Raw genomic sequence first — 194,188 nt, forward strand, 5'->3', positions numbered from 1 at the left:
TGAACTGCACTGCCAGTGCTGACGTGTTCGAAGCGAGACAGGATGACGTCATCCTTCTCGCCTTGCCGCTGTTCCACGTTTTCGGTCTCTCCTCGCTCGCGAACTCCGCGATCCGGCGCGGTGCCTCACTCGCACTCGTGCCCCGTTTCGAAGCCTCTGCCGTACTCGACGTCATCGAACGGAAACGCGTCTCGATCGTGGCCGGTGTGCCCACCATGCTGCACGCCCTGCTGGAGACCCCCGACCGTGACCGTGATCTCAGCAGCATGCGTATGGCGCTGAGTGGAGGTTCACCGATCGCCCCGGATGTCGTCACCCGGTTCGAGGAGAGATTCGCCATCCCGGTGCTGGAAGGTTACGGGCTGACCGAGACGGCCAGCGCTGTGACGTTCAACAGAGCGGCCGGACGCAAGCCCATGTCCGTGGGCCGGCCTCTCTGGGGGACCGAGATGCGCGTGGTGGACAGCGAGGGCAACCAGCTTGCGCCGGGTGCCGACCATGTCGGCGAACTCCTCGTCCGCGGCCACTCGGTGATGAAGGGCTACTTGCGTCGCCCTGCCGAAACCGCCGAAGTCATCCAGGACGGCTGGTTCCGCACGGGAGACCTGGGCTACGTGGACGACGACGGCTACTACTTCGTCGTCGACCGGATCAAAGACCTGATCATCCGCGGCGGATACAACGTGTACCCGCGCGAGATAGAGGACGTGCTCTACGGGCATCCCGACATCCGAGAGGCCGCCGTCATCGGATCCCCCGACGACCGGCTCGGGGAGGAAGTCGTCGCGGTGGTCGCCCTGCGCGAGGGGAGCGAGATCAGCGCCGAAGACGTCATCGGCTACTGCAGGCAGCGCCTCGCCGCCTACAAATACCCGAGGGTCGTGCGATTCGTCGAGACGCTTCCGAAAGGCCCCACGAACAAGATCCTCAAGAGCGAGCTGCGCTGATTCCCTCTGGAACTGCTACGCGCCCCGGGCCAGATCGTCGGTCCCCAAAGGCAAGGCATCGGGTGCGGCCGAGCCCTTGCTCATGATCCCGCCGACCAACCGAACGGAGCAGGCCGTGAATCCCGCCCTGTCATTCGAGCCATTGAGCCCCGTGTCCTTCCTGGACCGGTCGGCCGCGGTGTTTCCCGAGCGTACGGCGGTGATCGACGGGGACCGGCGTTTCACGTACGCACAGCTGCACGACCGGTGCCGTCGGCTCGCCGGCGTTCTGGCCCCGCTCGCGAACGGTGACCCGGTCGCGGTCCTGGCTCCCAATACGCACATCATGCTCGAGGCCCACTACGGAGCCCCGTGGGCCGGTGCGCCCCTGGTCACGATCAACACCAGACTCTCCGCCCCCGAGGTGCGTTACATCCTCGAGCACTCGGAGAGCGCAGTGCTCCTGCACGACCCGCAGTTCGACGACCTCGTGGCCAAGGCGATCGACGGGATGCCGCATCCGCCCCTGATCGTGCGCGCAGGCCCCGGCGACGACGGCGCCTACGAACAACTCCTCGCCGCCGCCGCACCGACGGCCGTCCCCTTGCCCGATGAGGGCGCGCTGCTGTCCATCAACTACACCTCCGGAACGACTGGTCGTCCCAAGGGCGTCATGTACCAACACCGTGGCGCCTATCTCCAGGCACTCGCGATGGTCACGCACACTCAGCTGAGCACAGCGTCCGCCTACCTCTGGACTCTGCCCATGTTCCACTGCAACGGCTGGTGCTTCCCATGGGCGGTGACCGCCGCCGGCGGCACACACGTGTGCCTGCCGAAGGTGGAGGCTTCCGAGATCTGGCGGCTCATTCACGACGAACACGTCACACATCTCTGTGGTGCCCCTGCCGTGCTCTCCATGGTGGTGGACGCCCCGGAGGCCAAGCGCGACACGGACGAGGTCATCCGGTTCCTGACCGGCGGGGCGCCACCGAGCCCCACCCTGCTCGCCGCCGCGGATGAACTGCGTTTCGACGTCACGCATCTGTACGGGCTCACCGAAACGTACGGGCCGTCGGTGCTCTGCGACTGGCACCCCGAATGGAATGGCCTCGCCCCCGAGGAACAGTCCCGGCTTCGCGCCCGGCAGGGCGTGTCCAACATCGTCGGCCTCACCGCCCGCGTGGTGGCCAACGGAGTGGACGTACCCGCGGACGGCACCACGATCGGTGAGATCAGGTTGCGCGGCAACAACCTCATGCTGGGCTACCTCAAGGACGCCACCGCCACGGCCGCGGCCGCACCGGACGGCTGGTTCCGGACCGGCGACCTCGGTGTTCGCCACCCCGACGGATACATCGAGCTCAGGGATCGCAGCAAGGACGTCATCATCTCCGGTGGAGAGAACATCACCTCGATCGAGGTCGAGCAGGCCATCGCCAGCCATCCGGCGGTCCTCGAAGTCGCCGTGGTCGGTGCCCCGGACGACCGCTGGGGCGAGGTGCCGGTCGCGTACACAGTCCTGCGCCCGGATGCGGTCGCCACCGAGCGGGAGATCATCGACCACGTCAAAGACCGCATCGCACGATTCAAGGCGCCCAAGCGGGTCGTCTTCGGGGAACTGCCCCGAACCTCCACCGGGAAGATCCAGAAGTACCTGCTCCGCGAAAACGAGCGGGCTGCCGGCTCACTGGCTCCCCTTGCCTCCGATGGCACGGAGGAGGAGGGGCAGTAGGCGGTCGGCCGTCTCCGCCGCCGAGCCTGCGTCCACTTCGTCCGGCGGCAGCGGGGTGAGGAAGAACCTGCTCATCATGGGACCGATGACCAGGTCGCCGAGCAGATCGGCGTGCTCGACAGGCGCGATGTCACCCCGGTCCACCGCACGTTGCACGATCTCCTCCATACGTAGGCGAACGGGCAGCACGAACGCCTTCGTGAGGGCGTCCGCCAGGGCGGCGTTGTGCCCACCCTCGGCGATCAGGGACCGCAACACCCCTCCCTCCTTCCCGGTCATCGAGGCCGCCTTGTCCCGGAGCAGGGCACGCAGGTCCCCTTCGAGGGTGCCGGTGTCGGCAACTGCCGTGAGCTCCTGGGAGTAGGCCGCGGCAGCGTCGACGACCAGGAACTCCTTGGACGGCCAGCGGCGGTAGAGGGTGGCCGTGGACACTCCGGCGCGGGCCGCCACGGCGGCGGTGGTCAAGCCGCCGTAGCCGCTCTCGCCCAGGACGGCCGGAGTCGCATCCAGCAAAGCACGGTCCCGGTTGGCATCACGGGGGCGGCCCCTGCGTGCCGCCGACTCGGTCATCGGTCATCCCCCGAGTCGGAGCGCCGGAGGGGTCGTTCGAAGGATTCAGGAAGCGTGGGAGGGGTCACACCAGAAAGCGGCGCCACCTTCAACACCGGACGCACCAAGCCCCTCTCGTGACGGAGGCAGCAGCTGCACGCGCTGCGGCAGATGCTGGCCGAACATCAGGACGTGTTCGCAGACGCGCTGTACACCGACCTCGGCAAGAACGCGACCGAGTCGCACGTCATGGAGATCGGCTTCCTCATCAAGGAGATCGACCACACCCTGAGCCACCTCGACCGGTGGACTCGTCCGAGCAAGGTCTCCGTACCTCTGGTGCTCGCGCCGGCCCGGGCCTGGACCGTCCGCGAGCCGCTGGGCACAGTGCTGATCATCAGCCCCTGGAACTACCCGCTGAATCTGGCGCTGGCGCCCCTTGTCGGCGCACTGGCCGCCGGTAACTGCGTCATCCTCAAGCCCAGTGAAGTCGCCCCCGCGACCTCGGCCGCGCTCGCCCACTGGCTGCCCCGGTTCCTGGATCCGCAGGCCGTGGCCGTCGTCGAGGGGGGCGTACCGGAGACGACCGCCCTGCTGGAACAGCGCTTCGACCACATCTTCTACACCGGCAACGGCACGGTGGGACGCATCGTGATGGCTGCCGCGGCCCGCCATCTCACCCCGGTCACCCTGGAGTTGGGCGGCAAGAGTCCCGCCGTCGTCGAACCCGGTGCCGACCTCGCGACGGCCGCCCGTCGCATCGTCTGGGCCAAGTTCATGAACGCCGGCCAGACCTGCGTCGCGCCCGACTACGTGCTCGCTGTCGGACAGGCGGGCGCCGACATCGAGTCGCACCTGACCGCAGCCATCCGGGAGATGTACGGCACCGATCCGGCCCGGAGCGCCGACTACGGCAACATCATCAACGAGCGCCACTTCGACCGGCTTGCCGGTCTGCTCAACGATGGCCGGACCGTTGTCGGCGGCGACCACGACCGTCCCACCCGTTACATCGCCCCCACCGTTCTCGCGGACGTCGACCCCGACTCGGCCGTGATGCGTGACGAGATCTTCGGGCCCATCCTGCCCATCGTCCGCGTCCCCGACCTGGACGCGGCGATCACTTTCATCAGCGGTCGGGACAAGCCACTGGCTCTCTACGCCTTCACCGCATCCAAGCGCTCCAAGCAGCGGCTGATCGCGGAGACGTCCTCCGGCGGCTTGGGCCCCCCAGACCTCTATGTCGGACACCAGCCGCAAAGTGGTTGTGCGTGACGTGGCTGGGCGAGGTGAAGCAGGGCCGCACCCAACACGATCGTGCGGCGCATCACCGGGTTCACCGTTAACCGCGCTTTTCGCCGGGGGCCGAGGTGCCCGAAGAGGCGAGGGTGGCGGTCCGGGCTCAGCCGGCGGAGGTGTGGGCCGGGGAGGGCATGCCGGCGAGGTGGGGCTCGGAGGCTGGCTCGGGATGGTCCGAGGGCGCCGACTCCGGTCGGGTGTCCGCGGACTCCAGGCGGAGCATGGCCGTCTCGTCCGGGGTGCCGGGGGCTGCCTGGTAGACCACCATGCGCTGGCCGCCCGTCCGGGCCAGTCGCATGACCTCGTAGGTCAGGGTCATCGGGCCGGCCTTCGGATGCTGGAAGCACTTCTGCCCGCCGCCGCGTTCGCAGACGTCGTACCGCTCCCAGAGCTGCGCGAACTTCGCTGACTTCAGCATCAGTTCGCCGACGAGCGCGGTCAGCTCCGGATCGTCCGGGTCGGCCCCGGCGACCGCCCGCAGATGCGCCACCGAGAGGGCGACGGTTTCCTCCCACGGCTCGTAGAGCGTCCGGCCGACCGGGTGGAGGAAGAGATAGCGGGTCAGGTTGCGCTGGTCCTCCGGCCAGTCCCAGAGTCCGGGCATCAGCCGTCGGCCGGGCGGGTTCGCGGCCAGTACGCGGTTGTAGCGGCTCACCACATAGGCGGGCAGCGGGCGCACCGACTCCAGCATCCGCAGCACTGAGTCGCGGACGGTGTGGTCCGAGCAGGCAGGCAGTTCGGAGGGCCGGCCTGAGGCCATTTCCGCGAGTTCGTGCAAGCGTTCGTAACCGTCGCCACGCAGCCGCAGGGCGCGGCCGAGAGCGTCCACGACGGCGGGGGAGGGGTTGGTCTCCCGGCCGCGCTCCAGGCGGATGTAGTAGTCGACGCTCACTCCGGCCAGCGCGGCCAGCTCCTCCCGGCGCAGTCCGGGAGTGCGGCGCAGGCCCGCACCGGCCGGGAGACCGACATCCTCCGGGCGTACCTGCGCCCTGCGGGCCTTCAGGTATCGGCCGAGCTCCGTGCCCCTCGTATCCGCTGCTGCTGCCATTCGGCCATTGTCGCAGGCGGTGAAAGAGCGTGGGGGGCCGTGTCAGGGCCTGGAACGCCGCACCCCGGGCACAGCGCGGTCTTCCGGGCGGCCGCGCGCGGGCGGAGAGTTGATCCGCCGGAGCGGGCGGCCCGTCCGCCGGGGCCCAGGGGGTGCGAGACACCGGTCCGCGGCCCCGGCGGGCTGCGGCCGCCCGCCCGGTCATCTCTGATGAGCCGTCCCTTGCAGTCGCCCAGGAGTTCACCATGCCTGCCACCCCTGCCCCGTCCCCGTCGACCGCCTCCACCCCCGGGCACGACTCGGAACCGTCGGCGCCCGAGCTGCGGCGACGACAGCCGGGCCGAGCCCGGCCAACCGCGCCGCCTGCCGAGGCACCCGCCGTGTCGCGGCGGAGCGGCGTCGCGCTGGTCGCTTCGCTTCTCGGCTTCACCGTGATCACCATCGACGTCTCGGCCGTGAACATCGCGCTGCCCGCGATCCGGGACTCCCTCAGTGGCGGGATGGCCGGGCTGCAGTGGGTGGTTGACGCGTACACCCTGATGTTCGCGGCCCTGATGCTCTCCGCGGGAGCCCTCGCCGACCGCACCGGCGCCCGCCGCGCCTACGCATGGGGCGTCGCCTTGTTCACCCTCGCCTCGCTCGGCTGCGCGCTCGCGCCCGGCATCGGCGTGCTGGTGGGCGCACGCGTGGCGCAGGGCGCCGCCGCCGCGGTCGTGATGCCGGCCTCGCTGGCGCTGATCCGGCAGGCCTACGAGGACCCCCGGGCGCGTGCCCGCGCCATCGCGCTGTGGACGGTCGGCGGCTCGGTGGCGATGGCCGCGGGTCCGGTGCTGGGCGGGCTGCTCACCGACTCGGCCGGCTGGCGAGCGGTCTTCCTGCTCAACCTCCCCGTGGGCGCGGTGATCCTGGGCCTGCTGGTCCGGGTGCCGCGCTCCCCGCGCCGGCCCGCGGCACTGGACGGCGGCGGCCAGCTCGCCGCCGTACTGGCCCTGGCCGGGCTGGCCTTCGCGGTGATCGAGGGCGGCCACCTGGGCTGGACCAGCGGCCCCGTGCTGGCCGCTGCCGCGATCGCCCTCGCCTCCGGGTGCGCCTTCCGCATGGTGGAGGCCCGGCACCGCCAGCCCATGGTTCCGCTGGGCATGCTGACGGACCGCCGGGTGGCCGTCCCGCTCGCGGTCGGTTTCGCCGTCAACGCCGCCTTCTACGGCGGAATCTTCCTGCTCGGGCTGTACTACCAGCAGCTGCGTGGGATGTCGGCCATCGCGGCCGGGCTCATGTTCGTCCCGATGTCGGCGGTGGTGACGGCGACCAACCTGGTCTCGCCGCGGCTGGCGGAGCGGATCGGACGGCGGCCGGTGATCGTCGCCGGGCAGCTGGTCTTCACCGGAGCGATGCTGGCCATGCTGCCGCTGGCCGCGCACACCCCGGTATGGCTGGTACTCGTCCTGCTGCTGCCGCTGAGTGTCGGCGGGGCGCTCGCGGTGCCCGCCCTGACAGCGCTGATGATGGACGCCGTCCCGCAGGAACGCGCGGGGACCGCGTCCGGGCTGCTCAACTCCCTCCGCCAAACCGGCGGTGCGCTCGCCGTCGCCCTCTTCGGCAGCGTGCTCTCCGGCCCGGGCGGGGACTTCTCCCTGCCGGGCATGCGCATCGGCCTCCTCACCGTTGCCGCCCTCCTCCTCGCCACCGCCGCCCTGTCCCGCCTCCTCCTGCCCCGTGGCTGACCCCGTCGATCGGCGCCACGCGCCCGCCTACAGCCGCTCCAGGTCCACGAGCACGACCCCGTCGCGCCGCCAGTGGGGTTCGGCGGCGCGCTGAAGTCGATAGTGCGCTGAGGGGCAACGGCGGCGGAGTGGACGGCGTTCGGCTGATGTCCGGCCGCTGTCCTGCCTACGACCGCGGCCGCGAGGTCGATGGCTCAGGGCCGGAGGCGGGCGCCGCTTCCCAGCCGTGCGGTGACGTCGCGGGGGGTGAGGGCGGAGTGGTCCGCGGAGCATTCGACGACGACGCGGACCGGGGCGTCGCAGTCGGTGTGGGTGACGTCCAGGACAGGCCCCTCGGGGCCGAGGGTGTATGTCTCGCCCCACTGGGTCAGGGCCATCAGGACGGGCCACAGGTCCCAGCCCTTGCGGGTCAGGCGGTATTCGTTGCGGGGGCGGCTGCCGGGCTCCCGGTAGGGGACGGTCTTCAGGATGCCGGCCGAGGTCAGCTTGCGGAGTGCTGGGTTACGAAGCCGCCCATGGACCATCCGAGCAGATCGACCTGCGTCAGGCCGAGGGCCTCGATGAACTCGATGGCGCCGTCGGCGAATCCTTCGATCGATTCGCGCGCTTCACCGGTCGTGTAACCGATCCCGACGTTGTCGAAAGGGATCACGTCGTGGTCGGCGGCCAGGAGATCCAGGAACTCCGGGTCCCAAGAGTCGATGGTCCCGCGGAAGCCGCTCACCAGGACCAGGGGGACGCCGCCCGGGGGCCCAATCCGCCGGTAGGTGAACGTCGCGGAAGCGCCTTCCTCGGTCAGGTCCTCGGCCTTGTCCGTCAGATAGGTACTCATGATGTTGTTCTCCTCTGTGCCCGATGTGCCCGATGTGCCTGTGAAATCTGGTCTGTTGGGGCGTGTGTCAGTCGGCCGTCTTTTTGGTTTGCGGATCTCGTGCCGAAGGCCCGGTTGTGGAAGGGCGGGGCGCCTTGTGCGAACGCGTGAGGCCCACGGGTCGACGGTCGGCGCGGTCACGGCTTGGGGCCTGGCGACGGTTGAGTGGTCCTCGGCTCCTGCCGCGCCGCTGCCCTCGCGTCGATGGCGCGACGGCGCGGGCGTGGGGCACCGAGCATCGGCATCGACGGGGATGCCTTCGGCGGTGAGGGCGAGTGAGGCGCGCTGTGTGTGGTGGCCGATGTTCGCCTCGTCGGCAGGACTTCGGGGTGCCTACCTTGTGTCTTGGATGCAGTCGGCAGTCGGTGTGATCAACGTAGGGCTGAAGGTCGATTAGATTACGTGCGTAATGTAAGTGGTCGATCCGTGGATGGCAAGTAGGCCATCATCTCCGGGGTCCATCGTTGCCGTCGGCGGACTCAGTCCATCAACAAGCGTGGCCGGGTAGCAGGGCTGTCGCCTTTGAGGCCTCGCGGCAGCGGGCTATGGCCAGGCATGTGTGCGGTGTGGGTTCAAGCGGTGCGCCGTTTCATCGCCGCGCTCGCGGATCGGCACGTGTAGTGGCGCTCAGTGCGTGGGGGACAGGGCGCCGCGGAAGGTGCGCCGGTAGGCGAGCGGGGAGACGCCGATGGCGGCGTGCAGGTGCTCCCGTAGCGATGTGCCGCCGGCGAAGCCGACTTGGCCGGCGATCTCGTCCACCGGCAGATCGGTGGTCTCCAGGAGGTGCCGTGCCCGGTCGACGCGCTGCTGGATCAGCCAGCGTCCCGGGCTCATGCCCACCTCCTCGGTGAAGCGGCGGGCGAAGGTGCGCAGGCTCATATGGGAGTGCTCGGCGAGGTCCGCCAGGGCCATCGGCTCGTGGAGGTTCTCCAGGGCCCACTGGCGGGCGGCGGCCGTTCCGCTGGCCGTGGTTGTGGGTGCCGGGTGCTGGATGTATTGCGCCTGCCCTCCGTCGCGCCATGGAGGGGCGATGCACATGCGGGCCACCTGGTTGGCGACTTCGCTGCCGTGGTCCTTGCGGATGAGGTGCAGGCAGACGTCGAGCCCGGAGGCGGCGCCTGCTGAGGTCAGGATGTCCCCGTCGTCGATGAACAGGGCGTCCGGGTCGAGTGCGACCTGGGGGAACCACGAGCGGAAGAGGTCCGCGACCACCCAGTGGGTGGTGGCCGGCCGGCCGTCGAGGAGACCGGCCGCGGCGAGAACGAAGGCGCCGGTGCAGATCGATACGAGGCGACTGCCCGGGGCCGCCGACACGAGCGCCTTCGTCACGGCTTCCGATACTTCGCGGGTCACTGATGTGGAGGTGAAAGGGGGGATGACGACGGTGTCGGCGGTGCGCAGTACATCCGGGCCATGCTCGACGGTGATCGAGAAGTCGGAGTTGGTGCGGACCGGGCGGCCGTCGACGGTGCAGGTGAGGACCTCATAGAGGCCGTCTGTGGCTCCGAAGACCCGGCTGGGGATGCCCAGTTCGAAGGGGTACACCCCGTCGATGGCCAGAACTACGACTCGGTGAAGCTGCGCCATGGCGTGATCCCGTCGAAAGTTGGCATTCGTGCCATTGTAGCGTGCGGCGGGTGGCGGCCAGGCTCGGCACATGACGAACACCGCCACCAGGCGGCCCACCGATCAACTCATCTACGAGCCCCCGAGTCCGGAGAAGAGAGCCCCCGTGAACACCACCGCATTCGCCCGCCGCCGTACCCTTGCCGCCGCACTCATGGCTGTCGCTCTCACGGGTGCCGCTGCCGTGCCCGCCGTCGCTTCCGCCGCACATCGCGAAGCTCCCGGCCGCGATCGAGCCGCGGAAATCTCCAGCGCCGGATATGGCGACAGCGCCCGGCTCGGCTACCAGAAGGCGGTCGCCGTCCAGCTTCTCAAGGGTGTCTTCGAGCGGGGCGACACATCCGTCGTCGACCGTTTCGTACGGCCGGACTACATCCAGCACAACCCGCTGGCCCCCGACGGCGCCGAGGCCCTCAAGTATTTCGGTGCCCTCCAGCGGCAGCAGTACCCGGACCTGCGGTACGACATCAAGCGGGTCATTTCGGAGGGCGACCTGGTGCTCGTGCACTCGAACATCGTCCTGACCCCTGGCACCCGCGGGGTGGCCGCGTTCGACATCTTCCGTTTCCAGGGCGGGAAGATCGCCGAGCACTGGGACGTGCTGCAGGCGGTGCCGGCGACCACGGCCAACGGCAACGACATGTTCTCCACGGTCAGTCGGCCGCGGACCGAGGCGCCGGGTCCCGCGTGGCGCACCGCGTACAACAGGAAGCTGGTCACCGCGTTCTTCGACCGGCTCCTGGTGAAGAAGGACCCGTCCGCCGTCGACGCGTACGTGGGCCCCGAGTACGACCAGCACAGCCCGAACGTCCCCGACGGCGTGGCCGGCCTGAAGGCCGGAGCCGCCGCGTTCGGCGCCCAGTTCCCGCAACTGAGGGTCACCCGTAAGCGGATCATCGCCGAGGGTGACCTGGTGGCCGTCCACAGCAACTACGTCCTCACACCGGGCACGCGCGGCCAGGCCGTGGTCGACCTCTTCCGGGTGCGGGGCGGAAGGATCGTCGAGCACTGGGACGCCGTGCAGGACGTCCCGGAGACCTCCGCCAACGACAACACCATGTTCTGACGACGGCGTGCGCGGGGTTCCGGACAGGCGCCGGAACCCTGCGCCCGGCTTTTCACGCGTCACAAGGACTTCACCAGACCGAAGGCGTTCCCGCGGCTGGGGTTGCGCTGGAACAGCGGTTCCAGACGCCGTATGGAGTCCGGGCACAGAGGTCCGCGTTAAGCATCGCCCGGTGGAGTGGACCGGCAGTCGCCGAACGTGGCGAGCCTGGGCGTGGATGACACCGAATCGACGACCTACGTTGTGGCATGATCCCGTTGAAAATTGGCATTCATGCCATGGTGCCTGGGGGGCGCGGGCCGCGACGCTGGATGCATGACGAATCCCAGTACCGCCACGATGCGTGCCATCCGCCAGGACTCCCACGGTTCCCCCGAGGTGCTCAAGGAGGTCGAACTGCCCCGGCCCGAACCGGGGTTGAGTGAGATCCTGATCGCCGTCCGCGCTGCCGGCGTCAACCCGACGGACTGGTGGAACCGCGCCCAGCCCATGACCGCCAGCGGGCTGCCCCTCATCCTGGGCTGGGACGTCTCCGGAGTCGTCGAGGCCGTCGGTACCGGCGTCACCGTGTTCAAGCCGGGTGACGAGGTCTTCGGCATGCTGCCCTACCCGCACGGCGTCGGCTCCCACGCCGAGTACGTGACCGGCCCCGCCCGCGCCTTCATCCACAAGCCCGCCGGTATCGACCACGTCCAGGCCGGCGCTCTGCCGCTCGCCGCCCTGACCGCCTACCAGGCCCTCGTCGACACGGCCGACATCCAGCCCGGGCAGCGCGTCTTCATCCACGCGGCCGCCGGCGGCGTCGGCCATCTCGCGGTCCAGATCGCCAAGTCCCGTGGCGCCTACGTCATCGGCACCGCCAGTGCCGCCAAGCACGACTTCCTGCGTTCTCTGGGAGTGGACGAGGCCATCGACTACCACGCGGTCGACTTCACCGAGGCCGTCAAGGACATAGACGTGGTCCTCGACTCCGTCTCGCTGGACACCGCGGCCCGCGCCCGCTCTCTCGCCGTGCTGCGCCCGGGCGGCACCCTCGTCTCGATCCTGCCGGTACCCGTCGACCCCGACGAGCTGGCCGGCATCGCCGAACGGGGCATCCGCTACGAGGCCCTCCTCGTCGAGGCCGACCGCGCCGGCATGCAGGCCATCGCCGACCTGGTCGAAACCGGCGCCCTGCGCGCCCACATCGAGGCCACCTTCCCACTCGCCGAGGCGGCCAAGGCCCACGCCCTCGGCGAGACCGGCCGCACCACCGGCAAGATCGTGCTGACCGTGGAAGGGACGGTGAAGACGCAGATCGCCGCCCAAGTCCTCAGGACCGTGTTCGACGGGGGCGACACGACCGTCGTCGAGCGCCACGTGCGGCCGGACTACATCCAGCACAACCCGCTTGCCCCTGACGGCCCCGAGGCCATGAAGGCCTTCGGCGCCGGCATGCGAGAGCAGTTCCCGGACGCCACGTTCGACGTGTTGCGAGTCATCTCCGAGGGCGACCTGGTGCTCCTGCACTCCCGCGGCGTCCTGGTTCCCGGCACCCCCGGGATGGCCGTCTTTGACATCTTCCGCTTCCAGGACGGGAAGATCGCCGAGCACTGGGACATCCTCCAGGAGGTGCCGGCGACCACGGCCAACGGCAACGACATGTTCTCGACCCTCTCCCGGCCGCAGGTCGAGGGGCCAGGGGAGCGGTGGTTCACCGCCTACAACAAGAAGCTGGTCACTGCCTTCGTCGACCAGCTCCTGGTCCGAAAGGACCTGACCGCCATCGACACCTACGTGGGCCCCGAATACCACCAGCACAGCCCGAACTTCCCCGACGGCGTGGCCGGTGTGAAGGCCGGAGCGGGCGCGTACTTCGAGCAGTTCCCGCAGCTGACGATCGCCCCGAAGCGGATCATCGCCGAGGGCGACCTGGTGGCCGTCCACAGCCACTACGTCGAGACCCCGGGCGAGCGCGGCCGAGCGGTCATCGACCTCTTCCGGGTCAGGGACGGAAAGATCGTCGAGCACTGGGACGCCGTGCAGGACGTGCCGGAGACCGCCGCCAACGACAACACGATGTTCTGACGGCCTCAGGGGTCGTAGCGGTCGCGCTACGGCCCCTGGCCGGCGCCTGACCGGATCGCATCACCCCGAGACATACCGAGACAGGTAAGCCCGCCATGAATTTCGCTTCCCTGCCCGACCGCCGCGCCGAACTCGACCCCCATGGAGCCGCGGTCTCCGACGGGCACCAGTCCCTCACCAACACGCAACTGCTGAGCCGGGTCCGCATGGCAGCGCGTCAGCTCCAGGACCTCGGGATCGGTCCCGGTGACGTCGTCGCCCTCCAGCTGACGAACCGCGTCGAGTTCGTGGTCCTGCTGTTCGCCTCCTGGCGGCTCGTTGCCACCGTCACGCCGGTCAACCCGAGCATGACCGACGTCGAAGTGGTCCGACAGCTCCAGGACTCCGGTGCGCGCCTGCTGGTGGTCGAGGACGGTACGGCCGTCATGGCGCACGAGGTCGCCGTACTCGCGGTCGGCGAACTGTACGAAGGAACAACAGAGCCGGATCAAGCACCGCTTCTGGACCCGGCCACGCTGGCCCTGCTCATCTACACCAGTGGTACGACCGGAGTGCCCAAGGGCGTGATGCTCGACCACGCCAACATCGACGCCATGGTGGAGATGGGGCGCCGGGCGCTGGAGGTCGGGCCGGCCGACCGGTGCCTGCTGATCCTGCCGCTCTTCCATGTCAACGGCATCGTGGTCAGCGTCCTTCTGCCGCTGCTCGTGGGCGCGAGCGTCGTCATCGCGGGCCGCTTCGCCCCCCGCATCTTCTTCGAACTCGTCGAGCAGGAGCGCCCCACCTTCTTCAGCGCGGTGCCGACGATCTACAGCATGCTCGCGGCGCTCCCGGACGACGTCCGGCCCGACACCTCGTCGCTGCGGTTCGGAGTCTGCGGCGCCGCACCCGCCTCCGCCGAGTTGCTGACCCGGTTCGAGGCCCGGTACGGGTTCCCGCTCGTCGAGGGGTACGGCCTGTCCGAAGGAGGAATTCGGATGCCGTTGGAACGGGCCTGACATTCGTTGTACTGATGCCCGGACCAGAGGCACGAGGGGATCTCCGGCCGATCTGACGCGCCTCCGCAGCGTCTGGTAACTCCGGCATCTGCTGGTAAAGCCCCGCCAGTTGCCGCGTTTCACTGCCGTGCCGTGAGCAGGGAAGACGCCGCCTGCCGCCTTCCCCGCCGTGCACAGGCCGGTTTTGGCGGTCAGGTGCCGAACAGTTGAAGGGCGCTGAGCCAGATTGCCCACGGGTTCACACGCTCGGGATAGCGCTGCTTCATCGCGTCGAAGTATTCCGCGGGGGCCGTGGCCTGCTTGAGGACGACGGCGCCGGCGTCGAGATAGCGCCGCGTTTCTTCGATGTCCGATGCGGGATTTCCGCGTTGGGTGTCCTTGTGACTGGCCACCACGAAACGTGGCTTCAAGGCGGCGACCTTGTCGAGGGCCCGGTGCCACGCGTCCAGTCCGCCGTCTCGGCCTTCTCCGAGGTACTGGTGCACGTTGTTGTAGACGACATCACCGGCTATGACCAGGTCCAGTGAGGGCACGTGCAGCACGCTGGTGTCGTCGGTGTCGGAGTGGCCGACCTCGTGCGCGACGAGCTCGTGCCCGTCGAGGAGCAGCCCGCCGGCGGGGAACACGGAACCCTGGACAGTCAACGGAGGCTCGGGAAGGGCGTCGCCGAAGATATCCCTGTACACGCCGGCCAGCACTCCGCCAGGTGTCTGGCGAGCGATGCCCGCGAGCACCGCGTCGCTCGCGACGACCGTCACGTCGGGGAACCGGCGCAGCAGGTAATTCGTGGTCGCGAAGTGGTCGAAGTGAGCGTGGGTCACATAGATGTAGCGCAGAGCCACATCGTGGCTTTCCACCCATTTGATGAGCGTGTCGGCCTGCCCGCGTGTGACCGGCGGGTCGGTCAGCAGCGCCTCGGTCTTCCCGTAGATGAGCGTGTGGGACATCGATGACCACAGCGACGGCCCGCCGTCCGGCCGTGGCGGAGCCGCAACCGTAACCGGCACCATGTCCGAGACGAAGACCTCATAGCGAAGATCGGTGCTGCTCATCGGGCTTCCGCCTGTCCGCCGGCCGCAGCGAGATTCTCCCGCCGCGGGACATGCTTCTGGTAGTCGGTGCCGGCGAAGTGCGTCGCGGCCCAGTCCTCGACCATGCCGCTCGCTGCGGATGCGGGCGCATTGTCCGTCCGCCGTAGGCCGGGGTTCCCTCTGTCCGGATAGGTGATCACAGTCGATCCTTTCCGTCGTGGTGACATAACCGTATGGCTTTTGCTTGCGTCATTACAAGGCTTGGGTGTCCGCATCTTCGCGTCGTGTGCGCCGACGTGGCACATACAAAGCGTGTACGCTTCTGTCATGGAGAAAGGCGGGCAAGGAGATGCAGACGTCGGTGCCACGCATGCGGGCACCGACGGCAACGACCGGTTTGGCGTCGCGATGGCGCCTGGTGAGCTGCGGATCGTTCAGGACCTGCTGAACACCGCTTCCATCCCGAAGGCCGGTGGCGATGTTCCGGACCTTCTGGACGCGCCGGATACCGCGGCGCGGTGGCTGGGCGCCTACGGGATCGCGGGCGACAGCCCAGGCGTGGGTGATCTCCGGGCGCTGCGTGACGCCATACGGCGGTCGTTGGTCGAGCGCGACCACGACCTGGATCACGACGAGGGCACCAGGCCGGCAGCCGTCGAAGCAGCCGTCAGGGTTCGATTCGAAGCCGACGGGACCGTGAGATTCGTACCGGGCTCAGTGGGCATTCCCGCTCTCGGTCAACGGGTACTTCTGGCGATCTACGACGCCCAACTCGCTGGAACGTGGCGCCGCTTGAAGCTGTGCCGTAATCCGCTGTGCGCGGTGGCCTTCTGGGACAACTCCCGCAACACCAGTGGTGTGTGGCACGACGTGCGCACCTGCGGCAACGTCGCCAACCTGCGGAAGTCGCGTGCGCGGCGCGGGCGACCGGGCCGGAACCTCCCGACAAGTTGACCGACCAGCTGTCCGGCCGGATTACGGCTGGAGCCGTAAGCGGACCGACGCGGCGGTCACCGTGCCGTGGAAGACGTAAGCTCTCTTGTCGTAGCGTCTGTTGGCCGAGGTTGCGCCTTCGCATGTCTGCAAGCCGGCGCCGAGGTCGTCCAGGAGCCGACCGTGCAGCCCTACGGCGTTCGCGACTGCGCCGTCCTTGATCCGCCGGCAACTTGACCCGCATCCAGGAGCTGCGCTGAGCCGTCGAGAGTTCGCAGCCATGACCATGCACAGACGGCATCGGGACGGCACCCGAGCATGACGCCGGTGGCTGTCGCGGCCCGCTCCGCGCTGCACGCGCACCGGGTTTCACCCCGTGTCGACGACGAGGACTTCCACGCCGCTGGCCTGCAGTGTGTCGAGCTCTGACGCCGAGATGCCGGCGTCGACGATGACGAGGTCGAACGCGGTGACGGGTGCGAGCTGGTAGAGGCCGCGGCGTTGGAACTTGGTGTGGTCGACCAGAAGGATTTTGCGGTCGCAGGCTTCCATCAGGGCTCGTTTCACTCCCACCGTCTCCTGGGACTGGTGGTAGCAGTGGCCGCGGGTGATGGCGGTCGTCGAGGCGAACAGCGTGTCGGCACGCAGGGTGTTCGCCGCGTCGATGGTCCGTATGCCGAGGAATGCGTCGTAGGCGGGGTAGTACGCGCCGCCAAGTGAGATGAGCTCGATTCCCGGACTGCCGGCGAGAACCTGGATGACGGGTACGAAGTTGGTGATGATCGTCAGTGGTGCGCGCTGCGAGAGCAGTCCGGCAAGCGCGAGGGCCGTGGTGCTGTCATCGACGATGAGGGACTGACCGGGCTTGACGAGGCCTAGTGCGGCATGGGCGAGCGCGTTTTTCGTCGGCGCCATGGATTGGGTGCGGTGCCGTATGTCGCCGTGGAAGGCCGTCGACGGTTGTGCGGTCGCCCCGCCGCGGACTTTCCTCAGCCAGCCCTTGCCCTGCAGGTAGTCGAGATCCCGGCGGATGGTCATCGGCGTCACGCCCAGCTCGTCGGCGAGCCGCTCAATGCGGACGAAGCCTTCGTCGACGACACGGCTCTTGATCCGCTCGCGCCTCTCGCGCGGCCCTCGCCCGCCCTCGCCGGTGGCCGGATCTTTACCTTCCTTCATGAAAGTCCCTCTGTTCCCTTTCTGTTAACAGAACACATACGCGTTGTGTCGGGTTTTCATCTCGTCAGCTGCGCGCTCTCACCTGCAACGAGCGTGTTACAGCAGGGTTTGTGGCGCGCTCCCCGAAGGAGCATGGCACACCGATGTTCCCCCATGCCAGGAGAACGAACAGTCAGGTTGAGCAAAGGATCAAACATCGGTGTTCAGTTCTCAGGATGTGTTGACACCCGCAGGAGCCACGCGTTTCTTGTGCGTTACGTCGTAGCGACCAACCGGCGGCTACACGGTTCTGGATCAAGGAGTCGAACATGAGAAAACTGGCCATTGGTGCTCTCGCCGGCATTCTCGCCCTCAGCGCTCTCACCGCATGCGCTCAGGAACCGAGTGGCGGGAACTCCGGGTCCGCCAAGGCGGACGGAAAGTCGGGCAAGGTCGCATTCCTCATGCCCGACTTGGCCTCAACCCGCTACGAGCAGTACGACGCTCCGCTGTTCAAGAAGCGTATGGCCAAGCTGTGCCCGGACTGCGGGGTTATCTACCAGAACGCCAATGGTGACGCCTCGCTGCAGCAGCAGCAGGCGAATTCCGCGATGGCCCAGGGTGCCAAGGTGATCGTGATCGACCCGGTGGACTCGGCCGGGGCAGCCACGATCGTGCAGACGGCGCAGTCCCAGGGCGTCAAGGTGGTCGCCTACGACCGTCCCATCCCGGACAAGCCCGCGGACTTCTATGTGTCGTTCGACAACGAGGCGATCGGCGAGTCCATCGCCCAGTCGCTGGTCGATCACCTGAAGGAGACCAAGGCCGAGGGCGGTGTGCTCGAGATCAACGGGTCTCCCACCGACGCTGCTGCCGGGCTGATCAAGAAGGGTGTTCACAACGCCGTCGACAGCAGCGGATTCAAGCTGCTCGCCGAATACGACACACCGGGATGGGCGCCGGAGAAGGCCCAGCAGTGGGCGAGCGGGCAGATCTCCCAGTACCGCGGCAAGATCGCCGGCGTGGTGGCGGCCAACGACGGCACCGGCGGCGGAGCGATCGCGGCCTTCAAGGCCGCCGATGTGAAGGTCCCGCCGATCACCGGCAACGACGCGGAGCTGGCAGCGATCCAGCGCATCATCGCGGGAGATCAGTACAACACCATCTCCAAGCCGATCAAGATCGTCGCCGAGGCGGCCGCAGACGTGGCCGAACAGTTGCTGCAGGGCAAGGAGCCCAAGGCGGACACCAAGCTGTTCAACACCCCGTCGCAGCTGTTCAAGCCGACCGTCGTGACACAGAAGAACCTCAAGGAAGTCATCTTCGGCTCCGGTGCAGTGCTCAAGGTGAAGGACGTGTGCACCGCGCAGTACGCCGCCGCCTGCGGACGCCTGGGCATCCAGTAGCGGTCTGAAGTCTCTGAGGAAAAGAGGGTCACGATGACAGGCACCGCGGTCACCGGTGCGGGCACGGACACCGTGTTGTCGCTGAGCGGAATCTGCAAGAACTTCGGCGCGGTCGCCGCGCTGACCGATATCGAGCTCGACGTCGCGGCCGGTGAGGTGGTCGCCGTCGTCGGGGACAACGGCGCCGGCAAGTCCACCCTGGTGAAGATCCTCTCCGGGGTGTACACCCCGGACGTGGGGGAGATCTTCGTACACGGCAAGAAGGTGTCCCTCGGCTCACCGGCCCTTGCTCATGCGATGGGCATAGCCACCGTTTTCCAGGACCTGGCCCTGTGCGAGAACCTCGACGTCAAGGCGAACCTGTTCCTGGGCCAGGAACTTCGGCCCTGGATGCTGGACGACGTCGCCATGGAGAAGCGCTCCTGGGAGTTGCTGCGACAGCTGTCGGCGAAGATCCCCACACTCAGTGTCCCGGTGGCCGCCCTCTCGGGCGGCCAGCGGCAGACGGTCGCGATCGCCCGATCCCTGCTGAGCAACCCGAAGATCGTCCTGCTCGACGAGCCGACGGCCGCCCTGGGCGTCGCGCAGACAGCCGAGGTCCTCAACCTGGTCGAACGGCTCAAGGACAACGGACTCGGCGTGGTGATGATCAGTCACAACATGGAGGACGTCCGCGCGGTGGCCGACCGCGTCGCGGTGCTGAGGCTGGGCCGCAACAACGGTGTGTACGACGCCAAGGACGTCTCCTCCGAAGAGATCATCGCCGCGATCACCGGCGCGACCGACAACGTGGTCTCGCGGCGAGCCGCAGGCCGACCGACTTCCCCGCAGGAAAAGCAGGAAAAGCAGGAAGAGAAGGAAGAGCTGTGACCATCACCGAAAACTCGGTGGCATCGGCCACTGACCTACAGGATGAGCGTCTTGTAACGCCGCAAGGCATCACCGACAGCATCAGGGCCACGATCCGCCGCGTTCGGGGTGGAGACCTGGGCATGCTGCCAGTCGTCGGCGGCATCGTGGTGATCTGGACGATCTTCCAGATCCTCAATCCGACTTTCCTGTCCAGCACCAATCTGGTGAACCTGTCCTTCGACATGGTGCCAGTGGGCGTTCTCGCGCTGGGGATCGTGTGCGTCCTCCTGGTCGGCCAGATCGACCTCTCCGTGGGATCGGTGAGCGGTGTGTCGGCCGCGATCACGGCCGTCGTCATGGTCAAGAACGACCAGCCGATGTGGCTGGCGGTCCTCGCGGCCGTAGCCGGCGGCTGCCTGATCGGCTGGCTCTACGGCCAGGTGCTCAATCGCGTGGGCGTGCCCAGCTTTGTGGTCACCCTGGGCGGGCTGCTGGCTTTCCTCGGCGTACAGCTGTGGCTGCTTCGAGACCAGAACGCGATCAACCTGCCCTACGACTCCACCCTGGTGAAGTTCGCCCAGCTGTGGTTCGTCCCCGTCTGGTTGGCCTACTCACTGGCGGTGGCGGCCGCGGCTGGATTCCTGGCCACCGGGTGGGTGCGTGCCCGGACCCGCCGCAACGCCGGGCTGTCCTCCTCGTCGCTGCAGTGGCTTGTCATGCAGTCGCTTCTGCTGCTGGCCGGGCTGCTGCTCGTGGTCTTCTACCTGAACCGCACCCGCGGCGTCGCCTGGATGTTCGTGTTCTTCGTCGCCCTGGTGCTGGTGATGAACTACGTGCTGACCCGCACCAAGTTCGGACGATCGATCTACGCGGTCGGCGGCAATGCCGAGGCGTCCCGCAGGGCCGGCATCAACGTGCGGCGGATATACACCTCGGCGTTCGTCATGTGTTCCGCGCTGGCCGCGGTCGGCGGCATCCTGGCCGCCTCGCGACTGGCCGCGGCGAACCAGAGCACCGGTACCGGAGACGTCAACCTCAACGCCATCGCCGCTGCGGTGATCGGCGGGACCAGCCTGTTCGGCGGTCGCGGCTCGGCCATCGCCGCCCTGCTCGGAGTCCTGGTCATCCAGTCGATCTCCAGCGGTCTGACACTGCTGAACCTCGACTCCTCCTACCGGTTCATCATCACCGGCGTGGTCCTGCTCATCGCCGTAGGCCTGGACTCCGTCGCCCGGCGCTCGCGCCAGGCCCACGGTCGGGGGTGAAGCGAGTGACTGCGATCGCCATGGACGCGGGCACCACCACCATCAAGGTGGTCGGATACTCCGACGACGGGAAGGAGTTGGCGGTCAGCCGACGGCCGACCCAGGTGTTGCGGCCCCGCACCGGGTGGGCCGAGCAGGACATGTCCGAGGTCTGGGCCGCGGTTGCCGACGCCGTACGGGAAGTCGTCGCCGCGCTCCCCGACGTACCCGACATGGTCGCCGTCACCGCACAGGGCGACGGCGCCTGGCTGGTCGACGGTCAGGGGCGTCCCACCGGGCCGGCCGTGTTGTGGAACGACGGACGGGCCACCGCCCAGATCACCGCGTGGGAGCGCGACGGGGTGGCGCGGGAGGCGTTCCGGACCAGCGGGTCGCGGATGTCCACCGGCATGCCCAACGCCGTACTGGCCTGGCTGCGCGAGAACGACCCCGACCGGGTAGCCCGATCGAGTCACCTGCTGACCTGCGGTGGCTGGCTTCACCTGAAGCTGACGGGTGAGCCTTCCGTCGACGAGTCGGACGCATCGGCACCGTTCATGGACATCAGGCGGCGCGACTGGTCCGACCGTCTGTTCGAGCTCTACGGCCTTCAGTGGGCGCGGCGACTCCTGCCCGAGCTTCGCGACGACGACCACCGGGTCACCACGATCAGCGTCTCGGCAGCCGCGGAGACCGGCCTGCCCGCAGGAATCCCGGTGGTGATGGCGCCGTACGACATCTGCGCCACCGCCATCGGCACTGGCGCGGTGGCCTCAGGCCAGGCGTGCTGCATCCTCGGCACCACCCTGTCCACGGAGGTCATCACGGACACGGTGGTCACCGACGAGCCGGTGGGCATCACCGTGACGCTCGGGGTGCCCGGGCGCTATCTTCGCGCCTTCCCCACCATGAGCGGCGGCGATGTCCTGGACTGGGGCGCAGGGCTGCTCGGACTGACCTCGGTCACCGATCTGATGGCTCTGGCAGCGCAGGGCAGACGCTACACAGCCGGGGTGCGGTTCATCCCCTACCTCTCACCTGCCGGCGAGCGGGCCCCGTTCTTCGACACCACGGCGCGAGGCTCCCTGTCCGGCCTGTCCCTGGAAGCCGGCCGCGAAGACGTGGCCCGTGCGCTGGTGGAGGGAGTCACGATGACCATCCGCGACTGCCTGGCCGCGGCCCCGGGTTCCCCGGACAGACTTGCGCTCTGCGGCGGCGGCACCAGAAGCGACTTCTGGATGCGGCTGATCGCCGATGTGACCGGCCTTCCAGTGACGATTCCCGCCTCCGCGGAGGTCGGGGCCCGCGGCGCCTGGCTGACCGGCCTGGTCGCCACCGGCCGCGAGCCGGACCTCCCGACCGCCGCCGCCAAGTACGTGGAGGTTGCCGCCACCTACCAGCCCGATCTGGAGGCGTTCGACGACTTCAGCGACCGGTACACCGACTTCCTGCAGCTGCGGGAACTGAACCAGCCGCTGTGGGCACACGGCCGCGGACAGACACGTCCGACCCCGACCGGTGGAGTCGGCGCATGACCGCCGGCGGAAGCGATGCGTGGCTGGGCATCGACCTGGGGACTCAGGGCGTACGTGTGGTCGTCGCCGCGTCCGACGGCAGTGTGCTGGGCGAGGGCTCCTGCCCACTGACCAGCAGCCGGGAGGACGATCGCCACGAGCAGCACCCCGAGCAGTGGTGGCGCGCGATCCTCACGGCGATCGACCTGGCACGGGCCGCGGGTGCCGACCTGCGCCGGGTCCAGGGAGTGGCCGTCGACGCGACCTCCGGCACCATCACCATGCTGGACCGCCGTGGCCTCTGTGTGACACCAGCACTCATGTACGACGACGGGCGCGCCGCGGCGGAGGCAGAACAGGTCAACGCCGCCGGGGAGCAGCAGTGGGCCAAGTCCGGCTACCAGCGGATGCAGCGCTCCTGGGCTCTGCCCAAGCTCCGATGGCTGCTCAACCACTACCCCCACGCCGCTGAGAACGGCTGGCGACTGGCGCATCAGAACGACGTCATCAACCGCAAGCTCGTCGGGCACGAAGTACCCACCGACACCAGCAATGCGCTCAAGACCGGCGCCGACGCCGCACAGGTGACATGGCCCGAACCCGTTCTCGCCGCGTTGGAGATCCCCCGCGCGATGCTGCCCGACCTGGTGCTGCCCGGCACGGTCATCGGTCAGGTCTGCGCCGCGGCCGCTGCCGAGACCGGGCTCAGCGAAGGCACCGCCGTCGTCGCCGGGATGACCGACGGCTGCGCGGCACAACTGGGCTCCGGCGCAACGGCAGTCGGCAGTTGGAACTCGGTCATGGGCACCACCCTGGTCCTCAAAGGCGTCACCAAAGACCTCGTCCATGATCCGCACGGGGTCGTCTACTCCCACCGATCACCCTCCGGCCACTGGCTGCCCGGTGGAGCCTCGAGTGTCGGAGCCGGCCTGGTCGCACGCGAATTCGCGGACGCCGACCTGGACACGCTCACCCGCGAGGCCGCGGCGCTGCTGCCCACCGACCTGTTGCGCTATCCGCTGGTCTCCCCGGGAGAACGCTTCCCCTTCGTCGCTGCGGACGCCCGCGCGTTCGGCAGCCGCGAGCCGGCCACCCGGGCCGAGTCCTTCGCCGCACTGCTGCAGGGCGCCGCCTACGTCGAACGGCTCTGCTTCGACTACGTGGACCTGCTCGGCGCCCCGACCGACGGAGCGATCGTCCTCACCGGCGGGGCCACTCGCAACCCCCTATGGAACCAGTTGCGCGCCGATGTACTGCAACGCCCGGTGAGCCTTCCGCACAACGCGCAACCCGCGCTCGGCATGGCTGTGCTGGCAGCATCGAGCCGTGACGCTCTGGACAGCGTCGCCGCCGCGATGGTGCGACTCGACCGGACCCTCGAACCACGCCAATCAGAGAAAAACCCTCACGACGAGGGGTACTTCCGGCTGCTCGATCTGCTTGTCCAACGCGGCTGGCTCCCCGGCGCCGTCGCGACCCACGCACGAGAAAGGACGGCGCATTGAGCCTCCATGTCATCTTCGTCCGACACGGGGAGACCCTGTGGCACGCCGAGAACCGGTATGCCGGCAGCACCGACATCGCGCTCACCGAGCGCGGCCACGCACAATCACGCGCGCTCGCGGACTGGGCGGAGCAGGCGGAGCTGACCGCGGTCTTCGCCTCCCCACTCACGCGATCGCAAGAAACCGCACGCGACAGCGCGGTGAGCACCGGGCTGCCACTGAGCGTGGACGAACGGCTGCGCGAACTCGACTTCGGTATCGCCGAGGGCCTCACGCGCGCGGAGATGCAACAGCGATTTCCCGACCACCTCTCAGCCTTCAAGAGCGACCCGGTGACGAACCACTTCCCCAAGGGAGAGGACCCCCTGGCCGCCAGCGACCGCTATCTGGAGTTCCTCACCGACCTCCAGGTCGATCACCGCGAAGGCCGCGTCCTCGTCGTGGGCCACTCCACCGCGATCCGGCTCGCGCTCTGCCGCATTCTCGGCCTGCCGCTGCGCCAGTACCGCCGCACCTTCCCGTTCCTGGCCAACTGCGCCCTGAACGAAGTCGTGCTCGACGACGGCGTGCCGTCGTTGCTGACGCTGAACCGCCCCGTGACCCCAGGAGCACTCAAGTGACCACCATCCTCGCCGCCGGTGACCACTTCGTCCTTAACTCCCTGCTCATCGACAGGCTCCGGCCGGCCGCACCAGGCGCGACCTTCCGCGAACTCACCCTGCCCTGGCCGGTCGAGCCCTTCGGGGAGGTGGCCGAGGTACGGGAGGCATCGGGCACCGAGGACGAGCTCATCGAGGCCCTCGACGGAGTCGACATCTGCGTCACCCAGATGGCACCGCTCACCGAACGGATCCTCAAAGCCAGCCCCGATCTGCGCCTGTTCTGCGTCAGCCGCGGCGGCCCCGTCAACGCCAACCTCGAAGCAGCCACCCGGCACGGCGTCGCGGTCTCCTTCGCCCCCGGCCGCAACGCCACCGCCACCGCCGAGCACACGGTCGCCCTCATGATGGCCGCGGCCCGACGAGTCCCCGCCACCCACGCGGACCTCGCCGCAGGCACCTGGCGAGGTGACTACTACATGTTCGACAAGGTCGGGCCCGAGCTCGAGGGCAGCACCGTCGGCATCGTCGGATACGGCGCCATCGGCTCCCGGGTCGCCCGCATCCTGCGCGGCTTCGGCGCCCATGTGCTCGTCGCCGACCCCTTTGTCCGTCCGGACGACGTGTCACCGGCCGAGGTCACCGACCTGGCGGACCTCATGCGGCGCTCCACGTTCGTCACCGTCCACGCCCGCGCGACTCCGGAAACCGAGGGCTTGCTCTCCCGGCAGATGATCGACCTGATGCCCGCGGGCGGCGTGCTGGTCAACTGTGCCCGCGGGTCCCTCGTCGACTACGACGCCGTATGCGACGCCCTGGACGCCGGAAAGCTCTTCGGCGCGGCCTTCGACGTCTTCCCCCGCGAGCCGATCCCCGCGGGCTCACGCCTGCTGACGACCCCCAACATCGTCATGACGCCCCATTTGGCCGGCGCCAGCAAGCAGACCGCTTTCAACGCCGCCTCCATCGTGGCCTCGGAAGTAGAAAGATTCCTGCAAGGCCAGCCACTCGCGCACTGCGCAAATCCCGACGTTCTCGCCCGACTTCACTGAGCACGTAGGGAACCGTGTCGAGATAGGCGGCCCTACGTCCTGGGGAACTCCTGGGCGAACACCTGCTGATAGACCAGGCGATCAGCGGTGGCAAGGTCGAGGCCACCGGTGCGGCTGCGGGCGAAGGCGTTCGACCCCGACGGCACCAAACTCACTGCCGCGACCATGCTGAAGACTCAAGCAGGAGGTCATCCGCTCCGCCGGGACCTACATGAAGGCGGACTCCGCCAACACCGTCCCGGTCTCGCCTTCGTCGCCACCCAGGCCAAGCTCAAGACGACGCCCGCCTTCGACGCCGTGGGCGTCATGAACTACACCGAGTAGAGCTGGAACCACAACGCCGTGGCCGGCGACGCAGCGGTCTCGACGACACCGGCCTCACACCGGACGAGTACATCAAGAAGTCGAGCACGACCGTCGACGACCAGCTCCACCTGATCAACCCGATGGACTTCGTCAGCACGAAGGCCGACACCGCACCGAACTGGTACGTGCACAACGGCACCCGTGACAGGGACACCTCGTTCATCGTCTTGATCAACCTCGATCGCTGGCGATTCTTGGAGAACGGCTCTGTCCGCAGTTTCACGACATGGGCGGCGGCGGTCAGCCATGGCCGCGAAGTTGAGCAGGAAGGTTGCAGACTGGCTGCTCGACGGCACCCGGATGAGCCGGACGGACCTGCCGTTGCCCCACGAGCAGGGCGCCGTGGTAGAACCGTGTGCCCTGCGAGCCGCCAGGCCAGTCACCGGCCTTTTTTGTTGAACCATCCGAGCGACTGGACGACGGACGCGCCGACAACGAGGATGCCGAGAGGAACGATCGTGAACCAGGTGGCATCGGCTTTCATGGCCGCGAGCAGGGCGACGGCGGCGAGGGCCAGCGCCAGGAGCACGAGCATGCCCAGTAGGACACGAATCTTGGAAACCAACGGAGGACTCTCCAATGTTCAGCCGGGTTCTAATGGCCAGACAGCGTTCGCTACCCGTTGGACAGTTGGCGACGGTTGCCCAGTAGGGAGGCAGCAAGCTCCCCGGCGTGACCCCACGGCTCCGTCAGGCAGCTCATGGGGCGAGTCTCCCAACGCTGCCTTCCCGAGGCGCCAGTAGAACTACGTAATCGCATACGTAGGTTCAGCGGCTGAGGCGGGGCGGGGCAGCTGCCAGTCGTACAGTGAGCCGTTGTCAATCTCACCTGTCGGATGGGCAGTTGGCCTGTGCTTGTCTACCCGTCCGGCGTCGACGTGTCCAGCTCGACCCTGCGCTTCCTCACTGCCCGCCTGAGGGAACACCGTCGTCTTCTCGGCACCCGATGGCGGCGCCTGAGCGCGGGTCGGCAGGCCCTGCTCACCCTCGTCCACCTCCGCAACGGCCAGCCGTATGCCCAGCTTGCGGCTGGTTCCGGGATCGGCACCATCACCGTCTACTGCTGCGTCACCGGCCCTGGCCGGTCCCGTCCAGGGCGGAAAGGCCGCGCTCGCGCTGAACGGGCTTCTGCTTCCCGGTGTAGTCGGCGGCCTCCTCGCTCTGGGAGGACGTCCATTGACCTGGCCCGTGCCGCTGGGCGCAGCGGTCAGGCGGTCGGCGGTGACGTGATCAGGGCAGGTAGTCGGCGACGAGCAGTGCGAATTCGTCGGGTGCGGCGAGGCGGATCCCGAGGGTTTCCGCCTTGGCAAGCTTGGAGCCCGCGCCTTCGCCGGCGACCACGAGGGAGGTCTTTTTCGAGACGCTGGAGGAGGACTTGCCGCCGGCCCGCTCGATGAGCTCGTTCATCTGGTTGCGGCTGAGGTTTTCCAGGGGCCCGGTCATCGCGCCGGTGACCACGACCGTCATGCCCGTAAGCGGGCGGTCGTCCGGGGTGTCGGCCGGTGCTGCCAAGTCGTCTGCCGCGGCCGGGGGAGTGGCGCCGGGTTCGGTCATGTTCACCCCGGCCGCGGCGAGTCTGTCGATCAGCTCGGTGAGCTCGGCGAGTTCGGCGACGATGGAGGGGGCCTTCTCCGGGCCGATGCCCTCGACCTGTTGCAGGGCCTCGGCGTCGGCGGCACGGATGTTGTCCATGGTGGCGAAGTGCCGGGCGATGCGGCGGGACATGGATCGGCCGGTGCCGCGCACGCCGAGCGCGCACAGCACCCGCGACAGCGGCCGGGTCCGGGCCGTGGCGAGGGCGGCGAGCAGGTTGTCGGTGCTCGTCTCGCCCATCCTCTCCAGCGTCAGAAGCTGTTCACGGGTCAGGGCGAACAGGTCGGCCAGATCCGCGACCAGGCCGGCCTCGACGAGCTGGACCACGCGGGTGGCGCCCAGGCCCTCGATGTCGAGCTGGTCGCGGCCGGCGGCGTAGGAGAGGGAGGCCACCAGATGGCAGTTACGGCCCTGCTCGCACCGCCAGCGCTCCTGGCTGGTGTCGATGGCGGAGCCGCACCGCGGGCACATCTCGGGGAACACGATGGGCTGTTCGTCGCCGGTGCGCAGGTGTGCGACCGGCGCCTCGATGCGCGGGATGACGTCGCCGGCGCGGTGGACCATGACGTGATCGCCCATCCGCAGGTCACGGCGGGTGATGTCGGCCGGGTTGTGCAGCGTCGCGTAGGTGATGGTGGCGCCCTCGATCTCCACCGGCTCCAGGACGCCGCGCGGGGCGATGATCCCGGTGCGGCCCACGTTCCACTCCACCGCCACCAGGCGGGTGATCTTCTCCACGGCGGGGAGCTTGTAGGCGATCGCCCAGCGGGGCGCGCGCGACCCGGAACCGGCGGCTCGCTGGTCGGCGGCCAGGTCGGCCTTGATGACGATGCCGTCGATCCCGAAGGGCAGCTCGGCGCGGAGTGCGGCGATCTCCCGTACGCGCTCCATGACCTCGTCCACGGTCGTGGCCGTGACGGTGGGCACCGCGGTGGCGTTGGTGGTGTGGACTCCCAGCCGGGCGGCCAGAGTCATCAGCTCGCTGTGGGCGAGCCCGTCCAGCTGCTCGGCGAGCTCGGCGTCGGTGTCCGGCAGGGGCAGCAGGCCGTAGCCGAAGAACGTCATCGGTACCGTGTATGCCCGGTCCTTGGCCCGCAGCGTGCCCGCGGACGCGCCGCGCGGGTTGGCGAACGGCTGCCCGCCGTGCGCGGTGCGCACCTCGTTGGCGTGCTCGAACTGGGCCGTCGTCATGAGGACTTCGCCGCGCACCTCCACGGTGACCGTCTGGTCCAGCTTCTCCGGCAGCCCTACGAGGGTGCCGATCGCGTGCGAGACGTCCTCCCCGGCGATCCCGTCGCCGCGGGTGATCAGCCGGGTCAGGCGACCTTCGGTGTAGCGGGCCGCGACGGCGAGACCGTCGAGCTTGGCCTCCACGCTGAAGCGTTCCGCCTCGTGGCCGATCCGGCGGGCCAGCGAGGCCGTCCACGCGGTGAACTGCTCGGGCGAGAACACGTTGTCCAGGCTCAGCATCGCCACCGTGTGCGGCACATCGCCCTCGACCGCGCCGCCGGCGACTTTGCCCGTGGGGGAGTGGGGCAGCACCTGGTCGGGGTGAGCGGCCTCCCACACGGCGATGCCGCGCACCAACTGGTCGTAGGCGTCGTCGTCGAGCGGAGAAGTGCCGTCCGCGTAGTAGGCGGCCGCGGCCGCCACGACGTCCTCGACGGCCTGCGCGTAGGCAGCGGCGTCCACGATCTGCGCAACTGGTGTGGTCATGCCGACATCCTGCCTCCCACCACTGACAATGCCACTGGCCAAGACCGTGTCCTATGTGGTGAGGCGAACGAGTCGCTTGTAGCAGCACAGGGCCGCGGCGAGTCCGAGAAAGGCCAGGTAGTTGCGGGGGTGACGTTCGTAGCGAGGGCTGAGTCTGCGGTAACCCGACAGCCAGGACATGGTCCGCTCGATCACCCACCTCCGACGCCCTAGACGTTCGCTGGACTCGATCCCTTTGCGGGCGATGCGCACGCCGATGTGCTTGCCCCACAGCCATTTCCGCAGGTGGGGAACGTCGTACGCCTTGTCCGCGTGCAGCCGCTGCGGCTTGAAGTACCGGCCGCGGTAGGGGTCGTGTTGCATTTGGTGGCCCTCGACCATGGGCTTCAGCCCTTCGCTGTCGTGGACGTTGCCGGCCGAGACACCGACGACGAGGGGCAGGCCGTTCGCGTCCGACAGGATGTGCATCCTGGAACCCGGCTTGCCCCGGTCCACGGGGCTCGGACCTGTGTGTTCGCCCCCCCTTTTTTGGCGCGGACGTGCGCGGTGTCCAGGACGACTCGGGTGACATCGACGAGGCCGGCGTCGTCCAGTCGGTGCAGTACGGCCTCGTGCAGTCGGCCCCAGACACCGGCTCTGGACCAGATCAGGAACCGTCGGTGAGCCGTCGACTTCGATATCCCGAAACACGGCGGCAAGGCACGCTAGGCGCACCCGCTCACCAGAACGTAGACGATCGCCGCAAACAGCGTCTCATCAGGCGTGTCCTGCGTTCCGCCGCCCTGCGACCGCACCCTGGACGGAGGGATCAACGGCTTCGCGATCTCCCACAGCCCGTCCGGAACGATCCAACTCCAGGTTCCGCGCCCCATGTTGAGGCCAACGACCGCCTCACCACACTAGGACACGGTCTAAGTCAAACGGGTGTGGCTCCTTTGGAGGGACGAGCCCGGGTGCGTTCCGCTGGCGGCGGGCTCCGCCCTGGGCCTGGCGGTCAGTGATAGTAGGGCTCGACCGCAGCCCGTACCTCGTCGAGCAGCGCGGGGCCGTCCTGCGGCACGGGCGGTCGGCTGCTGCCCGGCCTGATGTCCAGGAGCTGTTCGTTGGACAGGGCGAACACCACTCGCCGCAGTCCTGCCCATTGGATGACGGCCTCGCACATCCCGCACGGCTGGCAGCTGGTGTACATCGTGATGCCTGACGCCGTTTGCGCGTCGAGTTCTCTTGCGGCCCACCTCGCCAATTTGAGTTCCGGGTGTGCGGTGACGTCGTTGTCGGTGAGGGTGGTGTTGTGCTCCTCGGCCAGGATCGTCCCGTCCGGTCCTGCCAACAGAGATCCAAAGGGCGGGTTGCCGCTCGCGCGTGCCTTGGCCGCGAGAGAGATGGCCTGTCGGAGAAGGGTGTGGTCGTCAGGTGTGGTCACGACTGCTCCATCGTGGTGCGGGGTGGGGTGCTGGGCGGGAGAAGGCGCGCGGCCACGGTGGCGAGGGCCTGCCAGGCCGCCTGCGGGTGACATGTCGCGTGGGGGTCGCCCGGGTAGGTGTCGAGGACGACGGACTTGGCGCCCAGCAGCCGCAGTTGGTCGAGATCGCCCATGATCTGGTCGATGGTGCCCTCACCGGCGAGCCGTCCCGCTCCGTCGACCGGTTCCTTGGTGAGGCGCAGGGCGATGCGGGGAGCCAGGTCGGGCACGGGCAAGCGTTGCTCGTCCGCGTACGTCTCCAGCCTGCCTACGGCTTCGCGCAGCCACGGCACGGTGGGGCGCAGCGGATGCCATGCGTCTCCGAGTCGTACGGCCCGGCGCAGCCCCGCGTCGCTGTTGCCGCCGACCCACACCGGGATCCGACGGTCTCCGTATGAGGCGGTGTCCTTCCAGGCGGCCCGGATGTCCCGCAGGTGGCCGTCGGTCAGCTGTCCGCGCTGTGAGAACGGGATGTCGAGGGCGGTGAACTCCTGCCGCGCCCACCCCACTCCCACGCCGAGGACCAGCCGGCCGCCGCTCAGCTCATTCAGATTGGCCGCCATTCGGGCGGTGAGCAGCGGGTGCCGGTAGGGAGCGATGAGTACCGTCGTGCCGAGCTGGATACCGGTGGTGAGGCCGGCCAGCCAGGACAAGGTGGTGAAGGGCTCGTAGAAGGGTGCCGGATAGCGCTCGGCGACATCCGGCGTAATGGCTATGTGGTCCGAGATCATCAGTAAGTCGAAGCCGAGGCCCTCCACGGTCTGGGCCCAGCTTCGCAACACTCCGGGGTCAGTGCCCGGGCCGAAATTGGGGACGTTCACTCCGATCTTCATAGGGCCCAACCCTAGGCAGGACGTATGGATCGCCAGAAGGGATTCCCGCCTGTTCAGAGGCCGTTCAGCCGTGGATCCGCCGGTAGAATGGGCGTATGACCGAGAGTCTCGACGTGACGGACTGGGCGATCCTGACCGAAGTCCAACAGGACGGCCGGATCCCGTTCACCGAGCTGGCACGGCGGGTGAACCTGAGCGCGTCGGCGACGAAGGAGCGGGTGCGCCGGCTCGAGGAGGCCGAGGTGATCACGGGGTACCGTGCGGAGGTGAACCCGGAGCGGACCGGTTACCCAGTGATGGCGGTGGTCCGGCTCAAGTACCCGGGCCCGGGAACCCGGCACCTGCCGCTGCGCCGGCTGCTGGAGGAGCGCCCGGAGATCCTGGAGTGCCTGCGCACCACCGGAGACGACTGCTACGTCATGAAGGTGGCGGCCACGTCGATGGCCCACCTGGAGGAGATCGTCGACGAGCTGGCCGAGTTCGGGAGCACCACCACCAACCTCGTCCTCAGCAGGACGCTCCCGTTGCGCGGCCCCGGGGTACCTCGGGTGAACACCGTCCGGTAGGCGCGGACGCCACTCCATCGCCGGGGCCCGGCCTGGCGCCCGGCAGCGGCGACCATCAACTGCCCGTCATCCGCTGTCACATGGAGATGGGGCCGAGGTCGGCGGCGGTCTGGGCCAGTGCGCGGAGGGTGGGGTTGTCGGCGGTGGATCGCCACGCGAGGGCCCAGTGGAGGGTGGGGGCGTCGGGAACGGGGAGGAAGACGATGCCGGGGGGACGGTTGTAGCGGGCGGCGATCTCGCCCAGCGGGTGGACACACTGTCCGGAGGCGACCAGGGAGAGAACCTCGTGGAACGTCCGCGCGGCGGGCCCGCGCGGGATACGGCGACCGAGCGGCGTACGGGTGGGGACCATGGCCGCGATCCAGTACTCGGGGGCGTCGGGGCCGAAGTCGACGACATGGTTGTCGCCGAGGTCTTCCAGCGACGTGGTGCCGCGCCCACCGGCGCGATGTCGAGCACCGCTGGCAGAATCAGGCCGACCGCAGCCGTCTTGGGGGTGAAGGCATCGACGAACATGGAGGAGCACACGACGGACGCGCGATTGAACTACTTCGCCAACCCGGCCGCCGGTAAGGCCCTCAAGTACTTCATGTCGGCTGGCCGGGAGCTGAAGGAATCGCCGCTGCCGGCCACGACGCAGGAGTTGGTGGCGCTGCGCGTGAGCCAGATCAATGGCTGCGCGGTCTGCATCGACATGCACACCAAGGAAGCCGCCGCGGCCGGCGAGACCCCGGTGCGGCTGAACCTGATCGCGACCTGGCGGGAAGCGACGGTCTTCACCGCGGCCGAGCGCGCCGCACTGGAGCTGGCGGAGCAGGGAACCCGGGTCGCGGACGCAGCCACCGGGGTCAGCGACGACGTGTGGGCCCGCGCCGCTGCTGGACGATCCGTACCAGGACCCGGCCCGCGCGGCGGAGCTGGCCGACTCGGTGTCAATGGCGGCGCTGCTGCTCCTGGAGCGGCTCAGTCCGCTGGAGCGGTCGGTGTTCGTGCTGCGGGAGGTCTTCGCCTGAAGGGTTGCGCCCGCGGTCAGTAGACCGAGGACGGTGAGGGCGGTGGTGAACCTGCGGGGGGGGGTAGCGGTACCGAGGCCGAGCATCGCGTGAACCTCCGCGCGTGGGGGGCGAGTTGGGAGTACGGAACACCGGTGCGGGGGCCGGTTCTTCGCGCGTAGAGCAGTGAACGGATCATTGACATGTCCACCACTCAACACGGCCGGGACGCTACACAGAAGATCGCCGGGGTCGGCAGGGACGCCGGTGGGTTCACGTAGATCCCTTACTCGCAGACACCCTCGCCGGGCCGGAGGTGAACGGTGTGACGGCCGATCCCTGGAGATCGGCCGTCACACCGCCGGGCACGTACAGCGAAGCGCCCGTCGCCAGCCAGTACTGAAGGTCTCGCAGCCTCGCGACTTCCCGATGGGCCCGATTTCAGGCGGAGGTACCAGTGACCGCGGTGCCGGACCTGGTCAGTGTGTACGTCAGTCGCGTCCCGCTCCAGAAGTAGAAGGTGAGGGTCACGGCGGCGCCGTCGGTGACATCGCCGAAGAACGCGGTCGGCAAGGTGATCGTGCCCGCGGTGTAGTCCGGCGTGAAGGCCACGTTGAACTGCTTGTACGTCGTCCAGGACTGCGGACCGGCGGGGCTGCCGTCGGCATATACGGCTTCCATGGTCGCCAGCTTGTCCCCGTTGAACGCGGTGGGTATCACCAGCGAGGCCGTCGTACCCGTCGCGCTCGTCAGTACCGGCTTGTCATAGGTGATGACGTTGACGGCCCAAGGAGTTCCGTCCGTGAACCGGAGGGACAGGACGGTATTCGTGCCGTGCTCCTGCGACGCGGTCAGCCGGCCGAGCGTCGCCGCCGCGATCGTCAGCGTGCTGCCGCTGACGGTGTAGTCCACGCCCCGGATCAGATGACGGGTGCCGACATCGATCCTCGTCAGCCTGGTGCCGTTGAGGTTCAGCGTGATCGTCGCGTCCGCCGGGGTCCTGCCCTTGGGCACGAAGAGCTGATCGGTGGAGGCGGTGCCGGAGCGCCCGGTCCAGCTCGAACGTATCTGCGCATAGAGGCTCGGGTCGTTCCATTGCATGGTGCGGCGGTTGAAGCGACTGCCGTTGTCCCACAGCATCGTGGTCAAGCCCCGGTATCGCGCGTAGTGGCCGAGATACTCGAGGTACTTGAGCGTCTCTCCCTCTTCGACCGTGCCGGGGCCGGAGTCCCAGCCGAGCAGCCCGTACTCACCGACGACGGCCGGGATCCCGTTGGCCACGAAGGCCTTGTGGACCAGGTCGAACGTGTCGGTCAGGTCCTGCTGGGTGGCCGCGTTGAAGGTCGTGTAGCCGGCGAGGTTCACGCTGAAGGGCCAGAAACTGTAGTAGTGGACCGAGGCCACGAGATTCGGGTCGTCGAGCGCGGCGAAGGTGGCGAGCAGGCTGTCGATCTTGGCCTGATCCGGGGTGTCCCCCAAAGTCGGCATGACAAGCAGCCGGTCGGCATTGCCTCCGCCGGTCGCGCGCACAACGGAGTGGAAGGTCGTGTTGAGCTCGTTCATCAGAACGGCGTTCTGCTCGTCGCCTGAACTGCCGGTGAAGAAGGGCTCGTTGACGCTCTCGAAAAGCAGTCGGCGCGACTCGTCCCGGAAGGTGGCCGCGATCTGCTGCCAGGTTGCCGTGTACTGGGCCAGGACCGCGTCATGCTGGGCCGGCATGTTCAGCACCCACTGCCACGCGTCACCGTGCATGTTGATCAGAACGTGGAAACCATCGGCCAAGGCCCAGTCGACCACCTCCTTGATCCTGGCCAGGAACATCGGGTCGAGGGTGTGGTCCGGAGCCGGGCCCTCGTGCTGGCCCCAGGTCACCGGGATCCGGATGCTCCTGAAGCCCTGCGCCTTCAGCCTGCGGAAGAACGCCCGGGTCACCCGCGGGTTGCCCCACGCCGTCTCGTCGGCGCCGATGGCCTCGAAGGTGTTGCCCAGATTCCAGCCCGGCTGCATGTCTGCGACCACGTCCAGCGCGGACGCCGACGTGGCGGAACCTGCGGACCGGGCAGCGGCCTGGGCGGCCGATGGGGTGGACAACGCCGCGACGGCGAGGGCCGCGGAGGTCGTCATGGCCTGGCGGCGAGTGAAACCGGCTGAACTCGGCATAGAGCTCTCCATTGAGTCGAAAGGCCTGCCCTCATGTCGGCGGCGTCAACTCAACGTCGAAGCGCTTCGACACGCTGCGGGAGCCTAGCGCAGCCTGGCGACGGAGAGAATGGGCTGATCCGCATGGATGCTGCATCGAGTTCGAAAGACCTTGCGTCGAAGCGCTTCCCTGCAGTGGGTCAGGCCGGGGAGAGCTCACGCCTCCACTGCACCCCGCCCGCGAGCAACGGACCGGAACGTCCCGGCAAGCCACGGGCCATCGAGACGCTCGGGCTCTGCCCTGGTCCGGGGCAGTGGGTGCGGTGACGCCTGGATATCAGCGAAGTCTGGTAGTGGTCGTCCATCGCGTAGCCGATCAGGGCTTGATCAAGTTCCGTGGGTGTCCGGGGCGTTGCTGATGCCCAGGACGGCGAGGGCTCGTCCGGGCTCGTCACGGATCGCCCGGGTGGTTTTGGCGATGTTGCGGCCCCCTTTTGAGTGCTCCGGCGGCGTGCTGGTGGGCCCGGACGACGGTGGAGTCGACCGACACGGTCCGAGACCCGCGAGTCCTACCACGCCGCCGTCACCATCGCCTCAATCCTGCTATGAGCTCGTAGCACGATCTTGTTGAAGTCCCCTGCTCCAGCGTGACCGATGTGACGATTCGGCCGTTCGGGAGGGTGTGAGTACTCGGCCGTGGATCGTGGACGACGAGTTGTGGGCACTGATCGGGCCGCTGCTGCCGCCCTGGCCGGAGAAGGCGCCGGGCCCGCTGCCGGTAGCGGACCGGCTGTGTCTGCAGGGCATCCTGTACGTGCTCCACAACGACATAGCCTGGCAACTCCTGCCCCCAGAGCTGGGTTTCGGCTCCGGACAGACCTGCTGGCGACGCCTGGATCGCTGGCAGCAGGCCGGTGTCTTCGAGCGGCTGCACTGCATCCTGCTCGCCGAACTCAACGCGGCCGGCGAACTCGACTGGTCCCGCGCGTGCGTGGACGGCTCCCACATCCGCGCGAAAAAGGGGGCCCCGACACCGGGCCGTCGCCGGTCGACCGGCGGAAGACGGGCAGTAAACACCATCTGATCTGCGACGGACGCGGCACCCCGCTCAAAGTCATCACCACTGCGGCCAACGTCAACGACGTCACCCAGACCCTCGCCCTCGTCGACGGCATTCTGCTCGTGGCCGGAAGGATGGGCCGTCCGCGGCGCCGCCCCGACTCACTTCTCGGTGACAAGGGCTACGACTCCAACCCCAACCGGCGTGAGCTGCGCAAGCGGCGGATCCTGCCGGTCATCTCCCGCAAGGGCTGCCCGAACATCAAGGGACTGGGCAAACTCCGCTACGTCGTCGAGCAGACCTTCGCTCTGCTCCACCAGTTCAAGCGCCTCGCCGTCCGCTGGGAACGCCGAACCGAACTGCACGACGCCTTCGTCTCGTTGGCTTCCAGCCTCATCTGCTGGCGACGACTCAAGAAAGCCCACGCGTGATCCTTTTACGCGTTCCTGGACTGCTATGCCTGGAAGGCTGCGACCTGGTGCGGCACCGAGAAGTCTGAAGCACAGTCGGGACACGTCGTGGAGCCAAACAGGTGGGTCAGATGCTCTGCGGTTGCTGGCTGGCCGGCCCTGACGGCCACACCGTGCAGCCGAGACGCCAGTGGCGGCAGGTCCACGGGGGCCGCCGGGCGGATCCCGTGGACTATGGGTCCCTCACGGCCGACAACCCGAAAGCGTGCGTTCGGGTCCCGACGGCGAGTGCCTGGCCCCTTGTAGGAAAGGTCGATCTCCAAGCTCAGTGCGCAGGAGGGGCACACCACGGGATGCGCCTCACGGCGCAGGCTGCGCCTCCATACGGGCACCCCCTCATATGCCAGGAGGTGCTCCAGCCAGTACAGAAAGTCGTCTACATCGCCCTCGAAGGGCCTTGTCACCACGACGTTCTGGGTCAGCTGGTGCAGCTCGTTGATCGCAGCCGGGTAGTGCGTCTGGACGTAACCGGGCTCGTGAAGCTGTTGCTCCTCGACGACGATGCGGCCGGCCAATCCAAGGGCCAGCCAGCGACCGCCCGGTTTGCGGCCGGCAGCGATGTCTGTCAGAACGGGCAGGGCGGCAAAGCTGGCTGTGTACACCGACCCCTGGTGGTAGAGAGAAGCCCACAGCCGCTCCCACGTCTCGTCAGCCAGGTCGGGGTCATCGATCTCGTCAAAGAGCCGTGGTAGGTCGGATGCGGAGCCATAGGCGTGCTCCAGACGGGACCAGTCCAGTGTCATGTCCGCAATCATCCCAGCCACATCCGACCGGCACCCCTTACCTCACCAATGCCACCGACAAGATCGTGTTACGAGCTCTATGGAACTGACCTTTGAAGAGATCTCTGGGGCCGGTCGTTGGTAACAGGCCCTAGCCGCACGCGTTAACGCAGGTCACAGGGTTGTTTGCGGCCTGGCGAGGGGCTTGAGCAACAACTGTGGCAGCTCCAGGATCGGGTCACCCCAGTCCCTCCCCGAGGGGCCGGAGCGCACCGGCGACACCCGCACCGCCGCGACCGCTGACCCACACATCCTCCCAAGGAGCTCATCAGTGCTGACCTGGTTCAGTGGGCGCCCATTCCAACGGGTGCCGATACGGACGCTACGGACGCTGCTCATCGCCGTGCTGGTCGCCGCCGTGGCCGCCACGATCCTCGACGCGAGGGCACCGGCCCTCAGGGCCGCCCAGCCCAAGATCTCGGCCACGCAGTTCTGCGATGACTCGGTCAACGCGATCGAGGCCGCGTACGGCAAGCCGCCCCGCACGGTGACGACCGAGCCGGTCGTCACCGTGCAGGCCGCCTCGTACTCGCTCGACGTCCAGCAGACGAAGATCGTGGCCGTCAAGGCGAAGGAGGCCGCCGCCGACTGCGTGAGCAAGCTGCACAAGGCGACGACGGCCGGCTGGTCCTATCTGACCGCACGGGCGGTCGAGATCGCCGTGGACGCGGTGGTCACGATCCTCGCCTCCACGTTGATCTGCTCGCTCACCGGACCGGTCGGCTGCAAGTGGGGCGTGCGTATCGCGTCGTTCACCGGCGGCTTCGTAGGCGCCCTGGCCTTCCAGTACCTGACCGACGGCTACCTCAACTGGAAGAGCGTCGGAGGCGCCTTCTTCGACGCCACGGTCTCCATGCTGGCCTTCTCCGGCCTCGACAAGCTGGACGAGAAGTACGTCGGCCAGGGCGTCAGGGCCACGTTCAAGGAGCTCGGCAACCTGCTCAAGACGGTGGGCAACCGCATCGGCAGTGCCGGACCGGCCATGGTCGGCAGCATCCAGAACGCGGTGAACTACGTCATGGGCCACAACTTCGGTGCCTTCCCGATCGCCTACACCGGCGGCGGGTCCGTCGAGCCGGTCATCGCCGAGAAGCGGGGCCAGCCGATCGCCGACGGCCTGCAGTTCCGCATCCCCCACAACGCCTCCGGCTCCCCCGTGCCCGACAACCTCTGGTCGGGCGTACACACCCACCCGTACTACAACTGGGACGTCGCCGAGACGCCGCACACCAACAAGGACGGCGCGGTGGGCTACCTGATCGGCCAGGGCAACAGCTGCCTCGGCTACACCGGCGGTTACGCGGTCCTCAAGACCTGCAACTACAACGACCACACCCAGTGGTGGTTCGTCGACGGCGACGAACTGATGGCGGACAACGGCAAGTGCATGGGCGAGGTGGAGAACGCCCAGTCGCGCCAGATGGGCAGCTGTGACGGACTGAACGTCCGGGCGAACCCCCAGAACTTCGACGACCAGTTCATCGTGACCCCGCCCGGCGGCACCTACATCCCGGACACGGTCTTCAACTGGAAGAGCCACATTTCCTACTACGAGCACGCGTGACAGCACCACGCCGCCGAGTGCGGTGAAGCACCAGGCCCGGGCCGGTGACCAAGGTCACCGGCCCGGGCGTTGTCCTATGCCGTTCGGCTCCGCCATAGTCCAAAAGCACTGTCTTGAGATGCTTTTGGGGAGCTTCGATTGGGTCGTCCCGAGCGCCCGGTGGACCCGGACGCCGGTCCGGTTCAGCGATTCGCCCACGAACTGCGGCTGCTGCGCCAGAAGGCGGGCAGCCCGTCGTACCGCGAGATGTCCCAGCACACCGGTGTGTCGGTGACGACGCTGTCCCGGGCCGCGGCGGGGGAGCGGCTCCCGTCGGCGGCGGTGACGCGGGCCTACGCGGTGGCGTGCGACGTGGACCCGGACGAATGGGAGGCGCGCTGGAAGGAGGCCGCGGCGGAGGCCGCCGGGGTCCAGGCGGCGGCCCGTGACGTCACGGGCACCGCCGAGGACGACGCGAAGTCGCCGTACCGGGGGCTGGCCCGCTTCGAGCCGGGTGACCGGGAGCTGTTCTTCGGCCGTGACCGTCCGGTGGCCGAGCTGCTGGAGCTGGTGCGGGAGCACCGGTTCGCCGCCGTGTTCGGGGCCTCCGGCAGCGGCAAGTCCTCGCTGTTGCGCGCCGGGCTGATCCCGGCCGTCCAGGAGGCCACGCATGGCCTGGGACGTCCGGCCGCGCTGCGGATCCTCACTCCGGGAGAGCGCCCGGCGGCCACGTACGGCCATCTGCTGGCGCCGAAGTACGATGAATCGGACACCTGGCTGATCGTCGACCAGTTCGAGGAGGTGTTCACCCTCTGCCGGGACCGGGCCGAGCGCACCCGCTTCATCGACCTGCTGCTCGCGGCCAGGGCCCCGGACTCCCGGCTGCGTACGGTGATCGCGATGCGCGCCGACTTCTACGGGCGGTGCGCCGAGCACCCGGAACTCACCGAGGCACTGCGGCGCTGCGGCCTCCTGGTGGGGCCGATGAGCCCGGCGGAACTGCGGGAGGCGGTCACCGGCCCGGCCACCGCGGCCGGCCTCGTGGTCGAACGCGAGCTGACCTCGCGTCTCGTCGAGGAGGTCGTCGACCAGCCCGGCGCGCTCCCGATGCTCTCGCACGCGCTGCTGGAGACCTGGCGCCGCCGCCGCGGCCGCATCCTCACCCTCGCCGCGTACGAGGCGGCGGGCGGTGTCCATGGCGCGATCGCGGCCACCGCGGAACGCGCGTACGGCACGTTGACGCCCGCCCAGGAGGGCGCCGCACGCCGGCTGCTGCTGCGGTTGATCGCCCCGGGCGAGGGCACCCCCGACACGCGCCGCTCGGCCACCCGCGCGGAACTGGACGAGTGGTCCGACCCCGAACTGCCGGTGGTCGTCGAGCGGCTGGCCGCCGCCCGGCTGCTCACCCTCGACGGCGACACCGTGGAACTCGCCCACGAGGCGCTGATCAGCAGCTGGCCGCGGCTGAGTCGATGGATCGACGAGGACCGCGTCCGGTTGGTCGCCCACCGCAGGCTGGCCGAGGACGCCCGAGCCTGGCAGGAACTGGGCCGCGACCCTGGAGCCCTGTACCGAGGGGTGCGCCTGGACCGCGCCGCGGAACTCTTCGCGCCGGGTGCGCAGCCGCCGTGCGAGCGGTCCCAGGGCGAGCCACCGCCGGCTGAGCGGTCCACGGGTGCGCCGTCCCCGGGCGAACGGTCCCCGGGCGAGCCGTCGCCTGACGCCCGGCAGGAGCACCTCACCTCGACCGAGCGCGCGTTCCTGATCGCGGCCCTCGACGCACGCGACGCGGAGCGGCACGCCGTCGCCCGTACCAGGCGGCGGACCAGGCGCCTGGCCGCCACGCTCTCCGGCCTGCTCGCCGTGGCGCTGGCGATCAGCCTGGTCGCCTGGCAGCAGCACCGCACCGAGGTGCGGGACGACGAGGACACCGCGGCCCGGCGGGTCGCCGCGGTGTCCGACACCATGCGGACCACGGACCCGCGGACCGCGATGCTGCTGAGCCTGGCCGCCTGGCGGATCGCGCCCCTGCCGGAGACACGTGCGGCCCTTCTGGACGCCCTGGCCCAGCCCGAGCGGGACGCGTTCACCGATCCCGCGCAGAGCGACACGTCCGCCCGCTTCCTCGTCGGCTCCGGCCGCGTCCTGCTGACCGTCGACGGGCGGACCTGGCGAACCTGGAACACCGTCACCCACCGGGCCCTCGCCTCCGGGCGGTTGCCGACGGGAACCTCGAGAGCCTTCGCGGCCGACCGCGACGGCAGGCTCCTCGAACTCGACGGCGCCTGGGGCGAGCGGCTGTGGGACCTCTCCTCGGGCCGCTGGGCCGGCCCGGCGCCGGTTTCGTCGCAGTACCTCCTCTCCTTCGACGCCGACCCCCGGAGCTATCTGGTCAGCGCCATCGAGCAGCCGCGGCAGCAACTACATGCCGTCTCGGACGGTCGGCTGCTGTTCGAGGCCCGGGCGGACAGCGAGACGAACGTGGCCGCCACGGCGGACGGCCGGCTGGTGGCGGTCTGCCCCGTCAGCGGCCCCCTCCAGGTCCGCGACCTGGCCTCGCACCGAGACCTGGCGGGTGCCTGGACGAGCGCGGGCGCGAACACCTGTGGCGACGACAACTCCCGCGTGGAGTTCGATCCCCGCGGCCACCTGCTCGCGGCGGTCTCCGATACGGACGTACACGTCTGGGACACGGCATCGGGACAGCAGGTCGCGGACATCGCCTACCCGGAAGCCGCCTCCGTGTCCTTCAGCGAGGACGGCGGTTTCCTGGCGGCCTCCGGCCCCGCCGAGCTCGCCGTATGGCGGCTCTCCGCGCCCGATGCTCCCGTCTTCCGCCACTCCCTCAACGACCAGCGGCCGAACGGCGCCATCGCCTGGGACCCCGACCGGCCCGAGGTGCGGTACCTCGAAGGGGGCACGGTGCACACGCTCGCCGTGGGTCCGGCGACCACCTCCGCGTGGCGTGGCACCCCGCTGAACGCCGCGCTGCTGAGCCCGGACGGCCGTACGCTCGCCACCGCCGAGCAGTCCGACAGCGGATACGCGTTCCGGCTGCGGGACACGGGTGACGGCCGCCTGCTCCGTACGCTGCCCGCCGCCCCGCTCCCCGCCGCCGACCACCGAGCCGGGCCGGTGGCGGCGACGGACGCCGTGCTGCTGCCGCTGATGTCCTTCAGCCCGGACGGCACCGCCTTCGCGTACGGCGTCTCCGCGCCGGGCGGGGTCGCCTCGGCGCAGTCGCTGGCCCTCTGGGACATCGCGCGTGGTCGCATCCGCACGACGCTTGCCCTGGCGCCGTCACCGGCCGCAGCAGCGGAGTTCATCGCCCTCGGCCCCGGCGGACGGCTGCTGGTGACCGTCCGCGATCAGTCCGAGGGCCAGATCGGCGAGACCTGGGACACCACGACCGGCCGCAGGACCGCCGTACTCGGCGACATGAACCCCGCAGCGGCGGCGCTGCGGCCGGACGGCCGCCTGCTCGTCGACGGCGACCGCCTCACCACTCTGCCCTCCGGGGCCGGCACGACTCGGACCCTGGGCCTGGGCCTGGGAGAGGAGATCGTGGCGATGGCCTTCAGCCCGGACGGCTCCCGGGCCGCGGTCGGTGACGCGTCGGGGCGGGTCGCCCTGTGGGACGGCAGCCTCACCCACCGGCTCGGTGTGCTGCCCAGCGTCTTCCCCGTCCCCCCGGCGAACGGCTCCCCGGAGGCCGTCGGCACCCTCGCGTTCAGCCCGGACGGCGGCACCCTCGCCGTCGCCGGCGACTCCGGCTCGCTCCAGCTGTGGAACACCGCCGACCAGCAACCCCTCGGCAGCGGCCTCACCACCCCCGGCGAGGGCATCACCTCCCTCGCCTTCACCCCGGACGGCGCCACCCTCCACGCCACCAGCCTCCACGTCCCCCTCCAGCGCTACCCCGTCAGCCCCTCGTACGCGGCCGACCAGATCTGCGCCCGCGCCGGAACGACGCTGTCCCGGGCCCAGTGGCGCACCTACATCCCCGACGCCTCCTACCGCGGCGTGTGCCCGGCGAGCGGTTGAGCGCGGGCCCCAGTGACGGACCCCCGCCCGAACACAGGGGCTGGGTTCTGTCTCCTTGGTCAGCGTCCTGTCCAGATGAGGATGGCGGCGAGGTGGAGTGCGGCGTGGTAGGCGATGGCGAGTTTGTCGGTTCGTGTGGCCAGGCCGCACCACTGTTTGAGGCGGTTGATGCACCGCTCCGGTGTTGCGCTGCCTGTAGGCCTCTGCACCCGGTCGTCGCGTTCGATCTGTTGCGGCTGTCCGGGACGGACACGACCTCTTGGCCGTATCGGCGGCGCAGGGCCGCGCGGGAGTCCGTGTTACAAGGTCCGCGAGACGAGCGAGGTGATCGTCGGCGCGCTCACCGGCTCTCTGGCCGATCCCCGCACGCTGCTGCTCGGCAGGTACGACACCGAAGGCCGCTTGCGGTACGTCGGCCGCACGCCCACCCTCGCCCAGGCGGCAGGTGCGGCGGTCGCCGGCCTGCTCGCTGCGGGGCGGCGCGGTCATCCGTGGACACGCTGGTCGTTCTCTGCCGGGTGGGGCAGCCGGGAGAAGCTGAACGTCACGCTGGTGGAACCCGAGCTGGTGGTAGAAGTCGGCGTCGACGTCGCCCGCGACGCCTCCGGCCGGTGGCGCCACCCCGCACGCCGGCACCGCGCCCGCCCCGACCTCTCTCCCACCGACATCGCCCCCCTGTAGCGCGCCGCTTCTCATCAGGCCGTCAGTGACGGCGGGGGCCGAGGGCGAGCGCTGGCTGCTACTGGGGGCGGCGTCCGACGTCCCCGCCCGGGTCGTCGGGCAGGGCGATGCGAGCGGTGACGCGTTTACCGACCGGCTGCCGCTGAACCTCGCAACGAGGCAACGGCAGACCTGGCGAGACGGAACAGCCGCCGAGCTTGTGCGCTCACTGCCGGAACGCCCGGTCGTAGAGGCTCCGCAGCTTCGGGGTGGCCTCGGCATCGCCGTAGCACACCGGGACCTTGCCGTCCTTGGCGTAGACGAGGTAGGTCTGGCCGACAGCGAACTCCTGGCCGAATGACTCCAGTTGTCCTTCGTGCGTGTTGTCGAGCCGGACGGTGGAGGCGTCTTCGCCCCGGTACCAGTGGTCCACTCGGAGAGTGATCTGGTCGCCGTCGATGGAGGTCGCAGTGCCCTCGAAGGCGGTCGTGTACTGGCGCAGGGTGGTGACGTCGAGTTCGGCGCACGCTGTGGCCGGGCCGCCGCCTGTGTCCTGCTGGACGGTCAGGGCCAGCGGGGCGGCCACAGCGGGAGGAGTGTCGCGGGTCGCCGTGACTCCCCAGGTGATGCCGGCTCCCACCGTGAGCACAGCGGCTGCTGCTGCGGCCATCAGCAGGGGGCGGCGGGGGCGGTCCGATGTGCGGGGGGAGGTGCGGACTGTGGTGTCGGCGGTCATGGTGGCCTCCAGGAGACGGTTGATGTCGGGCTGGGGAGCATCAGAGGTCCGCGCCGGGTCGATGGCCCTCATCCGGGCCAGCAGTTCTTCGTCGTTCACCGGTTGCTCCTTCCTTCACCCGTCTCATGTCCGGCCTTGTCGTCATTCTTTCGGTCAAGCAGAGCGGCGAGTTTCTTCTTTGCCCTGTGCAGGCGGATGCTGACGGCGTTGGCGGTCAGTCCGGTCACTTCCGCGATCTCGCGCGGTGTCAGCCCCTCCCATGCCCAGAGCAGCACCACCTCACGGTCCAGGGCGCCGAGTGTGCCGAGTGCGGCCTGCAGTTCGGGGTGGTCGGCTTCCCCGGGCTTTGGCGGCGGTGCGGTACGGGTCAGCCGCTCCACCAGCCGGAGCCGGCGCCCGTCCGCCCGGCGGGCGTTGGACAGGCAGCCGCGTGCGACGCCGTAACACCAGGGCAGCACGCCGTCGGGGTCGGTCACGGGGCCCTGCCCGAGCCCGGGCACGTCCTCGATGCGGCGCCAGAGCACGAGCATCGTCTCCGCGAGGATGTCGTCTACCGCGTCGGCGTCCGCCCGGCGCAGCAGATACCGGTGCAGCGGCTTTGCCACCGCGCGCGCCAGCGCATCGAAGCGGGCTTCTCGGGCCCGGGCACGTTCCTGCTCCAGCATGGATTCCACACCGTTCCTAAAGACTGAGCGGGAGTGAGTCCTGTTGCCAGGACCTGTGCTCAGCCGGGTGTCCCGAACGGTGGTGGGCACCCTGGTCGCCCGCTTTCGCTCCACTGCCGGGCGGCGCGCATCCGGTGCGCGGGCCGGGAATGTGGGGGCGGGTTTCCTCACGCCTGCGGGTGTCCGGTCGGGCCTGGACGGTCCGATGCCCCGCACCATCACTCCGGTGGGGCGGGGGCGGTGTCGTCCGTCGCCGGATCGGGTGGCCGAGGGCGCGTCGCCCGATCGCGATGCTTGCCGCATCGTGCCGGGAAATCTTGCGGGTTGTCGTGGTGAGCGGCTGCTGCCAGTGCTGCGCGCCCCAGCGGCTGGTGTAGGCAGGGTCGACCGCCACGATCGCGATGTCTTGTTCGGCGGCCATCGAGACGAGGCGGGCTTTGAGTTTTGCGGTGGGGAAGCGGGAGATGAGGCGGCGGAAGCGTTTGTTGCGGCCGTGCTTCTCGCGGCTGGTGCCGTCGGTGAAGTCGAGGTCCTCGATGGCGATCGCGGCGGCCCCGCAGTGCCGCGTGTGGTGCAGCAGCCTTGTCAGGGCGTGCCGGATCTGCGCGTCCCGGTGCTCCGTGCTGCCGGTCAGGTCGTAGAAGAAGCGCTGCGGTTCGCCGACCGGGTTGCCGTGCGCATCCAACTGCCAGGCGGCGAGGTGGTCGTCGTTCATGTCCACCCCCACCACCCCCCGCGCCAGCGCCGCCTGAAGCGGCAGGGCAGGAGCGGCGGCGCGCTGCCAGGAGGCGGTGACATACCAGCGGCCGCGTACCGGGTCGTGGTGGATGCGGTAGGCCACCGCCCGGTTCGCGGTGACCCGATCACGCCACTCCTGCCCCCGGTGTGGGAACCGTACGGTGGCGTCGAGGAGGTAGCGGCCGTGCGGGGCGTTGGCCAGGTGAGCCAGCGGAGCCGGGAGCTTGACCGAGAGTCGGCCGGTGTCGGTGACGCGGATCGTCTCGTTGCCGAAGCGTTTGCCCGACTCCCCGTCGGCGGCCAGGAACATCCGCTCCGCGCGCCAGCGCTCCCGCCACGCCTGCTCGTCCAGTCCGGCCGCCGCAAGGTGGTGGCGGGTGTTCGCGAGGCGTTTGCCGCCGCGCACCACCCGCACCCGGCCCGCCGCCCGGTCCGCCTCCATCCCCGCCAGCCGGGCCTTCAGCGTCTGCAGACGGCGGGACTTGGCATGCCACTCACCCCGCGAGGCATAACCGCGCACCAGCCCCGCGCGCTTGTCGGCCTTGGCGCCCAGCGGCCGGGCCAGCCGCGCCTCGATGGAGGCGATCTGCTTCCGCAGCCAGGCCATGTGGGCGGTCTGCCCGCGCCTCGCCAGCGCCCACTGGTCATGGCTGGCCTTGGTGATACTGCCCGCCCAGCGCGCCGACGACCTCCCCGTGAGCTCCCGCTTGCGCACCGCCCAGGACGCCGCGTCATGCGCCAGCCCCTGCCGTGACCGCTCCGCGAGATCACCGGCCGCCAGCGACCCCAAGTAGACGCCGACCTCGGTGAGCACCGCCGCGTCCGCATCCGACACCCGCAGCCGGTCCCGGATCGCCACTCCGGCCGGGCCGGGCACCACGAACGACGCCGCCAACTCCCGCAGCCCGCCCACTCGTACACCCCCGCCCTGCCGAAGACCCCCGTCCACGGCAGTCAACGAGCAGCATCCGCAAAGGTCACCCATTCGACCCACGAACTTGCGTTCCCTCCCGAAACCGCGGGCAGCACAACCCGCCGACAGAGCCTCTTGGCGTGCAGATGAACCACCGCATCCAGTACAGGCGCTCACCCACGATCACCAGAAGTTACTTCTGCCAAGTCCATCGGCAGCAGTTCCCAACCCCCCACCTGTCCGGCCGGGACCTGTTCCTTTCATCGCCACGGGCACTGTACTTACCCACCCCAGGGGAGGTCCGTCGCGCCGGCCGAGGCGACGGCCGCTTCCCGACTGTCCCGGCCTGCCAGGTCCGGCACGGGCAGGTCGGCCACGACCCTTCGCGCGCGTCCTCCCAGAGTTCGAAGCCGCTGCGGCAGAGATCCTCTGCAACGCCGCCCAGCGGGCGCGGGCCTGACCAGGGGCCGCACCGCGTCCCCGCCCGGACGAAGCCGAGAAGACCGCCGGCCCGGCGTAGCGGAACCGTACTCATGCGCCCGCTCGGCCCGTGGGGGGGCGCGAGATCGCCCCGGTAATGCGCTGTAAACCGATCGGTTTTCATTTTCTCCACATCGAGTTAACCTCGCGGTATGACCACCGAAGTGAAGCCAAGTACCAGAGAGCGGCTGCTGGAGGCGGCGGCCACGCTCACCTACCGAGACGGTGTCGGCATCGGCGTCGAGGCGCTGTGCAAGGCGGCGGGGGTGTCCAAGCGCTCCCTGTACCAGCTGTTCGAGAGCAAGGACGAACTGCTGGCGGCGAGCCTGGGGGAGCGCGCCTCTGCCTTCGCGGCCGGGCTCCTGCCGGCGGCGGACGACGGCCGTTCACCCCGCGAGCGGATCCTGCACGTCTTCGACCAGCTGGAGGAGCAGGCGGGTGCGCCCGACTTCCAAGGCTGTCGGTACCTGGCTGCTCAGGTCGAGCTCAAAGACCAGAGCCACCCTGCGAGCCAGGTGGCCCACCGGGTCAAAGAGAATCTGACCGCCTTCTTCCGTGCCGAGGCCGAACGGGGCGGGGTGAGCCATCCCGACCTGCTGGCCCGGCAGCTCAGCCTGGTCTTTGACGGCGCCAGCGCCCGCGCGGGGATCGGAGCCGACAATCTGACAGGGCTCGTCACGCCCGCCGTGGCCACCCTGCTCGATGCGGCAGGCATGCACTGACGCATCCCCTTTCGAGCAGGTGCCGTGACAGTGCCCTCCCCAGGCCGATGGCTCCCGCCCCTGATTCCCCGCAATCGAGGGGAGCCCGGTGGCTGCAAGGGTGTTGACGGGCGTGCCGCGTGCCGGGAAGGCCGTCGTCTCGTCGGCATCAGCGCCCCACAGTGGGTACGCGGTTTCCCAGGGTCTCATCCAGTCGGCCTGGACCACTTGGCCGCATCACCCTCGGCCTCGACGGCCGGCCACGGTGGCGTAGCCCTACATCTGCAGCTGGAGCGTTCAGGTGTGCCGTAGTAGCCCTTGAGCGCGGAATCGGCGACCGCTGTGCGGATGACACTCTCGCGTCTCTTCTGTGCGCTGACCCTGTTGCTGCGGATGGCAACCTCGGCCTTGCGCTTGGAAACCGATCGGTTTACGATGATGGAAACCGGTCGGTTTCTCGATGAATCCAAGGGCTGGTCCGTGGTCACGCCCCCTTCGGGCGGGCCCTGTCCGAATCACCCGTCCGCAGCAGTTCGCGCAAAGGGAAACTGACGAGATGCCCAGCTCAGAGCCACGTCCCACGATTCACATCCCGGGAACCACCAGCCACACCATCGCCCCGCGCGCAGGAGACCGCAGCGACGAGGGGACCCTGCGCTACCTCAGAGCGGGCGCCGGCGCTCCCGTGGTCCTGCTGCACACCGTGCGCACCCAGGCCGAGCACTTCCGCTCCCTCATCCCCCTGATCTCGGACCAGTACACCGTGTATGCCCTCGATCTGCCGGGGATGGGCTACTCCGAGGTCGTGCCCGGGGCGTCGTACGACGAGCCGGCCATGCGCGCGGGCGTCAAGCGGCTCCTGACCGAACTCGACCTCCACGACGTGACCCTGGTCGGGGAGTCCATGGGGGCGGTGCTCGCCCTGACCACTGCGGCCGACCTGCCCGAGCGGGTCCGGCGCGTCGTCGCGGTGAACACGTACGACTTCCGCGATGGTATCGCCCGGTCCAGTCTTCTCGCCCGTGTGGTGGTCACCGGTGTTCTCACTCCGGGGGTGGGCCCGGTGGTCGCCGGGGTGGAGCCCAAGGCCGTCGTCCGCAGGATCCTGCAGGGCGGGCTGGGTGACAAGACCGCGCTGCGGGAGGACTACCTGGACGAACTCCTCCAGGTGGGCCGCCGCCCCGGCTACTCGACCGTCGCCAGGGCCGTGTACCAGAGCCTGCCCAGTCTCATCGCCGCCCGCTCGCGCTACCCCGAGGTCAAGGCACCCGTCCACCTCGTCTACGGGGAGAAGGACTGGTCCCGGCCAGCGGACCGGCAAGCCGACAAGGAGCTGCTGCCGGCCGCCGATTTCACGCAGGTGCCGGGAGCAGGCCACTTCATCGCCTTGGAACGGCCCGACCTGCTGGCCGACCTGCTGAACGCGGTGGCATGACGGCCCCGAGAGCGCTGTGAACACCCTCGTTCGGGGGTAGTGCGTGAGAGGGCCAGCTTCGACCATGTCACGTGAGAGTGTCGTGGCGCGAAGGAGCAGTACATGGCGGCGATCCAGATCGAGTTCGACGTTCCGGCTCAGATGCGTGACGGTACGGTGCTGCGCGCCGATGTCTACCGGCCCGGCGGTACGGGACCGTGGCCGGTACTGCTGAGCCGGCTGCCGTACGGCAAGCAGACGCCTCTGGCGGGCATCGTCCTCGACCCCCTCGCGGCGGCCAGGCGCGGCTTCATGGTGGTCATCCAGGACACCCGTGGCCGGTTCGCCTCCGAGGGGCAGTGGGAGCCGTGGACGTATGAGGAGAGCGACGGATACGACACCGTGCGGTGGGCCGCTGCTCTGCCGGGCGCGAGCGGCTCAGTCGGCATGATCGGCGCCAGCTATTTCGGCAACACTCAGTGGATGGCGGCGTTGTCGAAGCCGCCGGAGCTGAAGGCGATCGCGCCGATGGTCACGTGGTCCGATCCGGACGACGGGCTGTGGACGCGCGGCGGTGCGATCGAGCTCGGGATCACCGCGCCGTGGACTCTCATGATGGGTACAGACGCGCTGATGCGCCGGCACAGCACCGACCCCGCCGCGCTCGTGGGCAGTCTCGGCAGGCTCGTGCAGGATCTCGACGGTCTGGCAGACGGCGGCTACGGGGAACTGCCCGCTGGGCGGTTCCCCGCGTTCGCCCGACACGACTTGCCCGAGGTGGGTTACGAGCGGTCCCGCCGGGAGCCCGGCTGGGCGACGTCCTGCCGGGTCGCAGGCCGGCACGACGAGGTGGACCTGCCCACCTTCCAGGTCGGCGGCTGGTACGACATCTTCGCCCAGGGCACGCTCGACAACTTCGCCGCCATGCGCAGCGCCGGCCGGTCCGCCACGCTGATCATGGGCCCGTGGAGCCACGCCAACCAGCAGCACGTGGTCGGCGACGTCAACTTCGGGTTCGCCGCGAACTCCGCCTTCATGGGCATGCGCGGACGCCTGCACGACCTGCAACTCGACTGGTGCCAGCGCACGATCGGCGATGGCGAGGCTCTGGAGCCGGACACCGGCAAGGTGCTGCTGTTCGTCATGGGCATCAACCAGTGGCGCGAGGAGACGGAATGGCCCCTGTCGCGGGCCGTGGACACCCACTTCCACCTGCGCGCGGACGGACGCCTGACCCCTGAGCCGCCGTCCATCGCCGAGCAGCCCGACGAGTTCACCTACGACCCCATGAACCCGGTACCCACCACCGGCGGAGCGCTCCTGCTGTCTGACGAGTTCCGTCCCGGGCCGCTCGACCAGACGGCCGTGGAGGCGCGCGAGGACGTGCTGGTCTTCACCACCGAACCGCTCACCGAGGACGTCGAGGTGACCGGCCGCGTCCGGGCTGTGCTCTTCACCGCCACGGGCGGTCCTTCGACCGACTGGGTGGCACGACTGTGCGACGTCGACGAGAACGGTGTCTCCCGCAATGTGACCGACGGCATCGTGAGGGTGCGCGCGGCGAAACCGGGCGAGGCGGCCGAGCACGTCGTGGACCTGTGGTCGACCAGCATCGTCTTCCGGGCGGGGCGCCGGATACGGGTCCAGGTCACCTCCAGCAACTTCCCCCGCTGGGACCGGAATCTCAACACGGGCGAACCCGAGGAAACCGCGACCACGGGCCGGGTGGCCCGCCAGCAGGTCTTCCACGACCCCGCACGCCCCTCCCGCATCGTCCTGCCCGTGGTGCCTCCAGCCTGACCGGGCGCGATGGGAGAGCCCGCCGATCCGTTGCTCCGGTGGGCAAGGGCGCCGAAGTTGCCATGTCGGCTCGGTCGAAGGGCGGCAGGCATCCTGCGGCGGAGGCGATGACCTCTCACGGGCACCTGCCCCTCGGCAAACGCCGCGGTGAAGATTCCTCGGTCAGCAGACCGTCCAGGTTCCGCTCGACCGTCCTGCGATGACGCGGCCGGATCCGGAGGGGGCGGCCATCCGGTCGAGTACGGCACCGAGGTCCTGGGCCAAGAGCGCATGAGTGGCCCGCCTGCTCGATCTGCAGCCAGGGTTGGCCACCGAACTCCAGCTGCTGGTCAAGGCCCGCTACGCCGCCCACGATCCACTTCATCGACGCCCTGCCCGCGACCCCCAGCGGCAAGACCCAGCGCTACCTGCTGCGCAACCGCCGGCGCACCGAACTCGCCGCGGAGCCACGTTGACCGGCATGGAACCTCTGCTCGTCGAGCAACGCGGCACCGTCCGGTGGCTGCTGCTCAACCGCCCCGAGCGGCGCAACGCCCTCGAGCAGAGGCGGCGGACGGGCAGCCGTCCTCGACGTCCGTGTGCGGGTGCGGCGCTTGGTGTGTCCCACGCGCGACTGCCGGCAGCCCTTCCGCGAGCAGATGCCCGGAGTGTTTGAGCGTCACCAGCGACGCACGGCCCGTCTGACCAGGTAAGTCAAGGCTGTGGTGAAGGAGTTGGCGGGCCAGGCGGGATCTCGTTTGCTGGCGATACCCGCGGCGGGCCTGCTCGCCACACGGCCCTGCGCGCCTTGCTGCGCATCCCGTTGCCCACCGGGCGGACGCCCCGCGTGATCGGCGTCGACGACTTCGCTCTGCGCCGGCCGCACCGCTATGCCACCGTGGTGATCGACGCCGAGACCTATGAGCGGATCGACATGCTGCCCGACCGCACCGCCGACACGCTGGAAGCTTGGCTGCGCGAGCATCCGGGCGTCGAGGTCGTGTGCCGTGACGGCTCCGACACGTCCCTGGCGAGCGTGAAGAAACGCTCGACGCGGGCGCGGTTGCCGGGGAAGGCGTCCTCCAGGGCGTCCACGGCGCCGGCCCAGTCGGCGGGCTGGGTCACATCGTGTCGACCGGGTACCACGGCGCGATACAGATCGTGCTCCTGGACGAACTACAGCGAGTCAGCGACGCCCCGCTTCTCGAACAGCCCGCGCAGCATGTACGGCTGGACTTCCAGGCCGACTCCGGACAGCTGGTGCAGCGCCGTCTCGAACTCGAAGCGGCCTCGTCGAAAGGAGGTGGCGCAGCCGCCGGGGACGTTGTGGCGCTCCGCCAGGAGGGTGCGCAGTCCCTGCGTTGGAGGGTGGCGGCGGTCAGTCCGGCGTTGCCCCGCGCCGATGACCACCGCGTCGAAGTCCGTCGTCGTGGTTACTGTTCGGCGGCCTCTCGGGCGATCTGCTCGAACTGGGCGCCCATGGCCTCGCCGAGCGCCTGGGCGGCGGAGAGCGGGCGCACCATCACTGTGAACTCGTCGATCTTCCCGTCGTCGTCGAAGTGCAGGAAGTCGCATCCCTGGAGCTGTTTGCCGGCGACAGTGGCGGTGAAGACGAAGGCGTGATCGCGGCCGTCGGGATTGGCGATCTCACGGACGTAGGTGAAGTCCTCGAAGACCCGGAGCACGCCGCGCAGGATCGCCGCGGTGATCGCCTTGCCCGGGTACGGCTTGAAGGTGACAGGGCTGGTGAAGACGACGTCGTCGGCCAGCAGAGCGGCCACGGCGTCCAGGTCGCGGCTCTCGACGGCCTTGCGGAAGGGATGCATGAGCCCACCTCTGATACTCAAAAATGTGAATAGGTGTGGTAGAGAATAGAGGGCCCGTTAGGGCGTGTCTACAGGGGAGAGGTGACTATTAGTCACGTTGTTGATTAATCTGTTAGCGTGCATCCATGGCTTTGCGGAACGCGGTGATGGCCGCGCTGTTGGAGGGCGAGGCGTCCGGGTACGACCTCGCGAAGGCGTTCGATGCGACGGTCGCCAACTTCTGGATGTCGACGCCTCAGCAGCTCTACCGGGAGCTGGATCGCATGGAGGCCGAAGGACTCGTCACGGCCCGCGTCGTCGAGCAGAAGCGCCGCCCCAACAAGCGACTGTTCTCCTTGACGGAGGCCGGGCGGATGGCCGTCCACGCCTACACCGCCGAACCCTTGGGTAAGCCGGCGGTGATCCGGGACGAGTTGCTTGTCAAGGTGCAGTGCCTGGACGCGGGCGACGTGGAAGCGGTCCGGACCGCCATCGCCGAGCGCATGGAGTGGGCCACCGCCAAGCTGGCCCGCTACGAGCGGCTCCGGCAGCGCCTGCTCGACGGGCGCTCCGAGGAGGCGTACTTCGCCGAGGCCGAGCGCATCGGCCCGTATCTCACCCTGCTGCGCGGGATGTCGTTCGAGCGGGAGAACCTCCAGTGGGGGGACATGGCGCTGCGCAGGCTCGAGCAGCGCACAGCGGCACTGCGGGCCGACGGCTGACCGCGACGATCCCACCTGCACGATCGGTCACGAAAGCGGGGGTGGGGCGATCGTGTTCGACTCCACCCCTCACCGGTCGTCGGACTATGCCCGGGCGAGGAGCGGCTGCGGTTCCTCGTCGGCGGGAATGCGATGGAGTCCCTTGCGGTCGTAGAACCGGGTCACGCCGAAGCCGAAGAGGCAGGCGACCGCGAGTCCCACGCCCAGCATCACCCAGCCCCGGGTCAGACCCGCGTCGGCCTGGGCGTCGTAGTAGAGGATCGAGCGGACGGCGCCCGTGACCTGGCGCAGGGGCTCGAACTCGCCGAGGGCGCGGTAGAAACCGGGGAGGGCTTGGAGAGGGACCGTGGCGCCGGACGTCGGTACCGCCATGGCGATGTAGAAGATCGTGATGAACAGCATCCCCGGCGTGCCGAACACAGCGAGCAGTCCGAGCCCGCCGATGCCGACAACCGCGATCGTGCACACGGAGAAGAGCCACAGCAGGGGCAGGTGAGAGGCGTCCATGCCCATGATGCCCACCGCACCGGCCAGGGTCAGGCTGCCCATGAGCAGGGACAGACCGATCATGAGCGTGCTACTGATGGCCAGGGTCTGGACGCGAGTCGCGCGCAGCAGCGGGTTGTGGACCCGCAGCGGGCCCATGTCGCTGTGGGTGTAGCCGAGGGCGTGGTCCACCTGGCCGCTGATGACGTTGGCGGCGAGCATGCCGCAGACGACGAGGACGAGGGAGTAGTAGAAGGCACTCAGACCGAGGCCGCTGTGCGAGTCGAGCGGATGCCCGTCCTCGATCTGCACCACGGCCGGGTCGGCCAGCAGCAGGCGCGCGGCAGCGGGCAGCTGGGCCTGCGCGGCCTCGGCTTGAGCGGTCAGCTGTTCACCCACCTGTGCGGAGGCCGACTGCGCGGCCGCCGTCGTGGCCTGCCGCGCCATGCTCGACCCCACGCTGCCGGCGGACTGGTTGGTCAGCACGGTGAGTGTCGGGCGGACGGGCTTGCCGGCCACCATCCCGGGGCCGGTGAGGGCGGCGACAGTGGCGGTGAAGTCGCGGGGCACGACGAGCGCGCCGAACAGCTTGCCCTTGCCCAGTTCCTCCTTCATCTCCTCCTCGTCCATCAGCTTCCAGTCGATCCTGTCTCCGCCCTGGGACGACTTCTTGATCGACTGGGTGATCTGTGCACCGAGGTCGGTCTGCTTGCCACCGACCTTCGACCCCTCATCGGCGCTGACCAGGCCGACGGGCAGCTTGTGCAGGTGACCGGCAGGGTCGATGTTGGCGCCGACGTAGAACACCGTGAACAGCAGTGCCACGAAGCCCACGATGACGCCGTTGACGGTCCACAGACGCTTCGCGCGCAGGACGCGGAAGGGGTGGGCGTTACTCATTTCCAGCTCCGGTACGAGGAAGAGAGAAGCGCAGCAGGAGGAGCCGCCGGCGTCGTCGCGGGCGGAGCCTCATACGGCTGAGGAGGTGTCCCCGGTGGACGCGGCCACCGGAAGCAGGGCCGGCCGCTTGGCCTGGCGGCCGTCGCCGGAGGAGCGGCCGCGCAGGCGGCGGCCGACCCAGGGGCCGAGGAAGGTGCCGGCCCAGCGCACTTCGGCACCCACGGTCCTCCAGACAGAGATGTCTGTCCCCTCGGCCGGAAGGGGAAGGGTCCACTTGTCGTCGCTGCCCGGCAGACCGAGCGCCTGGGCCACGGCAGCCGCGATGCGCGTGTGTCCCAGCGGGCCGGCGTGCAGCCGGTCAGCACTCCACAACCGCGGATCGGTCGCAGCCGCGTGCGCGGCCGTCTCCGCCACCACCACGCCGTGGCGGTCGGCGGCCTCCCGGATGCGCGCGTTGAGTGCGAGAACACGGTGACCGATCGGGCGGGCCAACGGCGTGATACGCCCGACATCGGGAAACATGAGGGTCGCGACGGTGGCGCCCTGCGCGGTGAGGGCGGCGAACATCGCCTCGACATGGCCGGCCACCTCGTCGAGGTCGCAGCCCGGGCGCAACACGTCGTTGACCCCAGCCACCACGGTGGCGAGGTCGGGCCGCATCGCGAGAGCCGGAGCCAGTTGCTCGGCGCGCACCTGACCGGCCTTACGGCCGCGCACCGCGAGGTTGGCGTAGAGCAGGCCGGGGCTGTGGCGGGCGACCTGCTCGGCGAGCCGGTCCGCCCAGCCCCGAAGACCACGGACGTCGTCGCCGTCCCCGAGCCCCTCGGTGTGACTGTCGCCCAGGGCGACATAGCGCAGATACCCACTGCTCGACACGGGGCCGACCGCCTCTCGTCAACGCTGCTGGTGGAAGTGGCACGCGGCCATCGCTACACAACTAGGCACCTAGTCGCATTGTTGAATATGAGGATAGCTGGGGGCTCACCTTCCTGCAAAGTGACGCCGCTCAGGCAGGAGCTGAGGCCGTCGAGGGTGGTCCACCGCCGCAGTCCACCGCCTTGGTCCCGCGCCGACCTCACCACCCATTCCTTCTTCAGGCCTGAGTACCGACCACGGTCTGCGCCGGCATCTGAGCGCCCGGGTCGTCAACGGCATGCCAGGGGCGTCGCTTCCCGGCTGAGAGCGCGACTTCGATACTCGGCACCCGCTCCACGAAGAAGGCCCAGGTCAGTGACCTGGGCCTTCTTGCTGCATGTGATGATCACTTGTAAGGCAAGCTCCAGGTGAAGAAGGCGGTCGTCGAACGGCCTGCGCGGTGATGTGCTGTGTGCGCTCGGGGTGTTCAAGGTCGCGACCACCGACCGGATACAGCGGCCGGCCTCGACGCACCTGACCTTGCGGCACACTCTGCGATCGCATCTGCGGGGCAAGGCGCGGCGGTTCCTCGACGGAACATCCGCAGGCGAGGCATAGGGTCAGCCGATGCGCAAGACGTCCAGCGCCATCAGGGCCACGTGCAATGCGGTGCGCTGTTCGCCGGATTCGAGGTCGCAGTCGAGCAGGCGCTCGATCGTGCGCAGGCGTTGGTAGAACGTCTCGCGCGACAGGCCGCCGCGGCGGGCGGCGCTGGTTTTGTTGCCGGCCACGTCGAGGTAGTGGCGGAGGGTCGTCAGCAGGTCGGTGCCGTGTCGGGCGTCGTGATCGAGGAGGCGGCCGAGTCGTCGTTCGGCGTATTCCTGAATCCGGGTGTCCTCGCGGAGCGCGTACAGCAGGCGGCGCAGGTCGACATCACGGAGTTCGTGGAAGGAGCGGCCCGGGGGGAGAGGCTGGTCGGGCGGGGTGGCCTCGGCCACGCGGCTCGCCTGACGAAAGGAACGGGGAGTGTCAGTGAGGTGGTCGACCTCCAAGCCGACGCTCACGACGGCCCTCGGGGACAGGTCGCGCGCCACGTGGCTCAGCCGTTCGACCGCGGGTTGCCAGGGGTGTGAGGGGCTCAGGGCGAGCAGTACTCCCAGGCGGCCGGGGGTCAGTTCGCCGATCAGCGCCGGGATTCCCGTGGCGTGCAGGACTTGGGAGAGGCGGGCCTCGGCTTGCGTTGTGGTGTCTTTCGCGGGGAGGTCCACCACGACCGTGAGGAAGCGGCTGTTCTCGGTGGGCAGGCCCAGTGCGGCCAGCCGGGCGCAGGCGTCCGCTGCGGAGCGGTGGCGCTGCTCGACGAGGTCGCGCAGAGCGTTGCGGTGCGCTGTGCTTTCCCAGGGGGTTGGGTGGGTGAGGCGCGCGACGGTCAGGGCCATCGCCGTCCTTTCCAGGACGGTGATGTGCTCCGGTCCGAAGGCCGGTTCGGTGGTGGGGGCGGGCAGCATGGCCACGCGGCCCCAACGTTCACCTTGATACTCGACCGATGCCGTGAGCCAGCCTTCCGGGCCGCGTCGGCTCGTGCGGTCGCCGGGCGGGGTCGCTCTGGAGCGTTGCTCCCAGTCGGTGAGCGCTTCCTCCAGGCTGGCGCCGGAGGGTTCGCAGATCAGTGCCTGGTGGACCAGATTTTCCAGGACGACCGTGCGGCCGGTCATCTCGGCTGCCGCGCGCATGACGTCCTCGGGTCCGGCGCCGCGCAGGGTCAGCGTCGTGAACGCCTCGTGGACGCGCTGGGTGCGGCGCATCGCCTCGGCCTGGTTGCCGAGGATGAGGCCGTGGACGACCTGGGTGACCTCGAGGAAGTTGACGTCCTTGGCGAGGGTGATCAGGGGCAGCCCGCGGGTGCGGCAGGCGTGGACGAGGGCGTCGGGCGGGCGGTGGTAGCGCCGTACGAGTTCGATGACCAGGGCCGCCGCCCCGATGCGGGCGAGTTCGTCGACGTAGCGTTGGATGCCTGCGGACTCCTCGGGCAGGGGCATGCCGGTGGTCAGGACGAGTTCGCCGCCCTTGAGGAAGGACGCGGGATCCGTCAGCTCGGTGATGTGGACCCAGCGGACCGGCCGGTCGAGTTCGGTTACGCCGGTGACGACCTGGGGCCGGCCGGCGGCCAGTACGGGCAGGGCCAGGACGTCGGCGAGGGTGAGGGCGCGGCCGGGCGCGGTGCTGTCCGGGCCGTCCATGTCCGGCGGTCGTGCCGTCGAACGGCTGTCGTTCACGGTGTCTCCATGGGGGTGCCCCGCCCGAGCGAAGCTGAGAGGGGGAGTGCCCGGCCACTGTGACAAGCCTTGCTGACCTGCGCAAGGGCAGCCCTGCCTCGGTGGATGAGGCAGTGAGCGCCGCATTTCCGGCCCGTGCTTGACACAACGTCCGAACAGCGGGCCCGTACCGGACAGATCGCGCGTTGGCTCGCCGCCGGGCGGCGGAGATGCTCGGCAGAGCGCACCAGTCCGACGACCCACGCCGGGAGACGACCATGACCGCACTGTCGCCGCACCTTCGCCAGGCCACGCCCGTCGTGGCGGCCCGGGGCGAGGGCGTCCACCTCTTCGACCAGGACGGCCGCCGCTACCTCGACTTCACCGCGGGTATCGGCGTCACCAGCACCGGGCACTGCCACCCCAAGGTAGTGGCGGCGGCGCAGGAACAGGTAGGCACGCTGATCCACGGCCAGTACACGACGGTCATGCACCAGCCCCTGCGCCGCCTCGTCGACAAGCTCGGCGAGGTACTGCCGACCGGTCTGGACAGCCTGTTCTTCACCAACTCCGGCAGCGAGGCCGTCGAGGCCGCGCTGCGCCTGGCTCGCCAGGCCACCGGCCGGCCGAACGTCATCGTTTGCCACGGCGGCTTCCACGGCCGTACGGTCGCCGCCGCCTCCATGACCACCTCCGGCACCCGCTTCCGCTCCGGGTTCTCGCCGCTGATGAGCGGGGTGGTCGTCACCCCGTTCCCGTCGGCCTACCGCTACGGCTGGGACGAGGAGACCGCCACCCGCTTCGCCCTGCAGGAGCTCGACTACACGCTCCAGACGATCTCCTCGCCCGCCGACACGGCCGCGATCATCGTCGAGCCGGTGCTCGGCGAAGGTGGGTACGTGCCTGCCAACCGGGTCTTCATGGAGGGGCTGCGGGAGCGCGCGGACCGCCACGGGTTCCTCCTGATCCTCGATGAGGTGCAGACCGGCGTCGGCCGCACCGGCCGCTTCTGGGGGCATGACCACTTCGGTGTCACGCCCGACATCCTCGTCACTGCCAAGGGTCTGGCCAGCGGCTTCCCGCTGTCCGGGATCGCCGCGTCCGAGGAGCTGATGGCCAAGGCGTGGCCGGGCTCGCAGGGTGGCACGTACGGCGCCAACGCGGTGGCGTGCGCGGCGGCCTGCGCCACGCTCGACGTCGTACGGGACGAGAAGCTCGTCGAGAACGCCGAGGCGATGGGAGCGCGGCTGCGGCACGGTCTGGAGGCGGTCGCCGACCGGACACAGGCCATCGGCGACGTGCGGGGACTCGGGCTGATGCTGGCCAGCGAGTTCGTCACCGAGGACGGCAGCCCCGACCCCGAGACCGCCGCCCGCGTACAGCGCGCCGCCATCGACGAGGGCCTGCTCCTGCTGCTGTGCGGCGCCTGGAACCAGGTTGTACGGATGATCCCGGCGCTCGTGATCGACGAGGCGGCCGTGGACGAGGGACTCCAGGCGTGGGCGACCGCGGTGGAAGCCGGTACCTCAGGAGCATCGCCGCGATGAGCGACAGCGTGGCGCGGCTGACGGCCCGCCTCACCGAGACGGCTCCCGGCCTGCGGGTGGAATCCGGCCCGGGCGCCCTCGGCCCGTACGCCTACGACGCCTCCAACTACCGTGTCCCCCCGCAGGCCGTGGCCTTCCCCCGCAGCGCCGACGACGTGGTCGCGGTGCTGCGGGCCTGCAAAGAGACGGGCGTCCCCATCACCGCGCGCGGCGGCGGGACCAGCATGGCCGGCAACGCGGTCGGGCCGGGCGTCGTCCTGGACTTCTCCCGGTACATGAACCGGATCCTGGACATCGACCCGGCCGGCGGGACCGCGCGTGTCGAGGCCGGAGTCGTCCTCGACGCGCTGCAGAGCGCGACCGCCCTGCACGGGCTCTCCTTCGGCCCCGACCCCTCCTCGCACAGCCGCTGCACCATCGGCGGGATGATCGGCAACGACGCGTGCGGCAACCGGTCCGTGCGGCACGGACGGACCAGCAGCCACATCGAGGCGCTGGAGATCGTGACGGCCGACGGTGTGCGGGCCGTCGCCGACCGTACCGGCCTGCACCCGACCGACCCACGCGACACCGACCACGTCACCCGCCTCGAAGCGGACGTACGAAGCCTGATCGGCGACAACCTGGGGCCGATCAGGACCGAGCTGGGCCGGATCCCCCGTCAGGTCTCCGGCTACCAGCTGCACCACCTGCTGCCCGAGCGCGGCTTCGACATGGCCCGCGCGTTGGTCGGCACCGAGGGCTCCTGTGCGGTCGTCACCGCCGCGACCGTCCGCCTGGTGGCGACCGCACAGGCTTCCGCACTGCTGACCCTCGGCTACGACGACGTCGTCGACGCGGCCGAGGACGTGCCGGAGATCCTGCGGTGGAATCCGACCGCCGTCGAGGGCATGGACGAGGCGATCGTCGCCACCATGCGCGCCCGCCGCGGCCCCGACTCCGTCACCGGACTGCCCGAGGGGCGCGCCTGGCTGTACGTCGAACTCGACGGCGACGACCAGGCCACGGTCAACACGCGCGCGGCCGAGCTCCTCGACGTGCTCAAGGCACAGGGTCGGATGACCGGCGGGCGGGTCGTGGAGAGCGCGGCCGAGCGGCGCTCCCTGTGGCGGGTCCGCGAGGACGGAGCCGGCCTGGCCGCCCGCCTCGTCGACGGCGGAGAGTCGTGGCCGGGCTGGGAGGACTCGGCGGTCGCACCGGAGAACCTCGCCGGCTATCTGCGGGACCTCCGCAAGCTGCTGGCCGACCACGGGCTGACGGGCGTGATGTACGGGCACTTCGGCGCGGGCTGCGTCCACGTGCGCATCGACTTCGACCTCGCCACGGACGAGGGCCGCACCGCCGCCCGCCGCTTCCTGCACGAGGCGGCCGCCCTGGTCGTCGCGCACGGCGGCACGCTGTCCGGCGAGCACGGGGACGGACGGGCCCGCGGTGAGCTGCTGGAGGTCATGTACAGCCACCGGATGATCCAGGCGTTTGCCGCCTTCAAGCATGTCTTTGATCCCGAGAGGCTGCTGAACCCCGGCGTCATCGTGGCTCCCGCCCCGCTCGACGCCGATCTCGCGCTGCACCAGATCCAGCCCCTGGCCACGGAGTTCACCTTCCCGCACGACGAGGACGGCTTCGCGGGCGCGGCCCGCCGCTGCGTCGGCGTCGGCCGGTGCCGTAGCGACGCGGGCGGTGTGATGTGTCCGAGCTACCGGGCCACGGGGGAGGAGAACGACTCCACCCGGGGCCGGGCCCGACTGCTCCAGGAGATGGTGCGCGGCGAGACCGTCCAGGACGGCTGGCGCTCGACGGAGGTCCGCGACGCCCTCGACCTGTGCCTGTCCTGCAAGGCGTGCTCCAGCGACTGCCCCGTAGGCGTCGACATGGCAACCTACAAGGCGGAGTTCCTCCACCAGCACTACAAGGGCAGGCTCCGGCCCCGCTCCCACTACTCGCTGGGCTGGCTGCCCCTGACCTCCGCCCTCGCCGGATACGCCGCCCGCCCGCTCAACGCGTTGCTCCGCGGACCGCTCGGCCGATTCCTCGCCCGCCTCGGAGGCGTCACCACGCAGCGCAGGATCCCCGCCTTCGCCTCACGGCACGCCCTGCGCAGGGTCCTGCGCACCGCGAAGACCGGCGAACCGGCGAAAGCCCTGCTCTTCGTCGACAGCTTCACCCGTGCCTTCCGCCCCGAGGTAGCGGGCGCCGCGAGCCGTGTCCTCGCCGACGCGGGAATCCCCTGCACCGCGGAGGACGGTCTGTGCTGCGGGCTGACCTGGGTCAGCACAGGCCAACTGTCCGTGGCCCGCAGGATCATGACCCGTACCGTCGCCCACCTCGACAACGGCGACGAGCGGCCCATCATCGTGGCCGAGCCCAGCTGCGCCGCGGCCCTCAAGCGCGACGTGCCCGAGCTCCTCGGGACGGACGCCGCCCGTCGGGTCGCGGACCGCGTCCACACCTTCACCGGCGCCCTGACCGACCTGGCCGCCGCAGACTGGATGCCTCCCGAGCTGCCGGACGACGTCGTCCTGCAGACCCACTGTCACGAGTACGCCACCTTCAAGGGCAGCCGCCCCGCCGACCTGCTGCGCCGACTGGGTGTGGGCAAGGTCGACGAGGCCGAGGGCTGCTGCGGACTCGCCGGCAACTTCGGCTTCGAGGAGCAGCACTACGACACCTCGATGGCCGTCGCCGACCTGGCCCTGAGGCCACGCCTCGACGGCATCGGCCAGGACACGCCGACCGTCGTCGTGGCCGACGGCTTCAGCTGCGCCACCCAGATCGACCATCTCGCCGGTGACCGGGGCCTCCGGGCCCTGCACCTCGCGGAACTCCTCGACCCCGCTGCCGACCAACCAGGAGAGACGTCATGACCGACACACCCACGCAGTTGTTCATCGGTGGGTCCTGGCTGGACGCCGCGGACGGCGGCACCATGCCCGTGGACGACCCCGCGACCGGCGAGATCATCGCCCGTGTCGCCGACGCGGGCGCCAAGGACGCCAAACTCGCGGAGGAAGCTGCGGTCCAGGCGCAGGAGGAGTGGGCCCGTACGGCACCGCGGGCCCGCAGTGAGATCCTGCGCCGCGCCTACGAGATCATCCTCGAGCGCACCGACGAGCTGGCCCACCTGATGACGGCCGAGATGGGCAAGCCGCTGGCCGAGGCCAGGGGAGAGGTGGCGTACGCGGCGGAGTTCTTCCGTTGGTTCTCGGAGGAGGCCGTCCGTATCGACGGCGGCGGAGGCATCCTGCCGGATGGCCGCAACCGCATGCTGCTGTCCCGCCGCCCGGTCGGCCCCTGTCTGCTGATCACCCCGTGGAACTTCCCCCTGGCCATGGGCACCCGCAAGATCGGCCCGGCGATCGCGGCCGGTTGCACGATGGTGCTCAAGCCGGCCCCGCAGACCCCGCTGTCGAGCCTGGCCCTCGCCGCGATCCTCCAGGAGGCCGGGCTGCCGGACGGCGTGCTGAACGTCGTCACCACCTCCCGTGCGGGAGAGGTGTGCGAACCGCTCCTGCGCGGCGGGCGGATCCGCAAGCTGTCCTTCACCGGCTCCACCAATGTCGGGCGGCTGCTGCTCGCGCAGTGCGCCGACGCCGTCGTACGCACCTCGATGGAGCTGGGCGGCAACGCGCCGTTCATCGTCTTCGAGGACGCCGACCTGGGCAAGGCCGTCGACGGCGCCATGCTCGCCAAGATGCGCAACATGGGCGAGGCCTGCACCGCCGCCAACCGCTTCTTCGTACACCACTCGGTGGCGGAGGAGTTCGGACGTCGTCTGGCCGAGCGCATGGGCGCGCTCGTGGTCGGTCCCGGTACCCGGGACGGCGTCGACGTCGGACCGCTGATCGACAGGGCCGGGCGGGCCAAGGTCGAGGAACTGGTCGCCGACGCGGTGGAGCGCGGCGCGCAGGTGCTCGTCGGCGGCCGCGCGCCCGAAGGGCCGGGCTGCTTCTACCCGCCGACCGTCCTCACCGACGTCGACTCCGGCAGCCTGCTGATGGACACGGAGATCTTCGGCCCCGTGGCGGCGATCCTCACCTTCGGTGACGAGGACGAGGTGATCCGCCGGGCCAACGACACCCCCTGGGGCCTCGTCGGCTACGTCTTCACCGAGGGCCTGGACCGCGCCCTGCGCGTCAGTGAACGCCTGGAGGTGGGCATGGTCGGTCTGAACACCGGCCTCGTCTCCAACCCTGCTGCCCCCTTCGGCGGCGTCAAGCAGTCCGGACTCGGGCGCGAGGGCGGCCGGGTCGGGATCGACGAGTTCCTGGAGTACCAGTACCTCGCGGTGCCCGTGCGATGACGGCGGTCATGCCCTGACTCCTCCGCCTCGCGCACCGCGACGGGCCGCCCCCGTGCCCGGTTTCCACACCACCGGGCACGGGGGCAGACGGCCTTCAGCGACACCGGGCGGTGTCCCTTTGGCGTCACCGACTGGCATCCCGGACTGGTGCCACCCGGTGTCGGCCAGGGCGTTGGCGATGGCCCTCACAGGCTGCCGAGTGCGGCGTCCAGGCGGAACGAGCGTGAGCTCTTGGGTGTCCGGCTTGTCGTGGAGGCAGGCACCGGTTTCTCGGCTCCACCTCGATGCGGAACAAAGCGCGGCACCTGCGCGGCACCCGCCCCTGTTCCGACCAGGGGCGCGCAGGGGAGCGGCTGTCAACCCAGGCGGCGAGCGGTGATCTCCGCTGCGGTGTCGGCGACCAGCCGGCCCAGCTCGGGCAGCCGGTCCGGCGAGAAGCGGGAGTCGGGAAGGGAGACAGCCACGGCGGCCAGCGGGCTGCCGTCGCCGTCCAGGACGGGCGCGGCGATGGCGCAGACGCCGGCCAGGTACTGGTTGCGGTTGACGGCGTAACCGTTCTTGCGGACGCGCCGCAGTTCGGCGCGCAGTTCCGCGGGGTCGGTGGGGGTGGAGTCGCTGTAGCTCTCCAGTCCGCGGGTGACGATCTCGTCGATGTCCGCCTCCGGCAGATGGGCGAGGACGGCGTGTCCGGTGGCGGTGGCGTGCAGGGGCGAGGTGTCGCCGATGGCGTGGTAGGTCCGTACGGCATGGTCGCAGTCGACGCGGTCGACGACGACCATGCACTGGGGTGCGTCCGGTACGCAGAGGTGGATGGTCTCGTTCACTGTGTCGCGGAGGCGGACCATGGGGTCGCGTGCGGCGGCGTAGAGGCTGGATCCCTGGAGGGCGGCGGGGCGTACGGCGAGGACGCGGGCGCCGATCTCCCAGCGGGTGGTGTCCTTGCGGTTGGCGCGCAGCCAGCCGGCTTCCGCCAGGGAGACCAGGGTGCGCTGCACGGTCGACTTGGGCAGCCCGAACAGCTTGGTGAGTTCCCCCACGGTCACCGGTTGATGTTGGGCGACCGCCTCCAGCATGCGCAACGACCTGGTCACGCTCTTCATTTCCATCTGGTTTCCCCCCGTTGGTCCTCGAAATTTTCGGACGACACCCTCTTGACTCCCTCCCGGGTGACTGCCATTCTCGTGCCAGATTTCAGCATAACATGCCACTATGTGGCACGACGAGGCTCGGGGGTGAGGGAGCCGGCCTCGCTCACTGAGAAGTTCCGCGGCGCCTTGTACCTCGCGATGCCGCTGCGAGGACGGCGGTCACGCCCTGACCGCGCCGTCTCGCGCATCGCGCGGGGCCGTCCCGCGCCCAGGCCTTCCCCCGGGGTCGGGCGCGGGGCTGCGGCTTCCTCGGCGGCCCTGTCACAATGTTCAAGACCATGGAGGTGCCCTCGTGGGCAGCACTGATACCGCTGGTGACGACTTCTGGGAACACGTCCGTGCGGCCTACCCGGAGCAACTGCCGTTGCTGAACCTGAACAACGCGGCCGTGAGCCCGCCGCCGTTGGTCGTGGAGCAGGCGACGATCGACGCCTACCGGCTGGTCAGCAGGAATCCCGACGTCAATATGTGGCAGAAGCTCGATCCCGCGCTCCCCGACGTCAAGGCACAGTTGGCGCAGCTGATCGACTGCGAGCCGGACGAGATCGCGCTCAACCGCAACTCCACCGAAGGGCTGTGCACGGCGATCTTCGGGATTCCGATGTCGGCGGGCGACCAGGTGGTGGTGTCGGCGTGGGACTACCCGAGCGTGCTCGCCGCCTGGCGGCAGCGGCAGGAACGCGAGGGCATCGAGGTGGTGACGGCCGACTTCGATCTGATGGACAGCGACGACGACGTCGTGGCGGCGTACACCGCGGCCCTCACCTCGCGCACGCGGGTGCTGCAGCTGACCCACATGTACCACTGGACGGGTCGGGTCGTGCCGGCTGAGAGGCTGTGCCGTCTGGCGAGGGAGAACGGCACCCTCACGGTCGTCGACGGTGCTCAGATCTTCGCGCAGCAGCCGGTCAGCTTCCGCGAGATCGGCTGCGACTACTACGTGACCAGCCTGCACAAATGGATGGGCGCGCCGGTGGGCAACGGCATGCTCGTGGTCAGGCGGGACCGGATCGACGACACCTGGCCCCTGCTCGCCCCCTTCGACCCGCCGCCGCTGCGCGTCGACAAGTTCGACCACTGGAACCTCGGCACCTACAACTCGGCCCTTCAAGCGGGGATCGCGCCGGCCGCCCGGCTGCACCGGGAGATCGGCGTCCAGAGGATTCACCAGCGGCTGCGGGAGCTGACCCGCTACTGGGTGGATCTCGCCCGGGACATCCCCGGATTCCAGCTGCACACGCCGCTGGACGCCGAGAACCTGGGAGCCGTCACCCTGTTCTCGATCGACCACCTCGACAACAGAGCCGTGGAGCGGGAGCTGAGAGGCGCCCACCAGGTCCATACGAAATACCGCGAGGTACGGCATCTGCGGGGGCTCCGCGTGTCACCGCACATCTACATGCGCAAGGACGAGCTCGACCGCTTCGTCGCGGCGCTCTCAGAGGTGGTCCAGAAGGAGTACTCGGCGCGCGGGCTCAGCTGACCTCCGGATCGGCTGATGGTTCGCCGCCCGGCGGGTCGCTCCGCCTGCGCGGCTGCCTGGCCGCGTGCCGGGGCCAGGCAGCCGTCCCTTCTCAGCCGCCCAGGCGGCGCGCCGCGATTTCCGTCGCCGTGTCAGCGACGAGGCGGCCCCACTTGGGCAGCCGGTCCGGCTCGAACCGGGAAGCGGGCATCGAAATCGCCACCGCCGCGAGCGGCGTAGCGTCCGTGTCCAGGATGGCTGCGGCCACCGCGCACACGTCCGGCCGGTACTGGTTGAGATTCACCGAGTAACCGTCCCCCCGCACGCGGTCCAGCTCCGCCCGCAGTCCGGCGGCATCGGTCGGCGTGGAGTTGTTGAAGCGTTCCAGTCCACGCTCGACGAGTTCCTCGACGTCCGCCCTCGGCAGGTGCGCGAGGATCGCCCGCCCGGTGGCGGTGGCATGCAGCGGCGAGGTGTCGCCGATGTTGATGAACGTCCGTACCGCCTGGTCACAGTCCACGCGGTCGACGACGACCATGCACTGCAACGCGTCCGGCACAGAGAGGTGGATGGTCTCGTTCACTGTGTCGCGGAGGCGGACCATGGGGTCGCGTGCGGCGGCGTAGAGGCTGGATCCCTGGAGGGCGGCGGGGCGTACGGCGAGGACGCGGGCGCCGATCTCCCAGCGGGTGGTGTCCTTGCGGTTGGCGCGCAGCCAGCCGGCTTCGGCCAGGGTGACCAGGGTGCGCTGCACGGTCGACTTGGGCAGTCCGAAGATCTTGGTCAGTTCGCCGACGGTCACAGGCTGGTGCTGCGCGACCGCTTCCAGGACGCGCAGAGACCTGATCACGCTCTTCATTTCCATCCGGTTTCCCCCTGTTAATCCTCGAAATATCTGGTCGACACCCTCTTGACTCCCTCAGGAGCGGCTGCCATTCTCGTGCCAGATCCTAGCACATCGTTCCACAATGTGGCACGAGCTAGCAGGGGGCAATTACGAAGTCCCCTTCCCCGGACAGTGCAGACGTGGTCATCGACCCGGCGCCGCGGTCCATCCGGAATCCAAGAGTCCGCAACCGGGCGTTCAGCATCCACGCCCCGGGAGACGAAAGGAACCCCTTGTGTCTGCCAAGAAGCGCGTCGCCGTCGTAGGCGTCGGAACGATGGGTAGCCAGGCCGCCTGGCGACTGGCCGCCCGCGGAGCCGAGGTCGTCGGGTACGACCGCTTCGCCCCGGGCCACGACCGCAGCGCCGCCGGCGGCGAGACCCGGATCTTCCGCAGCGCGCACTTCGAGGACTCCCGGTACGTCCCGCTGCTCAAGCACGCCGACGCCCTGTGGGAGCAGCTCCAGCAGGACACCGGCCGCGAACTGCGCCGGCTGACCGGATGCCTGCTGATGGGGCCGACGGAGCACCAGCAGATGGCCACGGTCCTCGAGTCCATCGCCGAGCACGGCCTGGACCACGAGGTTCTGAACGCCGAGGCGCTCGCCAAGCGCTTCCCGCAGTTCCGGATCGAGGACGGCGACGCGGCCGTACTCGACCGCCGGGCGGGCTTCATCCGGCCCGAGCTGACGATCCAGACCGCCGCTAACCGCGCCGAAGAGCTCGGCGCCCGCATCCACCGCTACGCCACGGTCCGCGAGATCGTGCCCGTCGCGAACGGTGTCGAGATCCGCACCGACGAGGGCAGCGAGCACTTCGACACCGCCGTCGTCACCCCCGGCCCGTGGGTGAACGACCTGCTCCCGGACCTGCCGTGGGAAGTGGACATCCGCCGGCTGATCAGCGCCTGGTACGTGCCCACCACGGGCGCCTGGTTCGGCGAGGAGCGCCCGGCCTTCATCCGTACGGCACCCACCCACTGCTACGGCCTGCCCTCCCCGGACGGCATCTCCGTCAAGCTCGGCCTCTCCCGCGCCCTGCACCGCCCTGCCGGCGACCCTAACCAGCTGGACCGGACCGTGCAGCCGGAAGAGCTGGAGATCTTCACCGAGCTCATCGGCCGGTACGTGCCGGACCTGAACCCCGACCCGACCCGGCTCTCCGTCTACATGGAGGGCTACACCGAGAGCAGCCGTCCGCTGGTCGGACCGCTGCCCGGCGGGCAAGGGAATGAGCATATTGTCCTTCTTGCCGGGTTCTCCGGTCACGGTTTCAAGCTCTCGCCTGCCTTCGGCGACATCGCGGCCGACCTGGCGCTCGACGGCGCCTCGCCGCAGCCCATCGACTTCATCTCGACCCTCGACCGGACGGAAGCGTAAGGACGATGACCACGAACACGCCCCTCCTCGTCGGCACGCTCAGCGCCGAGCCCGGCAGCAAGACCCGCGGCACCCTGCCCGTAGACCTCGGCACGCTCACCGCCGACGTCCCGCTCACCCTCGTCAACGGCACCCACCCCGGCCCCCGCGTCCTCATCACGGCCGGTGTGCATGGCGGCGAGTTCAGCGGCATCGACGCGGCCACCCGGCTCGCCGCCCTGCTGGAGCCCGGCGAGGTGCACGGCCAGGTCGTCATCTGCCCCGTCGCCAACCCCCCGGCCGTCTACGAGGGACGCCTCGGCGTCTCCCCGGTCGACGGTGTGAACATCAACCGCGTCTTCCCGGGCGACCCGGAGGGCGGCCCCACCGAGCGTCTCGCGGCGTGGCTGTTCGCCAACCTGGTGGACGGCGCCGACGCCTACGTCGACCTGCACTCCGGCGGCATCGACGAGGTCCTGAAGAACTTCGTCGGCTACCGCCTCACCGGCGACCCGGAACTGGACGCGAAGACCGCGGACATGGCTGGCGCCCTCGGCATCGAGGACGTCATCCTCGGACTGAACACCGACGGCGGCAACAGTCACGCGGCCGCCGCCCGCCAGGGCGTCCCGGCGATCCTTGTGGAGACCGGTCAGCTCGGCGAACGCGACGCGGACACCGCCAGTCGTCTCGTCGACGGTCTGTACGGGGTACTGGGCCGGCTCGGCGTCCTGGAGACCAAGCCCCAGGACGACCCGGCCGTCCGCGCCTGGGTCTGGGCCGCCGGCGTCGTCTCCGAGGCGACGGGCCTGTGGTACCCGGAGTTCGGCGTCGGCGACGACGTGACGGAGGGCCGGCTCCTCGGCCGGGTCATCGACCCGGCCGACGGCACCGAGCACAAGGTCCACGCCCCGGCCGCCGGGCGGATCTTCTACGGCATGCGCGGCCTGACCGTCGCCCCCGGCGCCGAACTGGCCGCCATCGCCGCCCCCGCGCCGCGGGATCCCGGTCGCTGAACCATCACCCCAAACCCCCCGCACCGGCAAGAACCGCACCGCACCCCCCGCGCACATCCCCTCCTTTCTCCCCTCGTACCGCACCCTCAGGAGTCCCCGGTGAAAGATGTTCGGATAGACCGCAGAGTGTTCCTTCGCGGAGTCGGCGGCGTCGCCGCAGGCATCGCCGCGACCTCGCTCACCGCATGCGGCACCGGCAGCAGCCGCTCCGTCGGCAGCGGCGGCAAGAGCTCCAAGACGCTCGTCGTCCGCGACAGCGGCGGCACCTACGGCGAGGCCAACCAGAAGGCGATCTACGAGCCGTTCACCAAGGAGACCGGCATCCAGGTCAAAGTGGTCAACATCGCCTACGCGCAGATGCTCGCCCAGATCAAGCAGGGCCGTCCGCAGTTCGACGTGATCGACGACTCGATGGCCGACTACGTCCTGTTCAAGAAGGAGGACGCCACCGAGGAGCTGGACTTCGACCGGCTGAAGAACTTCAAGAACGCCGGCATCGCCAAGTCCCTCGTGACCTCCAACGCGGTCGGCAAGAACTACTGGGCCAGCGTGATGGCGTACCGAACGGACGCATTTGGGGGGAAGAAACCTTCCTCCTGGGCCGACTTCTGGGACACCGGATCGTTCAAGGGCAACCGTGCCCTCCAGGCGCTGGACGCCGACTACCCGGAGCTGGAGTTCGCCCTCCTCGCCGACGGCGTGGCGCCGGACCAGCTCTACCCGCTCGACGTGGACCGGGCCTTCAGGGTCCTCGACGAGATCAAGGGCTCCGTCCGGAAGTTCTGGGACACCGGCGCGCTGCCCGGCGTGCTGCTGGGCCGCAAGGAGGTCGTCGCCTCCAGTGTGTGGCACGGCCGCCTCGACGCGCTGATCAAGGGCGGCGCCCCGCTCGCCTACCAGTGGAACGGCGCCCGCCGGCAGAGCAACGCATGGGGCATCCCCAAGGGCGCCTCCAACCTCGACGCCGCCTACCAGCTCATCGACTTTTCGCTGCGGCCCGAGGTGCAGGCGGCCTACGCCGAGCTCTACCCGATGGCCCCCACGGTGCCGGCCGCCTACAAGAAGCTCTCCACGACCGCCGCCGAGAACCTGGCCAGCTCGCCCGGGCACCTGGAGTCCGGCTTCGACCTTGACGTCGAGTGGTGGATAAAGAACCAGGACGCCGTGTCCAAGCGCTGGCAGGAGTGGACGCATGCCTGACATCGACCTGATGCCCTCACGTACCACGCCGGCGCCGGCGACCGGTACCGGAAAGCCCTTGTCAGTGAAGGCACTGCGCAAGACCTACAGCGGCGTCACCGCCGTCGACGAGGTCTCCATGGAGATCGCCGCCGGCGAGTTCGTCACCTTCCTGGGTTCCTCCGGCTCCGGCAAGACCACCACCCTGATGATGATCGCCGGGTTCTGCGAGCCCGACTCCGGCAGCATCGTCGTCGGCGGCCGGGACGTGACCCGCCTGGCCCCGCAGAAGCGCGGCCTGGGCTTCGTCTTCCAGCAGTACCTGCTCTTCCCGCACATGACGGTGTGGGAGAACGTCGCCTTCCCGCTGCAACTGCGCGACATCCCGAAGGCGGAGCTGCGCCGGCGGGTCGGCGAGACCCTGGAGATGGCCGGACTGTCGGCCATGGCGCGCAGGCGACCGCGCGAGCTCTCCGGCGGCCAGCAGCAGCGCGTCGCCCTGTGCCGGGCACTGGTCTACCGGCCCCCGGTGATCCTCATGGACGAACCGCTCGGCGCCCTCGACAAGAAGCTGCGCGACCAGCTCCAGACCGAGATCAAGCGCATCCAGCAGGAACTCGGCCTGACCGTCATCTACGTCACGCACGACCAGGAAGAGGCACTCGTCCTCTCCGACCGCATCGCGGTCATGCGGGACGGGCTGATCGACCAGTTCGACACCCCGCAGGAACTCTTCGAGCGCCCCCGCACCCCGTTCGTCGCCGACTTCCTCGGCGCGGCCAACTTCCTCCCCGGCCGCCTCCAGCAGCAGACGTCCGAACACACCCTCGTACGGCTCGACACGGGAGGACTGCTCAAGGCCCGCCCGCAGTCGGCGATGGAGGGAACTCGGGTACGGGCCGCGGTTCAGCCCGGCCGACTCGCGCTGTGTCCGCCGGGCGACGGGTTCTGTACCGGGACCGTCGAGACGGTCACCTACGTCGGCACCCTCGTCCGTGTCACCGTCCGCCCCGTCGGCGGCGCGGCCACCGAACTCGTACGGCTAGAGCTGCCCGCCGGACGCGCCCCCGCACTCGGCGAAAACGTCGGCCTGACCGCGGACCCCGCCAACGTCAGTGTCTTCCCCGACGTGCTCCCCGACCCGGAAAGCGGGGGGTGACAACCATGGCCGTGCTGGCTCCCGCACCGAGCTCCATCGCCCCTGTGCCCCACAAGAAGCGACGCACGCGCGCTTCGCTGTCCGACCGGCGCACCCGCTTCGGACTGCTCAACGCCACACCCGTCGTCGTCTACCTCCTGATCCTCTTCGTCTATCCGATCTTCAGCACCCTGATGCTGAGCCTCAAGGGCGACAACGGCGGCTTCACCCTGCACTGGTACGCCGACGCCTTCGCCGGCGCCAACCTGGAGATCCTGCTCACCACCCTGCGGATCTCGGCCGAGACCTCCCTGCTCGCCCTGGTCGTCGGCTTCGCACTGGCCTCCGCGATCTCCCGGCTCAAGCCGCTGTGGGCCGGCCTCGCAATGATCGTCGTGGTCGTCCCGCACTTCATCAGCGCCCTGGTGCGCACCTACGGCTGGATCATCCTGCTGGGTGACAACGGCGTCGTGAACAACACCCTGACGGATCTTCACTTCCCGGGCGCGCCCTTCGAGTTGCTCTACAACGAGATCGGCGTCGTCATCGGCACCACCGCCGTGATGCTCCCGTACACGGTCCTGCTGCTCTACGCCGTGATGAAGGGCATCGACCGGCGGCTGCTCGCCGCGGCAGCCAGCATGGGCGCCGGACGGATCACCATCTTCCGTCGCGTCTACGTCCCCCTGGTGGCCCCCGGCCTGGTCAACGCGGGCGTCCTGTCCTTCATCCTGTGCCTCGGCTACTACCTCACCCCCGCCCTGATGGGCGGCGAGAAGCAGACGATGGTCGCCTCGCTCATCGACGAGCAGGTCATGAAGCAGAACCAGTGGAACGGCGCCTCCGCACTCGGCATCATCCTGCTGCTCCTCACCTTCGCCGGACTGCTGCTGCTCAGGCTGCTGAAGTCGGCCGGCGAGGCCCTTCGGAACCGGGGTACGGCGTCATGATCGAGCTCCGCTCCACCCTGGCCGGCCGCATCACCCTGGCCGTGCTGGCCACCCTGATCCTGGTGTTCCTGGCCCTGCCGATCATCGTCATCGTCGTCACTTCCTTCGGCAAGGACGCCTTCGGCAACTTCCCGCCGGCCGCCTGGACGTTCGGCTGGTACAAGCAGCTGTTCGTCGAGGGCAGCAAGTGGCCGGCCGCGCTCTCCCTGAGCGCCCTGATCGCCGCCATGACCACGGTCTTCTCGCTCGTCCTCGGCATGACCGCGGCCACCGCGCTGGTCCGCAGCGAACTGCCGCTGCGGACGGCGGTCTACGGCCTGGTCCTCGCTCCGCTGGTGATCCCCCAAGTGGTCATCGCTCTCGGCCTGTTCCTGCTCTTCGAGCCGGTCTCGATGCTCGGCAGCCCGGTCGCCATCGCCCTCGGTCACACCGTGCTCGCCTCACCGATCGCGGTGATGATCCTCATGGCCACGCTCAAGGGCATCGACGAACGGCTGGAGGACGCGGCCGCCAGCATGGGCGCCGGCCGGCTGACCGTCTGGCGCAGGATCACCCTGCCGTTGGCCATGCCCGGCATGGTCGCCGCCGGCATCTTTGCCTTCATCACCAGCTTCGACGAGTTCTTCATCTCGCAGTTCCTGTCCTCCGTGGACACCGTGACGTTGCCCGTCCAGGTGTTCAACGTCCTCCAGTACAACGTCGATCCGTCGGTGACCGCCGTCAGCGCGATCCTCATCGCGGTCGCCGTCGTCGCCCTCGGCCTCGTCGGCGTGGTGCGCAAGCTCAGCGGCTTGGGCAAACAGGGCGGCCTGCTGCCCACCGAGCCCTCCGTGGGCCTTGCCGCCGGAAGTGAGACATCATGAGCACGAGCACGAGCACCCGCACCCCGGCTGGTGAACTGTCCGCCACGGCGGCCAGACATCTGCTGCTGAACATGACCCCCAACGGCTCGCTGGGCCCCGAGGGAGAGAACCTCTTCGTCGTCCGGCGCGGCGAAGGGCCGTACGTGATCGACGCCGACGGCAGGCGCTACATCGACGGCCTCTCCGGCCTGTACTGCTGCCAACTCGGCTACTCCTACGGTCCCGAGTTCGCCGAGGCGGCGGACAAGCAGCTGCGCGAGCTGTGCTTCAGCCCGCTGTGGTCCTCCTCCGCGCACCCGACGGCCATCGAGCTCGCCGAACGCCTGTCCCTGATCGCCCCCGTCGACATGGAGCACACCTTCTTCTCCGGCGGCGGCGCCGAAGCCGTCGAGACCGCCTGGAAGATGGCCCGCCGCTACCACTCCCTGCGCGGCGAGCCGGGCCGGGTCAAGGCGATCGCCCGGCGCGGCGCCTACCACGGCCTGACCGTCGGCGCCCTCTCCCTCACCGACGACCCCGGCCTGACGGACCCGTACGGACCGCCGGCCATCGACACTCGGTTCGTGTCCAACACCAACCGCTTCGGCCTGGCCCCCGAGTTCGCCGACGACAGGGCGTACACCGCGCACCTGCTCGGCGAGCTGGAGGCCGAGATCCTGGCCGAGGGCCCGGAGACCATCGCCATGCTGATCGCCGAACCGGTGCAGAACCGGGGCGGGTGCATCACACCTCCGGTGGGCTACTGGGAGGGCCTGCGCCGACTGGCCGACCGGTTCGGCTTCCTTCTGGTCGCCGACGAGGTGATCACCGCCTTCGGACGGCTGGGGGAGTGGTTCGGCGGGGACCGCTACGGCGCCCGCCCTGACATGGTCACCGTCGCCAAGGGCATCACCGCCGGATACGCCCCCATGGGGGCGACCCTGGTCAGCGGCCGCGTGGTCGAGGTCATCAACCGGCCCGGTGCGGTCCTCAACCACGGCTACACCTTCGCCGGCCACCCGCTGAGCGCGGCAATCGCGCTGCGCAGCCTGGAGATCATGGAACGGGACCGGATCCTGGACAACGTCCGAGGGCTCCAGGACCACCTCGCGGGACGGATGGCGTCCCTCGCCGACCTGCCCATCGTCGGCGACGTCCGCGGCGCCGGATTCTTCTACGCCTGCGAACTCGTCGGAGATCTCGACGGTGGCGGCTTCAGCGACCGCGCCCGGGCCGACCTGGTCGCCGACCTGATCCCGCGCCGCCTGCGCGAGGCCGGTCTCCTGGCCCGCGTCTACAACCGGTCGGCGCCGCTGGTCCAGATCGCGCCCCCGCTGATCAGCGACCGCCCACTCCTCGACCGGATCGCCGACATCCTCACCGACACCCTCGTCGAGGCGTCCGCCCGCCTGTGACCCACCCGTTTTCGAAAGGAACGACATGTACTCCATCGGTCCGCTGACCGTTTCCCCCGGCGAACGCGCCGAGGGCCTCATCCCGGTCGGCACCAGCAGCTACGGCGTCGAGCTGGGCATCCCGCTCATCGTCGTCAACGGCGCCCAGGACGGCCCCGTGCTGTGCGTGGACGCGGGTGTGCACGGCGACGAGTACGACGGCCAGGAGGCCATCCGCCGCGTCCTCGCCGACATCGACCCGGCCACCCTGCGCGGCACCCTCGTCGGCATCCCCTGCATGAACACCCCCGCCTTCGAGGCCGCCGCCCGCACCAGCGGCCTGGACTACCTGAACCTCAACCGGATCTTCCCGGGCGACGCGGACGGCTCGTACTCCCTGCGGCTGGCCGCCACCTTCGTCGAGCAGGTCGTCCCCGCCATCGACGCGCTCGTGGACCTGCACACCGGCGGCACGTTCGGCGAGATCGCCCCGCTCGTCATCCTCCAGGGCGGCTACGAGGAGCTCGCCACGGACCTGGCTCTCGCGGCCGGTCACGAGCTGGTCTGGAAGGGCGGCAAGTGGGGCGGCACGGTCCGCCACCCCACCCTCGCGGCGGGCAAGCCCGCCATCACCATCGAGGCGGGCGGCGGCACCTACCGCGAGGCCAACGTCGAGCTGCACGTCGACTCGATCCACAACATCATGCGGCAGCTGAAGATGATCGACGGCGAGGCGAAGCTGCGCGACAGCTACACCGCCACCTCCGGCACCTTCGCCCGTTCCGCGGCCGGCGGATTCTTCCTCGGACACGCCGAGCCGGGGGAGACCTGCAAGGAGGGCGACCTGATCGCCCACATCGTCGACCACTACGGCAACACGCTGGAAGAGGTGATCGCCCCGCAGGACGGCATCGTGCTCTGGGTGCGCCGGATCCGGACCGTCCGTCCGGGCGACGAGGTCGTCATCTTCGGTGAGGTGCAGGGGGAGATACGGCCATGAGCGGCGACACCCAGTTGCTCCTCGTCGACGGCAAGCAGATACCCGCCGCCGATGGCCGCACCTTCACCGTCCTCGACCCGTCCGACGGCACGGCCATCACCACGGTGGCGCTGGCCGGCAAGGCGGACGTGGACCAGGCCGTGGCCGCGGCCAGGGCAGCGTTCACGGCGCCCGAATGGGCACGGATGCGGGCAGCCGACCGTGGCCGGCTCCTGTACCGGATCGCCGAGGCCATTCGCTACCAGGGCGAACGGCTGGCGCGGTTGGAGAGCCAGGACACCGGCAAGCCGCTCAGCCAGGCGAAGGCCGACGTCGAGGCCGCCGCCCGCTACTTCGAGTTCTACGCGGGCTTCGCCGACAAGCTGGGCGGTTCCACGATCCCGCTGGGCCCGGGGCTGCTCGACTACACCGTGCGCGAGCCGATCGGTGTCTCCGGCCAGATCATCCCGTTCAACTACCCGCTCCAGAACACCGCGAGAGGCTCCGCCCCAGCGCTGGCCGCGGGCTGCACGGTAGTACTCAAGCCCTCTCCCGAGGCGCCGCTGACCCCGCTGGAGATCGGCAGGATCGCCCTGGAGTGCGGCCTGCCACCCGGCGTCCTCAACGTCGTCCCCGGCGACGGCGAGACCGGCGCGGCCCTCGCCGGACACCCTGGCATCGACCAGGTCACCTTCACCGGCTCGGTTCCCACCGGCATCAAGGTCGCCCAGGCGGCCGCCGCCAACGTGGTGCCGTCGGTCACCGAGCTGGGCGGCAAGTCGCCGTTCGTCGTCTTCGCCGACGCCGACTTCGACCTGGCGCTGACCGCGATCCTGGGCGCCTCGTTCAGCAACGCGGGACAGATGTGCTCGGCCGGGACGCGCCTGCTTCTTCAGCGTGGCGCGGAGGAGTTCCTGGACCGGCTGGTGGAGAAGATCGCCACCCTGCGCGTCGGCCCCGGCCGGTCCGACCCGGACATCGGCCCGCTGGTCGCCGCCCGCCAGCGCGACCGGGTACTGGGCTACCTCGACCTGGCGCGCGAGGAGGGCGCGACGGTCCGTGTCGGTGGCGGCGCACCGTCCGACCCGGCTCTGGCCGACGGCTACTACATCGAGCCGACCGTCCTCACCGGCCTGACCAACCAGGCCCGTTGCGCCCGCGAGGAGATCTTCGGCCCCGTCGTCACCGTCATCGACTTCGACGACGCCGACCAGGCCCTGGACATCGCCAACGACAGCCCGTACGGCCTCTCCTCCTACGTCTGGACCCGCGACATCGACAAGGCGATGCGCCTCGCGGAGGGCATCCGGGCCGGCCAGGTCTCCGTCAACGCCACCGGCGTCGGCACCGGCGTCGAGTTGCCCTTCGGCGGCTACAAGCACAGCGGCTGGGGCCGGGAGAAGGGCCTCGAAGCCCTGGCGAGCTACACGCAGACGAAGAACGTCTGCATCGGGTTCGGGAGCCGGTCATGAGGTACCGCACGCTGGGCGAACGCGGTCCGGCCGTCTCCGTGGTCGGAGTCGGCGGCAACAACTTCGGCTCCCGCCTGGACGAGGACGGCACGAAGGCCGTCGTCCACGCGGCCCTCGACGCCGGGGTCACCCTGTTCGACACCGCCGACATGTACGGCGGGTTCGGCGAACAGGGCGGTGCGCGCGGCGACGGCGAACGGCTGCTCGGTGCAGCCCTCAAGGGACACCGCGACGACGTCGTTCTGGCAACGAAGTTCGGCATGGAGATGGGGCCGGAGGCCGATCAGTACGGTCGGCGAGGTGCCCGCGCCTATGTCCGGTACGCCGTCGAAGCCTCGCTCCGCCGTCTCGGCACCGACCGCATCGACTTGTACCAGTACCACGAGCCGGACGGCGTCACCCCGCTCGGCGAGACGATCGCCGCCCTGAGCGAACTCGTCGACGAGGGCAAGATCGGGTACCTGGGCTGCTCCGCTCTCCCGGCCGAGGACCTGAGCGATGCCTTCGTGAGCACCCAGGCCCGCTACCACCTGCTCGACCGCAGCGTGGAGGAGGACCTGATCCCGGCCTGTCTGCGCCACGGCATCGGACTGCTGCCGTACTACCCGCTGGCCAACGGCCTGCTCAGCGGTAAGTACCGGCGCGGCGAGCAGCCCCCGCCCGGCAGCCGGCTGTCCTGGCGGCAGGGCTGGCTCACCGACGCCGCCCTCGACCGGGTCGAGGCGCTCACCGCGTACGGCGCCGAACGCGGCCTGAGCCTCCTCCAGGTCGCCGTGGGCGGACTGGCCGCCCTGCCCGCCGTCGGCTCCGTGATCTGCGGCGCCATGAACCCCGGACAGGTCACCGCCAACGCGGCGGCGGCCGACTGGATCCCCGACGCGGCCGACCTGGCCGCACTGGACGCGATCGTCACCCCCGGCGAACAAGTCGTCTGAAATCCCCGTGTTTCTCCACAGCACAGAGAATCGAGGCTGAACACCATGCGAGAGATCGTCACCTTCGACGCCTACGGCACCCTGGTCGACTTCCAGCTCGGCCCCACCACCCTCAAGGTCCTCTCCGACCGACTGGACCTGGACAACCTGGATGTCGACGAGTTCCTCGACGACTTCCGCGTCATGCGTTTCCAGGCCGTCCTGGAGGCCTACCGCCCCTACCACGAGATCCTGCACTCCAGCCTGCAGATGGCCATGCGCCTGCACGGCCTGGAGTACCGCACCTCCGACGGCGACGCCCTCGTCGAGGCCGTCCCCACCTTCGGCCCCTTCCCGGAGGTCCCGGACGCCCTGCGCGCGCTGAAGACCAAGTACGAGATCGCCATCATCACCAACAGCGATGACAACCTGATCGCGCGCAACGTCGAGAACATCGGCGTCGAGTTCGACTACGTCATCACCGCCGAGCAGGCCGGCGCCTACAAGCCGGACCGGCAGACCTTCGAGCACGCCTTCAAGACCATGGGCGTCGAGCCGTCCCAGGTCATCCACACCGCCCAGGGCTGGGAGTACGACCACATCCCGACCCGTGACCTCGGCCTGAAGCGCCGTGTGTGGATCAACCGCTTCGGCCGCCCCGGCAGCGCCGACTACCAGCCCTACGACGAGCTGACCGACCTGTCGGGCCTGCCGAAGCTGCTCGGCTGCTGACAACACGGCTACACGGCGACACAGGACAGAGAACACAGAGGACGCACGCCATGAAGCAGATCCCCTACTGGCTCGACACCGCCCCCGCCCTGCCCGACCGGTCCGGAAAGGACCTGCCCGACGAGGCGGACGTGGTGGTCATCGGCGGCGGCCTCACCGGCCTGTCCACCGCTTACCATGCCGCCCGCAAGGGCGCCCGGGTCGTCCTCGTCGAGAAGGACAAGGTCGGCTCGGGCGCCTCCGGACGCAATGGCAGCATGTGCACGCAGGGCATCACCATCGGTGTCGGCGAGGCCCGCAAGCGCTTCGGCCAGGAGCGCGCCCGCGAGCTGTACGACGCTTTCCGCGAGGCCGTCGACGTCGTCGAGGAACTCACGCACACCGAGAAGATCGACTGCGACTTCAACCGCGCCGGACGCCTCGGAGTCGCGTTCAAGCCCCAGCACTTCGAGTCGATGAAGGCCACCCAGCGCGACCTGGCCGACAACTTCGACCACGAGACCCAGCTCCTCACCCGGAGCGAGCTGAAGTCGGAGCTGGGCTCGGACTACTACCACGGCGCCCTGCTCGACCCGCTCAGCGCCGCCCTGCACGTCGGCAAGTACGTCCACGGCCTGGCCGAGGCCGCTGAACGCGCCGGCGCGGAGATCCACGAACGCAACGCGGCCACCGGCCTCACCCGCCTCCCCGGCGGCGGCTTCCTCGTCGAGACCCTGCACGGCACCATCCGTGCCAAGCAGGTCATGGCCGCCACCGACGCCTACACCGACAAGGCCCTGCCCTGGTTCCGCAAGCGGCTGATCAACGTCGGCAGCTTCATCATCGTCACCGAGCCGCTCGGCGAGGCGCGTGCCAAGGAACTGATCCCCAACGCCCGCCTGGTGGTCGACTCCAAGAACGTCGGCCACTACCTCCGCCTCACCCCCGACAACCGTCTCGCCTTCGGCGGCCGGGCCCGCTTCGCTCCCTCCAACCCCGCCTCCGACGTCAAGAGCGGCGACATCCTGAAGCAGGAGATGACGGAGATCTTCCCGCAGCTGGCGGGCGTCCGCGTCGACTACGTGTGGGGCGGCATGGTCGGCTTCTCCTGGGACCGCCTCCCGCACGCAGGGGAGGAGAACGGCCTGTACTACTCAATGGGTTACTGCGGTCACGGTGTCCAGATGGCCACCTACATGGGCCGGGCGGTCGCCGAGATGATGGACGGCAAGCCGGAGGCCAACCCCCTGCGCGGCCTGGGCTTCCCCAAGGTCCCCGTCCCCTTCTACAACGGCACGCCCTGGTTCCTGCCGTTCGGCGGCGCCTACTACAAGGCCAAGGACCGCCTGCGCTGAGCCGCTGCCGACCTCGGTGACACCGCGGGGGCTTTCCGCGAAGTGGTCGTGGGAAGCCCCCCGCCGTTACGGGACACCGCGTCCCCCCTTGAGACGTTCGTGTGGCGGCTGACGCCCCGATGACTGCGGTGCACCCCGTTCGCCATGCCTGAAACCGCTCCAAGAGAAGGTCCGCACAGCCATGACCGCCGCCACCCGCAGAGAACACGACCTGCTCGGAGACCGGGGCGTCCCCGCCGACGCCTACTGGGGCATTCACACCCTGCGCGCCACGGAGAACTTCTCCATCACCGGGACGCCGATCTCCACCCACCCGCACCTCATCGACGCCCTCGCCGCCGTCAAGGAGGCCGCCGCCCTCGCCAACGAGGAGCTCGGTCTGCTGGCGCCGGACAAGGCGGCCGCCATCGTCGCCGCCTGCCGTGAGATCCGCGCCGGGAAGCTGCGCGAGCAGTTCGTCGTCGACGTCGTCCAGGGCGGCGCCGGCACCTCGACCAACATGAACGCCAACGAGGTGATCGCCAACCGGGCGCTGGAGTTGCTGGGCCACGCCAAGGGCCAGTACCGGCACCTGCACCCCAACGAGGACGTCAACCTCGGGCAGTCGACCAACGACGTCTACCCGACGGCCGTCAAGGTCGCGACCGTCTTCGCCGTGCGCGGGCTGCTCAAGGCGATGGCCGTCCTCCAGGACGCCTTCGGCCGCAAGGCCGTCGAGTTCCGGGACGTGCTCAAAATGGGCCGCACCCAGCTTCAGGACGCAGTGCCGATGACCCTCGGTCAGGAGTTCTCCGCATACGCCGTCATGATCGACGAGGACCGCAGCAGGCTCGCCGAGGCCGTCGAACTGGTCCATGAGATCAACCTGGGGGCCACGGCCATCGGCACCGGCCTCAACGCCCCTGCCGGGTACGCCGAGTCGGCCCGCCGCCACCTCGCCGAGATCACCGGGCTGCCTCTGGTCACCGCCGCCAACCTCGTCGAGGCCACCCAGGACTGCGGCGCGTTCGTCCAGATGTCCGGAGTGCTGAAGCGCGTCGCGGTCAAGCTCTCCAAGAGCTGCAACGATCTGCGGCTGCTGTCCTCCGGGCCGCGCGCGGGCCTCGGTGAGATCAACCTGCCGCCGGTGCAGGCGGGTTCGTCGATCATGCCGGGGAAGGTCAACCCGGTGATCCCCGAGGTCGTCAACCAGGTCGCCTTCGAGGTGATCGGCAACGACGTCACCATCACCATGGCTGCCGAGGCCGGACAGCTCCAGCTGAACGCCTTCGAGCCGATCATCCTGCATTCCCTGTCGGAGTCCATCACCCATCTGCGCGCGGCCTGCCTGACTCTCGCTGAGCGCTGTGTGGACGGCATCACCGCCAACACCGAGGTGCTGCGCGCGAGTGTCGAGAACTCCATCGGTCTGGTCACCGCCCTCAACCCGCACATCGGCTACACGGCGGCCACCGACATCGCCAAGGAGGCCCTCGCCACCGGCCGCGGCGTCGCCGAACTCGTCCTGGAACGACGCCTGTTGCCAGCCGAGATGCTCGCCGACCTGCTCCGCCCCGAGGTCGTGGCCGGTAGAGGCCAAGCCCTGGCCTGACATGCCCGGCGCACCGGCGTACCGACTCGGCGGGCAAACGGACGCGCCGAGGCGGCTTGGTCGGGTCGGGCCGTGCAGCGTGTGTGGCGAAGGCGTCCCGGTAGCACCGACCCCGCCGCCATCGCCCCCAGCAACCCCAGGTACGCATCGGTGACCAGTCGTGAGGACGCCACAAGAACCGGCAAGCCCTATCGGGACACGCCTGCCGTTCCAATGGCCCGCCTTCGACTTGAGGTTGACGTACGACGGCGGCATGGTTCCAGTCGAGGTCAGGGGGCGTCGGATGCCGGAGGTCGCCGCCCGCCCGGGGCAGGTCCAGATGGGCGTTACTGGGCCACCGCGGGCGTTGTGCGCTCGCCGAGGACCCGGCCGACGCCGGGGCGGCGAAAAGGTTGGTGTGCGGGGCCGAAGGAACCGGGTAACGTCTTTGTCATGTTCTTCCCGACGCCGATTTACGAGTGAGAGCGTGATGGGTCCTTGCTGACGCCCTTCGACGTCGCGGCGCCCGTCCTCCACCGATGAATCCGTAGATCACTTCACATCATTACCGGGAGAACCCGTGAGCAAGAACATCAACAACCCCGTGGGTATGGGCGGCGGCCAGCGCAAGAAGCTGTCCCGCGCCGAACGGCAGAACAACGGTCCGCACCGCAACCTGGACCGCCAGGGTGCCGCCGACCTGAAGGCGGAGCTGGTGCGCAAGATGCGCGAGAAGGCAGGCGCAGCCGAGGGCGCCGGGCAGACGAGCGACAACACCGCCCAGAGCTGACACGCCACCGCAGGGCGGCACCGCATGGGGCCGGGTCCTCCGGACCGCGACGCGCGGTCCGGACCCGGCTTCCCTTCTTCGTCTGCTGCTGGCACACGGTCCCGACTGCTCCTGGCCTGCGAAAATGACTGAAATCGCAGGAGGGGAGGCGGGGTTGGTCCGTTCCTGGTCCGGATCTTGGTGAGCGGGAGCTGCCCTCGTGGATGGAGGCTGTGGTTCGAGGTGTCCAGGCGATCCGCGCACGCGGTAGGGGCTGTCACTCCTCGGCTGAGTGGAGGGGAGGCCTAGGGTGTGCGCATGGACAGCTCCGGTCTCGCGCGGAGCCGACGACGCCGACATACCCTTAACTTGAGGCGCACTGGGGCATCTCCGAGCGAGCGGAGATGCCCCGCGGCAGGGGGGCGTGTCCTGTCGGCCGACGACGAGTGCTGAGTGATGTTCCGACTGCCATGAACACTTCAGCCAAGCACCTGAATGGACCCGTTCCAACTCACGCCCACCTGCCCAGCTGGCCGACGGCCGGACCTGCTCCACGGTCTGGCCGTGCGTGGAGGCCGCCGACCACCTGACCTCCAACCGCTGCACGTGCGGCCAGATCGTCTACAGGAAGGAGAGTCGTTCGAGGAACTGGCGCCTGGGGGGCGCTGCTACGCCGAGAAGGGCGTCGTCTGGTGGCAGGCGCCAGGGGTCTGCCGGAGTGGCCGGCTCGGAGCGGGTGACGGGAAGAAGATTCGGGGCAGGATCCAGCGGCCGTCGACGGTGTGCTCCCATCGGCGCTATCGGGGCCGACGTCACCGGGCCTGCTCGCTTAATCGTTCAAGACGGTTTGAATGTCGGTGAGGGGACGCGACGGCTACGACCACAGCCGCGCCCACAAGGTCGGCACCCCGGCGATCTTCGGCCTGAATTTGCAGTCGGTCTCTACCGCTCAGAAGCTGCCCGCCTCCGACGGCCTCCAAGGCGGCTACACCGCCAAGAGCGTGCCCGGACCGCTGCTCACGAAGAACCTGGACTTCGTCAACGCGCAGATAGGCGCGCTGACTTCTGAGATCGCCGAGCGGCACCTGGCCGACAGCACCACGATCATCCTTTCCGCCAAGCACGGCCAGTCGCCCACCGACCCCGCCGCGCTCACCCGGATCGACAACGGCCCGCTGCTGGACGGCCTCAACGCCGCCTGGAAGAAGCTCCATCCCGCCGCCGGCAATCTGGTCGCGCACTCCGTGGACGACGACGCGATGCTGCTCTGGCTGACCGACCGCTCGCAGGCCGCCACCGAGTTCGCCAAGAGGTACCTGCTCGGGTAGAGCGGCACCGGTACCGACATCAATGCCGCACCCAAGGCCTTCACGCGCAGCGGGCTCAGCAAGGTCTACGCCGGGAGGGCCGCGGCCCGTTACTTCCACGTCGAAGCCGGCGACGCCCGTATCCCGGACGTCTTCGGCCTCGCGCAGTACGGCGTCGTCTACAACGGTGGCACCAAGAAGATCGCCGAGCACGGAGGCGCCCACTCCGACGACCTCGACGTCCCGTTGGTCGTGTCCGGCGCCTCGGTTCCGGACGGCGTGCGCGACTCCGCGAGCGTGCAGACCAAGCAGATCGCACCGACGATCCTGAGCCTGCTCGGTCTCAACCCCCGGTCCCTGCAGGCCGTGCGCGAGGAACACACCACCGTGCTGCCGGTCCGCTGACCAGTCCGGTGCGCCCCGACCTGACGCGGGCGGGGCGCAACGGCCGACTGCCGCACCAGGTGATGACCGGTGCCGTCGATGAGGTTGTTACGCACATCAGCTGACCCCCGTCCGGCATCGTCCGGCCTGTACTCAGATCTCCTGGCTTGCGGCAATGGTGTCGCGCCGCTGTTGAAAGGAACCGACGGGCATGGCGATGCCCGGCCTCGATGCGGGAGGACGCGGCGTCATCCGTGGTCGCGCAACCGGCCGACCTCGTAGCCGTGTTGCTCGCAGGTGTCGAGGATGAGGGGAAGGGCGCCCAGAGCTGCGCGCCACGCACCCGGGGCCGAGGTGCAGTCGGAGTCGTGGAGCAGGATGGTGCCGCCTCCGTCCAGGTCGGTCGTCACCGTGCGGTGGACGGACGCGGGTGTGGCACGGGATGTCCAGTCCTCGCCCCAGCAGGTCCACAGCACCGGGGTGAGACCGAGCCGGTGGGCGGCCAGATGAGCGGCGGTCGACATCACGCCGTACGGGGGCCGGAAGAGTGTGGGCCGGGCTCCTGTGATGTCGGCGACGGTGTCGCGGGCGCGGGCGAAGTCGTCGTAGGTCGCGCCCGGGCCGCGCAGGAGCAGGGGGCGATGCAGCCAGCCGTGGATGCCGATCTCGTGTCCGGCTGCGGCGATCTCGCCGACCAGGCCGGGTGAGCGGTGCGCCTCGCGTCCCAGCAGGAAGAAGGTTGCCCGTACCTGGCGTTCGGCGAGGAGGCGCAGGAACTGCGGCGTGGACAGTGGGTCGGGTCCGTCGTCGAAGGTGAGGGCGACGTGATCCGGGCGGCCCCGGCCTGAGAGGCGGGGCATGAAGCGGTTGCGCAGCGGTCCGAAGGTCGAGACGACCGGCGCGGTGTGGGCGGCCAAGAGTGCAGGAAAGGCGGCGAGGGCGGCCTTGCGGATCAGGTGGGTGGCGGTCACGAGTGGTGTCCGTGCGGTCCGGTGACGTGGACGGGGGCCGGGTCGTCCAGGTCGAGGCTGTGTCCGATGGTGTGCAGTACGCCCGGGCCGTCGTACGCCATCGCGATCCCCGTGCCGACGGCGCAGGCCCACACGGCGCACGCCGCCGCGGCGGTGACGGCGAGCTTGCGCGTCGCGGGGTGACGCGGTGGCGCGACGGGCTGCGGAGTCGGGAACGGTAGCCCCAAGCGGTGGACGCGCGTTATCTCGGCGGCTGGGCCATCGCCCGGCTCGCGGGTGAACAGGGCCAGTCCGGACGTGAGTTGACGCAGTCCGAGCGAGCCGTCGATCAGATCGCACAGAACGGTCTTGAGGCTGCCGGGGTCCTGGATCCAGACGGCGACACCGGCCTCGTCGAGGGCGGCGGCGTTGGTCAGACCGTGGCCGGGTATGCAGCGGTAGCTGGCGACCGGCAGGCCGGTGGCGAACGCTTCCAGGGAGCTGAGTCCGCCGGCGTTCTGGACCAGGACGTCGGCGGCATGCATGAGGGCGGGCATGTCATCGACCCAGCCATAGGCGTGTTCGATGCCGTCGGCGCGCAACTGTTCGGCCAGCGCCTCGTTGCGGCCGCAGACGACGACCGGAACGGCGGCACCGCAATCGCGCAGCTCCAGGGCGACCTGCCGGACCGGTCCGACGCCCCACGATCCCGCGACCAGCAGTGCCAGCGGGGACTTCTCCGGGAGCCCGAAGCGAGCCCGGGCCGCGCCGCGCTCCCGCACACCGCCAGGACGGAACCGCGGATCCACGACCGGACCGCACACCCGGACAACCCGCGCCCCGGCGGCCCGGGCCTGCGCGGCCGGCACCGCGTGCGCGGCGAGGTGGACGTCGACGCCGTCGGCCACCCACAGCGGGTGAACGGAGAAGTCGGTGAGGTAGGTGAGGACGGGTGCGGCCAGCCGTCCGCTGAGCCTCAGGCTGCCCAGGACACGGCTGGCTCCCGGATAGGTGGAGACGACCGCCCCGGTGCCGGGGTGCAGAGCGCGCAGCATGCGGTCCTCTGCGGCGCGCAGCAACGCCCTGGCCAACGGCCCGCCGCCGCCCGCGCGTTCGGTACTGCGGTAGACCCGTTGGTAGGCCCACGGGGCCTGGACCAGCATGCGGTGATAGCCGTCCCGGACGAGCCGTCCGATCCCGGCGGGCAACAGGTCCAGAAGGTCGAACCGGTCGACGGTGAGGCCGTGGTCCGTGAGCCGGCGGGACAGCTCGGCGGCGGCGCCGTCGTGGCCGGCGCCGATGCTCGCCGAGACGATCGCGACACGCTCGACGCGTGCCGTCGGCGGCACCGGCTCCGGGCGCAGAGCGGCGGCCGCCAGGGCGCGCAGATGCACCGTACTTCCGAGGTAGGGCATGGGGACGTTCCTCCGCGAGTGGAGTGGGCGGCCGAACTCTACAACATGTAGTAGGTGAACTCGTACAAGATGTAGTAGTTGCCGGAAGGTGGAGGTCCCGGCCACTTCTACAAGCCGTAGTAGTTCCCTAGTAGGCTGGACCGTCGAGCGGAAGGCGGTGAACGGTGCGCAACCCGAACAGCGAGGAAAGCGGTGGGGCGACCGGTAGGCGGGCGCGCGGGGAACTGGAGAGCGGCGTCCTCGCCGCTTTGTGGGCCGCGGACGAGCCGCTGACCGCACGGCATGTCCGGGAACGGCTGCCCGGAGACCTCGCCTACACGACGGTGCTGACGATCCTGTCGCGACTGCACGACAAGGGCATGCTCGTACGGCACCCCGCGGGCCGTGGATACGCCTACGCGCCCGTCCGGGACGAGGCCTCCGACACCGCCGTACGGATGCACAGCCTGCTGGAGCGCGGCTCGGACCGGGAGGCGGTGCTCACCCGCTTCGTGTCCGAACTGTCGCAGGAGGACGAGCAGTTGCTGCACCGCCTGCTGGGCGAGCAGGACGCCGGACCCAGCGACGACGGGCAGTGAACCGGTGACGATCAGCGTCTACATCCCTCTCCTCGTCACCGTGGTCCTGGCGGTGCTCGCCCCTCGGGCGGCTCTGCGAGCGGCACCGCGGCCCGCGGCCTGGTCGCTGGCGTGTGCGGCGCTCGTGACGGCGACCGGCTGGATCGGCTCGCTGGCCCTGCTGGCGTTCACCGGGTTCGCGCAGATTCCCGACGTCGCGGAGGAGGGCCACTGGTCGGTGGCCGCGCTGCGTACGCAGGATCCGGTGTACCTGGCCGTCGCGGCCGTCAGCGCCTTGACCCTGGCGGCAGGGCTCGTATCGCTGAGTGTGGCGACCGTACGGCAGGTCCGTCATCTCCTGTGGGCCCGGCGGGAATGTGGACGGGTGCTGGGAGACACCGAACTGGCGGTGCTCGACGACGACGTCCCGCGGGCGTTCGCGCTGCCCGGTGCGCCCGGACGGATCGTGGTGTCCCGGGGGATGCTGCGCTGCCTCGGCGACCAGGAACGCGAGGCCCTCCTGGCGCACGAACGGGCCCATCTCCGCGACCGCCACCACCTCTTCCAGACCGTGTGGCGGCTCACGGCAGCCGTCAACCCGCTGCTGCGACCGCTGGCCGAGGCGGGTGGGTTCGTACTGGAGCGATGGGCCGACGAGGAGGCCGCGGCTCACATCGGCAGCCGTAAGGTCGTCGCGCGCGCCGTCGGGCGGGCGGCTCTCGCCTCCGCCGACGCGTCACGCACCGTCGCCCTGGCCGCGACCGGCGGGGCGGTGCCCCAGCGGGTACAGGCCCTGCTGGCCCCGCCCCCCGCGCGACGCACCCTGCCCTTCGTGGCGGGCGCCCTCCTGCTCACCCTGTGCTGCACCAGCCTGGCCAACGCCGCATCGGACAGCGAGAGCCTGGTCGACAGCGCGGAGCAGGCCCAGTGTGCGGCCGACGCCGGTGCGTCGGGCGCAGCGCGGGCGGACGTGCCGCAGCGACCGGACGCCTGCTGCGACCACCATGAAGCAGGCGAACACGGAAGGCATCGCAGGTAGCCCTGCGGAACAGCGGCATCACGTGCCGGGGACAAGTCGTGGCCTTCGCTTGCGACTCGATCCCGCTCGGACCGACACCGGCTGAGCCGAGGACCGGTCGGCCGGGCAGGCTGCTTTCCCGGCTGCCGTGACACGCCGTAAGGCCCCCGATATCACTGCTCGCACAGCGCTGACCAGCCCATACGCGTCGGCGTTCAGGTTGCGGTCAGGTCCGGAGGGGCCTTGGGAAACTCACGCACCAGAAGCGCAAAAGCTCTGGCAAAGGGGTCTGGGGCAACGACCGGGTGTCATGCCATCGTGCCTGCCATGTCGACTGATCACCTCACTCACAACCAACCCCCCGCGGGCCACATGCGTCACGCGGCGAGCAAGGTGCCGGAGGTGACCGTCTACTTCTGGATCATCAAAGTGCTGACCACCGGGATGGGTGAGACGGCCTCCGACTTCCTGGCCCACTGGCTCGGCCCGATCCCCGCCGTCGGCCTCGGCGGCATCGCCCTGGTGGCCGCCCTGGCGATGCAGTTCACGGCCCGCCGGTACGTGGCCTGGATCTACTGGACCGCGATCGTCGTGGTCAGCGTGTTCGGCACCATGGCCGCCGACGTGCTGCATGTCGGCCTCGGCGTGCCGTACACGGTCTCGACCCCGTTCTTCACGGCCGCGCTGGCCGCCGTCTTCGTCCTCTGGTACCGCAGCGAACGCACTTTGTCGATCCACAGCATCCACACCCGCCGCCGCGAGACCTTCTACTGGGCAGCCGTCCTGGCCACCTTCGCCCTGGGCACCGCCGCCGGGGATCTCACGGCCACGATCGGCCTGGGCTACCTCGGTTCCGCCGTCGTCTACGCCGCCGCGATTGCCGTCCCGGCCGTCGCCCACCGTTGGGGCAGCCTGAACGCGGTGACGGCCTTCTGGGCCGCGTACGTCATCACACGTCCCCTCGGCGCCTCGATCGCCGACTGGATGGCCGTCGGCCACAGCCGGGGCGGACTGAACCTCGGCCTCGGACCGGTCACCCTGTCCTGGACCGTGGCCATCCTCGGCTTCGTCGGCTACCTGGCTGTCTCCCGGAGGGATGTCCAGAGCGCTTCCGTGTTCTAGCGGCACACTGATTCCGAGGTGTGCTGCGCGGCCTGTCAGAGTTCCAGGCGGTAGCCGTGGCCCCGCAGTGTGGCGATGCGGGGCAGGCGGGCTCCGCCGGACATCGTCCTGGTCAGGCCGGAGTTCGGGGTGCCGAACAGCCACGGCCAGGGCTGTCCGTTAGATGGGCCGGCCGTGCAGGATCTGGCGTGCGGCCTGCTCGGTCAGCACGTCCTCGTCGGTGCCGATGTGGTTCAGGCAGTAACCGCAGACCACCAGGGCCACCGCGAGGACGAGCACTGCGCCGTCCACCCGGACCAGCGACCGGCGACTGCGCACGACCAGCGCGAGCACCCCGCACACAAGGATCCCGGCCCAGCAGACGGAGACGGCCCCGGCGACGGGCGGATGGTCGAGCATCGCCTGGGTCCAGGCCAAGCGGGTGCCGATGGCCCGGAGCCGCCCAGCCGACTGGGCTTGGGCGGCTCCGTGAGCGGTGCGTGCGGCTCAGCCGTTCGGTCCTGCCGGGGTCGTGGTGGTCTTGAAGCCCTCGGTCTTGTTGGCCTGGATGGCGAAGTCATTGGTGAACGTCTTGCTGAGGTCCACCGACGATTTCACGTTGCCGACCAGCTTCTCCGTCGCCAAAGAGGTCTTCGGACCGCCGGCCGGCATGAGGCCGTCGGGGAGGAACTGACCCTTGTCCTCGGTCAAGGCCGAGATGTAGTCGGCCTTGGTCACCAACTGGTTCGACACATACGACGCCGGCAGCTTGTTCGCGATGTCGGCCGCGCTGTGGGTGTTGATCCAGTGCATGGTGGCGACGAGCGCGTCGACGACCTTCTGCACCGTGTCCTTGTGTGAGTTCACCCAGTCGGTGCGGGCGAGCACACTGGCGGCGGGATAGGCGCCGCCCATCGCCGCCGTGGCGCCGTTCGTGGTGGCCAGGTCGATGGCGGAGGCACCGACGCCCTTCTTCTGGATCGCGGCGACCGTCGGCTGCGTCGTCATGACGCAGTCGACCTTGCCGTTCTGCAGCGCCGCGATGGCGGTGGAGCCCGCACCGACCCCGATCCGGTGGTAGTCGCTGGTCTTGACGCCCTTCTTGGCGGCCAGGAACTGGGTGAGGGTGTCGGTGCCCGACCCCAGGTCGGTGACGCCGAGGGTCTTTCCCTTGAAGTCGGCGCCCGAGTGGACGCCCGACTTCTTGGTGCACATCTCGCGCTCGCCCGGTGCGCCGGAGAGCTGGACGACGTCCTCGACCGCCTTGCCCTTCGCCTGGAACTCGATGGTGTGGTTGTACCAGGCGCCCGCCATGTCCACCTGCCCCGAGGCCATGGCTTCCTCGGCGCCGACGCCGCCGTCCTGCTCGGTGCTCAGCTCGACGTTGACGCCGTACTTCTTGTAGTAGCCGAGCTGCTGAGCGAGCTGGTACGGCAGGTAGATCTGCTTGTCGAGGCCGCCGGCCATGAGCTTGACGGTCGGCGTGGAGCCCGAACTGCCGGTCGAGGCCGAGGAGTTGCCGGAACAGGCGCTGACTGCGCCGAGGGCGAGAACGGTGAGGACGGACGCGGCGACGGCGGCGGGTCGTCTGGACATGGCTGATCACATTCCTTTGTTAAGGGTGTTGAGTGAAGGAGGGGGGGAAGGGCGGGGGTGTCAGATGGTGTTGGCGGCCTCGGACGGGGCCGGCGGGCGCCAGGACAGCAGCCGGTGCTCGAGCTTGCCGATCAGCCACTCGGCGCCGAGCACGATGACCGAGATGACGAGCATCGTGGCGAACACGCCGTTGGGGTCGAAGTTGTTCTGCGCGGTCTTGATGACCAGGCCGAGACCGCTCTGCGCGCCCAGCACCTCGCCGACCAGCGCGCCGACGATCGCGAAGCCGAAGGCGCTGTGCAGGCTGGCGATGATCCAGGTGAGCGCGGAGGGCACGGTGACGTGGCGGATGATCTGCAACTGCGAGGCGCCGAGGACCTTGGTGTTGGCGAGGATGTTGCGGTCGACCTCGCGGACGCCCTGGAAGGCGTTGAAGAAGACGATGAAGAACACCAGCACGGCGGCGAGCAGGATCTTCGGCAGCACACCGATGCCGAATGCGACGATGAAGATCGAGCCGAGGACGATACGCGGAATCGCGTTGACCATCTTGATGTAGGGGCCGAGCACGTCGGCGAGGAACCGGCTCTGGCCGAGCGCGACGCCGAAGACCACTCCCGTGACGGCCCCGAGGGCGAAGCCGGCGAGCGCCTCCTGGATCGTGGTCCAGATGTTGGCGTAGAAGGACCCGAACTCGGTGCCCTGCCGGAAGAGGTCGACCAGCCGTTGGGCGATGCCGGACGGCTGCCCGAAGAAGAACTTGTCGACGATCCCCCAGGCGGTGAACGCCTGCCAGCCACCGAGGACGAAGACCGCGAGACCGATGCGCCCCGCCCACACCAGTGCGGTGCGCCGCCGGACGGCGCTCCTGGCGGCGGCCGCGGCCGAGATGGGTGAGCCGTCCTTGACCGGGGCGGTGGAGACGGTGGATGTCGTACTCATGCCGTACCTCCTGCGGTGCGTGCGTAGGCGCGCTCCACCTCCTCGCGCAGCGAGTCCCAGATCTGGTGCTGAAGTTCGATGAAGCGGGGCTGGAAGCGGATCTCCTGGACCGAGCCGCGCGGGCGCGGCAGGTCGATGTCGAAGACCGCCTTGACCGAGCCGGGGCCGGATGTCATGACGACGACCCGGTCGGCGAGCGCCACGGCCTCGTCGAGGTCGTGGGTGATGAAGATGACCGACGGGCGTATCTGCTCCCACAGGCCGAGCAGTTCGGTCGACATGATCGCCTTGGTCTGCACGTCCAGGGCGCCGAACGGCTCGTCCATGATCAGGATCTTGGGTTCGTTGATCAGCGCCGCGGCCATCGCCACGCGCTTGCGCATGCCGCCGGAGAGCTGGTGCGGGTAGCGGTCCTCGAAACCTGTCAGGCCCACCCGGCGCAGCCAGTCGCGTGCCGATGCCTGGGCCTGCTGCTTGGGCACCTTGCGGAAGACCGGGCCCATCAGGACGTTGCCGAGGACCGTCTTCCAGGGCAGCAGCGCGTCGCTCTGGAACATGAAGCTGACGCCGTCGGTGACGCCGTCCACCTCGCGGCCTCCGACTTTGACGGAGCCCTCGCTGGGCCGGTCGAGCCCGGACACCATGCTCAGCGTCGTCGACTTGCCGCAGCCGGTCGGACCCACCACCGCGCAGAACTGGCCCGGCTCCACGGTGAACGAAACGTTCTGCAGTGCCGTGAACACCTCACCCGCGGGAGTCAGAAACCGTTTGGTGAGGCCTGAAATCTCGACTCGTGCGTTGTCCCGGTCGCTCTTCTCGGCGCCGGGGCTCGTCGCAACATCGTTTCGCGTAGCCATCTGAGGCTGTCTCCTTCCTGACCTCGGAGGTCGAGGAAGGCAGACGCTAAAGGCCGCCAGGAGTTACGTCGCTGTTTCAGACGTATCTCGCGTTAGTCGTGTTAACGGGGGTTCTGCGCGTTCTGCTCAGCCGGCCGGGGGGTGGGCAGAGTGGCCTCGGTGGGACACAATCACGCCACCACGGGTACGGCGAAGGGGTCGGGCCCGGCAGCACGACAAGGGCGTAGGCACCTGTGATGCCCATCCGTATCCGGATCGGCCGCGGCGGGAACGGGAGGCTCTCCGCGCGGATCCTGGCCAGCCAACTGGCCATTCTGGCCCTCACCGGAGCCATCGGCTTCGTACTGTTCACGTTCGCCCAGCGGGGCGAGATCGACCGTGCCTACGAGCAGCGGGCCCTGGACATCGCGCAGACCACAGCGGCCGAGCCGCAGATCCAGCAGGCCGTAGAGCACGGCGGTGGCGGCGATGTCGTGCAGACCGTGGCCGAACGGATCCGGAAGGCGTCGGGAGCCTCGTACGTGGTCGTGATCGACCTGCACGGCATCCGCCACTCGCACCCTGACCCGGCGCTGATCGGTGAGCCGGTGGGCGATCCGATCGTCGTGCTGGACGGCCGCCCTCACGTGGGCTCCGACCAGGGCGCGACCGGGCGGTCCGCCAACGGCAAGGCTCCGCTGTACGGACCCACGGGCAAGCTGGTCGGCGAGGTGTCGGCCGGCATCCCGGAACGGGATGTGCTCGGTGAGCTGTGGCGGGAGCTGCCCACCTTCGGCCTGTACGCCGCGATCGCCGTCGCGCTCGGCTCGGCGGCTGCGTTCCTGCTGGCCCGGCGTCTGAAGCGGTCGACCTTCGGGCTGGAGCTGGAAGAGATCGCCGGGCTGCTCCAGGATCGCGAGGCCATGCTCCACGGCATCCGGGAGGGCGTGATCGCCTTCGATCCCGACGGCCGGATCACCGTGGTCAACGACGAGGCCCGCCACCTGCTCGGCTTCGGCACCGCGCTCGGCAGCAGGCTCGAGGAGGTGCTGCCCGACGGGCGGCTGCGCCGCGCCCTGGACGGCACCCTGACCGGCACCGACCTCAACGTGCTGACCGACGACCACTGCCTGGTGGTGAACCGGATGCCGGTGACGCTGCACGGCCGTGAACTCGGCGCGGTGGTCACCGTACGCGACCGCACCGAACTGATCGGGCTGCTGCGCGAACTGGACTCGGTGCGCGGGCTGACCGACGCCTTGCGCGCCCAGCAGCACGAGTTCACCAACCGCATGCACACCGTGGCCGGGCTGCTGGACATCGGCGACCACGATGCCGCCTACGAGTACGCCGTCGAGTCGGCCGGAGCCGACCAGGCGCTGACCGAGTCCGTACGCGAACGGATCGGCAACGCGCTGCTCGTGGGGCTGATCGTCGCCAAGACCACGGTGGCCGCGGAACGCGGGGTACGGATGGTGCTCAGTGAGGACTCCGCGCTCGGTGAAGACCCGCCGCATCTGCGCGGGCTGCTGACCATCGTCGGCAACCTGCTGGACAACGCGATCGACGCGGCGGCCGGCGGACCGCTTTCGGCGGTTGGCCGCGAGGTGGAGCTCTCGCTGGTCGAGGCTGTCGACCTGGTGATGGTGCGGGTCGCGGACAGCGGCCCGGGGATTCCGCCGGGCGCCGCAGAGTCGATCTTCGAGGACGGCTGGTCGACCCGGCCCGACCGTGGCACCGCCCGGCGCGGGCTGGGGTTGGCCCTAGTCCACCGGCTGACACAGCTGCACGGCGGGACGATCACGGTCAGCGACGGGCCGGGCGCGGTCTTCACCGTCATGCTGCCACTGCCGGACGCCACTCCCGTACTGCGAGACGCGCAGTTCACCACGGCCTCGCTGACAAGAGGTGCTCACGGATGATCCGAACCCTGGTCGTGGAAGACGACTTCCGCGTCAGCCACATCCACTGCGACTACGCGTCCCGCGTTGAGGGTTTCGAGGTGGTCGGACGGGCGGCGACCGTGTCCGAGACGCTCGACGCGGTGCGCACCCTCCACCCCGATCTGCTGCTCCTCGATGTCTTCCTGCCGGACGGCAGCGGACTCGACGTGCTGCGGCAGCTCAGCGGGGACAAGGGAGGCGCCCGCCCCGACGCGATCATGATCACCGCCGACAGGGACATCACCTCGGTGCGGACCGCCATGAAGCTCGGCGCGGTGGGCTACGTGGTCAAGCCGTTCGGCTCCGCCGATCTGGCCGAGCGGCTCACCGCCTACCGTGAACTCCAGCACCGTGTGGACGCCCTTGGCCAAGCCCCTCGAACCGATCAGGCCGACGTGGACGCACTCTTCAGCGCCGCCCGGCCACCGGCCGTTCCCCGAGTCCCGGCCAAGGGGCACTCCGCCCCGACCCTCGCCCTCCTGCACCAGGTCCTCCGCACCAACCACGATGCCTTGTCCGCAGCCCAGGCCGCCGAACTCACCGGCGTCTCCCGCGCCACGGCCCAGCGGTACCTCTCGTACCTCGTACGGGAGGGCATGGTCCGGCTCGAACTTCGGTACGGGGCCACCGGCCGTCCTGAACACCGCTACCGGATGAAGTCCCCCTGAAACAAGCAGGGTTGGCCAAATCCGTAAGGTGCCGTCTTGGCGTCCATTGATCACCTCACCGCCATGACCGCGCCCCGAGGCGCAAGCGGCCAACAGCGGTACGTTGGCCCTCGGTCCTGTGGGCGGGTGCTGCTCGCGTCGGCGCTGCAGCAAGCGGTAAGTCATCGGGCTGACCGGTCTGGAGTCCGTGGCGAAGAGGCGGGCCGGGGCCTTTTCCCTTGGTATGGGCCAGCGACCGGGCGTCGCCGCGGCGCTGCTGGGCGATCCGCCTCCCTGATGCTGGACGAACCGGTCAACGGGCTTGACCCGGAAGGCGTGTTGTGGATCCGCAACCTGCTCATCCGGCTCGCCTCGGAGGGCCGTACCGTCTTCGTCTCCTCGCACCTGATGAGCGAGATGGCGCTGGTCGCTGGCTGAGCATGATGCGAGGTTTGCTGAATTCAGCAATCCATGTACTGTCGTTGGCGTGCTGACTCTCGCTGCTGACATCGAGGTGCTGGCGCGGTTCGGCCGCGCCCTCGCCGACCCGATCCGTTGCCGGATCCTCCTTGCCCTGCGCGAGGCCCCGGCCCATCCCGCGGACCTCGCCGACGCCCTGGAGGTCTCCAGAACCCGGTTGTCGAACCATCTGGCGTGCCTGCGCGATTGCGGCCTGGTTGTCGCGGTGCCGGTGGGCCGTCGCACTCGCTATGAGCTCGCCGATGAACGACTCGGGCATGCGCTGGACGACCTGCGCACCGCCGTGGTGGCGGTCGAGGCGGACAAGACTTGTGTGGACGCGGATGAGAAGGGCTGCTGTTGAGATGACTGCCGAGATATCCATCGGCACAGGCCCGTCCACTGCCCGCCAGGATGTACTGGCCCGCCGGATACGTCTGCTGGTCGCGGCGACCATCACCTATAACGTCATCGAAGCGGTCGTCGCGATCACCGCGGGGACGATCGCCTCCTCCACCGCGCTGATCGGCTTCGGCCTGGACTCGGTCATCGAGGTCTCCTCCGCGGCCGCCGTGGCCTGGCAGTTCTCCGCCCGCGAGCACGCGGTGCGTGAGGCGCGGGAGAAGCGCACGCTGCGGATCATCGCGGTGTCGTTCTTCGCGCTCGCTGCGTATGTCGGCATCGACGCCGCCCGCGCGCTGGCCGGCACCGGCGAGGCCGAACGTTCCATCCCCGGCGTCGTCATCGCCGCGCTGTCGCTCGCGGTGATGCCGTTCCTGTCGGCTGCCCAGCGCAAGGCCGGCCGCGAGCTCGGCTCCGCCAGCGCGGTCGCCGATTCCAAACAGACCCTGCTGTGCACGTACCTGTCCGCCGTTCTTCTGGTCGGCCTGGTCCTGAACGCCACGCTCGGCTGGTCCTGGGCCGACCCGATCGCCGCTCTGGTCATCGCCGCCATCGCGGTCAAGGAGGGCCGCGACGCCTGGCAGGGCAAGGGCTGCTGCGCGGCACCGGCCGCCGCCGTGACGGTGTCGTCCCACGGCCCCGAAACCGATGCCTGCGGTTGTCGGCCTGGATGCGACTGCTGCAACTGACCAGCCTGCTCACGTAGGGCAGGCAGCTTGCGTGAACGGGGGCGGAGTGACGGGCAGGCGGGCCAGGCCGAGGCGCTCGTAGGCGCGGGCGTGTCGGCGCGCGTGCATCATCCAGGCCACGCGTCTTTGGGGCGGCTGACGGGCTTGATGGTGAGGATGAGGTGCTGTTTGCCCAGTCCACGAGCTTCCCGGCATAGGCGGAGTCGGCCCAGACGATGGTGACTTCGGGGTGCATGAGGCGGAGGTGGAAGAGGACTTCCTCAGCGGCCTGGCTGTCAATTTTCACTCGGTGGGATGAGGGCAGCACGGCAGTGTCCTGCAGGAGTCAGTGGCGGGGGAGCTCGCCCTGGGCGATCTCCACGCCTCGGTGCACCGAGGCGGCCCCGGCCAGGGCTGAGGCACCGGCCAGGCCGATCAGGACCACGAACGCCAGCAGTACAGGGGCCAGGCGCCGAGCCGGCGCGTGGGCGAGAAGGGCCTTCACTCGGGCAGGGACAGGCCCGGTGACCGCACTTGGAGCAATGGAGGGCAGAACGGCGCGCGGGCGGGTGGTGGCCAGCGCCGCGTGGCCGACGGCGGTCGCTGCCAGTGTCCGGTCGCCGGTCGCGAGCGCTGCGGCCTCGTCCGCGGCGCGCTCGGCTGCGAACGAAACGTGCGGTGCGACGGCTGCGAGCGCGGGGTGGCACCAGCCGGCCAGCTGGGCGGCGGCCAGAAACAGGTGGTGTCGCCCGGCGAGGTGGGCGCGCTCATGAGCGAGGAGGACCTCGCGCTCGTCCGGGGTCAGCGCGCGCAGCATGCCGGTCGTCACCACGACCCGGCTCGGGCTACGGCGGCCGCCGGGGAGGGCATAGGCGTCGGGATGGGTGTCGTCGACGACACAGAGCCCGCCGGCGTCCGGGAGGCCGGCGATGTCGACGTGGGCCGCGCGCAGCCGCCGCACTTCCGACAGCGTTCTGCGTACGGCAGTGATGCACGTGACTGCCAGGGCCCCGCCGGCGAAGACGGAGACAGCCATGACCAGGGTGGTGGGTCCGGCCTCAAGGGGCTGGATGAGATGGGCGAGGTCGGCGACCACCGGAACGGAGAGCGCGACGGGAAGCAGCAGGACGCCCAGGCACGCTACGACGCCCACCGCCAGGGCCACCGAGGCCGAGGTGAGCACCCACAGCGCTGCCTCAGGCCGCACCCGGTCGACCACTCGCCGGGCCAGCGGGGGCAGTGCGAAGGGCAGCACCAGCGGAACGAGTAGCAGGGCGATCATTGCCCACCTCCCTCCAGCAGACGCCGAAGCTCCGCTTCGTCGTCCGGACCGAGCCCCTCGACGAACCGGGCCAGCACGGTGCTCCGGTCGTGGTCCTGGTCGAGCTCTTGGTGCATCCGCCGTGCGGTCAGGCCGTGAGAGTCCGCGACGGGAAAGTAGAGGAAACCGCGGGCGGCCGGGCTGCGACCCACCACGCCCTTCTCGTGAAGGCGGATCAGCAACGTCGCCACCGTTGTCCGGGCCAGCGGCTGCGGAATCGCCGCTCTCACCTGCGCCGCCGACATCGGATTCCCCGCAGACCACAGAGCTGCCAGCACACTGGCTTCCAGCTCGCCCGCCGGCCTGCGCTCGCCGTCGGATTCCGTCATGGAACCTTCCCTTCCCCGAGATCGCCAGCAGCAGCATGAGGCGACTGCCAGGAACGTAGACGCTCACCCCAGCATCCATTATCGAACAGAAGCGAGCCCCGCAGGTCTTCGATGACCTCCCGGTAAGGGCGCACGGGTCAGGGCACTGGGCATGGTGGCCGCCGCGGGCGAGTCATCCGTACCACCCTGTTCGCCGCCGTCTTCTGGAACAGCCCGTACGCGAGGACCGGCAGCAGTAGGTGCGGCTTGTCGGGCAGAGTCGTGGTGATCAGGACCGCGCTCGCGCTGCTGTTGTTCATCCCGCAGGCGAGGGTGAGGGAGGAAGCGGCCGGGGCGTCCAGACGCAGGACGCGCGCCGCGAGGCGGCCCACGGCGAAGGACAGGGCGCAGACGGCTGCTGCGACCACCGGTGCCGCGATCAGCAGCAGCGGGCGGGGGTGGGCCAGAACGGCTCCCAGGGCGCCGCTCGCGTTCGTGTACGTCAGGACCAGCGAGCCCGCCAGCGCCACAGGCGTGACCCAGTGCAACGCATCGCCGAGTCCACGCACCGACAGGGCGGGACGGCAGGCGAGACCCGCCGCGCACGGCAGCACCACTTGTGTGAGCGCGAAACCGCTGTTCACCGTGTGCCCGGCCGTGCCGAGCGCGTCCGTGTAGCCGCCGCTGAGCAGCGGAGCCAGTGCGCCGACCGTCGCGGGGATCGTGAGGGGGCTGACCAGAGTGGAAGCGAGCACGAGGCCGACCATGGTCGGTTGGTCGCCGTCTCTCTTGCCCGTCCAGACCGTTGCCCCGGCCGCAACCGGCATCGCGACGATCAGGATCATCGCTGTGACCAGGCCGCTGCCGCCATCGGTATCGGGGGAGCGGCGCAGCAGGAACGCCACCAGCGGGATGATCAGCAGTGGCGTCCCGAGATGCAGCAACAGCCCCGCCAGCAGGGCACGAGGCCGCCGCAGCAGTTGTCCCAGCGCGCGCACGGGGACCTGGAGTCCGGCCGAGAACAGCACCAGGGAAAGCAGCAACGGGGCTGTGTGCAGGGGCAGTTCAGTGTGGGGCAGGGAATGCGCGTGACGCAGCCACTGGCCTGGGCCCGGGAGGAGCAGCGCCGCGAGACAGGCGAGCGCCACGGTTCGTCCGAGGCGTCGCCGCAGCCAGTGGGTCACCCTGTCGGCGCGGATGGATGAATGGGGGCTGGGCGGGATGATCATGGCGGCGCGCTTCCGTCGTTGGGGCTGGGCCGGGACGGAGCGCCGGTATGACCGGTTGGGCCATGTCGCTGTGCATGGCAGTCATGGTCCACGCGCGGGCCGGCAGCGGCGGGTGGTGCCGCGCAGCAGTCAGGATGCGTTCAGGTTTCCGGTGGCACGGTCGGGCCTCATGACATCTGAGACTTCTGAGCCGATGGCGGTCCACGGTTCCGCCGCGACCGCCCGCGGTCATCGCCTTCGCTGGAACAAGGTGCCCGAAGTCACCGTGTACTTCTGGGTGATCAAGGTGCTGTGCACCACGGTCGGTGAGACCGCGGCCGACCTGCTCAACGAGAAGGCCGGACTGGGCCTGACCGGTGTGTCCCTGCTGATGAGCGGGCTGCTCGCGGTGGTGCTCGTCGTTCAGTTCCGCACCACCGCCTACCGCGCCGGTGTGTACTGGCTCGCCGTCGCCCTGATCAGCGTGGTCGGCACCCTGATCAGCGACAACCTCACCGACAACATGGGCGTACCGCTCACGACGAGCACCACGGTGTTCGCCGTCGTCCTCGCGATCGTGTTCGCCGCCTGGTACCGCAGCGAGCGGACGCTCTCCATCCACAGCATCGACACCCTGCGCCGCGAGTCCTTCTACTGGCTGGCGGTGCTGTTCACCTTCGCGCTGGGCACCGCGGCCGGTGACCTGGTCGCCGAGCGTATGGCGTTGGGCTACTGGGTCTCCGCGGTGCTGTTCGCCCTCGCCATCGCCGCGGTGGCGGTGGCGCGCTTCACGCTCGGGGCGAACGCGGTGTGGAGCTTCTGGATCGCCTACGTCCTCACCCGCCCGCTCGGCGCCTCGATGGGCGACTATCTCTCGCAGCCGACCGGTGACGGCGGCGTGGGCCTGGGCACAGTGGTGACCAGTGTGTTGTTCCTCGCGGTCATCCTCGGTCTGGTGGTGTTCCTCGTGGTGACGCGCAAGGACGTCACCGAGCCGGAGCAGACCGCGCCTACGGCGTAGGTGGCCGGGCGGCCCCGATTTCGGTACGGCGGGTTCGCCGGCGGGTTCGCCGGCGACGCCTGGTGGGTCTGATCACGTATGCCCAGGGGCAGGAGCGCCGGACCGCTGCCTCCCGGCAGGGGGCGATCGAGCGGGAGGCGGTCAGCCGGCGGGCAGTCTGACCGTGAACCGGGCTCCGGGCGTGTGCCCGGGGTCGTACGTCACCTCGCCCTCGGCGGAGCGGGCCAGGCGCCGCGCGAGCGGCAGCCCGAGCCCCGCTCCGCCGTGTCCGTCGCCGGGATCGGCCCGTCGGCCGGGCTGGAAAAGCTGCGCCGCGAACGACTCGGGTACCCCGGGACCGTCGTCGACGATGTCGATGCGTACGCCGTCCGACTCCCGGCGCACGGTGACGGTGACGCGGGAGGTGGCGTACCGGACGGCGTTGGTGAGCAGCGGACTGACGATGCGTTCGAGGAGGGCGGCCTGGACTCCGGCCTCCGGCGGGCAGCCCTCGTCGCGTACGTCGACCGTCACGTGGACCGGTGCCTCCAGGCGTGCGGCGAGTCGGTGCAGTGCCGGCAGGATCTCGGCCGTGCCGGGAGCGGTGGGCGTGCCCTCGCGGGCGTCGTTCAGCAGGGTGTCGCAGATGGTGCGCATGGACCGGGCGGCGTCGGCTATCACCTCGTGCGTGGCTTCGGTTTCGGCGGTCGAGCGTGGGCGGGCCTGCCACCAGTCGAGTTCGGCGACGATCCGGCTGAGCGGGGTGCGCAGCTCGTGCGACAACTCGCCGGTCAACTGCTGCTCATGACGCAGGACGGCTCGAATGCGGTCCAGCAGCGCGTCCAACGACGCGCCCAGACGGGCGAGTTCGGCCGGACGCCGTAGAGCACTGAAACGTTCCGCGGAGGCGACGGCGCTCCACTGGGTGGCCTGGTCGGTCATGGTGCCCACGGGACGCAACGCGCGTCCGACAGCGAGGCGCGTCAGAAGGTAGGTGCAGGCGAGCATCACCGCGTCGAGCACCAGAGACGCCAGGAGCAGGGTGTCGGCCGAGCTCCGGTAGGGGGAGAGGTCCAGCGCGGTGACGACGGTCGCCCTGCTCCGGCCGCCGGACACGGACTGGCTGCACAGCCGGGCGGGGTCCGGTCCGTCGGCGGTCAGGCAGTGTGTCCCGCCCTGTCGCACGAGCCTGTCGGCGGCGCGAGCCAGTGCGCTGTGGGTTGTGGTGGCTGGTGGCTGTTCGAGCAGCCGTGTGCCGGTGTAGATCCACACGTTCGTGTCGAGAAGGCGGTCGTTGGAGGTCTCCAGGACACGCACCTTGCGGCCGTGCGTGTCGATGGTGGTGGCGACGGCGGCGGCCCGGGTGCGCAACTCGTCGTCGGCCTGGTGCTGCAGGCGGTGGCGGATGACGGTGTTGAAGGCGACGGTGAGGATCACCATCAGGAGGGTGGCGGTGGTCAGGGCCACCAGGGAGAGGCGGCCGCGCAGGGTGCGCGGCGCCAGCCTGAAGAACACGGAGCTCATCGGGTCTGTCCTTTGTGGATAGCCCGGCCCTTGGGCAGGGGAGGAAACGAAGCTCCTTCGGGGCAGGGCAGGGGAAGCCGTTTCGCCGTCAGGGCGGACCGGCGTGCGCCGTCCACCGGCCGACACTCGCCGCTCACATGGAGGTTGATACGGTGTGAGGTAGGGCGGAGCAGGTCAAGCGGGCGTTCAAGTACCGCTTTTACCCCACGAGCGAGCAGGCGGCTGAGCTGTCGCGTACGTTCGGCTGTGTTCGCCTCGTCTACAACAAGGCGCTGGGGGAGCGCACCCGGGCCTGGTACGGCGAGCAGCGCCGCATCTCCTACGTGCAGTCCTCCGCCGCGCTGACGCAGTGGAAGAAGACCGAGGAGCTGGCCTTCCTGGCGGAGGTGTCCTCGGTCCCGCTGCAGCAGGCGCTGCGTCATCTTCAGACGGCGTTCGGGAACTTCTTCGCCAAGCGCGCGAAGTACCCGCGCTACAAGAGCCGGAAGAAGTCGCGGGCGTCGGCGGAGTACACGCGTAGCGCCTTCACATGGCGCGACGGGCAGCTCACGCTCGCAAAGGTGGCGAGGCCCCTGGATATCCGCTGGTCCCGTCCTCTGCCCGAAGGGGCGGAGCCGACCACGGCGACGGTGTCCCGCGACCCGGCAGGTCGCTGGTTTGTGTCCCTGCTGTGCGAGGACACCATCGTCCCGGCCGCCGCCACCACAGCGGCTGTCGGCCTGGACGCCGGGATCACCTCTCTCGTGACGCTGTCCACCGGGGAGAAGGTCGCCAACCCGAAGCATGAGAGGCGGGATCGCGCGCGGCTGGCCCGCGCGCAGCGAGAGCTGTCGCGCAAGGCGAAGGGCTCGGCGAACCGGGACAAAGCCCGTCGTCGCGTCGCCAAGGTCCACGCGCGGATCGCCGACCGGCGCCGCGACTTCCTGCACAAGCTGTCGACTCGTCTCGTCCGTGAGAACCAAACGGTCGTGATCGAGGACCTGACCGTCCACAACTTGCTGAAGAACGGCACGCTCGCGCGCGCCATTTCCGATGCTTCGTGGACGCAACTGCGCTCCCTGCTGGAGTACAAGTGCGCCTGGTACGGGCGTGAGCTCGTCGTGATCGACCGCTTCTTTCCCAGCAGCAAGCTGTGCGGGAACTGCGGCATGGTCGCGGCGAAGCTGCCGCTGAACGTCCGGGAATGGGCGTGCGCCTGCGGCACCGTGCATGACCGCGACGTGAACGCGGCGCGTAACATCATGGCCGCCGGGCTGGCGGCGTCTGCCTGTGGAGACGGTGTAAGACCTCAACGGGAGTCCTCCCGGACGGGGCGGCCGTCGGTGAAGCAGGAACCCCAGCGGGCGACCGCTGGAATCCCCCGCCTTTAAGCGGGGGAGGAAGTCAAGACAGGCGGTGGCCGATCCCGCGGGCGGTGGTGATGGTCAGATCGCTGCCCGCCTTGCGCAGCTTGCGGCGCAGCCGGGTCAGGTACTGGTCGAGGGTGTTGTCGCTGACCTGGGCCCCTTCGGGCCACCCTGCTCTGAGCAGCTCTCGCCGGCGTACGACACCTCCGGCGCCGGTCATGAGCGCCGCCAGCAGGCGGAACTCCGTCGGTGTGAGGTCGACCTGGGTGCCGCGCACGCTGACGCTGTGCCGGACGGCGTCCAGGAGCAGATCACCGGCCGTGGCCGCAGGGAGCGGTGCCGCGCGTTTGACCGCCGCCCGTAGTCTGGCGGCGAGTTCGGACAGGTGGAAGGGCTTGGGCAGATAGTCGTCGCCCCCGGCGGAGAACCCGGACAGCCGGTCGGTGAGCCGGTGATGGGCGGTCAGGAAGATGACGGGGGAGAGGAATCCGTTCGCCCGCATTGCCTGGCACACGTCTCGGCCGTCCGCGTCGGGCAACCCGACGTCCAGGACGGCCGCTGCGATGTCATCACCGGCCAGCCGCAGGGCGGATGCTCCGTCCGGGGCGGGCACGGTGTCGAAGTCCTCGTCGCGCAGGCCGCGAAGCAGGACGTCACGCAGGGCGTGATCGTCCTCGACGACCAGGATTTTGTGGCGCATGGTCCTCCGTGGGCTTGTGGTCGGTGTCCGGCGTACCTGTGATGAACCCCTCGGGCAGCCGCCAGGCTGCGGCACAGAGGCACAGGCCCAGCCAGCCGAGGGCGAACAGCCAGCCGCCGACGACGTCGGTGAACCAGTGCACCCTGAGGTAGACGCGGGTCAGGCCGACCAGGGCGCCCCAGCAGCCGATGACGAGGGCGAGCGGGGTCCTGCCGTGTGGGGCGCGCACGTACACGGCGATGACGAGCAGTCCGGCGGTGAGCGCGGCCGTCGTGGTGTGGCCGGACGGGAAGGCCCAACCCGAGGCGTGCGTCGCCCAGTCCGTTTGGTCGGGGCGGGGCCGGGCGACGAGGGCCATCACGCCGTACCGTGCCGCCTGTCCCGCTCCGAGGCAGATGAGACAGAGCGCGGCGGCGATGGCGCGTCGGCGCAGGGTGCGCCCCGCGATGATCCCCGCCAGTGCGGCGAGGGCGTACGGTATGGCGCCGGTTCCGGTGGCGGTCAGACCACGGGCCAGCGCCTCCGCCACGTTCGGGCGGTGAGCGACGGACCAGGACAACAGGTCCTCGTCGCCGTACAGCGGCTTCCCGTCGCCGATCACAAGCATGGTCAGTACGCCGAATGCCGTCCACGCGCCCAGGCCGACGCTGCCGGCCAGCTCGCGCACGTCAGCGCGCTTCATGACGCCGCCAGCAGCGGGCGCAGCCGCGTGCCGGTGATCCACCCGGCCGGCGAATCGGGGTGACGGCGCAGCACCGCCATCGGGCCCACCGCCACGAGGGCTCCCACGACCACTCCTGCCGCGACATCGTGCGGATAGTGCGCACCGACCCAGACCCGGGAGACCGCCATCGCGCAGGCGGCCACGGCCGCGACGGCACCGAGCCGGCGGGAGACGAACCAGAGGGCGACCGCGGCCGCGGCGGCGATGGCCGCGTGGTTGCTGGGGAAGGACCAGTCGCCCGGTGCCGGGCATGCTTCCAGGGTGGCCACATGCAGGCTCTGACAGGGCCGGGTCTCGCGCACGACCAGTTTCAGAGCGGCGTCCACCCCGTACCCCGCGACCACCACCAAAGGAACGCCCAGCGCGATCACCGCCGCTGTGGCACTCACTCGTCGCGCCCGCCACCAGGCAACGGCCATCAGCACGGCGAACACCGCCAGTCCGTACGTCGACCAGGCCGACACCATGTCGTCCAGCCACCCGGGCGAGCGGTCAGCAAGATCCACCACATCTGTGTAGGCAGAGCCGTCGACCGACGAGCCGTCGAAAGCGAGGATCATCCGCGCACCTCCTTCGCCTTGGCGGCCCGGCGGGAGCGGTACCACTCAGCAGCGAGCGGAAGCAGCGACACGGCCACGATCACGGCGACCATGGGCAGCAGGTAGCGGTCCACATTGGGGATGGAGGAGCCCAGCGCGTAACCGCCCAGGGTCAGTCCCAGGCTCCACACGAGCCCGCCGGCCACCTGCCAGACGGTGAACGTCCGCGCCGGAACACCGAGCGCGCCCGCCATCGGATTCAGGACCGTCCGCACCACCGGTACGAACCGGGCCAGCACGATTGCCTTCGCGTACCCGTACCGCTCCAACAACTCCTCGGCCCGGTGCGCCCCTTCGCGCAGGCGGACCGAGCGGCTGCGCGCCAGGAGGGCCCCGCCCGCCTTGCGGCCGAGCAGATAGCCGCACTGCGCGCCGGCTAGCGCGCCTATGGCCGCGGCCAGCAGCAGCGGGGGGAGGGACAGCTTCACACCATGCTGGCCGCTCCCCGTGCACAGCAGGCCTGCGGTGAACAGCAGGGAGTCGCCGGGCAGGAAGAAGCCGATCAGCAGACCCGTCTCGGCGAACATCACCACGCCGACACCCAGCACGCCGAAGGCGGCCAGCAAGGACTGGGCGCTCAGGACATTCACAGCGAGCTGTGAGGCCGTGAACAAAGCGGTCATGGATGCGGGCCCTCTCGTAAGGGGACGGGCGGGCTCGCGAAGGCGACAACCCGGTGGACTACAATTCTGTAGACGGTCTACTGAACTGTAGACGATGATGGTGTGAGGTTCGTTCCCATGAGCAACGCGAAGGACGAAAGACGGCCTGCGGGTGAGCTCGAAGCGGCCGTCATGGCTGCTCTCTGGGTAGCCGAGGTCCCGCTCACGCCCGGGCGGGTCCAGACCGAAATCGCCTCCGGGCTGGCCCGTACGACGGTGTCGACGATCCTGTCCCGTCTGCACGACAAGGGCATCGTCGGCCGGCGCCCGCAGGGGCGCGGCTACGCCTACTACCCCGTGCAGGACGCCGCAGGTCTCACCGCCCGGCGCATGCACACCGAACTCGACCGCGACCGCAACAGTGACCGCGGGACCGTCCTCGCCCGCTTCGTCGCCCAGCTCAAGCGGGACGATGAACAGCTTCTGCGTCACCTGCTGGAGGCCGACGAGCGATGACCGCCCTGCTGCTGATTCCGCTCCTGCTGCCCTTCGTGGTGCCGCTGCTCGCCCGGCGGGCCCTCGCCCGGCTGGCCCCCAACACCGCACTGTGGGCGCTCACCGGTGCTGCCCTGGTGCTGGCCGGTGCCGTCGTGGCCGCCCTCGGTTGCCTCGTGCTGACCGGGCTGCTCAAGGTTCCCGCCTTCGCGGCCCTCGGCGAACTCGTCCACCCCCTGCGCACCCCGTCGGACTATGCGGTCCTCCCGGCGGCCGCGATCGCCACCGGCCTGCTCACCATCGGCGCCTGGACCCTCGGCCGCTCGGCCCTGCGCCAGACGCGCGCCTTCCGCACGGCCCGAGCCGAGGCCGACCGGCGGCCCGTCGCGGGCGACCTGTGTGTGATCGACGCGCCGCACCCGGATGCCTACGCCCTGCCCGGGCGCCCGCACCGCATCGTTGTCACCACGCCATGCTGCGCAGCCTCGGCCCGGACGAGCGCGACGCCCTCTTTGCCCACGAACGCGCCCACAACCGGGGCGGCCACCATTACTTCCTGGCCGCCGCCGAACTCGCCGCCCACTGCCACCCCGCACTGCGGTCCGCCCGCGCCGTCATCCGGCTGGCCGCCGAACGCGCCGCCGACGAATCTGCGGCCGCAGTTGTGGGAGATCGCCGCCTGCTGGCCCGTGCCATCGCTCGCGCCGCGCTCGCCGGGCAGGCCGCGTCCTCCACTCGTCCGGACTTCGCTCCCGCAGCGACCGCCGGCCCCGTCCCCCAGCGCGTCGCGGCCCTCCTCGCCACCCCCGCGCGGCGCACTCGCCGGTCGGTGTGCTGGGCAGCCCTCCTCCTCGCCGCGTCACCGGCCCTGTCCGCCACCGCCGTGGCCACCGGCGCCATCACCTTCCACCATGAGGTCGAGATCGCACAGGGCGAGGAGCCCCGCTGACCGCTTCCCTCCTTCGAGCCCCTCCCTCAGTCCGATCAGAAAACTCGGGAGGACGTCGTTGTTGCCGGGGTCGGGGTCGGGGGCGTAGGCGGGGACGTGCTCGGTCTGCGGCGCGGTGGGGGCATTGCCGGGCGCGGGGGCCAGGCTGGTGCAGGCGTGGGCGTTCAGGCGTTCTCGGTGTCGGTCATGGGGGGGGGCGGGGCCGGGGCGTACGGCGGTTCCGTGCGTGCGGTCGAAGGTGTCGGCGATCTGCCGCAGGTGGTTCTCGCCGTGCAGGTAGACGCTCCTGCCGGTGTCGCGTTAGGTCCTGACGGCCACGGTGGTGTAGCCGTCGTCGGCGTGGGCGTGGATGACGAGGCGCCCCAGGCAGATGTCGTGACGGCTCGCGGGGTGATGTTCTCCGGTGCCAATTGGTCCGCGACTGGTCCGGATGGAACTCCGCGGGACGCCATAGAGTGACGGCAAGAATCCAACTCGTTACATCGGGTAGCTAGGGTGTCGGGTTGCCTGGAGCGCAACGATGCCTTCAGGTAACCGACTTCAGGCTCTAGAAGAACCCACGTTTCTTCGGGCTGTATGAAACCAAAACGTTCTTCGTCTCTTGGTGGTACATGAGCAGTACCCGCGCTGACCTGCGGTGACGGTGCGCTGTCGGCGGGCGGCTGGCAACGTGGTCCGGGAATGGCCCGGATCTTGGTCTCGGACATGCGACCCGGACCACCCCTCGGCCTCCTCCGTGCGAGACATTCACCGACGCAGCTGCCGCTGGTCGTCATGCTTCGGCGGGGCGCAGCAAAGACATCGTTCGGTCCAGGAGCGGGCTTCCGGACGTCGTCGGCGGCCGATGGGAGGCGAGGGAGCGAACCTCGTCGTTGAGTCGAGCAGCGGACTCATAATCCGTCGGCCGTGGGTTCGAGTCCCACCCGCCCCACCTGTGCAGGCTTCTGACCTGCGGAAACGTCCATTTTTGGGTGTCGGATCGTCAACCTTGCCTGAACGGACTGAATCCGCTGCTCGTGGGTTTGGAGTCCGGCGGCGGTCAGGGGAGCTCCAACCCATCTGACCTGCGGTGGAGTAGGTGAGCGAGGTTGTCGCTCGGTGTCCGGGCGGCTGCCCTGAGGGCCGATGCCAAGACCCAGGGGCCGTACAGGGGCCGGGACGGCGCAGACGTGTCCAGGCCGACGGTGTCTCGGGGGCGATTCGGTGTCCCATTTGATGGTGGCGCTGCTGGGGCAGCCATCCACGGGGCGGCCGGTTGAGCACCGGGCCGGTGGTGGAGGCAGTGCTGATACCGGCGGGGCGCGGCGGGTGCGCGGACGCGGGTAGGGCGCCGTCGGCTGGTGTCTGCGCTGTGGAAGCCTGTCGCTGCTGAGGAGTGTCCCGGCGACGGCCGAGGGCAAGGAAACGGCCCGAAGAGGAAACGGCCCCGGTGGGGTTACTCGACCCTCTCTCGTATGGCCGCCCCCTCGCCCGGGCGGCGGGACCGGCATGCGGGCCCCGTCACGGGTGCTGCGCCATGCCCAGCTCGTCGGTGTACCGGCCGAGGCCGTCCTCGGCGGTGGGGGCGGGGCCGAACCGCTGCTCCTGGCGGCGGGGGTCGGTGACGTAGCGGCTGCTGTCGAACCAGCTGAACATCGAGTCCCTGTCGGCGTACGTCGACGTCTTCGCCGGTCATCGAGGTCTTCGAGGACCACAGCCAGACCGCTTCGGGGCACGGTCGCCGGGCAGGCGATCGACCTTCAGCCGGACCAACGTGCCGTGGATCAGCGGAGTTCGCCGCAGTGCTCGAGCCAGGGGCCGTGCGCCGTCAGGCGCGGGTGCATCCGGTGCTGGGACACGCCGTCCATGGACGGTCCTGTGTCCGAGACCTACTCGTCCGCGATCACGACGATGTCGAGCGTTCGCGGTCCGTGCACGCCCTCCACCCGCTCCAGTTCGATGTCGCTGGTGGCTGAGGGACCGGAGATCAGGGTCAGCGGCCGGCGCGGGTGGAGCAGGTTCAACACCTCGGGCACATCAGCGGTGATCTGGCTGGCCCTGACCACGCAGACATGTTGATCCGGGAGCAAGGTCAGCGCACGGCGTCCTTGTCCCGGTCCGCTGTCGAGGACGACGGTGCCGGTGAGGGCGATCGCTGCGGCGACGGTGGTGAGCACGGCGTCCGCCGCGTCGAGCTGTCGGACCGTGAGCGGTAGTACGTCCTCCAACCGGGACCAGGGTCCTTCGGGTACGAGGTCGTCGGGGAAACCCGGGGGCAGCACAACTGACCTTGCTCCGGTGCGGGCCAGCGCGCGGCCTACGGCGGCGACGGCGTCGGACGGCGGAACGCGGACGACGGTGGCGCGGTAGTCGGCGGCGCGTTCGATGAACAGCTCGACGACGTCCAGCCCCGCCTGCTGGGAGCGCGGATCGTGCGGGACGGGGTCGTCGTCGGGGGCCTCGGCGCCTGGTACGTCGGCCAGTGCGCTCCGGATGTCGCGCAGTACGGTGTCGCGGCCGCTCATCGGTCCTTCCCTTCGGTCGTCGTACGGCCTGCCTCCCTCGTCCGTCGCCACCAGGCGCGCAGGGACTCGCGCGCCGGCGAGGGGGTGTCACGGGTGCCGGACCAGCGGGCGAAAGGGCCGGGCAGGACTCCGATCCGGCCGTCGCGGGACACCAGCCGGGCGCCCAGTGCGGCGAGTCGCTGAACCGCCGCCAGCCGCCTCGGGGAGGACAGCACCGCGCCTGCGGCCTTCATGGCGAGCGCCTCGGGGGTGGGCAGCAGCCGGTCCCGCCGCTTGGCCTCCACGGCCTTCGCCCGCAGATGGAAGAGCACCTCCGGAATGTCGATCTTGACCGGGCAGGCGTCGTAGCAGGCGCCGCACAGGGTGGAGGCGAAGGGCAGGGGGGCCGCGTTCTCCACGCCGACGAGCTGTGGGGTGAGCACGGCGCCGATCGGGCCGGGGTACACCGAGCCGTAGGCGTGGCCGCCGGTGCGCTCGTACACCGGGCAGACGTTCAGGCAGGCCGAGCAGCGGATGCAGGACAGCGCCTGGCGGCCCACCTCGTCGGCCAGGGTCGCGGTGCGGCCGTTGTCGAGGAGGACTAGATGGAAGTCCTGCGGCCCGTCTCCCTCGGTGACGCCGGTCCACAGTGAGGTGTAGGGGTTCATGCGCTCGCCCGTGGACGAGCGGGGCAGCAGCTGGAGGAAGACGTCCAGGTCGGAGAAGGAGGGCAGGACCTTCTCGATGCCCATGACGGTGATCAGGGTCTCCGGCAGGGTCAGGCACATCCGCCCGTTGCCCTCGGACTCCACGACCACGACCGTTCCGGTGTCGGCGGCGGCGAAGTTGGCTCCGGAGACGGCCACCTTGGCCCGCAGGAACTTCTCCCGCAGATGGAGCCGGGCCGCTTCGGCCAGGTCGCGTGGGTCGTCGGTGAGTCCCTCGGGGGCCGGCCGGCCCCACTTCCCCATCTGCTGCCGGAAGATCTCGCGGATCTCGGAGCGGCCCCGGTGGATAGCCGGTACAAGGATGTGCGAGGGCCGGTCACCGCCAAGCTGCACGATCAGTTCGGCGAGATCGGTCTCGTAGGCGCGGACGCCCGCTTCGGCCAGCGCCTCGTTGAGGCCGATCTCCTGGGTCGCCATCGACTTGACCTTGACGATCTCGCTCGCGCCGGTCGCCAGCACCAGCCGCGTGACGATGCGGTTCGCCTCGGCCGCGTCCGCCGCCCAGTGGACCGTGCCGCCGGCGGCGATCACCGTCTCCTCCAGCCGCAGGAGATGGCGGTCGAGGTGACGCAGGGTGCGGCGCTTGACGGCCGACGCCCTGTCCCGCAGGTCCTCCCAGTCGTCGAGTTCGGCGGTGACCGCCAGCCTCCGGTCCCGGATGGTGCCCGTGGCCCGGCGCAGGTTCGCGCGCAGCCGGGTGTCGGCGAGCGCGGCGCGTGCTGCCTCGGGGAAGGGCGGGGTGCCCAGCCATATGACGTTGTCGGCGCCGCTCACCGTATGTCTCCTTCTGTGGAGGCCAGGATCTCGGCCAGGTGCATCGTGCCGACGCCGGTGCGCAGCCGGGACAGGCCGCCGCCGATGTGCGTCAGGCAGGAGTTGTCGCCCGCGCACAGGTACTCGGCGCCGGTGTCCAGGACATGGCGCATCTTGTCGGCGAGCATCGCGTTGGAAACGTCCGCGTTCTTCAGCGCGAAGGTGCCGCCGAAGCCGCAGCAGGACTCCGCGTCGGGCAGTTCGACCAGGTCGATGCCCTTCACCGCGCGCAGCAGCCTGAGCGGCCGGTCGCCGACACGCAGCATGCGCAGCGAGTGGCAGGTCGGGTGATAGGTGACCCGGTGCGGGAAGTGGGCGCCGACGTCGGTGACGCCGAGGACGTCGACGAGGAGTTCCGACAGCTCGTACACCGTCGGCACCACCCGCTCGACCGCCTCGGTGAGCGCGGAGTCCTCCAACTGGCCGGCCACCACCCGGTGGTGGTCGCGCACCATGCCCGCGCAGGACCCGGAAGGGGTGACCACGGCGTCGTAGCCCGCGAAGACCTCCGCGAAACGGCGCACCATGGGCAGGGTCTCGGGGCGGTAGCCGGTGTTGAAGTGCATCTGGCCGCAGCAGGTCTGGCCCTGCGGGAACTCCACGGTGTGGCCGAGCCGTTCCAGCAATTCGGTCACCGCACGACCGGTGCGAGGGAACATCATGTCGTTGAAACAGGTGATGAACAGAGCTATGCGCATGGTGCGTCCTGAGCGGCCGGAGAGCCGGTGACGGTCAGGCCGTAGGTCCGCAGGGCCGTTCCGGTGAAGACCTCGTGGCGTTCGGCAGGATGGAGGGCGGCCGTCAACTCCCGTGCGGCGGCGACGACTTCGGCGTAGGAGGCGGCCAGTCGGCAGACCGGCCAGTCGGAGCCGAACATCAGCCGCCGCGGGCCGAAGGCGTCCAGCACCGTGTCCGCATACGGCCGTAGGTCCTCGACGCTCCACCGGTCCCAGTCGGCCTCGGTCACCATGCCGGAGAGCTTGCAGACAGTGTTGGGCAACGAGGCCAGCAGGCGCACCGCGTCCGCCCATGGCCGCAGCTCGCCCGAGGCGATGGGGGGCTTGCCCGCGTGATCGAGTACGAAGGTGAGGCCGGGAAACAGTCGGGCGGTCTCATGGGCGGCCGCGAGCTGATGCGGCTTGACGACCAGGTCGTACACGAGCCCCGCTTCGGCCACCGCGGCGAGCCCACGTAGTACGTCCGGCCGCATCAGCCAGCGAGGGTCGGATTCGCCCTGCACCTGGTGTCGGATGCCCACCAGGTACTCGCCGCCCGGTCCCTCCCGCAGCACCGCGAGCGCGCGGGCGACATCCGAGGAGGTCAGGTCGATCCAGCCCGCGACGCCGGCCACCAGGTCGCTGTCCAGGGCCAACGCCAGGAACTCGGGCGTCTCCTCCGGAACGTCGATCGTCTGGACCAGGACCGTCGCGGTGACGTCGGCCGTCCGGGCCTCGGGCTCGAGGTCGGCGAGCAGGAAGTCGCGGCGCAGCGGGGCGAGTTCCGGTCCGGTGATCCAGTCCTGGTCGCGGACGGAGAGGTCCCACACGTGGTGGTGCGCGTCGATGACGCCCTCAGCGGTGTTCCCCTCCACGGCGGTCACCCCCACGACTCCTCGACTCGTCCTGCGGCCGATCGGCTTCGTCGACCGGTGCGGCGGCGATGGCGACAGGGACGTGTGGGGGCAGCAGCCCCTCGGCGCGTAGTCCGTCCCAGATCGCGGCCGGTACCGTTCGCCGCAGCTGGTCCACCGTGTCGCGGACCTCCTCGGCGGAACGCGCACCGGATAGCACGCTCGCGACCGCCGGATGGCCGAGCGGGAAGCGCAGAGCGGCTGCGCGCAGCGGTACGCCGTGGCGTTCGGTGACCGCCTTCATGCACAGGGCCCGGTCGAGCACATGTGGTGGGGTGGGCGCGTAGTCGTACATGGACCCGGGTTTCGGGTCGGTGAGCAGACCTGAGTTGAACACCCCTCCGACGATGACACTCCTGCCTCGGGCGGCTGCCTCGGGCAGTACCTCCGCCAGCCCTTCCTGTTCCAGCAGGGTGTAGCGGCCGGCGAGCAGCACCACGTCGATGTCGGTCTCGCGCAGGAAGCGGGCGGGGAGCGCGCACTGGTTCGCTCCGATGCCGATCGCCTTGACGACGCCTTCGCCGCGCAGCCGTTCCAGCGCCGGGTACGCCTCGGTGAGGGCCTGCTCGGCGTGGTGGTCCGGGTCGTGCAGCAGGGCGATGTCCACCCGGTCCAGGCCGAGGCGGTCCAGGCTCGCTTCCAGGGAGCGCAGGACGCCGTCGGAGCTGAAGTCCCAGACACGGCGGTGGGTGTCGGGCACGGCGAAGCCGTGTGTGAGGTCGTCGCCGCGGCCGCCGTCCGGGTCAGGTTCGAGTAGCCGCCCGACCTTGGTGGAGACGGTGTACGTGTCGCGGTCCCGGCCGCGCAGCGCGGCGCCCAAGCGTCGCTCGGACACCCCGAGTCCGTAGTGCGGGGCGGTGTCGAAGGTGCGTACGCCGGCGTCCCAGGCGGCCTCCACCGCGGCGGACGCGGCCTCGTCGGTGACCGGGCTGAAGAGGTTTCCGATGCCGGCGGCCCCGAAGGACAGCTCGGTGACCCTGACGTCGGTGGTGCCCAGCGTGGTCGTTCTCATGAGCCGGCCGCCGGGCGCAGCCGGAGTCCCTGCATGCCACCGTCGACGGCGAGGGCGATGCCGGTGACGGAGGCCGCTGCGGGGCTCGCCAGATAGACCACGGCCGCCGCCACCTCGTCCGCGGTGACCAGGCGGCCCAGGGGCTGGCGTGCGTCGAGGGCGGCGCGTTCCGCCTCCGGGTCGTCGGCGGCGTCGAGGAGTCGGGTCACCCAGGGGGTGTCGGTGGTGCCGGGGTTGACGCAGTTGACGCGGATGCCCTCACGGACGTGGTCGGCGGCCATCGCCAGGGTCAGCGACAGCACCGCGCCCTTGCCGGCGGAGTACAGGGCGCGCTGGGGGAGGCCCGCGGTGGCCGCGATGGAACAGGTGTTGACGATCGCCGCGTGCGACGAGCGCCGCAGATACGGGAGGGCGGCCCGGGTGGTGCGCACCGTCCCGAGGACGTTGACGTCGAGGACGCGGTGCCACTCCTCGTCGGGGTTGTCCTCGACGGTGCCGATGGCGCCGATGCCCGCGTTGTTGACCAGGATGTCCAGGCTACCGAGTCGCTCGGCAGCGGCGTCCACGGCGATACGTACCGAGGCGTCGTCGCCGAGGTCGGCCTTGATGGCGATCAGCGGCTCGGGGGCGCCGGAGGGGTCGAGGTCGAGGACGGCCACCGTGGCGCCGTGCTCCGCCAGCATCCGGGACGTGGCCAGCCCGATCCCGGACGCGCCGCCGGTGACGACGGCCTTGAGCCCTGACAGGCCGCTCAAGCTGCTCAACTGACTCGACTTGCTCAAGGGGGCGCCTTTCACGCTTGGCCGAAAGTCTGGCGCTGGGCGCCGAGGCCGCCGGCGGAGAGTTCGACGGTGTCGCCGGGGCGCAGATAGGGGGTGCCGGGGAGGCCGAGGGCCACGCCCGCCGGCGTACCGGTGTTGATCACGTCGCCCGGTTCCAGGACCATGTACTGGCTCAGGTACGACACGATGTGGTCGACCGGGAAGATCATGTCGCTGGTGTGCCCGTCCTGCCGCTTCACGCCGTTGACGCTCAGGTGCAGCCCGAGGTCCTGCGGATCGCCGACCTCGTCGGCGGTCACCAGCCACGGTCCGAGTGGGTTGAACGTCTCGCAGGACTTGCCCAGGTCCCATTGCGAGGAGTACTCCAGCTGGAACTCCCGCTCCGACACGTCATGGCTGATCGCGTACCCCGCGATCACGGCCCGCGCGGCTTCCGGACCGTCGAGGTAGCGGGCCCGCCGTCCGATGACGACCGCCAGCTCGACCTCCCAGTCGGTCTTCACGGAGCCGCGGGGGATCAGCACCTCGTCGTACGGGCCGACGACCGTGCCCGGGTCCTTCATGAAGACCACCGGACGTGTGGGGATCGCCGCACCGGTCTCGGCGGCGTGGTCGCGGTAGTTCAGCCCGACGCAGACGATCTTGCCGGGACGGGCTACGGGTGCTCCGATGCGCAGCCCGACCGGGTCCAGCTCGGGCAGTTCAGCCGCCGTGACGGCCACCCGGGCCCGGTCGACTCCGCCTGAAGCCAGGAAGACGCCGTCGATGTCCGGCGTCACGGACGACAGGTCAAGCAGCCGGCCGTCGTCGGTGCGGACGGCGGGCCGCTCCTCGCCGGGCGCGCCGACTCGTAGAAGTCTCACTGGCTTCTCCTTGCCATGAGTGGTGGTCAGTCGGATGTCGCCGGGGGAGTCAGATGCCAGATCTCGGTCAGGTCCGACCAGCTGCCCCCGGTACCGGTATCGGCCCAGGGCTCCTGGCAGGGGCCGGTGAGCTCCCACCAGGCGCGGGTGGCCGTGTCGGCGCCGATAGCGGCCATATCCGCCTCGAAGTCGTCGCCGTGGTACTCGAAGTAGCCGAACAGCGTGTCCTCGCGCAGAAAGATGCTGTAGTTGCGGATGTTCGCGGCCCGCAGCGCGGCCTCGACCCCCGGCCAGACCGCGGAGTGCAGGCGCAGATACAGGTCACGGTGCTCGGGCCGCAGGCGGATCGTCTGGGCAACCCGTTTCATCGGGGTCCTTCCGGCGAGTGTGGGAGGCGTCGCCAACACGGCGGCTCAGCCACTACGGAGCGGCGCCAAGAGTGCGGCTGCTGCCTCACTCCTTGGTCGCGCCGGCGAGCATGCCGGTCACCAGAGCACGTTGGGAGAAGAGGAAGACGATCAGGACCGGCACGATGGTCACCAGGGTGGCCAGCGCCAGTTCGGGTCGCATGATCTGGTTGCCCGCGCCGCTGGAGGTGTTGAACAGCGGCGAGGCGGCGAGCAGATTGTTCAGCCCCACCTGCGCCGGATACTGGGAGCTGTCGGGCAGCATCACGAACGGCAGGAAGAAGTTGTTCCAGTTGCCGACGAAGTTGAAGAAGCCGACCAGGGCGATCACGGGCTTGGCCAGCGGCATCGCGACGAGACGGAAGACCTGCCACTCCGAGCACCCATCGATCCGTGCTGCGGACAGCAGGTCGGAGGGAACATTGGAGGAGAAGTAGATGTAGGTGAGGTAGACCCCGAACGGGAAGAAAGAGAACGGCAGGATCACCGACCAGATCGTGCCGTCCAGGTGCACGGCGTTCATCCCCAGGTACAGGGGAAGCACCATCGCGGCTGTCGGCATGAGCATCACCAGCATGGTGATGGTCAGCAGCATCCGGCGCCCGATGAACTGAGTGAGAGCCAGCGCGTACCCGGCGGGGACCGATGTCACGAGGGTGATGGCCAGTGCGCCGAAGGTGTAGAGCGCCGAGTTCTTCAGCCAGGTGAGGATGGCGCCTTGCTGGAAGGCGTAGAGGTGGTGCCAGGCGTCGGCGATCGCGGTGAGGGAGCCGAAGGAGAACGGGTTGTCCCGCACGATCTGGCCGTCGGTCTTGGTCGTGGCCAGCAGCAGCCACACCACCGGCACACAGAAGAACAGCACGGCCAGGCCCATGGCGATGAGCCAGGTCAGCCGGGCGGCCAGTGAGCTTGGGCGGCGCTTCCGGCGCATGGGCTTCCTCGGGCTGGTGCGGGCGCCGGCGGTACGGGGCGGCGGGTTTCGGCGGGCTGCGGTCGTGGGAGCTGTGGTCATCCTTCGTCCCTCTCGAACAGGCCGGTACGGAAGACGACGAGCGCCGCGCAGGCGAGGCCCAGGATGAGAAGGTCGACGGAGAGCGCCGCCGCGCCGTTGAAGTCGCCAGCCTGGAAGGCGTACTGGTAGGAGAGCTGGTTCGGTGACCAGCTGTCGGGGATCATGCCCCAGCTGGCGAGGGAGACCAGTTGCGGCTCGACGAAGAGCTGCGTGCCGGCCGCGAAGGCCAGGATCAGCATGTACGCGATCCACTTGGTGATCATCGGGATCTGGATGCGAAGGGCGATCTGGAGCGTGCCGGCGCCGTCGATGCGGGCGGCCTCCAGGATTTCGCCGGGGATGCTGTTGAGCGCGCCGTACATGACCACGATCCACCCGCCGGCCCCGGTCCAGAAGGCGATGACGGTGAAGAGAACCGGCAGGTGGCCGGGGGCGTTGACCTGGGCGAGGGTGTTCCAGCCGAAGCCCTTCAGCAGCCAGCCGACGGGACTGGCCGCCGGGTCGAGGAGGATGAGGAAGAGCAGTACGCTCGCCACCCCGGCGAGGGCCCCCGGCAGGTAGAACAGGAACCTCAGGGTGGTGGAGGCCCTGCGCATGCGGCCGTGCAGCATCAGGGAGAGCAGCACCACCAGGATCATCAGGCCGGCCAGCCAGACCACCAGGTACAGGCCGATGTGGAGGAAGGCCGGTCCGAAGCGGTAGTCGGTGAACGTCCGGGTGAAGTTGCCGAGTCCGACGAGTTGGTTGCGGGAGTTGGACAGCGCCAGCCACACCGCGTAACAGGTGGGCAGGACGCCGAAGGCGAGCAGGAGGAGGACATAGCCGGAGACGAAGACGTAGCCGGCGCGTCCGACCGGGTTGCGGGCCGAGGGGCCGCCGCGGCGGCCGCTCCGCTCCGTTGCGAGGTGGGTGGTCATCGGTCCGCTTCGCTAGTTGACGGTGTATCCGAGGGACTTGGCCTTGTCGGTGATGGCCGTCTGCCAGGTGCCCAGGGTGTCCGTGAGGGTCTTGCCCGAGTTCAGGGCGGGGATCACGGTGGAGGAGTAGATCGCCTCCTGGCTGTACTGGGTGGCGGACCAGCCGGGCCAGATGAGTTCCGCTGCCTCCTGGAAGACCGGGCCGACGTCCTCGGCGAAGTAGCCGGTCTTCTTCTGGCCGGCGAGCCAGGCGACGGCTGCCTTCTTGTACGCGGGGTAGGTGCCCGCGGTGCCCTGGTAGGCGTCGGAGGTTGTCATCCAGGTGACCAGGTCGGCGGCCGCCTTGAGGTTCTTGCTGTGGGAGGAGACGAACCACAGTCCGCCGCCGACGTTGCCGGTGTAGTTCTTGGCGTCGCCCTCGAACTTCAGCGGGGAGGCGGCGGCGATCTGCCCCTTGGGGATCTTGAAGGTGGAGTTGAAGAGCACCTGACCGAACCAGGAGGGGCCGGGGAGCATCAGGACCTTGCTCGCCTGGTTCTTGATGAAGCCGGCACTGAAGACGGTGTCCTTGGCGACCGATCCCTTGGCGATCAGACCGTCGAGCAGCTTGGCCATCCGGGTGCACTTGGGGTCGTGCAGGTCCACGGTGACCTTCTTGGCGCCGGTCGTGGTGCTGGCGGTGCACTGACTCGCCCAGAAGTACACCTCAGGAGTCCAGGCGTCCCCGGCCGTTCCGACCAGGTATCCGGGGTGTTCCCTGGCCACCTTCTCGCCGAGAGCCTGGTACTCCTCCCAGGTGGTCGGGACGGAGTAGCCCCACTTGCCCATGAGCTCCTTGTTGTACCAGAGCACGTTCTGGGCCAGGTCGTTGCGCAGACAGTAGGTGCCGCCGTTGAACTTGCAGGGGTTCAGTGCGCCGTGCGCGAAGCCGTTCAGGGTCGACGGCTGGATCAGGCCCTTGTCGACGGGCGCGGCATAGGGCGTCTTGCCCTGGGCGGCCCAGCTGCCGTCGTTGACGTTGGCGCTGAAGGCGACATCGGGCCAGCCGCTGCCGGTCCGGTCGAACAGCTGCACCTTGGTCTGCAGGTCGTTGGCCCCGTTGGCGTCGCCGCTGTACGTGACGATCTTCAGCTTCACGCCGGGGTGCGCCTTCTGGTATGCCTGCACGCCGGGCACACGGGCGGCGTCCGCCCAGACCGTGATCTCGCTGCCTTCCTGCTGCGCGACAGGCTTGAAGGCAGCGGGGGAGGAAGTCGCCGGGGGCGTGGGGTCCGCGCTGCCGCAGGCAGCGAGCGCGAGCAGGGAGACGGTGCCCAGGACGGCGACTGCCGCGTGTCTGAGCTGGCGGCGGGAGGAAACCGGAACGTCGTCGTTCATGACTGACCTCAGATCTTGGGAAAAGGCGCACAACAGGGAGAGGCGCCGCGTTCGGGGTGTTCGAGTCAGGCGGTCGGGCCTGCGGTCCGGTCATCAGGCCCGGGGCGGAGTGACGGTCTCCTTGTCGACAAATCCCTGAAGGACGGGAGGATAATCCAAGCCCGCAGGAAGGGCGACGCCCGGACCGGTGGGGGCATGAACGAGGCCGTGGGCGTCGATGCCGCTCTCGCGACTGATGGGGTTGCCCATGACCAGCGACTCGTAGTACGTGGTGTTCGAGATGGCCATGCACAGATGCCTGTTGGGGATCTCCGGCCCGTGCACCTCGGCGCGCAGCCGGTAGGCGTCGGCGAGGTGGGCGGTGCGCATCGCGCCGGTGAAGCCGCCGCGCAGTTGGGTGGAGGCGCGGACTCCGAAGGTGGCGGCGCCGGCCTGGATGAAATCGGCCGAGTTCATATGCGCCCCGTCGGAGGTCTCGGCCACGAGGAGGGGGACGGCCACCGCGTCGGCGAGGCGCTTGTACGCGGTGACACTGAACTCCCTCATCGGCTCCTCGTACCAGAGGTAGTCGGCGTCCGAGAGAGCGTGCCCGAGATGGATCGCGTCGGGGAGGTCGAAGCCCGCCGAGCCGTCGAACATCAGCGGGACGTCGTCCCCCACATGCTCGCGCAATGCCACCGACAGGCGGGCGTCGCGGCGGGCGTCACCCCAGGCGTGGAGCTTGATGGCGGGGTAGCCGAGCTCCAGGGCCTGGTCGGCGATGTCCAGGTACTCCTCGATCGAGGAGTAGGTGACAGTGGAGGCATACGCGGGTATCGAGGTGCGGTAGCCGCCGAGCATCTGCCAGGTGGGCCGGTCGGAGAGTCGTCCGGCCAGATCCCACAGCGCGGTATCGACCAGCCCCAGCAGATAGAGGGGCAGCTCCTCCGTGCGGTCCAGCTCCCACATGCGGTGCCAGAGCCATTCCCGCTGCAGGGGGTCCTGTCCCACCAACTCCTTGCGCAGCACACGGTCCAGCAGGTCCGCCAGGATGACCCCGCTGCCCCGCCGAGGGGACATGGCCACACCCTCGGCCCCTTCGTCCGTGCGGATGCGCAGCACCGCGGCCTCGCCCTCGGACGGGCTGCCCAGGAGTCCGTCCCGCCAGACGAAGGGCGGACTGACTCCCGGCACCCGGACCGGATGGCACTCGACTTCGGTAACGCGCACGGCTTGCACCCCTTGGACCGGGAAGTAATGCTGCGAAATTTTCGTGTAACGTAAGTCGTCATACGAATGCTGTCAAGAAGTCCTGCGCAGTAGAATCGCCGTCATCCGCACCAGCAAGGGGGACACACATGGCCCAGGACAGCGCCGGCAGTGCAGGAGAGTCGCCCGTTCTCAAGCCCTGGCCCAAGCGTCCGGCCCGACTGGCGCAGGCCGTCATGGAGAGCCTGACCGACACGATCGTGTCGGGCGCCATTCCTCCAGGATCGACCCTGCCGGTCGAACCCGAGCTCTGCGAGACGTTCGGCGTCAGCCGCATCACCATCCGCGAGGCGGTCAAGTCCCTGGAGGCCAAGGGGCTGGTCCTCGCCCGGCAGGGCTACGGCACCACCGTCACCCCGCCAGAGGAATGGAACCTCCTCGACCCTGTCGTGCTCGCCGCGACCGTCCAGCACGACGACCAGCTCGTCGTCCTCGACCAGTTGGTCGACATCCGGTCGACGCTGGAGGCTCAGATGACGGCTCAGGCCGCGAAGCTGGCCACCGACGACGACCTGCGAGACATCGAGCGGCTGCTCGCCCGGCTAGACGAGGAGACCGCCGTCCCAGCACGCTTCATCGAGACCGATGTGGCCTTCCACGACCGAATCCTGCAGGCATCCCACAACAGGCTCGGCCGTTCCATCATCCGCATCCTCCATGCCCAGGCGCGCACGACGTACCTGTACAACGGCACACCGGACGCGATCGCGTGCGAGCGGGCCAACGCGGAGCACCGCGCAGTCGCCGAGCGGCTGCTGGCCCGGGACTCCGAGGGGGCCGCGCAGGCCATGGCGGCACACATCCAGACCGCCTGGAGCCGCCGCCGCCTGCCGAACGTGAGCTCCCCCGCCTCCTGAGCCCCCCGGCCTCCCGAGAGCACCCGCGCCGAACTTGCCCCCGAGCCGACAGGCCGGGGGCGTTCGCGTGCCCGGGCCGACCGCGGCCAACTCCGACCGAGTGGGCGTGCGGGATCTATTGACGAAATTCATATGACGTCTAATGTTACAGCCCTATTTCCCTTCCCCTTCTGTGCCTCTGGGCTCTCTCCTGCCCTCCAAGGGCACCGCAGGCCCCTCTGAACCACCCGGAAGGTGTCACGTGCGAACAGCCCGCATCCGTCCCGCGGCTCCCCAACGGCTCAGAACATGGCTGGCCACAGCCGCTGTACTCACGGCCTCGACCGCCGCAGTCCTCGTCCAGGCGAGCCCCGCCTTTGCGGCCGGCACGACGCTCTACGCCTCGCCGAGCGGCTCCGGCACCACCTGCTCCGCGAGCCAGCCGTGCTCCATCACCCAGGCCAAGACCAACGTGCGGGCGCTCAACAGCTCCATGACGGCCGACATCACCGTCGAGCTCGCCGACGGCACCTACCGGCTTTCCGCGCCGCTGGCCTTCACCTCGGCGGACTCAGGCACCGGCGGTCACACGGTGAACTGGAAGGCCACGCTGGGCGCCCACCCCGTCGTCACCGGAGCGCAGAAGGCCAGCGGCTGGACCGTGCAGGACTCGGCCAAGAACATCTGGAAGAGCAACGTCGGCACAGGCTTCGACATGCGTCACCTCTCCGTCGACGGCGTCCTGGCCACCAGGGCCCGCACCGCGGTCACCCGCTCGGACCTCACCGCGACCACCAGCGGCTACACCTTCACCAACAGCTCGCTGAGCTACCTCAACAGCCTCGCGCAGCCCGGCCGGACCGAGATCCACGGCATCGGATCCTTCACCGACCGCTACGCCCCGGTGACCGGCATCAGCAGCGGAACCATCACCATGGCCCAGCCCTCGTGGAACAACAACACGTTCGGCTACGACACCCTGACCAGCCCCTTCCGGGCCGGCCCCCTCTACATCGAGAACGCCTACGAGTTCCTCGACACGGCCGGTGAGTGGTACCTCGAAACCGCTACCGGCACCCTGTACTACAAGCCGCTCCCCGGGCAGGACATGAGCACGGCCGACGTCGAGGTGCCGAAGCTGCAGTCGCTCATCAACGTCGGAGGGACCTACTCCTCACCCGCCACCCACATCGCCTTCTCAGGCCTGCAGTTCTCGGGTACCAGCTGGCTGGACCCCACCACCGGCGGCTACGCCAGCCAGCAGACCGGCGCGTACCTCACCGGCACCTGGGACCGTCCGTCGGACGCGCTGAACTCCTGCCAGAGCGGCTGCCCGCTCTTCGAGGCGACACGCCCGCACTGGGAGCAGATGCCCTCCGCCGTCCAGGTCTCGGCCGCCGACCACATCACGTTCACCGGTGACCGGTTCACCCAGCTCGGACAGAGCGGCCTCGGTGTCGGCAACGACGCCAACGCCCACACCACCGGGGTAGGACTCGGCGCGGACACCATCACCGCGACCGGCAACGTCTTCACCCAGGACGCGGGCGGCGGCATCGTCGTCGGCGGCCTTCAGGCGGACGCGCACCACCCCGGTGACAGCCGGATGACCAACCGGAACATCACGCTGAGCAACAACCTCATCCATGACGTGGCGCTGGAATACCGCGACATGTCGGCCATCCTCGTCACCTATGTGAACGGTGCGACCGTCTCGCACAACGAGGTGTACAACCTGCCCTACTCCGGCCTCACCATCGGCTACGGCTGGGGCACCAACGACATCGGCGGCAGCCAGGACTACGTCAACCGGGGCCTGTACAACTACCAGCCCACCTACACGACCGCGACCACCGCCGCCGACAACCACGTCACCGACAACTACATCCACGACCTCATGCAGCAGATGACAGACGGCGGCTGCATGTACACGCTGTCGGCCTCACCGGGCAGCACCTTCGAACGCAACTACTGCCACACCAACGGCGGTTACTTCGGCTTCTACCACGACGAGGGCTCCCGGAACTTCACGGACAGCAACAACGTCTTCCGCAACACCGGCAGTTGGGGCCACGAGAACAGCAGCTCGACCAACAACACCGGCGCCCTGACCCTCACCGACAACTGGACGAACAACAGTTCCGCGAACATCACCAACACCAACGGCCGCGGTGACGTGGTGAGCGGCACCGTCGTCGTCGGCAACGGCAACTGGCCGTCGGGCGCCAGGACGGTCATGGACAGTGCCGGCATCCAGCCGCTGTACCGTCCGCTGACCACCGACCCGGTCAGCTCGCCCTACAGCGCCTACTCCTCCACTCCGGCCGACACCGGCCAGAGCGGCGGCCGATTCACCATCACCGACGCGGGCGCGGACATCTGGGGTGCCGGCGGACAGACCGACGACGCCTACGGCACCGTCTACCAAGCCGATGCGGCCGTCAACGGTACCTCGGTGACCGCCCGGGTCGACAACGTGGACAACACCAACGGCTGGGCCAAGGCCGGCGTCGTCCTGCGCAACGACCTCACGGGCAGTGGCTCCTCCGCCGGATACGCGGCTGTGGTGGTGACCCTGAACAACGGCGTCAGTTTCCAGCGGGACTCAAGCGCCGACGGCTACCTCGACCAGCTCACGTCCACCGCCGCCACCGTCAAGGCACCGGTCTGGTTGCGGCTCACCCGCACCGCCACCCAGGTGTCCGCCTACTACTCCACCGACGGATCCACCTTCACCCAGGTCGGCTCGACGGTGACCCTGCCGTCCATGGCGACCACCCAGGACGCCGGCGTCATCCACACAGCCCACAGCACCACCGCCGGCAGCGCGACCTTCAGTAACCTGCAGATCGTCACCTCTCCGTACAAGGCCTACAGTTCGACTCCGGCCGCGGTCGACCAGCACGGCGGAGTGACCTCCCTCACCAGCGCGGGCATCGACGTGTGGCGCTCCGGCACGCAGTACGACGACGAGTACGCCGCCGCCTACCGGACGGGGACCGCAGGAACGTCCTCGACCGTCACCGCCCACCTCGACAGCCAGGACAAGACCAACAGCTGGGCCAAAGCCGGTCTGATGCTGCGCAACAACATCGCCTCCGCCGGCTCGTCCACCGGGTACCTCGTCCTCGCCAGCACCCCCGGCAACGGAATCGCCCTGTCGTCGGACTCCAACGGTGACGGCTACCTCGACACCAACACCATCAAGACATCAAGCGCCACCGTCGCCCCGGTCTGGCTCCGACTGGTCCGGAGCGGCACATCGGTCACCGGCTCCTACTCCGCCGACGGCACCACCTGGACCACCGTCGGCACCGCAACACTGACCGGCGCGAACAGCACACTGGACGCGGGCATGTTCTCCACGGCCCACGCCGGAAATATGGGCACCGCGAACTTCAGCCAGTTCTCAGTCAGCTGACGAAGCGGTTCGGGCCACGGTCTCCGGGTGGTGGTGCGGTTTCCGCACCACCACCCGGAGACCCGTCATGTCCGCGCCGAACTCCGCGCGGCAGCGCAACCTCCACGCCCGCGGCATCGGTGGCGCCCCACCCATCCCTGGAGCGCGCAGACCCTTGAGGCCACATCGCCGGCGCAAGCACGTGGCTGGAAAGACTCCGCAGATGCCGCCCGCCTCACCGAGGGCATCCCCGCCGCCGTGCCGGCGTTCGACCACCGGCTGCCGGAACTCTGGGGCGGCGACGCCCGCACGGACACCCCCGCGCCCGCCTCCTCCCCGGCCGCCTGCCGACCACAAGCCCGGTCTGCCGCAGCAGCCGTCGCCCTCACGACCGGGATGACCGGCCTCGATCCCGACGTCCCCACAGGCCGCATCCACTTCCGACCGACAGGCCCACTTCCCGTCGGCGCACTCACCGTCTCGGGAAAACGGCTCGACTTCACCATCAACTCCGGCGGCCGGGTCGAGTCGGTAACAGCCCCTGCGGAACTCATCGTCGAACAACAGGCGGCGCTGCGGTCCTGAAGATCCCGCCATCCGAGCCGTAGGTGATCATTGCTGGCGGCACCTGGACACCTCGCACTGCCGCCGGTGCGACGCACTCACGCCTGGTCGGCCAGCCTCTGCCGCAGCGCGTCGTTGTCGTCGTGGTGGACGACCTCGTCGAAGCGCAGCCGCAGCCCGTGCTCGGCCAGCAGGCCGGCCACGATCGCGTCAAGCTGCTCGCGGTGTTCCTTGGTGCGGGCCTGTACGTACGCCTCGCGCACCTCGGCGGGTTCGTCGGCGAGGACCTCGTCCATGCGCTCGCGGATGTACCGCTTGAGGTTGATGTGTTCCATGAACACCTCGGTGATGCCCGCTTCGACGAGCTGCCCGAAGAGGTGGTCCAGGAGTTCGGGCCGGGTCGCGAAGTGGGGCAGGAGTGGGCCGACGAAGGCGAAGGTGGGGATGCCGGCCTCGCGTAGTTCCGTGAGCGTGCGCAGGCGGCGGGAGGCGAGCGGGGCGCGGACCTCCAGCCAGCGGCTGACCTTGTCGTCCGCGGTGGTCACGGTCATGCCGACCTCGGCGCGGGGCAGGCTGGTGAGCAGGTCGATGTCGCGGGTGACAACCGGCGACTTGGTCAGGATGCGGACCATGCCCGGGTACTCGACCGTCTTCAGCTCGCGCAGGATGCCTCGGGTGAGCCGGTACTTCGTCTCGTGGCCCTGGTAGGGGTCGGTGACCGAGCTGAGCAGCATCGTGCCGAGGCGCTTGTGCTCGGGCATCCTGGCCAGCTCCTTGCGGGCCAGCTCGACGGCGTTCCTCTTCACGTACAGGTAGTCGCCCCACTCCTTGGCCGACCGGCCGAACTGCCGCCCCGCGAAGGAGGCGAAGCAGTACGCGCAGCCCAGTACACAGCCGGTGTAGGGGTTGATCACGTAGTCGTTCGACGGGGTCTTCGACTTCTGGATCAGGGTCTTCGCCTCGATCTCGACCGGTTCCATGACGGGCTTCCTCTCTGCTGTCGGCCGCCCGCGCCCGGGTCGGCCCTGTTCCTGTGCTGTGCGCGGGGCGAGGTGACTGGACACCAAACCTGCATCACATGGAACAATAATCCCAGGAAGTTGATTCCATGGAATCTAAATGGTTTGCTGGACAGGCGGTGGCCGTTCCGGCGGGGCGTGGCAATCACCCTCCGGATCGAGCACGCCCTGGAGGGTCACCTGTGTCCCGATTTCGGACTCGCAAGGAGTGAGTGTCATGACCGTTCCCGCCTTCAACTCGGTCGCCTGGTTCGAGTTCGGCACCGACCAGCCGGAGAAGGTCAAGGAGTTCTACGGCGAGCTTTTCGACTGGAATCACGTCCTCAACACCAACACCCCGGGCGTCACCTATCACTCGGTGGTGCCGCCCGGTGCCCAGCAGCCGGCGGGCGGCGTGTGGGAGTCGGAGGGCAAGTTCCCCAACTATGCGATCTTCTACGTCCTCGTGCAGGACGTCACCGCGACCGTCGAGCGCGCCGGCGAACTGGGCGCCGAGGTACTCATGGAGCCGGTTTCTGACTCCGCCGGCTTCACCTTCGCCCGGCTGCGGGACATGGTCGGCAACCACTTCGGCGTCTTCTCCGTACCCGCCCCCTGAACCGGACGCGCAGGCCGCCGCACGACACCGCCGCACTGCCTGTCCCACAGCGCGGCCGACGGCCCTTCTCCTTCCGCCCCTTCCCCTGCCGGAGCCACCCGAGATCGAGGCCGCGTTGACCGAAGCCGGCCTCGCCGACCGCCTCGACTTCGCCCGACAGCCACCACCCCGCACAAGAACCCAAGGAGCAAACGACATGACCAGTTCGAACATCGACATCGCCCGCACCTACTTCCAGGCTGTCCAGACCGGAGACATGGCTGCTCTCGGCGAACTCCTCGACGCCGACATCGTCTGGCATCAGCCCGGCGCCAACCGGTTCTCCGGCGAGCACAAGGGCCAGGGCGCCGTCTTCCAGATGCTCGGCAGCATGATGGAGGCCAGCCGGGGCACCTTCGCCATCGACAAGATCCACTCCTTCATGGGCAACGGCGACCTGGTCGCCGCCACCATCCACTTCACCGGCAGCCATGACGACGCGTCGATGAGCATGGACGGCGTTGACCTCCTGCGCATCGAGCACGGCAAGATCACTGAGATGTGGCTCTTCTCCGCCGACCCGGCCGCAGAAGACGCCTTCTGGGGCTAGAGCCCGTGGTGTCCGGGGCCGACTCGGCCCCGGATACCCGCGAGTCGATCCGTAGGCACACGAAAGGCACCCACATGCGGAAGATGACCCAGCAGCAGTGGCGGGCGTTCGCCACGTACGGAACCCGTACCGGCAAGCTCTCCACCGTTCGCGCCGACGGCAGCCCCCACGTCACACCGGTCTGGTTCCTCCTCGACGGCGACGACATCGTGCTCACCACCGAGAAGAACGGGGTCAAGGGCCGCAACCTCGCCCGCGACGGACGGTTCGCCCTCTGCGTCGACGAGGACCGGCCCCCGTATGCCTTCGTACTCCTCCAAGGCCGCGCGACGATCTCCGAGGACCCGGAAGGCATGCTGCGCTGGGGAGGTCTCCTCGGTGCCCGCTACATGGGCGACGACCGTATCGAGGAGTACGCCGCACGCAACGGCGGCCCCGGCAACCTCCTCGTCCGGGGCTGCATCGACAAGGTCATCGCCTTCGCGGGTATCGCCGACCGAATCGTGGGCTGACGGGCCGGGGGCTGTGCTCAACCGGCCCCGGCTGATCAACTCACGTGCACTGCCGAGCCGTCGCGGCTCACGATGCCGGTCGGCCGGGCTGTTTCGGCGCCCGCGTGGCCGGCACCGGCGTCTGCGCGGTGACCTTCCGCTCCGCGTCCAGGGCGCGTCCGGCCGCCCGCAGCGTACTGAGGACCGCGGTCACCTCGCGTACGGAATGCTCGGGAATCACCGCCCCGATACGCAGCTCGAGCTCTTCCTCGAACACCTTCAGCGCCCTGTCCACCAGCTTCCGCCCCTCGGGCGTCAACTCGACGATCGAGGAACGGCGGTCGTTCGGATTGGCGCGCCGCCCACACAGGCCGGCCGCCTCCAGGCGATCGACCACCTTGCTCGTGCCGCCCACCGTGATCGAGAACTTTTCCGCGATGTCCTGGATCCGCCGCCCGGGCTGCTGCTGCAGCAGGTGCAGCACCTCGAACGAGGTCAGCGGCAGGTCGTACTCCGCCCTCAATCGCCCCTCAATGCCATCCCACAGCTCGATCTCCAGCGAGACCAGCTCCCGGTACAGCAGCTTCAGGTCGGCGTCAGCCATCACTCATCTTCCGAAGAATTATCTTCCGTGGACAGTTAATTGTAGGCTGCCATTCCAGTCCTGTGGGCGCGGAGCGAGGGCCAGGGAACTCCGCGCACACACGATCGCTTCCGTTTGTCACCGCTGGGGGCTCCCGTAGCGTGGACAGTATGCGGCTGCTGGTTGTCGAGGACGAGGAGCGGTTCGCGGCCGGGCTCAGGGACGGGCTTGAGGCCGAGGGGTTCGCCGTGGACGTGGCGCTCGACGGGGTGGACGGACTGTGGATGGCGCGTGAGAACGCGTACGACGCGATCGTCCTCGACATCATGCTGCCGAAGCTCAACGGCTATCGGGTTTGCAGGTCGCTGCGCGGCGAGGGTGACTGGACGCCGATCCTCATGCTCACCGCCAAGGAGGGCGAGTGGGACGAGATCGAGGGCCTCGACACAGGTGCCGACGACTACCTCACCAAACCCATCTCGTACGCGGTGCTGCTGGCCCGGCTCCGGGCGCTGCTGCGGCGTGAGGCGCGTGAGCGGCCCGCGGTGCTCGCGGTGGGCGACCTGCGACTGGATCCGGCCGCGCGCACGGTGACCCGAGCCGGGCGTCAGGTCGAGGTGACGGCGCGGGAGTTGGCCGTGCTGGAGTTCCTGATGCGGCGGACGGGCGTGCCCGTGAGCAAGCGGACGATCCTCGACCATGTGTGGGGCGACGACTTCGAGGGCGATCCGAACATCGTCGAGGTGTATGTGCGGCGCCTGCGCAACAAGGTTGATCGTCCCTTCGGGCGGGATTCGCTTCGGACGATGCGGGGGCACGGGTATCGGTTGGTGCCCGATGGCGGGTGAGCAGCGGCGCCTTCGGACGGTGCGCATCCGGGCCACGGTGATCGCCGCCCTGGCGGTGGGGCTCGCGCTGGTCGCCGGAGGCGCCGTCCTGGTGATCGGGCTGCGGGTCGAGCTGAGCAACGACGTGCGGGACGCCGCGCGGACCCGCGCCGGGGAGGTGGCCCGGGTGATCGAGGCGGGGCGAGGGGTGCCTGAGGTGAGCGTGACCGATCCTGACGAGGAGTTCCTGCAGGTCGTCGACCAGCATGGGGTGGTCGTCGCGGCGAGCTCGAACGTCGAGGGACGGCCGGCGTTGGCCAGGCTTCGGTCCGGCGGCAGCACCGAGGTCGACACCCCGATAGACGAGGACCCCTTCCTGGTCGTGGCGGTCGGAGCAAGGGACGGCGACCGGCGTCTGACCGTCCTGGACGGCCGTACGCCCGCCGGGGTCGCCGAGGCCACCTCCACGGTCACCCAGCTGCTGTTCATCGGCCTGCCCGTGCTGCTGGTCCTGGCGGCCGCCGCGACCTGGGTGGCCGTGGGGCGGACGCTGCGGCGGGTCGCACGCGCCGAGGCGGCGCAACGGCGCTTCGTCTCGGACGTCTCTCACGAACTCCGCTCACCCGTCGCCACGGTCCGGCAGCACGCCGAGGTGGCCCTCGCCCATCCGGGGCGCGCCAATGCCGGGGCGTTGGCCGGGACAGTCCTGGACGAGGCCGTGCGCATGCAGCGCCTCGTGGACGATCTCCTTCTCCTCGCCCGCGCCGACGAGGACGCGATCCGGCCACCGCGGCGCCCCGTCGACCTGGACGACCTGGTCTTCGAGGAGGCCCGGCGGCTGCGGGAACGGCAGGACGGCCCACGTGTCGACAGCGGCAGGGTCTCGGCCGGGCGGGTCCTGGGCGATGAGGACACCCTGCGCCGCGTGGTCCGCAACCTCGGCGAGAACGCCGCCCGCCACGCCCGCTCCCAGGTCGCCCTGACGCTCGGCGAGGTCGGTGGAACCGTACGGCTGGACGTGGACGACGACGGTCCCGGGGTGCCGGAGGGAGGGAGAGCCCGGATCTTCGACCGCTTCGTACGCCTGGACGAGGCCCGCGCGAGGGGAGAGGGCGGAGCCGGCCTGGGACTCGCGATCGTGGCCGAGCTGGTGGCGGCGCACGGAGGCACGGTGACGGTGGGGACGGCGCCGGAGCTGGGCGGTGCACGCTTCACCGTGAGGCTGCCGGCCACCCACTGAGGGGCGCGGGCGACTTTGTGGCTCCGCCGTGATGCGTCCCTCCCGCTCGAGCGAAGTCGAGAGGGGGGAGCGACCAGCCACCACGAACCCGCAGCCGCCCACGAACCGCATAGAGCCCTGCCCCAGAGCGCCTGACAGCACGTTCAGGTGCGTTCAGAGTCCATTCAGGGGGATGGCGGGACGCTCATCACAGGCCACGACACAAGGAGGCCGCCATGAACACCAACCGCCACGTCCTGCTGACCGGAGTATCCGTAACCGCCGCAGCACTCCTGGCCGGTGCGTGCTCGGGAGCCGCCGACACCGCTGCCGGCCAGACCGGGGCGAATGCCTGCGTGCACGTCATCGACGAGGGCACGGGCAAGAAGGGCGACGCATGCCTGCCCATCGCCCCGGCGAAGGACCGCGTCGACCTCCCCGAACCCCGCTTCACACACCCCACTCGCATCACAAACCCCCTCCACCCCACCAGTGACGTCACCCAGGTCATCATGGGCGGGCAGGTGGACGACAAGGCGTTCCGGACCGAGGTCAGCCTGCTGCCCGGCACGAAGAAGATCACGTACGACGGCCACACGGTCGAGACACGGGTCAGCCAGTACGCCGCCTTCTCCGACGGCCGGATCCACGAACTCGCCCTCGACTGGTACGCCCAGGCCGACGACGGCTCCGTGTGGTACTTCGGCGAGGACGTCTTCAACTACGAGGACGGCGTCGTCGCCGACACCGAAGGCACCTGGCAGGCGGGCCGCGACAAGGCACCGCCAGCGATGATCATGCCCGCCGACCCGGAGAAGGGCGACGTCTACCGTTCCGAGAACCTCCCGGAGAAGGTCTTCGAGGAGGTCACCGTACGAGCCGTGGACCAGACGGTCGACGGGCCGTACGGCGAGGTCGAGGGCGCGATGACCGTCCGTGAACTGCACATGGACGGCTCGACCGAGGACAAGGTGTTCGCGCCGGGGTACGGAGAGTTCTCGACCGGAACCGAGGGTGGCGACCTGGAGGCGGTGGCGCTCGCGGTGCCTACTGACGCGAAGCCCGGGCCGCTGCCGACCCGGCTGGTAGCCCTGGAGCGCGCGGCTGTTGCCGTCCATGAGTCGCCTGGGGTTGCCACCGTCCGCGAGGTCCGCGCCGCGTGGGACGCGTACCGTGCCTCCGACGCTGTGGCGGAGCTGCTGGAGCGGCAGATGGAGCGTGACCTCGTCGCCCTGGAGAAGGCAGGGGACGGTGCGCAGGCGGTGGCTCCCGCCCTGCGCGTCGCCCAGAACGCGACGGACCTGCGACTCCGCTACGAGTCCGCGCCGGCGGTCGAACGGGACCGACTCGCCCTCTGGACACGCCAGTTGACGATCGACACGAAGGCCGGGAACGAAGGTGCCGTCGCCGGCGACGTCACCGCCCTGGAACTCGCGTGGGAGCGAGTGCGGCACGAGGTGCCGAACCCTGTGCCGGTGGACACGGACCTGAGGAAGCTCCGCGCGGCGGCCGATGGCAAGGACATGGCCGAGGTACAGCGCCTCACGCCCGAACTCGCCGACCACATCGCGGGGTTGAAGGGCCTGTAGCCGCATGCGCGGCGAGTGTTGCGCGAGGCCGGCCGCGCGTTGGCGAGGAGCTTGCTGATGACGCGTTCGAGGAGGGCGACGGATCCCGCCCTCCACGTCAGAGATGAACTCGTCCTCGCGCCACCGGAGCTCGACCTGTTGTTCGTCGCCGACGAAGCGCAAGGACGGGGTATCGGACCGCTGCTCGGGCATCAGAGCCTGGCTGTCGTGGGTGTTGGCCAGATCCGACTCGGCGTTCGGGTCGTCGTAGGCGTCGACGATGGCGATGGTCCTGCCGGAGCCGCTGGCGGAGGCGGCGGAGGTCAGGCCGGGCCGACTGCAGGTCGCTGGGGCCGTGGCCGGTGGGGGAGTCCGCGGCGGCGTTCGGCCGTGCCGTCCGCGATGTCGCCGGTGTGGCAGACCAGATCGGCCCGCGCGCTTACGCACGCGCCGGTGGAACACCGGCCATCGCGGGCAGGCGGGTCACATCCAGTGGTCGGGGCCGGGGTTGCGGCCTTCGGCTCGTGCGGCGAGGCGCTCCGCGTAGTGCTTCCAGCCCTCCTCGTGGGCGGCGCACGCCTCGGGCGAGGGCAGGCCGCTGTGGACCAGGCGCAGCAGCGTGCCGTCCGAGGTGGCTTCCAGAGTGATCTCCACGGTGCTAGAGCCGGGTGGTACGGGCATCCCGCCCTCGGCCCAGCCCCAGGTGAACACCAGCCGCTTGGGCGGGTCCACCTCGACGAACCGGCCTTCGGCCACGTTCTCGCCCGTGACATTGGTCCGGTACGGGCCACCGGGCGCGAACACGAACGTGCCCTCCCGGCCCATCCAGGACAGCCACTTGTCCCGGTCGGTGAAGAAGGCGAAGACGGTCTCGGGACGGGCGGCGATGTGCCGCTCGACCGTGATCACGCCACCGCTGTTCGCTTCGCCGCTCACGCTCACGCGTCCGTTCCCTCCGCCCGCTCGGCGGCCTCGGCCAGTTCGGCGAGGGTGTCGAGCTTGGTGGCCCACATGGACTGCAGGTAGTCGGCCAGGGGGCCCATGGCCTCGCGGTCCGCTCGGTAGAACCGCTTCTTGCCGTCCTGGCGCAGCGTAACCAGGCCGGAGTCCCTGAGCACCTTGAGGTGCTGGGAGACCGCGCCGAAGGTGACGTCGAACCGCTCGGCGATCTCACCCGCCGACAGCTCCGCGTCCCAGACCAGCCGCAGAATCTCGCGCCGCCTGGGCTCGGCGACCGCCCGTACCGCATCCATACAGGTCATTTTAGCGCCCACTGCAATTTGCCAATCCACCCCCAGTCATTTTAGTGTGAGCTAAAGCGAAGGGTTCGGCGCTCGCGTCGGATCCCCGAGGAGAAGGACGTTCCATGGCTGAGATCGCCCTGCAGATCCGTATCGCCGCCGAGCCGGAGACCGTGTACCGCGCCGTCTCCACCCCCGAAGGCGTCGCCGGCTGGTTCACCACCGGAGCCGAGATCGGCGAGGGCGTCGGCGCTCTGCACCGGCTGTCGTTCCCTGGTGCGCCGATGGCCTGGGAGTTCCGCATCGATGAGGTCGCGGCGGGCAAGCGCCTGTCGCAGACCGTGGTCGCGGGGCCGCCGCAGTGGATCGACACTGAGATCGTCTACGCGCTGGAGGCCGATTCCGAGGGCGGCACGGTGGTCCGGTTCGACCACACCGGGTTCGCCGAGGTCGACGACATGTTCCGCGAGGTCACGATGGGCTGGGCCGGCATGTTCACCCGCCTGAAGGAATACGTCGAGACCGGCACCCCGGCCCCGTACTTCACCCTCTGAGCCCCATCCCCGCTTGCAGAAGGAGCAGCAATGTCCGAGATCACCTTCCAGGCCGACGTCGACGCCGACCGCGCCAAGGTCCACGAGGCGCTGGACACCCACGACGGCCTCACGGGCTGGTGGACCACCGGCGTGGACCGCGAGGGCGAGGTCCTCCTCTTCGACTTCCCGGAGATTCCCGAGCCCTTCCGGCTCCGCCGGGACCGCGCGGACAAGGAGGAGATCGTGTGGACGTCGATCGGCGCCTTCCCGCCCCACTGGTCCGGGACCGTCATCACCTGGCGGCTGACCGACGCCCCCGACGGGACCGGTACACGAGTGGACTTCCGGCATGCCGGCTTCGCCGCCGACGACGCCGACCTACCGCACACGGCCGAGACCTGGGGCCTGCTGATGGACCGGCTCAAGGGGTACGCCGAGACGGGCACGCCGCGGCCGTTCTTCACCCTCTGATCAGGTATCCGATGACGATCGACGTGATGGCGGAGCGGGTGATCCCGCTCCCGCCCGGCCGGGTGGCGGCGTACGCCATGGACTGGCGCAACGATGCCGAGTGGACCCAGGGCATCCGCGAGGCGGTCCTGACCCGGGAGTCTGACGGCGGCGGGTTCGGCGTCGGTGCGGAGGTGACCCGTACGGCGTACTTCCTCGGCAAGCGCATCGACTACGTGCTCCGCGTCGCCGCCCACGAACCCGGGCGGCTGCTGGACATGGTGTCCGTGGCCGGACCGATGCCGATGCACGTCACCTACACCTTCGGCCCGCACCCGGACGGCACGCTCGCGCGCATCCGCGTTCAGGGCGACCCCAGCCGGTACTACCGCCTCGCCGCGCCCCTCATGGCGAGGAAGGTCCGCTCTTCCCTCGGCAAGGACCTGCGCGACCTCGAGCGCAGGCTGCGGGCCCGGCGATGACCCCGATCCCTTGCCCTCACGATTCGAGGTCTGTGATGGCGTATGACGAAGGACTGGCTGAGCGGATCCGCACCCGGCTGGGTGCCGATCCGGCGATCAGCGAGAAGCGCATGTTCGGCGGCCTGGCGTTTCTGCATGAGGGAAACATGGCCGTGGGAGTGATCGGGGACGAGCTGATGGTGCGGGTCGGGCCCGATGCCACCGACGCTGCTTTGGCCCGGCCCGGGACACGGGCCTTCGACTTCACCGGCCGCCCCATGCGCGGGTGGGTCGTGGTCGCCGCGTTCGCGCTCTCCGAAGACTCCGGCCTCCATGCCTGGACCGATCGGGGGTACGCCTTCGCAGCGGGTCTGCCGCCCAAATGACCTGCAACGATGTGCGGGCCGAGGCCCCTGGTCGCGGACCGGTCGAGCTGAGCCGTTTGCCGGGCGCCACCGCCGACGCGCGCATCCAGGGCCCACCCGACCGTTCGCTCCGCGATCAGCAGCGCGTAGCCGAGGACGGTGTCCGCCACGGCTGTGCGAGCCGAGCTGAAGGCCGGGGCGATCTTGTAGGTGAGAGGTGACTCCACCTGGCGGCTCCGCTGTGGCGGGTTGAGCCTGTGTCGGGTCACCACTGGGTGACGAGCGGCGTGTCCGGTCCGTGCTGTCGCCAGGCTTCGGCGAGGCGGACGAGGCGGGCGGAGGAGGCGATGCCGCGCACGGTTGCGATCTTGCCGCCTGTGATGTCGAACGTCACGGTGCCTACGACCTGGTCTCCGAGCACGAAGAGGATGGCAGGGGCGTCGTTGACGAGCGCGTAGTGGATGGCGGGCGTGCCGCCGACGAGTCGCCGTTTCGCCGGTGTGGGCTTGAACCCGGCCCGTGCGATCGCGGCGATGCGCTCCGGAGTGTCGTACCGCAGCAGCGTCTTGGCCAGGCCGGCGCCGTTGGAGTCGGCGATCGCGATCGCATCGTCGGTGAGCAGCGCCACGAGCCGTTCAATACGGCCGGAGGTGGCAGCGGCGAGGAATTCCTCGACGATGCCGCGGGCGGATGCCGGGTCGACTTCGCCGCCGCGGCGGCGCGCGGCGGTGATGCGGTGCCGGGCCCGGTGGAGGTGCTGCTGGCTTGCGGACTCGGTGATGTCGAGGATCTCGGCGATCTCGGCGTGGCTGTGGGAGAACGCTTCGCGCAGGAGGTAGACGGCCCGCTCGAGGGGTGACAGGCGCTCCATGAGGGTCAGCATGGCCAGGGAGACCGATTCGCGCTGCTCGAACGTGTCGGCGGGGCCGAGCATCGGGTCCCCGTCGAGTAGCGGTTCGGGCAGCCATGCGCCGACGGTGCGTTCGCGGCGGACCTGTGCCGAGCGGAGCCGGTCGAGGCACAGGTTGGTGACCACCTTGGTCAGCCATGCTTCCGGCACCTTGATCAGCTGCCGGTCCGCGGCCTGCCAGTGCAGGAACGCGTCCTGCACGGCGTCTTCGGCGTCGGTGGCGGAACCCAGCAGCCGGTAGGCCAGCGAGGCCAGCCTGTTCCGGCTGGCCTCGAACTGACTGGTGCCGAAGTGATCAATGGCGGTTCTGTCCACGTGGATCACCCTACGAACTAGGCGGCTACGCGACCGCTTTTCGGCGGACGCGCGCGGCGCGGCGGCAAGGGGACGCTTGCGCTTGGGCAGGCCGAAGGTCGGGTGCGAGGTGGTCCAGAGCGACATCTTGAGGATGCCTGTCTTGATCCGCGCGGCTTTCCGGCCGCCCACGTACTTCGGCTTTGCCTGCGCTTCGCCGTCGACCATCTGCAGGATGCCCTCCCGCCGCCCGAGGCTGATGTGGTTGCCAGGTACTCCAGCCTGGTGTTCGCGATCTTGCGGCCGGTGAGGCGTCCCACGATCGCGGCCGTGGCCTGCATGCCGGTGTAGCCGGCCGAGGCGCAGGGCATCGGCAGCGGCCGGCCGTTGTCGCCGACGGCGTAGGCACTGTCGCCGGCGGCGTAGACGTTCGTGTGCGAGACCGACCGCATGGTGCGATCGACGACGATCCGACCGTTCTCGGTGACCTCCACGCCGCCGGCGGCGGCGATGGGGCTGATCGCGAACCCAGCCGTCCACACAGTCGCGTCGGACGCCAGGGCGGTGCCGTCGGTGAACAGCACGCGCGCCGCTTCGACGGCTTCGGCCTCGGTGTGCTCCAGGACTGTGATGCCCAGCCGGCCGCCGGCCTGGCGCAGGTGGCTGCGGGCTTTGAGGGAGAGCTGGGCGCCCAGCTCTCCGCGGGCGACCAGCGTCACCGACAGGCCGGGCCGGGATTCGGCGATCTCGGTGGCGGTCTCGATGCCGGTCAACCCGTCGCCGACGACCAGCACACTCCCACATTCGCCCCGCCTGCTGAGGCTGTCCAGACGCTCGCGCAGGCGCAGCGCGGAGGGCCGGCCGGCGACGTCGAAGGCGTGCTCGGTCACGCCGGGGACGCCGTGGGCGGTGACGCGGCTGCCGAGCGCGTAGAGAAGTGTGTCGTAGCGGAGTTCGCCGCCGCCGTCGGCGTCGGCCACGGCGACGACCTGGCGCTCGGGGTCGATGGCGGTGACACTGGCCAGGCGCAGCCGTATCCCCGTGCCCGCGAAGACGTCGGCGAGCTGAGGAGCCTCGATCTCCTGGCCGGCCGCGAGCTGGTGCAGCCGCAGCCGCTGGACGAAGTCCGGCTCGGCGTTGACCACGGTGATCTCGGTGTCCGCCGGGGACAGCCGACGGGCCAGGGTCCCGGCCACGTAGGCCCCGGCATAGCCGGCGCCGAGGACGACGATGCGGTGCTTCATGTGTAGCTCCTGTCGGGTCGCTTGGCTCTCCGTGACTTGAGCGGAACAGCGCCCCGATTACTGACAGGAACTGCATGTGGCCCGCGTCACATCGCGGTTGTGCGCGGCCTTCCGGCTGAACGACAACCGCAGCGAGAACAGGAACACCTTGGTGGAGACGCCGTCCAGGTCGATCCACACATCCCCGAAGTCGACCTCCGCCTCGTCACCCGGGCGGTGGGTCTGCGGCACGAACGCCTGCGGAGGGCCGCGGCCCTCCGCGACGCGGATCTCCGAGCGCCGCTGGAAGATGTAGGCGCGGAGCATCGAATACGTCACTCCCTGCGCATCGTGCTCGTCGACCGGCCGGTCGAAGACCTGTTTGACGGTCTGCCTGTGCTTGCGTGGCGCCGGCCACACCGACTCCAGTGCCAGCGCCACAGTCCTGCAGCTCACGCCGTATTTGGCAGACAAAGCCCTGCTGGACAGCCCTTCGGCCCGAGCGTCATGGCGTATCGACGCGTACAACTCGACCTTCGAAAGGGCCCTTGAGTCACCCAGGGGTAGCCGATGCACCCCGACACTCCGACCGCAAGGCCCCAAGTGGAGTCAAAACCCACCCACCGTTGGCCTCACAACTGACCTACTGAGCCACCCGTCCCGCTCAGGCGCGGCGCGGAACGGATTCGGTCCTTCTGGTCCCGGCGGCGAGCAGAGCGAAGCCCAGTGCGAAACCGAGCATGGTCCATACGCCGCGGGGCCAGAAGATGTGGCTGTCAGTGAAGGACCAGCCGGCCACCAGGAGAACCACCGTGCCGGGAACAACGCGCACGCCGTGTTTCGGGAAGAGTGCGACCGCCGTGGCCACGACGGCGACGATGAGGGCGTAGGCGCCGACCTCCCCGAGCGACTCACCCGCGTCGTAGAGCGGGTACTTGATCGGCCCTATGTTCGCTGTTCCGGCAGCGTGCTCGACCGCGGTTCCCGCCGCGATACCGGCCACCGCGTCGAGACCGGTGTAGAAGGCCGCGTACGTGAACGCACTCGTCCAGGCCACCGCCGTGGCGAAGCCCGCGAGGTCTGGTCGGGGGCGGTGCCACAGAGGGACGAGGAGGCCGAGCGTAAGCAGCGGAAAGACTGGCAGCAGCGCGATGTGCAACTGTGTCCAGTCCGTGGCCGTCGCCCTGGACAGACCATGCGGGTGCGCGGCGCCCGCCACAGCCAGCACAAGGGGCGCGACAGTGACGAGGGTGATGTTTCGGATGGTCAACACGCTGTGATCGTAGGCGCGTTACATCACTTGAGAGGGCTGCGTAAGGACTTCGTAAGATCTTGCGTGGTGCCGTGGAACGCTGGAAACCCCCGCCGGGGTGATTCCCCTCCGACGCGACACCGGCCTCGCCGATCGGGCGGCGAGGCCGGAGCAGAGGACCTCGTCTGGGCTGACCGCGTTGTAGGAGCGGTGGTGGTGGCGGTGATGTTGGACGCGTGGGCGGCGATGTCAGCGTCGTCGGCTTCGGCGATCTGCCCTTCGTGGACGCACTCCACTCGCCGGCATGACTGTGCGCGCCGCCTGCATTGCCGCTGCTGCTGTCCGGACAGCAACCGGAGACCGCACAGACCGAGGTCACCATCGAACTCGTAGTACGGGACAGCAGCGGGCCTCCGCCGGTGACGGGGCGAGCCATCGAACGCAGTCAGGGGGCGAGGATCGGCTCAGGCGAGGAAGGGCGCGTGCCCCGGGCGCACGCAGTGGCCGACGGGCCGGCCACGGGGGCGGTGACATGGCGCTCATCGGCTGCTCAACCCGCCATGGTGGGCTGGGAGTTCGAGTCCGGTTCACCAGTGCGTTGGTGAAACCGGAGGGAGTGAGGCCCGGTGTCGCCCTGGTACAGGTCCCAAGTGGCGCCGCCGACGTTGAGGGTGACGACCTTGGGCCGACTGGCAGGGCAGGTGTTCTGGCGGGCTGACTGGTCTGTTCCCAACTGGTGCGCTCCAGTCGGCTGGCGCGTCCGGCCCGCATGGTCTGTCGGCTGCAGGATCGGTGACCGGCGTTGAGCACTCCTTGCTGCGTCGGAACGGGTTCGGCGCCCCGGAGAGGAGTCTCCAGGACGCCGGGCCGCGGTGGCAGCTTCTTTACACCGCGGCTATGCCCTCCATGCCGGACTCGGCGAAGGGGGGCAGTCCGGTGGCCGTGGTGACCTTGGTGAGGGAGCCGTTCCTGCCGATGCGGAAGCCGTCGACGGTGCCGGAGGTCCCGTTCTGCACGTACAGGAACTTCTCGTCCTGCGTCACCGCCAGGTCGATGACGCCCTGAGACATGGCTGACGGCGGGGTGGCGATGCCGATCTCGTTGGTGAGCGCGAGCCTGCCGTGCCGGTTGGTGCGGTAGCCGGTGACGGTTGAGTTGCCGGTGTTGCCGCCGTAGAAGAAGTCACCGGCACGCTCCAGCCAGCACAGCGTGTTCTGACCGTTGGCCAGGGGCTTCTGGACGACCTTGAGGCTGCCGTCGGCGAGCACCTTGTACGTGCTGACCGTCGATTTCTCGGCTTCGGCGACCAGCATCCGGCCCGTCTTGTCGAAGGTGATCGCGAATGGCACGCCGCCGGCCGAGTCGTTGACCTTCGCCCGGGGTGCGGGGCGTCCGTCGCGCCTCATCGGGAACACCTCGATGGTGTTGGCCGATTTCGTGGTGATGACCAGCTCACCGCCGCCCGGAGTGAACGCGACCTGGCCGGGCGAGCTGCTGAACAACGGCACCTTGTCGTTCTTCAGCCCCAGGGAGCGATATGAATCGCTTAGCGGTTCGAGTCCGTTGGCCGTGATCTTGAAGCCCTGGACGCTGCCCGCGCCTCCCGCGTTCATGACGTAGGCGAGGTTGCCGGACACCGCGATGGAGGAGGGGAAGTCCCCGCCCGAGCGCACCACCCGCCGGTCCGTCAGTTTCCGTCCCTCGACGCGAAACGAGGTCACGGTGCCGCTGCCCGCGTTGACTGCCAGCAGCAGCTGCGAGCCGCGGTCGTAGACGAGTGAGCCCTGGGAGGCGAGGGAGTCGGTGGGTGCGTCGACCTGATCGCCGCCTTTGCCGCCCGTTGCGTAGGTGCCCGAGGCGGTCAGCTTGCCGTCCTCGCCGCGCTTGAAGACGTGGATGGTGTTTCCGGCGAGCTCGTTGCCCTGTACGAAGACGGCGTGGTCGGCTCCCGCCTTGGCGCTCTTCGTCGTCGCGCCTTGGTGTGTGCGGGGGACTTCCCCCGCCGAGGCGATGGCCACCGTGGTCGCGACCGCCGCCGATGCGAGGATGCCGGCTCCGGCGATGGTCATCCGGACCTGCGACTTCGACCTGCGCCTGGTATGCCTGCTCACGCCTGACTCCTTGTACCTCGCCGCCACCACCGGTCGGTGACGTGCAGAGCCAGAGTTGCCTGCGGGGCGGGTGGGATGAAGATGTTTCGGTCCCGCGTCAGCTTCTCGTAAGAACTTCCGTTCGCCCCGGAGAATTCGGTGGGCGGTCTGGCCTGCGGCTCGACTGCTGCCCTTGCCAGTGTGGTCGCGGCAACGTCGACCCCGGTCTGATCGGGGGCTTCTACGAGAGCGCCTACGGGTCGGCCAAGTTCGCCGTCCGGGGGCCCGGAGCGGTGACTCGCGCCTTTCACGCCGCGGCGCCTCACCGCAGACGTCCGTGACGACTTCTCCCGCAACGCAATCGGAAGCGGAGACGACCTCGGCGACCGTCGACGTGGTGCTCCCTTGTCCGAACGAGGCCGAGGCCCTGCCCTGGGTCCTCGCCCGTATCCCGCGCACCTGGCGCGCGCTGGTGGTGGACAACGGATCCACGGACGGCTCGCCCGAACTGGCCCGCGACCTCGGCGCGACCGTCGTGCGTGAGACGCGCCGCTGCTTCGGCGCCGCCTGTCACGCCGGGCTGACCGCGGCCACCGCGGACATCGTGTGCTTCTGCGACTGCGACGCGCAGGCGGCGTGCCTCATGTTCGAGGCGATCCCGCGCATTCCCGGCAAGCGAGGTGACCCGTCGAGCAGGACGATCGGCATCTACCCGCGATGTGGTTGGACGGAGAATCGAGCCTTGTGCTCGACGCGGTCAAGAGGAAGGGAGGGAAGTGCGGCGATCTCGCCGTCGAGCCGGGGCCGGGGTCGGGCGCCCGCGCAGGGCAGCGGAGGCGCCCGCCTGCGGGTCGCGGTCCGGCGGCCCCGGCCCTCCCTCACATACCGATCCGCGCCGCGATGACCGGTGCCAGCCGGTCCGCGATGACGCGGTGCCCCTGGTCGTTGGGGTGGACCGAGTCCGTCAGGTCGCCCGAACCCAGCCAGCCGGTGGTGTCGACGAAGGAGACCCGGGAGTCGCCACCGTCGACGGCCGCTCTGACCGCAGCCTCGGTCTGCGGGACGTACCGGCCGCGGAAGGTCTCCAGCGCGAAGATCCACGCTTGTGGGTACGCGGCGCGGACCTTGCCCAGCAGACTGGTGTACGCCGCCTGGAACTGCACCGAACTGACACCGTGGCCCACGTCGTTGGTGCCGAGGTTGATGACGACCGCGTTCGCCTGGTACCGGGAGAAGTCCCAGTCGGGGGTGGCCGCGTTCGGGTTGAGCTTGGTGAACTGCCGCTCCAGGCCGACGCATCCGTCCGCCGCGGCGACCAGACAGGCGCCGCCTTGGGCGATCTGGGTGTGCTCGGTGCCGAGCCGTTCCCCGATCAGCCAGCCGTACGCGGTGCGGGCGTTCTGCGACGACGTCGTCCCCACCGTGATCGAGTCGCCGACGAACTCGATCAGCTTGCCGGGCGCCGGCGGTGCGAACGTGGTGGCGCCACTGTCGAGGACCAGCCCCTGAAAGACGGCGTCACCCCGGTAGGAACCGGCGACCACCTGGTAGTTGACCTGGAGTGTGTGGTTGCCGGCGGTCAGCGGGGAGGGAGCCAGGTTCACGTTTCCCTTGACGTCGTCGTAGAACTTCACCGGGCCGTTGTCGATCCTCGCCCAGAAGTCGATCGTCCCGCGCTGCTTGAGCTGGACGGTCCGGCCGGTGAAGCCGACCCGGTAATAGGCGCCCGCCCAGTACGGGGTGTAGGCGGTGGAGGTCCTGGTGTCCCAGCGGCCCACGAACTTGATGTTCGGGTCGCCGGGTTGGCCGGGAGCGGCCGCCAGGGTGGATGTGGGGCTGCCGAGTCGGGAGGCTATGACGGGGGCGAGGCGGTTCGCGAACTTGGTGTGGCCGGCCTCGTTGGGATGCCCGTTGCCGTCCTCGTAGTCGGCGCCGTCGTTCAGCCAGCCCGTGGTGTCGACGTAGTGCACCCTGCTGTCACCGGCGTTGGTGCGGGCCGTGACGGCCGCCCTGGTCTCGGCGACATAGCGCTTCTTGAGCGTCTGCACGGCGAAGAGCTGCGCGTTCGGGTAGGTGGCGCGCAGGTCGGCGAGGAACTTGGTGTACTCCGACTGGAATGCGGCGCCGGTCACGCCGTGGCCGATGTCGTTGGTGCCGAGGTTGATGACGACGGCGTCCGCCCGGTAGCGGGAGAAGTCCCAGTTCTGGCTGCCGGTGCTCGCAGTCCTGAAGAACTGCGTGCTCAGGCCCGTGCATCCGGACTGGGCGACGAGGCAGTAGCCGGATCGGGCGATCTGGGTGTGGCGCGTCCCTAGTTGCTCGCCGGTCTTCCACGCGTACGAGTCCAGTGCGAGCCGGTCCGTGAGCGCACCGGCGGTGATGGAGTCGCCGACGAACTCGACGAGCCGGGACGGGGCGTTCGGCGCGACCGTGCGCGCACCGGGGTCCAGCACCAGGCCCTGGAAGACGGTGTCGCCGGAACGGTACGAAATGCGCAGGGTGTGGGTGCCGGCGGACAACGGCCGGGGCGTGAGGTTCACCGTGCCGCGCACGCCGGGGTGGAAGACGTCGGGGCCGCCGTCGATGCTGGCGTACAGGTTGACCGCGTCTCTCGCCTTGACCTTCACCGTGGTGCCGGTGAAGGCCGTCTGCAGGTAGGCACCGGTCCAGGAGGGCACCGCCGCCGTGCCGGCGCTGGTGTCCCAGCGCCCGACGTAGACGATGTTGGGGTCGGAGACCGAGCCGTCACCCGGCGCGGCCTGGGCGGGGGAGCTCCCCGTCCAGGACAGCAGGCAGGCGACGAGAACGGCCGTGAGGAGCGCAGCAAGGGTACGGGCGAGGTGGCGTAAGGAGGTGACATGGGGGATGGCGTGGGGGGTGGTCTGCACAGGGTCCCTTTCGGCGTGGGGTGGGAGCGCTCCCAGAAGCAGCCTTTCGAGAGAAGCAATGAAACGGTTCAGCGTCAAGGGTTCGCGTGAGGCAGGCAATTCACCGACAGGCAATGGAAGTTGATCGCGCCGTTCTCTGCCGATCGGCGAGTACGGCCCGTACCCCGGACGGTTGTGGGAGCAGTTCGTGGGGGTGATCTGGCGGTTCCGTAGCAGTAGTCAGTGGCGGGACATGCCGGGCGAGTTCGGCCTGTGGTCCACGGTCAACGGTCGCTTCCGGGCCTGGGGGAGGGACGCCGGCGTCTGCACCGCACTGCTGGAAGGCGTGATCGCCGAGGCCGCCCGCCAGAGGAAGACGGACTTGTCCCTGGTCAGTGCGAGCTCCACCACCGCCCGGGCCCATCATGACGCCCCCGGGATGCGCATCGGTGAGGAGGTCATGGAAGCCCTTGAGGACGTCGCCGCCGACCAGGAACAGGCCCGGCAAAAGGGGCGGCCCGCCGGTACAGAACGGCCGGGACCAGAGCGACGCCCCCGAGCGGGAAGCGCGGCGGCGCACCAGGCGACGGCGCAAGGTCCGGAAGCCGGCACAGATGGCGTCGGTCGGCGACATCCTTCAGCAGCTGATGGCTGTGCCGTCAACCGGGCGGCCTTCCGTCAAGGCTGTGACCGTGAGCGGGCTACTCGACGCATGTCGCCGGGAGGCGCCTTGTTCGCCTGGACTTGACGACTTCGTTCCGGCGGATCCTCGTCAGGTTGTGCTTGCGCGGCTCGGTGACAAGGTGTTGCGGCTGGCTCCTGGCCGGGTGGAGAGGCCACTGGCCGACGTCACGCGGTGCAAGACGGTGGCTCAAGCGACGGATTCGGTTCTGGTGCCCGAGCCGGGGTTTGGGATCTCCGAATGCGTAGAGGTGGATTGCGGTACGCCGATCTGGCCATTCGGGCACTGGCTGCATCGTGGCCCGATGGGGACATGACGACACCCTTGTCGCTGGCGACGGCTTCGAGTCCGAGGTTGAAGAGACTCGAATCATGACCCAGCTGCGGCTGTTCGGCGCGGTGCACTGCTCCGGGTCTGATGGCTCCGGACCGTCCCGGACCGGTTCAGCCTTCCTGCACGCGAGCGGCCTCAACTGACCACTCGCCAGCCAAGATCATCCGCTAAATCGTTTCCGTCGGCACGTCCCGCCGGTGCACCGGGTGGCTGACCGGCGAGGTGGTCGGGCTTGGGCCAGCGCCCCGTGCGCGTGGAGGGACGCGCGCGGGGCGTGGATGCCGCTGCAGCGGGTGGCCTGAAGTGATGACTCACCCACCTGGGATCAGGAGAGACTCCACTGCTGGCTCGTCGCTCCGGTGCCCGTCTCCTGGGCCACCGCCGTGCCTTGGGTGGTCGAGGCGCCGGTGATGCCGAGGTTCAGGTCGCTGCCCACCCCGGCGAGCATGTACGTGCTGCCGCTGTAGCTGCCGACCAGGTCGAGGAACCACTGCTGGTTGGTCCCGCCGTTGCAGGTCCACTGCTGCAACTGCACGCCGGTGGTGGTCGACTGGTTCGGCACGTCCAGGCACAGGCCGCTTTTCACGCTCTTCAGCGTGTAGATGTTGTCCGCCACCTTGGTGAGGGTCCACTGCTGGTTGGTCCCGCCGTTGGACGGCCACTGGATGACTTTGGCGCCGTTCGCCGTGGAGCCGCTCGCCACGTCCATGACCATGGAGCTGTTGGGGTTGGTCAGTGTGTGGTTCCCCGCGGTGGGCAGCCCGCTGCCGGCCGTCCAGGTGCCGGCGGTGGCATCGAGGGACCAGGTGGGGTATTGGCCGACGTTCACCGTCGTTCCCTTGATGGTCATCGGCAGCCAGATCAGCTGCGAGGAGCCGAGGTCCGCGGTGTTCCAGCGGTCACCGGCGTAGAGGTAGGAAGTGCCGGAGGGGCCCTGGACGGTGATGACGTTCGCCGTCTGGCTGCCGTAGGTGTGGGTGCCGGGCGCCGCGAAGTTCCGGAACGACGACCAGGGGCCACCCAGTGACGTGGCGGTGGCGTAGATGTTGTCGTTCAGGCTCCAGCCCGTCAGGTGGGAACCGAACACGTAGTACATCCCGTTGACCTTCACCATGGCGGGCGCCTCGACGCTGCTGCTGCCACTGCCGCCCAGGACCGTAACAGCGCTGTCCACGGACAAATAGTCGGCGGACAGCTTGTCGATGCGCAGGCCGTTGTTGCGGTCCTCGCTCAGCAGGTAACCGGTTCCGTCGGTGTCCTGGAACAGGCCGAGGTCACGGCTGAGGTTGCCCAGCGGCCGGAAGCTGCCCCGGTAGGTGTAGGGGCCGCAGGGAGTGCTGCTGGTGGCCACACCGACCTTGGCCTCGGAGTAGTTCGTGCTGTCGATGTGCATGTACATCACGTACGTGCTGGTCGACGCGTTGTAGATGACCTTGGGCCGTTCCACGACCCGACTTGGGCCCAGGTCGCCGCTGCTCTGCCGGGACAACGCCTGAGCCTGGTAGGTCCAGTTGGCGAGGTCGGTCGAGGTGTAGCACGTGATGTCCTGGAACGACGTGTCCGCCGAGGTCTCGCCGGTCTTGTCCTCTCCGAACCCGTACCAGGTGCTTCCCACCTTGATGATGCCGAGGCCGTGCAGTTGCAGCGCGTTGCCGTTCTGGTCGGTCCGTGTGGCACCCGTGGTGAACGACACTGTGGCTGCCTGCGCCGCGGGCGCCGGGATCAGGAACGCCGCAATGCCCGCGAGCAATGTCAGAAAGGCGGCGGCGGCCCTGTGCCATCCGCCGACCGGCCGATGGGGTACTCCCTTGAGCATGATCTTCCCTCTCGTTCAAGGCGCCGGTCGCCGGGTCGTTCGCGTCGATGTGAGGGAATGGACGATTCGCCCCGTACGCGGCTGGTCCGGACGGGGTGAGACGCAGTCGCCCGGCGGAGATCAATGAGAAGGGCAGGCCAGACGGCAGTCAAGGATTGTGATCGTTTTTGTTTATTCTTGACCGATCAAGCCCCGGGGCCTGAGTCGACCGATCCTGTCGGCTGGCTCTCCTCTGACGGCACATAAGGGGCAAATCGTGCCGCCAATCCGTGGCGTTGCCTCGAACGGAGCGATGACCGCCTGTTGGTCTTCCAAGCCGGCCAGCCTTACAACTCCCCTGGCCGCCAAGCTCTGTCACTTCCTGATCGGGCTTGTTGAAACCGGCCCCCCACGGGGGCGGGCAGCGTGACATCCGGGCTACGCATGCACCCCCGACCACAACCTGCGGGAACGCCGGCCCCCATCAGGTGCCACCCCTGGAACGCAACCACCCGCCCCGCCTCGGCGAAAACCAGAGTCCGGAGCCCGCCCGCCAGTCGGCAAGTGCTGACCAACGCCGTCACCGCGACGCGTCACAGGGCGGCGGTCGTACCCTCTCCGGAGGCGCTGCCCGCGAGCCACTGGTCCCATCCCAGGTTGAAGTCGGCGTAGCCGTTGTCGGCCGGGGCCTTGCCGCGGGGTGAGCCGGTGATGGTGATGGGGTCGCCCTGCTTGACCTGACCGTAGAACCACTTGGCGTCCGCCAGGGACAGGTGGACACAGCCGTGAGAGCCGCGGGCGCTGCCGCTGCCCGGGTTCGGGTCGCCGGTCGAGTAGTGGACGTAGGTGCCGGACTGGGTGAGGTGGATGTCCCAGGGAAGGGTCAGGTCGTAGTAGTTGGGGCTGCCCTTGTCGCAGCTGATACCGACGCTGCAGGAAGTCATGTGGACTTTCTCCTGCTTGTCGATGACGGCCATCGTGCCGTCCCACGTCGGATACTCGGCGCTGCCCGCGTTGATCGACAGGGTGCGCACCGGCGCGCCGTCCCGGGTCACCTTCATGGTGTGGCCGGTCACCGAGACATCCGCGCGCACGTCGTCACCGATCTTGAAGGTGTGCGTGTAGCCGTGTACGCCGTAGCGTCCGTTGCCGTTGCTGACACCCTTCATGTCGGCGTCGATCTTCACCGTCGTACCGGAGGGCCAATACGTCTTCGGGCGCCAGTCGGCGCGCTTGTCGCCCATCCAGTGCCAGGCGCCGGCGACGGCCTGGGAGGCGCTCACCTTCATGTGCTTTTCCACTGTGGCCCGCGCCTTGGCCGCCACCGGGTTCGTGAAGATCACCGAGATCGGCATGGCCACGCCGACCGTGGTTCCCGTCTGTGGGGTGATCGTCTCCAGCAGCATCGGCGGGCCCGCGGGTGTCGTCGGCGACGGAGAGGTGCTCGCGCCCGGCTTTCCCGACGCCTTTGCGTCGTCCCCGCTCGCCTTGTCACTGCCGACCCCGCCGCAGGCGCTCGCGCCCACCAGCATTACACCCGTGACCAATGCGATCCCTATGCTGCCCTTGCGCCGTCCCACGAACTGCCCCGGTCTACTCGCTGTTCGGCCCTGACAGGCCCGTCCCCCTGTCAGACAGAGATGGCGCGGGCCGCAGTTGCGTGCGTCGCGCAAAACCTGTCCCAAGATTCGATGCCACCGCAGGACGGGGACGACGGGGGAGGCGGCGCCGCGCAACTCTGTTGCCGTTGTGACTCAGGTCCCATCGCCTACGTGCAGCAAATCCCGGGGTCTCCCCGCCGAGGAGGGGAGACAGGAAGGGAGGCGCGTGTGGATACGAACTTCGACGGCTTCGTCGCCGCCCGGTCGGCAGCGCTGCTCCGGGGCGCCCTCGTCCTGACGGGGATCCGCGACGCCGCCGAGGATCTGGTCCAGGAGACCCTGGAGCGGGCCTGCCGCAAGTGGCGCTCGATATCCGTCAAGGACGCCCCGGAGGCCTATGTGCGGCGGATCATGGTCAACCTGGCCAACGACCGCTGGCGCCGCTTCCGCCGTACGGCATTGCAGGCGGACGGCCCCCACCGGGCCGCCCGCGGCGACGAGTACGGACAGGTCGACAGCAGGGACCAGTTGGTTCGCGCGCTGCAGCAACTGCCCATGCGGACGCGGACGGTGGTGGTACTCCGGTACTTCCACGACCTCTCGGACACCGAGATCGCAGCCGACCTGGGCATCTCGCCGAGCACGCTGCGCTCCCAGCTCGCCCGGGGGATCGAGATGCTCAGAAGCCAGTTGCCCGCACTCTCCGACCTTCACCACGGCAGTACACGGAAGGAATCCGTTGACTTCCTCCCCCGTCTAAAGGCGGGGGATTCCAGCGGTCGCCCGCTGGGATTCCTGCTTCACCGACGACCGCCCCGTCCGGGAGGACTCCCGTTGAGGTCTTACACCGTCTCCACAGGCAGACGCCGCCAGCCCGGCGGCCAGAATGTTGCGCGCCGCGTTCACGTCGCGGTCATGCACCGCGCCGCAGACGCACGTCCACGCGCGGACGTTCAGCGGCAGCTTCCCGCAGACCGTCCCGCAGTTCCCGCACAGCTTGCTGCTGGGGAACCATCGGTCGATCACGACGAGTTCACGCCGTACCAGGCGCACTTGTACTCCAGCAGAGAGCGCAGTTGCGTCCACGAAGCATCGGAGATGGCGCGTGCGAGCTTGCCGTTCTTCAGCAGGTTGCGGACGGTGAGGTCCTCGATCACGACCGTTTGGTTCTCACGGACGAGTCGAGTCGACAGCTTGTGCAGGAAGTCGCGGCGCCGGTCGGCGATCCGTGCGTGGACCTTGGCGACGCGACGGCGGGCTTTCTCGCGGTTCGCCGAGCCCTTCGCCTTGCGCGACAGCTCTCGCTGCGCGCGGGCCAGCCGCGCGCGATCCCGCCGCTCGTGCTTGGGGTTGGCGACCTTTTCCCCGGTGGACAGCGTCACCAGGGAGGTGATCCCGGCGTCCAGGCCGACGGCCGCTGTGGTGGCGGGAGCCGGGGCGATGCTGTCCTCGCACAGCAGGGACACAAACCAGCGACCCGCCGCGTCCCGGGAGACAGTCACCGTGGTCGGCTCCGTCCCCTCGGGCAGCGGACGCGACCAGCGGATGTCCAGGGGCCCCGTCATTTTGGCCAGAGTCAGGTGCCCGTCGCGCCAGGTGAAGGCGCTGCGCGTGTACTCGGCCGACGCCCGGGACTTCTTCTGAGACTTGTAGCGCGGGTACTTCGCGCGCTTGGCGAAGAAGTCCCCGAACGCCGTCTGAAGATGACGCAGCGCCTGCTGCAGCGGAACCGAGGACACCTCCACCAGGAACGCCAGTCCCTCGGTCTTCTTCCACTCCGTGAGCGCAGCCGAGGACTGCACATAGGAGATCCGGCGCTGCTCGCCATACCAGGCCCGTGTGCGCTCCTCCAGCGCCTTGTTGTAGACGAGGCGGACACAGCCGAACGTGCGCGACAACTCAGCCGCCTGCTCGCCGGTGGGGTAAAAGCGGTACTTAAACGCCCGCTTGACCTGCTCCGCCATACCTCACACCGTATCAACCTCCATGTGAGCGGCGGGTGTCGGCCGGTGGACGGCGCACGCCGGCCCGCCCTGACGGCGAACCGGCTTCCCCTGCCCTGCTCTTCAGGAGCTTCGTTTCCTCCCCGGCCTTAGAACTCCTAACAGAATGCTGCTTCTCCCCTTGGAATGTTCGCATTTGATGGTGTGTTAGCCTTCACATGAGGAGGGGTGAGCAGCTGCCGTGGATCGTGTCCGATGAGTTGTGGGCGCGGATCGAGCCGTTGTTGCCGGTCGTGCGCCGCCGCGCGGATCACCCGGGGCGCAGGCGTCTGGACGACCGCAAGGTCCTGTGCGGGATCCTGTTCGTGCTGTACACAGGCATTCCGTGGGAGTTCCTGCCCAAGGAACTGGGCTTCGGCTCCGGCATGACCTGTTGGCGGCGCCTGCGGGACTGGAATGACGCGGGGGTGTGGCAGCGTCTGCATGAATCGCTGCTGGCCGAGCTGCACGCCGCCGGCGCTCTGGACTGGTCCCGGGCGGTGATCGACGGCTCTCATGTGCGGGCCATGAAGGGCGGCCCAAAACTGGACCGAGCCCGGTCGACCGTGCCCGAACAGGCTCCAAGCGCCATCTGATCACCGAAGCGCACGGCATCCCCTTGGCCGCCTCCCTGACCGGCGGCAACCGCAACGACGTCACCCAGCTCATGCCCTTGATCGAGGCCGTTCCGCCAGTACGCGGCCGACGCGGACGACCCCGCCGACGCCCCGACCGCCTCTACGCCGACCGCGGCTACGACCACGACAAGTACCGCAAGCAGGTCCGGGCCGTCGGAATCGCCCCGGTCATCGCCCGCCGCGGCGCCGAACACGGCTCAGGACTGGGCGTCCACCGGTGGGTCGTCGAACAGAGCTTCGCACTCCTGCACTGGTTCCGCCGGTTACGCATCCGCTGGGAGATACGCGACGACATCCACGAAGCCTTCCTCACCCTCGGGTGCGCGCTCATCTGCTGGAGGAGATTGTGCCGTGCGACGGGTTCCTGACGTGGCATGTGGGATTCAGGGCTCAGTGGCGCCTTCCGCCAGAGCCTTGATGGTGTTGAGGCGGTGTTCCCACTGGGTGGCGAGGGTGGCCATCCACCGCGTTGTCTGCTTCACCGGTTGCAGGTCGGCTTCGTAGCGGACCTCGCGGCCGGCCCGGTGGGCGCGGACAAGCCCAGCGCGGTCCAGAACGGCCAAGTGTTTGGCCACCGCCTGGCGGGTGACGGGGAGGCTCGCTGCCAGGGATGTGGATGTGGCGCCGCCTTCGCGGGCAAGGATGGCGAGGACTTCTCGACGAATCGGGTCAGCCAGGGCTACCAGAACGTGCTCGGAGCCGTCATCGTCCTCGGCGGCGCGGGTCATGCCGTGGTCGGCTCGCAGGCCGCGCGCAGTTGGTCGAGCTTGCCGGGCCAGTTCTGGCTGTTGGCGCGGTGACGTTCGGCGGCCTCGGCGGTTGGCAGCCCGAGCCGCGCGAATCCGCTCTCAATCAAGGTGAGTTGGGTACCTCCGGTGGAGTCGTCTTCGGCCAGCGTGAACTCGACCAGGGTGGCATTGGTGTCCTCAGGCTCTTCTCCAGCGGCACCTTGAGACCACCGCCAGGAGAAGAGCCGCGGCGGCTCGACGGTCTCGATGCGGGCGGGAATAACGCCATGGACACCGTGGTCGAAGACGAGGAGACCGCCGGGGCGCAGGTCGATCTTGACTGGCTCTCCGTTGCCGAACCAGCGGCCGAGGAAGGCGGGTTCGGTCAGCACGGACCACACCCGCTGCATGGGGGCGTTGATCGCGATGGTGCGTTCGATCGTGTTGTGAATCATTGCAACCTCATCTCGTCTGGGCCTGCCACCTCAAGGTTGCACACTCGCTACTCGATGCGCAACCAACTGGTTGCGCATCGAGCAGCGAGTCCCCGCGCCAGATCCACACCGTGCATTTCGTTAGGAGTTCTAAAGGCCGGGGTATCCACGAAGGACAGACCCGATGAACCGTTACGCGAACTCCGCCGAGGCGCCCGACTTCGACGCGCCCCAGATCGTGCGCCGCACCCGGCGCAGGCGGGCCGCCGGCATCGGCGCCGTCGCCGTCGTCCTCCTCGCGGCGGGCGGGGGAAGCGCTCTGGCCACCTTGGTCGCGGGTGGCTCGCACTCGGAGGCGAGCAGCACGGCCACCAAGAGCGATGCCACCACCCTGCTGTTCGACAACCACGGCGTGACCATCCCGATGGACTTCTCGCGCTTGGACCTGGTGCTCGCCAAGCAGGCGCTGCTGAAGACGCGGACGAAGCTCGGCACCGTCACCGAGAAGGCCGTCAAAGAATGCAAGCCAGGTCCGGTGGTAGGTGTGGACCCGCACACCCCGAAGATCGTCAAGTCCTGAGACAGCGTCTTTGGCGCGTGGCAGCAGGGCCTCTTGGCAGTTCGGGGTGCGATCCCATCGAGCACCAGGAGGCCCTGTCGTCGCAGTTGCACGGGGAGCGGTCGTACAGCCGGGCCGCCGACTACGGCCAGTCCAACCTGCGCGCGAATCGGCATCGAACTCGTGAAGGAGTCGCCCAGGAGCTGAATCAGACAGCCGGATCCCGTCTCCGGCTTCCACAGCTCCGCCTGGTGACGAGGACGTGCAGTGGAGTGGAGGTAGATGACCGCGGCGCCGAGTGACTTGGCTCTGGCTGGTGCCGCGAACTTGTGGGCGTCAGACAGGGTCCGACGCCAGGGCGCGGTTTGGACGGCGTGGGTGCTGTACAGGTACGGGCTGCAACAGCCCGTGCACGATCGAGAATGTGGCCGCCGGCGCGGCGATCACGTCCGCTCTTCCGGAGTGGTCGTCTCCGTGCCGCCTTGGTCCAGGCGGAACGGTGGGTACGTGTCCGTCATCAGGGTGGCGTAGGCGGTGACGCGCAGGACCCACCGGTTGAGGCCGATGATCAGGTCGAACAGGTCCTTCGGATACTTCTCGGTGAAGGCCAGGATCACGGCCGCGATGACCGTCAGCAGGGCGATCAGGCCACCGGACCACCAGCCGAGGTGGGCGCCGCCGAGGAAGAAGCCGATGACCATGTAGTGCGGGATGGCCAGGAGCCACCACTTCACCAGCACCAGGCCGCGAGAGAGCCGCTCCGGGTAGGCGATGTCCAGCCGTGCCGGGTAGTCCGGTTCCTCGCCCAGGCTGAACGGCGGATACCGGTCGGTGCCCAGGGCGTCGTACGAGTAGTACGAGACCCGCCAACTCCAGCGCAGCACTCCTAGGTTGAAGTCGAACAGGGCACGGGGATAGCGCTCGGTGAACAGGACGGCGAAGAACGCGATCACGGTCACCACGGTGAAAGCGATCCAGAGGAAGAACAGCACCACGTAGTGCGGAATGGCGAGAAGCCACTTCACGAGCCACAGCCATCGGGACAGTGGCGAGTCGATACGCGCGTTCACCTGGACCGGGTGGTCGTGGAATGCAACTGGCGTCGTCATGGTGATCAGCTCCCTCCTCCCGGCGTATGTGGCGCCGGGCGGGCTCATGACCAGCCTGGCTGCTTCCGCCCCAGCTCGCGAGGGCAGACGGGTCCGTTCCAGTGGCCTATCGTCTGGTCGCCGTGCACAAGCGGTAGCCGGGGCCGCCGTAGCCGAGCACGATGAAGCTGCCGTGATGCACGGTGCGGTGGGTCGCTCGGGCCCGAAGGGCCCCACCAGCCCAGGCGATGGGACCGGCCTGCCCCTGCGGACGGCGGCCGTCGGGGGCAGGCTGGAAAGACTAAGACGTCGTTGCGTTGGCGAGGGGAGGGCTGCAGGAGCGTCGCGTTCAGGAGGGGGGCTTCGGTAAGGGGCCAGGCTGTCCAGCTGGCTCGCTCCGCGCTGGGGGCCTCAGGTGGTAGTGAGCGGGAGGCTTGCGAGTATGTATTGCAATGATCGATCCAAAATGGCTAAGCTGGCATCATGGCCCGACCGCGGATGTTCGACGAGGAACGGGCCCTGGACGCGGCGATGCACACGTTCTGGGAGAAGGGCTACGAGGCCACTTCCACCCAGGACCTGTGCGAAGCCACCGGGCTGGGGCGCAGCAGCATCTACAACACGTTCAAGAGCAAGCACGACCTGTTCGAGCGTGCGCTGGCCCACTACATCGACACCATGACAACCGCCCAGCTGGCCGTCCTGGAGGACACGCGGCGCCGTGCCGCCGACCGCATCCGCGGCCTGTTCGCCATGGTCGTCGACGGCGAGACCGAGCACCGGGCCGGCGGCCGCAGCCTGGGCTGCCTGACCGTGAACACCACGGTCGAACTAGCCGCTCGCGACAGCCGGGCGGCGGAACTGCTGGAGCGCGACACGGCCCGCAGGCTCGCGGTGCTGCGCGCGGTGATCGAGGAGGGTCGCCGGGACGGCAGCATCACCTCCCAGCGGGACGCCGGAGCACTGGCCCGCTTCATCAACGCAGCGATCGGCGGCATGCGCATCTCCAGCCAAGGCGGCGCCGACCGCACCGCACTGGAGTCGATCGCCGAAGTCACCCTCGACGCACTGACCCACTGACCCAGGCGCCACCCGGGCGATGCCTACGCATGTCCACGTTTTGAACTGACCAATCCATAACCCTTCATCGCTACGTCACCTGGCCCCTACGCCGGTGGGCGTCGACCCCCCAAGGAGACTCAACGTGCCTCGTGCCGTATACGTCCTGGCACTCGGCATCTTTGCCATGGTGACCAGCGAGTTCGTGGTCGCCGGACTGATGCCGCAGATGGCCGACGGCCTGAATGCCACCATCCCGCAGATCGGATACCTCATCACCGCGTTCGCGGTGGCCATGGCGGCGGGTGGGCCGTTCCTCACCGTGGCGCTCATGAAACTCCCGCCACGGACGGCACTGATGGTGCTCTTCGTCATCTTCCTGGCGGGTAATGCGCTGGCTGCCACCGCGACCGGCTACTCCACGATGATGGCCGCGAGGATCGTCACCGGCATCGCCTCCCAGGCCTTCTTCGGTGTGGGCATCTCGATGTGCGCCCAGATCACCCGCCCCGAGATCCGCGGCCGGGCGATCGCGGTCGCGATGAACGGCCTGATGCTCGGCACCCTGCTCGGACTCCCCATCTCCACCCTGGTCGGCGAACGCTACGGCTGGCGCGCCGCGTTCTGGGCCATCGCCGCGATCACCGTGATCGCCGCCGTGGCCACCTGGTTCGGTGTGCCCCGCATCGAACGCGCCGAAGGCGGCGGCGCCTTCCGCCAGGAGATCGGCGTCTTCAGGAAGCCCAAGCTGTGGCTCGTGCTGTCCACCAGCACACTCATCATCGGCGCCACCTTCTCCGCCTTCAGCTACTTCAACCCCATCCTGACCGACCTCACCGGCTTCTCCACCGGCACCGTCCCCCTCCTGCTGATCGCCTACGGTGCCGCCACCGTCGTCGGCAACAACATCGTCGGCCGCTTCGCCGACCGCCACACCGTCCCTGTCCTTGCCATCGGCCTCGTCCTCAACACCGTGTTCCTGACCGGCTTCGCCCTGCTCGCCGACCTGCCCGCACCGGCCGTCATCTGCATGATGGGCATCGGCCTGGTCGGCGTCACCATGAACCCGGCCATGGCAACCCGCGTCCAGCGCACCGGAAACGCCGGCCCGCTGGTCAACACCGTCCACTCCTCCTTCATCACCCTCGGCATCATCCTCGGCTCCTCCATCGGCGCCGTCGGCATCGACACCTGGGGCCTGCGCGCCCCGCTCTGGCTCGGCTCAGTCATGGCCCTGGCCGGCCTGGCGACCGTCCTGCCCGACCTCGCCCGCCGCTCCACCCCCGCAACGGGCCTTGCCTCCCCTCGCACTGCCGAACAGACAGAACGGGTGTGAGCCATTGCGTCACTCGGCAAAGCAGCGGTAGCAGATCACGGCAACGGCCATGCTGGTGAAGGCAAGGAAGTGCGCGGCCTTGCGCTCGTCACGGCGGTGCAACCGACGGAAACCGCCCAGCCAGCTCACGGTGCGCTCAACAGTCCACCGGTGTCTCCCCAGCCGAGTCGAAGGCTCGACGCCCTTACGGGCGATACGGGGTGTAATACGCCGACTGCGAAGCCACATCCGCAGGTGGTCGTAGTCGTATCCCTTGTCGGCGCGGAGTTTGGAGGGGCAGCGCCGACGAGGGCCGCGGCGGGAACAGATCGATGAGATACCGCGGATCAAAGGCTCAAGCCCCAGGCTGTCGTGGGTGTTGGCAGCAGAAATGCCAACCGAGAAACCTGCGTGTGAAGACCGGTTCCCCGGCCGGTGCACCGAAACGTCCCGTCCCGGCCCCGGTCGACCGCTCGGCTCGAAGAACCACCGCCCAGCCACCCGGCACGAGGTGGGACGTGTCCTCGCACCGGCGAGGCATGCAGCCGTCCCGCACACCACAAGTAGGGGACCAAGCCCCGCCGAACTCAATAGGCGAGCACCAACCGCCCATACGCTGCCACGATGCATGCCATGGACGTCGAGAACCTCAGCGGGCTTCAAGTGGACCGCGCGGATCCATCGGACTGGGCCGCGTTAGCCAAGATCGATTCCGTCACGGCAGCAGGCGATCACACACGACGGGACAGCATCCGGCGGTGGTGCGAACAGGGTGTGGCCCTCATGGCCCGAGATTCATCCGGACCTTTGGGTTACAGCGTGCTGGAGTACACCTTCTTCGAGCAGGGCTTCGTCACCATGCTGATGGTCGCCCCCAGTGCCCGCCGACGAGGTGTGGGCGCACGTCTCCTCACGGCCGTCGAGTCCGTATGCACCACCACGAAGCTGTTCACCTCAACCAACGTCTCCAACCACCCCATGCAGCAACTACTACAACGCGCCGGCTGGCACCCGGTCGGTCTCCTCCACGGCCTCGACGAAGGAGATCCCGAACTCTTCTACCTCTGCCCGAGCACTCGGCTCCGCGACGCCACAGGCACCGGAGGTCAAACAACAAGCTGAGTCGAAAATGGATCCGTGGCAGAAGTGAAGCGATTTACCCGCTGGATCACATAGTGGCGCGCAGGTGGCTCACCGTGACGAAGTGATAGCCGCGGGCGGTCAATGCGCGCAGGATCTCCGGGACCGCGGCCACCGACGTGGGGTGGATGTCGTGCATGAGGACGACGTCGTTGCGCTTCACCTTGCCGATGACGCTCTGGGCGACCTTCGTGGCGTCGGGGTACTTCCAGTCCTCGGTGTCCAGGGTCCACAGCACGGGGGAGAGCGTGGTGGCGTGGCGGACGGTGCCGTTGACGGCGCCGTAGGGCGGGCGGAAGAGGGTCGGGGCCTTGCCGGTCGCGGCCTTGATCGCGGTGCTGGTGCGGTTCAGCTGGTAGGCGATCTGCTCGGAGGTGAGCTTGGTGAGGTCGGGGTGGCTCCAGGAGTGGTTGCCCACCTCGTTGCCGGCGCGGGCCTCGGCGCGGACCAGGTCGGGGTGGGCGGCGACGTTCTGGCCGACCGTGAAGAAGGTGGCCCGGGCGTTGTACCGCGCCAGGTAGGCCAGCAGGGTCGCGGTCTCCGGGGCGGCGGGTCCGTCGTCGAAGGTCAGGGCAACGCACATGACCTTCCCGCAGTCCGTGTCGTCGTCACCGGACGCAGTGTGGGTGGGCACGGCGGGGGTGGGTGTGGCGGCCGCCCCGAGGTCGAGTGAGTCGGACGGCCGTACGGTCTGCCGCTGGACGCGCTTGCCGAAGGCGGACAGCCAGGGGGTGACCGTCGCCCTGGAGAGGGTCACGACGTAGGACCCGGCGGGGGCGGCGCCGACCGTACCCCGGGCGAAGGTCACCCGCAGTCCGCCGTTGGCGGTGAAGGCCATGTCGTTGAGGAGCTCGCCGAGGTTCGACCGGTCGGCGAACGCCCCGTCCACCGTGTCCGCGTCCGTGCCGTCCCGGCCCTTGAGCTGCTTCTTCAGGTCGGCGACGAAGGCGTCCCGGGAGCCGTCGGCGACGAGTCCCAGGGCGGTGCGGTACGCGCCCGCCTGCCCGTCGTACCAGTAGGTGCGCGTGTCCAGCCCGCTCCCCGCCGCGGTGCCGTCCTGCGTGGTGAGCCGGACGCCGAGGACGTCCCCGGAGGCGACCAGGAACTGGTGGCTGATGTTGAGTTCGCCGACGTCACCGGCCTCGCCGTCGTCGCCGCACGTTGAGCGGAAGGTCGCCAGGCGCTGCTCCACGTACCTCTTCATCACGGCCGTCATCGCCTCGGCGCCGGGCACGTCCGGGTAGCTGGTGGCGAAAGGGCAGGAGTTGTCCTCGCTGCTGTCGTTGACGATCCGCAGGCCCTTGATCTTCGAAGGGTCCACCGCACGCACCGGCGCGGTGCCGGAGGACGACCCGGACCGCGCCTCGACGGTCGCCGTGTCCGACGTCCCGGAGGAACCGGACGAGCAGGCAGCCGTCAGCGAGAGCGAGCCGAGAAGGAGGAGGGAGGGGAACAGGAGGTGTGTACGCATGGGACCAGAACCTGGGCTAGGGGGCTTTTCGGAGTCCGATCGTCCAGGTCAGAGGCGTTTTTCAGCGACCGCCCGAGTCACTGTGAACAAAGAAATCCCGCTCAGCGGGTGGTGGGGCATAGCTGCTGGTACGGCGCGTCGGGGACGTACGTCCGCCACTGCGCCCTAGTGAGTCCTCCGCCGGCCCGCTCGCAGAGGATGCGGGCGATGTCGTCCCCGGCGACCGGGTGGCGTTGGAGCAGGACGTCCGGGCCGCCGGCGTGCAGGGTGGCGCCGTCCCGGGTGAAGGCGAGGGTGTGGATCTCGGCGCCGGGCGTGGGCAGGTCGCTGCCGAGGAGTCGTTGCCCGCCGGTGTCCCACAGGCGCAGGGTGCCGTTGTGGCCGCCCACGGCGAGGGTGCCGCCGTCGGGGGAGAAGGCGAGTGCGCCCACGGCCTCGGGCTCGCCGACGGAGGCGGTGTCGGAGGTGCCGGTCAGGATGCCCATACGGTGGCGCAGGTCGCCGTCCCACAGGGTGACGTGCCCTGTGGAGTCGCCGACGGCGAGCCGGGCGCCGTCGGGGCTGAAGGCCAGCGCGGTGACCTGCTGGCCGTCGGCCAGGTCCGCCGCGCTCACGCGACCGGACGGCAGCTCGGCGTACCGGTCGGCGGAACCGGCGAGCAGTCGGCCGTCGGGCCGCACGGCGAGCCTGTCCGCGTTGAGGGCGCTGAGGGTGTCCGTGCGGCGGTGGGCGGTGGTGTCCCAGACCTCGGTCGTGCCGTCGCCGCTGGTGGAGCGCGCGGCCAGCAGCGTCCGGCCGCCGGTGCCGAGGGCGAGGGCGGAGACGATGCGGTCCGCCGCACCGGAGGTCTCGAACGACGTACGGACCCGGTGAGCGGGGACGTCCCAGATGCTGAAGCGCTGCCGCAGGGAGCCGTGCGAGGACACGGTGTCGGCGACGGCGAGCGCCCGGCCGTCCGGACTGAAGGCCAGCGGCGGGACACCTTCGGCGCCGTCGCCCGGCAGGGCACCGAGCGTGGCGCGGGCCAGGACGGCGCTCGTGCGCGTGGAGCGCAGTTCGAAGCGGTAGCCGGAGCCGGACCGGGTGACCGTGGCCAGGACAGCACCGTCCGGGCTGAGCGCGGTCGCGTCGGCCGGAGTGCTCTGCCAGCGGGCGTCGAGGCGGTCGCTCAGGTCATCCGTGCGCACCGTGGCGCCGTCGAGATAGCGCAGCGTCCGGTTCCTGCCCGGGACCCAGGTCAGGCCCCTTACCTCGGCACCGGACAGCGGTGTGTGGAAGACCTGCCCGCCGCCCAGGTCCAGCGACCACGCAGCGATCTCCTCGTCGTCGGCCGTGGCGAGGAACCGCCCGTCCGGGGAGAGAACGGCCTGGGTGAAACCGGTGGTGCCGGCACTCTGGAAATCGGCGACCTCCCGTCCGCCGGAGACGTCCCAGACCGTGGCCGTGTTTCCGGAGATCACGGCCAGACGCCGGCCGTCCCCGCTCAGGCGCAGCAGACGGGAACCGCCGTCCGCCCCCGAGCCCGTGCCGCACACCGTGCCGCCCGCCTTCTCCCAGGAACCCGGCAGCCTCTTGCCGCGGACGGTGTCCCACACCTGGGGTGCGCCGTCGGCGGGACACAGGGCGAGGAGACGGCCGCCCGGGCCGACCGCCGCGGCGGTCAGGGCGCGTGACGTGTCCGTGGTGAACAGAACCTTGCCGTCGCCGGCCCGGTGCACTTCGACCGGACCGGGACCGTCCGTCGGTCCGGTGGAGTAGGTGCTGCCGTCGGGTGCCGCCCAGTAGGCAGCGTCGCCCAGTTCGGCGACGAGTCTGCGGGCGGCGACGTTCCACAGTTCGGTGCTGTCCTGGCCGGTGAGAACGAGGGAGCGGGCATCGGGGCCGGCGTCCGAGGCCTCCATGCCGTCGGGCAGGCGGTAGCGGGCGGTGACACGGCGGTCGGCCACGTCGCGGACGGTCACTTCGGAGCCCGTGACGGTGATGAGGGTGCGGCCTTGACCGGTGAGGAAACGCCGGGTGTTCTCGCCTGTTCCAGGGTCGGCGAAGGCGTCCCGCTCCGGCCGGGCCAGGGCGTCGAGCAGGGCTGAGCGGGACTCGGTCAGCGGGGCGAGCCGCCAGGCCGCGACGGAGAGCAGCGCGGCTGTACGGGGGTCCGCGGAGCGCAGGCTCTCGGCCACCGTGGCCAGGCGGCCGGCGGCCGCCTTGGCCGCCTCCTCGTCACTCGCCCGGTCACGCTGCCAGGCCAGCAGGCCCCCGGCCAGCGCGAGCACGAGGAACACGGAGAGCCCCACGGTGAGCAGACGGGTACGCCGGGCGGCCCGGGCACCGGCCCTCCGCTCGGCATCGCGCGCGGCGCGGGAGGCGTCGAGGAAGGCCCGCTCGAGCTCGGCGAGGTCGTCCCGGGGCCGCCCGGTGAACAACTCCTCGGCCCGGGCCAGCCGCGCCCCCCGGTACAGCGCGCCCGCGTCACGGTCCAGCTGCTGCCAGGCACGGGCCGACTCCCCGAGGAGCCGCTGCGCCCGCAGCTCCTCGCGGCCTTCGTCGAGCCAGGCGGCCAGTCGGGGCCAGCCCGTGATCAGCACCTCGTGGGCCAGCTCGACGGTGTCGCCGTCCAGGGTGACCAGCCGGGCTGCGACGAGGCGTTCCAGCACGTCCTGCGCGTCGGGCCCCAGTTCCTCCCGCGACGCCGGGCGGCGCGCGTCGGCGGCGCCGTCCCCGGGGGCGATCAACCGCAGCAGAATACGGCGGGCGATACGGGCCTGCTCCGGCGAGAGCTCGCCGTGGACCTGCTCGGCGGTCGCTGCGATCGCGCCCCGCACGCCGCCCGCCTCCTCGTACGCGGCCAGAGTGAGGGTGCGGCCGCGGCGGCGGCGCCAGGTTTCCAGCAGGGCGTGCGAAAGCATCGGCAGGGCGCCGGGCTGGTCGGTGACCTCGTCGATGACGCGGGCGGTCAGCGTGCGCTCCACGTTCAGGCCCTCGGCGGTCGCGGGCCGTGTGATCACGTCCCGCAGCTCGTCCGGGCTCATGGGCCCGACCAGCAGGTTCGCGCGGCTGACCGCCTCGGCCAGCTCCTGGTGGGCGCCGCAGTGGCCGTAGAAGTCGCCGCGCACGGCGATCGCCACGCGCAGTCGGCTCTCGGCGACGCGAGCGCGCAGCAGGAGGTCGAGGAAGCGGGCGCGTTCCTCTCGGTCGTGGCAAAGGGTGAACACTTCCTCGAACTGGTCGACGAGCACCCAGGTGGCCAGGTCGCTGTCCTTCGGGAGGAGGGCCTCCTCGTGCGTGCGCGCGGGCTGCTCACCAGGCGTGAGCACGCGGACCACCGCCGGGCGGTCGGCACCCTGCGCCTGCCGCAGCGCAGGAATCAACCCGGCCCGCAGCAGCGACGACTTGCCGCTGCCGGAGGGACCGAATACGGCCGCGAGCCGATGCTCGCGCACCAGGGCAAACAACTCCTCGACCTGCCTGTCCCGGCCGAAGAACAGGTCGCTGTCACCCGGCTCGAACCGGGCCAGCCCGCGGTACGGGGCCCGCTCCTCGACCGAGGACGCCCGCGCCTCCGCGTCAGCCTCCCGCCAACGCCGCTCCCACTCGTCGGGGTCGGCATCCAGCACCTGGACGTACGCCCGCGTCAACGCCAGCGAGGGCAACTGTTCGCCTGCTGCCGCCTGGGACAGGGCGGTCGTCGAGTAGCCCGCGCGCTCCGCCATCTCGCGGTACGGCGGCTTCCCCGCCTTCTCCCGCAGCAGGCGCAACTCGTGCGCCAGCCGCTGCACCGGCCCTGCGTCCGGGTCAAGCGGCTTCTCGCGTCGTCCCACCCGGCCGTACCTTTCGCCCTGCAAACACACCAGTGATCGGCGCCCAACCTACGGTTGGCCGCCGATTCGGGGCAATTCCGGCCCAGTCTGCGGACGCGGGACCGACACGGCAGTGCTACCGACCGGTATGGCCGGAGGCACGGCGTGGGGCTGTCCACGGGCGAAGTACCAGCCGGTGGGACATGGGTCCTGCCGTCCGCCGCCCCCGAAGAGAAGCAGATGGTCAAGTTCCGGGTCGTAGGGCTGTGGCCTGGAGTGCCGCCTGGTCATGCGGTGACTCCGTCCTCATCCGCCGGGAAGCTGCCTTCCGCCGCCGCCCGGGGTGTGGGCACGGGAGCAGGGGTGGAGGGCGTGCGGCAGGTGTAGGCAGCGGCATCGAAGCGATGCAGCGAGCGGGTGAGCCGGGCGGTGGACCAGGGCCAGCAGAAGGTGTTCCGACCGCTGGAGTGGAAGTAGTAGCTGGAGCAGCCGCCCGCGTTGTACACGGTGGTCCGCAGTGCTTCCTGTACCGCGGTGTTGTAGGCGGCCTGGACGGCTGGTCTGACGTCCATGGAGGCGTGGCCTTCGCGGCGCAGGTGCCTGAGTGCGGCAGCTAGGTAGGCGAGCTGGGCTTCGAGGACGCTGATGGCGGAGGTGGAGCCGGAAAGGAGGTTGGGGCCCAGGAGGAGAAAGAGGTTGGGGAACCCGGTGACGCTGGTGCCGAGGTATGCCTGAGGACCATCCCCGGCCCAGGTTTCGTGCAGCGTCCGGCCGTCCGTGCCGTGCAGGCTGCGGGCCAGCGGCAACTCGCCGACGCGGAAGCCGGTGGCGGTGATCACCACGTCGGCCTCGATCGCGGTGCCGTCGGCACCGACGAGGTGCCGGCCGCGTACGGAGGACACAGCGGTGGAGTGGAGATGGACGTGGGGCTGGACCAGCGCCGGGTAGAACGTGCTCGACGTCAGCAGACGCTTGCAGCCCAGGCGATAGTCGGGCGTCAGCGCCCGGCGCAGCTCCGGGTCACGGACCGCGAGACGCAAATGAGCCTGAGCCGCGGCCTGGACAGGGCCTGCCAGCCGTGGGTGGCGGAGAGCCAAGCCGAGGCCCTCTTGCAGGCCGTACTGGCCGGCCCTCAGAGTGCGCCGGACGCCGGGAATGCGGTCCAAACCCCAGTTGATGGCCTCGGGAACCCGCAGGTCGGGCTTGGGCAGCAGCCACTGTGGGGTGCGCTGGAAGAGGTGTACGGCCGCCGCCCGGTCCTCGATGGCCGGGACGAGCTGGACAGCGGAGGCGCCACTGCCGACGACGGCCACACGTCGGGCCGTGAGATCTACGGAGTGGTCCCATTCAGCGGTGTGGAACACCGGCCCGGGGAACTCGTCCAGGCCCGGCACGTCGAGCCGCCGTGGTTCATGCCACGGTCCGGTGGCCAGGACCAGAACCCTGGCGCGGTACTCGCCGTCGGTGGTCTGCACGAGCCAGCGTCCCGTGTTCTGGTCCCACCGGGCCTTGACGACACGGACGCCGCACCGCAGCACCTCACCGACGCCGTAACGGTCCGCGGTCGTGCGCAGGTAGTCATGGATCTCCCGCTGCCCGGCGAAGATCCTGCTCCACCGCGCGTCGGGGGTGAAGTAGTAGGAGTACAGCGAGGACGGGACATCGCAGGCGCACCCCGGGTAGGTGTTCTCCCGCCAGGTTCCCCCGAGCTGCGACGCCTTCTCCAGCACCACAAGGTCACGCCAGCCCTCCTGGCGCAGCCGGATCGCGGCACCGATGCCGGAGAACCCGGCGCCGACCACCACCGCCTGCACATCCCCGCCCCCGCGCGGCCGGGCTTCACGTGCGGGCTCAGGCAGAAGCGACACAGTTCCCCCATGGTGTCGACACCCGCGAGGCCCTCCCCGGGGCCCGGCGGCAGACCCAGTGTGGGGGAAACCGGAAGGACGCCGTCAGGGCGTGAAGCCGGCGCACGAGCGGAGTGGTGAGCGACCCGGAGGGCGTGCGGAAAGGAAACGCTCCGGCCCAGGACACGCTCAAAATGCCAGTCCCAGGTAGCCGCCCAACGCACAGAATTCGTCCGCGATTTCGAGACCGGCGTCTTCTGTCCCGAGACGATCCACGGCCGCGACTGTCTCTTCCCCATGACCAGACCAACGATCCAGCGGGCCGACAGTCACATGATCAACAGCTTTTGTTAGAGCCAGTAAAGGCCGGGGTATCCACGAAGGACAAACCCGATGACCGGGGGCTGCTTCTCAACTATCCCGAGACGATGGCCCTGCTGACCGTTCACGTCTTCGAGGGGGCGCGCGACGGTAACGACGATGTTCGCAGTTGAGGTTGGGACGTGTTGGCCTGGCGGGTTGTGGGGTGGGGGATCAGCGGCGGGCCGCCCGATCGGAGGCCAGGAACGCGACGGCATCGATGGTCTGGTTCAGGTGCTCCCGCTTGCCGTGGTAGCGCTTGAGGACTCTCCAGGTTTTGATCTCGGCGATGGCGTGCTCGACGCAGATACGTTCGGACGACTGATGTCGGCGCGCACGCTGGTAGACGGTGATTTCGTCCGCAGAGGCGGCTTGGCCAGGCTTGGGCGGCGGGACCACGATCCGCTTCGGGCCGAGCTTGGCCAGGCCCTGGTAGCCGGAGCCCAGGGACAGTTCGACTTGGGGTAACTGGCCGAGCAGGTCCTCAATGCCTTCGGTCTAGAGCGCGGTCTGGTCGTGCATCCTGCCTGGCCGGTGGGCGCCGACCCACAGCGGACGGCCCTCGCTGTCGGAAGCGACGGTGCACTCGTGGGTGTTCTGCCGCCGCTTGCCTGAGACGAACCGGCGCTTTCCGGGCCGGCGGGCGGCGGGTCGGCGGACCTGGATTTCGGTGCCGTCCAACCGCAGGCGCACGCCCTCGGCCTGGGCATAGGAGGGTGACCAGGACCCGGTCTACGAAGATCAGCCCGTGCCGGCGGCCCGCACCTGCGGCCCGAAGGCGTTCACCGTGGCGTCGCTCGTGCAATCGGCTCTCGCGTTGAGCTGCCCAAGGCCCGGCCAACTCCTCGATCAAGTTGCCGAGATGTGCACGCGACAGGCCCGTGAAGGCAGAATGAGACAGGGCCCCACGGGCCCATTGAGACGACACATCCAATGAACCCGGCGGCCCTGTTCACGTTACGGCCCGACGCATCGCTGATCGCACGCAACCGACGACGAGCTGGACAGCGCCACCTTTCTTTCCGGGTAGGGTGCCCGGTCCTTTAGGGCCGGGGTGAATGCCCGTTTCCGCGTAGCGGGGCAGGGGAAGCCGAATCGCCTCCCGGGCGACTCGGCGTTTCGGGAGACACGGTGTTGAGGCCGACCTCAAGCAGGTGCAGCAGCTCAGAGTTGAGGGACCGTCGGTCGGCAGTGGCCTGAGCGGTCAGCCGCTCATGGAGGTCCTCAGGGATGCGCAACGTAAACTTGATCACGCCGTCATTGTGCCGCTACCGTGGCGGCATGTCACGTTTCCGGATGTACCCGACGCCCGCGCAGGCGGAGCAGATGCTGCTGCACTGCGCGCACGCCCGGTACGTCTGGAACCTCGCTGTCGAGCAGCACGCGCACTGGAAGCCGGGCCGGAAGTCCGCGCCCGGTTTCGCGGAGCAATGCCGCCAGCTCACCGAAGCCCGGCGGGAAAACGAGTGGCTGGCCGCCGGGAACGCGGACGTACAACAGCAGGCCCTCAACGACTTCGCCAAGGCCAAGAACTCTCGCTTCACTTCCGGCTTCGGTGAGCCGACCTGGCGCAAGAAGTACAAGCACGAGGGCTTCCGCGTCATCGGCACCGACCGTGTACCCGAGTACGAACCAGACGGCAGAGCGAAGCTGAACCACAAGACCGGCAAGCAGGTCCTGGGCCGCTCGGTGGTCGTGCGTCAGCTCAACCGGCGCTGGGCGCAGGTCAAGGTGCCCGGCTGCGGCTGGGTCCGCTTCCGCCTCAGCGCCAGGGGCAAGGGCGCGCAGCTACCCGCCGCGAAGACGTTCCGGGTCACCTGCCGCAACGGTCAGTGGCACGCGGCATTCGCGGTCATCCCCGAGTCGACTCCCGCGCCCGGCACCGGCGAGGTCATCGGAATCGACCGGGGCGTGACCATCACGGCGGCGCTGTCGGACGGGCGGAAGCTGAACTGCCCCCAGCTCACGGTCAAGGAGCGGGCGCAGATCCGCAAGCACGAGCGGCGGGCAGCGCGAGCCCCGAAGGGCAGTGAACAGAAGACCTTCGAGTATGCGAAGGTCGCCAAGCTGAAGGCCCGTGAGGCGAACCGGCGCAAGGACTGGTGCGAGAAGACCAGCACCATGTTCGCCTGCAGATTCGACCTGATCCGGTTCGAGAAGCTGAACATCAAGAGCATGACCCGCTCCGCGAAGGGAACCCTCGAGCAACCTGGCGCCAACGTTCGGCAGAAGGCCGGGCTGAACCGGGGCATCCTCGCCCAGGGCTGGGGCCTGCTGCGCCGGCGGACCGAGCATAAGGCCCCCGGCCGGGTCGAGGACGTTCCCGCGCCCTATACGAGTCTGCGGTGCAGCGCCTGTGGATGGATCGAGAAGAAGTCGCGCAAGAGCCAAGCCGACTTCGTCTGCGTATCCTGCGGGTTCACCTGCAACGCCGACGAGAACGCAAGCATCAACGTCGCGGCAGGACAGGGCGGGATCCCTCGCCCCCGGCGCTCAGCCGGTGCCGGAGGGGTGACAACGGCCACCGGCCGTTCGAGCGCCCGTGAACCTCAACCCACATGGGTTGGAATCCCCCTCTTTTAGGAGGGGGAGGATGTCAATGTGACAGTCCTGAAGATCAGGTCGAGTCGGGGCGCCCCTCAGTCCTCGGGGTCGCGCAGGCCGACGCAGTCAAAGGCCCAAAAGATTTCTGAGTAGACGAAGGTGCCCGTCATCCACGGCTCGTGAGCGGACAACCGGGCAACCTGGAACGCGGCTTCAGGGATACGCAGCGACGGCGAACGGAAGCCCACCGCGCTGGCACCCTCGAAGCCGCGCGTGCCGTAGTAGCGCGGCGAACCCTCCAGGAATACCAACGGCACACCCTGGCTGTCGGCCGCATGGAGGGCGTGGGCGATGAGCTGCGTACCGATGCCCTGACGCTGGAACTCCGGGACCACACCCAGCGGTGACAGGGACAGGACGTCCACGATCCGGCGCGGGGCATCCAACCGCGTCGCGCTCAGCAGGACATGCCCGACGACCCGGTCATCAACGACAGCGACAAAGGACATCGGCGCCAATGCAGCCTCCGCAACGCGAAGTGCCTCCACGAGCCCGGGAACCCGCTCGCTGTCACCGAAGGCGCGCGTATGAACCTCGCGCACATCTCGGTGATCGTCAGCGGTCTCTTGCCGGATCACCAGCCCGGCACCACCGGGTGCGATCCGGGAGCCTTCAGGCGCATCGTGTGACGTCATGGCCGCGAGGGTAGATCGCGGGGCGGCTGATGCGCGAGGCAATTGAGCCCCAGGTCGTTACCTCCACGCGAAACACAGCGCCTCACGGCGCAATTCGAAGCAGAGCCAGGCCCCGACCAGCGCCACAGCGTCGCGTCGCGGGCGTGGGCCATGAGCACGACGCGACCGCCGCCCACGCAGCGTCATGTTCCATGAAGCGATGGGCATCTGACCATCCGTCACTTTCCCCAGATCTTCCGGTACGCCTCCCGGTAGCCCGACGGGTCCCAGGTGGTGGTGCCTTCGCTGTTGTCGGCCGTGGCGATGTGCACCGGCGCCACGTATCCGCTGTGGGGGTGGCCGGAGAAGGCGCGGTTGAACTCGTCGACGATCTGCCAGCCTTGGAGGGACAGCGGCTCGGGCACGGTGGCGGCCTGGTACTGCCTGCTGTTCACGCGCTGGAAGGCGGATGGGTCGCCGTCGCCGGCCCCGATGTTGAAGGGCGGGCCGGAGCCCTTCTCGCCGGCGGCGCGGAAGGCGGGGGCGGCGTCGGCGAAGTACAGGTCGTTGATGGCCACGGAGTGGGTCCAGCGCTTCTGGAAGCGGGACAGCAGGGAGGAGATCGCCTGGGGGGTGCGGCTGCTGGCGTCGGGGATCGGGATGTTCTCCACCGAGAGCAGCTGGACCCCCTGACAGCTGTCCAGGTCCTTGCGGATCAGGTCGGACTTGTTTCGCGCGAAGGGGATCGAGGCGTCGGTGATGAGCACGACCCCGGCGCGGCCGTCGGAGTCGGAGATGATCCACTGCGCACTGATCCGGGCCACGTCCTGGACGCGGGTGGTGACGTTGGTGAAGAGGTCGGGCTGCCGGCTGGGGCCGGGCTCGGGGACCGCGTGCCACCCGACGAGTGGGATGCCCTGTGCGTTGGCCCGGGCGGTCTGCTGGGCCGTCGAGTCGGGGTCGAATCCGCCGATGACGATGCCCGAGGGCCGCAGGGCCACGGCTTCGCTCATGGCCGACTGGATGCCCGCCGGGGTGCCGCCGCCGTCGATCACCCGGACGTTCCAGCCGATGGCCCGCGCGGCGTCCCGCACCCCGTTGGCGGCGCCCGCGACGCCGGGATTGGTCATGGTCTGGGCGACGTAGACGATCGTCCTGCCGGACACCGCCTCGGGGCCGCTGGTGGGCCCTCCCCAAGGCATGTCGTTCTGCTGCGCCCGCGTGACGGCTTCCCGGGCCCGGGTGTGGACGGCGGGGCAGCCGTTCGGGCCCGTCGCGGTCTCCTCCGCGCTGTCGGAGGAGGACCCGCGTTCGCAGCCGACGAGGGCGGCGGCCGTGGCCAGCAGGGCGCAGGAGGCGAGCCGCGCGGTGCGGGCTGCGGGGGCGGCCTTGCGGGTGCGGTGCACGGGAGCTCCAGTGAGGGGATCGACGCGGCGGGCGTGCCGCGGGGTCAGGGCGGTGACGTCGCGCTCTCCGGCGCCGGGGAGGACGGGGGCGGCGCGGCGGGTGTGTCGCGGGCCGCGCCGCCGCGCAGCCGTCGGCGGGCCGCGTAGCCGGCCAGGCCCACGGCGATGAGCAGGGTGCCGCCGTTGAACAGCGGGACCGTCCAGAACTCGGCGCCCAGCTGGCCGATGCCGGTGAGTCCGACGGCGAGGACGGCGACGGCGACGACGGTGCCGAGGGCGTTGGGCCGGCCGGGCTTGATCGCCGTGGAGCCGAGGAGGGCGCCGACGAAGGCGGGCAGCAGGTAGTCCAGGCCCACGCTCGGGTTGCCGATCTGCTGCTGGGCGGCGAGCAGCACGCCGGCGAAGCCGACGATCAGGCCCGTGGCGGCGAATGCGTAGACGGTGTACCTGCGGGTCGGAATGCCCACGAGGTCGGCCGCGCGCGGGTTCGACCCGACGACGTACAGGTACCGGCCGAGCGGCAGCCGCTCCAGCACCAGCCAGAGGACGGCGGCGAGGGCGAGGACGTAGAAGGCGGGGACGGGGAGGCCGAGGAACGAGGAGTCGTAGAGGTCGGTGAACGCGGGCGGCAGGCCCTGTGGGCCGGCAACGATCCGGCCGCCGTCGGTGATCCAGCCCGTCACGGCGTACATCATGCTGCCGGTGCCGAGGGTGGCGATGAAGGAGTCGATCCGGCCGAACTCGACGACGACGCCGTTGAGGACGCCCACGGCCAGTCCTCCGGCCAGCACGGTGAGACAGGCCGGCGGCCAGGGCCAGCCCTCCTCGACGACGAGCCACAGCACCATCACATGGGCCAGGCCGAGGCCGTAGCCGATGGAGAGGTCGAACGCGCCGGTGACGATGGGCATCATGGCGGCGAGCGCGAGGATCGCCGGGATCGACTGGTTGGACAGGATCGAGTCGACGGTGTCCTGCGTGGGGAAGGTGTCCGGCAGGGCGAGGGAGAAGGCCAGGTAGAGCAGGGCGGTGAGGGCGAGCAGGCCGTAGGCGCCGACGAGGTGGCCGCCGGTGCGGTGCCGGGGCCGGGTCGGCGGCGTCATGAGTGCCGGGCCGTGGACGGGGGCAGGGCCGAGGCCGCCCGGGTGAGCTCGGCGACGGTCAGGGCGGGGCCGCTCAGCTCCGCCGTCACGGTCCCGCGCACGAAGACCAGCGTGCGCCGGCAAAGGCTCGCCACCTCGTCGAAGTCGGTGGACAGCAGCAGGACCGCGAGGCCCGCCTCCAGTGCCTCCTGGAGCAGACGGTGGATCGCGGCCTTGGCGCCGACGTCGACGCTCGCGGTCGGCTCCTCCAGGATCAGCAGCCGCAGGTCCGACCGCAGCCAGCGGCCGATCATGACTTTCTGCTGGTTGCCGCCCGACAGGGTGGCGATGGGGGTCTCGGTGTCCCGGGGGCGCACGGCGAACCGTTCGATCAGGGCTGCGGCCCGGGCCCGTTCGCTGCGGGGGCCGATCCAGCGCGGTGCGGGCGGGCGTCCGGCGCCGGGATTGGCCAGGAGGTTCTCCCGTACGGTCAGCTCGGCGAGGCAGCCCTCGCGCAGCCGGTCGCCCGGTACGAGGCCGACCCCGAGGGCGACGGCCTGCGCGACTGTGCGGGGGCGGTACGGCCGCCCGCGCAGCACGGCCCGCCCGTCCAGGAGGGGGCGGGCGCCGGCGAGGGCGCGGCCGAGGTCCATGTGCCCGGCTCCGGAGAGGCCGACCAGTCCGAGGATCTCCCCGGCCCTCAGTTCGAGGCTGACGGGCCCGGTCCCGGCGGTGCGCACGCCGTCGAGGGTCAAGGCGGGGGCGGCGTCGGCCGGGACTCCGGCGGTTCGGCGGGGGGCCGGCTCGGCCACCTCGCCGACGATGTCGTGGACCAGCCGGTCCGGGCTGTGGCCGGCCAGCGGGCCGTGGCTGACGAGACGGCCGTCGCGCAGGACGGCGAATGCGTCGGCGACCCGGTAGACCTCGTCCAGGCGGTGGCTGACGTACAGGATGGCGTGCCCTCGGTCGCGGAGGTCGTGCAGGACGCGGAAGAGCCGGGCGCTGTTCGCGGCGGGCAGGCGGGCGGTCGGCTCGTCGAGGACGATGATCCGTGCTTGTGTCGCCAGTGCCCGGGCGATGGCGACCAGCGAGCGGTCGGCCGGCGCGAGTGCGGAGACCGGGACGCCGGGATCGAGCCGGGCGGAGACGATCCGCAGGGCGTCGGCGCAGCGCGCGCGGGTGCGCCGCCAGGAGATCAGCCCGGACCGTCGCGCGTACCCGGTGGTCAGGGCGAGGTTCTCGGCGACCGTCATCCACTCCACGAGTCCGAGGTCCTGGTGGATGAAGGACAGGCTCCGGGTGGCGGTCGGGCTGCCGAGGGGTTCCCCGGCGACGGTGATCTGTCCCGCGTCGGCGTTGTGGACTCCGGCGAGGATCTTGATGAGGGTTGATTTCCCGGCGCCGTTGGGCCCGAGCAGGGCGAGGACACTGCCGGGGTGGACGTTCAGATCGACCCCGGCCAGCGCGAGGGTGCCGCCGAACCGTTTGCTGAGTCCGCGGATACGGACCAGGGGTTCGGGCCCGAAGGGCGAAGCCGCCTTCGCCGACATGTCGGGAGCGTCGCACACCCGATCAAACTACAGCATTTCAGGCATCATTCGGATCGACGCGACGCCGATGGGGCGCGCCCTCCTGGACGGAAAACTGGACGGCAATAGGGGGGCGACATGGAGCCGGTCGCCCCGTCACGCGGCGTCGAGCCCGCATTCGGCCCAGATGACCTTGCCCTCCGGCAGGTAGCGCGTGCCCCAGCTCTGCGAGAGCTGCGCGACGAGGAACAGACCGCGGCCGCCCTCGTCGGTACTGGCCGCGCGGCGCAGGTGCGGGGCGGTGTTGCTGGCGTCGGAGACCTCGCAGATCAGGGTCCGGCCGTAGAGCAGCCGTACCCGGATGGGCTCGGCGCCGTGCCTGATGGCGTTGGTGATCAGCTCGCTGAGGATCAGCTCCGCGGCGAACGCGGCCTCGTCGAGTCCCCGGTCGGACAGCCACCGCATGGCGGACGCCCGGACCTCGCCGACGAGGGCCGGGTCGGCGGACATCTCCCAGCCGGCGATCCGGTCGGGATCCAGGGCATGGACGCGGGCGACGAGCAGGGCGATGTCGTCGTGCGGGTGCGCGGGTGCGACGGTGTCCAGGACCGCCCGGCAGGTCTCCTCGGGGGCGCGCTCGGGGCGGGCCAGGGCCTCGCGCAGCTGCTCCAGGACCACGTCGACGTCACGGTTCCGGTCCTCGATGAGCCCGTCGGTGTACATGACCAGCTGACTGCCCGCCGGGAGATCGACCTCGGCGGCGTCGAAGGGCAGGCCTCCGAGGCCGAGCGGGGGCCCGGCGGGGAGCTCGGGGTAGGTCACGGTGCCGTCGGGGTGGACGAGCGCGGGCGGTGGGTGCCCGGCGCGGGCCATCAGGCACCGCTGCGTGGTCGGGTCGTAGATGGCGTAGAGACAGGTCGCGCCGATGACGCCGGCGCCGTTGCCGTCCGGGTCCTCCCGGTCCAGGCGGCCCACGAGGTTGTCCAGGTGGGTGAGGACCTCGTCCGGCGGGAAGTCGAGCTCGGCGAAGCTGCGGGTGGCGGTGCGCAGGCGGCCCATGGTGGCCGCGGAGAGCATGCCGTGGCCGACGACGTCGCCGACGAGGAGTCCGACGCGGGACCCGGACAGGGGGATGACGTCGTACCAGTCGCCGCCCACGTCGGACTCGGCGGGCAGGTAGCGATGGGCGACCTCGACGGCGTCCTGGTCGGGCAGGCCCTGTGGGAGGAGCCGGCGCTGCAGTGCCAGGACCATGCTGCGCTCGTGGGTGTAGCGCCGGGCATTGTCGATGGACAGGGCGGCACGCGAGGCGAGTTCCTGGGCCAGGGAGCGGTCGTCGTCCCCGAAGGAGGCGCCGAATCGGTAGAAGCTGGCGATGCCCAGGACGACACCGCGGGCGAGCAGCGGGACCGCGATGAGGGACTGGACGTGGGCCAACAGGCGCGCGGTGTGCTCGGGGTCCTGGGCGAGCCAGCCCGCGGCGGCCTTCAGGTCCGGTTCCAGCACGGCCTCGCCGCTGGTGAGGCAGCGCAGCTGGGGCGCGGTCGGGCCGAAGTCGATGCGCTCGCCGGGCGTGGTGAAGGGCAGGCCCTCACGGATCCCGTGGACGACCGTACGACGCAGGTCGGCGAGGGGATCGGCGGACTCCTCGCCGCGCAGCACGGCGTCGGGCAGGTCGATGGTGACGAAGTCGGCCAGCCCGGGGACCGCGGTCTCGGCCAGTTCCTCGGCCGTGCGGCGCACATCCAGGGTGGTGCCGATGCGGGTACTGGCCTCGGACAGCAGCTCCAGACGCCGGCGCGCGGCCAGGGCGTAGGCCCCGACGTGCGGCTCTCCCAGCATCACCAGCGCCCGGGCCGGGAACGCCGCCTCGGAGTGCTCATCCGCCGGACCCCGCTCTCCACCGGCCGCGAGGGGCGTACCGGGCTCAGAAGCGCTCGGGCCCCCGCGGGCCGTGAGGGCCGCGCCGGGCTCGGCGACGTCCTGGCTTCTGCCGACCGTGCCGGGCTCGGGGGCTCGGTGGTGGCCACTGGGCGCGTCCGGCTCGGCGGAACCGCGGCCGGTGTCGCCCGCGGCCGGGGCGACGGAGCTCCCGTCGTCTGCCGCTGGGAGGGTTGCGGCGGGCTCGGCGACGTCCTGGCTTCTGCCGGCCGTGCCGGGCTCGGGGGCTCGGTGGTGGCCACTGGGCGCGTCCGGCTCGGCGGAACCGCGGCCGGTGTCGCCCGCGGCCGGGCCGACGGAGCGTCCGTCGCCTGCCGCCGAGAGCGTCGCGCCGGGCTCGGCGGTCGCGTGCGGTCCGGCCGGGCCTCCGTCTCCGTCGGCCGTGATGACCGGGCCGGGGACCGCGGCGAGGTGGCCGAGCGGCACGATGATCGCCGGGCGTGCGGCCGAGAGTGGGGCGGTGAGGGCGGACAGCTCGTCCGTCTGGTGGGGTACGGCCAGCGGCTCCCGCACCGGGGCGCCCGGCAGCACGGCCTCGATGGCGATGCCCCGCACCCCGGAGCTGCTCGTCACCGGGCGGCTCACCAGGGTCACCCGCCGGCCGTCGGGAAGGGGCACCTCGACGGCACCCCGCTGCGCGCCGGAGATCAGCTCGGCGGCCTTCTCCTTCAGGATCGCCTCGTCACGGGAACGGAACTCGTTCCCCAGCGCGTCCATCGCCACGCCGCGATGCGGACCGCCGGTTCCGGCCCCGGCGGCCAGATACGTCCGCAGCAGGGCGCCTTCGTGCGCGGAGCTCTGCGCGAGCAGTCGCCGTTCGATGCCCTCCGCCGCCCTGCGGATGGCGACGCCCAGGGCGGGCCGCTCGAAGCCACGCGGATAGCCGAGGCACAGGACGCCCTCGATGCGTCCGCTGAGCGGGTCCCGGACGGGCAGCGCGACGCAGGCGCTCTGCTGCGAGCGCTCCGCGAAGTGCTCGGCGCCGTAGACGCGGATGAGCTGCCGCTCCGCCAGGGCCAGCCCGATGCCGTTGGTGCCGGCCACCTGCTCGGCGAACACGAACCCGGGCACGACCTGGATGGCCGGCAGGCTCCTGACCATCGACGGGTCCCCGAAGCGGCGCAGCAGCACCGTCCCGTTCGCGTCGGCGACGGAGATGTTGACCTGGCTCCCGGCGAACGTGGCCTGCAGCCGGTCGAGCACCGGCACGGCCGCGCGGACGATACGGCCGCCAGGGTCGAAATCCTCCCGGTAGGGCAGGTCGAGAGTGTCCGGCGACAGGCCCAGAGAGCGGCTGCGCTGCCACGAGTTCAGGATGGACGTCCGTACGCCCTCCGCGACCGGCTCGCCCTGGAGGAACAGCTCACGCGGACTGGCGGGCCCCGTGCCGTCCGTCGCACGTCCCGTCGGCTTGGGTTCCTCGCCGGACCGAACCACGCTTCGCCTCACTTGCTGCCGCGACACTCCGCTGCTCGGAAGAGAGCCTGGCATTGATGAGGATACGGGCATTACGGTCAGGCGTCACGGAGTGCCCGTGCCACACGGCCCAATGACCGGCGGACCGCGGCGGGTGGGGCGGCGCTCACCCCAGGAAACTCAGACGCACGTTCCGGTCCAGGTTGTCCCTTTGGTTGTCCGCCTGGCACACAGGCTGCCATATGCCGAGCTCCAGTAGGCCGTCCAGCACCGGCAGGCTCGCGTGGGGCGGGACGAGGGCAGCCAGGACGTGGTCGCGGCCGTGGCCGGGGGTTGCGCCAAAGCGTTTCGGCGGGTGTTGCCCTGAGTGTTGCGGTAGATGTTGCGCGCCTTCACGGGGTCCCGGAGTGCTCCCAGGTCAGCACAGCGTGCAGGTCTGGTCGGGGTGCTGACATCCCCGTTGCGGCCGCTTTGCCAATTCCCTGGGCGGAGTTGAGGAGTGGGGGAGGGTGGGATGGACGGCGCGGACGCTGCCGGGCATTGAGGTGCGCTCGCCGGTATGCACGGCGCAGCGGCCCCGGTCGCCGGGGTCAGAAGTCATCGGGGACGGAGCCGGTGATGTGGTCGATGGCGCGCACGTGGACTCGCGGGCGGCTAAGTCGATGATGTGCAACTGGGTGTCGGGCTGGCAGTGGGTGCAGGCGCGCAGGCCGTCGGCGAGGAGGCGGCGGGCTTCGGCGCGGCTGACGGGGCGGCGGCGGGAGCCGATCATGTGGCAGGTGCCGGCGTGGACCTGGACGGGCGGCTTGCTGGTGCCGATGCCGACTTCGACAACCCACTCCGGCGGCCGCGGCCGGTTCTTGCGGCCGTGTTCGGCTTCCGCCTCGCGGCGTTCCAGCAAGGCGATCTTGCGGTCGATGCGGTTCAGCCACAGGGCATGCCACACCCGCAGGGTGCGCAGTCGTTCCAGGTCGGGCGGCAGATCGTCGAACACATTTTTGATTCTAGGCTCAATGTGACGGTGCACCGTTGTTTGCGAGTGATTGCAGGGAGTGTGCTGGTTGCTGACTTTGGGGAGCGCGATGGTTTGCGAGGGTGGAGCACGACACCAGCCGCAAGGTAGGTCATGGATAGCGGGACGAGTTCCGTTTCCCCGTCTTGGGCGCCGTCGTTACCACGCTGTTCTGGTCGCACGTCAGTCCGTACGGCACCCACCTTCCGCCTGGACCTGGGGCCGGCTGCCGTCCTGCTCCGCCCCCGAACCCCGGCGGCCGCTGACCGGTCCGCCACGGAGACGCGGGGAGGCGGCGTCATCGCCCAGGCTCCCAGAGCTGCCTGGCTGCCTGAGGCCAGCCAGTGTCGAACGGGGCGCGGTCAACGGGTCACCTCGCGGCCGCGGCCGGGCCAGGGGCTCGCTACGGGCGCTCACTCCTTGACAGAGTGCCGATGACCAGGTCGTAGGAGTGCTCGACCACATCGTTGGTCAGCTGCTTCGTGATGCCCCGCCCGGGCCCCAGCGAGATCCAGTGCCTCTTGTCGAGATAGCGGCCCGGAGTGATCGAGGCGTAGCCGCGCTCCAGTGCCCGCGCGTGCTCGGGCTCGCACTTCACCGTGATGATCTGTTCGTCCGGGTCGTCGGTGACGATCAGGAACACCTTGTCCGCGACCTTGTACACGTCGAGTCCGGGGGTGAAGGGGCGGCCGTGGCTGACGCCGGGGAGCGCGAGGGCCGCCTTGCGGGCGGTGTCCTGGAGGCGGTCACCGGCCGCGCTCACCGGGCCGCCCGCGTGCTGGTGCCGTAGGTGTGCGGGTCGACGGGCTGCTCGGCCTTGGGCAGATGGGCGACGACGAGCAGGTAGGAGTCGGTGACGAGTTCCCTGACGAGCTTCTTGTCGACGCCCGTCCCACCCTCCAGCGTGATCCAGTGCTTCTTGTTCATGTGGTAGCCGGGGCTGATGTGGCTGTGGTGTTCCCGCAGAGCCTGGGCCTCGCCGGGGTCCGCCTTGAGGATCACGACGGGCCGCCCAGGCACCTCGGTCATCAGCATGAACACCTTGCCTCGTACCTTGAAGACCTCCCAGTCCGGGCCGAAGGGATGCTCCAGCTGGGCTCCGGGAAGTTCCTCCGCGCACTCGGCGGCGAACGCCTGCAGGGTCAATCCGTTCAAGAGTCTTTCCTTCCTCGGTGGAGGCGGTCAGGGGCCGTCGGCCTAGGACGCGGACGGCGCGCCCTCAACCTTTCCGGCGACGCGGGCAAGACGGGCGGTAAACTGCGGACACGTGATGGTCGGCAAGCGACACCCCAAGCGTTCCCCACGCGTCGGACGCAGCGGGCAGGCCGAGCAGGCCACGGTCCCGCTGTACGGTTTCCAGCCCCCGGTCGGCACTCCGTACGGCCTTGAGGTGAGCACCGTCGAGGACTTCTTCGCCGAGCACGACGACTGGCCGTGGAATCCGCCCCGTCCGGGGCGCGCCACCTTCCACTACCTGATCCTCGTCACCGAGGGTGAGCTGTTCCACGATGTCGACCACGTCACGCGAACCGTCACCCGAGGCCAGTGGCTGTGGGTGCGTCCCGGGCACGCGCAGTGCTGGCATCCTCCGGGCGCCGCCCGCGGCTTGTTCATCCTGTTCGAGCCGGACGTGCTGACGTCCGACGCCGCCCGCCTGCTGGCCCCACTCACCGCGCACAAGGCCCCCGCCGTTCTCAACCCGCACCCCGATGACGCGGCCTGGCTGCGGCAGACGGCGCTCCAACTCCTGGACGAGCACCGCGCACTGGGGCGGCGCCGGCTCGAGGTCCACCACGCCCTGCGGCGCAGCCTGCTCGAATCGCTGCTACTGCGCCTTGCCAACTCCCCGGACGTCACCTCCGACGGCGCATCGGCGGGTGGCACGGGCCGCAGGGATACGTACGCACGGTTTGTGGACGCCCTGGAGCTGCACTTCAGGGAACTGCACCGGGCTGCGGACTATGCCGGGCTGCTCGGCTGTTCGGTTCGCACCCTCAGCCGCGCGGCCCGGGACACCACCGGCAAGGGGGTGCGCGAGGTCATCGACGAGCGGCGGCTGCTCGAAGCCCGGCGCCTGCTGAGAGGTGGCGGTTGGGACGCCCGGGCTGTGGCCGTCCATCTCGGGTTCACCGATCCCGCCAACTTCGGCCGCTTTTTCCGTGGTCACACCGGTCTCACCCCGGCAGCCTTCACGGCCCGCGAAACCAGAACGGGCATGTGAGGCGGGCGCGGCACAAGCAGGTATCCCCACGTCCGGCACGGCCTTGATCGCGTCCGGAGCGGGGGGGCGGGCCGGGACCGACCGCCTCCCTCGTCCGCGCTCACCGGCCGGGGGTGCGTCACCTTGGAACCCCGGTCAGGACGCGATCGCGCCTGTCGCGGTCTGGGCGAACGCCCAGTTGGAGTGCACGATGCGCCACTCGCCGTCGATCAGCCGGTACGCCTCGGTGGCGTTCCAGGCGCGCAGCTGCCGCTCGTTGCCGTTGTCGTCGAGCACGTAGGTGTCCAGGTTGTAGGCCAGGAGGGCGAAGTCACCGCCGTCACTGACGTGCACGACGGGGTTGAGGTACTCGTTGCGCACGATGTGAGGGTTGGAGTAGATCGCCTCGATGTGGGCGACGGTCGCGTCCCGGCCGACGACCAGGTCCTTTCCGATCGGGTCGAAGTAGCTGATCTCCTCGGCGTAGTTGTCGAGGTAGCCGCGGTTGTCGCCGACGCTCCACCGCTCGTTGAAGGACTTCTCCAGTTCCAGGATGGTCTTGCTGATTTCTTCCTTGTTGACGCCCATGGCAGTTCCTTTCTGGCATGCCGCTGCCGGCCGGTTCCGACCGGCGCGGATGGATGTGTTTCTCAGTCGTCGAGCAGCACCACGTGCTTGCCCGGCGTCGTGCCGGCCTCGACGTCGGCCTGGGCATCGCCAATCTGCCCCAGACCGTGGTGGACCTTCGCGACCGGGGCCTTGAGCCGCCCGGCGGCGATGGCTTGGAGGTGCTGCTGGAACACCTGCGCGGGCAGGTCGGTGGCCCCGCCCGCGTAGCTGGTCAGCCGCACCCCGCTGGGGATCATGAACGGGGTGAAGTCGGGGATGTTCCACTGGCCCCCCAGGGCTCCGGTGAAGCAGACGGTGCCGTGGCGGCGGACGGTGCGGAAGGTGTCGGCGAGGACCGAGCAGCCCACCAGTTCCAGTACGGCGTCGACGCCGTTCGGCATCAGCTCGCGCACCTGGTGGGCGATGGTGCCGTTGTCGACCAGTGGATGGTCGACACCGATGGCCCGCAGTTCCCCGGCCCGGTCCGGGCTGCGGGTGGTGGACAGCACGGTGGCTCCGAGGTCCTTCGCGATCGTGGCCGCGCTCAGCCCGACCGTGGAGGTGCCGCCGCGGATCAGCAGCGTCTGTCCCGCCTGCAGGCCGAGGCCCGTGGCGAGGGAGCCGTAGGCGGTCTGGAACATCTCCGGCAGCGCGCCGATCACTTCCCATGGGAGGCCGGTCCCGAACGGGATGACCTGGCTCGCGGGGACGGTCACATACTGCGCGTACGAGCCGTCGAAGGACCGGCCCATGCCGCCCATCATGGTCGCCACCTGCTGCCCCGGGCGCAGCCCGCTGTCCTCGTCGGCCTGATCGACCACGCCGACGCCCTCGATGCCGGGGATCCGCGGGTAGGTGACCTCCGGGTCCGACTCGCCCTTTCGGGTGGTGACTTCGGACTCGTTGACGCCGAATGCCTTCACCTTGATGCGTACCCATCCGGGCTGTGGCTCGGGCATCCGCACGGTGGTGATCTGAAGGGCATCCAGGCCGCCGGGCTGAGTGACGACGACCGCTCGCATCGTCGCAGAGACGGCGCCTGCGGACGCTGCACTGTTGTCCATGCTGGTTCCTTACGTATCGAGTACGCCCCGCAGGGTCGCCACGCTGCAGCCCGCGGCGAGGTGGTCGCCGCAGCACCTCTCGATCTTCTGTCGGCATCCGGTGAATCGCTCAGTCAGTTGCGGACACCTGATCGTCAACGGGGGACACCCGGTGAAGCCCCGTCATCGCAGGGCTTCGGGCCCCTCGTCCGGCAGAGGAGGCCCTGAGCGCGCGCCCCGTCACCCGTTCGGCTCGGCCGGAACGGTTGTGGAGTGGTTCGACCAGGAGGGATAGGCCCGAGGCGTCCTGGTCAGGCTGCCGGGCGGCGAGGGATGGGACGCGCGGCTGTCACCGGTGCTGTGCGCTGCGCAGCTCGTCGGTGTACCGGGCGATGGCGTCCTCGGCTGTGGGGGCGGGGCCGAACAGCTGCTCCTGGCGGCGGGGGTCGGCGACGTAGCGCCCGGTGTCGAACCAGCCGAACATCGCGGCCATGTCCTTGATCACCGGGTTGAAGCGGCCGACGACGGCTCCTGCGGCGCGGACAACGACGGAGGGGACGGCCCACACCTTGATCTTCTTTCCGGCTCGGCTGCCCATCAGGTCGGCCATCTCGCGCATGCTGACCGGACGGTCCCAGCCGATGTCGATGCGCTCACCGTTGGCGGCCTCGGCGTCGACGGCGGCCGCCAGGTAGGCCGCGAGGTCGGAGGTGTGGACGAAGGTCAGCGGGACGGCGGCCTTGGCCATCCAGATCAGGCGGCCCTTGTCGAGCGGGTTGCCCGCCATGGTCGCGATCTGGTCGAAGAACGCGCCCGGGCGAAGTGCGACGAAGGGGACGCCGAGTTGTTCGAGCTTGTCCTCGGCGATCTTCTTGTGCCAGAAATGCGGGACCTGGGGTGTCTGGTCGCTGGTGAGGATGCTGGTCAGGACGAACCGCCGGATGCCGGCGCGGTGGGCGGCCTCGGCGAGGTTGGCGTTGCCGACGGTGTCGATGTCGTGCGCGTTCTTGCCGCCGCGGGTGTAGCCGGCGGCGGTGGTGATGACGGCGTCGGCGCCGTTCATGGCGGCGACGAGTGAGTCGAGGTCGAGCATGTCGCCGCGGGCGATCTCGACGCCCCGCTTTTCGAGCCGGCTGGCGTCGGTGGTCGGCCGGACCAGGGCGCGGACGTTCTTGCCGCGCTTGAGGAGTTCGTCGACGACCTTGCCGCCGAGGGAGCCGGTGGCGCCGACGACGAGGACGGGGAGGGTGGTGGTCATGGGGGTCTCACTTTCCATCAGGTCACTGGTGGGGGGATTGCGTGGGCGGGGCAGGGGTGCTGTCGGCCCGGGTCGTTCAGGAGGCGGGGCTGTGGTGGACGGCTCCGCGGTGGGGGTCACGGCCGGCCAGGAGCTTGCGGAGATCCAAGGTGACCCGGACGCGGGCGATGCGGTCATCCTCGATGTGCGGTCTGGTTGGCGACGGGGAAGGGCTCGACATTTCCGTGGGGGGTGTTGCCCTTCATCGGGCTTTTTCCGAGAGTCGCGGAGCCTGGCTCCGTTCAGCACGGGCCTTCGTGCAGCTGAGTGCGCTGCAGCACTGTCCACTTCGCGAGAACGCCAGAAGCGATTTTGCACTCCAGGCCAGAACCGGGGTGCAAGCCGAGGGGAGTTACTCGGACTCTTCCCGGGGAACAGCGTGGCCGTTGATCGCGTCGGCCATGGCGTAGGCGGTGCGGACGAAGGACTCCGCCTGCTGCGCCGACAGGCCCTGCGCGGAGATCTCCTCCAGGGCGCGCCACATGGCTGCCAGGCGCTCGCGCATCGAACGGCCCTTGTCGGTGAGGTGGACCATCAGGACGCGCCGGTCATGTGCGGCCGGCTCACGCACGAGCAGGCCGGCCTCCTGCATGCGGCGCAGGGACTTGGAGACGGTGGAGTGGTCCAGGCCGACGCTTTCGAGCAGCTCGGACTGGGTCTGGCCATCCCGGTCCAGGAGTTGCATCAGCAGCAGTTCCTGTCCGAGATGCACATCCATCTCGCGGAGCATGGCGGCGGCGTAGGCGCGGTGTGCGCGGGCGAGTTGGAAGATCGCGTAGCTCATCGGTCCTGTGTCGGCCGTCGTGGGGATGCGGGATTCGGGGGTGGACATGGTTCGGTTTCCTCAGCCGGTGTGGGTGGGGTAGTCGGTGTAGCCGGCCGCTCCGCCGCCGTAGAAGGTCGCCGGGCCGGGGGTGTTCAGTGGCGCGCCGACGCGGAGCCTCTCGACCACGTCGGGGTTGGCGAGCGCTTGCGACTCAAGCCGCTCACTGTGCGGGGAGTCAGCCGAAGAACTTTTCCAGTTCGGCTACCAGGGCCTCCGGCTGCTCCTCCGCGACGAAGTGGCCGCTGTCCTCGATGCCGCTGTAGCGGATGTCGTTGGCCTTGCCTTCCATCATCGGCCGCATGAAGTCGGCGCCCTGATTGGCGATAGCCAACGCGGGCATCTCCAGCGGGGGATAGGAGTCGTTGTCAGCCACATCCTGGTGGAAGGTGTGGAATACGCCGAAGCCCGCGGTCAGTGCCTCGGGTGTGTCGTAGGCCTGGGCGTAGATGGCCCGGCTCTCCTCGCTGATCCGTTCGGGGTGGAGCGCGAGGTGTTCGGCCGACCAGTCGATCACGTGCCGAAACCGCCCCGCGAGAAGCTTGGTGGGCAGTCCCTCGACCTGGCTCAACGGGTATATCCACAGGTTCAGATCACCGGGCCTGGGGAACGGCTTGGCGAAGTCCTGGAACATCTGCGAGAAGGGTGCCCCTTCCCACAGGGCGAGCTTCTTGGTGGCCTGCGGATAGTTGGCGGCGAAGCTGTAGGCGACCATTGCGCCGATGTCACCACCGGCAATGTTCACCTGCTCGTGGCCCAGGCTGCGCACCAGTTCGTAGACGTCCTTCGCCATGTTCTTCTTGTCGTAGCCGCCCTCGGGCTTGTCCGACTCTCCCTGACCGCGGTAGTCCACGGCGATGACGCGGAAGTGTTTGGCCAAAGGGGTCATGATCTTGTGGAGGCCGTGCCAGGTGCGCGGAAACCCGTCCATGAGGACCAGCGGCTCGCCTTCGCCGCCGATGACGTAGTGAAGCCGGGTGCCGTTGACGTCGGCATAACGGTCTTCGAATCCTTCAAGCATGTGTGGCTCCTGGTCGGGCTGATCATTTCTGTGGTGAGAGCTCTCGCTGTACGGGGGCGCATACGGGAGGAGGGGTGCCACGGAGTTTGTCGGTGGCGTGTCCGGTCGTGGGGCTGTGTCATTGACTGGTGTGTGACACCTGTAGTCCGGTGGACTGGAGGAGTTCGCGGCGATGTGTTCGAGCCGTTCGCGCGGGCGGATCAGCGTCGGCGGGGCGGGGGTGCACCTGCGGGGCCTACCGTTGGACGGGCAGTGGAAATAGGTGGAGCACCCGCTCGCGGTGTCGTTGACCGGCGGAAAACGCAACGACGTCACGCAGGTGCTGCCGCTGCTGGACAAGGCCCGGGCCGTGTCCGGCGCGGTCGGCCGCCCCGGACACCGGCCTGACGCGCCGATGGCAGACCGGGGCTACGACCACGACAGCCTTTTCCGGCCTCGCCACCTGCCCCATATCGCACCGCCACGTCCCACGCCTGGCTCCGTGAGATGTCTTTGTCAGGACCTCTTAAGCCAGCGCTGCAGCGCCTCGGGCACGTTCGTCGGATGCGAGCTGAAGCTCAATCGGATGTCGGGCTCGAGGTCGATGAGCACGTTGACGATCCGTTCGAACAGGACGGTGTACGCCGGGACATTCTTGATGCCGCCACCGATGAGCACCACCCCGAACGAGTGCCCGTCGAACAGCCGGCGCAGCTCGGCCTCAGCCTCGTCGGGGTCCAGGCTGACATAGCCCTCCTCGCCGTCGATGCCTGTGGCCTGGAGCGCAGCCCAGCTGCGCTTCCTCATGGCGAGCAGCTCCTCGAGCGTCGCAACCCCCGGCGGATAATCGTCCGGCGAAAGCGCATCAGAGGTGATGCCGAGGGTCAGCACGCGTTGGTTGATCGGAGGCTTCACTTGAGAGTTCTTGTGGGACATGGGGTCGCTCCTTCAAGGCAATATGGCCCCCTCTGATGGCACACCCCATGGGGTCTGCTCAGTTCTGCGGGGGAAGTTCAAGAGAAAGTGTGGCTGGCCACATGAATAACGTAGCAGCAATCGTGTGGCTAGCCAAGTATTCGCGGATGCGGATGCGGATGGGGGGGCGGAAATGGCCACCTCGGGCTCGCTTCGGGATGCGGCGACCACTTGCGTGGTCGACCACGTAAACGTAGGCGGCGACCGCCAGGTGCCCGTACAGCAGACCGCCCAGAATCGTGTCATCACCTTGGGCAAGAACAAGGGTCAGAGCCCCTCGGCCGCCGCTCGACTCACTCGCCGAGGCCGCAGGCACGCGAGCGGGGTGCACAGTTCGTGACTACGGCAAGCCTGATCCGCTGCCCAAGTAGCGGCACCGCAGGACTGTCGGGCCGTGCTCAACTACAGCAACGTCCCAAGTCGGAGTTCCCAAGTAACTCACATGCCTACGCGTGCTGCTCAGGACGTGATGGGTCGGGCTACCTGCGGTGCAGGTGCGGGTGGGCGGCGTGGATGCACTTCATGGCGGTGCGGGAGAGAGGCCGAAGAAGCGGATGTGGCGGCGCCAGCCGGCGCGATGGCCAACGGGGTCGGGATGCCTGCCGCCTCTCCCCTCGCCACAATCCAGCTCTGGCTGCGCTGACTTACCACGAGTCAGTCATAAGCCCCGGCGCCAAGAGCACAAACGCTCGCACCGGGACGGCTGGCCTGCGTCATACAGAGAAGATCACCGACCGCCCCTTGACGTCGTCGCAGCCGGAGTCTGCGAAGGCGGTGGCGTTGGTGCGGTGCCGCGGGGGCTGCGGGGTGAAAGCCGACCAGGCATTGCTGACGCGGCCCCGTGCGCGGAAGGCGTACCTCAGGAGCTGGCGCCGCTGACCCCGGGGGCCACGAAGCGCCGGTGCAGGGGGTGGAACTTCGGCTCGGGGTCGCTTTGCACGCCCAGTTCGCCCTTGAGTACGGGGGCGATCCTGGCCTCGATGAACCGGTTGAAGTGGTCCTCCGACTCCCAGATGTCCATCACGTTGAGGCCGCCGTCGACGAACCATGCGGCGTGCAGCACGCACCCGTCCGGTGCGTCCTCTTCCCAGCGCACCTTCTTGCGCACCGCGTCGTACACGTCGGGTGTGATCTCGGGCCAGGAGAAGGTCATCACGACTGCCACGGAGTTCCTTTCGCCGCCTGGACGCGCCGCGGCAGGACGGCCCGCGGCATAGCACTGCGAAGCTAAGCCGCTGGTACCGCCGGTGCACTCCGGGGCGTCCATCCGAGAAGGGTTAGGTGGACGGGATGACGATTCTGCATCTGTCCGATACACACCTCGACCGCGCCGGCGGCCCGGACGCCGATGGGGCCGCTGGCACGGCGGCGCTTCGCCGTATGCTCGCCGACCTGGTCCATTTACTCGGCCTCGATGCACTCGTCGTCGCGGGAGACGTGGCGGACGATGAATCGCGCGAGGGGTACGCGCGGGCGCGTGAGCTCGTGGGCGGCTACGCCCAGGCCGGGCCCACCTGGACTGGCTGGGGGAGGTCTTGGCCGCCCCCGCGGCGCATGGCACGCTCCGAGCCGCCCTGGCGTGGGCGAGCCAGTACCATCCGGTGCCGGTCTCGGTGATGTTGCCACCGAAGGTGAGGCGGTGGACGATGGTCGCGCAGAGCCTGAAGAGCCGTGTCGTGGAGGCCATCGGCCGCCCCCGTGGGGGAGGGGACCAGGATGCACGGTGGCGCGCTGTACGTCGTTCAGCGGGAGCTGCACACAGCGCTCCGGCTTTTCCTGGCTGTTGTTGAGTTCTGTCACCGTGATGTCGTGTGGTGCAGCCAGCGTTGCAGGGTGGTGTTGATGCCGGCGGGCAGGGCGCTGAGCTGGTCGATGGCGTCGCGGTCCTCGGGCCGGGGCGGGATTCCGGCGGCGGTCAGTGCGGCGTGCAGGGCCAGGCGGTGCTGGTCGCGGGGGTCGATGAGGATGCTGAGGCGTTCGGAGGGGTTGGGCGGCGGCAGTAGGTGGTCCATGTCCTGCCCGGGCGCGGCCGGAGGCCAGGCGGGCTCCGCCGGGTCGGCGGCGTAGGGGTCGACGAAGGCCTGCGGCGTGTGGTGTTCAAGGGCGATGGTCACGTTGGTCTCCTCCAGCAGCGGGTGGATGTGCAAGAGGAGAGCCGTCCACGGCCATCTGCGGTTGCGGCTGCCGGGCGATGTCACGCCAACGGCGTCATCGGCGGCTCATCGTCTTCTCCGACCAGCACAGTGGCATCCGGCCACGCGTGAACAGCCGCTCGTAGGCACCGGAACAGAGTCCGAGCACTGTCAGCCGGGCGCCACACCGTTACGGGGTCGGCCACCACCCAGGCCGGGCCCGTCGCCGTCTCCACACCCCTCGTTGTCAGTAGCGGCTGGAATGCTGATGGGATGAACGGAGACGAGCAGCTGCTGAACGGCCGCGTCTACGGCGCTGACCACGACGACCCCAACCCCGGCCCGCTTCCGCACCGGACGTATGCCGAACTGATCGGCGGCCCGCTGGACGGCCTGCTGCTGGACATCCACGGCTGGCGGACCGAGGAAGTCGACGACGGCGTGGCCCTGACGACCGAGCTCTCCCGGTGGCCCGGCGGCCGCGCCCTGTACGACCCGCGCCCCGGCGAACCCCGCACACCCGGCCCGGGAGTGAGCTGCCGTTTCTACTACTCCGGCGACACGCCCTGAGCGGGACGAGCTGCTACACGCGGAACCCGGCGCGGGCGAGCTCCTGCCGGACTTCCCGGTCCAGAGTGGATCGGACCTCAGCGTGGAGCCTCTTTGCCGCCTGCTACGTCTCCGTCGCTGGTACGGCCCCGCCGAAGGGCTTCCGGACACTGTGGCCGACCACCATTTCCAGACGCAGCACGCTGGACGCTAGATGCGCCGCCCCGGTCGCCGCGTGTCCGATCTCGGAGTCCGGGAAGCGCTCGGCTTCGGCGGCGGTCCGGGCGAAGCGCATGTGCAGCGACGTCGCCCAGCCGACACCGTGTACGAGGCTGCTGGCGGCCTCGCATCCGCGAAGGACTTCGTCGACGGAGTCCGGACCGCCGTTGCCCGAGTCGACCAAGGCGGTCTCCGCTGCGGTGAGGAGCGCATCGAGCGGGGCGGGCACGTCCTTCTCTCTGCTGCCGTCGACCGGGCACATGCCTACCGCCGAGGGTCGGTGTGGGGGCGACATGAGCGTCAGGGGTGGCAGACCCAGCGCGTGGAGAAACTCAGCCTCATGCCGCAATGCCTTCTCACTGTCGACGACGAAGGCATTCGCGGGGTGCTCGCCCGGCTACGAGCCGAACCCGCGGCGGCCACCCCACGTTGCGTGCACGCATGAGGAGGGCCCGAGATGCGCGGCGCAAGGAGAGGACAGAGGATACGCCCAGGTGCCGAGGACGCCCACGAACGGTAGAACGTAAGGGTGAGGGACGAGACCAGCCCTGCTGAGGGTGCCCGGCCACATCGTGTGGTGAGGCCGGGGATCGACTACAAGGCGCTGTTCGCGGTCACTCCCAGTCCTTGCATGGTGCTGGGCCCGGACCTGGTGCTCGCCGACGTCAATAAGGCGGCCTGCCGGGTGACCGGCCGCACTCGGGAGGATTTGATCGGGCGGTACCTTTTCGATGCGTTCCCTGACAATCCGGCGGACCCGGATGCTGACGGGGTGCGGAATCTGCACGCTTCCCTGCACTGGGTCCTGCGCTCGAAGGAGCCGGACACGATGGCTCCGATGAAGTACGACATTCCCGTGGCCGACCGGCCCGGCGTGTTCGAGGAGCGGTGGTGGTCCGCGATCAACACACCGGTGCTCGGGCCGGACGGTCAGGTGGAGTGGATCCTCCACCGAGGGGAGGACGTGACCTCGTTCATCCTCTCCCACCCTCGTCGGCGAGTAGGCGGGGCGCTCAGCGACGTGGAGGCGATGGAGGTCGAGTTGTACGCGCGGGCGCGCGAGCTCCATCGCGTGAACGAGAAACTGCGCCAGGCCCACGCCCGGGAACGCCAGGTCGCCGTCACCTTGCAGGAGGCCATGCTCCACTCGCCCCACCTGGCCCGGCACCGGGACACCGCGGTGCGCTACTTGCCCGCCGCCGGGTCACTGAACGTGTGCGGCGACTGGTACGAGGTGGTCGACCTGCCCGAGAACAGATTCGCCGTCGCGGTCGGCGACGTCGTCGGCCATGGCCTGGATGCCGCCGCCGTCATGGGCATGCTGCGCAGCGCGTTGTCCGCCGTCGTCCGGGCCGTAGAAGGGCCCGCGAGGGCCCTGGACGTCCTGGGCCTGTATGCGCGCTATGTGGAGGGTGCGCTGGCCACCACCGTTGTCCAAGCCGTCATCGACACCCGCGCTCGCCGCATTCTGTACAGCAGCGCCGGCCACCCGCCTCCCGTCCTGCTCCACCCGGACGGCACCTGCGATCTTCTCGACCAGGCCACGGACCCTCCGCTGGGGGCCCGCCCCGAACCCGTCCCCCGCCTCCAGGCGGACCTGTCCTACACCCCTGGCGACACCTTCGTGCTCTACACCGACGGTCTCATCGAACGCCGCGGCGAGGACATCGATGCCGGCCTGCAACGCCTCACCGACGCGCTCGCCCGCCATGCCCGCCACAGCCCCGAACGTCTCGCCGACGCGCTGCTCGCGCACCTCGGTGTCAGCAGCGGCGCCCGCGACGACATCGCCCTGATCGTCCTCCGTCTGTGACCCGCGCGCCGCCACCTGAACGCCACAAGTGGCGAAACCCGGCAGTTTGCCTGCCGAACTGAACGTAGCGACCACGGATTTGCCATGTATCGCGAACAGACCTCGCCAAATACGATGAACAGAAGCGTCGTGACCAGCCAGAACGCGCCCGCTCCTCTCCAATTACCGTGAACAGTCACAGTGTCAGGATCCTTTCTCGTGCCTGGGCGTGCGAGGTGAGATCAGAAACTGGGCCCTGCCGGGATGCGAGGCGGTGCGGTGGGCGTGAGGCTAGTGACATGTCGAAGCGCCGCGTGATCGTCTGCCCGCCGTCTGGGACGGGTGGCCGCAGAGTGGGCATCGACGGTCATACGTTCCGCACGGCGTTCACCGCCCATGCCCTCGCCCCGTTCCCGCAGAACGTGGACCTGACCGGCTCGAACGAGCTGGACGTCGTCGAGTCCGGATGGATCGAGTGGGTTGCTGGCGGGCCGGAGGTGTGGAGAGGCTGAATGCGCGCACAGGCCGCCGGGGCGACGAAGGCGATGACGTGGAAGCCGTCCTCGACGAGCTGTACACCACGCCGCCGTCCGACTTCGTTGCCCGGCGGGAGACGCAGGCCGCCGCCGCGAAAACAGCCGGCCGGGTGGACGATGCCCGCCGCATCCGCTCCGCCCGCCGCCCCACCCTCGCGGCCTGGGCGGCCAACCTCCTGCTGCGCTCCCAGCCGGAAGAGAGCCGGCAGTTCCTGGAACTGGGGCGCGCGCTGCGCGAGGCCTACCAGGCCCTGGATGCCGAAAGCCTCAAGGCTCTCTCCACGCAGCGCCGCCGCGTCGTCTCCGCCCTGTCCCGGCAAACCGCCCAGCTCGCCCGTGACGCCGGGCACCGGCTCTCGCAACCGGCCCAGCAGGACCTCGAAGCGACCCTGCGCGCCGTACTCGCAGATCCGGACGCAGCCGATCAGTGGGCGGGCGGCCGCCTGGTCAACGCCCTCACCCCACCCGCGGAATTCGGCCCGGGCACCACACCGTCGACCGAGAGGCCGAGCCCCCGCAGTCGCCCGGCGTCCCCGTCCGCGTCTCCGGGACGGGCGTCCAAGGACGAACTCGCCGAGCGGCGCCGCGCCCGTCAGGAGCAGCTGGCCCGGGCGCGGGAGGCAGCGGAGGCGGCCGAGCAGCGCCTGCGTGAAGAGCGTGCACGGCAGGCGGACGTCGAAGCCGAGCTGCAGCGGCTGCGCGAGCACACCGAACAGGCTCGCCGACGGATGTCCGCCATCGAGGAGCAGCTGAAGCAGGCGCGCGAGGAGTGCCGGCAGGCCGAGAACGAACAGCAGGAAGCCGAGGTACACAGCCGGTCCGCTGCCGAAGTCGTCGCCCAGGCCGAGCGGGCGGCACACGAGACCGCACAGCAGGTACGCCGTATGGCCAGAGGCGCCAACTAGCCGGTCCGGTTCATGGGGTCTGTCCTTCGTGGATGCCCCGGCCTTTAGGCCGGGGAGGAAACGAAGCTCCTGCGGAGCAGGGCAGGGGAAGCCGGTTCGCCGCCAGGGCGGACCGGCGTGCGCCGTCCACCGGCCGACACCCGCTGTGGGTCAGCCGCAGCGAGGAGCCTTCCGCCAGGACGATGTGCGCGTGGTGAAGGAGGACCAACTGTCCGTGGAGCGGGACCCGCCGTGTCCGCCTACAAGGATCTTGCGCTGTCCGCTCTCACGGGGTGGGGCCTCCCGAACGAGTCGCAGTCAATGACGTGTACGCGGGGGAGGGCCGGTTGGGCCTGGGCTGAGGGCCTTGTCCCCACCGCCAGCCGGCGGGGATCATGACCGCGTGCAGCAGGAAGAGAAACTCCACGAACTACTCGCGCGCGCCGGACTCACCGTCGTTGAGGACCTGCGCCCGGGCAGCCTGTTCCCGCCGGAGGCCGGCTGGCGGATCGCGCGGGGGATTGCGGCGCCGCACGGCGTCGTCCGCGAAGCGCTTGGTGCCACGTGGTGGCGCCGCCTTTGCGATGACGACGGCGAGTTCCTGGTTGCCGTTCTCAGGCACCGGATCGGTGGCAACGACGCCTGGTGGACCCGGGTCCGGCTCGCCGGGAGCGGCGTGCCGGAGTTGACCGGCGACCCCGGGTTCGTGGCGCTCTCCCTTGACGGGCAGGTGCTGCTGGCGGAGGTGCCCGTCGAGGGCAGGCCTCGGGTGACGGCCCTCGACCGGCTGCCGGAGAGGCTGGAGGAGGCCGCCGAGGCCTCCGGGCGCGAGACGGAGGTCGAGCGCGCCGAGGTGTGGGCAGCGGTGCCCGGCCGGCGTGCGTGGCCTCTGCACTGGGCGGAGGGGATCGGGTCGAATCCGGCCGCGACGGACGAACTGCTGATCCGGCTGCTGGATGTGGAGGAGGGCTTCCTGGACGGCTGCGACCGGCCCGCCGTACTCGAGGCCGCCGTGGCGCATCCCGATCCGCGGGTGCGCTCGAGGCTTGCGGACACCTTCCGGCCCAAGCTCACGTCCGATCAGTGGGTACGCCTGGTGCGCGCCGAGCCGTCGTCGAGCCGGCGCGTGCTCTGGGCGGAGCGCGCCTATATCTGGGGCGCCGAACTTCCCGGGGATCTGTACGACGACCTTCTCGCCGGCCCGTCCCGCGCGCAGGCGGCCGAACTCCCGGGGCTCCCGGCACAGCGCCTGCCTGGCCTCGCGGCCGACGCCGATCCCCGGGTGCGGGCGGCGGCCTGTGCCCGGTGGGAGGACCTCGCTGCGCCGCTGCGGGAGCGGCTGCTGGCCGACACGGACGACGCGGTGCGTACGGCGGCGCTGCTCGCCCACCACACCGGCGTACCCATGCCTCGCGAGGTTTTCACCGCGCTGCCCGACCCGCGGCGGGCGCTCGAACAGTGCCGTCTCGCACCCGAGATGGAGGCGGAGCTGGTCCGGGACGGGGACGCGGAGGTACGTCGGGCGCTGGCCGCCAACCCGAGCCTGGGCGTGCCCGGCGTCGCCGTGCTCGCGGAGGACCCGCAGGACGACATCCGCTCCGCGGTGGCGCTGCGCCCCGACCTCACCGAGGAGCAACGTGCCGCGGTCCGCCACGACTTCGACCCGACGTCGATGTCGCACACCCTGCCCTGGGTCGTGGACCTGCACGGCGACGCCGACGCGATGCGCCGTCTCGCCGCGTCGTCCCACCCGCTGGTCCGCCGCAGTGTGGCCCGAGCCCGGCACCTCCCGCCGGATGTCGTGGCACGCCTGGCGCGGGATGAGGACCGGGTGGTCCGCCTGTTCCTCGCCGAATCGTGCGAGGACGCGCCGGCCGACCTGCTGTTGGAGGTCTGGCGCTGGTGGGACGGCAGCTTCAGTCACCCCGACCGGCCCCACAGCCACCCCAACTTCCCCCGTACGGGCCTGCTGCGCTACACCGCCGACCCCAGCGGGCGGATGCGCCGCCTGGCCCTGGACGATCCGGAGTCGACACCGGCCGACGTCGCACGCCTGGCCCGGGATCCCGAAGCCGAGGTGCGCCGCCGCGCGGCTGAGGACCCCCGGCTGTCACCGGCCGACGCGGTGCGGCTGCTGAACGACACGGAGGCTTACGTCCGCGGCACCGCGGTGCGCAATCCGCGGTTGCCGGCCCGCGTCCTGGCCGGGCTGCTGCACGACCGCGACACGGCATGCGCAGCGGTCACCAACCCGGCGATCCCGGTCCCCGTCTTGGACCGCATCCTTACCGCGGCCGCGACAGCCGTGGCAGCCCAGCGCTGAACACCAATACCCTGAACGGAGGCCGTGGCGGTCCGACGCTGAACTCCGGCACGCCGAGCCGACCACCTCTGTTCAAACTCCGCGAGCACTCCGCCGTACCCGGTCGTACGCGCGCCTACAGCGCACCCTCGGGGTTGGCCGCGACGTCGTTCGGGTGGCCCCACCCGGGGGGCTGGAAGAGACGGCCTTTCAGTCGTAGAAGAAGAGCTCAAGGTCCTCGATGGACCCCGGCCCGGTGAGGAACCCCTCAGCCTTCGCGACCTCGTCTTCTGGTGGCAGTTCGCCCTTCATGAGCTGCTGCATCCAGATTTCTCCTTGCTCGCCGACCGCGTAGATGCCAGACAGCAACTCGGTCATGCCGGCAGGGTGGGGCGGGTTGCGCCCGGCGACCGGTTGGAGCACCCAGCCGCCTGACCGAGCCGCGAGCCGCAGCACCCCGGCCCAGTTCGCGATCCTCCCAATGCGTACGTGCCACGATTCCTCGGTGAACGGGGCCATCCGCCCACCATGAAGAGGGTTTGTGGCGGCACCGATGTCCTCGATCACTTGCCGTTCCACGGCGTCACGGACCCAGCGCCCGTCCTGCGCTTCTTCCATGGCGGCCTCCCACCACTTCCACCCGCCGTCGAGTCGGTCCGCGAATGTGTCCATGTGGAGAGGCTTCCATGCGCGATGCCCCAAGCATTCAGGGGGCGCCGATCAGTGGATCGACTCATCAAGGAGACAGGCGCTAAAGCGTGTTGCAGAAGGTCGTGTTCGGGCAGGTCAAGCCGGGGCTTCTGCTGTTCTGATCATGCTGCCAAGGCGAGGTTGTGCATGTGGGCGACGGCCTGGACCGCATGGTGGAGGCCGTTGCC

166 protein-coding genes and 23 pseudogenes (1 of these 189 running past the window's edge) are annotated in these 194,188 nt (G+C 69.6%); 91 read left to right on the top strand and 98 right to left on the bottom strand.

Going from position 1 to position 194,188, the window contains the following annotated elements; genetic code table 11:
* Both RNB18_RS04545 and RNB18_RS04550 read left to right on the top strand, forming a co-directional pair.
* Window positions 1-947, top strand: the 3' portion of a protein-coding gene (locus tag RNB18_RS04545) for a long-chain-fatty-acid--CoA ligase (protein ID WP_311712829.1). Its footprint begins 562 nt before the window's first position; the window shows 947 of its 1,509 coding nt (coding positions 563-1,509); the start codon falls outside the window, past its left edge; the stop codon is at window positions 945-947.
* A gap of 115 nt (window positions 948-1,062) precedes the next feature.
* Complete coding sequence (locus RNB18_RS04550; protein WP_311712830.1) at window positions 1,063-2,661, top strand: acyl--CoA ligase family protein; 1,599 nt, start codon at window positions 1,063-1,065, stop codon at window positions 2,659-2,661.
* On the opposite strand, the gene RNB18_RS04555 is transcribed toward RNB18_RS04550, so the two are convergent.
* The gene (locus tag RNB18_RS04555; protein WP_311712831.1) at window positions 2,614-3,231 is read right to left on the bottom strand and encodes a TetR/AcrR family transcriptional regulator; all 618 of its coding nucleotides are present in this window, start codon (window positions 3,229-3,231) and stop codon (window positions 2,614-2,616) included. The genes RNB18_RS04550 and RNB18_RS04555 overlap by 48 nt on opposite strands.
* Before the next feature lie 54 nt (window positions 3,232-3,285).
* On the opposite strand from RNB18_RS04555, the pseudogene RNB18_RS04560 reads away from it, so the two are divergent.
* Window positions 3,286-4,434: pseudogene (locus tag RNB18_RS04560) on the top strand (aldehyde dehydrogenase family protein); the annotation flags it as partial.
* A gap of 178 nt (window positions 4,435-4,612) precedes the next feature.
* On the opposite strand, the gene RNB18_RS04565 reads toward RNB18_RS04560, so the two are convergent.
* Window positions 4,613-5,557 (bottom strand): helix-turn-helix domain-containing protein, encoded by a 945-nt coding sequence (locus RNB18_RS04565; RefSeq protein WP_311712832.1) that lies wholly within the window; start codon window positions 5,555-5,557, stop codon window positions 4,613-4,615.
* A 245-nt stretch (window positions 5,558-5,802) separates the two neighbouring features.
* Between RNB18_RS04565 and RNB18_RS04570 the strand changes: the two genes are divergently transcribed.
* Window positions 5,803-7,281, top strand: coding sequence for an MFS transporter (locus tag RNB18_RS04570; protein ID WP_311712833.1), 1,479 nt, complete (start codon window positions 5,803-5,805; stop codon window positions 7,279-7,281).
* Window positions 7,282-7,475: 194 nt separating this feature from the next.
* Here RNB18_RS04570 and RNB18_RS04575 read toward each other — a convergent pair.
* The 3 genes and pseudogenes from RNB18_RS04575 to RNB18_RS04585 form a co-directional block, all read right to left on the bottom strand.
* Window positions 7,476-7,775, bottom strand: a pseudogene (locus tag RNB18_RS04575) (winged helix-turn-helix transcriptional regulator); the annotation flags it as partial.
* Window positions 7,763-8,113, bottom strand: a complete 351-nt coding sequence (locus RNB18_RS04580; protein WP_311712834.1) for an alpha/beta fold hydrolase — start codon at window positions 8,111-8,113, stop codon at window positions 7,763-7,765. The pseudogene RNB18_RS04575 and the gene RNB18_RS04580, both read right to left, overlap by 13 nt.
* A gap of 666 nt (window positions 8,114-8,779) precedes the next feature.
* A complete protein-coding gene (locus tag RNB18_RS04585; protein WP_311712835.1) occupies window positions 8,780-9,739 on the bottom strand; it encodes a GlxA family transcriptional regulator in 960 nt (319 codons plus the stop codon).
* A 70-nt stretch (window positions 9,740-9,809) separates the two neighbouring features.
* Between RNB18_RS04585 and RNB18_RS04590 the strand changes: the two genes are divergently transcribed.
* The 4 genes and pseudogenes from RNB18_RS04590 to RNB18_RS04605 all read left to right on the top strand — a co-directional run bounded on the left by RNB18_RS04590 (window position 9,810) and on the right by RNB18_RS04605 (window position 13,909).
* Window positions 9,810-10,844 (top strand): nuclear transport factor 2 family protein, encoded by a 1,035-nt coding sequence (locus RNB18_RS04590; RefSeq protein WP_394817582.1) that lies wholly within the window; start codon window positions 9,810-9,812, stop codon window positions 10,842-10,844.
* Window positions 10,845-11,183: 339 nt separating this feature from the next.
* Window positions 11,184-12,122 (top strand): annotated as a pseudogene (locus RNB18_RS04595) (NADP-dependent oxidoreductase); the annotation flags it as partial.
* 33 nt (window positions 12,123-12,155) lie between these two features.
* Window positions 12,156-12,911 (top strand): annotated as a pseudogene (locus tag RNB18_RS04600) (nuclear transport factor 2 family protein); the annotation flags it as partial.
* Window positions 12,912-13,006: 95 nt separating this feature from the next.
* Entirely contained in the window at window positions 13,007-13,909 is a 903-nt protein-coding gene (locus tag RNB18_RS04605) for a class I adenylate-forming enzyme family protein (RefSeq protein WP_311712836.1), read from the top strand.
* Between the two features lie 191 nt (window positions 13,910-14,100).
* Here RNB18_RS04605 and RNB18_RS04610 read toward each other — a convergent pair whose 3' ends face one another.
* Window positions 14,101-14,961 (bottom strand): MBL fold metallo-hydrolase, encoded by an 861-nt coding sequence (locus RNB18_RS04610; RefSeq protein ID WP_311712837.1) that lies wholly within the window; start codon window positions 14,959-14,961, stop codon window positions 14,101-14,103.
* Between the two features lie 306 nt (window positions 14,962-15,267).
* Between RNB18_RS04610 and RNB18_RS04615 the strand changes: the two genes are divergently transcribed.
* Entirely contained in the window at window positions 15,268-15,894 is a 627-nt protein-coding gene (locus tag RNB18_RS04615) for a CGNR zinc finger domain-containing protein (protein WP_311712838.1), read from the top strand.
* A 348-nt stretch (window positions 15,895-16,242) separates the two neighbouring features.
* Here RNB18_RS04615 and RNB18_RS04625 read toward each other — a convergent pair whose 3' ends face one another.
* Window positions 16,243-17,049, bottom strand: coding sequence for a DeoR/GlpR family DNA-binding transcription regulator (locus tag RNB18_RS04625; RefSeq protein ID WP_311712839.1), 807 nt, complete (start codon window positions 17,047-17,049; stop codon window positions 16,243-16,245).
* A 308-nt stretch (window positions 17,050-17,357) separates the two neighbouring features.
* Here RNB18_RS04625 and RNB18_RS04630 point away from each other — a divergent pair, with 308 nt between their 5' ends.
* The 7 genes from RNB18_RS04630 to RNB18_RS04660 all read left to right on the top strand — a co-directional run bounded on the left by RNB18_RS04630 (window position 17,358) and on the right by RNB18_RS04660 (window position 25,200).
* Entirely contained in the window at window positions 17,358-18,434 is a 1,077-nt protein-coding gene (locus RNB18_RS04630) for an ABC transporter substrate-binding protein (RefSeq protein WP_311712840.1), read from the top strand.
* A 33-nt stretch (window positions 18,435-18,467) separates the two neighbouring features.
* Complete coding sequence (locus RNB18_RS04635) at window positions 18,468-19,304, top strand: ATP-binding cassette domain-containing protein (RefSeq protein WP_311712841.1); 837 nt, start codon at window positions 18,468-18,470, stop codon at window positions 19,302-19,304.
* A gap of 122 nt (window positions 19,305-19,426) precedes the next feature.
* Complete coding sequence (locus RNB18_RS04640; RefSeq protein WP_311712842.1) at window positions 19,427-20,551, top strand: sugar ABC transporter permease; 1,125 nt, start codon at window positions 19,427-19,429, stop codon at window positions 20,549-20,551.
* 5 nt (window positions 20,552-20,556) lie between these two features.
* Window positions 20,557-22,065, top strand: coding sequence for an FGGY-family carbohydrate kinase (locus RNB18_RS04645; RefSeq protein ID WP_311712843.1), 1,509 nt, complete (start codon window positions 20,557-20,559; stop codon window positions 22,063-22,065).
* Window positions 22,062-23,549, top strand: a complete 1,488-nt coding sequence (locus RNB18_RS04650) for an FGGY-family carbohydrate kinase (RefSeq protein WP_311712844.1) — start codon at window positions 22,062-22,064, stop codon at window positions 23,547-23,549. Before RNB18_RS04645 ends, RNB18_RS04650 begins: the two co-directional genes overlap by 4 nt.
* Window positions 23,546-24,169, top strand: a complete 624-nt coding sequence (locus RNB18_RS04655; RefSeq protein ID WP_311712845.1) for a histidine phosphatase family protein — start codon at window positions 23,546-23,548, stop codon at window positions 24,167-24,169. Before RNB18_RS04650 ends, RNB18_RS04655 begins: the two co-directional genes overlap by 4 nt.
* Window positions 24,166-25,200, top strand: a complete 1,035-nt coding sequence (locus RNB18_RS04660) for a 2-hydroxyacid dehydrogenase (protein WP_311712846.1) — start codon at window positions 24,166-24,168, stop codon at window positions 25,198-25,200. The genes RNB18_RS04655 and RNB18_RS04660 overlap by 4 nt, the downstream gene beginning before the upstream one ends.
* A 32-nt stretch (window positions 25,201-25,232) precedes the next feature.
* Here the strand turns inward: RNB18_RS04660 and RNB18_RS04665 are convergent, their stop codons facing one another.
* On the bottom strand, window positions 25,233-25,355 hold the full coding sequence (locus tag RNB18_RS04665; protein WP_311712847.1) for a hypothetical protein: 123 nt from the start codon (window positions 25,353-25,355) through the stop codon (window positions 25,233-25,235).
* A 10-nt stretch (window positions 25,356-25,365) separates the two neighbouring features.
* On the opposite strand from RNB18_RS04665, the gene RNB18_RS04670 reads away from it, so the two are divergent.
* Window positions 25,366-25,524 carry a hypothetical protein gene (locus RNB18_RS04670; RefSeq protein WP_311712848.1) on the top strand — a complete coding sequence of 53 codons (159 nt, stop codon included), beginning with the start codon at window positions 25,366-25,368 and terminating at the stop codon, window positions 25,522-25,524.
* A 421-nt stretch (window positions 25,525-25,945) separates the two neighbouring features.
* Here the strand turns inward: RNB18_RS04670 and RNB18_RS04675 are convergent, their stop codons facing one another.
* Entirely contained in the window at window positions 25,946-26,101 is a 156-nt protein-coding gene (locus RNB18_RS04675) for a hypothetical protein (protein ID WP_311712849.1), read from the bottom strand.
* A gap of 315 nt (window positions 26,102-26,416) precedes the next feature.
* Here RNB18_RS04675 and RNB18_RS04680 point away from each other — a divergent pair.
* Window positions 26,417-26,626, top strand: a pseudogene (locus tag RNB18_RS04680) (transposase family protein); the annotation flags it as partial.
* 169 nt (window positions 26,627-26,795) lie between these two features.
* Here RNB18_RS04680 and ligA read toward each other — a convergent pair.
* The 4 genes and pseudogenes from ligA to RNB18_RS04700 all read right to left on the bottom strand — a co-directional run bounded on the left by ligA (window position 26,796) and on the right by RNB18_RS04700 (window position 31,169).
* A complete protein-coding gene (gene ligA / locus RNB18_RS04685) occupies window positions 26,796-28,874 on the bottom strand; it encodes an NAD-dependent DNA ligase LigA (protein WP_311712850.1) in 2,079 nt (692 codons plus the stop codon).
* A gap of 51 nt (window positions 28,875-28,925) precedes the next feature.
* A pseudogene (locus tag RNB18_RS04690) lies at window positions 28,926-29,746 on the bottom strand (IS5 family transposase).
* A 122-nt stretch (window positions 29,747-29,868) separates the two neighbouring features.
* The gene (locus RNB18_RS04695) at window positions 29,869-30,297 is read right to left on the bottom strand and encodes a nucleoside deaminase (protein WP_311712851.1); all 429 of its coding nucleotides are present in this window, start codon (window positions 30,295-30,297) and stop codon (window positions 29,869-29,871) included.
* Complete coding sequence (locus tag RNB18_RS04700; RefSeq protein WP_311712852.1) at window positions 30,294-31,169, bottom strand: TIGR03619 family F420-dependent LLM class oxidoreductase; 876 nt, start codon at window positions 31,167-31,169, stop codon at window positions 30,294-30,296. The genes RNB18_RS04695 and RNB18_RS04700 overlap by 4 nt, the downstream gene beginning before the upstream one ends.
* Before the next feature lie 95 nt (window positions 31,170-31,264).
* On the opposite strand from RNB18_RS04700, the gene RNB18_RS04705 reads away from it, so the two are divergent.
* Window positions 31,265-31,735 (top strand): Lrp/AsnC family transcriptional regulator, encoded by a 471-nt coding sequence (locus RNB18_RS04705; RefSeq protein WP_311712853.1) that lies wholly within the window; start codon window positions 31,265-31,267, stop codon window positions 31,733-31,735.
* Window positions 31,736-31,811: 76 nt separating this feature from the next.
* On the opposite strand, the gene RNB18_RS04710 is transcribed toward RNB18_RS04705, so the two are convergent.
* Window positions 31,812-32,087, bottom strand: coding sequence for a type 2 periplasmic-binding domain-containing protein (locus RNB18_RS04710; RefSeq protein ID WP_311712854.1), 276 nt, complete (start codon window positions 32,085-32,087; stop codon window positions 31,812-31,814).
* Between the two features lie 162 nt (window positions 32,088-32,249).
* Between RNB18_RS04710 and RNB18_RS04715 the strand changes: the two genes are divergently transcribed.
* A complete protein-coding gene (locus RNB18_RS04715; protein WP_311713022.1) occupies window positions 32,250-32,771 on the top strand; it encodes a carboxymuconolactone decarboxylase family protein in 522 nt (173 codons plus the stop codon).
* Window positions 32,772-33,168: 397 nt separating this feature from the next.
* Here RNB18_RS04715 and RNB18_RS04720 read toward each other — a convergent pair whose 3' ends face one another.
* Window positions 33,169-34,887 carry a cellulase family glycosylhydrolase gene (locus RNB18_RS04720; RefSeq protein ID WP_311712855.1) on the bottom strand — a complete coding sequence of 573 codons (1,719 nt, stop codon included), beginning with the start codon at window positions 34,885-34,887 and terminating at the stop codon, window positions 33,169-33,171.
* Between the two features lie 661 nt (window positions 34,888-35,548).
* On the opposite strand from RNB18_RS04720, the gene RNB18_RS04725 reads away from it, so the two are divergent.
* A protein-coding gene (locus RNB18_RS04725; protein WP_311712856.1) for an IS5 family transposase occupies window positions 35,549-36,357 on the top strand; the annotation gives its coding sequence in 2 pieces (ribosomal slippage) (window positions 35,549-35,866 and window positions 35,869-36,357; 807 coding nt in all).
* Between the two features lie 23 nt (window positions 36,358-36,380).
* Here RNB18_RS04725 and RNB18_RS04730 read toward each other — a convergent pair.
* Entirely contained in the window at window positions 36,381-37,139 is a 759-nt protein-coding gene (locus RNB18_RS04730; protein ID WP_311712857.1) for a hypothetical protein, read from the bottom strand.
* Between the two features lie 346 nt (window positions 37,140-37,485).
* Between RNB18_RS04730 and RNB18_RS04735 the strand changes: the two genes are divergently transcribed.
* The 3 genes from RNB18_RS04735 to RNB18_RS04750 all read left to right on the top strand — a co-directional run bounded on the left by RNB18_RS04735 (window position 37,486) and on the right by RNB18_RS04750 (window position 43,446).
* Window positions 37,486-38,742 (top strand): hypothetical protein, encoded by a 1,257-nt coding sequence (locus tag RNB18_RS04735; protein WP_311712858.1) that lies wholly within the window; start codon window positions 37,486-37,488, stop codon window positions 38,740-38,742.
* A 138-nt stretch (window positions 38,743-38,880) separates the two neighbouring features.
* Window positions 38,881-42,765 (top strand): nSTAND1 domain-containing NTPase, encoded by a 3,885-nt coding sequence (locus tag RNB18_RS04740; RefSeq protein ID WP_311712859.1) that lies wholly within the window; start codon window positions 38,881-38,883, stop codon window positions 42,763-42,765.
* 324 nt (window positions 42,766-43,089) lie between these two features.
* Complete coding sequence (locus RNB18_RS04750; RefSeq protein ID WP_311712860.1) at window positions 43,090-43,446, top strand: ATP dependent DNA ligase; 357 nt, start codon at window positions 43,090-43,092, stop codon at window positions 43,444-43,446.
* Window positions 43,447-43,504: 58 nt separating this feature from the next.
* Here RNB18_RS04750 and RNB18_RS53605 read toward each other — a convergent pair.
* The 4 genes and pseudogenes from RNB18_RS53605 to RNB18_RS04765 form a co-directional block, all read right to left on the bottom strand.
* Window positions 43,505-43,597: pseudogene (locus RNB18_RS53605) on the bottom strand (ATP-binding protein); the annotation flags it as partial.
* A gap of 54 nt (window positions 43,598-43,651) precedes the next feature.
* On the bottom strand, window positions 43,652-44,260 hold the full coding sequence (locus RNB18_RS04755) for a hypothetical protein (RefSeq protein WP_311712861.1): 609 nt from the start codon (window positions 44,258-44,260) through the stop codon (window positions 43,652-43,654).
* On the bottom strand, window positions 44,257-44,826 hold the full coding sequence (locus tag RNB18_RS04760) for an RNA polymerase sigma factor (RefSeq protein ID WP_311712862.1): 570 nt from the start codon (window positions 44,824-44,826) through the stop codon (window positions 44,257-44,259). Before RNB18_RS04760 ends, RNB18_RS04755 begins: the two co-directional genes overlap by 4 nt.
* Window positions 44,827-44,842: 16 nt before the next feature.
* Complete coding sequence (locus RNB18_RS04765) at window positions 44,843-46,513, bottom strand: transposase (RefSeq protein ID WP_311712863.1); 1,671 nt, start codon at window positions 46,511-46,513, stop codon at window positions 44,843-44,845.
* Between the two features lie 596 nt (window positions 46,514-47,109).
* Between RNB18_RS04765 and RNB18_RS04770 the strand changes: the two genes are divergently transcribed.
* The 4 genes and pseudogenes from RNB18_RS04770 to RNB18_RS04785 all read left to right on the top strand — a co-directional run.
* Window positions 47,110-47,679 (top strand): TetR/AcrR family transcriptional regulator, encoded by a 570-nt coding sequence (locus tag RNB18_RS04770; RefSeq protein ID WP_311712864.1) that lies wholly within the window; start codon window positions 47,110-47,112, stop codon window positions 47,677-47,679.
* A gap of 535 nt (window positions 47,680-48,214) precedes the next feature.
* Window positions 48,215-49,093: an alpha/beta fold hydrolase gene (locus tag RNB18_RS04775; protein ID WP_311712865.1), complete on the top strand. Its 879-nt coding sequence runs from the start codon at window positions 48,215-48,217 to the stop codon at window positions 49,091-49,093.
* A 102-nt stretch (window positions 49,094-49,195) separates the two neighbouring features.
* Entirely contained in the window at window positions 49,196-50,872 is a 1,677-nt protein-coding gene (locus RNB18_RS04780; RefSeq protein WP_311712866.1) for a CocE/NonD family hydrolase, read from the top strand.
* 551 nt (window positions 50,873-51,423) lie between these two features.
* A pseudogene (locus RNB18_RS04785) lies at window positions 51,424-51,896 on the top strand (transposase); the annotation flags it as partial.
* A 131-nt stretch (window positions 51,897-52,027) separates the two neighbouring features.
* Here RNB18_RS04785 and RNB18_RS04795 read toward each other — a convergent pair.
* Both RNB18_RS04795 and RNB18_RS04800 read right to left on the bottom strand, forming a co-directional pair.
* Window positions 52,028-52,261, bottom strand: a complete 234-nt coding sequence (locus RNB18_RS04795; RefSeq protein WP_311712868.1) for an NAD(P)-binding protein — start codon at window positions 52,259-52,261, stop codon at window positions 52,028-52,030.
* A 23-nt stretch (window positions 52,262-52,284) separates the two neighbouring features.
* Window positions 52,285-52,677 carry a nuclear transport factor 2 family protein gene (locus RNB18_RS04800; RefSeq protein WP_057616073.1) on the bottom strand — a complete coding sequence of 131 codons (393 nt, stop codon included), beginning with the start codon at window positions 52,675-52,677 and terminating at the stop codon, window positions 52,285-52,287.
* Between the two features lie 125 nt (window positions 52,678-52,802).
* Between RNB18_RS04800 and RNB18_RS04805 the strand changes: the two genes are divergently transcribed.
* Window positions 52,803-53,378, top strand: coding sequence for a PadR family transcriptional regulator (locus RNB18_RS04805; protein WP_311712869.1), 576 nt, complete (start codon window positions 52,803-52,805; stop codon window positions 53,376-53,378).
* Between the two features lie 84 nt (window positions 53,379-53,462).
* Here RNB18_RS04805 and RNB18_RS04810 read toward each other — a convergent pair whose 3' ends face one another.
* The 3 genes from RNB18_RS04810 to RNB18_RS04820 form a co-directional block, all read right to left on the bottom strand.
* Complete coding sequence (locus RNB18_RS04810; protein ID WP_311712870.1) at window positions 53,463-54,764, bottom strand: DUF3533 domain-containing protein; 1,302 nt, start codon at window positions 54,762-54,764, stop codon at window positions 53,463-53,465.
* A gap of 69 nt (window positions 54,765-54,833) precedes the next feature.
* Window positions 54,834-55,640, bottom strand: coding sequence for an SGNH/GDSL hydrolase family protein (locus tag RNB18_RS04815; RefSeq protein ID WP_311712871.1), 807 nt, complete (start codon window positions 55,638-55,640; stop codon window positions 54,834-54,836).
* A gap of 599 nt (window positions 55,641-56,239) precedes the next feature.
* Window positions 56,240-57,859 (bottom strand): PucR family transcriptional regulator, encoded by a 1,620-nt coding sequence (locus RNB18_RS04820; protein ID WP_311713023.1) that lies wholly within the window; start codon window positions 57,857-57,859, stop codon window positions 56,240-56,242.
* Between the two features lie 293 nt (window positions 57,860-58,152).
* On the opposite strand from RNB18_RS04820, the gene RNB18_RS04825 reads away from it, so the two are divergent.
* The 3 genes from RNB18_RS04825 to RNB18_RS04835 are packed head-to-tail and all read left to right on the top strand — an operon-like array spanning window position 58,153 to window position 63,721.
* Window positions 58,153-59,421: an aspartate aminotransferase family protein gene (locus RNB18_RS04825; protein WP_311712872.1), complete on the top strand. Its 1,269-nt coding sequence runs from the start codon at window positions 58,153-58,155 to the stop codon at window positions 59,419-59,421.
* Complete coding sequence (locus tag RNB18_RS04830; protein ID WP_311712873.1) at window positions 59,418-62,285, top strand: FAD-binding and (Fe-S)-binding domain-containing protein; 2,868 nt, start codon at window positions 59,418-59,420, stop codon at window positions 62,283-62,285. The genes RNB18_RS04825 and RNB18_RS04830 overlap by 4 nt, the downstream gene beginning before the upstream one ends.
* Window positions 62,282-63,721, top strand: a complete 1,440-nt coding sequence (locus RNB18_RS04835) for an NAD-dependent succinate-semialdehyde dehydrogenase (protein ID WP_311712874.1) — start codon at window positions 62,282-62,284, stop codon at window positions 63,719-63,721. The genes RNB18_RS04830 and RNB18_RS04835 overlap by 4 nt, the downstream gene beginning before the upstream one ends.
* A gap of 356 nt (window positions 63,722-64,077) precedes the next feature.
* Here RNB18_RS04835 and RNB18_RS04840 read toward each other — a convergent pair whose 3' ends face one another.
* Entirely contained in the window at window positions 64,078-64,821 is a 744-nt protein-coding gene (locus tag RNB18_RS04840; RefSeq protein ID WP_311713024.1) for an IclR family transcriptional regulator, read from the bottom strand.
* Window positions 64,822-65,161: 340 nt separating this feature from the next.
* Between RNB18_RS04840 and RNB18_RS04845 the strand changes: the two genes are divergently transcribed.
* Window positions 65,162-66,352 carry an aminotransferase class V-fold PLP-dependent enzyme gene (locus RNB18_RS04845; RefSeq protein WP_311712875.1) on the top strand — a complete coding sequence of 397 codons (1,191 nt, stop codon included), beginning with the start codon at window positions 65,162-65,164 and terminating at the stop codon, window positions 66,350-66,352.
* Between the two features lie 91 nt (window positions 66,353-66,443).
* Here the strand turns inward: RNB18_RS04845 and RNB18_RS04850 are convergent, their stop codons facing one another.
* Window positions 66,444-67,190 (bottom strand): IclR family transcriptional regulator, encoded by a 747-nt coding sequence (locus RNB18_RS04850; RefSeq protein WP_311713025.1) that lies wholly within the window; start codon window positions 67,188-67,190, stop codon window positions 66,444-66,446.
* Between the two features lie 262 nt (window positions 67,191-67,452).
* On the opposite strand from RNB18_RS04850, the gene solA reads away from it, so the two are divergent.
* The 16 genes from solA to RNB18_RS04930 all read left to right on the top strand — a co-directional run bounded on the left by solA (window position 67,453) and on the right by RNB18_RS04930 (window position 84,575).
* Entirely contained in the window at window positions 67,453-68,595 is a 1,143-nt protein-coding gene (solA, locus tag RNB18_RS04855) for an N-methyl-L-tryptophan oxidase (protein ID WP_311712876.1), read from the top strand.
* 5 nt (window positions 68,596-68,600) lie between these two features.
* Window positions 68,601-69,590 carry a M14 family metallopeptidase gene (locus RNB18_RS04860; RefSeq protein WP_311712877.1) on the top strand — a complete coding sequence of 330 codons (990 nt, stop codon included), beginning with the start codon at window positions 68,601-68,603 and terminating at the stop codon, window positions 69,588-69,590.
* Window positions 69,591-69,716: 126 nt separating this feature from the next.
* Window positions 69,717-70,790: an ABC transporter substrate-binding protein gene (locus RNB18_RS04865; RefSeq protein WP_311712878.1), complete on the top strand. Its 1,074-nt coding sequence runs from the start codon at window positions 69,717-69,719 to the stop codon at window positions 70,788-70,790.
* Entirely contained in the window at window positions 70,783-71,928 is a 1,146-nt protein-coding gene (locus RNB18_RS04870) for an ABC transporter ATP-binding protein (RefSeq protein ID WP_311712879.1), read from the top strand. The genes RNB18_RS04865 and RNB18_RS04870 overlap by 8 nt, the downstream gene beginning before the upstream one ends.
* Before the next feature lie 5 nt (window positions 71,929-71,933).
* Window positions 71,934-72,857: an ABC transporter permease gene (locus RNB18_RS04875; protein ID WP_311712880.1), complete on the top strand. Its 924-nt coding sequence runs from the start codon at window positions 71,934-71,936 to the stop codon at window positions 72,855-72,857.
* Window positions 72,854-73,720, top strand: coding sequence for an ABC transporter permease (locus tag RNB18_RS04880; protein WP_311712881.1), 867 nt, complete (start codon window positions 72,854-72,856; stop codon window positions 73,718-73,720). Before RNB18_RS04875 ends, RNB18_RS04880 begins: the two co-directional genes overlap by 4 nt.
* A complete protein-coding gene (locus tag RNB18_RS04885; RefSeq protein WP_311712882.1) occupies window positions 73,717-75,114 on the top strand; it encodes an aminotransferase class III-fold pyridoxal phosphate-dependent enzyme in 1,398 nt (465 codons plus the stop codon). Before RNB18_RS04880 ends, RNB18_RS04885 begins: the two co-directional genes overlap by 4 nt.
* 25 nt (window positions 75,115-75,139) lie before the next feature.
* On the top strand, window positions 75,140-76,093 hold the full coding sequence (locus RNB18_RS04890; protein WP_311712883.1) for a succinylglutamate desuccinylase/aspartoacylase family protein: 954 nt from the start codon (window positions 75,140-75,142) through the stop codon (window positions 76,091-76,093).
* Window positions 76,090-77,544, top strand: a complete 1,455-nt coding sequence (locus tag RNB18_RS04895) for an aldehyde dehydrogenase family protein (protein WP_311712884.1) — start codon at window positions 76,090-76,092, stop codon at window positions 77,542-77,544. Before RNB18_RS04890 ends, RNB18_RS04895 begins: the two co-directional genes overlap by 4 nt.
* Window positions 77,541-78,479 carry an aldo/keto reductase gene (locus RNB18_RS04900; RefSeq protein WP_311712885.1) on the top strand — a complete coding sequence of 313 codons (939 nt, stop codon included), beginning with the start codon at window positions 77,541-77,543 and terminating at the stop codon, window positions 78,477-78,479. The genes RNB18_RS04895 and RNB18_RS04900 overlap by 4 nt, the downstream gene beginning before the upstream one ends.
* Window positions 78,480-78,524: 45 nt before the next feature.
* Window positions 78,525-79,190, top strand: coding sequence for a haloacid dehalogenase type II (locus RNB18_RS04905; protein WP_311712886.1), 666 nt, complete (start codon window positions 78,525-78,527; stop codon window positions 79,188-79,190).
* 50 nt (window positions 79,191-79,240) lie between these two features.
* The gene (locus RNB18_RS04910) at window positions 79,241-80,524 is read left to right on the top strand and encodes an NAD(P)/FAD-dependent oxidoreductase (protein WP_311712887.1); all 1,284 of its coding nucleotides are present in this window, start codon (window positions 79,241-79,243) and stop codon (window positions 80,522-80,524) included.
* Between the two features lie 181 nt (window positions 80,525-80,705).
* Window positions 80,706-82,115 carry an aspartate ammonia-lyase gene (gene aspA, locus RNB18_RS04915; protein ID WP_311712888.1) on the top strand — a complete coding sequence of 470 codons (1,410 nt, stop codon included), beginning with the start codon at window positions 80,706-80,708 and terminating at the stop codon, window positions 82,113-82,115.
* Between the two features lie 559 nt (window positions 82,116-82,674).
* Window positions 82,675-82,884 carry a DUF6243 family protein gene (locus RNB18_RS04920; RefSeq protein WP_311712889.1) on the top strand — a complete coding sequence of 70 codons (210 nt, stop codon included), beginning with the start codon at window positions 82,675-82,677 and terminating at the stop codon, window positions 82,882-82,884.
* Between the two features lie 836 nt (window positions 82,885-83,720).
* Entirely contained in the window at window positions 83,721-84,191 is a 471-nt protein-coding gene (locus tag RNB18_RS04925; RefSeq protein WP_311712890.1) for an alkaline phosphatase family protein, read from the top strand.
* Window positions 84,192-84,422: 231 nt separating this feature from the next.
* Complete coding sequence (locus RNB18_RS04930) at window positions 84,423-84,575, top strand: hypothetical protein (protein WP_311712891.1); 153 nt, start codon at window positions 84,423-84,425, stop codon at window positions 84,573-84,575.
* A gap of 227 nt (window positions 84,576-84,802) precedes the next feature.
* On the opposite strand, the gene RNB18_RS04935 is transcribed toward RNB18_RS04930, so the two are convergent.
* Together RNB18_RS04935 and RNB18_RS04940 are read right to left on the bottom strand one after the other, a co-directional pair.
* A complete protein-coding gene (locus tag RNB18_RS04935) occupies window positions 84,803-85,525 on the bottom strand; it encodes a polysaccharide deacetylase family protein (protein WP_311712892.1) in 723 nt (240 codons plus the stop codon).
* Window positions 85,522-86,919 carry a glycosyltransferase gene (locus RNB18_RS04940; protein WP_311712893.1) on the bottom strand — a complete coding sequence of 466 codons (1,398 nt, stop codon included), beginning with the start codon at window positions 86,917-86,919 and terminating at the stop codon, window positions 85,522-85,524. The genes RNB18_RS04935 and RNB18_RS04940 overlap by 4 nt, the downstream gene beginning before the upstream one ends.
* A gap of 164 nt (window positions 86,920-87,083) precedes the next feature.
* On the opposite strand from RNB18_RS04940, the gene RNB18_RS04945 reads away from it, so the two are divergent.
* The 3 genes from RNB18_RS04945 (at window position 87,084) to RNB18_RS04955 (ending at window position 89,616) form a co-directional block, all read left to right on the top strand.
* Window positions 87,084-87,497 (top strand): BlaI/MecI/CopY family transcriptional regulator, encoded by a 414-nt coding sequence (locus RNB18_RS04945; protein ID WP_311712894.1) that lies wholly within the window; start codon window positions 87,084-87,086, stop codon window positions 87,495-87,497.
* Between the two features lie 4 nt (window positions 87,498-87,501).
* Complete coding sequence (locus RNB18_RS04950) at window positions 87,502-88,515, top strand: M56 family metallopeptidase (RefSeq protein ID WP_311712895.1); 1,014 nt, start codon at window positions 87,502-87,504, stop codon at window positions 88,513-88,515.
* Window positions 88,516-88,821: 306 nt separating this feature from the next.
* On the top strand, window positions 88,822-89,616 hold the full coding sequence (locus RNB18_RS04955) for a COG4705 family protein (RefSeq protein ID WP_311712896.1): 795 nt from the start codon (window positions 88,822-88,824) through the stop codon (window positions 89,614-89,616).
* Between the two features lie 159 nt (window positions 89,617-89,775).
* On the opposite strand, the gene RNB18_RS04960 is transcribed toward RNB18_RS04955, so the two are convergent.
* From RNB18_RS04960 to RNB18_RS04975, 4 genes are all read right to left on the bottom strand, one after another.
* On the bottom strand, window positions 89,776-90,033 hold the full coding sequence (locus RNB18_RS04960; RefSeq protein WP_311712897.1) for a hypothetical protein: 258 nt from the start codon (window positions 90,031-90,033) through the stop codon (window positions 89,776-89,778).
* Between the two features lie 69 nt (window positions 90,034-90,102).
* Entirely contained in the window at window positions 90,103-91,191 is a 1,089-nt protein-coding gene (locus RNB18_RS04965) for an ABC transporter substrate-binding protein (protein WP_311712898.1), read from the bottom strand.
* Window positions 91,192-91,251: 60 nt separating this feature from the next.
* Window positions 91,252-92,133, bottom strand: a complete 882-nt coding sequence (locus RNB18_RS04970; protein ID WP_311712899.1) for an ABC transporter permease — start codon at window positions 92,131-92,133, stop codon at window positions 91,252-91,254.
* Window positions 92,130-92,990 carry an ABC transporter ATP-binding protein gene (locus RNB18_RS04975; RefSeq protein WP_311712900.1) on the bottom strand — a complete coding sequence of 287 codons (861 nt, stop codon included), beginning with the start codon at window positions 92,988-92,990 and terminating at the stop codon, window positions 92,130-92,132. Before RNB18_RS04975 ends, RNB18_RS04970 begins: the two co-directional genes overlap by 4 nt.
* 236 nt (window positions 92,991-93,226) lie before the next feature.
* Between RNB18_RS04975 and RNB18_RS04980 the strand changes: the two genes are divergently transcribed.
* The 5 genes and pseudogenes from RNB18_RS04980 to RNB18_RS05000 all read left to right on the top strand — a co-directional run bounded on the left by RNB18_RS04980 (window position 93,227) and on the right by RNB18_RS05000 (window position 97,109).
* Window positions 93,227-94,891, top strand: a complete 1,665-nt coding sequence (locus RNB18_RS04980) for a sensor histidine kinase (protein ID WP_311712901.1) — start codon at window positions 93,227-93,229, stop codon at window positions 94,889-94,891.
* The gene (locus tag RNB18_RS04985) at window positions 94,888-95,580 is read left to right on the top strand and encodes a response regulator (RefSeq protein WP_311712902.1); all 693 of its coding nucleotides are present in this window, start codon (window positions 94,888-94,890) and stop codon (window positions 95,578-95,580) included. The genes RNB18_RS04980 and RNB18_RS04985 overlap by 4 nt, the downstream gene beginning before the upstream one ends.
* Before the next feature lie 160 nt (window positions 95,581-95,740).
* Window positions 95,741-95,991: pseudogene (locus RNB18_RS04990) on the top strand (AAA family ATPase); the annotation flags it as partial.
* Between the two features lie 55 nt (window positions 95,992-96,046).
* Window positions 96,047-96,382 (top strand): ArsR/SmtB family transcription factor, encoded by a 336-nt coding sequence (locus tag RNB18_RS04995; RefSeq protein ID WP_057613171.1) that lies wholly within the window; start codon window positions 96,047-96,049, stop codon window positions 96,380-96,382.
* Between the two features lies 1 nt (window position 96,383).
* The gene (locus tag RNB18_RS05000; RefSeq protein ID WP_311712903.1) at window positions 96,384-97,109 is read left to right on the top strand and encodes a cation transporter; all 726 of its coding nucleotides are present in this window, start codon (window positions 96,384-96,386) and stop codon (window positions 97,107-97,109) included.
* 69 nt (window positions 97,110-97,178) lie between these two features.
* Here RNB18_RS05000 and RNB18_RS05005 read toward each other — a convergent pair.
* The 4 genes and pseudogenes from RNB18_RS05005 to RNB18_RS05020 form a co-directional block, all read right to left on the bottom strand.
* Window positions 97,179-97,386, bottom strand: a pseudogene (locus RNB18_RS05005) (IS5-like element IS4811 family transposase); the annotation flags it as partial.
* Window positions 97,387-97,434: 48 nt separating this feature from the next.
* On the bottom strand, window positions 97,435-98,370 hold the full coding sequence (locus RNB18_RS05010) for a M56 family metallopeptidase (RefSeq protein ID WP_311712904.1): 936 nt from the start codon (window positions 98,368-98,370) through the stop codon (window positions 97,435-97,437).
* Entirely contained in the window at window positions 98,367-98,738 is a 372-nt protein-coding gene (locus RNB18_RS05015; RefSeq protein WP_311712905.1) for a BlaI/MecI/CopY family transcriptional regulator, read from the bottom strand. Before RNB18_RS05015 ends, RNB18_RS05010 begins: the two co-directional genes overlap by 4 nt.
* A 137-nt stretch (window positions 98,739-98,875) precedes the next feature.
* Window positions 98,876-99,946, bottom strand: a complete 1,071-nt coding sequence (locus RNB18_RS05020) for a bile acid:sodium symporter family protein (protein WP_311712906.1) — start codon at window positions 99,944-99,946, stop codon at window positions 98,876-98,878.
* Between the two features lie 169 nt (window positions 99,947-100,115).
* Between RNB18_RS05020 and RNB18_RS05025 the strand changes: the two genes are divergently transcribed.
* Window positions 100,116-100,946, top strand: coding sequence for a COG4705 family protein (locus RNB18_RS05025; protein WP_311712907.1), 831 nt, complete (start codon window positions 100,116-100,118; stop codon window positions 100,944-100,946).
* 141 nt (window positions 100,947-101,087) lie between these two features.
* On the opposite strand, the gene RNB18_RS05030 is transcribed toward RNB18_RS05025, so the two are convergent.
* Window positions 101,088-102,449, bottom strand: a complete 1,362-nt coding sequence (locus RNB18_RS05030) for a sensor histidine kinase (protein ID WP_311712908.1) — start codon at window positions 102,447-102,449, stop codon at window positions 101,088-101,090.
* A 167-nt stretch (window positions 102,450-102,616) separates the two neighbouring features.
* Here RNB18_RS05030 and RNB18_RS05035 point away from each other — a divergent pair.
* Window positions 102,617-103,819 (top strand): annotated as a pseudogene (locus RNB18_RS05035) (RNA-guided endonuclease InsQ/TnpB family protein); the annotation flags it as partial.
* A 13-nt stretch (window positions 103,820-103,832) separates the two neighbouring features.
* Here the strand turns inward: RNB18_RS05035 and RNB18_RS05040 are convergent.
* The 4 genes from RNB18_RS05040 to RNB18_RS05055 are packed head-to-tail and all read right to left on the bottom strand — an operon-like array spanning window position 103,833 to window position 106,441.
* Window positions 103,833-104,495 carry a response regulator transcription factor gene (locus RNB18_RS05040; RefSeq protein ID WP_311712909.1) on the bottom strand — a complete coding sequence of 221 codons (663 nt, stop codon included), beginning with the start codon at window positions 104,493-104,495 and terminating at the stop codon, window positions 103,833-103,835.
* Window positions 104,449-105,177, bottom strand: coding sequence for a phosphatase PAP2 family protein (locus tag RNB18_RS05045; RefSeq protein WP_311712910.1), 729 nt, complete (start codon window positions 105,175-105,177; stop codon window positions 104,449-104,451). The genes RNB18_RS05040 and RNB18_RS05045 overlap by 47 nt, the downstream gene beginning before the upstream one ends.
* Entirely contained in the window at window positions 105,174-105,779 is a 606-nt protein-coding gene (locus RNB18_RS05050) for a phosphatase PAP2 family protein (protein WP_311712911.1), read from the bottom strand. Before RNB18_RS05050 ends, RNB18_RS05045 begins: the two co-directional genes overlap by 4 nt.
* Window positions 105,776-106,441 (bottom strand): DedA family protein, encoded by a 666-nt coding sequence (locus tag RNB18_RS05055; protein WP_311712912.1) that lies wholly within the window; start codon window positions 106,439-106,441, stop codon window positions 105,776-105,778. Before RNB18_RS05055 ends, RNB18_RS05050 begins: the two co-directional genes overlap by 4 nt.
* 117 nt (window positions 106,442-106,558) lie before the next feature.
* Between RNB18_RS05055 and RNB18_RS05060 the strand changes: the two genes are divergently transcribed.
* Window positions 106,559-106,936 (top strand): BlaI/MecI/CopY family transcriptional regulator, encoded by a 378-nt coding sequence (locus RNB18_RS05060; RefSeq protein ID WP_311712913.1) that lies wholly within the window; start codon window positions 106,559-106,561, stop codon window positions 106,934-106,936.
* Window positions 106,933-107,864: pseudogene (locus RNB18_RS05065) on the top strand (M56 family metallopeptidase). Before RNB18_RS05060 ends, RNB18_RS05065 begins: the two are co-directional and overlap by 4 nt.
* A 1,500-nt stretch (window positions 107,865-109,364) precedes the next feature.
* Here RNB18_RS05065 and RNB18_RS05070 read toward each other — a convergent pair.
* From RNB18_RS05070 to RNB18_RS05130, 13 genes are all read right to left on the bottom strand, one after another.
* On the bottom strand, window positions 109,365-109,499 hold the full coding sequence (locus tag RNB18_RS05070; protein WP_311712914.1) for a hypothetical protein: 135 nt from the start codon (window positions 109,497-109,499) through the stop codon (window positions 109,365-109,367).
* Window positions 109,500-109,732: 233 nt separating this feature from the next.
* Window positions 109,733-110,368: a LutC/YkgG family protein gene (locus tag RNB18_RS05075; RefSeq protein ID WP_311712915.1), complete on the bottom strand. Its 636-nt coding sequence runs from the start codon at window positions 110,366-110,368 to the stop codon at window positions 109,733-109,735.
* Window positions 110,365-111,849, bottom strand: a complete 1,485-nt coding sequence (locus RNB18_RS05080; RefSeq protein WP_311712916.1) for a LutB/LldF family L-lactate oxidation iron-sulfur protein — start codon at window positions 111,847-111,849, stop codon at window positions 110,365-110,367. Before RNB18_RS05080 ends, RNB18_RS05075 begins: the two co-directional genes overlap by 4 nt.
* Window positions 111,846-112,586: a (Fe-S)-binding protein gene (locus RNB18_RS05085; protein ID WP_311712917.1), complete on the bottom strand. Its 741-nt coding sequence runs from the start codon at window positions 112,584-112,586 to the stop codon at window positions 111,846-111,848. The genes RNB18_RS05080 and RNB18_RS05085 overlap by 4 nt, the downstream gene beginning before the upstream one ends.
* Window positions 112,577-113,488 carry an amidohydrolase family protein gene (locus RNB18_RS05090; protein WP_311712918.1) on the bottom strand — a complete coding sequence of 304 codons (912 nt, stop codon included), beginning with the start codon at window positions 113,486-113,488 and terminating at the stop codon, window positions 112,577-112,579. Before RNB18_RS05090 ends, RNB18_RS05085 begins: the two co-directional genes overlap by 10 nt.
* Window positions 113,460-114,530: an aldo/keto reductase gene (locus RNB18_RS05095; RefSeq protein ID WP_311712919.1), complete on the bottom strand. Its 1,071-nt coding sequence runs from the start codon at window positions 114,528-114,530 to the stop codon at window positions 113,460-113,462. Before RNB18_RS05095 ends, RNB18_RS05090 begins: the two co-directional genes overlap by 29 nt.
* Window positions 114,527-115,285 carry an SDR family NAD(P)-dependent oxidoreductase gene (locus RNB18_RS05100; protein WP_311713026.1) on the bottom strand — a complete coding sequence of 253 codons (759 nt, stop codon included), beginning with the start codon at window positions 115,283-115,285 and terminating at the stop codon, window positions 114,527-114,529. The genes RNB18_RS05095 and RNB18_RS05100 overlap by 4 nt, the downstream gene beginning before the upstream one ends.
* 38 nt (window positions 115,286-115,323) lie before the next feature.
* Window positions 115,324-116,175 carry a fumarylacetoacetate hydrolase family protein gene (locus tag RNB18_RS05105; RefSeq protein ID WP_311712920.1) on the bottom strand — a complete coding sequence of 284 codons (852 nt, stop codon included), beginning with the start codon at window positions 116,173-116,175 and terminating at the stop codon, window positions 115,324-115,326.
* A gap of 26 nt (window positions 116,176-116,201) precedes the next feature.
* On the bottom strand, window positions 116,202-116,543 hold the full coding sequence (locus RNB18_RS05110) for an L-rhamnose mutarotase (protein ID WP_311712921.1): 342 nt from the start codon (window positions 116,541-116,543) through the stop codon (window positions 116,202-116,204).
* 85 nt (window positions 116,544-116,628) lie between these two features.
* Window positions 116,629-117,513 carry a carbohydrate ABC transporter permease gene (locus RNB18_RS05115; protein ID WP_311713027.1) on the bottom strand — a complete coding sequence of 295 codons (885 nt, stop codon included), beginning with the start codon at window positions 117,511-117,513 and terminating at the stop codon, window positions 116,629-116,631.
* A 77-nt stretch (window positions 117,514-117,590) separates the two neighbouring features.
* Window positions 117,591-118,511, bottom strand: coding sequence for a carbohydrate ABC transporter permease (locus RNB18_RS05120; protein WP_311712922.1), 921 nt, complete (start codon window positions 118,509-118,511; stop codon window positions 117,591-117,593).
* A 12-nt stretch (window positions 118,512-118,523) separates the two neighbouring features.
* Window positions 118,524-119,888 (bottom strand): ABC transporter substrate-binding protein, encoded by a 1,365-nt coding sequence (locus RNB18_RS05125; RefSeq protein ID WP_311712923.1) that lies wholly within the window; start codon window positions 119,886-119,888, stop codon window positions 118,524-118,526.
* Window positions 119,889-119,981: 93 nt separating this feature from the next.
* On the bottom strand, window positions 119,982-121,097 hold the full coding sequence (locus tag RNB18_RS05130) for an enolase C-terminal domain-like protein (protein WP_311712924.1): 1,116 nt from the start codon (window positions 121,095-121,097) through the stop codon (window positions 119,982-119,984).
* Window positions 121,098-121,225: 128 nt separating this feature from the next.
* On the opposite strand from RNB18_RS05130, the gene RNB18_RS05135 reads away from it, so the two are divergent.
* The 3 genes from RNB18_RS05135 (at window position 121,226) to RNB18_RS05145 (ending at window position 125,957) form a co-directional block, all read left to right on the top strand.
* The gene (locus tag RNB18_RS05135; RefSeq protein ID WP_311712925.1) at window positions 121,226-121,993 is read left to right on the top strand and encodes a FadR/GntR family transcriptional regulator; all 768 of its coding nucleotides are present in this window, start codon (window positions 121,226-121,228) and stop codon (window positions 121,991-121,993) included.
* A 241-nt stretch (window positions 121,994-122,234) separates the two neighbouring features.
* Window positions 122,235-125,393 carry a DUF1349 domain-containing protein gene (locus tag RNB18_RS05140; protein ID WP_311712926.1) on the top strand — a complete coding sequence of 1,053 codons (3,159 nt, stop codon included), beginning with the start codon at window positions 122,235-122,237 and terminating at the stop codon, window positions 125,391-125,393.
* 237 nt (window positions 125,394-125,630) lie between these two features.
* Entirely contained in the window at window positions 125,631-125,957 is a 327-nt protein-coding gene (locus tag RNB18_RS05145; RefSeq protein ID WP_311712927.1) for a hypothetical protein, read from the top strand.
* Between the two features lie 77 nt (window positions 125,958-126,034).
* On the opposite strand, the gene RNB18_RS05150 is transcribed toward RNB18_RS05145, so the two are convergent.
* A complete protein-coding gene (locus tag RNB18_RS05150; RefSeq protein ID WP_311712928.1) occupies window positions 126,035-126,916 on the bottom strand; it encodes an SPL family radical SAM protein in 882 nt (293 codons plus the stop codon).
* Window positions 126,917-127,172: 256 nt separating this feature from the next.
* Here RNB18_RS05150 and RNB18_RS05155 point away from each other — a divergent pair, with 256 nt between their 5' ends.
* The 3 genes from RNB18_RS05155 to RNB18_RS05165 all read left to right on the top strand — a co-directional run bounded on the left by RNB18_RS05155 (window position 127,173) and on the right by RNB18_RS05165 (window position 128,654).
* Window positions 127,173-127,553 (top strand): VOC family protein, encoded by a 381-nt coding sequence (locus tag RNB18_RS05155; protein WP_311712929.1) that lies wholly within the window; start codon window positions 127,173-127,175, stop codon window positions 127,551-127,553.
* Window positions 127,554-127,749: 196 nt separating this feature from the next.
* A complete protein-coding gene (locus tag RNB18_RS05160) occupies window positions 127,750-128,142 on the top strand; it encodes a nuclear transport factor 2 family protein (RefSeq protein ID WP_311712930.1) in 393 nt (130 codons plus the stop codon).
* 74 nt (window positions 128,143-128,216) lie between these two features.
* The gene (locus RNB18_RS05165; RefSeq protein ID WP_311712931.1) at window positions 128,217-128,654 is read left to right on the top strand and encodes a PPOX class F420-dependent oxidoreductase; all 438 of its coding nucleotides are present in this window, start codon (window positions 128,217-128,219) and stop codon (window positions 128,652-128,654) included.
* Window positions 128,655-128,721: 67 nt separating this feature from the next.
* Here RNB18_RS05165 and RNB18_RS05170 read toward each other — a convergent pair whose 3' ends face one another.
* On the bottom strand, window positions 128,722-129,237 hold the full coding sequence (locus RNB18_RS05170; protein WP_311712932.1) for a MarR family winged helix-turn-helix transcriptional regulator: 516 nt from the start codon (window positions 129,235-129,237) through the stop codon (window positions 128,722-128,724).
* Window positions 129,238-129,386: 149 nt separating this feature from the next.
* Here RNB18_RS05170 and RNB18_RS05175 point away from each other — a divergent pair, with 149 nt between their 5' ends.
* The 3 genes from RNB18_RS05175 (at window position 129,387) to RNB18_RS05185 (ending at window position 132,851) form a co-directional block, all read left to right on the top strand.
* Entirely contained in the window at window positions 129,387-130,064 is a 678-nt protein-coding gene (locus RNB18_RS05175) for a response regulator transcription factor (protein ID WP_311712933.1), read from the top strand.
* On the top strand, window positions 130,054-131,283 hold the full coding sequence (locus RNB18_RS05180; RefSeq protein ID WP_311712934.1) for a sensor histidine kinase: 1,230 nt from the start codon (window positions 130,054-130,056) through the stop codon (window positions 131,281-131,283). The genes RNB18_RS05175 and RNB18_RS05180 overlap by 11 nt, the downstream gene beginning before the upstream one ends.
* A gap of 215 nt (window positions 131,284-131,498) precedes the next feature.
* On the top strand, window positions 131,499-132,851 hold the full coding sequence (locus RNB18_RS05185; protein WP_311712935.1) for a hypothetical protein: 1,353 nt from the start codon (window positions 131,499-131,501) through the stop codon (window positions 132,849-132,851).
* 216 nt (window positions 132,852-133,067) lie between these two features.
* Here RNB18_RS05185 and RNB18_RS05195 read toward each other — a convergent pair.
* From RNB18_RS05195 to RNB18_RS05205, 3 genes and pseudogenes are all read right to left on the bottom strand, one after another.
* Window positions 133,068-133,218: pseudogene (locus tag RNB18_RS05195) on the bottom strand (peptidase S8); the annotation flags it as partial.
* A 95-nt stretch (window positions 133,219-133,313) separates the two neighbouring features.
* The gene (locus tag RNB18_RS05200) at window positions 133,314-133,766 is read right to left on the bottom strand and encodes an SRPBCC family protein (protein ID WP_311712936.1); all 453 of its coding nucleotides are present in this window, start codon (window positions 133,764-133,766) and stop codon (window positions 133,314-133,316) included.
* 2 nt (window positions 133,767-133,768) lie between these two features.
* Window positions 133,769-134,083: an ArsR/SmtB family transcription factor gene (locus RNB18_RS05205; protein WP_311712937.1), complete on the bottom strand. Its 315-nt coding sequence runs from the start codon at window positions 134,081-134,083 to the stop codon at window positions 133,769-133,771.
* Between the two features lie 113 nt (window positions 134,084-134,196).
* Between RNB18_RS05205 and RNB18_RS05210 the strand changes: the two genes are divergently transcribed.
* Genes RNB18_RS05210 through RNB18_RS05225 form a run of 4 tightly spaced genes read left to right on the top strand, consistent with a single transcriptional unit; the run spans window position 134,197 to window position 135,904 of the window.
* Window positions 134,197-134,625 (top strand): SRPBCC family protein, encoded by a 429-nt coding sequence (locus RNB18_RS05210; protein WP_311712938.1) that lies wholly within the window; start codon window positions 134,197-134,199, stop codon window positions 134,623-134,625.
* A 30-nt stretch (window positions 134,626-134,655) separates the two neighbouring features.
* The gene (locus RNB18_RS05215; RefSeq protein WP_311712939.1) at window positions 134,656-135,078 is read left to right on the top strand and encodes an SRPBCC family protein; all 423 of its coding nucleotides are present in this window, start codon (window positions 134,656-134,658) and stop codon (window positions 135,076-135,078) included.
* A gap of 11 nt (window positions 135,079-135,089) precedes the next feature.
* Window positions 135,090-135,539: an SRPBCC family protein gene (locus tag RNB18_RS05220; RefSeq protein ID WP_311712940.1), complete on the top strand. Its 450-nt coding sequence runs from the start codon at window positions 135,090-135,092 to the stop codon at window positions 135,537-135,539.
* Between the two features lie 35 nt (window positions 135,540-135,574).
* On the top strand, window positions 135,575-135,904 hold the full coding sequence (locus RNB18_RS05225) for a TfoX/Sxy family protein (protein ID WP_311712941.1): 330 nt from the start codon (window positions 135,575-135,577) through the stop codon (window positions 135,902-135,904).
* A gap of 244 nt (window positions 135,905-136,148) precedes the next feature.
* Here the strand turns inward: RNB18_RS05225 and RNB18_RS05230 are convergent, their stop codons facing one another.
* From RNB18_RS05230 to RNB18_RS05250, 5 genes and pseudogenes are all read right to left on the bottom strand, one after another.
* Complete coding sequence (locus RNB18_RS05230; protein WP_311713028.1) at window positions 136,149-137,108, bottom strand: sigma-70 family RNA polymerase sigma factor; 960 nt, start codon at window positions 137,106-137,108, stop codon at window positions 136,149-136,151.
* Window positions 137,109-137,153: 45 nt separating this feature from the next.
* Window positions 137,154-138,331: pseudogene (locus RNB18_RS05235) on the bottom strand (NAD(P)/FAD-dependent oxidoreductase); the annotation flags it as partial.
* A gap of 57 nt (window positions 138,332-138,388) precedes the next feature.
* Window positions 138,389-138,766, bottom strand: coding sequence for a hypothetical protein (locus RNB18_RS05240; protein ID WP_311712942.1), 378 nt, complete (start codon window positions 138,764-138,766; stop codon window positions 138,389-138,391).
* 208 nt (window positions 138,767-138,974) lie between these two features.
* A complete protein-coding gene (locus RNB18_RS05245) occupies window positions 138,975-139,583 on the bottom strand; it encodes a hypothetical protein (RefSeq protein ID WP_311712943.1) in 609 nt (202 codons plus the stop codon).
* 863 nt (window positions 139,584-140,446) lie between these two features.
* Window positions 140,447-141,673 (bottom strand): lactonase family protein, encoded by a 1,227-nt coding sequence (locus RNB18_RS05250; RefSeq protein ID WP_311712944.1) that lies wholly within the window; start codon window positions 141,671-141,673, stop codon window positions 140,447-140,449.
* A 316-nt stretch (window positions 141,674-141,989) separates the two neighbouring features.
* On the opposite strand from RNB18_RS05250, the pseudogene RNB18_RS53610 reads away from it, so the two are divergent.
* A pseudogene (locus tag RNB18_RS53610) lies at window positions 141,990-142,280 on the top strand (glycosyltransferase); the annotation flags it as partial.
* A gap of 250 nt (window positions 142,281-142,530) precedes the next feature.
* Here RNB18_RS53610 and RNB18_RS05260 read toward each other — a convergent pair.
* The gene (locus tag RNB18_RS05260; RefSeq protein WP_311712946.1) at window positions 142,531-144,540 is read right to left on the bottom strand and encodes a GDSL-type esterase/lipase family protein; all 2,010 of its coding nucleotides are present in this window, start codon (window positions 144,538-144,540) and stop codon (window positions 142,531-142,533) included.
* A 120-nt stretch (window positions 144,541-144,660) separates the two neighbouring features.
* Between RNB18_RS05260 and RNB18_RS05265 the strand changes: the two are divergent.
* Window positions 144,661-145,115, top strand: a pseudogene (locus RNB18_RS05265) (transposase); the annotation flags it as partial.
* Between the two features lie 744 nt (window positions 145,116-145,859).
* Here RNB18_RS05265 and RNB18_RS05270 read toward each other — a convergent pair.
* Both RNB18_RS05270 and RNB18_RS05275 read right to left on the bottom strand, forming a co-directional pair.
* Window positions 145,860-147,350 (bottom strand): RICIN domain-containing protein, encoded by a 1,491-nt coding sequence (locus tag RNB18_RS05270; RefSeq protein ID WP_311712947.1) that lies wholly within the window; start codon window positions 147,348-147,350, stop codon window positions 145,860-145,862.
* Window positions 147,351-147,922: 572 nt separating this feature from the next.
* Window positions 147,923-148,861 (bottom strand): L,D-transpeptidase, encoded by a 939-nt coding sequence (locus RNB18_RS05275; RefSeq protein ID WP_311713029.1) that lies wholly within the window; start codon window positions 148,859-148,861, stop codon window positions 147,923-147,925.
* Window positions 148,862-149,020: 159 nt separating this feature from the next.
* On the opposite strand from RNB18_RS05275, the pseudogene RNB18_RS05280 reads away from it, so the two are divergent.
* Window positions 149,021-149,566 (top strand): annotated as a pseudogene (locus RNB18_RS05280) (SigE family RNA polymerase sigma factor); the annotation flags it as partial.
* Window positions 149,567-149,686: 120 nt separating this feature from the next.
* Here the strand turns inward: RNB18_RS05280 and RNB18_RS05285 are convergent.
* Window positions 149,687-150,894, bottom strand: a pseudogene (locus RNB18_RS05285) (RNA-guided endonuclease InsQ/TnpB family protein).
* 197 nt (window positions 150,895-151,091) lie between these two features.
* Between RNB18_RS05285 and RNB18_RS05290 the strand changes: the two are divergent.
* Window positions 151,092-151,918, top strand: a protein-coding gene (locus RNB18_RS05290) for an IS5 family transposase (protein WP_311712948.1) whose coding sequence is annotated in 2 segments (ribosomal slippage) — window positions 151,092-151,452 and window positions 151,452-151,918 — 828 coding nt in all. Because the reading frame shifts where the segments join, the coding sequence is not laid out codon by codon here.
* Between the two features lie 15 nt (window positions 151,919-151,933).
* Here RNB18_RS05290 and RNB18_RS05295 read toward each other — a convergent pair.
* Window positions 151,934-152,278, bottom strand: a complete 345-nt coding sequence (locus RNB18_RS05295) for an ArsR/SmtB family transcription factor (RefSeq protein ID WP_311712949.1) — start codon at window positions 152,276-152,278, stop codon at window positions 151,934-151,936.
* A complete protein-coding gene (locus RNB18_RS05300) occupies window positions 152,275-152,733 on the bottom strand; it encodes an SRPBCC domain-containing protein (protein WP_311712950.1) in 459 nt (152 codons plus the stop codon). The genes RNB18_RS05295 and RNB18_RS05300 overlap by 4 nt, the downstream gene beginning before the upstream one ends.
* A gap of 163 nt (window positions 152,734-152,896) precedes the next feature.
* On the opposite strand from RNB18_RS05300, the gene RNB18_RS05305 reads away from it, so the two are divergent.
* Window positions 152,897-153,292, top strand: coding sequence for a hypothetical protein (locus tag RNB18_RS05305; protein ID WP_311712951.1), 396 nt, complete (start codon window positions 152,897-152,899; stop codon window positions 153,290-153,292).
* Window positions 153,293-153,714: 422 nt separating this feature from the next.
* On the opposite strand, the gene RNB18_RS05310 is transcribed toward RNB18_RS05305, so the two are convergent.
* Complete coding sequence (locus RNB18_RS05310) at window positions 153,715-154,380, bottom strand: DUF4389 domain-containing protein (RefSeq protein ID WP_311712952.1); 666 nt, start codon at window positions 154,378-154,380, stop codon at window positions 153,715-153,717.
* A 462-nt stretch (window positions 154,381-154,842) separates the two neighbouring features.
* Here RNB18_RS05310 and RNB18_RS05315 point away from each other — a divergent pair, with 462 nt between their 5' ends.
* Window positions 154,843-155,439, top strand: coding sequence for a TetR/AcrR family transcriptional regulator (locus RNB18_RS05315; RefSeq protein WP_311712953.1), 597 nt, complete (start codon window positions 154,843-154,845; stop codon window positions 155,437-155,439).
* A gap of 124 nt (window positions 155,440-155,563) precedes the next feature.
* Window positions 155,564-156,754 carry an MFS transporter gene (locus RNB18_RS05320; protein ID WP_311712954.1) on the top strand — a complete coding sequence of 397 codons (1,191 nt, stop codon included), beginning with the start codon at window positions 155,564-155,566 and terminating at the stop codon, window positions 156,752-156,754.
* A 9-nt stretch (window positions 156,755-156,763) separates the two neighbouring features.
* Here RNB18_RS05320 and RNB18_RS05325 read toward each other — a convergent pair.
* Window positions 156,764-157,135: pseudogene (locus tag RNB18_RS05325) on the bottom strand (transposase); the annotation flags it as partial.
* 231 nt (window positions 157,136-157,366) lie between these two features.
* Between RNB18_RS05325 and RNB18_RS05335 the strand changes: the two are divergent.
* Window positions 157,367-157,855 (top strand): GNAT family N-acetyltransferase, encoded by a 489-nt coding sequence (locus RNB18_RS05335; protein WP_311712955.1) that lies wholly within the window; start codon window positions 157,367-157,369, stop codon window positions 157,853-157,855.
* Window positions 157,856-157,901: 46 nt separating this feature from the next.
* Here the strand turns inward: RNB18_RS05335 and RNB18_RS05340 are convergent, their stop codons facing one another.
* The 3 genes from RNB18_RS05340 to RNB18_RS05350 form a co-directional block, all read right to left on the bottom strand.
* Window positions 157,902-159,344: a polysaccharide deacetylase family protein gene (locus RNB18_RS05340; RefSeq protein WP_311712956.1), complete on the bottom strand. Its 1,443-nt coding sequence runs from the start codon at window positions 159,342-159,344 to the stop codon at window positions 157,902-157,904.
* A gap of 101 nt (window positions 159,345-159,445) precedes the next feature.
* Window positions 159,446-163,159 (bottom strand): nSTAND1 domain-containing NTPase, encoded by a 3,714-nt coding sequence (locus RNB18_RS05345; protein ID WP_311712957.1) that lies wholly within the window; start codon window positions 163,157-163,159, stop codon window positions 159,446-159,448.
* Window positions 163,160-163,425: 266 nt separating this feature from the next.
* The gene (locus RNB18_RS05350; RefSeq protein WP_311712958.1) at window positions 163,426-165,006 is read right to left on the bottom strand and encodes a flavin-containing monooxygenase; all 1,581 of its coding nucleotides are present in this window, start codon (window positions 165,004-165,006) and stop codon (window positions 163,426-163,428) included.
* Window positions 165,007-165,179: 173 nt separating this feature from the next.
* Here RNB18_RS05350 and RNB18_RS05355 point away from each other — a divergent pair, with 173 nt between their 5' ends.
* Window positions 165,180-165,479 carry an urease subunit gamma gene (locus RNB18_RS05355; protein WP_311713030.1) on the top strand — a complete coding sequence of 100 codons (300 nt, stop codon included), beginning with the start codon at window positions 165,180-165,182 and terminating at the stop codon, window positions 165,477-165,479.
* A gap of 40 nt (window positions 165,480-165,519) precedes the next feature.
* Here RNB18_RS05355 and RNB18_RS05360 read toward each other — a convergent pair.
* Together RNB18_RS05360 and RNB18_RS05365 are read right to left on the bottom strand one after the other, a co-directional pair.
* Window positions 165,520-166,038, bottom strand: a pseudogene (locus RNB18_RS05360) (transposase family protein).
* A 350-nt stretch (window positions 166,039-166,388) separates the two neighbouring features.
* Complete coding sequence (locus RNB18_RS05365; protein ID WP_311712959.1) at window positions 166,389-166,598, bottom strand: Arc family DNA-binding protein; 210 nt, start codon at window positions 166,596-166,598, stop codon at window positions 166,389-166,391.
* A 28-nt stretch (window positions 166,599-166,626) separates the two neighbouring features.
* On the opposite strand from RNB18_RS05365, the gene RNB18_RS05370 reads away from it, so the two are divergent.
* Window positions 166,627-167,928 (top strand): RNA-guided endonuclease InsQ/TnpB family protein, encoded by a 1,302-nt coding sequence (locus tag RNB18_RS05370; protein WP_311712960.1) that lies wholly within the window; start codon window positions 166,627-166,629, stop codon window positions 167,926-167,928.
* Window positions 167,929-167,984: 56 nt separating this feature from the next.
* Here the strand turns inward: RNB18_RS05370 and RNB18_RS05375 are convergent, their stop codons facing one another.
* From RNB18_RS05375 to RNB18_RS05415, 9 genes and pseudogenes are all read right to left on the bottom strand, one after another.
* Complete coding sequence (locus RNB18_RS05375; RefSeq protein WP_311713031.1) at window positions 167,985-168,527, bottom strand: GNAT family N-acetyltransferase; 543 nt, start codon at window positions 168,525-168,527, stop codon at window positions 167,985-167,987.
* Between the two features lie 275 nt (window positions 168,528-168,802).
* The gene (locus RNB18_RS05380; RefSeq protein WP_311712961.1) at window positions 168,803-169,969 is read right to left on the bottom strand and encodes a substrate-binding domain-containing protein; all 1,167 of its coding nucleotides are present in this window, start codon (window positions 169,967-169,969) and stop codon (window positions 168,803-168,805) included.
* Between the two features lie 44 nt (window positions 169,970-170,013).
* The gene (locus tag RNB18_RS05385; RefSeq protein WP_311712962.1) at window positions 170,014-171,072 is read right to left on the bottom strand and encodes an ABC transporter permease; all 1,059 of its coding nucleotides are present in this window, start codon (window positions 171,070-171,072) and stop codon (window positions 170,014-170,016) included.
* A complete protein-coding gene (locus RNB18_RS05390; protein ID WP_311712963.1) occupies window positions 171,069-172,601 on the bottom strand; it encodes a sugar ABC transporter ATP-binding protein in 1,533 nt (510 codons plus the stop codon). The genes RNB18_RS05385 and RNB18_RS05390 overlap by 4 nt, the downstream gene beginning before the upstream one ends.
* A 135-nt stretch (window positions 172,602-172,736) precedes the next feature.
* A complete protein-coding gene (locus tag RNB18_RS05395; protein ID WP_311712964.1) occupies window positions 172,737-175,958 on the bottom strand; it encodes a SpoIIE family protein phosphatase in 3,222 nt (1,073 codons plus the stop codon).
* Window positions 175,959-176,103: 145 nt separating this feature from the next.
* Window positions 176,104-176,271 (bottom strand): annotated as a pseudogene (locus tag RNB18_RS05400) (YjbQ family protein); the annotation flags it as partial.
* Window positions 176,272-176,355: 84 nt separating this feature from the next.
* Window positions 176,356-176,931: a DUF6233 domain-containing protein gene (locus RNB18_RS05405; RefSeq protein ID WP_311712965.1), complete on the bottom strand. Its 576-nt coding sequence runs from the start codon at window positions 176,929-176,931 to the stop codon at window positions 176,356-176,358.
* Between the two features lie 421 nt (window positions 176,932-177,352).
* On the bottom strand, window positions 177,353-177,712 hold the full coding sequence (locus tag RNB18_RS05410; protein WP_311712966.1) for an MmcQ/YjbR family DNA-binding protein: 360 nt from the start codon (window positions 177,710-177,712) through the stop codon (window positions 177,353-177,355).
* On the bottom strand, window positions 177,709-178,104 hold the full coding sequence (locus RNB18_RS05415) for an MmcQ/YjbR family DNA-binding protein (protein ID WP_311712967.1): 396 nt from the start codon (window positions 178,102-178,104) through the stop codon (window positions 177,709-177,711). Before RNB18_RS05415 ends, RNB18_RS05410 begins: the two co-directional genes overlap by 4 nt.
* 112 nt (window positions 178,105-178,216) lie before the next feature.
* Here RNB18_RS05415 and RNB18_RS05420 point away from each other — a divergent pair, with 112 nt between their 5' ends.
* Window positions 178,217-179,170 carry a helix-turn-helix domain-containing protein gene (locus RNB18_RS05420; protein WP_311712968.1) on the top strand — a complete coding sequence of 318 codons (954 nt, stop codon included), beginning with the start codon at window positions 178,217-178,219 and terminating at the stop codon, window positions 179,168-179,170.
* Between the two features lie 135 nt (window positions 179,171-179,305).
* Here RNB18_RS05420 and RNB18_RS05425 read toward each other — a convergent pair whose 3' ends face one another.
* The 8 genes and pseudogenes from RNB18_RS05425 to RNB18_RS05465 form a co-directional block, all read right to left on the bottom strand.
* Window positions 179,306-179,737, bottom strand: a complete 432-nt coding sequence (locus RNB18_RS05425) for a YybH family protein (RefSeq protein WP_311712969.1) — start codon at window positions 179,735-179,737, stop codon at window positions 179,306-179,308.
* A 62-nt stretch (window positions 179,738-179,799) separates the two neighbouring features.
* Window positions 179,800-180,780, bottom strand: a complete 981-nt coding sequence (locus RNB18_RS05430) for an alcohol dehydrogenase catalytic domain-containing protein (RefSeq protein ID WP_311713032.1) — start codon at window positions 180,778-180,780, stop codon at window positions 179,800-179,802.
* A gap of 370 nt (window positions 180,781-181,150) precedes the next feature.
* Window positions 181,151-182,059, bottom strand: coding sequence for an SDR family oxidoreductase (locus RNB18_RS05435; RefSeq protein WP_311712970.1), 909 nt, complete (start codon window positions 182,057-182,059; stop codon window positions 181,151-181,153).
* A gap of 391 nt (window positions 182,060-182,450) precedes the next feature.
* Window positions 182,451-182,930 carry a MarR family winged helix-turn-helix transcriptional regulator gene (locus RNB18_RS05440; RefSeq protein WP_311712971.1) on the bottom strand — a complete coding sequence of 160 codons (480 nt, stop codon included), beginning with the start codon at window positions 182,928-182,930 and terminating at the stop codon, window positions 182,451-182,453.
* A 12-nt stretch (window positions 182,931-182,942) separates the two neighbouring features.
* Window positions 182,943-183,068 (bottom strand): annotated as a pseudogene (locus tag RNB18_RS05445) (alkene reductase); the annotation flags it as partial.
* A 31-nt stretch (window positions 183,069-183,099) separates the two neighbouring features.
* Window positions 183,100-183,942, bottom strand: a complete 843-nt coding sequence (locus RNB18_RS05450; protein WP_311712972.1) for an alpha/beta fold hydrolase — start codon at window positions 183,940-183,942, stop codon at window positions 183,100-183,102.
* 495 nt (window positions 183,943-184,437) lie between these two features.
* A complete protein-coding gene (locus tag RNB18_RS05460; protein WP_311713036.1) occupies window positions 184,438-184,857 on the bottom strand; it encodes a hypothetical protein in 420 nt (139 codons plus the stop codon).
* Between the two features lie 898 nt (window positions 184,858-185,755).
* On the bottom strand, window positions 185,756-186,061 hold the full coding sequence (locus RNB18_RS05465) for a hypothetical protein (RefSeq protein WP_311712973.1): 306 nt from the start codon (window positions 186,059-186,061) through the stop codon (window positions 185,756-185,758).
* A 125-nt stretch (window positions 186,062-186,186) separates the two neighbouring features.
* Here RNB18_RS05465 and RNB18_RS54070 point away from each other — a divergent pair.
* Window positions 186,187-186,348 (top strand): annotated as a pseudogene (locus RNB18_RS54070) (metallophosphoesterase); the annotation flags it as partial.
* Between the two features lie 344 nt (window positions 186,349-186,692).
* Here the strand turns inward: RNB18_RS54070 and RNB18_RS05470 are convergent.
* Window positions 186,693-187,094 (bottom strand): hypothetical protein, encoded by a 402-nt coding sequence (locus RNB18_RS05470; RefSeq protein WP_394817585.1) that lies wholly within the window; start codon window positions 187,092-187,094, stop codon window positions 186,693-186,695.
* A 207-nt stretch (window positions 187,095-187,301) separates the two neighbouring features.
* On the opposite strand from RNB18_RS05470, the gene RNB18_RS05475 reads away from it, so the two are divergent.
* The gene (locus RNB18_RS05475) at window positions 187,302-187,598 is read left to right on the top strand and encodes a hypothetical protein (RefSeq protein WP_059203603.1); all 297 of its coding nucleotides are present in this window, start codon (window positions 187,302-187,304) and stop codon (window positions 187,596-187,598) included.
* Between the two features lie 103 nt (window positions 187,599-187,701).
* On the opposite strand, the gene RNB18_RS05480 is transcribed toward RNB18_RS05475, so the two are convergent.
* Window positions 187,702-188,025: a hypothetical protein gene (locus RNB18_RS05480; protein ID WP_311712974.1), complete on the bottom strand. Its 324-nt coding sequence runs from the start codon at window positions 188,023-188,025 to the stop codon at window positions 187,702-187,704.
* A 348-nt stretch (window positions 188,026-188,373) separates the two neighbouring features.
* On the opposite strand from RNB18_RS05480, the gene RNB18_RS05485 reads away from it, so the two are divergent.
* The 4 genes from RNB18_RS05485 (at window position 188,374) to RNB18_RS05500 (ending at window position 193,331) form a co-directional block, all read left to right on the top strand.
* A complete protein-coding gene (locus tag RNB18_RS05485; protein ID WP_311712975.1) occupies window positions 188,374-189,609 on the top strand; it encodes a SpoIIE family protein phosphatase in 1,236 nt (411 codons plus the stop codon).
* A gap of 278 nt (window positions 189,610-189,887) precedes the next feature.
* A complete protein-coding gene (locus RNB18_RS05490; protein ID WP_311712976.1) occupies window positions 189,888-190,100 on the top strand; it encodes a hypothetical protein in 213 nt (70 codons plus the stop codon).
* 38 nt (window positions 190,101-190,138) lie between these two features.
* Entirely contained in the window at window positions 190,139-191,029 is an 891-nt protein-coding gene (locus RNB18_RS05495) for a hypothetical protein (protein ID WP_311712977.1), read from the top strand.
* 382 nt (window positions 191,030-191,411) lie between these two features.
* Window positions 191,412-193,331, top strand: a complete 1,920-nt coding sequence (locus tag RNB18_RS05500; protein WP_311712978.1) for a hypothetical protein — start codon at window positions 191,412-191,414, stop codon at window positions 193,329-193,331.
* Window positions 193,332-193,520: 189 nt separating this feature from the next.
* Here RNB18_RS05500 and RNB18_RS05505 read toward each other — a convergent pair whose 3' ends face one another.
* Complete coding sequence (locus RNB18_RS05505) at window positions 193,521-193,982, bottom strand: hypothetical protein (protein WP_311712979.1); 462 nt, start codon at window positions 193,980-193,982, stop codon at window positions 193,521-193,523.
* Window positions 193,983-194,188 lie beyond the last annotated feature (206 nt).

This window comes from Streptomyces doebereineriae, assembly GCF_031845645.1.
Lineage (GTDB): Bacteria > Actinomycetota > Actinomycetes > Streptomycetales > Streptomycetaceae > Streptomyces > Streptomyces canus.

What these genes read in the sequence shown, in the direction of transcription:
- RNB18_RS04800 (WP_057616073.1), bottom strand. Translation starts at nt 52,677, where the DNA reads ATGCATCCCTTCCGCAAGGCCGTCGAGAGCCGCGACCTGGACGCCGTG.
- RNB18_RS05425 (WP_311712969.1), bottom strand. Translation starts at nt 179,737, where the DNA reads ATGGGCGTCAACAAGGAAGAAATCAGCAAGACCATCCTGGAACTGGAG.
- RNB18_RS04630 (WP_311712840.1), top strand. Translation starts at nt 17,358, where the DNA reads ATGAGAAAACTGGCCATTGGTGCTCTCGCCGGCATTCTCGCCCTCAGC.
- RNB18_RS05370 (WP_311712960.1), top strand. Translation starts at nt 166,627, where the DNA reads ATGTCACGTTTCCGGATGTACCCGACGCCCGCGCAGGCGGAGCAGATG.
- RNB18_RS05125 (WP_311712923.1), bottom strand. Translation starts at nt 119,888, where the DNA reads ATGAACGACGACGTTCCGGTTTCCTCCCGCCGCCAGCTCAGACACGCG.
- RNB18_RS04820 (WP_311713023.1), bottom strand. Translation starts at nt 57,859, where the DNA reads ATGGACGGCCCGGACAGCACCGCGCCCGGCCGCGCCCTCACCCTCGCC.
- RNB18_RS05085 (WP_311712917.1), bottom strand. Translation starts at nt 112,586, where the DNA reads ATGCGCATAGCTCTGTTCATCACCTGTTTCAACGACATGATGTTCCCT.
- RNB18_RS05430 (WP_311713032.1), bottom strand. Translation starts at nt 180,780, where the DNA reads ATGCGAGCGGTCGTCGTCACTCAGCCCGGCGGCCTGGATGCCCTTCAG.
- RNB18_RS05160 (WP_311712930.1), top strand. Translation starts at nt 127,750, where the DNA reads ATGACCAGTTCGAACATCGACATCGCCCGCACCTACTTCCAGGCTGTC.
- RNB18_RS05040 (WP_311712909.1), bottom strand. Translation starts at nt 104,495, where the DNA reads ATGCGCCACAAAATCCTGGTCGTCGAGGACGATCACGCCCTGCGTGAC.
- RNB18_RS05010 (WP_311712904.1), bottom strand. Translation starts at nt 98,370, where the DNA reads ATGATCGCCCTGCTACTCGTTCCGCTGGTGCTGCCCTTCGCACTGCCC.
- RNB18_RS05385 (WP_311712962.1), bottom strand. Translation starts at nt 171,072, where the DNA reads ATGACGCCGCCGACCCGGCCCCGGCACCGCACCGGCGGCCACCTCGTC.
- RNB18_RS04780 (WP_311712866.1), top strand. Translation starts at nt 49,196, where the DNA reads ATGGCGGCGATCCAGATCGAGTTCGACGTTCCGGCTCAGATGCGTGAC.
- RNB18_RS05020 (WP_311712906.1), bottom strand. Translation starts at nt 99,946, where the DNA reads ATGATCATCCCGCCCAGCCCCCATTCATCCATCCGCGCCGACAGGGTG.
- RNB18_RS05205 (WP_311712937.1), bottom strand. Translation starts at nt 134,083, where the DNA reads ATGGATGCGGTACGGGCGGTCGCCGAGCCCAGGCGGCGCGAGATTCTG.
- RNB18_RS05220 (WP_311712940.1), top strand. Translation starts at nt 135,090, where the DNA reads ATGACGATCGACGTGATGGCGGAGCGGGTGATCCCGCTCCCGCCCGGC.
- RNB18_RS05440 (WP_311712971.1), bottom strand. Translation starts at nt 182,930, where the DNA reads ATGTCCACCCCCGAATCCCGCATCCCCACGACGGCCGACACAGGACCG.
- RNB18_RS05060 (WP_311712913.1), top strand. Translation starts at nt 106,559, where the DNA reads ATGAGCAACGCGAAGGACGAAAGACGGCCTGCGGGTGAGCTCGAAGCG.
- RNB18_RS04760 (WP_311712862.1), bottom strand. Translation starts at nt 44,826, where the DNA reads ATGCTGGAGCAGGAACGTGCCCGGGCCCGAGAAGCCCGCTTCGATGCG.
- RNB18_RS04720 (WP_311712855.1), bottom strand. Translation starts at nt 34,887, where the DNA reads ATGCCGAGTTCAGCCGGTTTCACTCGCCGCCAGGCCATGACGACCTCC.
- RNB18_RS04805 (WP_311712869.1), top strand. Translation starts at nt 52,803, where the DNA reads ATGGCTTTGCGGAACGCGGTGATGGCCGCGCTGTTGGAGGGCGAGGCG.
- RNB18_RS05505 (WP_311712979.1), bottom strand. Translation starts at nt 193,982, where the DNA reads ATGGACACATTCGCGGACCGACTCGACGGCGGGTGGAAGTGGTGGGAG.
- RNB18_RS05210 (WP_311712938.1), top strand. Translation starts at nt 134,197, where the DNA reads ATGGCTGAGATCGCCCTGCAGATCCGTATCGCCGCCGAGCCGGAGACC.
- RNB18_RS04850 (WP_311713025.1), bottom strand. Translation starts at nt 67,190, where the DNA reads ATGAAGAGCGTGATCAGGTCTCTGCGCGTCCTGGAAGCGGTCGCGCAG.
- RNB18_RS04670 (WP_311712848.1), top strand. Translation starts at nt 25,366, where the DNA reads ATGCTGAAGACTCAAGCAGGAGGTCATCCGCTCCGCCGGGACCTACAT.
- RNB18_RS05310 (WP_311712952.1), bottom strand. Translation starts at nt 154,380, where the DNA reads ATGACGACGCCAGTTGCATTCCACGACCACCCGGTCCAGGTGAACGCG.
- RNB18_RS05110 (WP_311712921.1), bottom strand. Translation starts at nt 116,543, where the DNA reads ATGAAACGGGTTGCCCAGACGATCCGCCTGCGGCCCGAGCACCGTGAC.
- RNB18_RS05075 (WP_311712915.1), bottom strand. Translation starts at nt 110,368, where the DNA reads ATGAGCGGCCGCGACACCGTACTGCGCGACATCCGGAGCGCACTGGCC.
- RNB18_RS05115 (WP_311713027.1), bottom strand. Translation starts at nt 117,513, where the DNA reads ATGCGCCGGAAGCGCCGCCCAAGCTCACTGGCCGCCCGGCTGACCTGG.
- RNB18_RS04885 (WP_311712882.1), top strand. Translation starts at nt 73,717, where the DNA reads ATGAGCACGAGCACGAGCACCCGCACCCCGGCTGGTGAACTGTCCGCC.
- RNB18_RS04570 (WP_311712833.1), top strand. Translation starts at nt 5,803, where the DNA reads ATGCCTGCCACCCCTGCCCCGTCCCCGTCGACCGCCTCCACCCCCGGG.
- RNB18_RS04975 (WP_311712900.1), bottom strand. Translation starts at nt 92,990, where the DNA reads ATGGCTACGCGAAACGATGTTGCGACGAGCCCCGGCGCCGAGAAGAGC.
- RNB18_RS05155 (WP_311712929.1), top strand. Translation starts at nt 127,173, where the DNA reads ATGACCGTTCCCGCCTTCAACTCGGTCGCCTGGTTCGAGTTCGGCACC.
- RNB18_RS04715 (WP_311713022.1), top strand. Translation starts at nt 32,250, where the DNA reads ATGGAGGAGCACACGACGGACGCGCGATTGAACTACTTCGCCAACCCG.
- RNB18_RS05270 (WP_311712947.1), bottom strand. Translation starts at nt 147,350, where the DNA reads ATGCTCAAGGGAGTACCCCATCGGCCGGTCGGCGGATGGCACAGGGCC.
- RNB18_RS04625 (WP_311712839.1), bottom strand. Translation starts at nt 17,049, where the DNA reads ATGAAGGAAGGTAAAGATCCGGCCACCGGCGAGGGCGGGCGAGGGCCG.
- RNB18_RS04860 (WP_311712877.1), top strand. Translation starts at nt 68,601, where the DNA reads ATGACCACGAACACGCCCCTCCTCGTCGGCACGCTCAGCGCCGAGCCC.
- RNB18_RS04675 (WP_311712849.1), bottom strand. Translation starts at nt 26,101, where the DNA reads ATGCTCGTGCTCCTGGCGCTGGCCCTCGCCGCCGTCGCCCTGCTCGCG.
- RNB18_RS04905 (WP_311712886.1), top strand. Translation starts at nt 78,525, where the DNA reads ATGCGAGAGATCGTCACCTTCGACGCCTACGGCACCCTGGTCGACTTC.
- RNB18_RS04640 (WP_311712842.1), top strand. Translation starts at nt 19,427, where the DNA reads ATGCTGCCAGTCGTCGGCGGCATCGTGGTGATCTGGACGATCTTCCAG.
- RNB18_RS04700 (WP_311712852.1), bottom strand. Translation starts at nt 31,169, where the DNA reads ATGAAGATCGGAGTGAACGTCCCCAATTTCGGCCCGGGCACTGACCCC.
- RNB18_RS04770 (WP_311712864.1), top strand. Translation starts at nt 47,110, where the DNA reads ATGACCACCGAAGTGAAGCCAAGTACCAGAGAGCGGCTGCTGGAGGCG.
- RNB18_RS05215 (WP_311712939.1), top strand. Translation starts at nt 134,656, where the DNA reads ATGTCCGAGATCACCTTCCAGGCCGACGTCGACGCCGACCGCGCCAAG.
- RNB18_RS05045 (WP_311712910.1), bottom strand. Translation starts at nt 105,177, where the DNA reads ATGAAGCGCGCTGACGTGCGCGAGCTGGCCGGCAGCGTCGGCCTGGGC.
- RNB18_RS04970 (WP_311712899.1), bottom strand. Translation starts at nt 92,133, where the DNA reads ATGAGTACGACATCCACCGTCTCCACCGCCCCGGTCAAGGACGGCTCA.
- RNB18_RS05185 (WP_311712935.1), top strand. Translation starts at nt 131,499, where the DNA reads ATGAACACCAACCGCCACGTCCTGCTGACCGGAGTATCCGTAACCGCC.
- RNB18_RS04980 (WP_311712901.1), top strand. Translation starts at nt 93,227, where the DNA reads ATGCCCATCCGTATCCGGATCGGCCGCGGCGGGAACGGGAGGCTCTCC.
- RNB18_RS04825 (WP_311712872.1), top strand. Translation starts at nt 58,153, where the DNA reads ATGACCGCACTGTCGCCGCACCTTCGCCAGGCCACGCCCGTCGTGGCG.
- RNB18_RS05030 (WP_311712908.1), bottom strand. Translation starts at nt 102,449, where the DNA reads ATGAGCTCCGTGTTCTTCAGGCTGGCGCCGCGCACCCTGCGCGGCCGC.
- RNB18_RS04705 (WP_311712853.1), top strand. Translation starts at nt 31,265, where the DNA reads ATGACCGAGAGTCTCGACGTGACGGACTGGGCGATCCTGACCGAAGTC.
- RNB18_RS05305 (WP_311712951.1), top strand. Translation starts at nt 152,897, where the DNA reads ATGAACCGTTACGCGAACTCCGCCGAGGCGCCCGACTTCGACGCGCCC.
- RNB18_RS04605 (WP_311712836.1), top strand. Translation starts at nt 13,007, where the DNA reads ATGAATTTCGCTTCCCTGCCCGACCGCCGCGCCGAACTCGACCCCCAT.
- RNB18_RS05460 (WP_311713036.1), bottom strand. Translation starts at nt 184,857, where the DNA reads ATGTCCCACAAGAACTCTCAAGTGAAGCCTCCGATCAACCAACGCGTG.
- RNB18_RS04830 (WP_311712873.1), top strand. Translation starts at nt 59,418, where the DNA reads ATGAGCGACAGCGTGGCGCGGCTGACGGCCCGCCTCACCGAGACGGCT.
- RNB18_RS04810 (WP_311712870.1), bottom strand. Translation starts at nt 54,764, where the DNA reads ATGAGTAACGCCCACCCCTTCCGCGTCCTGCGCGCGAAGCGTCTGTGG.
- RNB18_RS04870 (WP_311712879.1), top strand. Translation starts at nt 70,783, where the DNA reads ATGCCTGACATCGACCTGATGCCCTCACGTACCACGCCGGCGCCGGCG.
- RNB18_RS04985 (WP_311712902.1), top strand. Translation starts at nt 94,888, where the DNA reads ATGATCCGAACCCTGGTCGTGGAAGACGACTTCCGCGTCAGCCACATC.
- RNB18_RS05055 (WP_311712912.1), bottom strand. Translation starts at nt 106,441, where the DNA reads ATGACCGCTTTGTTCACGGCCTCACAGCTCGCTGTGAATGTCCTGAGC.
- RNB18_RS05340 (WP_311712956.1), bottom strand. Translation starts at nt 159,344, where the DNA reads ATGCGTACACACCTCCTGTTCCCCTCCCTCCTCCTTCTCGGCTCGCTC.
- RNB18_RS04775 (WP_311712865.1), top strand. Translation starts at nt 48,215, where the DNA reads ATGCCCAGCTCAGAGCCACGTCCCACGATTCACATCCCGGGAACCACC.
- RNB18_RS05135 (WP_311712925.1), top strand. Translation starts at nt 121,226, where the DNA reads ATGGCCCAGGACAGCGCCGGCAGTGCAGGAGAGTCGCCCGTTCTCAAG.
- RNB18_RS04635 (WP_311712841.1), top strand. Translation starts at nt 18,468, where the DNA reads ATGACAGGCACCGCGGTCACCGGTGCGGGCACGGACACCGTGTTGTCG.
- RNB18_RS04710 (WP_311712854.1), bottom strand. Translation starts at nt 32,087, where the DNA reads ATGGTCCCCACCCGTACGCCGCTCGGTCGCCGTATCCCGCGCGGGCCC.
- RNB18_RS05150 (WP_311712928.1), bottom strand. Translation starts at nt 126,916, where the DNA reads ATGGAACCGGTCGAGATCGAGGCGAAGACCCTGATCCAGAAGTCGAAG.
- RNB18_RS05015 (WP_311712905.1), bottom strand. Translation starts at nt 98,738, where the DNA reads ATGACGGAATCCGACGGCGAGCGCAGGCCGGCGGGCGAGCTGGAAGCC.
- RNB18_RS05435 (WP_311712970.1), bottom strand. Translation starts at nt 182,059, where the DNA reads ATGACCACCACCCTCCCCGTCCTCGTCGTCGGCGCCACCGGCTCCCTC.
- RNB18_RS04840 (WP_311713024.1), bottom strand. Translation starts at nt 64,821, where the DNA reads ATGAAGAGCGTGACCAGGTCGTTGCGCATGCTGGAGGCGGTCGCCCAA.
- RNB18_RS05050 (WP_311712911.1), bottom strand. Translation starts at nt 105,779, where the DNA reads ATGATCCTCGCTTTCGACGGCTCGTCGGTCGACGGCTCTGCCTACACA.
- RNB18_RS04890 (WP_311712883.1), top strand. Translation starts at nt 75,140, where the DNA reads ATGTACTCCATCGGTCCGCTGACCGTTTCCCCCGGCGAACGCGCCGAG.
- RNB18_RS05000 (WP_311712903.1), top strand. Translation starts at nt 96,384, where the DNA reads ATGACTGCCGAGATATCCATCGGCACAGGCCCGTCCACTGCCCGCCAG.
- RNB18_RS04900 (WP_311712885.1), top strand. Translation starts at nt 77,541, where the DNA reads ATGAGGTACCGCACGCTGGGCGAACGCGGTCCGGCCGTCTCCGTGGTC.
- RNB18_RS04835 (WP_311712874.1), top strand. Translation starts at nt 62,282, where the DNA reads ATGACCGACACACCCACGCAGTTGTTCATCGGTGGGTCCTGGCTGGAC.
- RNB18_RS04730 (WP_311712857.1), bottom strand. Translation starts at nt 37,139, where the DNA reads ATGACACTGGACTGGTCCCGTCTGGAGCACGCCTATGGCTCCGCATCC.
- RNB18_RS05275 (WP_311713029.1), bottom strand. Translation starts at nt 148,861, where the DNA reads ATGCTGGTGGGCGCGAGCGCCTGCGGCGGGGTCGGCAGTGACAAGGCG.
- RNB18_RS05450 (WP_311712972.1), bottom strand. Translation starts at nt 183,942, where the DNA reads ATGCTTGAAGGATTCGAAGACCGTTATGCCGACGTCAACGGCACCCGG.
- RNB18_RS04565 (WP_311712832.1), bottom strand. Translation starts at nt 5,557, where the DNA reads ATGGCAGCAGCAGCGGATACGAGGGGCACGGAGCTCGGCCGATACCTG.
- RNB18_RS05175 (WP_311712933.1), top strand. Translation starts at nt 129,387, where the DNA reads ATGCGGCTGCTGGTTGTCGAGGACGAGGAGCGGTTCGCGGCCGGGCTC.
- RNB18_RS05315 (WP_311712953.1), top strand. Translation starts at nt 154,843, where the DNA reads ATGGCCCGACCGCGGATGTTCGACGAGGAACGGGCCCTGGACGCGGCG.
- RNB18_RS05070 (WP_311712914.1), bottom strand. Translation starts at nt 109,499, where the DNA reads ATGTTCAGCTGGTTCGACAGCAGCCGCTACGTCACCGACCCCCGCCGC.
- ligA (WP_311712850.1), bottom strand. Translation starts at nt 28,874, where the DNA reads ATGACCACACCAGTTGCGCAGATCGTGGACGCCGCTGCCTACGCGCAG.
- RNB18_RS04585 (WP_311712835.1), bottom strand. Translation starts at nt 9,739, where the DNA reads ATGGCGCAGCTTCACCGAGTCGTAGTTCTGGCCATCGACGGGGTGTAC.
- RNB18_RS04965 (WP_311712898.1), bottom strand. Translation starts at nt 91,191, where the DNA reads ATGTCCAGACGACCCGCCGCCGTCGCCGCGTCCGTCCTCACCGTTCTC.
- RNB18_RS04955 (WP_311712896.1), top strand. Translation starts at nt 88,822, where the DNA reads ATGTCGACTGATCACCTCACTCACAACCAACCCCCCGCGGGCCACATG.
- RNB18_RS04880 (WP_311712881.1), top strand. Translation starts at nt 72,854, where the DNA reads ATGATCGAGCTCCGCTCCACCCTGGCCGGCCGCATCACCCTGGCCGTG.
- RNB18_RS05295 (WP_311712949.1), bottom strand. Translation starts at nt 152,278, where the DNA reads ATGACCCGCGCCGCCGAGGACGATGACGGCTCCGAGCACGTTCTGGTA.
- aspA (WP_311712888.1), top strand. Translation starts at nt 80,706, where the DNA reads ATGACCGCCGCCACCCGCAGAGAACACGACCTGCTCGGAGACCGGGGC.
- RNB18_RS05300 (WP_311712950.1), bottom strand. Translation starts at nt 152,733, where the DNA reads ATGATTCACAACACGATCGAACGCACCATCGCGATCAACGCCCCCATG.
- RNB18_RS05335 (WP_311712955.1), top strand. Translation starts at nt 157,367, where the DNA reads ATGGACGTCGAGAACCTCAGCGGGCTTCAAGTGGACCGCGCGGATCCA.
- RNB18_RS04875 (WP_311712880.1), top strand. Translation starts at nt 71,934, where the DNA reads ATGGCCGTGCTGGCTCCCGCACCGAGCTCCATCGCCCCTGTGCCCCAC.
- RNB18_RS04580 (WP_311712834.1), bottom strand. Translation starts at nt 8,113, where the DNA reads ATGAGTACCTATCTGACGGACAAGGCCGAGGACCTGACCGAGGAAGGC.
- RNB18_RS04895 (WP_311712884.1), top strand. Translation starts at nt 76,090, where the DNA reads ATGAGCGGCGACACCCAGTTGCTCCTCGTCGACGGCAAGCAGATACCC.
- RNB18_RS05490 (WP_311712976.1), top strand. Translation starts at nt 189,888, where the DNA reads ATGTCGAAGCGCCGCGTGATCGTCTGCCCGCCGTCTGGGACGGGTGGC.
- RNB18_RS04910 (WP_311712887.1), top strand. Translation starts at nt 79,241, where the DNA reads ATGAAGCAGATCCCCTACTGGCTCGACACCGCCCCCGCCCTGCCCGAC.
- RNB18_RS05225 (WP_311712941.1), top strand. Translation starts at nt 135,575, where the DNA reads ATGGCGTATGACGAAGGACTGGCTGAGCGGATCCGCACCCGGCTGGGT.
- RNB18_RS04590 (WP_394817582.1), top strand. Translation starts at nt 9,810, where the DNA reads ATGACGAACACCGCCACCAGGCGGCCCACCGATCAACTCATCTACGAG.
- RNB18_RS05170 (WP_311712932.1), bottom strand. Translation starts at nt 129,237, where the DNA reads ATGGCTGACGCCGACCTGAAGCTGCTGTACCGGGAGCTGGTCTCGCTG.
- RNB18_RS05390 (WP_311712963.1), bottom strand. Translation starts at nt 172,601, where the DNA reads ATGTCGGCGAAGGCGGCTTCGCCCTTCGGGCCCGAACCCCTGGTCCGT.
- RNB18_RS04650 (WP_311712844.1), top strand. Translation starts at nt 22,062, where the DNA reads ATGACCGCCGGCGGAAGCGATGCGTGGCTGGGCATCGACCTGGGGACT.
- RNB18_RS05355 (WP_311713030.1), top strand. Translation starts at nt 165,180, where the DNA reads ATGCCAGTCCCAGGTAGCCGCCCAACGCACAGAATTCGTCCGCGATTT.
- RNB18_RS05095 (WP_311712919.1), bottom strand. Translation starts at nt 114,530, where the DNA reads ATGAGAACGACCACGCTGGGCACCACCGACGTCAGGGTCACCGAGCTG.
- RNB18_RS04555 (WP_311712831.1), bottom strand. Translation starts at nt 3,231, where the DNA reads ATGACCGAGTCGGCGGCACGCAGGGGCCGCCCCCGTGATGCCAACCGG.
- RNB18_RS05165 (WP_311712931.1), top strand. Translation starts at nt 128,217, where the DNA reads ATGCGGAAGATGACCCAGCAGCAGTGGCGGGCGTTCGCCACGTACGGA.
- RNB18_RS05475 (WP_059203603.1), top strand. Translation starts at nt 187,302, where the DNA reads ATGAACGGAGACGAGCAGCTGCTGAACGGCCGCGTCTACGGCGCTGAC.
- RNB18_RS04615 (WP_311712838.1), top strand. Translation starts at nt 15,268, where the DNA reads ATGGAGAAAGGCGGGCAAGGAGATGCAGACGTCGGTGCCACGCATGCG.
- RNB18_RS04940 (WP_311712893.1), bottom strand. Translation starts at nt 86,919, where the DNA reads ATGCCCTACCTCGGAAGTACGGTGCATCTGCGCGCCCTGGCGGCCGCC.
- RNB18_RS05180 (WP_311712934.1), top strand. Translation starts at nt 130,054, where the DNA reads ATGGCGGGTGAGCAGCGGCGCCTTCGGACGGTGCGCATCCGGGCCACG.
- RNB18_RS05025 (WP_311712907.1), top strand. Translation starts at nt 100,116, where the DNA reads ATGACATCTGAGACTTCTGAGCCGATGGCGGTCCACGGTTCCGCCGCG.
- RNB18_RS04610 (WP_311712837.1), bottom strand. Translation starts at nt 14,961, where the DNA reads ATGAGCAGCACCGATCTTCGCTATGAGGTCTTCGTCTCGGACATGGTG.
- RNB18_RS05120 (WP_311712922.1), bottom strand. Translation starts at nt 118,511, where the DNA reads ATGACCACCCACCTCGCAACGGAGCGGAGCGGCCGCCGCGGCGGCCCC.